This is a genomic window from Sutcliffiella horikoshii, from assembly GCF_008180725.1.
In the GTDB taxonomy this organism is placed as follows: domain Bacteria; phylum Bacillota; class Bacilli; order Bacillales; family Bacillaceae_I; genus Sutcliffiella_A; species Sutcliffiella_A horikoshii_B.
Map to the genome: position 1 here is coordinate 1 of NZ_VTEV01000007.1, position 230,686 is coordinate 230,686.

A 230,686-nucleotide genomic window follows, 5' to 3' on the forward strand; every position below is an offset into this window, starting at 1 on the left:
TTTTCCCTTTCCAGCCTCTGCATCTCACGTTTTATCTTCTGTTCAGGAGAAAGTTCCACTTCTTCCTTTTTCCTCCCACGTTTATCCTGGAGGGCTTCTTCGCCACCATTCTCATACTTTTTCACCCATTGATATACTTGTTGGTAAGAGACCTTGAAGGTCTCCGCTGCCTTATGAAAATCCATGCCGTTCTCTAGATAATAGTGCACTATCTCTATTCGTTCATTTAAGGTAGTTTTTCGTTTGTTAGTCATAGTGAATTTCCTTCCTTTTGAAGTATCCTTTAACTCTCTATGACTATTATAATTCTTAATCCATTTTTGGAGGACAGATTTACTTGATATTTCATACTTCCTAACAAGTTCTTTTTGAGAGTACCCCCCGTTAAGGTATTCACGGACTACCCTCAGCTTATATTCCTTCGTATACTCCTTCGAGGTAGGGTATAAACCTTTCTCCCCCAGACTCTCATACCTATCTATCCAATTATATATAGTGGAGGGACTAACATTATTTATATGGGCTAAATCTGTAATAGTGTGCGTTCGTTTTTCCCAAGCCTTTATGACATTGATCTTGACAGAGAAAGAGCTGGCATTTTTTGACATAATAAATACTCCCCTTAGCGGAAACAGATTTTTGTTTTTTTATCTGTCTACTTAAAAGGGAGCATATCATAATGAAGACCTCAGTGACGAGAAAAAACGAGGAGAGAGGTCCTCATTGCCGTAATGAAGACCTCAGTGAAGAAGAAAAAGGAGGAGAGAGGCCCTCATTAATAAGAAGACCTTGGTAAAAATGAAATTTATTGAAATGGTACAAGATGAAGGGCAAAGGAAATCCGACTAAGGCCAATATTTAAAAGCTATGTGAAAAGCGAGATAAGTACCAAGAGATTAAAATCTTTTGTTCTTGTCATGACTCCCTCTTTTCCAACGGTATTATCTTGATATGCATCCACTTCATCCGTTACACTAGTGGGAGTGAAAAATCTTGCTGAAAACAAAGCAGGTGTGAAAGGTGATTAACTTGAAGATTGCTATAAAAGGATTACATGATGATAGATACCAGCGTCCGTTATCATTGATTGCGGATTTATTTTTTGAAGAAACAGAAGTGGTGCTTGGGGAAGATGCTTCCTCTGAGCTAGAGGTAACATTCCAGGTTGAAGAAAAAAACACCACGTTTATTGTAAGCGGACAACTTGGCAATTTTTCTTGTTCCCATGAGAAAGAATTAGGCGAATTAGACGAAAAAGAGAGCTTTCGCCGTAAAAAACAAGCAGTGTCCTATGTTTATTTGACTCTTTTGCAAGAGCATACGGGAATTATTCAGAAGTGGGGGATCTTAACCGGGATTCGTCCTACAAAACTTCTTCACTCAAAGCTTAAAAAAGGGGAGCCGCGAGAAAAAGTTCATCAACAGCTGCGAGAAGATTACTTGATTACAGATGAAAAGATAGAGTTGATGCAGCAGATTGTAGATCGCCAGCTTGAAGTGGTACCAGATTTACATGATTTAGGCAATGAAGTCAGCATTTACATCGGTATCCCATTCTGCCCGACTAAATGTGCGTACTGTACATTCCCTGCTTATGCGATTAATGGAAAGCAAGGAAAAGTGGATTCTTTCCTTGGCGGTCTGCATCATGAAATCGATGCTATCGGCGCCTGGTTGAAGGAAAAAGATATCAAGATCACCACTGTTTATTATGGTGGAGGCACACCGACAAGTATTACGGCAGAAGAGATGGACATGCTTTACGAGCAGATGTATGCTTCGTTCCCTGACATGGAAAAGGTCCGCGAAGTAACAGTGGAAGCCGGACGTCCTGATACGATTACGCCGGAGAAGCTGGAAGTATTGAAAAAGTGGAATATTGACCGCATTAGTATTAACCCGCAGTCTTATACGCAAGAAACGTTGAAAGCGATTGGTCGCCATCATACCGTGGAGGAAACCATTGATAAATTTCACCTTGCCCGTGAGTTGGGTATGAATAATATTAATATGGATCTAATCATCGGCTTGCCTGGTGAAGGGGTGGGAGAGTTCGCCCATACACTAGAAGAGACGGAAAAACTTATGCCGGAATCATTGACGGTCCATACATTGTCTTTCAAACGAGCTTCTGAAATGACACAAAATAAGAACCGCTACAAAGTGGCAGATCGTTATGAAATCGGGAAGATGATGGATATGGCAACGGAGTGGACGACAGCCCATAATTATGTCCCATATTATCTGTACCGCCAGAAAAATATACTTGGTAATTTGGAGAATGTAGGATATGCATTGCCAGGCCAGGACAGTATCTATAACATCATGATCATGGAAGAGAAACAAACGATCATCGGACTTGGGTGTGGGGCATCAAGTAAATTTGTTCACCCTGAAACAGGGAAGATAACCCGCTTTGCCAACCCGAAAGATCCTAAATCTTATAATGATGGCTTTGAACATTATACGGATGAAAAAATTCGGATTTTGGAAGAGCTCTTTTCATCAAGAAACTAATTACAAAGCGGGGATTAAAATCCTCGCTTTTTATTTTTTAGGTTGATGAGTGAATAATCATTCATTTTTAAGCGCTTTCATATTATACTAGTTATATAACTTAGGGGAGGGAATAGATGATGAAGGTTGAAACTGGTGAAGTTCTGACTTATTCCAGAACATTCACTGTCGAGGAAATACTTCAATTTGGAGAAGTTTCAGGAGACCAAGGAAGACATCATGTGGAAAAGGATGAGCATGGTCGCTTAATGGTGCATGGCCTATTGACTGCAAGTATCGGTACCAAAATAGGGGGAGATCTAAATTATATCGCAAGAGAAATGAACATGGAATTCCTCCGTCCCGTCTTTACAGGCGACACCATCACCTGTGAAGCCACCCTCACCAATGTCCAACAACAAGAAGGCTACAAACAAGTCAACGTAACATCCATCTACACCAACCAAAATGGCAAACAAGTCCTCATCGGCAACAGTAAAGGTATTATTCGAGATTGAGAGAGAAATTCCTGCGGGGGTCTGACCCCCGCACAGAACTTTAATATTTCAGAAAATTAAAACTTAATATTTATTCAATGAAAGGGTGTGCTTGCATGAGTACGGTTAATGTATTGGATCAAGGTTCGGTTGTGGTTTTAGAGCTTAATAGACCAGAAGCATTGAATGCAATGAACGTGGAGATGTTAGGGGAATTAGAACGAGTTCTGGACGAGGTATCGAAAAATGAGAAGGCCAAAGTCCTGATTGTCAGAGGAAATGGGAATGCTTTCAGTGCCGGTGGAGATATAAAAATGATGCTCCAGGACAATGTTGGAGGTGACTTTGATCAGGTGATGGATACTATTGGCTCCATTGTCACTAAACTTTACACGATGCCGAAAGTGACCATAAGTGCCATTCATGGTGCTGCTGCAGGGCTTGGTCTTAGCTTTGCCCTTGCCAGCGACTTTGTGGTTGCTCACACGTCTACAAAACTTGCTATGAATTTCATTAAGATTGGCTTAATCCCGGATGGCGGTGGTCATTTCTTCATGGAAAAACGTCTTGGAGAAGCGAAAGCTAAACAGATGATTTGGGAAGGTAGAACGCTTTCCGCTGAAGAAGCTCATGAATTAGGTCTGGTAGATAGCTTGGCAGATGATCGGATGGAAGAGGAAATTTCCAAAAGGGTTGCAGCCCTTCTTCAGGCACCATTACAAGCGATGTTAGAAACGAAGATGATATATGCGAAGCAATCCTTACCACGCCTAGAACAAGTACTAGAGTTGGAAAAGAATGCACAGCGTAGAATGAGACAATCAGAAGACCATAAGGAGGGAATCAAAGCTTTTGTGGAAAAAAGAAAACCACAATTCTCTGGAAAGTGAACCGGAATAGCTGCTCCAATGGGGCAGCTTTTTCTTCGTATTGCTTCTTTAGCCCTTCCTCTATACTAAGCCTACAGTCGTATAGTCAAATAATACTCCGGTACATTACCAACAAACAGCACTCCACTTATACTAAGTTCATAAAAGAAAAACGGAGTGGTTTGCGTGCAGATAATGGAAACGGGAAAAATACCAAGGACAGGGCTAGGGCTAGGAATCATAATTATTATTTTGCTAGTCTATTTTATAACTGAGTTCATGGTAATTGTAGAAAATAAGGGATTGGAGAGCTTACTATTAGAGTATGGTTCCATGGCTCAATTTCTTTTTTTCTTCCTGTGCTTGGCTCAACCGATTATTTTGCCGCTCCCCGAAGCATTAACCATACCTGCAGGTAGCATGGCATTTGGAGCATCTGCTTCTTTCTATCTTGGTTTATCCGGAACATTGACAGGAATAATTATTATGTTCTTTATTGCTAGATTTGGCGGAATGAAAGTCGCTTCAAAACTGGTGAAAGAAAAACATCTCAAAAGATATCAGGAATATGTAAGGAGAAATGAGACGGTCATTTTGGCACTTCTATTCATTATTCCTGTTCTTCCTGATGAAATCATTTGCGTAGGAGCGGGAATAGGAGCTGTCTCATTTAGAAAGTTTCTCGCAATAGCGTCCTTGTCAAAATTTTTGACTACTTTTGTTTTGGCATATTCAGTTTCCTTGGCGAAATATTTGGACTTAACTTCTTCACAGCTTATATTATCGTGCTCAGTTATTATGGGAATTGTCTTTTTTACTGCGGTTGCTTTTAATCGATATTGGAACAAAAAACGCATGGAGATGTAATCCTTTATCTCCATGCGTTAATTCGTTATCTGTGAAATAGTACTAGTTTTCCGCTTGCGTTTGTGCAACGGTGTGTCGTGTCGAGAAAGTTCAATTCTTCTAATCTCTTTTCTCCTAATGTTTTTGCTTCTTTTTCAGTTGCGGCTTCAAAACTTTCATCCAGTAATGTTTCCCCGCTTTTACTAAAAACTGTTAATGTATATTTCCCCATATTTGTCCCCTCCGTGTCAATAAAATGAATATCCATTCATTGCTTTCATTTTACTAAAAGTTTCTTGAAATGTAAAAGTACTATGAAACTATTTCCTTTATCAACCGTATAGGTTACTGTAAAACATAGGAGGGATAACGTCATGGCATTACAGATAGATGGTGTAACCAAAAGGTTTGGTAAGCATGTGGCAGTCAATAATTTGACCCTAGAAATACCGGAAAGTGAAATGTTTGGGTTCTTAGGTGCCAATGGAGCAGGGAAAACGACCACTTTCCGAATGGTCCTAGGATTATTAGAGCCTACAGAAGGTAAGGTTTCTTGGGCAGGGAAACCTATAACATATAAAGAGAGTCATCTGGTAGGATATTTACCGGAAGAACGAGGACTCTATCCGAAATTGACCGTTAAGGACCAGATGATTTATTTGGGCAGATTACGCGGAATGGAGAAGGCGGAAATTTTAAAGCAGCTGGATTATTGGCTAGAGCGCTTCAAGGTACCTCAATATCTAAACAAAAAAGTAGAAGAGCTCTCCAAAGGAAATCAACAAAAAATCCAGTTTATTGCGTCCACTATCCATAATCCCAAATTGCTCATCCTGGATGAACCTTTCAGTGGCTTAGATCCCCTAAATGTGGAACTACTAAAAGAAGCGGTAGTCGACCTGAAAAAGCAAGGTACATCTATTGTCTTTTCTAGTCACCGGATGGAGCATGTCGAAGAGCTTTGTGAGCATTTATGTATTATGCATCACGGGCAACCAGTTGTTCATGGGTCACTCAGGGACATTAAGCGTTCATTTGGGAAAAAGAATGTTGTCATTCATGCTGATTTTGATTTAGGATATTTATCCAATGTAGCGGGAGTTACCAAAACTAAGCCGACAGCGGAAGGCATGATTCTTCAAGTGGAGGATGAAGATGTCTCCCAGACTTTGCTGCAACAAATTACAGGTAAAGGCTATATCCGTAAGTTTATCTTGGAAGAGCCGTCCTTGAATGATATTTTCATAGAAAAGGTAGGTGCTTCTTATCATGAATAAATTTTCAATTATCTTGATGCACACCTATATGAGTAAATTAAAATCTAAATCCTTTATAATCTCCACTTTGGTGACAACTCTGCTTATTGTCGGTGTTACAAACATCCAGTCTATTATTGATATTTTTGATAAACAGGAAGACAAAGTCGTGGCCGTAATAGATGAAGAAGGCACTATCGCACCATTGTTAGAACAGCAACTCGCCATGAATCCCAATAGCAATTTAGCACTTGAAATGGTATCAGATGAGGCTGATGCTGAAAGTAAAGTGACAGAAGGGGATTATGACGGGCTTCTTGTCCTATCAACGGAACAGAACGGTTTACCTTCAGGGGTGTATAAAGCAGCTTCTATCACTGATTCTGAGACGATGGCCCAAGTGGAGGCGATGCTTCAGCAAGTGAAAAATGAGCTGGCAACAAGTCAACTGGGATTATCACAAGAACAAATTGCTCAACTTTACACGCCCATTAATTTTGATGTTGTAGCTTTAGAAGAATCCGCCAAGTCTGCAGAAGAGTTGAACCAGGCTCGTGGATTAGTATACGTCTTACTGTTTGTGATCTATTTTTCAGTCATTCTATATGCAAGTATGATTGCAACGGAAGTCGCAGTAGAGAAGTCCTCCCGCGTCATGGAAATACTAATTTCTTCTGCCTCCCCAATTATGCATATGTTCGGTAAAATCCTTGGAATAGCGCTGTTGAGTTTAACGCAACTAGCATTCTGGATCATAGTCGGGTATTCATCTTTAAGTAGAAATCTTGAAGGAATGACAGAAGCAGGGGGAGTATTTGAATTTTTCGGTGTAGGCGATATGCCTGTAGGCACGTTTGTGTACGCCATCGTCTTCTTCTTGCTCGGCTACTTCCTTTATGCAACGTTTGCGGCATTCTTGGGGTCCCTTGTAAGTAGAATTGAAGAAATTCAGCAAATGATTATGCCAATGACATTATTGATAGTGGCTGGGTTTATGATTTCTATGTTCGGGCTGGGTAATCCGGATAATTCATTCATTCAAGTAACGTCATTTATCCCATTCTTTGCACCTATGATTATGTTTTTACGAGTAGGGATGTTAAATGTTCCTATTTGGGAAATCAGTCTTTCCATTGGCCTTTTGGTAGCAACGATTGTGCTACTGGCTGTGTTTGGAGCAAAAGTGTACCGTGGAGGAGTCTTAATGTACGGGAAATCCTCTTCTTTGAAGGATATAAAGAAAGCATTGCAACTTACAAAAGACAAATAATTTCTTAACATGTGGGACCTTACATCAAAGTCCCGCATGTTTTTTTATTTTATATCCTTATACCGAACGTGCATTCGTATTTCTTTCGTGATAAAATAAGGAAAAGACGTTTAGAGAAGAGGTTAAATCTAGAATGAAAAAAATTCGATTCCTACATGCTGCAGATTTACATTTGGACAGTCCATTCAAGGGACTTAGCCATCTTCCCCAACAGATATTTGATCAGATTAGAAAAAGCACCTTCCAATCATTAACCACGCTCATAAATGCTGCTATCCATCATCATGTGGATTTTGTTTTATTAGCCGGAGATCTCTTTGATCTAGAACAAAGAAGCCTAATCGCTCAATCCACACTTAGAAAAGAATTCTTGCGGTTAAACGAAGCAGGAATCCATGTGTATATTATTCATGGTAATCATGATTACCTTACAGAAGAACACAAACTTTTTAAATACCCGGATAATGTACATATTTTTACGGAAGAAGTAGAACGAAAAACATATTTAAAAGACGAAGAAGAGTTAGCGTGTATATACGGATTCAGCTATAACCAAAGACATTTGACGGAGAATATGACAAATTACTACGAGAAAGAAGACAAAACGGTACCTTTTCACATCGGAATGCTACATGGGAATCTTTCTGGAAGGGAAGAGCATGATCCATATGCCCCGTTTACCTTGCCGGATCTTCTTGATAAAGAGTTTCATTACTGGGCGCTTGGCCATATACATAAACGTGAAATACTGCATCATCATCCACCAATCGTCTATCCGGGAAATATCCAAGGTCGCCATAAAAAGGAACAGGGTGACAAAGGGTGCTATCTGGTTGACCTTTTGGAAGATGGTATCCCTGAGCTAACATATTTAGAAACGTCCTCTATACAATGGGAAGAACTTGAAATTCACATTAACGAATTACATACAGTGGACCAACTGATGGATAAAACAAAACAAGCTGTAGATTCCATAAGGTTGGAAGGGAAGGGGAAATTACTTCGACTTACTTATACAGGAAATGGTGACCTGCATGGTTTTCTCCAAGAAGAGAATCATCAGGAAGAACTTCAACTTCTTTTAAATGAGAGTGAAGAAAATAATTCATCATTTGTATACATCTATACGTTGCGTGTGCATACAGCACTATCCTATTCAAAAGAGGACTTGCAGGATAAACCGTTTTACAAGGATTTTTACACGATGGTAGAACAAGTCGACATGAAAGAAGCATTGGCTCCTTTGTTACGTCACTCTGAAGCAAGTCGCTATTTAGAAACCTGGGATGAAGAAGAAGTACAAGCGATAGTGGAAGAAGCGGAACAATGGCTAATCAGTAAATTCTTAGAAAATGAAAAGAGGTGATCAGGTTGAAAATTACGAGCTTACATATCTATGGATTTGGAAAACTAGAGAACGTGGTAATGGAAAATCTATCACCAAATATTCAAGTAATATACGGGGAAAATGAAGCTGGAAAATCTACTGTGATGGCCTTTATTCAAGCCATTCTTTTTGGTTTCCCCGCAAAAAATCAACAAGACTTGCGCTATGTTCCTAAAAAAGGCTTTAAATATGGTGGTAAGTTGGTCATTGAAACGAATGACGAGAGAGTAATAACTATTGAAAGAGTTGCAGGGAGATCCTCTGGTGATGTCACGGTTCAAGATGAGCATGGCAACCCCTGTAATCTGAACGATGTGCTCGGCGGCCTTGATAAATCGATGTATAAGGGCATCTTCTCCTTTAATATGATGGACATCCAAAATCTACAGCTGATAGATTCTGAGCAACTTGGCAGTTATTTGTTCTCTTCAGGTCTAATGGGAAGTGAACAGCTACATAAATTATCTCGAGAGTTAGCAAAAGAACAGGAAGAGCGTTTCAAACCAAGCGGCAGAAAACCAGTAATTAATAAGTTGTTAACTTCCTTAAAAGAAGAAGAACGAGTTGTCCATCAATGGAAAGAAAAAATGGGCCAGTATGACCGGTTGCAAAAGGAAATGAATCAATATGATAAAGCCTTGAAGGAATCACAAATAAATAAAGAGGTTATAGAGCAAAAGATAAAAGAGACAGAAGCAATGCTCACTATTCAGCCATTAGTTAATAGATTAGAGATTCTTCAATTGCAAACAGCGGAAGTAGGAAACGTTGAGTCATTTCCTCATGATGGTTTGGCAAGATTGGACAAATGGCAGACGGAAGTAGTTTTCTATCAATCAAAAATAGAAAAAATGAAAAAGGTATTAGAGGAGAAAGAGCAAGAAATAGAACAGATATGGGTAAATGAAGAAGTTTTTGAGAAAGAGGAAGCGATAAAAAGTCTAGTAACTTTACTGCCGAGTTATCAAAAGGCGAAAGATCAATTGTCTCTGCTAGCAACAGAAATAGCGCAGTTAGAAAAGCGCATGGAAGGGTGGAAACAGGATCTTGAATGGACTGACAAAACAGATTATGAATTAGATTCAATTCACACCAGTCTAGCATCCAAGGGGGCTTTGCGGGAACTTTTAAAGAGTCATCATGAGATTCACATCCAGAAACAACGGTTGGACGAACAGTTCCAATTAGCAAAAGAGGAACTTGAGACGCAGGAAGAACGGGTGAAAGACCTTGAACAAGACCAGCTTCCAAACCACGAGGTCATAAGAATGAAGGAAATGGTTGAACTAGAAGACAAGGACACTTTGCATAAAGAAATCCACCTCACAGAGCAACTCCTAAACCAGTTAAAAAAGCAGCTTGATGTTCAAAAAATGAATGACCATAATGAGGATAGAAAAAGTAAACAAATCGCAGTTATTAGTTTCATCCTCGGGATTGCCGGTGCCCTTTACTTCTTTATGCAAGACCAACTTATCCCTTCACTGCTTTGTTTAATCCTCTTCTCCTTGCTTTCTATTACATTTGGCAGAAAAACTAAAAATCAAGATAATCAAAATGAGCTGATAAGAGAGAAGGATGAGCTGCATAGTAAGCTGGAATTATTAAGAGATAAGCTTTATTCCAATGATACACACGGGAAAGTGGAAGAGTATCAGAGAGCTTTAGCAAAGAACGAGCAAGTAATGCAGCTTCTACAAAAGGAGAGGCTTCTCCTTTCTCAGTGCGATCGGACATATAATAGAATCATTCAGCAATTTGAAGAGTGGGAAGAAAAGAATTTTTCATTTCAGGATCATTGGCATAAATGGACCTCTTCCCTATCGCTTGCACAAATCTCTCCTACCTTTATGGAGGAGGCCTACGACAAAGTTCTCCAATTGAAAGGTGCGCTTTCTGATAAAAGAGAGCTAGAGGAAAGACAAAGCCACTATCAACTAGTAATGGATAAATTTCAAAAGGAGCTAAATGCTCTGTTGAATGAAAACAATGAAACATATTCAAGATTAAACCCAGAAGAAGTGTTCACACAATTGCGTGTTGATTTGGAAGAAAACGTTGAAAAACAGAAAAAGAAACAACAGATTCAGGAACAGATTGACGTCTTAACAGAAGAATTAGAAGAATTGTATCAACATAGATATGAGGCAAGTAAGCAGATTCAACGTCTTTACGAACAAGCAAAAGTTAAGGATGAGGAAGCATTTCGTCAAAAAAACCAACAAAATATTGTAAAAAAAGAGTATGAGAAGGAATTAGCCCTCCTTAAAAGTCAGTTGGTACAAATGGAAAATTCCTATCAACTAACCCTTAAGGAAAATAAACCAATGGATATTTGGAAAGCAGAGAAGGCTGAACTAGAAGAAACCCTTAAGACTATTAAAGAAAGACAGAGTCAGCTTGTTGAGAATAGAACGGCAACAAAGGAAACCATTCGTCTTTTGGAAGAAGCAGGTATTTACTCGGAATCTGTGCAACAATTTGAATTATCTAAAAGCAAATTACAGGAGCATGCGAGAAAGTGGGCAATCCATGCTACTGCATCCCATCTTTTAGGGAAAACGATGGATTTTTACCGTACAGTCAAGCTTCCAAAAGTACTTCAATATGCTTCTGATAACTTCCGCTTCCTCACAAAAGGGAACTATCTTAGCATACTTGATGCGCAAAATGAACGAATGCTTAAGGTACAACATGCAGATGGGACGAATTTTGAACCAAAAGAATTAAGTCAGGCGACGGTGGAGCAGCTTTATTTATCCTTACGTGTCGCTGTTGCCCAGGTATGGAGTGATGAACAAAAACTTCCATTTCTGATGGATGACAGTTTTGTTAATTTCGATGAACAAAGAACAAATCTAGCAATTAAATTGATAAACAGACTTGCACTCCAAGGTTATCAATTCCTTTTCTTCACTTGTCATCACCATATTAAAGAAAAATTAGCAGATAATCCAAATAATTGGGTATTTACTTTTGATCCTATTAAGGTAAGAGAAGCAATCCTCAAACGATGAATGTGGTTCATCCATTGCCGAAAGGAATAGACAAGTGCTATGCTTAGAGAGGTAAAGAGAAGCAAGTTGAAAGGATAACAAAAATGAGTGAAAGTGTATTGAAAAATAATAGAGCACCATTGATACTATTGAGCTTTAATCTATTTATCGTCATGGTAGGGATTGGTTTGGTCATCCCAATTCTTCCGTTTTATATCGATAAGTTTGGAGCGGACGCAAGAACATTAGGTTTGCTTGTTGCCGTGTTTGCGTTTATGCAATTTCTTTTTGCACCTGTATGGGGAAGGCTGTCTGATAAAATTGGAAGAAAGCCATTGATAACAATCGGTCTTTTCGGATTTGCAATCGCTGAGTTTATTTTTGCATATGCAAGCGGCTTATGGATGCTCTTTCTTTCAAGAATTCTAGCGGGAACCTTTGGCTCAGCACTTATGCCAACAGCAATGGCCTATGTTTCGGATGTCACATCTTCTGAAAAAAGAGGCCAAGGCATGGGGATAATGGGTGCTGCGATGGGGCTTGGTATTGTTGTTGGGCCTGGGCTTGGTGGCTGGCTTGCTGAATACGACCTATCACTACCATTTTTAGTGGCAGGTGTAGCAGCAACCATAGCGGGAATACTTTCCGTCATTATTTTACCTGAATCCTATCCAAAGAATAAAAGAGAAATGGATGCTCAAGCTTCTGAAGGTGAAAAAAGAGACAATCAATTTGTAACGATGTATAAAGCTCTTAAAAGCCCTGTAGGATTCCTACTAATTCTTGTTTTCATCATGAGTTTTGGATTGGCTAATTTTCAATCCATTTTTGGCTACTATACGATGGAACGATATAAATATAACCCAAGTGAAGTGGGGTTAATCATCTTGATAGTCGGTTTGGTGGGAACAATAGTCCAAGGTGTTCTAGTAGGGAGAATGACAAAGAAATACGGGGAAGAAAGAGTAGTTACAATGGCTCTATTGATCAGTTCTTTAGGGTTTGTGCTAATGACCCTAGCAACGAGCTTTACAACTGTACTATTAACTACCTGCATATTCTTCTTGGGGAATTCTCTGTTAAGACCATCATTGAATTCATTCATTTCTAAACTTGCTGGAAACAGACAGGGGCTCGTCATGGGGCTCAATAATTCCTTCTTAAGTTTGGGAAATGTGGCAGGTCCAATATTGGCAGGTATTTTCTTTGAGATAAATATCCACATTCCATATTTATTCGGAGCATGTATCATGCTATTCGGATTAATCGTCACCAAACTATGGCTATCTAAAAGAGCCCATAAAATACAAGTATCTTCATAGAAAAAATACATTCAGTTATTGTTTTTCATAGCAGTTGATTGGAGCAAACGGCGAAGACTCCTGAGGGAGATAGCGCTAGGTGGAGACCCCGCAGGCGTAGCCGAGGAGGCTCTCGTCAGCCCCTAGGAAAGCGAAGCCATTTGCGTAAATCAACTGCGTCGTCTAGGATAAAAAAGACAGGGGGAAGAAATAGATGAAAAAAGGTATCCTCCACTTTGAAGTGGGAGAACAAGTAGACGTTCACTTATTAATTAAAACAGCAACAAAAGGAATTGCAAGCAATGGAAAACCCTTCTTAACACTAATATTTCAAGACAAAAGCGGCGAAATAGAAGCTAAACTTTGGGATGCTTCAGCAGACGATGAAGAGCTCTACACGCCACAAAGCATAGTAAGAGTACTAGGGGACATCCACCATTATCGTGGCCGTAATCAATTGAAAATACGAAAAATCAAGCCAAAGGAAGAGCATGAGAATGTTAATGTCTCTGACCTGATAGAAACAGCACCACTAAGCCAAGAACAGATGATGGATAAAATAACACAGGCGATTTTTGAAATGAAGAATCCGAATATCCAAAGGATTACAAGACACCTGTTGAAAAAGCATCAAAATGAATTCTTGCAATACCCAGCAGCTACAAAAAATCACCACGAATTTGTATCTGGTTTGGCCTATCATGTTGTTTCCATGCTAGACCTTGCAAAAGCCATAGCTAGCTTATATCCTTCATTAGACAAAGATCTTCTGTATGCAGGGGTTATTCTTCATGACTTAGGAAAGGTAACGGAACTATCCGGCCCTGTGTCCACTAGTTATACAATTGAAGGGAACTTAATTGGCCATATTTCGATTATGGTTAATGAAATAGGTAAAGCAGCAGAAGAGCTAGGTATTGATGGGGAAGAGATTATGGTTCTGCAACACTTGGTGTTAAGTCATCATGGAAAATTGGAGTGGGGCAGTCCAAAACTGCCACTTATCAAAGAAGCAGAAATTCTCCATTATATTGATAATATCGATGCCAAAATGAATATGCTAGATCGTGCACTAGAACGTGTTAAACCAGGAGAGTACACGGAAAGAATTTTTGCCATGGACAACAGAAACTTCTATAAACCTACTTTTCATAATTAAGTAATAGCCTCCCATACTCTATCATATGTATAAATTAGTAGCACATATGAAAGAGAAGGGGGGCTTTTCTATGCCATGGTGGATGCTGTTAATTGTTATCGGTATTGTTTTTAGTGCATATATGACGTTAAGGTCCGCAAAGGAAGAAAAGGAAGTAGAGGAAGCGATTATTGAAAAAGAAGGACAAGTATATATGGATAGGATTCAAGAGGAAAGAGAGAAGAAGCAGGTAGTAAACGTATAGTAAAAAGGAAGCGGGTAGCCGCTTCCTTTTTAGCTTTGTTCTTCGGTTTCTTTTTCTTTTTCGAATGTATTTTTAAGATTGGAGTCTTTCACTTTTATATTAGCATTGTCAAGTTCTTTTTGAACAGCTGTGTCAACGGCTTCTTGTTGCACCTTTGATAAAAGAACTTCTTCTTTTAACTCCGCTTTGATGTCTTCTAACGGTTCTTTTTCCTTCTTATCTGTTACTTTAATAATGTGGAACCCGTACATGCTTTCTACAGGCTCACTGATCTGATTTACTTCAAGGCTATAAGCTGCCTCTTCAAATTCAGGGAGCATGGCTCCAGCACCAAACCAGTCAAGGTCTCCGCCATTTTGGGCAGAACCAGGGTCTGTTGAATATTCTGTTGCTAGTTCGGCAAAGTCAGCGCCCTCATCAAGCTTTTTCTTGACTTCTTTCGCAGTTTCTTCATCTGCTACAAGAATGTGGCTTGCACGTATCTCCGGTTTCATCTGATCATAATATTCTTGAATTTCTTCATCGGTAACTTCTGCATTTTCCATCGCTGCTTTTTCCTGAAGCATGGAGATGCGTAAAGTTTGGCTTAATTGCTCTTCACTTTTGAAGCCGCTCTGTGCCATTGCTGAATCAAATTGTGGTCCAAGTTGCTGTTTCAACTCATCTAAGCGTTCTTGCAGTTCCTCATCGGTAACCTCATACTTCTCACTTAATACTTTTTCATATACTAATTCCCGAAGAACCTCTTCACCAAAACGATCCTTCATGGCTTCATAAAGCTCGGCCTGTGTAATGTTTCCAGCAGAGGTTTCAGCAATTACTTCCGTATTATCGGCTTTATCGTTGTTACAGGCAGACAGTGCAACAATTGTAGCAGTTGCACCTAAGGCAATTATCCATTTTTTCATTTAAGTCACTCCCATATGTAGTAAAACGTTCCAAACAATACTATAGCATATCTTACATATTTAATGAAATTATTTGACAATACTTTAAAGCAAGAATTTTTGCGTTGTAAGCAATTTAAAGAGGTAAGAAACTATAAGGAACGGTTGATTTCCGTTCCAGGCGCTTCGCTTGCCTGCGGGCGTCTGCGCGCCTTCCACTCCAATCAACAAGGTGACTTCATTCATTAGAAGGGTTTATGAAAAAAGCTATATAACTGAGTTAGCTGAATAAGCATTAACTTATCATTAATGTATTTATAGCTGTGGATTGGAGCAAATGGCGGAGACTCCAGCGGGGGAGAAACGGTAGATTGAGACCCCTGAAGCGTTGTGAGGAGGCTCAAGCATCGTCCCGCGGAATCGAAGCCATTTGCGGAAATCAACAGCGGAGCATAACGAAACAACTAAAAAAGACCCGAACGGTTTTCCCTGCGTTTTCTTAAAAGCTAGTAGCATTTTCGAAAAAATGGGTAATCGTCCATTCCAATTTCTCCACTTTTACATATGATAAATGGAATCATGAAAACATCAACACACTTTGTTGTCCCAGGATTTCATGTAAAAAACCTTAGAGGCAGGATAAACGCCTATGCCTCCTAAGAAATTGTTGCATAAGATATCGTAACAACTCATGAAGGAGGTGTTACTAAGATGGGTAATGCGTATGCAGGTGGCTTCGCGTTAATCGTAGTATTGTTTATCTTGTTGGTAATCGTAGGTGCAGCTTGGTTGTACTAAATACATTTTTAATAAAAAAGGAGGAACTAAAATGTCAGGTGGACATTCCGGCGGATTTGCGTTAATCGTAGTATTATTTATCCTGTTAGTAATCGTAGGTGCAGCTTGGTTATACTAAGCTAGACCTTGGAGAACGGGCAATGCCTTAAACTCCACAAAAACACCTTCCATGTTTACATGGAAGGTGTTTTTTGTGCGATTTATTATTTGGAGCTTAGCAGGATATCTACATAAGAGGAAATTAATAGAATGGTAATAAGTACATTTATGGTTCGGAAAACTTTCGGCTGACGATCCTCCGGTATTTCCTTTTGAACGCATAAAGCATTCGTTAATTTGTTTATGTAGAAGAGTATAAATACAGCCACCCAAACAAATAGAAATGCGATAGCCATAAGATCCCTCCTTTGTGGCTTGCTTTAAACTAAATACGGAATATATACTTATGATTTCTACCTTACCAAAGTTTATGAGAAAAAGATACTGTGATAGTCCGAAACTTTTACAAAAAATGAAAAAGCATCCTAGATTTTTTAGGACGCTATTTCATTCTCATTAACTATTAAGATATCATAACCGTTTTCCAATTCTTCAATTTGGCATTTGTTAGGAGCACGTTGGATAAGTTTAATATAAAGGAAATCTGGAATACTTAGACCAAGATTTACTGCCGCAAGCATGGAAAAATAGTGATAATAGCTTGGGAAAATATGTGCAAGTAAAATGCATGCTGAAGTAATAATGGCAAAAGGAGCCAGTAACACAGCATAGGATTGAATTTTTGTAAAAGGCTTTTTTGTTTTTATTTTCATATATGGCATATAGCACTTGAATTTCCATTTAAGTTTTACTTGGTTTTTTGTCGCGATTAGCGGAAGAACATGACATAGCTTGTGCATCGTGAACATACCCAATAGGCCAAGGACGAACCATCCGAAGTTGGCAGATGAGACAGTTGTGTCATGGTAAATAAGGCTAAAAGACAGAAAGAATACAATAAACGAAAGTAAAGTGATGATAAACGAAATAAGTGTTATGCGATGGAGTCCATATTGTCTAGAAATATCAATGGATTTCCAGCAGTTCATAGTTGAGTCACCTACCGTAATTGCTAGTCGTAATCAAAATTACTAAATTAATGTAAGCTTTTTTATGGGAAAAATCAATAGGTGAATGTAATTTATTTTTCGTTCTATCCATCTAAATATTGGTAAGTGAACGGAATTGATGTAAAATAAGTAGAAAAGTACAGCAATCCTTTGAGAATTGTTATTTGGATATGCAACAGTAAGGACTGATTAAAGTGGAAGAAAGACTTGAAAACCTGGAGTTTTACGTGGAACTTTTAATAAAGCAAATGGATCGGACAAGATATCCTTGGGATAATCTAATCATGCTTAAAAAATTGAGCAAGAAGGACGTGCAGAATCTGTATAATCTATGTGAAGAATTGAGCAAAGAAATGGAGAAACAAAAAGCGGAAGGGTTTGTAACATTTTCTCCGCTTCTTAACCAATTCAGGCAAGCCTTGCCTAAAGACCTGCCATTGGAGAACACAATTTCTGCTTTACGAACACAAGGCTATTATGTCCCGCTGATGGACGCGTTTCAAAGAGATATCAAGAAGAAGTAACGCTTTCATTTTTCTCTTCAAGCACTTCCTCTTTTTTGGAAAGTCTTCCATCAACCTCAACAAAATCCTCTTCAATATTATTAAAGGATCGTTCAAAGATTTGCATAAAGTCTTCCCCATAAACATTGCGAATCACGCACATGATGTCGAGCAGCTCTGGGAATTTTCCATATAAATCATGCATCGGCAAAGCACCGCTAAATACCGAATTTTTACTAGGATCATAGGTTTCCATTAATTCTAAAAGGATTTTTTCTCCTTTGTCGGTTAGTTCAATATATGTGTTTCGCTTATCATTTTCTTTTTTAGAAAAGCGAAGCAATTCTCTTTCTTCTAATTTCTTGGAGAAGTTAAAAGCAGTAGAGACATGCATCACTCCAAATTTAGCAATCTCTGAAATACTTGCTCCCTTTAAGTGATAGGCAATCCAAAGAATATGGTGTTCGTTGATATTCAAATCATATGGTTTAATCCACTGTTGCCAATCTTTCTCGATGGTCTTCCAAAGTGCTTTACTCAGCTGGGCAACACGTTGGCTGAAGAGCATAGCTTCTTTTAATGAATACTGTCCGTTCTGTGTATTCACAAACTCACCTACTTTTTTCTAATATATTACTATCTATTATGACAATAAAATAAAAATTAATAAAGGTCTAAATTTACAAAAAATTAAAATTTTTTATTCAGCGGTGTTTTTCGCCAGTTTTTTTTCTAGATTTTCTAACTCTTCCTGTAGGTTTGCAATGTTTTGTTGAATGGATTCTTGATGAGGTTTAATCGAATTTTGCCAAAGGTCTACTGAAACTTTGATCTCTTCTGCAATATTTCCGACAGTTGCTTTTCCCTCTTCCATCGCTTGTGTTACTTGATCCTTAATATGAATAGCCTCTTGTTTCAACTCTTCCATCGTCAATTGAACAGAATGTGCAGTAGATTTTATTTTCGCTCTTCTAGAAGCTCCAGATTCAGAGGTTGTAAGCAATGCAGAAATTCCAGCTATTGTTCCACCTATTAAAACTCCGTAAATGAATGATTTCCCATTCATAGTAATCACTCCTCTATAAAGTTATGTAAATATAGTTCAATACCCTAAGATTATTATATAATTCAACATTTATAAAAAAAATCCTCTTTTTGTTGATACTTTTCTGATTGAATCAATGCACAAACGTATTTGCACCTTTATCATCTTCATTGTTTCCAAAATAATGGGTATTTATTTAATTATCCACTAGGCAACATTACTTGTTTCATAAGAAAAGAGAGAGCGGCATAATTATGATAAAAAGGGGGCGGGCTTTGTGGCAGTTATAACATCTTTGTTATTTATCATAAGTATTGTGATGCTGTTTGGTGGTGGAAACTATTTTTTGGCTTCCCAAAGGGCAGGGGTATATCCGCCAAGGAGAGTGTTGCAGCAAAGGGCTGTAGCTATTGGAGGTGCTGGTGGGGTCATGTTTTTGCTTGCGATATTGGTGACATGGGCTGTTTAAACCCATTTTTAAAATAAGAAGAGGGCAAATCCTTTTGTAGGAATTTGCCCTCTGAATTATGTTGTAGCTATTAAATTTGAACGTTTGGCAATGCTCGTAACAATCGGATAGATAATAAGCATGACTATTACATTCAGTGCAACAGCAGGTAGTACGGCTGTAACGAAGAAGAATGCAAAGGATTCTCCACCAGGTAAACCTACCAATGTTAGAGCGGTAAAAAGAAAAATCACACCTGAAATTATGGTTCCAATAGCAGTTAATACACCTGCTTTAATAAGTGGCTTGTCCAATTTCTTCAATGCAAGAAGCATAAAGAAAAACAAGAATGCTGTAATTGGCTTATCAATAATGTTCGGGATTTGTCCTGCTGGAAAAGTGGTCGTCATGGCGGAAATTAATCCTGTCACAACTCCTAATAATAATACATTTTTCTTTTCAGGAAACAGCATGATACCTAAAAACATCATCGTTAAAGCCAAGTCTGGCTTCATACCGAGAATGACCCCCGGTACAACCGTGTGCAGAACTGCACCGATTCCTACTAATAAAGCTAGTGACACTAAAGTCTTTGTATTCATTTCTCATCTCTCCTCAACTGATCTTGTCTTTTTTAACCCCATTAGTACACTCATTGTCTAATGCGAATTAATAGATACTAGTATATAAAAGATTCTCCTTTTTGAAAAGGGGAAAGCTCCTTATTACCTATATTTGGCTTGGAAGCTTTTCATATATTCCGCTAATGCCTCACAGGATTCCAAAGGTACGGCATTGTAAATAGACGCTCTGCAGCCTCCGACCATTCTGTGACCTCCAAGTCCGACAAAGCCTTCCTCTTTTGCTTGAGTTAGAAAAACAGATGTGAGCTCCTCGGAAGGAAGATTGAATGTAACATTCATGAGAGATCTGGATCCTTTTTCGGCATGACCATTGTAAAATCCTTCACTTCGATCAATCGTATCATAAAGGAGCTCTGCCTTCTTTTGGTTGATTTTTTCTATTGCTTCGACGCCACCTTGCTCTGCCACCCACTCCAATACAAGCGAAAGCATATAAATGGAGAAGGTTGGAGGGGTATTATATAAGGAGCTGTTTTTGGCGTGTGTCTGATAATTTAGCATGGTCGGTATATCGTTTGGGCATTGCTCTAGCAGTCCCCTCTTTATAATCACAACTGTTACACCAGATGGCCCAAGATTTTTCTGGGCACCAGCATAGATAAGAGAAAAATCTTCCACATTAATTGATCTGCTTAAAATATCACTCGACATATCTGCAATCATTGGAATGTGGGAGGGAATGGTGGGGAATTCCGTCCATTGTGTTCCGAAAATGGTATTGTTGCTCGTTATATGCAAATAAGCTGCATCTGTAGAAAGTTTTAATTGATAAGGGATGCTAGTGTAACCAGATTCCTTGGAGGTTGAAGCAATATGAGTTGAGCCGATTTTTTGTGCCTCTTTTAATGCTTTTTCGGACCAAGAACCGGACAAGCTATAGTTAGCTGTCTTACCTATAGGGAGAAAGTTCATCGGGACGGCTGAGAACTGCAGACTAGCACCACCTTGCATGAAGAGAATGTCATAGTTGTCTGGAATTTGCAAAAGTTCTTTTAACAGGGTTGCTGCTTTCTGGTGAACCTTATCGTATTCTTTGCTTCGATGACTTAATTCCATAACAGACATACCTGTCTCTTGAAAATCTAACAATTCCTCTTGGGCACGTTGTAGCACTTGTTTTGGGAGTGCTGCCGGCCCAGCATTAAAATTATAAACACGCTTCATCCTATTAACCCCCTAAAGTAATCTGAAAATATTAATATATATCCTATCATGAATTGTGTTAGAATACATAAAAGATTTCGAAAAAAGTTAGGAGTAACGATCATGTATCATGAACAAAAACCTTTTGATATTAGTCCATATGATCATCCCGATATATATCCCGGTCCAAGGCCAGCGTCTTCTTTTTTATTTTGGCAAGGTAAGGCTCATAGAATGGAGGCGGACAAAGGAGTCCCGGTTGAGCAGCATTCTATCCATTTTTCCAATGTGAACCATGTGCTGGGCAGCTTGGCATTTCAAAGTACGCATGTAAAAAAAGTGGATGAGTTTTTGGGAGAGGAAGGGTTCCATTCCAAGGTTCCCGTCGTTGCTTATGGGTCGAATGTGTGTTTAGCTCAATTGCAATACAAATTTCGTTTACGTCCAGAAGAAAAAGATTTTATGCTTTGCTTAAAAGGTACAGTGACGGATTCCGATATTGTTTACGCGCCATTTTTGGCACCTTATGGGTCTCTGCCTGCTGTCATTGCTCCAGTGGAAGATGCGGTATGTGAGGTATGGTTGACGTTTATAGACAAAAAGCAGTTGGAATTAATTAATGCAACTGAAAAAGGATATGAACTAAGAGTACATACTGGGAAAAAAGTTCGTTTGGATACTGGAGAAGTCTTTGAGAATGTCTATGCTTACTATGAGCCCCGTGCCCTGTTATGGAAAGGTAAGATGTGTAGATTCAAGGACATTTCCGGTCAAAGTCCGCTTAAGTCCGTTTGGCAAAGTGAGATGCTAAACGAGTTAAAGCTGGCTGTTGACCATAAAGGAACGCGTGAAGAATTTATTCACTTGTTAAGATGGGACAGAAGTTACCGTGATTATGTAGAAGGATTTTTAAAGGACAAATGCACCTATATTTTTGATCATCCTGACTGGAAAGCTGCAGAGACTATCCTTTCTATCGGAGAGATGAAAAGATCATTTTGAAAATTAAAATGACGTGGAGCCATAAAGGGACCACGTCAAAAATTTTACTTAATATTAATTTTAGTTGCGATCTCTTGCAATTCTTGAGCTGTGTAATCGCTTTGGTTCGATTTCCACACTGCTCCAAATCCGTCACCTTTGCCGTAGCGAGGGATAATGTGAAGATGATAATGAAATACCGATTGACCGGCAGCTTCTCCATTATTATTCAAGAGGTTAAGACCAATAGGTTCAAACTGCTCTTTAATAGAATTAGCAATCTTAGGCACCACTTTAAAAAGATTCTCTGCAATTTCAGGAGTAAGTTCGTAAATGTTTTCTTTATGTACTTTCGGAATAACCAATGTATGTCCTTTTGTTACCTGGCTAATATCAAGAAACGCCAAAACGTGCTCGTCTTCGTAAACTTTTGCAGCAGGGATGTCCCCGTCGATAATCTTACAGAAAATGCAATCACTCACCCGTATCACCTCTGAACGTTATTTTTATCTATTTTACCATGTTTAGGACAAGTATCCTAATTTGATCAATCGGGCAAATTAAACAAGCAAGAGCAAAAGCTCCTGCTTGTGAAGAAAGGGAAGAGAGGCAACAAGCTTCTCTATCTGAGTAAGGAGAAGCCTACAAACAACATTTTAGCTTTCAAATAACTGTGCTTGATAAACACCTCATTTGATAATAAAAATGTGTCTAATGGTCAGCTTTCCTGTTCAAAACAACCATCCCCTTGTTACTGAGTTTTACAACTTTAGTAACCCGGCTATCGACGTAAAGTCTCTTTAACGAACACCTCATTTTCAGAATGAATCAATCACAGGTTACGACTTTAGAGTAAAGTGTCGCCCGTAAGCACCTCATTTCTTCATCAATCGGAGTTACGTTACAGATGATCGTGTAGTTGCAGTCGGTTAAGTCCCGCAACGACGAGAGAAATAGTTTAACCTTATCTAGAACAAAGCAACACTGTCTTTGACAGTCACCTCATCTACAAAGAAGTAAACCAAAGGCTTGTTTATGTGCCCCTCTGTCCCCTTCCCTACATATGATGCGCACTTTCGTAAAAATTATGTTATGGTAAAATTTAATAATAAAGTTTTATTTCAGGCAGAAAGGGTAGGTTGATGTGAGTTTATTGGAGATTAATGGGTTAACTGGCGGTTATACAAATCAGGCTGTGCTAAAGGATGTTTCGTTTGGTGTGAAGGCTGGTGAGTTGGTGGGGCTGATCGGTCTTAATGGTGCCGGTAAGAGTACGACGATTAAGCATGTGATCGGGACAATGGAGCCGAAGAAAGGGTCCATTAAGATTAATGATATTTCCATTCAAGAGGATACGACGAAGTATCGCTCAACGTTTACATTTATTCCAGAGACTCCGATTTTATATGATGAATTAACGTTGTATGAACATCTTGAACTAACTGCGATGGCATATGGATTATCAAAAGAAACATTTGAAGAACGTTTGCATCCGTTATTAAAAGAATTCCGAATGGAAAAACGTCTTAAATGGTTTCCTGCCCATTTTTCAAAAGGTATGAAGCAGAAAGTTATGATCTTAGCTGCTTTTCTGATTGAACCGAAGCTCTACATTGTGGATGAGCCTTTTGTCGGTTTGGATCCCCTTGCCATTCATTCATTGCTTGAAATGATGGATAAGGTGAAAAAGAGCGGTGCAGGCATTCTGATGTCCACACACATCCTGGCCACTGCCGAAAGATATTGTGATTCATTTGTCATTTTGCACGAAGGAGAAGTGCGTGCAAAAGGAACGTTAGAAGAGCTGAGGGTGCAATTTAATATGCCATTGGCTTCACTTGATGACCTCTATATCCAATTGACAAAGGAAGAGAGCAATGTTTAATGTCGATCAGCTCTGGCAAGCCAGATTCAGTCAATATATAAAAGATACGAGAAGATATTTACGCTATATGTTCAATGACCATCTCGTAATCGTCATGATCTTTTTACTTAGCGGTCTCGCCCTTGCATATCAAAATTGGTTAGAGGTGGTACCTCCTGATTTTCCTTATGCGTTGCTTATGGGGGCAATTTTGGCGCTTCTAATGACAAGAGGAAGCATCCATACATTTCTTAAGGACCCTGACCTTGTCTTTTTGCTTCCACTTGAAGAGAAGTTGAAACCATATATCAAAAAATCATTCATTTATTCCATTGTATTAGAGAGTTATTTTCTTTTACTTGTGTTTGGTGTTTCTGTTCCGCTTTTCTTCACACTGACAGATGCAACGTTTCAAACGTTGATCTTCGTGCTTCTCTTATTGCTGGGAATGAAATCCTGGAACCTATGGATGACATGGCTCATCAATTTCTATACAGATAAAAAAGTAAGGCTTGTGGATTGGGGGATTAGGCTTACCTTGAATTTGGGTATGCTATATCTTGTATTTTCCGAAGCAAATCTGCTGTATATCGGTGTAGTTATGGTCATTATGCTGCTTTTGCTTGCCTATTTTCAAAACGCGACCAAGAAAATGAATTGGAAATGGGACTTGTTGATAGAAAATGAAACTAAACGGATGCAGCTATTTTATCGCGTAGCCAATCTTTTTGTTGATGTACCAGGGCTTAAAGAAAAAGTATCAAGAAGAAAATGGTTGGATATTGTCCTTTCCTGGACTTCTTATGGGAAAGACAAAGCATTTGATTATCTATACCTTCGCACATTTTTGCGTTCAGGAGATTATTTTGGACTTTATCTGAGGTTATTGATTATTGGGGCTGTATTGCTATTGACACTTCCTGTTGGGTACGCGACATATCTAGTGCCGGTCTTGGTGCTATATTTGACGGGCTTTCAGCTTATCCCGATGTGGCGCCATCACTACAATAAACTTTGGTTATCGATTTATCCTGTTCAAGAAAAGCACCGTATCCTTGCTTTTACTAAGATGATTACGGTTATCCTAATTTCACAAACCATAATCCTTGCCGTTTTATTAATTTTTGTTGCAACTTGGATGGAAGTAGTGGTTGTGTTGGTTGGCGGGATCATATTTGCGTTCTTATATGTACAAGGTGTGGTGAAACGCAAGATTGCATCGTTATAATTTCTAGAAAACACTCAAGATTGCTTGGGTGTTTTTATTTAAATATTAGTTGCATTTTGGTACTGTTGATTTCCGTTCCAGGAGCATCGCTTGCCTGCGGGGTCCCGCCTGTCCCTTCCTCCCGAGGGCGTCTACACGCCTTCCACTTCAATCAACAAGGTGACTTCAATCAACAAGGTGACTTCATTCAGCTTGGGTTAATGAAGAATGAAGAACCATCAAAATTTACCTTATAAACCATTTACGTATCTTTAACGTGATTTCTAGCTGTGGATTGGAGCAAAAGGCGAAGACTCCTGAGGGAGATAGCGGTAGCTTGAGACCCCCGCAGCAAAGCGAGGAGGCTCAAGCACCGCCCCTAGGAAAGCGAAGTCATTTGCGGAAAGGAACAGCGTTGAGAAAACATAAACTAAAATTTTTTCTTCATAAACTGGACGGTTTTTTTGAAACATATTCCCTCTAGAGTTCGTATAGGAAGTAAAGATAGATAATGATGAGGAGTGTTTTCATTGTACGAAGAGAAGGTAATGGAAGAAACTAGAAGGTGGAAAATGCAAGTGGCAAAGAAATCTACCATGTTTCAACGATTTTCCAAAGGTGCGCAAAATAAGGTGAATGCCATCATACCTGAGAAAGTCCATACCATCATGACTGAGAGCATAAAAAAAATGGTGCAAGGGACACTCGTTGGGAGCAATATGACAACAAAGATGAAGGAAGGCCATGTAGTCATGACCTTAGAGGAAAAAGAAAAGTGGACCCATGAAAAATTGAATGTATATAAAAGGACAGCCGCAGTGGAGGGGGCAGGTACAGGAGCTGGAGGAATTCTCCTTGGCCTTGCGGATTTTCCCTTGCTTCTGTCGATAAAAATGAAATTTCTATTCGAAGTCGCTGCCATCTATGGATATAATACAAAAAATTATGAAGAAAGAGTATTTATTTTATATATATTTCAATTGGCCTTCTCAAGTGATTCCAGGAGAAAAGAAGTGTTAAGGTATGTGGAAAATTGGGAAGAGCACAAAGAGGAAGCAAAAGAACTTGATTGGAAGGCATTTCAACAGGAATACAGAGATCACATTGATTTAATAAAAATGCTGCAAATGATTCCGGGGGTTGGAGCGGTTGTGGGGGCATATGCAAACTATCATTTCCTTGACCAGTTGGGGACGACCGCGAAAAATTGCTATCGTTTAAGAATGTTCAAGGAAAAGGGAATTACGATATAAAAATGCCAGGCTTCATTAATAGGAGCCTGGCATTTATTTATCAAGTTATTGATGAGAAGGGATGAGCTTTTCTTTTTCGTGTTGGTGATAAAGTACAGTTGCTGCACCAAGCGTTTTAGCGGCAATTAATAGTGATTTTTCATTTATGTCAAACTTGGGATGGTGGTGAGGATAGGCTACTTCCACGCCTTCCGGTTTTGCTCCTGTAAAAAAGAAAGTCCCCTTTACATGTCTCAAATAGTAGGAAAAGTCTTCTCCGCCCATATGTGGTGGTGTTTCTTCCAAAGCTTCGACCTCTTTAATGCCAGAAGCTACACTTACTAGATAATCTGTCTCGTCTTTATGGTTGACGACAGCTGGGTACCCACGGTGGAAATTATATTCATATGTGGAACCGTTAAGTGCACATGTAGAAGATGCAACAATGTCTATTTCTGCTTCAATCAAATCGCGTACCTCATCATTAAATGTTCGCACAGTTCCTTCTAGATAAGCGGAGTCTGCAATGATGTTAAAGGCATTTTCTGCAACAAACGTTCCAACTGATATTACTGCAGGGTCGACAGGGTTCACGCGTCTGCTTACTATCTGTTGAAGGTTAAGGACCAATTGAGAAGCAGTGACAACGGCATCTTTTGTTTTATGAGGTTGTGCACCGTGTCCACCTGAACCTTGGACTTTGATGGAGAAGCGATCAGCAGCAGCCATTACAGGACCTACTCGGTACAGTATTTTACCCGCTTCATTACCAGACCATAAGTGGGTACCAAATATGACATCCACCCCTTCTAAACAACCGTCGTTAATCATCGCGACTGCTCCACCTGGTGCATATTCCTCTGCGTGTTGATGAATCAATACTACATTTCCTTCAAGATCCTCTTTTAGTTCATTTAAACACTTTGCCAGTACTAGTAATGTAGCGGTGTGGCCATCATGTCCACAAGCATGCATAACCCCTGGAACTTTTGATTTATATGCCACTTCTTTTTCATCCTGTATTGGGAGTGCGTCAAAATCTGCACGTAAGGCAACTGTTTTTCCAGGTCGCGCACCGGCAATCTTGGCAACTACTCCATTGCCGCCAACATTTGTTTGGTGTGCTATTCCTAGATTTTCATAGTACTCGGCTATGTAAGCAGCCGTATGGAATTCTTTAAAAGATAATTCAGGGAATTGGTGCAAATAGCGTCTGATTTCAACCATCTCATCGTAACGACTTTCTAAAAGTTCATTCAGCTTATCTAACAAGTGGCTCTCCCCATTTCAAAAATTATTATCAATGCTTTTATTTAATATAGTATTCTATATGACTATTCGAAAAATTAATAGTCATAACTTTCATAAATTTAGTAAAATAGTAAATGGATGTAGGTATAAGAGGAGATGTCGTTAATGGAAACAGAATTAGGAAAAAAAAAGGTCAAAGAAAAACAAACTAGTAAATGGAAAAGGTTAATCTTATTTTTATTATGTGGTGCCTTTTTCATTTGGTCCTTTCAACAAATTATGAATGAACAAACTATTGGTTTTGATGAAACAATTCGCAATTTCGTAAATGGATTGGAAGCTGAAGTGCTGGTTAGTTTTTTTCACTTGTTTACAATGCTTGGAGATAAAACGGGAGTCATTATTATTATGTTACTATCCATTCTGCTGATTTGGTGGAAAAGAAGGGATTACAAAGCGATGGCCGTAATCGTTGGAGGGGTCATTCTCGTCAATGAACTTAACAAATGGCTCAAAGACTTCACGGGTCGTGAAAGACCGATGACAGGACCAGGTGCGGAAAGTCTCAGCTTTCCGAGTGGACACGCCATGGTTGGCTTATTCTTTTATGGATTATTATTATATTTTGCATTAACTTATACAAAACAAAGTGGAATGCGTTTGCTTATCGCACTATTTGGAACAGTGTTCATCGTGCTTCTTGGCACTAGCAGAGTGTTTTTAAATTACCATTACCCATCAGATGTTTTTGCTGGTTATGCAGCAGGGTACATATGTCTGGTCCTTGGAGTATTGTTGTATGAATGGTTACAAACAATTCGTAAAAATAAGAAAGCAATGTAGCTATGGCTCATTGCTTTTTTGCTTCATTTCAGTCTCTAGACGGACAAAGAAACTGGCTGCGGATAGGGGCTTTTTACAAAGAGAATACGTAAAATAGAATTATACTAAAGGTTTTAAACGTAACCGTGTCAAATATAGAAGAAGGGGGGCTTATAGAGATCGAATGAAAACATTTAATCAAAAAATCATGGCTATTATTTTTGTTTTTATTGGAATCATGTTGTTACTTGTCAATATTGGTGTCATTTCCTTGGAAATAAAAGAGTATTTTGTCACCTACTATCCAGTGTTAATCGTGCTTTTTGGGTTGAAATTATTCATTGAAACATTATTTTTTCATAAACGAGCACTTTTCATTAGTTTGTTTCTTTTAGCTTTTGGAAGTTTATTGTTAGTGGATCGTGTCGGCTATATTGAATTTCAGTTTCATATGTTCTGGAAGTTGTGGCCGCTCTTAATTGTTTATTTTGGGTTGAAATTGTTTGTGAACAAGCGCCCAGTTAAGATTCGATTTACTAAAGAAAATGATGAATACAGCGATTTGTTTGACACATATAATGAATCCGATGAAGAGGATAATTGGAAGGGAAATAGTACAAAACGAGTGATAACGATTGGCGATATGAAAATGAATAAGCAAAATTGGGCAGTGGAGCCATTGTCTGTCTGGAATGTCGTTGGTGATTATTATTTTGACTTTAGTAAGGCTTATATACCAGACAAAGAAACAAATATTCAAATAAAGGGCGTCGTGGCGGATTTAAAGATGCTTGTTCCGGAAGATCTTCCAATTAAAGTGTCGGCTAAAGTGAAAATCGGGCATTTGAATATATTGGGCAATTCCTCAGAAGGGAAAGGGAACAATCTTTACTATGAGTCCGAGAATTATAATGAGGCGACTAGAAAGCTTAACATTGTGCTGGATATGAAAATAGGGGATGTTCGCATTGATCGGGTCTAATAAGGGGAAAAAAATTGAGAGTTTACGATTTTGGTATATCCGTTCCTTCATGGTTGTATCGGTTGTATCAGCGTTCCTTTTTTTCCTGTTTCTCCAGGTTGTTCTGCTTTTTTATCCAGATGGTTTAGTCGTCAATGTTCAATGGAGTATGTTGTTGACGGTGGTGGCTTTCGTAATTTTGGCCATTACAAGTTTATATTTTGGCTATAAGCAAAGCGGAAACATGAAAAAGAGAGTCGAAGATATTTCCACATTTATTGCAACGTTGGGAAGAGGGAAGTTCTCTGAAAGAATTGCAGTTGGACAAACTGATGAACTTGGTAGATTAGCAGAAGATATCAATCAGCTTGCCATTAAAATTCAAAATCAAGTGAAATCATTACAAAAGCTAGCTGAAGAAAAGAATGATTTAGCACTCAAAGCACATAATGCTGCAACAATTGAAGAAAGACAGCGGCTGGCAAGGGAGCTCCACGATTCTGTCAGTCAGCAGCTGTTTGCTTTAAGCATTATGTCATCCGCTTCTATCCGAATGTTTGACTCCCATCCACAAGAGGCAAAAAAGCAGCTAACTGATATTGCTGCCATAGCAGCTCAAGCTCAAGGAGAAATGAGAGCCTTGCTCCTTCATTTGAGACCTGTGTCGTTAACCAATGATTCGTTGTGCGTTGGGATCAACAAATTATTGACAGAGCTAGAGGAACGAACTCCGATCACTTTTCAAAAAGATATTCAAGAAATTTCGGTGTTATCCAGTGCCACAGAAGATCACCTGTTTAGAATTATCCAAGAGGCGATATCCAATATCTTGAGACATGCTGATGCCACAATCGTTAAGTTGGACATGCATCAAAAAGGAAATCAGTATGTATACATATTTATTAGTGACAATGGTAAAGGGTTCGAAATAAATCAACAAAAACAAGCTTCCTTTGGTCTTCATACGATGCGAGAACGCTGTGAAGAAATAGGTGGGCAGTTTCACATCCGTTCCAAAAAAGGGGAAGGAACACATATTGAAATTAACATTCCAATACGAGAGGGGGAAAACTAGATGAATAGGATTAAAGTGGCGGTAGTCGATGATCATGATATGGTTCGAAAAGGATTATTAGCTTACTTAATTACGGAACCTGGAATAGAGATTGTGGGAGAAGGTTCAAGCGGACAGGCAGCAATTGAACTTGCTAAACAAGAAAAACCTGATGTTATCTTGATGGATTTACTGATGGAGAATGGTACAGGAATTGAAGCTACCAGGGAAATTATTAAATTTCATCCCACTTGTAAAATCATTATCATCACTAGCTATTTCGATGATGAGCAGGTCTTTCCAGCCATCGAAGCTGGAGCGTATAGTTACCTGTTGAAAACGGCAAGGGCGGAAGATATCATAAAAGCAATTGAAAAAGCAGTGCAAAATGAGCCTGTTATAGAACCAAAGGTGGCCAGTAAGATGATGAATCGATTTCGTTCACCATCCAAATTGCCTCATGATGATCTAACAGAACGGGAACTGGAAGTCCTTATGTGCCTTGGGGATGGATTGACGAATCAGGAAATCAGTGAGGAATTATATATTGGGATTAAGACAGTAAAAACACATGTGAGCAATATTTTAGGTAAGCTGCAGGTTGCGGATAGAACGCAAGCGGCGATTTATGCTAATAGGCATGGAGTGCTCCGTGAGAAAAAATGAAGCAAATGAAAACCCCCGTTTATTAATGGAGGCCACTGAAATAGTATTTTATTTAAGGCTTAGGTAAACGCCGCTGTTGATCTCCGCAAATGGCTGCGCTTTCCTAGGGGCTGACGTGAGCCTCCTTCGGCTTCACCTGTGAAGTCTCCACCTAGCGCTATCTCCCTCAGGAGTCTCTGTCTTTTGCTCCAATCAACAGCTGGAATTCCCAAGTACTATCTAGTATCAGTTTTTCAGTGGCCGTCATTGAAGGACGGGGGATTCCCTTTTTCTAATCCTGCTCAGGAATTTCTGCGTAGTAGGTGGTTACGTAAGAAGGACGAGGGAAAATCTGTTGCTTTTGATCGACGCCATCTGAAGTGCCGCGTTTTTCATGTGCTTTATCATAAGCTTTGGATTCCTGCCATTGCTTAAAGTATTTTACATCTTCCCATAGTGTTAATATGACATAAGTATCAGAATCTACTGGACGGAGTACGCGAATTGCTGCAAATCCAGGTTCCTTTTCAATTAATCCAGCTCTTTGGCTAAAACGATATTCAAAGACAGGTCTACCTTCATCTGTTACTGGTATGTTATTCAATACAGCAAATTTTCCCTTCGATAGATCTCCATTAGAATCAAGCACTTCAAAATTCTTTCCTGATTTGAAGCTGGACTGCTCTACCGTTTCGTGCATCAGAACGGCATTATCCTCTCCAAACATCAATAAGTTTTCTCCACTTTCTAACGTGTTTTTTAAATCGCTTAAAAACTCGGTGGTACCGAAAGTCATGTAAAAATTCATCTTCTATTCTCTCCTTTATGTTTAATATCGACATTATAATTACAAAATAAGGGAAACCCGAGAAAAAATATGTAGAATAAGGTAGAATAAAGGGTGGACAACCTTTCAATTTTACCTTACTAGATGATTATTCCCGGTACATAGGAGGAGGTAAACCACTTTGGAAAGATTTAAGAGAAATAAATTATCCCAAATGAAATTACCAAACATCAAAGCAATCTTGTCAAAAAAGTACTTCCTTTTTCCATTTATTTTAGCATGTATTGCTGTAATAGGACTAATAGGTTATATCTTTATCATTTTTTTAGGAGACTATGTCATTGATGAAAAGAAATTGATCATGGATTCCACTACAACCATGGTAGATGAAAGCGGAAATGAAATAGCCTCGCTTTTTTTTGAGAATAGGGAAATTGTAGAGATAAATAAAATCCCTACCCATGTCAGAGAGGCATTTGTGGCGGTGGAAGACAACCGCTTTTATGAACATAGAGGGATTGATGTTCGAGCGATTGGAAGAGCGGTCTATCGTGATATTTTAGCAAGAAGCAAGGTGGAGGGGGGAAGCACCCTTACTCAACAGCTCGCTAAAAACATTTTCTTGACCAATGAAAAATCATGGCTTAGAAAAACTAAAGAAGCTGTAATAGCGATAAACCTTGAAAGAAGATACACAAAAAATGAAATTTTGGAAATGTATTTAAATCAGATATATTTTGGACATGGTGCATATGGCGTCCAAGCAGCATCAGAGCTTTATTTTAATAAAAACGTAGAAGACTTGACGGTAGAGCAAGGTGCCTTGTTGGCTGCTCTACCTAAAGCGCCTAATGGTTATTCTCCCATTAATCATCCAGAGGAAGCGAAAAAAAGACGAGATCTTGTCTTGCATCTTATGGAAAACCAAGGCTATCTTGAGGCCGAAGAAGCGGTCGGGTTAATGGGAAAAACGCTAGGCGTGGATGTGATTGAATCTCCAGAAAAACAGGCTTACTTAACGTATATCGATATGGTGATGGAAGAAGCAGAAGAGAAATATGGCTTTACTCCAGAAGAATTGCATAGAGGCGGGTACAAAATTTTGGTGCCGATGAATGTTGCGGCCCAAGATGCTGCATATCAACGCTTTCAGGATAATCAATATTTTCCCGGTACCAATGATAACGTGGAAGGTGCGTTTGTCATAATGAATCAGCATAATGGAGGCGTAATGGCCGTTATCGGTGGCCGAAACTATGTTACAAAGGGAATCAACCGGGTCAAAATCAAAAGGCAACCTGGTTCCACCTTTAAACCTTTGGCTGTCTATGCCCCTGCACTTGAGGAAGGCAAATATGAGCCATACAGCCTTTTAAAAGATGAGTTACTCTCATATAAAGATGGTCAGGAAGTTTATAAACCAAGAAACTATCATCATCAATATAAAAACGAAGTGACCATGTATGAGGCTATAAAGGATTCCTTAAATGCACCTGCAGTTTGGGCATTAAATGAATTGGGAATCAAAAAAAGCAAAAGCTACCTTGAAAAGTTGGACCTGGCTATTCCCGATAGCGGGCTGGCTATTGCACTGGGAGGATTGAAGGAAGGGGTGACCCCTTTAGAATTGACAAAAGCTTATCGATCCTTTGGCAATAATGGCAAGATTGTAGAACCTTATTTTATTCAGGAGATCAGAACGAGGAAAGGCGAAGTTGTAGCAAAGGTGAAAAAGACCGAAAAGAAAGTATTTAGCCCTCAAACAGCGTGGAATATGACAAGGATGCTTGAAGGAGTAGTTCAGGACGGGTCGGCACAAGCAGGAGATCTTCAAGGGGAACTTGCCGGTAAGACTGGTACTACCAACTATCCAGGAGTAGACAATGCCATTAAGGATACTTGGTTTGTCGGGTATACCCAAGATGTGATCGGGACAGTTTGGATGGGCTATGATACTACGACTCCCGAACAGCATTTGACTGCAGGAGGAGCTTATCCTACAAGACTGTTGAAAGATATATTGCGAGAAGCTGGACTTGATAATGGAGCTTTTTCCGTTCCTGTCGGTGTAACGGACCTAGAAAAACCAATCACCATGCCTGAAAGTATTCAATTGAATGGATCGATGACCTTTCATCCTCTGAGCTTGTTCACAGTCAACTTAGAGTGGAATGAAGCGGAAGATGAGCGAATTGTCTATAGAGTCTATTCTGTTTCTGGGGATAAGGAGAATTTGATTGGAGAAGTATCAGGAGACCATCAATACTCAGTGAAAAACATCAACATCTTTAATGTGCCTGAATATTACGTTATTCCTTACAATACCCAAACCGAAAAAGAAGGAAATCCATCAAAAACACTTAAGCCCTCATTTAGATAAGGCAGAAATCAGCAGCAATGTTTAAAAAAAGTTAGAAAATATGAATGAAATGTACTGTTTGAGGAGAAGCGGGAGATGAATCTACAAGTAGGAGCATTATTTGCACGATTTGGATCGACTATTAAAGAAGCATGGTTAAATGAAAAAAGGTTGAACCAAGAGCAAATGCACATCATTCATCAGAAAAATAAGCTGATGTTGGTCGTATTTGTTACATTGCTAATTTTAGACATTTTAACAAACATTTTTATTTTCCCAGAGATACTTCCTGCGATCTTGCTCACAGCAGGATCGGTATGTGCTTTGGTTGCTTTCTTTGTATTACGCCCTAAGCTTGCCAAGGTGGGGATGTATGTAATCGTATGTACATCCTTTATCCCATTTTGGGTGGTAGCCTATCAAGATAAAGATGTAATCAATTTTTATTTTCTATCCATGCCTTTAATTATGTCTTCTTTATATAATCGTATCTTGCCCATTTTAATAGCTAGTTTTTTGACTTGCATCACTCTATCATTTTTCTACATCGACTATAGCAACATCGTGTTTTCCAATCATATTAAAGTGGATGTAATATATTTTATTCTTTTTTCCGTATTCGTCACCATCTTTCTCCTCTTTTCTAGCAGGCTGACAGGGAGCCTCTTAGAAAGGGCAGAAAAGAAAGAGAAGCAAACTTCCTTAGAGTTACTTTCTACGAAAGAATATTTAGAAGCATATTTCAATAATACAACAGACTCTATTGGAGTCTATGACCTGAACGGTGCCATTTTAAAAGTAAATGCTTCCTTTGAAAAAATGTTTAAAGTGGTAGAAAAGGATATCATTGGTTCGGAAACAAGCTTTCTTTCTTTTACATCTGCAAATTCTTTACGTGTTTTTTTAAGTAAACTGAAAAAACAGAAGCAACTCTCATTTGAACTACTTACAGCAACAAAGGAAGGAATGCATATTGACCTCAATATCACGGTTACACCAGTTAAGGACGGACAGGGAGGAATCATAGCGCTTGTTTTTCTCATGAAGGATATTACCGATAAAAAGAGAACGGAAGAAGCACTCATGCAGTCGGAAAAGCTTTCTGTCATCGGAGAACTCGCTGCAGGAGTGGCACATGAAATTAGAAATCCTGTCACCGTTTTAAAAGGGTTCGTTCATCTCCTTTCCCAGGAAAGCAGAGAAAAAGAATTCTTTACCATCATGGATAAGGAATTGGAACGAATCAACCAGATTACAAATGAATTTATGGCGCTAGCAAAACCACAGGCTATAAGAATAAAAAGACAGAATCTAAAAGAACTTATACAAGAGGTCTGTATTTTCCTGGAAAGTGAGGCATTTATTAATCAAGTTGTTATCGAAGTGGTTCATTTTGAAGAGTACATATGGCTCGAATGTGAACCAAATCAAATCAAACAAGTATTAATAAATATTATGAAAAATGGAATGGAAGCAATGCCTGAAGGCGGGAAGTTAACTATTCATACTCAAGTGGTGGACGGTTTTGTCAACCTCTTGATTAAGGACGAAGGATATGGAATACCTGCAGAGGTGATCAGCAAAGTGGGACAACCTTTCTTTACCACTAAAGAACAGGGTACAGGGCTGGGTCTGATGGTTTCCATGAAAATTATTGAAAACCATGGTGGCCAATTTACCATTTCTAGTGAAGAGAAAGTCGGATCAACAGTAGAAATCTCACTGCCTCATATAAGGGAAGCCGCTGAAAAACTGATGACGTAAAGTTTTTTATGATTCCTAGCTGGTGATTGGAGCAAAAAGGCGAAGACTCCTCGAAAATGCTACGCATTTTCTTCGTGCGATGAATCGCTGCCGAAGCCTTCCTTGTCCTGAGGGAGATAGCGCTAGGTGGAGACCCCGCATGCGGAGCTGAGGAGGCTCCAGCAGTGCCCCTAGGAAAGCGAAGCCATTGGCGGAAATCAACAGCGGTGTTTAGTGAAATTTCAAAATCAAGGTCTTTTTCATTGGCTTCATATAAAGGCGGGGGAATAATCGTCTATTTTATGAACAATAAGCACTCATTCTATACATTCCTTACATTTATAGGTATAGTGTAACATGACAGAAGTGAAACGAAATAAAAGCAGAAATAAGTCATTTGGAAGGGGTCATCATTTTGAGTCAAACAACTTTTAACGATACATTTTTACGAGCATGTAGAGGAGAGAAAACAGAGCATGTCCCATTATGGTATATGAGACAAGCTGGACGTTCTCAACCGGAATACAGAAAAATTAAAGAAAAGTATTCTTTATTTGAAATTACTCATCAACCTGAGCTTTGTGCCTATGTGACAAAGCTTCCTGTTGATCAATATAACGTGGATGCAGCAATACTTTATAAAGACATCATGAGTCCCCTTCCTGCAATTGGTGTGGATGTGGAGATTAAATCCGGAATTGGCCCAGTTATTGATAACCCGATCCGATCCATTCAAGATGTTGAAAAGCTTGGAGAAATACATCCTGAAGAGGATGTTCCATATGTACTGGATACCATTAAACTATTAACAAAAGAGCAATTGAATGTTCCGTTAATCGGTTTCGCGGGGGCACCATTTACGCTTGCTTCCTATATGATCGAAGGCGGTCCATCTAAAAACTATAATAAAACCAAAGCATTCATGTATGCAGAACCTAAAGCTTGGTTTGCATTAATGGATAAACTGGCAGATATGACGATTACCTATGTTCGCTCCCAAATCCATGCCGGTGCAAAAGCAATACAAATTTTTGATAGTTGGGTTGGAGCATTGAACGTAGAAGACTACCGTTATTTCATTAAACCGATAATGAATCGCATCTTTTCCACTTTAAAAGAAGAAAATGTACCTTTAATTATGTTTGGAGTAGGTGCAAGCCATTTAGCAAATGAATGGCACGACCTTCCACTTGACGTGGTCGGCCTAGACTGGCGCTTACCGATTACAGAAGCTAGAGAACGTGGAATTACGAAACCTGTTCAAGGGAACTTGGACCCTGCTATTCTTTTAGCACCATGGGAAGTTATTGAAGAAAAAGCAAAAGCAATCCTTGACCAAGGTATGCAACAACCTGGCTACATCTTCAATCTTGGCCACGGAGTATTCCCACAAGTCAAACCAGACACATTAAAACGTTTAGCAACATTCGTACATGACTATTCTTCTAATAAGTAAGTTCTGATTCACCTGTAGATTGCAGTGCAGGGTGGTCGACTCCGGCGGGAGGTAGCGGTAGACTTGAGAACCCACAGCGCAGCGAGGAGGCTCAAGCACCGCCCCGCGGAAAGCGACCAACCGTAACGGAAATCTACAGGAGTACATGAAATATTCTAATAGACCAGAAAAGAAAAGAGGTAAACTATATGTCCAAAAAAACAATGGGCTTGTTGGTAATGGCATACGGTACACCATATAGAGAAGAAGACCTAGAAAGATACTACACACACATCCGCCGCGGCAGAAAACCATCCGACGAAATGCTGCAGGACCTGCGTGAAAGATATGATGCCATCGGAGGAATCTCTCCACTTGCGCGTATCACAGAAGAACAAGCAAATGCACTAGGTGCACACTTAAACAACATCCAAGACGATATTGAATTTAAAGTCTATTTAGGCTTAAAGCATATCGAACCATTTGTAGAAGATGCAGTTCAACACATGAAAGAAGATGGAATCGAAGAAGCGGTAAGCATCGTACTTGCCCCTCACTTCTCTACTTTCAGCGTGAAATCCTACAACGGACGTGCACAAGAAGAAGCAGAAAAAATCGGCGGCCCATCCATCGTTTCTGTTGAAAGCTGGTATGATGAGCCAAAGTTTATCCAGTACTGGGTAGATAGAGTGAAAGAAACGTTTGGATCCATGGATGAAGCTGAACGTGAAAAGGCAGTATTAATTGTTTCAGCACATAGCCTTCCGGAAAAAATCATTCAAATGGGCGACCCATATCCAAACCAACTTCAAGAAACTGCAGACCTTATCGCAAAGGGTGCAGGAATTAAAAACTATGAAATTGCATGGCAAAGTGAAGGGAACACACCAGATCCATGGTTAGGCCCAGATGTTCAAGACATCACCCGTGACCTTCATAAAGACAAAGGCTATACATCATTTGTCTACACTCCGGTAGGATTTGTTTCGGATCACTTGGAAGTGCTATATGACAATGACTACGAGTGTAAGATTGTAACAGATGAAATCGGTGCAAAGTACTATCGCCCGGAAATGCCCAATACACAACCAGAATTTATTGATGCGATGGCTACCGTCGTATTGGAAGAATTAAAGAAAGTATCTCAGTAAATCTAGAAAAGAAGGCGATGAAACCATGAACGAGGAGAAAAAAAGGGTTGTCATCATCGGTGGAGGCATTACTGGCCTAGCCGCTGCCTACTATCTTCAAAAGGAAAAAAAAGAGAAAAACCTTGATATAGATATTACCCTAATAGAAGCAAGCAACCGACTGGGAGGGAAAATCCAAACTGTAAAGCGTGATGGATTTACTATTGAACGTGGACCAGATAGCTTCCTTGCTAGAAAATTAAGTGCTGGAAGATTGGTAAAAGAAGTGGGTCTTGAAGATCAATTAGTGCACAATTCAACAGGACAAGCCTACATTCTGCTAAAGGGACAACTCCATCCAATGCCAGAAGGGTCTGTAATGGGAATTCCTACAAAACTGTCACCTTTTGTTACAACGGGATTATTCTCTCCAATTGGAAAAATGCGTGCAGCAGCGGATCTTTTCCTTCCTGCTTCAAACAATGGCGGTGAAGACCAATCACTTGGATCTTTCTTCCGCAGACGACTCGGGGATGAAGTCGTAGAGAACCTGATTGAACCGTTACTATCTGGAATTTATGCGGGTGACATTGATAAATTAAGCCTTCAAGCTACTTTCCCGCAATTTCAACAGGTGGAAGAGAAGTACCGCAGCTTAATAATCGGGATGAAACAAACAACCCCTAAACAAAAGCCTGCACCTGCCAAAAAGAAAAAAGGAATGTTTCAAACTTTGCGCGGGGGCCTTCAAACGCTTGTGGATGCCCTTGAAGAAAAGCTAGATCAGGTGACCATCTTAAAAGCAGTTAAAGTGGACACCATTAAGAAAATAGAGGAGCAATATTCCCTATCTTTAAGTAATGGCAAAGAGGTCCAATGTGATAATGTCATTATCTCGACTCCTCATCATGCTACAGCAAGCCTGATTCCTGGGGCAGATTTTCTTGCTCCATTACAACAGATGTCCTCTACATCTGTTGCGACCATTGCAATGGCATTTGATGAGTCAGCTCTTAAACAAGACATCGACGGGACAGGTTTTGTTGTGTCCAGAAACAATGATTATACGATAACAGCTTGCACGTGGACCCACAAAAAATGGCCGCATACAACACCAAAAGGGAAAGTAATCTTACGCTGTTATGTTGGCAGAGTGGGAGAGGAAGCAATCGTCGATCAGAGTGATGAAGAAATAAAAAAAGTGGTACTCGATGACCTTAACAAAATTATGGAGGTCGGTTCCGAACCTGAATTTACAATTGTCACTCGATGGAGAGAAGCAATGCCTCAATACGCTGTCGGTCATAAAAAGATGCTGCAGAAGATGAACGCTCGTCTATCAGAAGACATGCCAGGAGTCTATCTCGCCGGAAGTTCTTTTGAAGGGGTTGGGCTGCCTGACTGCATCGATTCAGGTGAAGCAGCAGTCAAAGCGGTGTTATCTACCATTAAAAACAAACCTGTTGCTCAGGTATAAATAAACGATTCAGTCGTATCATAAAGCGGCTGAATCGTTTTTTTTGAAAGTAAATAATACAGTTGATTTCCGTTCCAGGCGCTTCGCTTGCCTGCGGGCAGTCCGGGAGCCTCCTCGGCTTGGGCCTGCGGGGTCTCCCCTGTCCCTTCCTCCCGCGGGCGTCTACGCGCCTTCCACTCCAATCAACAAGGTGACTTCATTTACTTAAGGGCTTGGGGAATTCATCTAACTGAGTTTTCTGTAAAAGCACTAACATATCGTTTCACTTAATTTCTAGCTGTGTATTGGAGCAAATGGAGGAGACTCCAGCGGGGGAGTAACGGTAGCTTGAGACCCCTCAAGCGTTGCGAGGAGGCTCAAGCATCGTCCCGCGGAAAGCGAAGCCATTTGAGGAAAGGAACAGCGGCGACAATGCAAAAATTAAACCTAGATGTTGCTTTTTTATAAAAGAGCCTCTATAATAAAACCAATTGACCGATATAGACATTTAGTCATTTTTATAGGAGAGGAGCTATCAAATGGATCGTAAACAAAGTATCCTTGAGGCAGCTTTAAAATCGTTCTCTTTATTTGGATATAAAGCGACTACGATGGATCAGGTCGCCAAGCTCGCAAACGTTGGAAAAGGGACTATTTACACCTTCTACTCTAATAAAGAAGAGCTCTTTAGTGAAATTGTAGCAGGAATATTAAGAGAAATGCAGGAAGTAGCTGACCGATCCATTAATTCAGAGCAATCCTTTTTCGAAAATGCACACAGGGCCCTTATCAGCTTGCTTGATTTTCGAAATGAACATCAACTGACCGTCAAATTGATTCAAGAAGAAAAGGAACTAGGAACAAAAATAGTTAACCAAGAACTTAACCGCCTAGAGCAAATGATCATTACTTTTATTAAAGAAAGAATTGAAAAGGCGATAGAAAAAGGGGAACTAAGAAAATGTGACCCGGAAGTTACAGCATTTCTAATGCTTAAACTTTATGTGGCGCTTGTAGTGGACTGGGAAGAGCATCATACCCCATTATCCAAAGAGGAGATTGCCAATCTATTTGAATTATATTTTATCAAAGGATTATCAACTTGATGATCCTTAAAATTTTGAGTAAAAATGACTGAATGACAAAAATGGTCATAATGTAATATGGAGGTAATAAAAGATGAGAAGCGTAGTATTTGAGTGGAAGGAATTGCTTACAAATAAAAAGTTTCTGATTCCAGTAATAGCGGTATTATTAATTCCGTTATTGTATAGTGGAATGTTTCTGTGGGCCTTTTGGGATCCATACGAGAAACTGGATGAACTACCGGTTGCTGTGGTCAATATGGATGAAGGTGCCGAGTAGGAGGGCGAGGCCTTAACGATAGGAAAAGACCTCCAAGAAAATTTGAAAAAGAATAATGGTTTTAAATGGGAGTTTGTTTCTAAGGAAGAAGCATACGAAGGAATGGATAAACAGCAGTACTATATGATTATTGAAATTCCTAATGATTTTTCAGATAGAGCAACGACGCTCTTGGATGAAAATCCATCTTCATTGGAAATGAAATTCGTTCCAAATGAGAGCTATAATTTTTTATCTGCTCAAATTGGATCGACAGCTGTAGAGAAAATTAAAGAAGAAGTATCTAAAGAACTTACCAGAACTTATGCAGAAGCGATGTTTGCTAATCTGGAAAAGATGGCCAACGGGTACAAAGATGCAGCTGATGGTACTAGTAAACTAAACAATGGCGTTCATGAGTTACAAGATGGTTCTGTTGCTTTGAAAAAAGGATTAGAACAGGCTGCAGAAAAATCGATCGTATTCCAAGATGGAGTGGGAAAGGCCTTTGTTGCCGTAAAAGATATCCATAAGGGAAATGAGGATCTGTCAAAAGGTTTGGGCCAATTGCTTGAAGGTCAAGGCCAATTGGCCACAGCATCCGAGCAACTCCAAACTGGAGTAGCAACGCTTAATGACGGTTTAGCTAAAAGCAATGAAGGTATGTCACAGTTGCAAGATGCTCAAAGAGAACTTACAAATGGAGTGGGAAGCTTGGCAGAAGGTGCCGCGGAATTAAATGCTGGGACCGAAAAGCTTGAAGAAGGGGCTACACAAGCACAAGAAAAGGCAGAAAAATTGAATCAAGGAATGATTCAATTGAAAAAAGCACTTGAGCCAATGATAGAGCAGGCAAGCGATGAACAGCAGGCAGAAATCAATGCCTCTTTTGAACAGTTGATTAATGGCAGTGGTGAGTTTTCTAAAGGGCTGATGGCTCTTCAACAGGGAGCTTTCAAATTAAATACAGGCGCTTCTTCCTTAGCGGAAAATAGCAGAAAGCTTGCAGATGGCCATTTAAACTTTCAGACGGGTTTGACAGAACTGGCAAATGGATCTAACCAACTCTCAGAAGGTTCATCGGAACTTCTTAAAGGTCAAACTGAATTCAACCAAGGACTAACACAGTTTGGTGAAAAATTAGGGGACGCAAATGAGGGCAGTAATAAGCTTGCAGAAGGGTCAGGTCAGCTTTTAGGAGGTATGGAACAGTTAGACGGAGGTTCTAAACAATTTCAACAAGGTACACAAGAGCTTGCAGAAGGTTCAAATAAAATCTCCTCCGGTCTATCTGAAGTCGGTGAAGGAACAGATGAACTTGAGGAGAAATTGAAAGATGCTTCTGAGAAATCCGGGGACGTTAAGGGGACGGACAAAACCTTTAATATGATTTCTGAGCCGGTAAAGGTAAAATCAGAAGTAGAGAACGGAGTTCCTAACTATGGAACAGGTTTTGCGCCTTACTTCTTATCTCTAGGTCTTTTTGTAGGTGCACTTTTGCTTTCCATTGTGTTTCCAATGCGTGAGCCAGCAGGCATTCCTCAGACAGGGACAGCATGGTTTACGGGGAAAGTGGCGGTTCTTGCTGTAGTCGGCATTCTACAGGCATTGCTTGCAGATGCCGTATTAATTTTAGGATTAGGTGTGGAAGTGAAGAGCATGTGGTTATTTATTTTGTTTAGCATAGTTACCTCTTTTACTTTTATTGCACTTGTACAATTTTTAGTCACGACACTAGGAGATCCAGGTCGATTTGTTGCCATTCTTATTTTAATTTTACAGTTAACAACAAGTGCGGGAACATTCCCGTTAGAACTAATTCCTAATGCCCTTCAACCGTTCAATTTACTGTTGCCGATGACCTACTCAGTGTCCGGCTTCAAAGCAGTCATTTCAAGTGGTGATCTTGGGTACATGTGGCAAAATGTATGGATATTAGTTGGATTCATGTTCAGTATGCTTGCTGGTACATGGGCATATTTTGTTTACAAGTTTAAAAAGCAATATAATACCCCAGTCGAATAATCATCATTAAGTTAATAGTTTATTAAGCTTAGGGGCCGCATTAATTTGCGGTCTTTCTTGTTCTTTAGGAAATTATAGCATAATTGAATTTTGGATAGCTTCAGAGTAATTCTTGTCACCGGGATGAAGACCTCGGTGGTGACAAGAAAGAGGTCCTCATCGGTGTTATGACCTCAGTGACGTAAAATCAGGAGGAGAGAAGTCCTCATCGCCCGTATGAAGACCTCAGTGACGAAAAATCAGGAGGAGAGAAGTCCTCATCGCCTGTATGAAGACCTCAGTGACGAGAAATCAGGAGGAGAGAGGTCCTCATCGCCCGTATGAAGACCTCAGTGACGAAAAATCAGGAGGAGAGAAGTCCTCATCGCCTGTATGAAGACCTCAGTGACGAGAAATCATGAGAAGAGAGGTCTTCATCGGCGTTATTAAAACCTCAGTGACGAGAAATCAGGAGGAGAGAGGTCCTCATCGCCATTATAAACCCTTTGGTGACAAGGGATTTTATTGAAATAGTTAAAGATGAGCGCAAAGGGAAGATCCGGCCAAGGTCAATATTTCAAAGCTATACGAAAACCGAGAAAACGTTCCAAGAGATTATGATCTTGGGACGTGGTTTTAGCTCGCTTTAGCGATTTTGCTCTTTAATATAACTAATTGTAAAATTTTTATTGAAAACACTTACATTTCCTTTTATACTAGTAGTTATGAAAACGATTTCAACCATTCTACTAACCTATTATTTCAGCTAAGGTGGCGAGACTCGTGGCAACAATAGAAGATGTAGCAAGATTGGCAGGGTTATCAAGGACCACTGTTTCTCGTGTCATAAATAACCACCCGTATGTATCGGAAAAGAAGCGTGTACTTGTATCTAATGCAATGAGTGAACTTGGTTATGTTCCAAATTCATCTGCAAGAAGTCTGAGAAGCCAGAAGACGGAGATGGTTGCATTACTGATACCTCGTGTGATGAATCCATTTTTCAGTGAACTGATCGAACGGATGGAAATGGCTGCAGCCGAAAACGGTTACCAGCTCATCATCTGTCAGACAAAATATTCAAAGAAAAAGGAACTTGATTATTTGAACTTGTTAAAAACGAAACAAGTGGACGGAATTATCCTTTCCTCCATACAAAATGACTGGAATGTAATAGAACCGTTTTTAGAATATGGACCAATCGTTTTGTGCAATGAGTTTGAAGAAGATGCGGATGTACCGTCTGTAAGGCTTGACCAGACATATGGCGGTTACATTTCGACCAAGCACTTGTTGGAACTTGGTCATCGCAAGGTTGCCTATTGTACTGGTGGCTATAAAAGCAATGTCGCCATAAGCAGGGAGGCAGGTTTTAAAAAAGCACTTGCAGAGTTCAATGTGGAATTTCGTGAAGATTTTTCTTTCCGCGATGCCTTTACTATTGAAGACGGAAGAAGGGTGTTTCAGGAAATTTTGGCTTTGAAGGAAAAACCAAGTGCCATTTTTACTGGCGGAGATGAAGTGGCAGCCGGCATTATTTCAGAGGCAAAGCGCTCGGGCTGGAAGATCCCAGAAGATCTTGCAGTTGTGGGCTTTGACAATCAGGCTATTACGGAGCTAGTGGAACCGACCATCACAACCGTTTATCAGCCTATTGATGAAATGGCCCGCAAAGCCTTCCAGGTCATGATGGAAAAGGTGCGTTCCAAACGCTATCGTCACAAGGAAATCTATGAATATGATCTCGAGCTTATCGTTCGGGAATCAACGGTCAAACAAGGGGTTTACGTATAGAATAGAAAAAAGAGCACTTATGGGGATGAGTGCTCTTTTTGTTATTTCTAATAGAGTATGAGGTTTTCTAGCTGGTGATTGGAGCAAATGGCGAAGACTCCAGCGGGGGAGTAGCGACAATGTTGAGACCCCTGAAGCGTTGTGAGGGGGCTCAAGTTCGCCCCGCGGAAAGCGAAGCCTTTTGCGGAATTCAAAAGCGGTATAAATCAAAAAACCAGGGAACCCGCTATTAATCTAGCAGATTCCCTGGTTTGGTTTATATTCTATATTATTTTAACTGACTGGACATACACTCATCACAATGGTTGCCGTAGCACTCGTGCTGCTCATCCATTGTTTTTTTGCATTCAACGCATTTTTTAGGTGGTAAGGTTTTGAAAAATTCTGTACTTTTAATCAACATGTTATCACCCTCCGTTTTGTTATTTGTTGTTATTGTATTATAACAGAACTTGTCCTGTCAACAACTGTTTTAAAACAACTCCTCTAAATAGGAAAATGGGCAGGGATATGGTAGACTTGATTTTGGAAACCAACAGAAGGGTGATGTATAGGCATGAAGCTTACCGTGGTAGGGTTTTGGGGAGGCTATCCAGCTGTTAACAGTGCAACATCTGGGTATTTAGTCGAGCATAAAAATTTTAAATTATTGATTGATTGTGGAAGCGGTGTATTAGCACAGCTTCAGAATTACATAGATGTAACAGAGCTTGATGCAGTAGTTTTGTCACATTACCATCATGATCATGTCGCGGATATTGGTCCTTTGCAATATGCGAGACTTATCTCATTTTATATGGGCAAATCTGTACCGCAGCTTCCTATTTATGGACACCAGGAGGACTTGCAAGGATTTTCCTCACTGCATCATAAAGAATATACAAAAGGTATTGCCTATAATCCATCTACACCATTACAGGTAGGGCCATTCACCATTGAGTTCTTGAAAACCACTCATCCAGTTCCGTGTTATGCCATGAAGGTATCCACAGATGAAGGTTCGTTTGTATACACGGCAGATACAAGCTATCAGGAATCATTTATTCCTTTTACAAAAGGTACTGACTTATTGATTTGTGAATGTAATCTGTACGCTCACCAAGATGGTAAAGGGGCAGGACATATGAACAGCCATGATGCTGCAAAGGTTGCGAAAGGTGCAGAAGTGCCACAATTGCTGCTCACGCATCTACCTCATTTTGGTAAAGTGGAGCAGTTGGTGGAAGAGGCTGCAACGATCTACAATGGAAAAATTGATTTAGCACATAAAGGATATAGTTGGGAGAGTGGCAAGAGATGATGCTTTTTATTGATAATAAAGGAATTACGGATCCAAGAATCAACTTGGCAATAGAAGAATATGCGCTTAAAAATTTGGATATTGAAGATACCTACTTGCTCTTTTACATCAATGAGCCTTCCATTATCATCGGGAAAAACCAGAACAGTGTAGAAGAAATAAATACAAAGTATGTTGAGGATAATGGCATTCATGTGGTACGTAGGTTATCCGGCGGTGGAGCGGTCTATCATGATCATGGAAATTTGAATTTTAGTTTTATCACAAAAGATGATGGTGAGAGCTTCCACAACTTCAAAAAGTTCACGGCACCAGTTGTGGAAGCATTGAAAAGCCTTGGAGTGGAAGCAGAAATGAGCGGGCGCAATGATATTCTTGCCGAAGGACGAAAGATCTCCGGAAACGCGCAGTTCTCTACAAAGGGCCGTATGTTCAGTCATGGTACGCTTCTGTTCGATTCTGAGATTGAGCATGTAGTTTCCGCACTTAACGTCAAGAAGGATAAAATTGAATCTAAAGGCATCAAATCAATCCGCAGCCGGGTAGCAAATATTAAAGAATTCCTACATGAAGATCTTACGATTGAACAGTTCCGTCAGCTTTTATTAGAGGCAATCTTTAAATCAAAAGACATCCCTAAGTACGACCTAACAGAGGAAGATTGGAAGAATATCCATGAGCTCTCCAAAGAACGTTATCAAAACTGGGATTGGAATTACGGAAAGTCGCCGAAGTTTAACCTTCAGCATTCACATCGCTTTCCGGTAGGGCAAATTGATGTACGTCTAGATGTAACAAAAGGAAAAATAGAAAACTGCAAAATTTATGGTGATTTCTTTGGTGTTGGAGATGTTTCAGAAGTGGAAAACCTTTTATCAGGTGTGAAGTATGAGAAAGCAGAAATTTCACAAGCTCTAGAAGGAATCGATGTGAAACATTATTTTGGAAATATTTCCAGAGATGAATTGATTGATCTAATATATTAATTTCAAGAGCATGGGGCAGGGATTCCCTGCTCTTTTTTTATAGTAAAATATTTTATCTGAAAATTTTAATTTTATCGACATAATTTAATGACAGATATCTAGCAATCTACTATAATGGATAATGGGAGATTTATGAATGGTCATTCATTCAATTTACTCGAAGGGGAGATGAAACACTTGAATATTTCATCGCAGTTGGCATTAACCGCAAAGACAAATCCAATGAAAGAAGCGTATATTTTTGAAGGGGATTCCAAAACTTACGCAGAGTTGAATGCTGCAATAAACGCTTTTGCAACAGGCCTAGAAAAGATGGGAATCACACAGGGAGATCATATCGGCCTTGTTGTCGGAAACTCGCCATATTTCGTCATTGGGCTTTATGGTGCCGCACGCATTGGGGCAACCGTTATTCCTATTAATCCAATCTACACTCCTGAAGAACTTTCTTACATCCTTAGAGATGGCGATGTTAAAGCCATCATCACCTTAGACCTTCTTGTTCCACTTTTTGAAAAGCTTCATGGTCACCTGCCTTTAACAGAGCATTACATTATTTGCGAAACACCTGACGGAAAAGAAAAAGCGAAAGATTTTCCACTAGAGCAACTGACGGTTTATCCGAAATTGAAATCGTTTACATCGATTATGGCATCTGGAAGCTTTACATATGATGGTCCGGAACTGAAGGATGACGATGTAGCTGTAATCCTTTACACTTCTGGGACTACAGGTAAGCCGAAAGGGGCAATGCTGACGCATAAGAACTTGTATCGCAATGCAAAGGATTCTGCCGATTTCCTTAAGATGAACGAAACGGACAAGGTTGTGGCAACTCTGCCAATGTTTCACGTATTCTGTTTGACAGTAGCTTTAAATGCTCCATTGATGAATGGCGCGACGGTCATCATTGTTCCAAGGTTCAGCCCACAGGTGATTTTTGATGTGGTAAAAGAATACGAGGCAACTGTATTTGCAGGTGTTCCAACCATGTACAATTTCCTTTTGCAATCACAAGGCGATGTAGAAGATTTGAAATCATTGAGACTTTGCATTTCTGGTGGAGCTTCCATGCCTGTAGCTCTATTGAAGAATTTTGAAAAGAAATACAATGTTATTATTTCGGAAGGTTATGGATTATCAGAGGCATCCCCTGTTACCTGTTTTAATCCACTAGATAAGCCTCGAAAAGCTGGTTCGATTGGGACGACGATTGTAAATGTGGAAAACAAAGTCGTGAATGAACTAGGAGAAGAAGTGGCACCTGGGGAAGTTGGGGAACTTGTTGTCAGAGGGCCGAATGTCATGGCAGGCTATTATAAGATGCCAGAAGAAACGTCCGTTGCAATTCGTGATGGCTGGCTATATACAGGCGATCTTGCAAAAATGGACGATGAAGGATACTTCTATATCGTCGACCGCAAAAAAGACATGATCATCGTAGGAGGCTACAATGTATACCCTCGTGAAGTAGAAGAAGTTCTGTACAGTCATGAAAATGTGGTAGAAGTAGCAGTTGTCGGGGTGCCTGACCCTCAGTTCGGTGAAGCGATAAAATGTTTTGTCGTAACGAATGCTCCAGCAAATGAGAAGGATTTACTTGGCTATTGCGCGGAACGCTTGGCGAAATATAAGATGCCTACTTCCATTGAGTTCTTAGAAGAGCTTCCAAAGAACACAACTGGAAAAATCTTAAGAAGAGCATTAAAAGAAAAGCTGGGTGTTTAAAGGATTTACGCTCTCAATAGAGAATGTATAAATTAGCGAAATTTGTAACCGCTAACAATCTTGGAGGGAGACGGAGAGATTTGAGTTATATTGTAGTAGAGATAAAAGATTATGTTGCAACTGTAACGCTTAATCGCCCTGATGCGATGAACGCGTTTAATTATGATATGTTAGTAGAATTGGGAAATGTAGCGGAGGAGCTTCGCACGAATGCTGACGTCCGTGTGGTAGTGATTACGGCGGCAGGGGAGAAGGCATTTAGTGTTGGAGCGGACCTCAAGGAAAGAAGAGGCCTTACCGAGCAGCAAGTAAGACGCAATGTTTACAAGATAGGGGATGTGTTCAACCGTATCGCTGATTTGCCGCAGCCTACTATCGCAGCTATAAATGGGTATGCATTCGGAGGCGGGATGGAGCTCCTTCTTGCTTGTGATTTCCGGGTGACGTGCAAAGATGTGAAAATGGGCCTGACGGAAACAAGCTTGGCAATTATTCCGGGAGCAGGGGGCACCCAGCGCCTGCCTCGTATTATTGGTGAAGCAAAAGCGATGGAATTGATTCTAACAGCTCGCCGATTTACCGGAGAAGAGGCAAGTGGGTTCGGCTTGATTACAAGATTGGTAGATGAAGCCTCTCAAGTACTTGACGGTGCGATGGAGCTTGCCCGTGAAATGCTCAAAAACGGTCCGGTAGCGGTCCAACAGGCCAAGTTTGCCATTCGTCAGGGTATGGGAGTGGATATGCAGACAGGCTTGCAGATTGAGCGTAAGGCATATGAAGTGATTATCCCGACGGAAGACCGCGTAGAGGCGCTTGTTGCGTTTGGCGAAAAGCGGGCACCGGAGTTTAAGGGGAAATAAAAATTATATGGAACTCTCTCTTCTTTAGGAAGGGGGAGTTTTTTTGTTAAAGTAAAGTATCTCGCTTTTCGAAATACTCTTTACATATCCAGTAAACTACTAGTATATTAATAAAATAATTCAATTTTCTAGTATAGGAGAAATGAACAGTGGCAACTACCATCGCAGCAAGAAAACCTTCCTCTTTTAGAAACGGCTTGCAAGCTGGAGTCAGCATCGCAATCGGCTACATACCAATCGCTATTACATTTGGACTTTTGGCAAAATCAGCGGGCTTAACGGTCTCTGAAACGGTGCTGATGAGCTTGCTCGTCTTTGCCGGAGCAGCACAATATATGTCTCTTAATATGATTGTCCTTGGATCTGGTGTATTTGAAATTGTCATGACGACTTTTATTCTGAACATACGTCACTTCTTGATGAGCGCTTCCCTGAATGAAAAAGTAGAAGAGAATAGTCTCTGGAAGAAATCACTCTTCTCATTTGGCATAACGGATGAAACGTTTTCCGTCACTGCTACCAAAGAAGGAACCATTCAAACGGGATATATGTTCGGAGTAATCTTAATCGCTTATTCCAGTTGGGTGGTAAGCTCAGGGATCGGGCATGTCATCGGCAGCAGTTTACCCTCATCTCTTCAAGAAAGCATGGCAGTTGCCCTTTATGCCATGTTTGTCGGCTTGTTGATGCCTTCCTTAAAGAAACACCGAAAAGTGGTTGTGCTCGCTGGGACTGCAGCTATCCTTAATTCTGTGTTTTCGTTGGTAATCGGTATTGCCGCTGGATGGTCCATTGTCCTTGCGACTATCACTAGTGCTGTCGGGATAGAAATCTTATTCGCCAAATGGTCTAAGGAGGGGGGGAATGTGGATGAATAGTATGATTATCATAATGATTGTCGGCATGGCCGTAGTCACCTACCTTCCACGCCTGATACCGTTTGTGATGTTCCAAGGCAAGGAGCTACCGCCATTCGTACAGGCAGTATTGAAAAATGTTCCCTACGCTACACTTGGGGCACTAATTGTTCCTGGGATTTTCTTAATAAATGAAGATATCATGTATGGAATCATCGGCGCAGCAGTGGCATTACTTGTCGCTTACCTAGGTGCAAACGTCATTCTGGTTGTAATTAGCGCTATTGCAGCTTTGAGTGTGTATTCCTGGCTTGTCAGTTAATAATGAAACGAGTAGGCTTTTCTTTCTAATAGCCTGCTTATTTTTTATTTTGTGGCATAGAATATAACAGGGATATTTAGGACAAGGGGGTGTGCAAATGTGAAAAAAACAGTCTCGCTGACATTAACTAGCTACTTACTCTATTCTTTAGCGGTGACCTTCTACATATGGATCGGCGCGGATACTTCCCTTCCAACTGAATTAGTGGGAACAAAAGCTGACCCAGCAACCTTTCTAAGTAGCAAGGAACTGTTACTCACCGAAGAGTATTCTAAAATACGAAATACCATCTACTTTCTGACGCTTCCTGTGGAATGGATATTCTATTTCCTTCTTCTTGTTTTAGGTGGGGCAAGTGCCATTCAAGGATGGGCGGAAAAAGTCACTAAATATAAAACGCTACAGACAGGAATTTATCTTTTTTGGCTAACTTTATTCAGCACGGTTATTCATTATCCACTAAGCTATCTTCGTTACTCTCTTTCTAAACATTATGGCATTACAGTTCAGCCTTATTCCGGCTGGATGCGTGATCAGGTTGTCGGATTTTGGGAAGGAATTCTCATTATGTGGGTAGTGGTTTTTCTTCTCTACGTGCTTATCCGTAAATTTCCGAAGTGGTGGTGGGCGATTGCTTGGGGATGCTTCATTCCACTCGTATTTTTTATGATGTATATTCAACCGGTTGTCATAGACCCTTTATATAATGATTTTACCGAGCTTCAAGATAAAGAATTAGAAGATAAAATCCTGGAACTGGCTGCTGAAGCGGATATTCCTGCCGACAGAGTCTATGAAGTGAATATGGCTGAAAAAACGAATAGCATGAATGCATATGTTACCGGTGTTGGCGGTAACTCCCGTATTGTGCTGTGGGATACGCTCTTGAATCGACTTCAGGAAGAAGAAATTCTTTTTATCATGGCGCATGAAATGGGACACTTTGATATGAATCATATTGTAATCGGCATTTCTGGATACATCGTATTTTCTTTCTTTGCTTTTTACTTGATCTATTGGACAGCAAGTAAGCTTATAAACAGCTTCGGTAAGAGATGGAAAATCAATAGCTTAAACCAACTTGCCTCTCTACCGCTATTGCTAGTGCTAGTGTCTTTGCTGCTTTTCCTTGCAAGCCCAGTAACAAATGCAGTATCAAGATATCAGGAGCACAGGGCTGACGTGTATGCCATTGAACTGACCGGAAATACAGAACCGGCTATAGAGGCTTTTCAAGAAATTACTAAATCTAGTTTAAGTGAAGTGAATCCTCCGGCCTTAGTGAAATTTTTTCGATATACCCACCCTCCAATGGTGGACAGAATCGCTTATTTACAGCGGTATGTAAAGGAAGAGTGAGCAACGTGAAAGAGTGCGTTGCTTGCTTTTTTTATGATGAAGAAATTGTATAATACAGTTGATTTCCGTTCCAGGCGCTTCGCTTGCCTGCGGGCGGTCCGTGAGCCTTCTCACTCCTTTGGAAGCCATTTAATAAGTCCTTGATTTTAGGTATTGTTTAGACACCGCTGGTGATTTGCGCAAATGGCTTCGCTTTCCTAGGGGCACTGCTGGAGCCTCCTCGGCTACGCCTGCGGGGTCTCCACCTAGCGCTATCTCCCTCAGGAGTCTTCGCCTTTTGCTCCAATCACCAGCTAGGAATCATTAAAAACTTTGCGTTATCAGTTTTTTAGGGGCATATCTTGCCTGCGCGCCTTCCACTTCATCCAACAAGGTGACTCCCTTAAACTAAGGTTAAAAAAGCCTCAAAAAAACATTATTCTTTTGTTCTTTTTATTTCTAGCTGTGTATTGGAGCAAATGGCGGAGACTCCTACGGGGAAGTAGCGGCAATGTTGAGACCCAGAAGCGAAGCGAGGAGGCTCAAGGCCGCCCCGTGGAAAGCGCAGCTGTTTTCGGAAAGGAACAGCTGCGTTTAACCAATCAATCAAATCCTATAGGATTATTTTTTTCATTTTTATCTGTGTCGAAAAATATTTACCAATAAATTTTCAAAAAAGTCTTTTTATTACGAACACTCTGTTATATAATACAATACAAATATACTAACTGTTTCATAACAAGAGAGGAGCAAGTATATCGTGAATACCGGTACAACAGGCATCAGCGTTACAGGTCCAATGAAAAAAGGCTTTGAAACTGTACTAACACAGGAAGCATTATCTTTCATCGAGAAGCTCCATCACACTTTCAATGAGCGCAGAAGAGAACTGTTAGCAGTAAGAAAAGAAAGGCAAGCAAGGATTGATCAGGGAGAACCATTAAACTTTCTTAATAGCACGAAAGCTATCCGAACAAGTGACTGGAAAGTGAAAGACATCCCAAAAGACCTTCAAGACAGACGGGTGGAAATAACAGGTCCGGTTGATCGTAAGATGATTATTCATGCCTTAAATTCAGGCGCAAAAGTGTTCATGGCAGACTTTGAGGATGCTTCATCTCCAACTTGGAGCAACATGATAGAGGGACAGATCAATCTACGAGACGCAAACTTGCGCAAAATTGACTTCACAGCTTCAAACGGAAAAGAGTACAAATTGAATAAAGAAATTGCCACCCTTCTTGTAAGACCAAGAGGATGGCACTTAGAAGAAAAACATATTCAAATCAATAACGAATCTGTTTCTGGAAGCCTTTTGGACTTTGGATTGTATTTCTTCCATAACGTCAAGGTGCTGCAGGAAAATGGAAGCGCTCCATATTTTTATCTTCCAAAGCTTGAAAGTCATCAAGAGGCGAGACTGTGGAATGATGTGTTTGTCTTTGCTCAGAATGAATTGGGCATTGATCAAGGGACGATCAAAGCAACCGTATTAATAGAAACCATTACGGCAGCCTTTGAAATGGATGAAATATTATATGAGCTGAAAGAGCATGCTGCAGGACTGAATTGTGGGAGATGGGATTACATTTTCAGTTTCATAAAGAAATTTAGAAATGATCCATCCTTCCTGTTGCCTGACAGGAGCCAAGTTACAATGGCAGTTCCTTTCATGAGAGCTTACACACAATTGGTGATTCAGACTTGCCATAAACGAGGTGCCTTCGCAATCGGTGGGATGGCAGCACAAATTCCAGTGAAAAATGATGAAGAAGCGAACGCACAAGCATTCGCAAAAGTAAGAGAAGATAAACTTCGTGAAGTAAAAGATGGCCATGATGGAACGTGGGTGGCACATCCTTCATTGGTTCCTGTGGCATTGGAAGTGTTTAATGAGCACATGGAAGGTCAGAATCAGTTGCACATAAAAAGGGAAGATGTCAAAGCAGACCCGGGTGCACTTGTTCAAATTCCAGAGGGTACGATAACGGCAGATGGTTTGCGGAAAAATATTCATGTTGGAATGGAGTATATTGCTGCATGGTTGGATGGAAACGGTGCGGTACCAATCTTTCACCTGATGGAAGATGCAGCTACAGCAGAAATCTCCAGATCTCAAGTATGGCAATGGGTTAGACATCCAAAAGCAGAACTAGAAGATGGAACTCAGATTACCTTAGAATTGGTCAAACAACTAGTTGAGGAAGAAAAGCAAGCCATCATTGAAAAAGTAGGCCCTAATCGCTTTTCAAAAGGTAAACTTGATAAGGCCGCCAGTCTTTTTGAAAACCTAATTAAAGAAGATGAATTTGCTGAGTTTTTAACACTTCCAGCTTACAAGTTATTGGAAGATTAATAGATACCTAAATTAAAGGAGGAAATAGTAATGAGAAGAGAAGAAAGAATTGCACAGTTAGAAGAAAGCTGGGAACTAGAACAACGATGGAATGGCATTGAAAGACCATATTCTGCAGAAGAAGTTTTGCGTCTTAGAGGTTCCATAGATATCGAACATACATTGGCTAAAAGAGGGGCACAAAAACTTTGGGATCTTCTTCACACACAGGACTATGTGCATGCACTTGGAGCTTTAACAGGAAATCAGGCTATTCAGCAAGTAAAAGCGGGTTTGAAAGCAATTTATTTAAGCGGCTGGCAAGTTGCGGCAGATGCCAACCTATCCGGTCATATGTACCCTGACCAAAGTCTCTATCCAGCAAACAGTGTGCCACACGTAGTTAAACGAATCAATCAAGCACTGCAGCGTGCAGATCAAATTCAATACCTAGAAGGAAGCGAAGAGGTGGACTACTTTGCACCAATCGTAGCAGATGCGGAGGCTGGATTTGGTGGTCAGTTGAATGTGTTTGAGTTAATGAAAGGCATGATCGAGTCAGGTGCGTCTGGCGTTCACTTTGAGGATCAATTATCTTCTGAGAAAAAGTGCGGGCATCTTGGCGGGAAAGTATTATTGCCAACTCAAACGGCTGTGAAAAATCTTATATCAGCACGTCTCGCAGCTGATGTAATGGGTGTGCCGACAGTATTGATTGCAAGAACTGATGCGGACGCTGCAGATCTTATTACAAGTGATATCGATGAGAACGATCAAGCATTTTTAACTGGTGAGCGAACGGCTGAAGGATTTTATCGCACAAAAGCCGGAATTGATCAGGCGATAGCTCGCGGTCTTGCATATGCACCATACGCTGATTTGATTTGGTGTGAGACTTCTGAGCCTAACTTGGAGCAGGCAAGAGCATTTGCGGAAGCCATACACGAAAAGTTTCCTGGAAAACTGTTGGCATATAACTGTTCCCCATCTTTCAATTGGAAAGCGAAGTTGGATGATGCTACCATTGAGACATTCCAGCAGCAGATTGCCCAGTTCGGCTACAAGTTCCAGTTTGTGACCTTGGCTGGATTCCATGCCTTGAATCACGGTATGTTCGAGCTTGCGAGAGGATATCGTGACCGTGGAATGGGAGCATATTCCGAGTTGCAGCAAGCGGAGTTTGAAAGTGAGCAGTATGGTTATACAGCAACTCGCCATCAACGCGAAGTAGGTACTGGATATTTTGATGAAGTGGCGAAGCTCGTTTCCGGCGGAACATCCTCTACCACGGCACTGAGCGGATCAACAGAAGAAGCGCAGTTTTATCAAGGAAAAAATAAGTAAAAGAAATAGAGAAGAGCGCTAGGAGCTCTTCTCTTATTTTTGGGAATTATCCTTTTAAGCGGAAACGCCCCAATCATTCAGGAATTTTTTATATCTAGTGGAAAGTAGGTGGAACAGGGAAGGGTCATTGGCATCCAGGGCACTGTCAATTTTCTCTTGCAGAAGGTTTTTGTGGTAGTGGAATAAAGACTCATCAATAATCATCTGAACATACACATTCATCATATAGGCTTCAACGGACACTTTCTTGTTCATCTTTTTCGCTTTCATTAATTCCGTATAAGACTTCTCATTCTTCATGAGTTCCTCACCTCGAGCCTTTTTAATAGTATATTGAGGAACGCTATAAAAATCAACAAATTTTTAAAATATTTAAAATATTTTAAAAACCTTTACACTGATTGGGTTTTCTGGGAAAATATACATAAATAGTCAAATAACTAGTCCTTTTGTCATGAGATGACAAAGGACACGGATGGAAAGGATGAACATAATGAAGAATAATGTCGATATGTCGTGTGATTATGAAATTAATGGCTTTACTATGGCAATCATTCCCTTTGAAATGGAGGGTAACCTTTATTCAAAAGTACTAGAAGAAGAAGGAGAAATCTATGTTTCATTGCCTCCAATAAAAATTATTGAAGACAGCTGCAATTTTTATGGATCCAGCTTTGAAGGACGAAAACAAGGTACCAAAGGCATCTCTGGTTATACTCACAAACCCCCGATTGTCATCGATCCGATGAATGACATTTTCTTTTTCCCCACTGCATCACCTACAAATGATAACTGCATCTGGATTTCACTACATTACGCATATGAATATAAACAAAGTTCAACTGGGAATACAAAAGTCATGTTCCCAAACAACATCATGGTGGAATTTCCTATATCCAAAACTTCTTATGAAGCACAAGTCCATCGCACATCTCTTTTCCGGGCAAAGCTTCAGCAACGTGTCAACAGGAAGAGGAGTAACTCAAACCGCAGCCTTGTCGCTAACCCCGGGATTATGTACAGATTGAGAAACAGTAAGGACTTACAAAGTTAATACAGGGGTAACAGAAAGAATTTCATAAGCATCATTTACAGCCTTTCGAAAAAGAAAGGCTTCTTTTTTTGGAGTAAAAATGCATAACCTTCTCTTTTTGAATAAGGCTAAGAAAAAGGATGGAGGGACGATTCACTTTATGGAACTAATACTAGATTTATCAAAGGTGATTTTTCGGATTGTTACCATTTTGCCATTGATGCTCATTGTAACCTTATTCATGGGAAAGCGTTCTGTTGGTGAACTTCCGGTTTTTGATTTTCTTGTCATCTTAACACTGGGTTCGGTGGTCGGTGCAGATATTGCGGAGCCTAATATCCATCATCTTCCTACTGTGGGAGCTATTATTGCGATTGCACTTTTACAAAAGTTGATTGCTTGGTTAAAAATGAAGAACCATAAAGTCGGAAGGCTTCTTTCTTTTGAGCCGACTCTTGTCATATATGAAGGACAATTTCATATTAAGAATATGCGCAAGATCAGTTACTCTATTGATAATATCCTGCAAATGTTACGGGAAAAGAATGTTTTCCAAATGAAGGATGTCCATTTTGCTTTAATTGAAGCGAACGGAGAGCTATCAGTGAAATTAAAACCGGAAAAAGAACCTGTGAAAATGAAAGATGTGCAGGTTGCTCTGGCAAAACCCTCCGTTGAATACACCGTTATCATGGATGGTAGAGTACAGCATAAAGCATTGGAATATCTGGAATTAGATGAAGAATGGTTACAGAAGGAGCTTCTGGAAAAAAATATTGTTAAAATCCAAGATGTATTTTATGCGGCACTAAATGAAGATAGAAGCCTGCATGTTACCTTAAAAACCCCCGGTTACACACAAAGTGTACCAATTTTTCATTAAGGACAACTAGGAGGGCAAATAAAGTGGAACTATTCATAGACTTCTTAAAGGTGCTGGGAAGAATTATCACGATTCTGCCACTCATGTTGATTGTAACTTTATATATGGGAAAGCGGTCCATTGGAGAGCTTCCTGTCTTTGATTTCATTGTTATTATCACACTCGGAGCAGTAGTTGGAGCAGATATTGCTGATCCCAGCATCCATCATTTTCCTACTGCAGGTGCCATTATCGCGATCGGTCTTTTACAAAAGGTAATAGCGTGGTTAAAGATAAAAAATCATAAGCTTGGCAGACTTTTAACCTTTGAACCGACATTAGTCATATATGAAGGACAATTTCATATTAAGAATATGCGTAAGATCAGTTACTCCATTGATAATGTCTTGCAAATGTTGAGGGAAAAGGATGTATTTAAGGTGGAAGATGTTCACTTTGCCTTAATTGAAGCGAATGGAAACATATCTGTTAAAATGAAGCCCCAAAAAGAGGCGGCAAAGGTGGAAGATGTTCGCTCGGGTGGATACGAAAACTCCTTGGATTTTCCAGTCATAATGGACGGTCGAATTTATAAGGAAACCTTGACATACAAAGGATTAAACGAGGCCTGGCTTCGAGAAGAACTGTTAAAACAGAAAGTAACTAGTGTTGAAGATGTTTTTTATGCTTCTGTAAATGAACATAATGATTTGAATGTTACTTTACGCAATCCTTTACAAGAACCATTCATTCCTATTTTTCATTAGTTGGGTTATCTTCCGTTTTTAAAATAAATTGCATCAAAAGTTCATTTACCTTATTCCTAATTCGCGGGTTGAAATAATTATGGTGCTCTTCATATCCATTAAACAGAAAAGCATACATGGTGAAGGATTCATCCTGCTTTAATTTGTGGAGCTTCATGTGTTGCTGCTTCATGTCTGCTTTTATTTGCTTGAGTTGAAGCTGAATTTTACGCATGACTTGATCAATAAGAGTAAGATAGGGTTCTTTTAGTTTAATCCCGCTGTCCTTAATAACGCTTGTATCTCTTTCTAGAACAATCAATAACAAAGGAAGATATATCGCCTGTTCAAACAGGTTTATTTGCTCTTTTGATAATCTTGTCATTTCATCTTCCTCCTAAAAATTTAGAACGTTTGTTCGTATTTATTTTATACCAAAAACTAAAAAATATGCAAGTACCTTTTTAAAACTGTAAAATAAAGTTTTTTCATATTTCTTAAAGGGGAATTATTTCATTTGTCGAAATAAGTAGAAAGGAGAATTTTACATAAGGGAGAGATTTCAATGACAAAGAGAAAAATAGAGTCTAAAGATCTGTTTCGTCTAACATCGATCACAGATCCGCAATGGGATAAACATTCCCGCAAGTATGCGTTTGTGCAGACTACAGTCCACGAGGAAGATAATGAATATCGCTCTTCCATCTTTGTTGGGGATTTAGAGGGGAACGCGGTACCATTTACATCTGGAAAAGGAAGAGCAACAAGCCCTAGGTGGTCTCCGGATGGAAGCAAGCTTGCTTTTGTCTCCAACCGAAACGAGAAAAGCCAACTATATGTAATGCCGGTTAACGGGGGAGAAGCAGAGCAGGTTACCTTCTGCAAAAATGGTGCCAGAGGTCCAGTCTGGTCACCATGTGGCACGAAGCTTTTGTACAGTACTTCTGTAGAGAGTGCGGATGATTTGCATGCTGTTTCCTGTGAGAAAGAAGAAAAGAAAAAGCCTGAGCCCCTCGTAGTGGAAAAAATGCGTTACAAGTCTGATGCCAAGGGGTTTTTGGACAAAAAAAACGACCATCTGGCACTACTGGATTTGAAAACAAAGGAAGTGAGCCTCCTCACAGAAGGAGATCGGGATTATGGCAGCCCTGCCTGGTCGCCTGATGGAACAAAAATTGCTTTTGTAGCAAATCTTGAAGAAGATCCAGATGTTTCATTGGTCTCGGATGTTTATGTAATGGATGTTCAGACCAAAGAAAAGAAAAAAATTACTCGTAGCAACGGTTTCTTCTCTACGATCTCCTTCTCACCAGATGGTCAGTACCTGGGTTTTTTAGGGCATGAAAAAGAGTTTCAAAGTGCAACGTTGACTCGTGTATGGGTGACGCAGCTTGCAACAGGTGAAACTCATTGTCTCTCAGAGAACCTGGATGTGGAGGTAGGGGACGTTGCAATTGGTGATTTCCATTACGGTAATGTGAATCCTGGGCTAATGTGGACAGAAGAAAGTGAAGGCTTTTATTTCTTAATGAGTGACCAAGGTGCTACAGGAATCTACTTTGGTTCGTTGGATGGTTCTATGTATCCGATCCATCTACCGGATGAGCACGTATATGCAGTAAGCATGCTTACCGATACCCATGAGGCGATTGTAGGGGTAAGTAACTCTACAGATCCAGGCGAGCTTTACTACCTTGACTTCCGTTCTCAGACACGTACCCAATTGACTAATGTCAATGAAGTTTGGAAAAATGAAGTAGAGTTAAGTGTCGCCGAGCCTATCCGCTATAAAGCACCGGATGGCTGGGATTTGCATGGATGGATTATGAAACCTGCAGGGTTTGAAGTAGGGAAAAAATATCCGACCATCTTGGAGGTCCATGGCGGCCCACATGCTATGTATGCCAACACATACTTCCATGAGTTCCAAACATTGACGGCACAAGGATTTGTCGTGTTATTCACAAATCCTCGTGGAAGTCATGGTTATGGGCAGGATTTTGTCGATGCTGTGCGTGGTGATTATGGAGGCAAGGATTATCTCGATGTCATGGCTGCAATGGATTATGCGCTTGAAACATTCGATTTTATTGATGAAAATAATTTGGGAATTACCGGTGGGAGTTATGGGGGCTTCATGACAAACTGGGTGGTCAGTCATACCGACCGCTTCAAAGCAGCAGTCACACAACGCTCTATTTCAAACTGGCTGAGCTTTTATGGTGTCAGCGACATTGGTTACTATTTCTCTGAATGGGAAGTAAAAGGAGATATGGGTGAAAAAGTGGAGAAGCTTTGGGAGCATTCCCCAATCAAATATGTTAGCAATGTAAATACGCCACTTTTAATTCTGCACGGAGAAAGAGATTACCGTTGTCCTGTTGAGCAAGCAGAGCAACTTTTCATTGCATTGAAACAGCAGGGTAAAACAACTAAGTTTGTTCGTTTCCCAGGTGCCAATCATGAGCTCTCCAGAAGCGGAGATCCAGCACTGCGTATTCACAGACTGGAGCATATTAAGAACTGGTTTGTAGAGTATTTGGAAGGTGCTAAGTAAAAAAGTAGAAACAAGCGAGGCTCTTCCTTTTGGGGGAGCTTCGTTTTACTGAAAGGAAAAATAAGGAGGAAATAACACATGATAAAAGGTCTCGATCACGTTGTTTTATTTTGCAAAGATACGGAAAACTCCAAGGAATGGTACACAAATGCAGGGTTCCAATACTCACACGGCTATGAAGGGATGCATTGGTTCCACCTGGGAAGCGGTCTGGTCATGCTTCATCCAGCAAACGAAACAAATCCGGGCATTACGGAGGTACATGCAGCAGTCCAAAATGTTAAGGACCTATTCCGCTTTGTTCAACAAAACGGACTCACACCAATAGACCATCAGAACGACAATAAACCTCTAACGGAGCCAGTAACTCGTCCATGGGGAGACATCCAGTTTGAGTTGGCCGATCCAGATGGGCATCGATGGGCATTTACACAGCGTGGGGAATAGGAACATGGTGAATCTCCCACCAAAATTTGTTCAGACAATCAGGGACATCCATCAAGAAAAGGGGGAAGAGTGGTTACAGAACTTTGACTCCTTAATCCATTACTGCGAGAAAAATTGGAGTCTGAAGGTTCTCCCTCCCTTTGAACTTTCGTATAATTTTGTGGCTCCTGCCAAGAAAAGGGATGGGGGCCAGGTTGTCTTAAAACTCTCTGTTCCAAGCAAGGAATTCTATTCGGAAGTGGATGCGTTAAGGTATTTTGCTGGAGACGGAATGGTGAGCATCATAGATATAGAAGTAGATCGTGGAATATTGATTTTAGAACGACTTACTCCAGGTGATACGCTTGCGACTCTGGAAGATGACATAAAAGCAACCCAGATTGCTGCTGATATCATGGAATCTTTATGGGTAAGGGAAACTCCAGGTTCCTGTCTGCCTGAAATCGAAGAGAGAGAGAAAAGTCTACTAGATTTCCAGCAACAATTTCCTTTTGGGAAGGGTCCTATTACTCGGGAACTCCTTCAAAAAGCTGTTCAGACCTTCCGTAGATTGCTGGATGAAAAAAATGAAAGATACATCCTGCATGGAGACCTACACCATTACAATATTTTAAAGGCGGAATTATCATGGGTAGCTATTGACCCTAAAGGCTTGGTGGGTGAACGTGAATACGATACGATACAATTTCTATTAAATAAATTACCGGATGCAAATATAGAACCAATCCTATTAAAAAGGATTGCCGTTTTAGTCGGAAAATTGAAGCTGGATGAAAGAAGGATACTTGCCTGGGGGTTTGCACATGGTGTCCTTTCCACGTGCTGGTCGCTTGAGGAAGGGGAAGATTATAGTAGTGCTTTCTTTAAAAGTATTTTTGTCTTTGAGAATCTGCATAATCAAAAGTATGGACTATTAGGAGTAGGTTGATCAAAGGTGAACTCTGGCATAATTAGAAATAATTAGCTAAATTTTCTTTATTTTCTGATACCTTTAACCTATTTTGTAGTATAATTTAACAGTATTTCTACATAATAGGGGGTTGAGGGATGAAAAGGAGACTGGTTCCTTGTGCATTGCTTATTATTGGGAGCGTGTTGGTTGCCTGTAGCGGCAATGAAGAAGTCACAAAAGGAAAATTGGGTAATCCTGCCGCGGCGAGTTCAGAGGTAGAGGAAAAGAAACCACCTGAAATAGATAAAGCTACTGCAACGGCAGCAGTAGAAGAGATTCTCCCATTGTATTTTAAGTTATTGGAAAAAGGAGATTCAGCTGGATATTGGGAGCTATTTGAAAAGCCGGCGGATGAAGAATCAACTGAAACCGTCCAGAAAATGATGGATTCAAAGATAACTACCATCATAAATGAGAGCGAAGTCATCTACCAAAAGGATAATGAAGTGCTGGCTACATTTGACTTGAAACAAGTGGCCGAAGAATATCACCCTATCCATAATTTCAACCGCCTTGGGACCGGCTTTATCGTCCTAGAGAAAGTGGAAGAGGTATGGAAAATTAATCAGTTGGACTATATTACGCTTTATCACTACAATCATGACGACGAACCGGAAACTATTATGGATGTTGATCATCTATTCTTTTGGTCCAAGGAACTCGCAAAATTGAAAAGGGAAAAGCTGCTTCCGTCTGAATGGTCCGCATCTCTGCTTGCAGAAATCAAGCTAATGGAGGATTCCATCCCTGACCAACCGTTACAATATACGGAGGCAATACTGGAACATTTTTCATCGGAGGAATTGGTACCACTACAAAAAGTACTAAATCAACTTGGTGATGCCCCAAAGGATATAGTTACCATTAACAATTTTCTGCTTTATGAAGAACATTTGGAAAGCGGATACATCGTTTTCAATGCTTTCATTCGAAATGGTTTTGAATATCCAATTAGCAACATACAAGGGACGGTGTCTATCTTTTCCCCGGCGGTGAATGAAAATGATGAAACGGTTGACTTACAGATTGCAAGTCAAGTAATGGATTTGACAGAAGTGGGAGTTATTGAGCCTGGATCTACAGGACTCGCAACTCTCTATTTTGGTCCTGATTCCCTTTTAGTCGAACATATTGAGGACTTTATAGAATACGGGGAGTTGGAAATTCGGGCGGAGATGACCCATACCCATGAGTAGTAAATGGAAAAACATCTTAGCTCCGTTTGCATTTATGATGCTAGGAGTCATGCTTGCAGCTTGCGCAGGCGAGAATGAATCAAAAAGTGGGAAGGAGGAACGAACAGCGGAAGCCGAAGTGAACGGGAAAATAGAGATAGAGACGAATGAGAATGGAGTGGACATGCGCATTGTTCAGCAAGTGGAAGATGCCATCCACACCAAGTTTCAGCTGTTGAATGAAGGGAAGTTTGAGGAGTATCTTCAAACTTTTGATGGAGACAAAAACGATGATTTCCTCTCCCAAATTCGGGATATGATTGATGCAGATATGATAAGCAATGTGGATAACATTGAAGTGCTCTATCAAAAGGATAACGAGGTGTTGGCTACTTATGACGCGACTCTGATGACAGAAGTCTATAATCCAGATAAGAATTTCAATAGAGACGCATCAGCCTATGTCATTTTGCATTTGGTGGATGGAAAATGGAAGTTCATTATCGATCATTCCATTTCGTTGACGATTCTTGACGCCAATGGACAACCTGATCCTATCTTTGACTATATGAACTACGACGATAAGATAGGGTGGTGGGCTGAGAGTAAAAGGTTAATCAAAGAGGGCCTGATTCCCTCCGAATGGTTCCACAAAGTATTAGATGCCAAAGTTAAAGAGGCGGTTTCCCTCCCCGACCAGCCACTACAAATGACACAAGAAGAGCGAGATTCGATAAATCCCAAGCTCTTGGCCCAAATACAGGGCGTTTTGAATGGGTTCGGACCTCCACCGAAGGACAGCATCACGCTCGAGGAGCTGAATTTCTATCAGGAGGAGCTGCAAAACGGAGTGTTCATGTTCGGCAGTTTCATCCGCAACGGCTTCGAGCATCCGGTAAATGGATTATTAGGGGACATAACCATCCTTGTCAAGTATTGGGATGAAACCGGCCAGTTGGTGGAGCTGGAGATAGGGGAGGCGGTTTACGATTTATCCGATTTTGGAACACTTGAACCTGGTAAAACCTTTCTCACCACTCTTTATCTAGACGAAGAAACACTCCTTGTAGAAAATTTGATGGATTTTGAAATTGATAGTTTTGAGGTATTGGCAGAATTCACGTATTCTGAATGACCCAGAACAAATAGGATAAAGAAATAAACCTTGCGTATACAGCCTTTTTTAAAAGCCTAGTTGGTCGTAGTAGAAGGCGTACAAACTCCTCGAAAATGCTATCGCATTTACTCCGGACCGGGCTTAGGATAAGCGGAGCGCCTGGAACGAAAATCAACAGCTGCATGTAAGCATTAAATACTTTAAGGTTTGTCAACAGCCTGGCAGGAAGGAAAACGATTTGTTTTTCCTTCCTGCTTTCATTTCCCGGTAGCCTAACAAAGGCGAATAATATACTTTTTTCGCATGTTTTCAAATAAAATAAAGTTCATAGCAAAAAAATCTTTGGAGATAAAGGTTATTTAATGGGACATTAAAGGAATAATTAGTACAATAGAGAAAGATGACTAGCAGAGAAGTGGAGATAGTGTAATGGAAATTATTGAATATATAAAAGAATTACTGACAATGGAGAATTTACTGGAAATATTGGAGGAGTATCAATCGTTTGGTCCGCTGCCGGGTTTCCTGTTTGTGGTGCTCGAAGCTTTCCTTCCTTTTCTCCCATTGATTGTAATTGTCATGGCAAACGCTGCTGCTTTTGGTCTTTGGTTCGGCTTTTTAATATCATGGACAGGGTCTGTAGTCGGAGCTGTGCTTGTTTACTATTTTGTACATAAATTGAAAAGAAGCCGAAGAATACAAGCTTTGCTTAGAAAAGAAAAGATTCGGAAAATGATGTCTTGGATTGAGAGACATGGTTTTGGCCCTATATTCCTTTTGCTATGTTTTCCTTTTACCCCATCTTTCTTAATCAACGTGGTTGCCGGACTCTCAAAAATAAAATTTTATCAATTTTTTCTGGCGCTGGTAGCTGGTAAAATGGTGATGATTTTTACCATAAGTTATATTGGCTATGACATCATTTCCTTTATTCGCGCGCCGATAAAAACGGCCATTGCCATTACTATCATGTTAGTTTTATGGTTTATCGGTAAAAAAGTAGAACTTCGTCTACAGCTATCAGGAGAAAAATAAACAATTGTTTGTAAAAATTCAGTATATTATGATAATATTAAAGTACAAAAGACCTAGATAGACTTTCGGGGGTTATGAATTGAAAGAAAAGATCACAAAACGTAAATCAGCAATGAAATGGTTGGTTGTCACATTCCTTTTGGTGCTTATGATTCGTGCGCTTTTCTTTTCTAATTATATTGTAGAAGGGCATTCTATGAATCCTACATTGGAGCAAGGGAATTTCCTAATGGTCAACAAAATGGTTTACTCCTTTACGAAGCCAGAACGATTTGATGTCGTTGTTTTTCAACAAGAGGATGAAGATATCCATTATGTAAAAAGAGTAATTGGGTTGCCTGGCGACCAAATTGAATACAAACAAGACATGCTTTATGTAAATGGAGAGCTCGTGACAGAGCCATTCATCTCTCCTGAAAACTTGAAAATATTTGGCGGTAACTTTACAGGAGATTTTTCGCTAGAAGAGTTAACGGGCGAAGAAGAAGTACCGAAAGGGCATGTATTTGTAATAGGAGATAACAGATTAAACAGCTTGGACAGCAGGCATTTTGGTTTTGTAAAAATAGAAGACATTGTAGGAAAAGTCCATGTCCGCTACTGGCCATTTAATGAATTTAATACGACTTTCAAGTAAAGAACAGCTTTTGTTATGATTAGCTGTTCTTTTTAATGTTTTTATTCGCTCAAATCATTATAATAGAAAGTAATAGATTTAAAATTCAGAAAAAAGGAGGACAGCTAGATGCTTTCTCAAGAAACCGTATTGCAGACTAAGATCACGACACCTACAGTCAAAGAACATGTTCTTAGAAGGGTAAAAATTGCAAGAAAAATGAAAGCGGTTACTAACTTCGGTGTCACCGTTGTTCACTCCGGTCCGGGTTATGGAAAGAGCACAATTGTTGCCTCCTTTGCACCTACTTTTGATGCCATCTCCTGTTGGTACACCGCAACGGATTTTGATGATGAATTAATCCCCTTTCTACGATATGTTGTCCACTCAATCAGAACCAGGAAAAATCAATTTGGAGAAGGTATATTAAGTTATTTGAACAAGATGGATCGTTATATTCGTGAGGAGGAAATTCAAGACCTATGCTCACTTTTTATCAATGAAATAGCGCATATAGATGGGCCTCTCGTTCTAATTATAGATGATTTTCATTTTGTACAGAAAAACCCTGACATCGTTACATGGTTCCACTGGTTGCTACAGCATTTCCCAAGTAATCTTCATGTAATTCTCATCACAAGGGAAAGGCCAGATTGGGAAGTTATTACGGCAATGAAGGTAAAGAATGAACTCTTGGAAATAACGGAGGAAGATCTCAAGTTTTCCAGGGAAGAGGTGGAAGTACTTCTCGAAGATATTTATATGTTGGAAGTTAAAGATGACGATATTGAACATATCTACTCCTTATCAGAAGGCTGGGTCATGGCGTTAGGTCTATTGAGTCAAAGGCTTGCAGAAGAAACATCCCCAGCTGGTTTGCTCACAACGCAAGGTAAATTGGAAGACCTATTCAAGTACTTGGCAACTGAAGTGTTCATAAAGCAAACACCGATGATTCAGCAGTTCTTGGAACAAACATCGATAATGAATGTGCTGAACGGGGAAATGTGTGATGAGGTCTTGGGGATAAATGGGTCCAACTATATCCTGCAGTCCTTGACAGAGCGTCATCTGTTCATTACGGTAACAGGGAAAAACCAATATCGCTATCATGCCCTTTTTAAAGAATTTCTCGAAAGAAGATTCATAGGACAAGAAGAACAATTCTTGCTTTTGCATAAACGGTGTGCAAAATGGTATATGAAACAGCGGGACATTCTCCCTGCAATCTCACATTTTGAAAAGATAGGCGATTACTCCTCTATCGGCGTTCTCATTCATGAACATGGAATTCAATTGATGGAACAAGGACAACTTTCCTACGTCTTGGAAATACTGCTCAAAATTTCTGATGAAATAAAAGTTCGATATTATATGCTTTGGTATATACAAGGGGAGATTCTTCGTTACCGATGTCTTTATGAGGAAGCAGAAACCGCATATAGAAATGGGCTAGATGCTGCCAGAAAGTCCGGGGATATACTCGTAATCATAAGGTCCTTAAAAGGAATTGCAAAAATATATTTGGATACCATCCAACCCATTAAAGCCGAAAGAGTCCTGTCTGAAGCAATTATGCTAATAGAAGCATGCCCCATTGAAAAGAAGGAGGAAAATCAATTGTATGCCATCATGGCAGAGAATTTCTTGAATGCAGGGCATGCACCAAAAGCGCTGGAATGGTTCGACAAGCTTGATATTGTTTATAAACAGGATGAGGCAGGAAACCTAGAAGCACGAATTCTCTTGCGTTCAGGCAACCTGCATAGAGCAAAAAAACTCCTTCTCCATAAGAAAAAAGACCACACAGAAGGGACACTGCAGCAATCACACCGTGAAACAGATCTCCTATTATCGTTGGTGGAAGCATTCATGGGAAATGCAGACCAGGCAAAAAAACTGGCTGATGCAGGAATTAAACAAGGCATTAAACTTCAAGCTCCTTTTGTAGAGGCTTGTGGCTGGATTCGCTTAGGTCATGCTGTTCAGTTGATGGAGGTTTATGATAGTGCGCTTGCTAAGGAATGTTATCAAACTGCATTGGAAATTATGGAAGAGCTGAATGTGTCAAGAGGAAAAGCAGAAGCGAATATGGGCTTATGTATATTGCACACCAATCAAGGTGCCTATGAGAAAGCCATACTATGTGGAGAAGAGGCGTTGAAAGAAACGGAAGAAGTGAAAGATAATTGGCTTTCTGGTCTTATTTATCTCGCAATGAAAATAGCTTGTATTCACCATAGGAAGTGGGATATGGCAGAATATTACGGGCTCCGCGCGAGCAGGCTTTTACGTAATTGCGGCGATCAGTATGCAGAGATGTTACTGTCTTTCTGGAAATCCATCTACTACTACGAACGACAGGAGTGGAAAGGTTTTACACAATCGATGAATGTATTTTTGAACTTCTTACAAACAGGCAACTATGAATTTATACTATCCAACAGAACGACCTTTGGGCCAAACGATCTTCAACAATTCACTCCGCTTCTAATGGAAGCGCAAAATAGGGAAATTCAGCGTGTATATGTTACGTCTCTACTGAACGAGCTTGGGTTTTCTCATATCCAGACTCATCCAGGGTATACGTTGAAAATCCAAACACTAGGAAACTTCAAAGTCTGGCTCGGTCAGAAGGAAGTAGGGGCAAAAGATTGGCAGCGTGCAAAAGCTAAAGAGCTGCTGGAGTTCTTTGTCACAAAAAGGAACAAGCAATTAGTCAAAGATGAAATTTTTGCAGCCCTTTGGCCGTCTGTCCCTGAGAAAACGATAACGAGAGACTTTAAAGTAGCACTAAACGCACTGAACAATGCATTGGAACCCGTAAGAAAAGCTAGAACCGAGCCTTTCTTTATTCAAAGAGAGGGGAATTCATATGGGTTGAACCCAAGCTGCGGCTATGTTCTGGATTGTGGTGAATTTGAAAGCTATGCATCAGCTGGACTGGAAGAACAGGAACCTGCAAGGGCCATAACTTATTTAGAAAAAGCATTGGCTTTATATAAAGGAGATTTCCTTCCAGACCAGAAATATGCAGATTGGTGTTTGAATGAAAGAGAGAGACTAATGGTCTACTACCTGCGATGTAGTGAAAAGCTCGCACAACTTTTGGTGGCACGTAAGGAATTTGATTCCGCTATACAGTTATGTGAGAAAGTTATTGAAAAGGACCCGACTTGGGAAGAAGCCTATCGCTTGCTGATGTTTTGTTATTATCACAAAAACAATCGTTCACAAGCCATAAAATGGTTTGCAAAGTGCAAACACTATTTAGAAAGTGAGCTTGGCGTTGAGCCAATGTTCTCGACGAAGAAAATGTACGATATGGTGCTTGGAAAAGCCAACTAACCCCGCCTTGATGGTGGGGTTTTTTTAATAATAAGAAAGAGTTTAAAAACGGTTGATTTCCGTTCCAGCCGCTTCGCTTGCCTGCGGGCGGTCCGTGAGCCTCCTTGGCAAGCCTGCGGAGTCTCACCTGTCCCTTCCTCCCTCGGGCGTCTACGCGCCTTCCACTCCAATCAACAAAATAACTTCATTTACCTTAGAGGTTATAAAAAGGTATCTACCCAGGGTACCTGAAAGTACATAAACTCTTCGTACTAGTAATTTATAGCTGTTGATTGGAGCAAAAGGCGAAGACTCCTGAGGGAGATAGCGGTAGCTTGAGACCCCGCAGCGGAGCGAGGAGGCTCAAGCACCGCCCCTAGGAAAGCGAAGCCATTTGCGGAAATCAACAGCGGTGACTAAACAACATCTTAAGTCAAAGACTTTTCAGCAGCTTCCAGCGGAGCAAGGAGGCTCAAGCAACCACCCCTAGGAAAGCGAAGCCATTTGCGGAGATCAACAGCGGAGAATAACCAACAACTAAAAAAGAACCGGGCGGTTGTTTTTCGTGTAGCAGGCTTTGCTTTGTAACCCATTTGTAACCACCTCGTCTTAAGCTGAAACTACAACTTAAACACATTAATGGGTTAAGGGGGAAGGTAAATGAGAAAGTGGAAGACAGGATTTCTGCTTGTGTGTGCACTGATGTTGGTGTTGGCTGGCTGTAGCGATAGCAATGCCGGAACGGAAACAGATTCAAGTGGTGATGGAGATCCAAAGGTAATTAAGGTAGGAGTGCTCGCTTCTTTAACTGGTGCGCTTGAAACGTATGGAAAGCAAACGGTTCAGGGATTTGAACTTGGTCTTGAATATGCAACAGAAGGAACAATGGAAGTAAACGGGCACAAGATAGAGTTTGTAGTGGAAGACACCGAAACAAAACCGGAAGTGGCGATTCAAAAAGCTACTAAACTATTGGAAGAAGATGAGGTGGATTTCCTTGTCGGATCTTCAAGCTCTGGAGACACTTTAGCGGTACTGCCTCTTGCAGAAGAGTATGAAAAGGTGATGTTGGTGGAACCAGCAGTGGCAGATAGTATTACGGGAGCAGATTGGAACAAATATATTTTCCGTACAGCACGAAATTCCTCTCAAGATGCAGTGGCTGGAGCAGCTGCAATTGCAGGGGATGGAGTGAAGATTGCGACATTGGCACCAGATTATTCTTTTGGTCATGATGGAGTGGCGGCATTCAAAGAAGCAGCAGTGGAACTTGGTGCTGAAATTGTTCTAGAAGAATATGCAGATCCTGCTGCAACTGATTTTACATCCAATATCCAAAAGATTTTAGATGCAGATCCTGACTATCTCTTTGTTGTATGGGCAGGTGCGAATTCTCCTTGGAATCAGATTTCCGATATGAAAGTACAAGAAAGAGGAATCAAGATTTCTACAGGTGCTCCTGATATTGCGGCATTACACACGATGGAACAGTTGATTGGAATGGAAGGGTTCTCTGTTTACTACCATACCCTGCCTGATAATCCAGTCAATGATTGGTTGGTGGAAAAACATAAAGAAAAGTTCAACGGAGAAGTTCCGGACCTGTTTACTCCAGGCGGAATGACGGCTGCCATCGCTATCGTGGAAGCACTAAAGAAAACAGAAGGAGATACAGATTCAGATTTAATTATAGAAACATTGGAAGGAATGAGCTTTGATACACCAAAAGGCCAAATGACGTTCCGACCTGAGGATCATCAAGCGATGCAAACTTTATATGCTGTGCGTCTGGAGAAGGTGGATGGATTCGACTATCCAGTACCTGTGTTAATGAGGGAGCTATCTCCGGAGGAAACAGCTCCTCCAATCCGTAACAATCAATAAGTAGAGGTGGAACTTTGGAGCAATGCTCTAAAGTTCCTTCGTGTTATTAGATATTTAATAAAAGGAGGTACACACATTGAATCCCATTTTGCAGACTAAGGATTTAACCATTGCTTTTGGTGGGCATGTGGCAGTGGATCAAGTGAATTTTACTGTAGAGCCTTTCCACTTCAAATCCATCATTGGGCCAAATGGAGCAGGGAAGACTACATTTTTCAACCTCTTAAGCGGACAGTTGAAGCCTACAAAAGGAGAGGTGATATGGAAAGGGGAGGACATAACAAAACTTTCCTCCATGAGACGGACTAGGAAAGGTATCGGGAGGTCGTTTCAGATTACTAATGTGTTTCCAAATCTAACAGTCTTGGAAAATGTTCGGCTGGCAGTGCAGTCTCAACGCGGAGTTAGGTATAACATGCTTTCCCATTTCCAACATTTCAAGGAGTTTGAAGAAAGGTCATTGGATTTATTGAAGACGGTCCTCCTGGATGATAAAGCTTCATCACTTGCAAAAAACCTGGCACATGGAGAAAAGAGAAAACTTGAGATTGCCATGCTTTTAGCCCTTGAAACAGAACTGCTTCTTTTGGATGAACCAACGGCAGGTATGTCGATTGAAGAAGTACCGGCAATACTTGAGGTTATTAAACTAATAAAAGCCAAGGGAGACCGGACCATCATACTAATTGAACATAAAATGGACATGATATTAGACTTGTCTGATTCTGTTACGGTACTTTTCAATGGGAAATTGTTAGCGGACGGTACACCGCAAGAAATCATGAATAATGAAACAGTCCAGTCTGCGTATTTGGGAGGATTGTATGATGACAACGCTTCTTAAAGTGGAAAAGATTCAAACATATATTGAACAGTTTCATATTTTACAAGGTGTTGATTTTGAAGCGAAACAAGGAGAAGTTACCGTATTGCTAGGGAGAAACGGGGCAGGGAAAACAACAACTCTCAGAAGTGTGATGGGACTTAATCCTCCTCAACAGGGTTCTATTGTGTTTGATGGACAGGATATAACTGGAATGGCAACGTATGATATTGCGAATATAGGAATTGGCTATGTTCCAGAAGATCAAGGGGTGTTCGGAGAATTAACAGTGGAAGAGAATATGAAGGTTGCCATGAAAAAAACAGATGAAGAAACGCTTGCGAAATTAGATTGGGTTTTAGACTTGTTTCCCGATTTAAAGACCTATTGGAAAAAACGTGGAGGGAATTTAAGTGGCGGTCAAAAGCAGATGCTGGCGATTTCCCGAGCTTATATTAATAACAGCAGGCTTCTATTAATTGATGAGCCAAGTAAGGGATTAGCTCCAATTATGGTGGAAAAGGTGATGGACTCCATCCAGCAGATGAAAAAAGAAACGAGCATTATTCTAGTAGAGCAGAATTTCTATATGGCAAGTACAATTGGGGATTGCTTCTATATATTGGACGACGGAAAGACCGTTCACCATGGTCACATGCAGGAGCTGAAGGAAGATGAGGAGCTCAGAAGGCAATATCTTGGGATTGCATAAAGGAGGGGCATATAGTGGATGTATTTGTGAATCTGACAGTAAACGGATTAGCAACAGGAATGTTAATTTTCTTACTTGCTGCTGGTCTGACCTTGATATTTGGTTTAATGGATGTCCTTAACTTTGCCCATGGGGGGCTATTTGCATGGGGCGCCTTCTCAGGGATCTGGGTGTATTCGGCAACAGGCAGCTTCATGATAGGAATTGTTGCTGCAATCGGTACTGGGCTTATATTGGGGCTGGCGCTTGAACGATATATCATCCAGCCTGTTTATGGAAATCATGTTCAACAGATTCTGATTACGTTAGGAGTCATGCTAGTTTTAAGCGAAATGATTAAAGTGGTATTCGGTCCGAACCAGCTTAGCGCAAGAACTCCATCATATTTGAGTGGGAGCTGGGAGTTTGGGGATATCATCATCATCAAATACCGTTTGTTTATCATTATTATAGGTACGCTTGTTTTCGCTGCAATCTTCTATATTTTAAGAAACACAAAGATAGGCCTAATCGTACGAGCGGGTGTTATCAACAAAGAGATGGTGCAGGCATTGGGCATCAACATAAAACGGGTGTTTATGCTAGTGTTTATGGCTGGGGCTGCAATGGCGGCACTTGGTGGCATGCTGCTTGGGCCTTATTCCGGTGTTATTTATGCAGAGATGGGGCTGGAGTTTGGGATCTTGGCATTCATTGTCGTGGTAATTGGGGGGATGGGAAGTATTACAGGTTCTGTGCTTGCAGCTATTTTGGTCGGTTTGAGTGGTTCCTTTATGGCCTATTTCGTCCCGGATTTAGCATTGGCAGTGAACATGATGCTGATGACCATTGTATTGATATTCCGTCCACAAGGATTATTCGGGGTAAAGGGGTGAGAGGATGAACAGATATATTACCATACCAAATTCCGTCTATATCATCATATTTTTGATGCTTCTTGCACTTCCGTTTGTTACAGATTCTCGTACTCTATTAATCATGTTTACTCAAATCTTCCTTTTTGCCATCTTTGCAATGAGTTATGATATCTTGCTTGGTTATACGGGAATTGTTTCGTTTGGTCATGCCATGTTTTTTGGAATAGGAGCCTATTCAACGGGTATCATGTTGAAAGAATATGACAGTACCATACCTATGCTTATATTAGCGATTCTCGTCGGTGCCGTTATAGCAGGCATTGTAAGTTATATTGTCGGGATGCTTTCCCTCCGATTGAAAAGTCACTTCTATGCTATGTTAACCCTCGCCTTCTCCGGACTGTTCTTGGTATTGGCGGAAAAGTGGCGAACACTTACACAGGGGAATGATGGCTTTACCTTCAGTATCCCCGATCCTTTGCGTGATAGATTAAATTTATATCTGTTGTCTTTAATCATGATGGTCCTAATCTTTCTTTTACTAAAGAGATTTACACATTCTCCTCTAGGTCGAGTTCTGCAGGCAATAAGAGAGAATGAGGATCGAACCGAATCACTTGGTTACCATGTGCTGCATTATAAAGTCATAGCAAGTGTGGTAGCTGGTGTGTTTGCTAGCTTTGCCGGAAGTCTCTATGTATTGACACTCAGGTTCGTCAATACGTCTGTTTTTGCAGTAGATGTCACGTTGGATGCCCTACTGATGACCATCATTGGAGGTGTCGGTACTTTAATAGGCGCGATTATTGGAGCAGGGTTGATAGAGTTTGCCCACCATTGGTTAACAGATCTTGCAAAAGTTCATTGGATTTTTGAACGATGGATTATTTTCTTCGGAATCCTTTATATCGTAGTGGTGATGTTTTTCCCTCAAGGTATCGTAGGGACCGTCAGATTATGGTGGTCTAGAAGAAAAGGAGTACAACTTAAAGTAAGAAAAGAGAAAAACATTTCAGGTTAATGGGAGGGGAATGGATGAGCAGTCAGCCACAAGTTGCATCTTTTGTAGTAAGGTGTGCCGGTTTTTCGGATGCAGGGCAGCAGTCACCAATATGGAGAATTACAGTCAGCCACGTGCAAGGGGAAGAGGAAATAACGGTTACTTGCTTTGAAGAAGTCTGTAAATTTATGAAAGAAAAACTTAGTGGGTGAGGTTATGACACAGATTGGAATTGTGAGTGTCGGTACATTTATTCCAGAAAATTTCATGACGAGCAAGGAAATTGCAAAGAAATCTGGAATACCTATAGAGGTGGTGGAAGAAAAACTGGGTATTCGGTCGAAACCAGTCGCTGGTCATGAGGATCATACGTGTGAAATGGGGATTAAAGCTGCACGAATTGCCATGGAAAAGGGGAATATTGCTCCAGAGGATATAGACCTGATTCTCTATATTGGGGAAGAGCATAAAGAATATCCACTATGGACGGCAGCCTTATACATGCAGAAACAGCTTGGAGCGGTAAATGCGATAGGCTTTGATATGGGATTGCGATGCGGAACCACCATCATGGGATTGAAAATTGCAAAAGATATGATGATAGCAGATGAATCTATTCAGACAGTTCTGCTTGCAGGTGGATACCGTAACGAAGATTTCATTGATTACACCAATCCAAGGACCAGATTCATGTATAACCTTGCAGCGGGTGGAGGAGCCATGGTGCTAAGAAAGAATCATGGTGAAAATTCTTTGTTGGCTTCTCATCTTATAACGGATGGTTCTTTTTCCGAGGACGTGGTGGTAGTTGCGGGCGGAACGAAACATCCCATTTCTCCGGAAGCATTGGAAAAAGGTCTGAATAAGCTGGATGTGCTTGATCCGGTAGGAATGAAAGCAAGATTAGAACAGAAATCCATGAAGAATTTCTTGGAAGTGATTCGAAAGTCTTTATTCAAAAGCGGTCTAACGGAAGAAGAGTTGGATTATCTCGGTATTCTTCATATGAAAAAATCTGCCCACCATTATGTTTTAAAGGAACTAGGTTTGTCCGAACAACAATCTATTTATCTAGAAAACTACGGGCACGTCGGTCAAATCGATCAAATTCTTTCCTTGGAGCTTGCTTTACAGCAAGGCCGAATCAATGAGGGAGACAATGTAGTGCTGGTGAGTGCGGGGATTGGCTATGCTTGGGGTGCAACGACTATTCATTGGGGAAAGTCAAATAGGGAGGTTAAAAAATGATCGTTCAAAAACAAGTTAAACTGCCAAACGGGGAGACATATGGATATAGAGAACGAGCTGGTAACGGTGAAACCATCCTGCTCATACATGGTAATATGACTTCATCTAAGCATTGGGATTTGCTAATGGAGAACATAGATGATTCTTTTCATCTTGTAGCGGTTGATATGAGGGGGTTCGGTGATTCATCATATCACGAAAAAATCTATTCTATTAAAGACCTAGCAGATGACATAAAACTATTTGTGAACGAATTGAATCTAACCGACTTTACAATACTTGGTTGGTCCACAGGCGGAGCAGTGGCCATGCAATTTGTAGCTGATAACTCTAACTTTGCAAAAAAACTCATTTTACTTGCTTCAGCATCTACAAGAGGATATCCAATGTATGAAACAGATGAAAACGGTCAACCGGATCAATCAAAAAGACTAACAACTTATGAACAGGTAATGCAGGACAAGACCAGGACTATTACCATTTCCCATGCATATAAAAACCGTAATAAAGAAGTATTAAGAATGATATGGGATTATGCAATCTACCATGACAATCAACCGGAAGCAAATCAGTATGAGGAGTATCTGGAAGATATGCTTACACAGCGCAATTATCCAGAAATTCTGCATGCCCTTAACATGTTTAACATCAGCAATCACCATAATGGACTGAAACAAGGGACCGGGGAAGTGGAGAAAATCAACATACCGGTTCTTGTGTTGGCTGGTGAAAATGATCTTGTCATTTCAGAACAGATGTCCAGAGAAGTGGTGGATGATCTAGGAGGAGTGGCGACGTTTTTATCCCTCAAGGGATGTGGACATTCCGCACAAGTGGATGATTTATCACAATTATTGCAAGCGATTACAACTTTCGTGGCGAAACAGGAGGAACAGTATAAATGAGATTAGAAGGTAAAGTTGCCATCATAACCGGTGCAGCCAATGGTTTAGGTTTGGAGGCTGCACGTGTATTTTTAAAAGAGGGGGCAAAGGTTGCTCTTGTTGATTATGATGCAGCATTAGGGGAACAAAGAACTGCAGAGCTTCAAGCAGAAGGGGATGCCGCATTCTACCAAGTGGATGTTTCAAATCAGGCCAAGGTAGTAGAGATGGTATCCATGGTTAAAGAGAGGTTCGGAAAGATTAATATTCTCATTAACAATGCAGGTATCACAAAAGATAACATGTTGCTAAAAATGAGTGGAGAAGACTTCCAAAAAGTTATGGATGTTAATGTAAATGGCGTATTTAACTGTACGCAAGCAGTGGTGCCTCATATGCTCGAAAATGGCAAAGGGAAAATCATCAATACGTCATCTGTGAGCGGGGTTTATGGAAATGTTGGACAGACCAATTATGCGGCATCTAAAGCAGCCGTTGTGGGAATGACAAAATCATGGGCAAAGGAATTTGGCCGGAAAAATATTAATGTGAATGCTGTGGCACCTGGATTTGTGGACACTAATATGGTAGCAACCGTCCCAGAGAAAGTAATTCAGAGTTTGTTACAAGTCATTCCCCTGCAGCGACTTGGCAAGCCGAGTGATATCGCAAGTGCTTACTTGTACCTTGCTTCAGATGAGTCGGATTATGTGAATGGTACGGTTCTCCATGTAGATGGCGGAATTATGATGTAATAGTAAAAATTTCACTTTTAAACTAGGTGCTAAATAGGCATCTAGTTTTTTTCGTATACAATTCAGAAGTTTTGACGAAAAAAGTAACAAATCACGCCAAAGCATATTCATTCTTGCCAAGACTAACAACCACACCTTATGATGAACACAGGATAAATAGTCAAATTTGAATAATTGAGTATAGGAGGACATCCAGGTGTTTAATGCGCTTATTAAGAAGCCTAAAGTAACGTTAATATTTTTACTATTATTGGTGGTCATCGGTTCCTTGACCTATTTTCAAATACCAAAACGAGAGATCCCTGAAATCTCATTAAATGTAGGAACCATCACCACAGTGTATCCAGGAGCTGCCCCAAACGTTGTAGAACGTGATATTACCACCCCGCTTGAAAAAGAACTATTGGATATAGACGGGATGGATAGTGTCACATCTGTTTCTGGATTAGGCGTTTCTAATATTGTGATGGAACTGACTGATGATGCGGATAGGGATAAAGTATTCTCCCAAGTGCAGCAAAAAGTTTCTGATGTAAGCCGCGAGTTTCCAGAAGACGCTTTTGAACCGACAATCAACACGGATATCCAAATGGGAGCCATTGCTTCTTACAACATTTTACATGAAGACCGTGCACTGTTATTAGAGCAAAAGGACATTATTGAAGGATGGGTTCCTCAATTGGAGGATATTGATGGTGTTCGAAAAGTTACAATAAAAGGGTTGGAAGAATCGGGCTACACGCTTAACTTGGATTCAGAAACCATGCAAGAAGAGAGAGTGCTACTTCCTGATGTCATAACAGCCATCCAAAATGAATTGGAAATCACCCCTCTTGGCAGTCAGCAGGAAGGTAACCAGATTTCCCAGCTGACATTTGAACATATTGAAAATATTGAAGAAGTAGAAAATGTATTTTTGAAAAAGGATGAAGAAGGAAATTCGCTTTATGTCGGGGATGTTGCAAGTTTAACGCAGATACCGACAGAGCAAGAGGATTTAATTACTTACAATGGGTCGCCAGCAATTTCTTTGACCATTATGCAAGAAAAAGGAGTAGACATTCCGACACTGCATACCACTGTAGATGAAGAAATGGAACGTCTCGCTAAAGACCTGCCAGAAGAAGTGGAGATGGACCTTTACTATACTCAAAATGATATTGTGTCCAAAATCTTTAAGGACTTGGGAATTTCCTTCCTGATCTCTATTTTAGCAGTGGTATTGATTACGTTTTTCGGATTAAATACCGTCTCTGCTATCCTGGTGGCAATCTCTATTCCAATATCGATTGCGCTTGGATTAATTCCCTTGCCATATGCAAATGTGGATTTAAACCAGATCTCCATTATCGGAATCATCATTGCCTTAGGGATACTGGTAGATGATGCCATCGTAGTAAATGATAACATCCAGAGACGTTACCAACTTGGTGATGGCCCGTTGAAAGGTGCCATAACCGGAACGAAAGAAGTCAGGGTATCCATCATTACTTCAACGTTGGCTATCGTCTTTACTTTTCTGCCATTGACTTTCTTAGGTGGCCCAAACGGTGCTTTCATTTCTGCACTACCGACCGTTCTTATTGCTACCATCATCGGTTCCACGATTGTTGCTTTGACCATTGTGCCGATTTTCATGGCATGGCGCCAAAAGAAGAAAGCGCGTAAGCAAGGAAAAAATGGTCTTCTAGGGTCTCAATTTGATAAAGCAGGGAACTGGTATAGTTCAAAAATTTTAACAAAAGTAGTGAAAAAACCGCTACTCACAGGGCTTGCTGTTCTTACATTCTGTACAGCAAGTTATGCACTCGTTCCATTTATTCCGGTCGTATTTTTCCCGAGTGCAGATCGTGAAGAGGTGACTGTGTCCGTCACATATCCGGCAGGGACACCACTGGAGGAAACAGAATCAAGGCTCCAACAAATGGAAGAAAGCCTAAAAACAGATAAAGCTGTTTACGAAACGACCATCTTTGCAGGGAGCGGAGAACCTGGAATATTCGGCAGCACATTATCCAACTCAGGTGAGAACACAGGGCAGATTGTCTTGAGAGTGGACCGGGAGCAGCAGTCTGCTGCAGATACGATTACCAAATGGCAGCCTGAACTGCGGGATGAAAATCCAGACGCGGTAGTGATGCTTTCTACAATCGAAGCAGGTCCCCCTGTAGGAGCTCCCATCGCCCTGACGGTTGTTGGGGAAGACATTGAAGAACTAATGAAATCTGTCAATGGAATGAAAGAAGAGATTAAAAGCTTGGAAGGAAGCGGAGCAGTTATTGATGACGTAGGGTCCGCTCAACCTACTATTAGTTATGTCCCAAACAGAGAAGCAATGGAAGAGCATGGAATTACTGCTCAAGAGATAAGCAATCAAATCAGGCTTGTGACAGAAGGAATCCCAGTTGGTTCTTATGAAGCGGGACTGGAGAGGGAAACACTTACCATCGTTCAAGATCTTGTAGAGGATGGAGAAAAGATAAACCTTGAAGCATTGGAGCTTCCAAGTAAAACAGAAACGACTGAATTTGGGGCACCAGTTCTCATCCCGCTATCAGAGCTAGTGACTGTTGAAGAAACAGAAGTGTTGCCGTTGATTCCTCATAAAGATGGGGATAGAACCATAACGGTGCGTGTGTATCCAGGGGAAGATGACAAACAAAAATTAGAAGCGGAAGTAAAAGACATCGCGGCATCCTATGAAACTGATAGTATTTCCGTTTCAGTTGGAGGAGAATCTTCTGCAAGAAGCGATTTCTTTATTGAAGTAGGAAAACTGTTCTTGATCGTCATTTTCCTGATTTATATTTTAATGGTTGTTCAGTTTAATTCATTAAGATTGCCGTTGTTGATCATGAGTTCCGTTTACTTGGCTATTTCTGGTGCGATGATAGGCTTGTTCATCACACAAACCGGCCTTGGTTTCATGGCGATGATGGGAATAGTATCACTTGCGGGAATTGTGGTAAGGAATGCGACGGTCTTCATTGAATTTATGGAATCACGTTTACAAGAGGGTGCAACCCTTAGTGAAGCAGTCATTGATTCAGGTAAAGCCAGATTGCGACCGGTCGTACTGACTGCCTTTACATCTATTGCCGCTTTACTTCCGATAGCGTTTAGCGGGGATGTATTATTTACCCCGCTAGCAATATCAATTATTTCAGGAATATTCTTTTCCACCTTCTTTACATTGTTGTTTGTACCTGCATTTTATATTGTGATTAAACGTAAGAAAGTGAAAGAAGCTTAAGTAGTGGACGGGTATCCATCATTATATGGATGCCCGTTTCCATTGTAACCCTTCTGTAACTCCCATCTCCTATAGTATGGGTATCTTGTAAAGTGTAGGGGAGAGATGGAAGTGGAAATGAATGGTTCTTGGTTACAGAAGCGTTCACAACATTCTCCATATAAAATCGCAGTGATCGACGGCGAAACGGGAGAAAGATGGAGTTATAAGCAATTATACGATCGTTCAAGAGATATGGCAGGCAGACTGTTATCTGCAGGAATTGAACCAGGAGATCGGGTGGCTCTGTTGTCACCGAATCATATAGTATACTTTGATCTGCTTTTTGCATGTGGAAATATAGGGGCAATTTTTGTGCCGCTCAATTGGAGACTGGCGGAAAATGAATGGAACTATATAATAAGAGATTGCCAGGCTAAATGTGTGATAGTGCATGATGACTATTTAGAGGAATCAAATCAGTTGGAATGCCAAGTGTTCTCTCTCGATGAATTAGCGACAAAAGAAATGCAAAAGAATGGTTCACACCCCACACGATTCCATGACGCGGCGGCCATCATCTATACGGGGGGCACAACAGGGCACCCCAAAGGAGTAATTCTTACTAAAGAAAACATTACATGTAATGCTATCAATACTATTGTAAGCTGGGGACTTCATGGAGAGGATACCACCCTCACTTGCCTGCCTATGTTTCATACAGGGGGCCTTAATGCTTTGTCGACTCCATTGCTCATGGCAGGTGGGACCGTTGTCCTGATGAGAAGTTTTGAAGCGGAAAAAGCCATCAAACTATTAGATTTGTATAAGTGTACAATCGCCCTAATGGTCCCCACCATGTACAGCATACTGATAGAGCATCCTCATTTTCATGGTACAGACTTTCCAACTATGAAAACATTTCTTTCAGGTGGTGCCCCCTGTCCATTGGAAATTTACGAAGCATTCTACCAGAAGGGGAAATTGTTTAAGGAAGGATACGGACTAACAGAAGCAGGTCCAAATAATTTCTACATTGATCCTCATGAGGCATATGGGAAAAAGGGGTCAGTCGGCAAAGCAATGCTATTCAATGAAGTAAAGTTGATGGTAAATGATAGCTTAGAAGCGATGGAAGATGAGGTAGGGGAAATATATATTAGAGGCTCGCATGTCTTCTCTGAATATTGGGGGAAAGAAGAAGAAACCAAGAAAGCAAAACGTGATGGATGGCTGAAAACAGGTGATTTGGGTCGAAGAGATGAAGACGGTTATTTCTATATAGTCGGTAGAACAAAAGACATGATCATTTCAGGTGGAGAAAATATTTATCCATTGGAAGTGGAGCAAATACTCTGTCAGCATGAAGCGGTCAAGGAGGCATGTGTAATTGGTGTACCACATCCTATATGGGGAGAGGCGGTTATAGCCATTGTTTCTAATAAAAGGCAAACTTCTGAAAAGGAGTTGCTGACCTTCTGCAAAACCAGAATCGGAGTCTATAAAATACCTAAGAAAATAGTTTTTGTTCCGGAAATACCCAAAACGGCTGTAGGGAAATTGGATAAAAAAAATCTACAGGATTCTTTTAAGAAGCTATATACCACTAATCAAAATAAAGAAGAACATGTATAGTTGAAAATTTACAAAAAGATACACCTAGCAATTATTGCACACTAGGTGTATCTTTTTATTGTAGGGATATACTTTAAATGAAACGTTATAGTTATCCAATCGTACAAGTAGTATCTACTATATTCAGTTAAAAAGGTGAATGCAAATAATATGGAATTTTATCTTGATATTCTACTATACGCACCATATGTAACAGCCGCGGTTCTTTGCCTTTTGACATTCTGCTTTTTTGTGGACTCCAAGTATGTGGTCTACCAACACAGTGGTTATACAACATCCTTGGACCTTGAAACGAATAAATTGCAGTCTATTATTGGTAAGCGGAGAAGGCTTATTACATTCATATATAGAAAACGGCCTACAAAAGAAGCAACCTTAGATGAAGAAGATTCCTTTTTCTACTTTGCAAACATGAGTTGATAATTTTGTGAAAAGTAGGAGGAATTTACATGAGAAAGTTTTGGACAGTAAGTTTAGTTATATTTTTATTGGCCCTATTAACAGGTTGTAACATGAGTGAGCCCATTACGGCAGATAGTTTAGGAGTTTGGAACCATTATTTTGTCTATCCGTTATCTCTCGCGCTGACAAGCGTGGCAGAATGGACGGGTGGAAGCTATGGTATATCCATCATTATCGTTACAATTGCTATTCGTACTCTTATTTTGCCACTGGCATTGAAGCAGCAGAAAAACATGCTTGCCATGCAAAAACTTAAGCCGGAAATGGAAGCACTGCAAAAGAAATATAAAGACAAAAAGAACCCAGACGATCAAAAAGAGATGCAAAAGGAATTAATGGGACTATACCAGACTCATAAAGTGAACCCTGCTGCTGGTTGTTTTCCCATGTTGATTCAGATGCCTGTGATCATGGCATTCTATTATGCAATTGGAAGAACGACGGAAATAGCCGAGCACTCTTTCTTTTGGGTAAGTCTTGGTCAGCCGGATCCATTATATATTCTACCGGTAGTGGCAGCTATCACGACATTCATTCAAACAAGAGTTACGCTTACAGATGACGTACAGCCACAGATGAAGATGGTCATGAACATCATCCCCGTGTTTATATTAATCGCCGGATTAACGTTACCTTCTGCATTGGCACTTTACTGGGTGATAGGAAATATTTTCGGTATTGGGCAAGGGCTTTATTTGAAAAAGCGAATGAAAACGTTGAAGCAGATGGAAGAAGCAACAGTTGTTCCGAGCACATAATCGGATGAAACCTCTAACCTCCTTTAAACATGGAAGTTGGAGGTTTTTTTATATTCCATCCACGTATTATGGAGCGTATGAAGACCTCAGTGGAGCAGGAAAGTAGAAAGGGAAGTCTTCATAGAGAGTATGAAGACCTCCGTGGAGCGGGAAAGGAGTAAGGGAAGTCTTCATAGAGCGTATGAAGACCTCCGTGGAGCGGGAAAGTAGAAAGGGAAGTCTTCATGGAGCGTATGAAGACCTCCGTGGAGCGGGAAAGGAGCGGGAGAAGTCTTCATAGAGCGTATGAAGACCTCCGTGGAGCGGGAAAGGAGTAAGAGAAGTCTTCATAGAGCGTATGAAGACCTCAGAGGAGCGGGAAAGGAGAAAGGGAAGTCTTCATGGAGCGTATGAGGACCTCAGTGGAGCGGGAAAGGAGTAAGAGAAGTCTTCATAGAGCGTATGAAGACCTCAGAGGAGCGAGAAAGAAGAAAGGGAAGTCTTCATTGAGTCTATAAAGACCTAAGTGAAGCAGGAAAAAACAAGAGGAGGTCTTCATAAAGGAGCAGCCGCGATTTGCACAGAGGAGGCTCAAAGACCCGTCGGTTTTCCCGGCTTATTTTACGCATCTCTTCTAATTCTCAATATAAAAATAGCATTCAATAAGAACCATATTCCTAAAAAGCCCAAGACAGATAGAAAGGAAAAATTATGGCTTATGATAGGACTTACCGCAGTACCAATCAACAATGTGAAAGAATACAAGGAGATGGCACTTCCCCGGTGATTACTGCCTAGTATCCCGATATATGTAATGATTGCCGGCAGAAAAAAGGAAATGGCAGCCACATAAATCACAGACAATGCCCCTATCACAAGAAGGCTCTCATAAAAAATCATCATAAAGAAGAACGAAAAGGAAATGCTCAACGAACAAATAAGTAGTAACCGTTTGGAGCCAACTGTCCGCATCAATATATCAGAAAAGAGACAAGAAACAGTACCCACCAACCCGACAGAACGGACCAACATAAAAGATTGATCAGGAGACTTCAAAGATAGGAACTGAAACAGGCTATCGTAAAAAGTCACAAAGGAGAGCAGCAAGGAAAAAACAATCAAATATAAAGTCCTTAAATCACGGTCAGCCAAGAGGGTGGAAAAATGTTTCCAAGGTTTGTCCGTTGTACGGATCAATGAATTAGATGGGCTTAAAATGAGACGGGCAAACAAAAACAACAGAAAGTAAAAAAGTGAAAAGAAAGTAAATACGCCTTCCCATTGAAAAGAAGTGGCTATAGTTTCGCTAATCATTGGTCCAAAAATACCGGATAACAGAAAACCTGCATTAATAAGAGAAATAGTAAAGTTTCGAAGAGATGGAGAGAAGTGATCAAAGCAATAGGCAAAAGCAACTGGTGCAAAGCAACCGAGGGTGAATCCTTGAATGGATCGGGCAACGTACAAGTGAGATATATCCGTAGATTGCGCAATGAGTATGGTAGCGATAGCCGAAAAAAGAAAGCCATAGCTAATAATATTTTTTCTGCCGAATCGATCGGATAATGGACCGAACATCAGTAGTCCTATCGCATAGAAAATGCTAAAAAAGCTGCTGGCCAATATTACTTTTTGTTTGGAGATACTCCACTCTAAGCTAATTGGATCATACAGAGGGATTAATGCGTAAAGGCTGCAGACCACTAAAAAACCCATGACAATTAATAATGTTGCTGAAAAATAATGGTTTTTTCTTTGTTCCATTTCCGTTCACCTGCCCATGTTACCTTATGCGATGGGTGTTTGACCGGTTCCATTCTTGAAAGTAACACGTTGGCAATAATAGTAGTTTTTCAGTACAATAGAATAAGAAGAACATAAGTACGTATTATTTTTTGGAATGGAGAAAATGGGGGATAGCTTGTGTCTATACGATTTTTAATAGGAAGAACAGGCAGCGGGAAAACAACCTGGTGCAATGAACAAATTCTTCAAATGCTTAAAGAAGATCCACAAGGTCCGCCTGTTGTCTACCTTGTGCCGGAACAGATGACTTTTCAATCAGAATATCGAATCGTGCAATCACCTGATGTGAAGGGAATGATTCGGGCACAAGTATTCAGCTTTACTCGTCTTGCATGGAGAATTTTACAGGAAGTTGGCGGTATCAGCCGTTTTCATATTGATCAGACAGGTATCCATATGTTGCTTCGGAAGGTGATTGAAGAACATAAAAGTAAGTTCCATGTATTTGGGAAGTCTGCAGAGCAGTTCGGATTCATTGAACAAATGGAAAGCATGATTACAGAGTTTAAACGTTATTGCGTCACTCCAGAACTTTTACATGAAAAAATCGTCCGGATTGGAGAAGATGTCTCGATTTCTGAGCATGAAAAAATGCTGGCTAAAAAGCTGACAGACATACTTGTAGTCTATCGTCAGCTAGAAGAAACGCTGGAAGGAAAATATCTGGATGGCGAAGATTACTTACAGCTATTGGCGGAAAAAATACCGGCTTCAAACTATATCCAAAAAGCAGATATTTTCATTGATGGCTTTCATAGTTTTACCCCTCAGGAATTAGAAGTCTTGAAGGCTTTAATGAAACATGCAAACTCGGTCACGATTGCTTTGACAGCAGATAAGCAATATGACGAAGAAGCACCATATGATCTTCATCTTTTCAGGGAGACCGGAACGACCTATCAAAAGCTTAAAGATATCGCATTAGAAGAGGGTTGCAAACTAGAAGAGCCAGTGCTTTTAAAAGGCACACCACGCTTCAAACACGCTGATTCCTTGCGTCATATGGAACAGTATTTTGATGTTCGTCCAACAGTCGTCTATCAAGAAAATGCCGACGTATCTATTTTACAAGCAGTCAATCGCAGAGCAGAAATGGAAGGCATCGCAAGGGAGATAGTCTCGCTTGTCAGAGATAAGGGTAACCGTTATAAAGATATAGCGGTGATAGTTAGAAATGCCGAATCTTACATTGATTTGATCAATACCGTTTTTAAAGATTATGACATCCCGTTTTTCGTCGATCAAAAGCGAACAATGCTCCATCACCCGTTGGTGGAATTGCTCCGGTCTAGTCTTGAGGTAATTTCAAGAAACTGGCGCTATGAATCTGTTTTTCGTTGTGTAAAGACGGATTTCTTTTACTCATTAGATCATGATATTAATGTGATGCGCGAAAAGACGGATAAGTTGGAAAACTATTGCCTGTCCTATGGGATACAAGGGAATAGATGGACTGCGACTGAGCCGTGGAAATATCGTCGCTTCTTTAGTGTGGATACAGAAGGTCCATACGTACAAACAGATGAAGAGATTGCCTATGAAAAGGAAATCAATGAATTAAGAGCGATGATCGTTGAGCCGATTCATATGCTTGAAAAACGCTGGAAAAAAGCAAAGTCCATTGATGGCTATTGCAAGGCGCTCTATGAATATATGGAAGATTTGAAGATTCCGCAAAAACTGGAAGCAAGAATGAAAAAGGCCGAGGAAGAAGGCAATCTTTCTGCTGCAAAAGAAAACGAGCAAGTGTGGAAGTCGATTATTCAAATGCTTGATCAGATGGTCGAACTGATAGGAGGCCATCCAATTTCGTTATCCATGTTTATGAAAATGGTCGAAAGTGGATTGGAAAGCCTGCGATTTAGCCTGGTGCCACCAGCCATTGATCAGGTTATCGTTGCGAACTTTAATCTCTCGCGCCTGACCGATATTAAGCACAGTTTTGTGATTGGTGTAAATGATGGGGTGATCCCTGCCAAGATCAAGGATGAAGGGTTTATATCTGAAGAGGAAAGAGAACTTCTGTCAAACTACGGAATGGAGCTTGCACCGACAAGTTTAGAGCGGCTGCTTGATGAACATTTCCTTGTTTATACGTCATTCTTAAGCCCTTCTCAACGCTTGTATATAAGCTATGCACTGGCAGACGAAGAAGGGAAAACGTTGTTGCCCTCTTCTTATATCAAGCGAATCAAGGAAATGTTTCCTTTGCTTGAGGAGAAGTTGTTGCTTAATGAACCTGCAGAGCTGTCAAACGAGGAACAGCTACAGTATATCCACACCCCATCGACCACGCTATCCAACTTGGCAGTACAGCTTCAAGCGTGGATGAAGAAATACCCCGTCGAACCAATCTGGTGGGATGTGTACAATACACTGTTAGAAAATGAAGAATGGCAGGATAAAACGGAACATGTCTTACGAAGTTTATTTTATAAAAATGAAGCCAAGAAATTAAAGCAAAAGGTTAGTCGTGAGTTATACGGAAATTTCATGGAAGCCAGTGTGTCGAGGATGGAGAAATTCAGTGCGTGTGCTTTTTCCCATTTCGCTTCACATGGTTTAAAGCTGAAGGAAAGAAAAATTTACCGATTGGAAGCACCGGATATCGGTCAGCTCTTTCATGCAGCACTTAAGCATATTTCGGATAAGTTAAGGCAAAGCGGAAACGATTGGAAAAACCTCACGAAACAGGAGTGTGAGGTGCTGGCAAAAAAAGCTGTTCATATTCTTGCACCAAAGCTGCAAGGAGAAATCCTACTAAGCTCTAATCGTTTTCACTACATTAAACGCAAGCTTGAAACCATCATCACCAGAGCATCGCAAATTCTAAGCGATCATTCTAGAGCGAGCAAATTTACCCCTGTTGGCTTGGAACTTGGTTTTGGCAAACAGGAAGAGTTGCCGCCGATTCAAATCAACTTGCCAAATGGTGTGACAATGGAGCTTATAGGCCGAATAGATCGCGTTGATAAAGCAGAGGGAAGCAACGGCTTATTGCTTCGTATCATTGATTATAAATCCAGCAACAAAGCGCTTGACCTGACAGAGGTTTATTATGGCTTGGCATTACAGATGCTGACCTATTTGGATATTGTCATTTCTCATTCCAAAGGCTGGCTAGGAAATGAAGCTACTCCTGCAGGCGTTCTGTATTTCCATGTTCATAATCCCATGATTAAAACAAATGGAATGAAACAGGAGGACATCATAGAAGAGGAAATTTTTAAGAGCTTCAAAATGAAAGGCCTTCTTTTAGGTGATGAGGAATCTGTTAAGCTGATGGATCAGACGCTAGAGACCGGGCACTCCAAAATAGTGTCTGCTGCATTAAAAAAGAATGGTGGATTTCAAGCTAACTCTTCGATTGCAAGTGAGGAGGAATTCACTCAGCTGAGAACGTATGTTAGAAAAACGTTTGAAGAGATTGGCATGAAAATATCTGAAGGCGAGACAAGCATAGCTCCTTACAAATTAAAGAATCAAACACCATGTACGTTTTGTTCCTATAAATCGTTTTGTCAATTTGATACATCGCTTGATGAAAATGAATATAGAGTGCTGTCAACGATACCTAAAAATGAGGTCATTTCCTCGATGAAAACGAAGATAGAAGGGGGAGAGGAATCATGAGCATGGAGCTTCTTCCAAAACCAACAGATGCCCAGTGGACAGATGATCAGTGGAAAGCCATTGTCGCCTCTGGGAGAGATATACTCGTAGCAGCAGCTGCTGGGTCAGGTAAAACCGCTGTTCTTGTTGAACGGATGATTCATAAGATTGTTGAGGAACATGTAGACGTGGACAGGCTGCTTGTCGTAACGTTTACCAATGCGTCAGCTGCAGAAATGCGCCACAGAATTGGCGAAGCATTGGAAAAACAGTTAGAGAATAAGCCGGCATCGCTTCATTTGCGCCGACAGCTAAGTTTATTGAACCGAGCATCCATATCTACGATTCACTCTTTTTGTCTTGAGGTAGTAAGAAAATACTATTACTTGATCGACATTGACCCAAGTTTCCGTATTGCCGATACAACGGAAATTCAATTGATGCAGGAGGAGGTTCTTGAGGGCGTCTTTGAAGAAGAGTACGGAAAGGAAGACAACGACTTATTTTTTGAATTGGTCGACCGCTACACAAATGATCGTTCTGATGGAGCTTTGCAAAACCTTGTACTGGATCTTCATGAGTTTTCGAGGGCCAATCCCAGCCCTGATAAATGGCTGGATGAGATTGTTTCTTTCTATCAGTCTACCAGCAAGTATTCTATTGATGACTTGCCTTTCATCCATACATTGAAACGTGAAATGAAGCTGCAGTTTCTAGGCGCGGAAAGCTTGTTGGAAAAAGCGATGGAAATTACGCTAAAGCCTGGTGGGCCTGCTCCGCGTGCTGAGAATATCGAACAAGATTTGACTCAACTTCACAGACTTCAAGCTGCCCTCGACATATCATGGGAAGACTTGTATGCAGTTATGCAGGAACTTGATTTCTCCAGGGCTAAAACCTGCCGTGGAGATGAATATGATAAAGAGTTGATAGAAAGATGGACCAAGGTACGTAATGATGCAAAAGCAATGGTACAAGGAATTAAAGATGAATTGTTTTCCCGACGTCCCGATTCTTTTCTGAAAGATCTCGAAGAGCTAGCACCTGTGATGGGTACACTTGTTGATTTAGTTAAGAAATATGGGAAAGAATTTAGCCTCTTAAAACAAGATAAAGGATTGGTAGACTTTTCCGACTTAGAGCACCTTTGTTTAGATGTGCTCACCACTTTTAACGAAGGAAAATTAACTCGTTCTGAAGCGGCCCTCCGTTATCAATCCACTTTTAAAGAGGTAATGGTGGATGAATATCAGGATACAAATATGGTTCAAGAAGCGATTCTGAAGCTTGTTACGAAGGAAAGTGAAGATGCTGGAAATATGTTTATGGTAGGGGACGTGAAGCAATCCATTTACAGATTCCGATTAGCGGAACCTTTCCTGTTCTTAAGCAAATACAAACGGTTTGATACGGAAGGAAGAGTTTCTGGCCTTCGGATTGATTTGAATAAAAACTTTCGCTCGCGTCCGGAAGTCCTTGATGCCACTAACTTTATCTTTAAACAAATCATGGGAGAGACAGTTGGAGAAATTGACTATGACGACGATGCGGAATTAAAGTTTGGGGCAGCCTATTATCCAGAAGCTTCGGACCGAGAATCGGAACTATTGATAATAAATCGAAGCGCTTCTGTGTCAGGAGATGAGGAAGAACTTTCCGAGTCTGAAACTGAAAATAATTCCGCTGGATTTGATAAAGTGGAACTTGAAACGGCTCAAGTGGAAGCGAAAATGATTGCTCAGAAAATAAAGCATCTAATTCAGTCTGGGTATGAAATTTATGATAAAGACAGAAAAATGATGCGCCCTGTCACTTACCGAGATTTTGTGATTCTTATGCGGTCCATGCCCTGGGCTCCTCAATTTATGGAGGAGTTTAAGCAGGAAGGTTTGCCGTTATATGCAAACTTGAGCACGGGATATTTCGAAGCAACAGAAGTGGCCATCCTTTTATCGTTATTGAAGATTATTGATAACCCATATCAAGATGTTCCGTTGGCTTCTGTATTGAGGTCACCGATTGTCGGTCTTGATTCCAACGATTTGGCAACCATTCGTATTCAACAAAAAAAAGGCTCCTATTACGAAGCGTTAATGGCATTTATGGACAAGTCCCCTGATACTATGGAGGAACAAGAATTAGCTAAAAGGATCCGCTTATTCTATCAAATGCTTCAATCATGGCGTACAGCTGCCCGTGAAGGAGCATTGTCCGAGTTAATTTGGCAGATTTATCAGGACACTCACTTCTTTGATTTTGTTGGAGGAATGCCAGGTGGTAAACAGCGTCAAGCAAACTTGCGAGCACTGTATGACCGTGCCAGACAATATGAATCCACCTCTTTCCGCGGTTTGTTCCGTTTCTTACGTTTTATTGAAAGAATGCAAGAACGGGGAGAAGACCTTGGTGCTGCAAGAGCGCTTGGGGAGCAAGAGGATGTTGTCAGGCTGATGACTATTCACTCCAGTAAGGGACTTGAGTTTCCGATTGTGTTTGTTGCAGGCCTGTCCAGACAGTTCAATATGATGGATCTTAACAACAGTTATTTGCTAGATAAAGAGCTTGGGTTTGGTTCAAAATATGTAAATGCAAAACTTCGAATCACCTATCCAACGATACTACAGTTGGCCTTGAAGCGAAAAGCCAAGGCCCAGCTGATAGCAGAGGAAATGCGTGTATTATACGTAGCTCTCACGAGGGCAAAGGAAAAATTATACCTAGTCGGAACGGTAAAGGACTTTGAAAAATCTCAATTGCAGTGGGGGGAACATGTCTCACATGAAAATTGGCTGTTACCTGACTATGTAAGAGCAGGTGCGAAATCGTATATGGACTGGGTTGGCCCTGCCCTTGTGCGACACAAGGATGCACAAGGATTGAGAGAAGAAGGTGCGTCCGTTGTTATCCAAGAGGAGATCGCCAATCATCCGACTTCATGGAAGATATCCGTCACCAACGTAGAACAGTTGATACAGGAGATAGAAGCTGAAAAAGAAGAAGAAAACCTACTTCTAAATTACGTGAAGCAAGGGAAACAGGTTGATATCGAAAGTCCTTATAAGGCGAAAGTAGTGGAACAACTGAATTGGACCTATCCATATAAAGAGGCAAGCATTCATCGCTCGAAGCAATCTGTCTCAGAGATAAAAAGAATGAGAGAACAGCAGGATCCATACGCAGACAATACGCTTGTTCAAACACAAAAAAGGTATTTCCTTGATCGCCCAGCCTTCTTACAAAAGAAAAAACTGACTCCTTCAGAAATTGGAACAGCGATGCACGCTGTGATGCAAAATATAAACCTTGTGGCTGAAGTTATCGATCGGGATTATGTACAGGCACAGGTCATGGGTATGGTTCAAAATGAGCTTATCACAGCAGAACAGGCAAACGTCATTGATTTTGACGCAATCGTATCTTTCTTTTCTACTCCTGTCGGGAAGCGCATGCTAGAGGCGCAATATGTTCACAGGGAGGTCCCATTCAGTTTTGCGTTGCAAGAAAATGAGTTTTTCGAGCAAAAAGAACTAAAAGGAGAGACCATTCTGGTGCAGGGTGTCATTGATTGCCTTTTAGAAGATGAGGCGGGGCTTGTTCTAATCGACTACAAAACGGATACCATCACTGGTAGATTTGGTAACGGCTTTGAGGAAGCGGAACCAGTTCTTCGAAAACGTTATAAAGACCAAGTAGCCTTGTACGGGAAAGCCGTTGAAGAAATTTGGAAGAAAGAATTAAAAGAGAAATATTTATATTTCTTTGATGGAAATCGATTAGTGAAAATGGATTAAAATAAAGAGTGGCTCAGGTGGCAAATGTTGTTGCTTGAGCCACTTTCTTGGAAGGGAAGAATAAAGATGCGCATACTTCATACTGCCGACTGGCACTTGGGAAAAACGTTAGAAGGAAGAAGTCGTTTGCCAGAGCAGGCACAGTTTTTAGAAGAACTTCTGCAAATTGTAGAAGCAGAAAAAGTAGACGTGGTACTGATGGCAGGAGATGTCTATGACACGGTCAATCCCCCGGCCCAGGCGGAAGTACTTTTCTATGAATCGCTTCAACAGTTATCCAACAGTGGTAAGAGGCCAGTTGCTGTCATTGCAGGGAACCATGATAATCCAGACCGTCTTTCTGCATCAAGACCTCTTGCAAGCTCGCAAAATATCTCCTTGCTAGGCTACCCCACAATGGACGTTCAGACAATCTATGTCCCCACGACGGAAGAAACGTTGAAACTCGCTTCTTTGCCATACCCATCAGAGTCCAGGTTAAACGAAGTGCTTTCCGAAGAATTTGAGGAAAAGGCTATCAGGGACCATTATGATGCTAGAATTCGTCAGTTTTTTGATAAGATGTGTGAACAGTTTACCGAGTCCTCTGTCAATATTGCCATGAGCCATCTTTTTGTTGCCGGCGGAAATTCTTCTGATTCGGAACGTCCAATTGAAGTAGGGGGAGCATTTACGGTTGCAGCAGAAAGCTTGCCACACCAAGCTCAATATGTTGCACTAGGCCACTTGCATCGCCCTCAAACCATTAAGCGTGCCAAAACGGCAGCCAGATACTCTGGCTCACCGCTTGCTTATAGTTTTTCAGAGGCTGGATACACGAAAAGTGTAACCATTATAGATGCAAAGCCTGGTGAAGCAGTGGAAACGAAAGAAATCTATCTTTCTAGCGGAAAGCCGCTTGTGAAATGGAAGGCAACAGAGGGAGTTCAACAAGTGTATGAGTGGCTCGAAAATAAGAAGGATAGCAATGCATGGGTAGATCTTGAAATACATGTCACCAATGCATTATCCATGGAAGAAATTCACCGAATCAGAAAACATCACGATGGCATCCTCCATATACGTCCCATTTTTCCAGAAATGGTCGAAGAGAGGAAAGCAATGAAGATGGACAGCGTTCCCATTGAAGAGCTGTTTGTTAGGTTTTATGAAAAACAATCAGGAGGAGCCAAACCCGAGGAAGATTTAGTCCGGTTATTTCTCTCCTTATTGCAAGATGAAACGTTGAAGGAGGAACAAGTATGAAACCAATCACATTGACGATCGCAGGGCTTCACAGCTTCCGTGAAAAACAAATAATTGACTTTGAATCGCTTTGTGAGGGTGGCGTATTTGGAATTTTTGGACCAACCGGAAGCGGAAAATCTTCCATACTGGACGGGATGACGCTTGCTCTGTATGGAAAAGTAGAACGTGCCTCCAATAATACACAGGGAATTATGAATCATGCTGAAAATCAGTTAGAGGTTTCCTTTTTATTTGAACTAGAAAATGCAAAGGGGAAGCAGCGTTTTAAAGTGGAAAGGACGTTTAAAAGGACGGATGACATCCGTGTTAAATCAGGGATATCAAGATTGACGGAAGTAATGGAAGACGAGCATATCGTATTAGCGGATAAAGCAAGTGAAGTGAATCAGGCCATTCAAGAGATACTTGGACTGACCATTGACGACTTCACCAGAGCGGTTGTGTTGCCACAAGGTAAATTTGCCGAATTTCTGTCGCTTAAAGGTGCAGACAGAAGACAAATGCTCCAACGCCTTTTCCAGTTAGAAAAATACGGCGATCAGCTTTCCAGAAAAATAAAGGAAGAGCTGCAAGAAAAAACAAGGCTGTTAGGAGAAATACATGCTGAGCAGTTAGGGTTGGGCGAAGCAACTGATGAGGCGGTAAAAGAAGCAGAAAAAGCGTTCAAGGAAGTAGAGACACTCGTTAAAAGTTCAGAAAAAGCCCTTCAAGAGATGGAGCATGCTTTTGAGCAGAAAAAGAAACAGTGGGAGAGGCAGCTTGAAAAGGCACAGGTAGAAAAAAAGCTTCATTCATTTTTATTGCAAGAGGCTTCGATAAAGGAGCTGGAAACTTCCTTTACATTGGCGGAACAGGCGGAGAGCTTAAAGCCTCTGTTGGAAGATCTGAAAGAGGTAGAAAAAGCCTTGTTTCAGTGGAAACACAGAAATAATCTCAACCAAACGGCCAATGAATCTGCAAAAGAAGCGTTGGATAAAGCCTTGAGAACGTATGAAGCAACTAGAGTGAAGAAAGAAACAGAATTACCTGTGCTGCTCGCAAAGAAAGAAAAATTAGAGCGTGCGAGAAACCTTGAAGAGGGATTGACTTCCCATAAGCCCAAAATGGAAGAACTCAAACGTTCTTTGGTTTCTAATAAAGAAGTATTTTCTAAACTACACAGCCAGGAAGAAAAGGCAAAGGAATTGTATACCAAGGCAGTAAACAAGCAAAAGACAATAAAAGATGAGCTTGCCTCTCTTGCGTTTGCACCTGCCCGTTTAGAATTACTTCAGAAAGCATTTGACAAGAAACAAGAGATACTGCTCATTGAGAAAAAAATGAAGGAAAATGGAGCAGAAGTAGACTCGTTACAAAACAAAATCTCTTCCTTCCAGGCTGACAACCAAAAAGCAGAAGCGAATCTAAATAAGGGAAAAGAAAATCTTTTAGAAATTTTCCAAAGTACAGAGAAACACTATGATCAAGCATCCAAAATGGCACAACAGCTTGATTGGCTTGAACGACAGCTTGAACAGTTTTTAAAGGCGGAACAAAAGCTTGCAGATAATGCAAAGATTCATCAATTGGCATTGGAGTTGGCCAAATCTCTTGAAGACGGAGACGCATGCCCTGTTTGTGGTTCTACAGATCATCCCGGTCTAGCTTCTCATCAAGCTCATAGGGAAGTTGCAAGCAGCAAAGAGGAAAACGGGTTAGGAAAACTTCCTTCTGCGATTTCTTTTCAAAAACAGGAAAACCTGAAAATTAAGCTTAAATTAGAGCAAATAGCTTCTGAGCTTCATCGAGAACTTGAAGGGGAAAAAGATTTGCCGTCTCCAAATGAATCGGTTGAAAAATGGGACCTGTGGGACAAGGAATGGAACGAGTCAAAGGACACAGCAGGTCTGCTTGCTGAAAAATACCATAGAATTTCAACAGAACAAAAGGCGTTAATTCAAGACCTCATACAGTTGCAAGAGAAGAAAGAGAAGGTGGACAATTACCTCCAAACGTGGAAAGGGACTTTCAAGGAAACAGTAAAGCTTGCTTCTAGCTATATGGAACAGCTTGAAGAATGGAGGAAGCGGCTTGAAAGTACGAAACAGGAGTTGTTAGAAAAGAACAACAAGTGGGAGAGAGATTTCGAAGAAGAAGCTTTTGAAGAAATCGAAATCACCTACCAAGCTGCCAAAGAAAATGAAAAACACCGAGTGGACCTGCAGGAAAGAATAAATACAAGTGTGGATTTTATTGAATCAAAAGAGAAAGAATTAAAAGTAACACAAGAAAAGAAGCGAGAGATTGAAAAAAACATTTACCAAGAGGAACTGCAGTTAGAACAGGTTCTTAATTTAATAAAAGATACGCAAGAAGAAATAAAGTCCATTGCTGGAGAGAATTATATTCAGGATGAACGGAAGCGTGTTGAGTATGAAGTGGAGTGCTTAAATAAGAAGGAAAGGGAAAACTACCAACAATGGGTAGAATCCCAGCAGCATGCTCAAGAAAGAGAAAAAGCTGCTTCACATAGTGAACAGATGGTAAGGGAATCGGAGTCCCGCCTTTCTCTCATTACAGAAAAATGGAAACTTGAACTTGACAAGTCCGTGTTTACAGCTACTGATGATGTAGAAAGAGCGATTGTTCATATAAAATCTAAAGCGGTTTGGAAAGAGCAAATAGAACAGTACTGGGAGGAAAGAAAGGGCGTTGAGAAGGACCTTTTCCGTTTAAATGCATTGATTGGTACAGAAATTTTAGAAGAAGAGGTATGGGAGAAATTCCGAGATCAACTTCAGTTTGCTCGCAAGGAATTGCGTGATGAAATTGAAAGAAAGAGTGCGCTTCAACAAAATCTCCTTTCTCTAAAAGAACGGAATGAAAGGTTTAGGGTTCTCGAGGAAAAGAAGACAAAGCTAACGGAAGAGACTCAAGCATATCAAAAGCTTCAGAGTGTCTTTAAAGGAAACAGTTTTGTTGAATACTTGGCAGAAGAGCAGTTGCTTCAAATAAGCAGGGATGCTTCTGAAAGGTTAGGACAACTTACACGTCAGCGGTATGCCCTGGAAATGGATTCAAATGGAGGCTTTATTATTCGTGACGATGCTAATGGTGGTGTAAGGAGACCTGTCTCCACTCTGTCTGGTGGTGAAACATTCCTTACATCCCTGGCACTTGCATTGTCCCTTTCCGCTCAAATTCAGTTAAGAGGAGAATATCCACTGCAGTTCTTCTTCCTTGATGAGGGCTTTGGGACGCTTGATTCAGAGCTTTTGGATGCGGTAGTCACAGCATTGGAAAAACTTCAGTCCGACCATCTTGCAGTTGGGGTTATCTCCCACGTACAAGAGCTACGAGCACGTTTGCCTAGACGACTGGTGGTCACCCCTGCAAAGGTTTCTGGTAGCGGTTCTGTTGTGACGTTAGAAAATTTATGATGGTTGAATGGGTATTGGGGTAAGGTGAAAGTGTGCACGGGTATTGACTTTGATTGGAGGAGGTGCAAGCTGTAATGGGTAAAAAGAAAAAATGGGACATTGGTACTTGTGAGCTTTGTGAAAGAGAAGGGGTGGAAATAACGGTCCATCATCTCACCCCTAAAGAAATGGGAGGGACCTTCCTGCCAACGGCTAATCTTTGTATTCCATGTCATAAACAAATACATGCCCTTTATACGAACGAAGAGCTTGCTATCCGAATGAATACCGTTCTTCTTTTAAAAGATGACCCAAAGATAGCATCCTTCATCAAATGGATCCAAAAACAGCCATCATCCAAAATACCACTAACCAAAAAATCAAACGAACGAAAACAAAAACGTTAAAAACCAAAATCCGTGCCACTTGCGTTGGCACGGATTTTGTGGTATTTCGGGGTCGAAGGGTAAAGTCCTAGAGGGGTCTGACCCCTTTTCTTTCTTTTTTTCCTTTAGTTATTCGCCACAATATCCTGGTCATTGAAGTCAGGGTCGATGTTGTTGGTGGCAGATAGACCGTTGTTGGTGATGATGAAGTTACCGGTGTTAAATCCACCGGATCCCCCTGCAGTCTTGGAGGCTGATTTAGGGGAGATGTAGAAGGAATCTCCAAAGTTGATGACGCCTCCACCTACGCTGTTAATGGCAACCGGACCTACGATAGCTGGCATGTAGAACATCCTTTTTGTTTTTTGGGTGCGCACACTCATCTAATTATACAGCTTAAACAATGAACCCACCCATGTTTTTATGATACTTATACTATATGATGTATGACCTAAAAGGTGAAGATACGCTTATTCATCCTCACTTTTGATAGAAGTGTCTGGTAATCCCTTGGATTTGTGTACATCTGGTCCTAAAAGCTGCCTAATATGCTTAACCCTTGACTCCGCACAAATCGTCTGGGATGAACCAATCTGTAAGACAGAGGAGGATGAAACCCCTTTTATCTTTATGGTATTGACACAAATATTTGGGTTCACATTATTTACCGACATGTTTACCCGCTCCGTTAAAACAGGAGTCGGGGATTGCATGGAGAATATCGGATACTCAGAGAAATTCCCCTCATTACCATAAAACCGAGGAAACTCTCTTTTCACAGCAAGAGCTCTTGATTTGGCATTGATATAATACGAATCCCCAATATGAAAATAGGAGCTGAAAGACAAGGAGTGCAAATTAATATCGTTCACTCTAGAAATTCGCATGGCTTATTCCGTTGAAAGCGGTACAAATGGTCCTATTATCAATGCTTCAGGGGGCGTATCGAAATAAGAGGTCAAGCAAATATTCTGAGTATCCCCCACTAGGAAGATAGAAGAGGAAGATACTCCAAGAATATCGATTTTGTCTACTTGCAAATTATGATTTGAAACTTGGAAATTCATCTATGAACACCACGCATTTATTTTTTTTGAGGAAGAGTTTGGATAAAGGCAGCAAAAGCTTTATCCATATCAGCTTGAAGCTGTTGAATGGCTATTTCCTTAATCTTTTCATCATTGTAACCCTTTTGAACAGCTTCTGCCGTAATCGCATTTAATGTGTGATTCACACGTGAAGCTAGTTGATTGTTTACATCTTGGATCATGAAATCATGATAGTGTTTTTCAAGCGTTCTGCCTTGCTGTTTGGCTATCTGATCAATTTTTGCTTTTCCGTTCTTATTCAGATATTCCCGCAGATCTGCTTCTATCCCTTTGGCTATATTTTGATTTCGTTGTGGAACAGGAACCTCCAAGTTGTTTTGGGTTACGACAAAGTCTTCAATTTCTCCAGGTGACCCAGGTGTCAAGCCGATATTCAGTGTGCCTTCTAATGTTTCCACCTTTAGCTGATCAAATTTATACTCAATCCGTTCAATATTCATACTTGGCTTTTCTTTTAATTGGGCGATTTCCTGTTGCATAAGTTTCACCAGTTCCTCGAGGGTGGAGATCTGCTTCGTTTGATTTTCCACTACTTGTTGTAGTTGCTGGATCTGTTGCTGAGATTGATAAAAATACTGATAATTATTATACATTCGACCACCCCTTTCATTGGTTGCTGTTGAAGTGCTATTAGAATCATCTCTAATACTTTATGCAAACATGGAAAATGGGTGAATGCCCAGAATGTCAATTTAGTTTGAACCAGTTAAAGGTACAAATATTTCAGATGCACTTGGAGGTGTTTCGCTTTGTATGCCTTGCGCTATCTCGGCACTGCTGACTGGTGCTGGTCCGGTAAAATCACCAGTATTATACAAGTTGGATAAAGATTTAATTACTCCTGCGCTGCCGATTTGGAAAACGGAGGAGTTTGATATACCTCCTATTTTTAAATGGTGGATGACAATACTTTGATTAATAAAAAAATTGGAAGCCATGTGCGTCCCTCCACTTTTCAATTTACATATTCAATGCCACCGGCTGATCATTGACGTCTTGATCATAGGTGTTGGTCTGGCTATTGGTGTTGCTTACAGATATATTGTCTCCGGTGTTAAAACTTCCGGCTCCTGCGAATGTTTTGGCGGAACTGACTGGAGACATTTGAAAAACATCCCCTATATGAAAGACCCCGGAGTTACCGATGCTGTTAACATTTACAGCTCCGACGATTGCTGGCATAACGTTAACTCCTTTACTGTGCGCTTATGGTATATCCTATGATATTAGCCCTGTATGGTGAGTGGAAACTGAAAAAGGAAAAGAGGATTTGGTGATAGGAATATAAAGGAAAAAGAGCTATAATATTCTTTATGAAAGAACGAAAAGGGAGGAATCTGGATGCAAGCGGCACCCATACAAGAAAAAGAGAGAATAGTAGCATTAGATATAATAAGGGGGATTGCAATATTAGGTATTTTTCTAGTGAACATGCCTTCATTTTTTGCCCCAATGCTTTATGTAAATATAAAAACGTATTGGACTGATACAAGGGACATATTAGTGATGAATGGAGTGGATATCATTGCCCAAGCAAGCTTTTATACCCTCTTTTCATTTTTGTTTGGGTATGGCTTTATTATTTTCACAACGAGAGTAGCAGAGAAAAACCTCTCCGTACCGAAATATTTCTCAAGAAGACTAGTCGTATTGTTGGTGATAGGCGTCATACATGCCTTTTTGATTTGGCATGGGGACATTCTCATTACCTACGCATTATGTGGTTTTCTCTTATTGTTTATGAGGAAGATGTCATCTAAAGCGATGGTTTGGACGGGGCTGTTTCTTATTGTCATTCCGACAGCACTGTTGTCATTATTAATGCTTGTCGTGACTTTAACGATGGGGGAAACAGACCTTTATTCCCCATTTGAGGCAAATGCTGCTCAATCTTTACAAGTATATGCGAATGGAACATTTATGGAGATTACGAAACAGCGAATTTCGGATTGGTCTTTCGTCAATATCGCGAACTTTTTCTTTATTGTCTTGTCGGTTCTGCCAATGTTCCTGTTTGGAGCTGCAGCAGCAAAATCCAAGTGGCTGGAAAATGTGGAGGAAAACATCTCCTGGATGAAAAAGCTTTGGATCTCAACTTTTGTATTGGCAATTATATTTAAATTACTACCATATTACACGGTTCAAAATTACACAACAGAATACTTACAGGACGGGATAGGTGGGCCTGCAAGTGCAGTTTTCTACTTTTTATCTATCGTTTTGGCAACTAGAACTGGGTTGGGTTTAAGATTATTGTCCCCGTTTCAGTACGTTGGAAAAATGAGTTTAACAAACTATTTATTTCAATCGGTTGTTTGCTCGCTTATCTTCTACAGTTATGGGCTGGGGTTGTATGGATCCTTTACTCCGTTTTATGGTCTATGGCTTGTTCTTGGTATTTATATCTTCCAAATCATTATTAGCAGAGTCTGGGTGGCTAACTTCCATTATGGTCCGATGGAGTGGTTATGGAGAGCAGGTACCTATGGTAATAATCCGAAATTTAAAAAGATGTGAGCATATGCTTCACATCTTTTTCATTGTGCAAAGGAATATTTATTTTGGTTTTTCAATAACCGTAATTGTTGTTGCGACTGTTTATTTAATAGAACATCGAGTTCTTGGCTGCATTTCACCGTTTGGGATGCAGTAAATCCGAATTCTTTTGCGCAATGAATCATTTGCTGTCGTTTTAATTCAATTTTTAAGGCTAACATTTGCTTCTACTCCATTATAATAAGATTAACTAACGCAAGCGGTTGTCCTTATTATGGCACGGCTTTTACGAGAAAAAAAGCACTTCGATAAAACAAGTCATAATATAACAAATTACTACATAATTACTGTATTTGTAGAGGGAAGGGTGAGTAGACGAGTGCATTTATTATCTATGGAAGTTAACGGAGAAGTTAGAATTGGACTAACCGACGAAGCACAACTATATATTATAGATCTTCAAAAGGCGCATTCAGATAAAAGAGAGGAAAGTATTTGGCCTTCAACTCTATTGGAAGGAATAGAGGCTGGAGAAGAATTTGTCCGTACTGTTGCTAGTCTGCGAGACTGGGTATTCACACAACGTAATTCCAAGGATTACTTTATCCCTATCAAAGAGGTCAGGCTGATTGCGCCAATTCAAAGGCCTAAAAAGAACATTTTTTGTGTAGGAAAAAATTACCGTGAACATGTATTGGAGATGGGTAGTGAAGAGGATATTCCTGAACATATAATGATATTTACGAAAGTTCCCACTACCGTAATTGGCCACGAAGACATCATTCCTTTACACGAAGATGTAACCGGCCAATTGGACTATGAGGGGGAATTGGCAATAGTAATGGGAAAAGGTGGAAGAGGTATACCTAAAGATGATGCAATGGATTATATCTTTGGCTACACAATTGTGAATGATGTAACGGCTAGAGACTTGCAAAAGCGTCATAAACAATTCTTTCTAGGTAAAAGTCTGGATGGAACTTGCCCAATGGGACCAGTCATTGTGCATAAATCGGCGATAGATGAACCACAATGCTTGAAGATGAAAACCATGGTGAACGGGGAAGTCCGTCAATTTGCTTCCACAGAACAAATGATTTTTTCCATACCTGAAATAATAGCAACTATTTCTAAAGGGATGACGTTAGAGCCGGGAGATATTATAGCGACCGGAACTCCTGCTGGGGTTGGGAAAGGGTTTGATCCACCCCGTTTTTTAACAGGGGAAGATGTGATAGAAGTCTGCATTGAGAAAATTGGTATTTTAAGAAATACAGTCAAGTAACATATCTATGATATAAGGAAAAAAGCTTCCTGCTAGATTTAGTGCATCCTAGCAGAAAGCTTTTTCATTATGATAGTACTTGCTTCACTTTTTCTATAGCCCAATCTAAATCTTCTTTTGAGATAACTAGTGGCGGTGCAAAACGGATTACCGTCTCATGCGTTTCCTTGCAAAGCAATCCTTCTTCTTTCAGCTTTTCGCAGTAAGGACGAGCTGCTTCCGTCAATTCTACTCCTATAAAGAGGCCACGGCCGCGAACTTCTTTGATAATAGGGTTTTTAATGGTACGTAACTCTTCCATCATATAGTTACCTAAGTCATAAGAACGTTCTACCAATTTTTCTTCTTCTAATACTTCTAATGCTGCCATGGAAACTGCACAAGCTAACGGATTTCCTCCAAAAGTGGAGCCGTGCGATCCTGGATTGAACACACCAAGGATATCTTTGTTTGCTGCCACGCAGGAAATAGGGAATACTCCTCCGCCAAGCGCTTTACCTAATATGTACATATCAGGCTCTACATTCTCCCAGTCACAAGCGAATAGTTTCCCAGAGCGACCAAGACCAGCTTGGATTTCATCTGCCACATATAAAACATTATTAGCCTTACAAACCTCATAAGCTTCTGAGAGGAACCCTTCAGCTGGTATATTGATTCCGGCTTCACCTTGGATTGGTTCAAAGATGAAAGCAGCAGTGTTCGGTGTGATCGCACCTTTAAGTGCTTCGATACTGCCATAAGGAATCACCTTAATACCAGGGAGCATCGGACCGAAACCTTGTTGATACTCTTCACTAGAAGACATGGATACAGCTGTCATGGTACGACCATGGAAATTATCTTCACAAACGATGATTTCTGCTTGGTTAGCTGGCACACCTTTCACATCATAAGCCCAGCGACGAACAGCCTTTACTGCAGTTTCTACAGCTTCGGCTCCTGTATTCATTGGTAACACCATGTTTTTCTTTGTTACCTCTGCCATTTTCTCATACCAAGGACCAAGTTGGTCGTTATGGAAAGCGCGGGATGTTAAGGTAATTTTATCTGCTTGATCTTTTAACGCTTGAATAATTTTGGGGTGACGGTGCCCTTGGTTGACTGCGGAATAGGCACTTAACATGTCCATGTATTTATTGCCTTCCGGGTCTTCCACCCATACTCCTTGTGCCTTGGAAATCACAATTGGAAGTGGGTGATAATTATTGGCGCCAAATTTTTCTGTCATGCTGATGATATCGTGTGTTTTAGTTGTCATAAATGAAGTACCTCCATTATTGAATGTAATGGTTTACAAAGGTATTATATCATTGATAATATTCAAAATCTTATATTAAGGTAATTTACTTAGTTTTTTTCTGTCTCTATGGTATGATACTAGTAGTTTTGAGTGAAATAAAGGAGGTTAGTAGAGATGACACACGCGCATATTTCAACTTGGGCAATCGCACTTATTCTATTTGTCGTAGTACTTTTTTTAACAAAAGCAGGGAAAGAAAAAGGTGCTAAGATAACAGCGATGGTACTCAGAGTGTTCTACATCTTGATCGTTGTGACAGGCTTGCAACTTGGTTGGGGTTGGATTACAAATGGCCAATATGTCTTGAAAATGGTACTTGGTATTATCGTAATCGGTTTGATGGAAATGATTTCAGTTCGTACTAGAAAAGGGAAATCCACCGTTGTGGTTTGGGTTCTTTTTGTGGTTGTATTGGCATACATTCTCCACTTAGGCTTCAGCCTGCCAATGAGTGTATAATTTGCAAATTAAAAGCTTGAATCCTTTTTAAATAAGGGATTCAAGCTTTTTTATTTTATTCAGCTTTTCTGCGTTCCATATTAGTGAACATGTATCTTTTGCCGGTTTGCAGGGTGTATTCAAATCGGTCGGTAACTGATTTTCCTCTTGAAAAGTGATGTTGAACGGAACATATAAATGTTTCATTATCATAAACAAGAAAATTTACTCCTGATGGCTCCTTAATATTATCCATGAACTGCATGGTGTTGTAGCAATAGATACAATCATAGATGGAGATATTGGAGTTGTTCAACAAAGTGGTGAACTTTGTAAAGGCATCCTCGGACAGTTCTTCTAGCCATTCCATATAGGGCTGAGGAAGTCTTTTACGCACACGCACGGCATCTCCATTGTTTAATTCATATAAATGTTTGGTATGTAATACAACCTGACCGTTTTCTAATAACACGCCAGGTACCCATTCGTTTGAAAAAAGTATCTCTATGCCTTCTTCTGATATCTCTTCTAAAAGAAATGCTTCATCGTCTTCGGCTTCAAAAAATATCCATTGTTCGTTTATATTTTCAATTGTACCGCATGTATAGGAGCGTTTCTGTTCGTAAATGATGTTTTTCCGTTTTTGAAGATTCACAGTCGTATCCTCCATTAGTCAACAAGTTTTGTAGGTGTAAACCTTTGTGTCTGCCATTCTTCCCTAGTTGGGGTGCCTTTAAACTAGATGCTTTTTTATTACTTTACCCACTTTTCAAAGGAATATTGAAAGGAGGACTGACAAGGAAAAAAAGTGAAAGTGTTTCTGGAATTCATGGTATAAGCACTCCCGGCATAGTATAGAACACCCGTAGTTTGCTTAAAGCAAAAGGAGTGGATGGACAATATGTGTGGTATCGCTGGATGGATAGATTGGAAGAAAGATATCAAAGATCAGAAAGATATAGTAAAAAAGATGGCGGAAACATTATCTTTACGTGGGCCAGATGATACAAATATTTGGATGGACCGTCATGTGGGATTTGGCCATAAACGTTTAGCTGTTGTTGACCTTGAAGGCGGTAAGCAGCCAATGACAAGGAATAAAGCGGAGAATAACTATACCATCTGCTATAACGGTGAGCTTTATAACACTGAAGATATTAGAAAAGAATTGATGAAGAGAGGCTATGGTTTTAGAGGACATTCTGACACAGAAGTTTTACTGACAGCCTATATGGAATGGAAAGAAGAGTGTGTCCATCATTTAAATGGAATTTTTGCATTTGCTATTTGGGATGAAAAAGAAGAAAAATTGTTCATTGCACGAGACAGACTTGGTGTGAAACCATTATTTTTTCATCAAGGGGAGGGGACGTTGCTTTTTGGTTCTGAACTGAAAGCACTTCTGGCCCATCCGGAAGTCTCAAGTGAAGTTGGGTACGATGGATTGGCAGAAATCTTCGGACTTGGTCCTTCTCGTTCTCCCGGCCATGGACTTTTTCATCAAATCAAGGAGCTCCGCCCTGCGCATTTAATGATTATGAGTAAAAAGGAAGGTCTAAAAATCAAGCGGTACTGGAATGTGAAAAGCAGGCCGCATACGGATAGTTTCGAGGAAACCGTGGATAAAGTGCGCTATTTGTTCACAGATGCTGTTACAAGACAACTAGTATCAGATGTGCCGGTCTGTACATTTTTATCTGGAGGCTTGGATTCTAGTGCCATAACAGCAATTGCAGCAAATGCTTTTAAGAGTGAAGGCAAGCCGCCATTAAATACTTATTCCATCGATTATGAGGAAAATGAAAAGTACTTTAAAGCAAACGAATTTCAACCAAATTCCGATGAGAAATGGATCAGGAAAATGACGGAAACCTTTGGTACCGTTCATCACCGTTCCATTATCTCACAAACCAACCTTGCAGCGTATTTAAAAGAAGCGGTGCTAGTAAGAGATCAACCTGGAATGGCGGATATAGACTCTTCCTTACTATGGTTCTGCAGGGAAATCAAACAAAATTATGTAGTGAGTCTCTCTGGGGAATGTGCAGATGAAATCTTTGGGGGATACCCATGGTTCCACAGACCAGAAGATCTTGCATCAAGTAACTTCCCTTGGATGCGATCCACTCAAGCCAGAATGGAGCTGCTTCGACCGGAATGGAGAAGGAAACTGAAACTAGATGAATATATTACTTCTAAATTTGAAGAAACGGTAACGGAAACGCCTAGACTTGAAGGTGAGAGTCTGATAGAAGCGCGTAGACGCGAGTTGTTCTATTTAAATATGATTTGGTTCATGACAACACTTCTTGACCGCAAGGATAGAATGAGCATGGGTGCAAGCTTAGAAGTTCGTGTTCCCTTTGCTGATCACCGTTTGGTGGAGTATGTCTGGAATATCCCGTGGGAAATGAAGATGCACGGCAACAGGGAAAAGGGAATCTTAAGGAAGGCTTTGGAAGGCATACTACCTGATGAAGTGCTTTACAGGAAGAAAAGTCCCTACCCTAAAACCCATCACCCGGTTTATACGAAAATGGTTAGAGGTTGGCTAGAAGAAATACTGGAAGATTCTAACAGTCCATTACTTGAATTTATGGATAAAAAGAAACTGAAAGAAATCGTATCATCAGAAGGTAAAGCATTTGAGGTACCTTGGTTTGGACAGCTGATGACTGGTCCTCAACTGTTAGCTCACCTTGCACAAATTCATGTATGGTTTACTCATTACGGTGTAACAATAAAGGAATAAATTGCTAAGTATGATTAAATGTGTTTTGATTAAAGTGTAGAAACTCTTTATCGTATTAAAGAGATAAAAGCTCCTGGACAGGAGTTTTTATTTCCAAGTAAGTGTGTACAAGCCTCTTATTTCTTGTGCAGTATTTGAAAAAACCATCATCCAAATGCCGTTTCAGCCCGTTTTTACATAGAGAGAGTGTTATTGATTGTAAGGGTATTTAAAAATATGTATAATGTTTGTATAATATTTGTTTAATTATGGAACGGTTTGTTTGGAATGAGGAGGCGTACTTGAAATGAGTAAAAAAATAGTAGTGGTTGGTGCAGGGCCTGGTGGTTTGGCAGCTGCCATGATGCTCTCTGCAAATGGCTATGAAGTAACCGTTATGGAAAAACAACCTTATGTTGGAGGAAGAAATTCTTCGATAAAGTTAGGGGATTTCACTTTCGATATGGGGCCAACATTTTTAAGTATGCCTCATATAGCAGAGGAGATTTTTGAAGAATCAAGACGAAACATGCATGATTACATGGAAATGAAAGAATTGAAAGAAATGTATGAACTTGTTTTTCCAGATAAATCATTTATGGTGACTCGTGATAAGGAGAAAATGAAAGAAACCATTGAACGATATTTTCCTGGGGATGGAGAGGGATATGAACGATTTATGTCTGAAACGGAAAAGCGTATGGACGCCCTTACTCCGATTCTTCAGGGGAAAATGGATCGTTTCTATCATTATTTTCAATGGAAAGTCATCAAAGCGTTGCCCCAGCTCAGCCTTGGCAGCAGTTTGTACGATCAATTAAGTAAATATTTTCAACAAGAACAACTTAAACTTGCATTCACTTTTCAATCAAAATATTTAGGGATGTCCCCGTGGGAATGTCCTGGTGCTTTCTCCATTCTCTCTTGGATGGAACATGCATATGGAATCTATCACCCAATCGGAGGGGTCAATCAACTCTCTGAAAGCATGGCTAAAGTGGTGAAAGAATATGGTGGGAAAATCAACCTTGGTACAGGGGTTAAAAAGCTTTGGTTAGAAGGTCGAAAAGTGAAAGGTGTCATTTTGGAAAATGGTTCAAAAGTGGAAGCGGATGAAGTGGTGGTTAACGGTGATTTCGCCCATGTGATGACCAATTTAGTGGATGACAACGTATTGCAAAAATACAGCAAACGGAAGCTTGAAAAGAAAAAGTATTCTTGCTCCACTTTCATGATTTATCTTGGACTGGACACCATTTATGATCTTCCACACCATAGCATTATTTTTGCGGAAGACTACAAAAAAAATGTAGAAGAGATAACCAAAACAAAAAAACTTTCAAGTGACCCATCCATCTATGTACAGAATGCTTCTGTTACAGATCCTACTTTGGCTCCAAAAGGAAAATCTGCTCTTTATATTCTTGCACCTGTTCCTAACAACTTTAGTGAGATAGATTGGCAGGAGAATAAAGATAAGTTCAGAGAATTAGTCTTTGAGACACTTGAGAAGAAGAGCGGATTTAAAGGGTTGAGGGATCACATACAAGTGGAAAAAATCATTACTCCCTCTGATTGGGAAAAAGAAGTACTCGTCTATAAAGGTGCCACTTTCAACCTTGGTCACCAACTGACTCAAATGATGGTATTGCGCCCGCATAATAAATTTGAAGAACTTGAAAACTGTTGGCTTGTTGGGGGAGGTACGCATCCAGGAAGTGGATTGCCGACCATTCTCGAATCAGCGAGAATTACGACCAGACTATTGCGTGAAAAGCATGAAACACATGCTCAAAAAAGCTTTCAAGCGCAAAGATTGGAGAAGGCTCAATGAGCACGCATATAGCAATTGCAGGCGCAGGTATTGGTGGTATGATTACAGCGCTTCTACTAAAGAAGCAAGGATTTCAAGTTAGCTTATATGAAAAAGAAAAACAAGCAGGAGGTAGGCTTGCTTTTGTCGAAAGGGAAGGGTACCGGATCGATCAAGGTCCAACTATCGTCCTGCTGCCCGATATGCTCAAAGAAATTTTAGCAGAAGCAGGGGTGTCTGAGGATTCTTGGGAACTACTTGGCCTTGACACGCTTTATAGCATTCATTTCAAAGATGGAAAGAAATACACAAAGTATAAAGATAAAAATACACAACTGCAGGAGTTATCAAAGCAATTTCCCGGAGAAGAAGAAGGCTTCAAGCGATATATGACAGATATGAAGAAGAGCTTTGAAGTCGGGAAGGCTTCCTTTCTAGAGAAATCGTTTACGCGAAAACGAGATTTCTGGACGGGGAAAAATCTTAAAACCTTACTTAGGTTAAAAGCTTATCATTCAACCAAAAAATTCGCAGGATCCTATTTCAACGATGAACGTCTCCGAGAAGCGTATTCCCTCCAAGCATTATATATTGGTGGAAATCCTCAAACGGCACCTGCGATGTATAGTTTAATTCCTTACAGTGAGCATGAACATGGCATCCATTATGTAAAGGGAGGCTATGCTTCTCTTGTTGATGTCCTAGTGGAAACCTTGAAAACCAACGGAATACCGTTGCATTTATCCAGTAAGGTGGAAAAAATTCAAAAGAAAAATGGCCGCGTTACATCCATTAAAGTTAATGGTGAGACTATCATAGTGGATGGACTCGTTTGGAATGGTGACTTTCCTGCCTCGGCTGAACACTTCGACGTCCAGAAAAACTATGAACCTTCCTCAGGTTGTGTATTACTATATTTCGGATTGGATGGAAAGTATCAGGATTCGGATGTTCACCAATTTTTCATGGGTGGAAACTTCGAGCAGCATATGAAAGAAGTGTTTCAAGGCAAGAAGGTTCCATCAGATCCTTCATTTTACACATTTAATCCAAGCGTAATCGATTCCACATTGGCACCAGATGGAAAAAGCGTTCTTTACGTCCTGATTCCAGTTCCTTCTGGCAGTCACATAGATTGGAGTAAAGAAAAGTCTTTTATAGACAGAATGATCAAGAGTATTGAACAAAGGGCTTTTCCTGAATTGACAAAAAGAATGGAATGGATGGAAGTAAGAACACCTAATGATGCCGAGCGCGACGGACTGTTTCAAGGTGGCAGCTTCGGTATCGCTCCCAATTTATTTCAATCTGGTGTATTCCGCCCTCAGGCTAAACCGTCTTCTACTCTAGACAATGTTTATGCAACGGGTGCATCTATACACCCAGGTGGTGGTATTCCAATTGTTATGCAAAGCGCTAAACTTGCAGCAAACCAAATTATCCATGATTTTGCCCATCATTCATCTGCAAAGGATGTGAATCTCAATGAACGACTTAATGAAAGCATATCATCATTGTGAATCTATAATTAAAGAACATTCCAAAACATTCTATAAAGCATTTATGCTCCTGCCGAAAGAGAAGAAACAGGCAGTCTGGGCTGTTTATGCGTTTTGTCGACAGGTGGACGATATAGTGGATGAAGGAGTGAATCCAAAAGAAGAGCTTTTTACATTCAAAAGAATGTTTGCTGACTTTCTAGCGGGCGAATTACCTTCAGAAGATCCAATGTGGTTAGCTCTTCAGGATGTGTTCAATAGATACGAGATGGATGTCCAATCCTTCCATGATATGATAGTTGGCCAAGAAATGGACTTATACAAAAAGTTGTACTTTACAGAGGAAGAGGTTTTGCACTATTCCTACCATGTAGCAAGTACAGTTGGTTTGATGCTATTGCCAATCCTTGCTCCTAAGAAAAAAAATGCATTGCGAGAGGATGCTATTGCGCTTGGACAGGCGATGCAGATTACTAATATTCTTCGGGATATCGGAGAAGACCTTGAGCGTGACAGAATTTATATCCCGATTGAAAAGTTGGAAAAAGCCGGCTATTCATTGGATGACTTGAATAAGCACATCGTGAATAACAAATTCATATCGGTGTGGGAAGAGATGGCGAGCAAAGCGGAAAGTCTTTACGAACAAGCGTTGAATACGATTCATCTCTATCCAATGCATTCGCGAACCCCTGTTAAAGGAGCTGCCTATTTATATCGGGCAATACTAGGTTCCATACGCAAAAAAGGATATTCCGTATTCAAGACGAAGCATTATGTTACAAGTGAAGAAAAACAGCAAATCATATCGCAAATGTAAAAACCACAGTCCGATGGGGCTGTGGTTTTAATTAAGGGATTAAAAAGTATAAAGTTCGGTGATTTCCGTTCCAGGTGCTTCGCTTGCCTGCGGGCGGCCCGGAAGCCTTCTTGACTTTCGCCGAAGCCACTGAAAAAGTCATTGATTATAGAGATTATTTTGCCACCGCTGTTGATTTCCGAAAAAGGCTTCGCTTTCCTAGGGGCGCTGCTGGAGCCTCCTCGGCAAGCCTGCGGGGTCTCCACCTAGCGCTATCTCCCTCAGGAGTCTCCGCCTTTTTCTCCAATCACCAGCTAGAAATCATTTAAGTACATGAGATTTCAGTTTTTCAGTAGCTTCTCTGCGCCTCCGGGGTCTCACCTGTCCCTTCCTCCCGCGGGCGTCTGCGCGCCTTCCACTCCAATCAACAAGGTGGCTTCATTCATTTAAGGGTTAATAAAAATCCCTCTAACCGGGTTAAACGCAATTTTCAGCTGTGCATTGGAGCAAATGGCGGAGACTCCAGCGGGGGAGTAACGGTAGCTTGAGACCCCTGAAGCGTTGTGAGGAGGCTCAAGCACCGTCCCGCGGAAAGCGAAGCCATTTGCGGAAAGGAACAGCGGTGATAAACCAAAAACGAATGTCTTATACTAAAAGAACACTTTTTATCAGGTTTATTTTTTCGCTATACTTATCGCATTTGCAACGTTTAGCCCTGATAGGGTGACCATGGGTGAGCCTCCGCCCGGGTGGGTAGAACCGCCAACAAAGTACAGATTAGCAATATCAGCAGATTTGTTCCTTGGTCGGAAAAACGCATCTGTTTTACGGTTGGATGCCATTCCATATAAAGCTCCTCTAAAAGCACCAAAGGAAGTTTCGATATCTTTAGGCGTAATCACCTTTTCAGAGAGCATATTCTCCTTCAGTGATAACCCTCTTTTAGCTAATGTTTCATAAATAAGTTCCTTATAGTCGTAAGCATTCTCATTATGAGGAGATGTTGCCGGTGCATTCACCAATATGAAAAGGTTGTCCCCAATTGGGCTTTTCTCCTTTTCAGTAAAAGAAGAATTACTCAAATAGATGGTGGGATCATTTGCATATGCTTTGTCCTGAAATAAACTGTTAAACTCTTGCTTGTAATCACTAGAAAAATAGACAGTATGATGTAATAGTTCAGAATGCCTCTTCTTCATTTCTGCAAGGACAACAAAGGCAGAGATGGAAGGTTCGAATTTTGCCGCCTTCTTATCTGAAAAATGCGGCCTATCTACTTCTTTTACAAGTTCTGGATAGGCGACAAGTAGATCTGCATTCATCACAACCGTATCTGCAGAATACTGTTCACCACCTTCTGTTGATAGAGAAACAACTTGTTTGTTCTTTACTTCCATACTGGTAACCTTGCAATTAGTATGGATCGAAACTCCAAGTTTTCTTGCTAGTTTTTCGAACCCTTCTGCAATTTTTGTGTTACCGCCTTTTGTATAGTAGACCCCTTCCACAAGCTCCAAATAAGCGATGAGGCCAAATGTTGCAGGAGAGACATACGGCGAGGAGCCGATATAGGTGGCATAGCGGTCAAGGGCTTGGATCACAAAAGGGTTGGTGAAATACTTGCTGTGAAAATGATGCAAGGACTGTAACGGTCGCACCTTGCTAAAGGAATATCCTAAACTTGGAGAGAGATAATCTACAGTTGATGTAAAGGTCCTCCGGAAAAACTGGCTCTTTCCCATCTGATACAAACGTGTGACTTCCTCCAAATATGATGGGTAATTTTTGGCTCCAACCGGGTCGAGCGTTGCAAGCTGGTCTATCATTTTCTCTTGATCAGAACTGAAGTCAAAAACAGTTCCATCTGGTGAAAAATTACGAGTATGTGATTTTAGTTTAATAAATTCAAAATATGAATCGGGATTTTCCCCTGTTTGAGAAATAACTTCCCTGAATACATCTGGCATCGTAATCGTATTTGGTCCAAAATCAAAAGATGCCTCTCCTAACTGAACAGGCATCAGCTTTCCACCTAAGTGGTTGTTTTTTTCCAATAATGTAACAGTGAATCCCTTGTTAGCGAGGCTGATTGCAGAAGATAAACCACCAAGGCCTCCACCTATGACAACGACATTCTTCATTTATAGGCACGCCCCTTCCAAATATAATGTTGTTTCCTCCAAGATTTCCACATGGAAGCGTGCAGAATGACCAAGAAGGCCAATGCGCTTAAAGGCATGAAAAGAAATAAGTATGCTAGCTGTCCTGTCCGAAGGTCGATATATAGCTTTTGCATCCATACAAGTAGCAGAGGCACCAAAAACCAAACTCCATATAGAGGAGAAAGAAGTGCCAAGAATAAAGGAGCAATATAAAACAAGCTGTAAAACAAGGTTAATCCCATTGCCATTAGAGGAGACTTTCCAATGCCGATATAAATATTTTTCAAAAAGCCATTCCAGACCTCTTGATTTGTTTCATACATATGACAGGTTACATATGGAGTGGCATTTATTAATTTCACTTGAAATCCGTGTTCTTTCATCACCCTGGCGAGATGAACATCTTCGACAATGCTAGATTTCACAGAGAAATGTCCTTCTACAAAATCATAGGCGCTTCTTTCAAACAACATGAATGCTCCGTGAGCGGCACTAGCAGGCTTATAGGAGCTATAATTAGCCAAGCCAAGGGGAAGATGAAGCCAGATAACAAAATGTTGCATTGGAACCACTAGCTTGCTTAGCCAGCTTGTAACTGGAAACCGCGGAAATCCCGTTACCAATCCGACTTTCTCATTTTGGAAAAAAGGAAGCATTTTCTCGATGGTATTCTCTTTCAACCGTGCGTCCGCATCTAAAAATAACAAATAATCGCCGTTAGCAGCATGGGAAAGCTGATAGCAGGCATGCACTTTTCCTGCCCAGCCTTTTTTCAAAGGAGCCCCTTGCAGGATAGAGAAGCGGCTATCTTTTATAGTGGAATTAACCGCCAAGGAATAGGTGGAGTCTGAAGAATGATCATCCAATAAGATAAATTCTATATTTGAGTATGTGAGTTTCTTAAAGTTTTCGATTAATTCGAAGACGTTCCGTTCTTCATCACGCATTGGTACCAATATCGATACAAGGGGTGGTATCGTGGATTTCATTGGTTTTGGATAAGCAGGATAAAACAATCCATTGATGATAATCCAGAGGAAAGACAATAATAATCCGGCAGAAAGCAAGATAGCGAATGTTTCCATAACAGTTTTCCTCCTTCAAATTCCATCATTAAAGTATAGATTGATAATGTCCTGTTGTTTGTTGTATTACATCTTGCTTTACTCTATCTAGCAAAAGGGTATAGTGGTCTTCTAAAGATTGATTTTTCTCTTTTGACGAATTGCCTTTTAGTTCTGAGTAATAGATCGGTTCTTCTAGTTTAATATATACTTCAGGTTTCCGTTCACCGGTGAAAGTATAGTAAAGGCATACAGAAACTATCGGAATATCTGTGTTCTTGGTGATGTGCACCGCTCCTGGCAGGAAACCAAGTGGACGAATCTCGAGGTGTCGCTCATCTCCTTGTGGAAAGAGCCACAAAGTTTTTCCGTCTTTTAATCTTTCTTTTGCATAATTCATAGACCGGACAATGTCCTTTGGATTTTCTCTGTTCACCGAAAATGCACCTATTCTACGAAAGAAGGGGAACTCACGAATTCCTTTTTCATGCATCATCACATAGCTCTCCTGCTTGGTGACCACCTGATTCAAATGGAAGACAACCAAAGCGTCCCACCATGTACTGTGATTGACGATATACAAGGAAGGGGACGGGGGGAGGCTTGACTGCTCTCCCATGGCATAATAGATTTCTCTAAAATGAAATCGGAGAAATCGTTTGTTGAACTGGTGAAAGAAATAATCAAACTGTTTGCTTTTTTTTGCTGGAATCATGTAGGAACTCCTTTGATTTCAGTGTAGCCAAATATAATAAAACGGTGGGAATAATCGTTACAGTTAACGCGAGGTAAAGTTCTGCAGTTAGTGCAATCATACAGAACATCCCAATCATTAAACCGTACAATACATACATATTCCTCTCCCAGTAGCGATTTTCCTTTGAAGAAATATTTTTCGAAAGTAATAAAATGACTAGGTGAAACAGGAAAGAAAGACCGAACCAACTGTAAAAGTTAAACATGGGAATGTCGTAGTAAAAGCTTGTTCCTTCCCAAATCCAATACTCCTTAGCTATAAACGCAACAGGATCAATGATAAGATCCAGTACCACAGTAGCAAATGAAGCGAGGATTGCCTTAGTAAGGATAGATGCATGTGGGCTTACCCTGTTTGCCAGCACATGTGACGTGGAAATGACCAATACCCATGCAAAACCGATCGTGATAGGTACATCAAATAACTTCGGTCCGAAATAGGAATTATAATAATAATCGCCAAAAAGAAAACCATATTTCACCCCAAAATGCTCCGCAGCCATTGCTGCAAAAAAGACCATTAAAGTAAAGAAAACTCCTGTAGCACGGTAATTTTTAATAAAATATATGGCACCGAGTGTTCCTGCGGTAACGAGAAAAACGACATTCGCCCATTCCAACCAAGGGGGCAAGAGATCAAAAGTCAACAACACGACACCACATATGTACCATACGATAAAAAAACGAACAATCAGCTTTTCCCACATGTTAATCTTCAACAATATCACCTCTAGGAGGAATTATAGCATTATAGTTTAATGACTGTATAGGTTTTGTATACATGAAAAAGCGATCCAATGGGCTTAGCCATGAATCGCTTTTTTCTAGCTATTAATCATGATAGGCGAAGAGCGAGAAGTTTAAACTTCCTTCGCTTTACGTTTTTGTGTAGTTCCGCCTAAATTGTTCAGGCGATGAACTAAACCAGTACCGAATTCTGGTGCTGAACTATTATCGGAAAAGACCGACTCTCTAAGCTCATAAGCAGAAGAACCGTGTTCGGCAAAATCAAGCCCGGAAATCTCTTCTTCCTTCGTAACACGAATGCTAGTAAAGCGGGTAACAATGAATAGGAATAAGCCAACAGAACCAATGGTCCATGCAGAAACAGCTAATATGCCGATCGCTTGGATGCCTAATTGGGAAACTCCGCCACCGTAAAATAACCCTGTTGAAGTGGAGAATAAACCTACAGCAAGTGTTCCCCAAATACCGCAAACGCCATGAACCGCAATGGCACCAACCGGGTCATCGATTTTTGCTTTACGATCGATGAATGTAACTGCTTCTACTAGAAGAACCCCTGCAACTAAACCAATAATGATGGCTCCAATTGGAGATACATCTCCTGTTCCTGCTGTGATACCAACTAACCCAGCTAATGCGGCGTTCAATGTTAAGGAAGCATCAATGCGCTGATAACGGAATTGCGTATAGAATGCAGAAGCCAGCACGCCGGCAGATGCAGATAGTAAAGTGGTAGTTATAACATGTGGTATCAGGGATGGATCAGCAGCTAACGTGCTACCGCCATTAAATCCAAACCAGCCAAACCATAGGATGAAAACACCAAGTGCCCCAAGTGGGATGTTGTGCCCGGAGATGACATTAACTTTACCGTTTGTATATTTTCCAAGACGTGCTCCTAAAAACTTAACCGCAACAATAGCGCCAAGTGCTCCAGTAAGATGGACGACTGTAGAGCCAGCGAAATCAGTAAATCCTAGCTCTGATAACCAACCGCCACCCCATACCCAATGGCCGACAATTGGATAGATAAGTGCTGTCATAGCGACAGTCAATAGAATATAACTAGATAGCTTCATGCGTTCTGCAACAGCACCAGAGATGATAGTTGCACAAGTTGCCGCGAACATTGCTTGGAAGACGAAGAATCCTATTTGATCTTCGTGACCAGTAAGGAAAAATCCGTCGAGTCCTGTAAAACCACCAACGGAACTACCGAACATAAGGGCATAGCCAATGGCCAGATAGAGTACAGATGCAATCGAGATAGTGAGGAAGTTTTTCATTAAGATATTTAGTGCATTTTTGGAACGGGTAAATCCTGATTCTACCATTGCAAACCCTGCGTGCATAAAAAACACTAATAGTGCTGCTACCATAATCCAAACCATATCAAGGGAGACGCTTAAACCTTCAACCGTAGGTGCTTGCGCATGTGCTGTAGAACTGATTAGTAATCCGCCCGTAACGAGTAATCCTATTTTCTTTTTCATAATTATCATCCTTTCTTATTGAAATTAAATGATGGCAAGCTTTCCGTTTTCTCCTGTGCGGATCCGAATGGCATCTTCCACTGGATAGATAAAAATCTTTCCGTCGCCGACTGTGTTGGTCGAGCATACTTCTTGAATGATTTGGACAATTTCATCTACGTACTCTGATTCCACAACCATTTCCACCTTGACCTTAGGCAAAAGCTTAATTTCAAAAGTATTTCCTCTGAAAAGACCCTGTTGGCCTTTTTGCTGTCCGCAACCTGCAACTTCTGAGACGGTTAAACCGTTGATACCGACTTCTTCCAGCTTTTCGCGAAGAGCACGAAAGGTTTCGGGTCTAACAATGGCTTCCACTTTTTTCATGGTTATCTCTCCTTTAAGTTAATGTTATGTTTCCTAACATCTGTAGTTATGTTTTATATCATATTCTATAATTATGCAGGGTGCAATAGGAATTATCAAAAAATTCAGTCGAAAGCGCTTACTAGTTTGTAAGGAATCCTTACATAGATGAAGAAGAAAACAAAAAAGCCCTTCAAGAGAAGGACTTTTAATAAATTTAGACAGTAGATAACTCTGTTGATTTCCGTTCCAGGCGCTTCGCTTGCCTGCAGGCGGTCCGTGAGCCTCCTCGGTTTGCATCGACGCCACTGAAAAAGTCTATAAATTTAGATGTAGTATAGACCCCGCTGTTGATTTCCGAAAAAGGCTTCGCTTTCCTAGGGGCGCTGCTGGAGCCTCCTCGGCTACGCCTGCGGGGTCTCCACCTCGCGCTATCTCCCTCAGGAGTCTACGCCTTTTTCTCCAATCACCAGCTAGAAATCATTTAGGTACATAAGATTTCAAATTTTCAGTGGCTTCGCTTGCAGCCTGTGGGGTCTCACCTGTCCCTTCCTCCCGCGGGCGTCTGCGGGCCTTCCACTCCAATCAACAAGGTGACCTCATTCATTGAAGGGTTTATCAAAAGGCATCTAAACTAACTGAATGATATTTACGTATAGTTTACGTAATTTTCAGCTGTGGATTGGAGCAAATGGCGGAGACTCCAGCGGGGGAGTAAAGGTAGATTGAGACCCCACAGGCGAAGCCGAGGAGGCTCAAGCACCGTCCCGCGGGAAGCGAAGCCATTTGCGGAAAGGAACAGCGGTGATAACCGGTAACAAAGATTTTTGTAAATAAATCTCTATGAAGCTTTTTCGTGGACGAAGGATTTGGTTACCCAAATGCGGGACTTCCAGCGATATAGCATGATGATGCCACGCAACCACTCATCTAAAATCATCGCAATCCACACACCGACCAAACCAAATCCAAAATGAATGCCCAGCACATAGGAAACAGTAACACTAACACCCCACATTGATAGAATCCCAATATAAACAGGGAATCTTACATCACCTGCTGCACGCAAAGCATTGATTACAACCAAGTTGAATGAACGCCCCGGTTCCAATATCAAGGTAAATAAAATCAGCGTACCTCCAAGTGCAATGATGTCTGGGTTATCTGTAAAGAATCCTAAAAGAGTATCAGAGAAAAATGCGATTGGTATGGCGGTCAAAATAGAGATTAAAATGGCGAGGCGCAAACTTTTTATACAGCGCTTGTATGCCTCTTCTATTTTTCCGGCCCCGATCTGATGACCAATCATTATTTGCGTTCCCTGACTGATGGCTACACTGAATAAAAAAATAAACATCATTAAACTTTGTGCGTACACCTTTGTAGTCAATGCTTCTGTACCAATCATGACGATGAAATAGGTAATCACAATTTGAGATGTATTGTAAGACAAATGCTCTCCGGCTGATGGAATGCCTATTTTCAATAAATTTTTCAGATGGCTTACAGGCAGGCGGAACATTTTCTTAAATGGCAAAGGTTCTTCAATTCTTTTGAAAAGAAGAAAAGTAATGACGATTAATCCTAAAGCCCGGCTTGTTACGGTAGAAATAGCTACCCCTTCCACACCTAGAACGGGGATTCCGAACGGACCAAATATAAATAAATAGTTACCTATAACATTAATGATATTCATTCCAATGGTTACATACATGGCATCCCTAGTGAAACCATAGCTTCTAATGGTAGCACCCATCGTGATGACGAGAGCCTGAACAAAGGAGAAGATCCCGACCATTTTCAGATAAGAATCTGCCTCGGTTAAGAGTTCAGGAGGGAGATCCATCAATAATAAAAGCTTAGAACTGAAAAGGAATACCAAAATACTGATGGCTACACTGAAAATTAGATTTGCTCCGATGGAGACAACCGTAACTTCTGCAGCAATTTCTCTGTTTTTTGATCCAAGATACTGTGCGACCAGGATGGTGGTACCTGTTGCGATGAAACCAAACATAACAATCAACATAAACAAGATTTGATTGGCAACCCCAACGGCTGCAACGGAGTCATCTGAGTACTGACTCAACATTAATATATCTGCATTTCCCATTAGCATGTGAAGTAGGACTTCAATAAAGATCGGCCATGTTAAGGCAAAAAGGGTGAGTTTCTTTGTGTTTGTTTCTTTCATTCATTTACTCCTTTTGATGAATCCGACATAAAACCATTCCTAGTTTAACCGCATTTTATTATAATAGAAAGAGATGATTTCGATACTTATTGGATTTTTACGACTTGAGGTGTAAGGAATGTCAATGATAGCTATGTCCATCCCGCCTTTTCCAACTTTTATAAGGGGTGGGGAATATACATTTAATAAAGGAGAACGACACTTTTCCAGAGTGTTTACCGTTTTTGATCTTTTATATGTGAAAAAAGGTACCTTGTTTATGCAAGAAGGTGACGAACGATTCGTTGTGAAAGAAGGACAATATGTCATATTGGTTCCTGGTGAAAGACACGAAGGATATGCGGATTGCACAGAACAAACCGATTATTTCTGGTTGCATTTTGTTATCCCGGGAAATGAGTATCAGATGGTTGAGGATAAGGAGCTGGATTGGTCCTTTGTTTATAGGAAAGAACCAACATTTACAGAAGTAGGTTATTATCAGTTTCATATTCCGCAGTGGGGTGAAGTGAAAAGAAGAGAGATTGTGGAACAGCAGTTGGAAACGCTTCTTACTACAAGAGACGGGGATGCTCATGTTCCAGATGATTATTTGAAGCAGCAAATTCAATTCTCTGAGTTCATTGTGCAGTTGCAAAAGGAGGCATTCTCGATTCCGAGTGCGACCGAAAAGGTATGTGAGAGTGCAATGAAGTACATTCAAAAAAATTATAAAGAGCCTGTTAATATGAGTGTTTTAAAAGAAGAGTTGAATTTTCACCCCGATTATTTGACTCGTTGCATGCAAAAAACAATCGGAATCAGCCCCATGCAGTATTTAACGCATTACCGGATGCATCATGCCAAAAAGCTTTTGGCGGAAACGGAATATAAAGTCTCTGCCATATCTCGTGATGTGGGCATTGATGATGTCACGTATTTTTCTAAGTTGTTTAAGAAGATGGAGGGCACTACGCCGATGGAATACCGGAGATTGGTGCATCGGAAGTGAAATTGGAAGTGGACTGAATTATCTTTATCTTAGTTTTTGGAAAAGAAGCGTGCTATAAGCCGGAACGCTGGAAGAACCCCCGTCAAAAGTCTAATAGAAGCGTTCTATAAGCCCGATCACCGAAAGAAACACTGTCTATTGTCTAATAGAAGGGTTCTATATGCCGGAACGCTGGAAGAAGCACGGTCAAAAGTCTAATAGAAGCGTTCTATAAGCCCGATCACCGGAAGAAACGCTGTCTATTGTCTAATAGAAGGGTTCTATATGCCGGAACGCTGGAAGAACCCCCGTCAAAAGTCTAATAGAAGCGTTCTATAAGCCCGATCGCCGAAAGAAACACTGTCAATTGTCTAATAGAAGGGTTCTATATGCCGGAACGCTGGAAGAACCCCCGTCAAAAGTCTAATAGAAGCGTTCTATAAGCACGATCACCGGAAGAAACGCTGTCTATTGTCTAATAGAAGGGTTCTATATGCCGGAACGCTGGAAGAAGCACTGTCTATTGTCTAATAGAAGGGTTCTATATGCCGGAACGCTGGAAGAACCCCCGTCAAAAGTCTAATAGAAGCGTTCTATAAGCCCGATCACCGGAAGAAACGCTGTCTATTGTCTAATAGAAGGGTTCTATATGCCGGAACGCTGGAAGAACCCCCGTCAAAAGTCTAATAGAAGCGTTCTATAAGCCCAAACGCCGAAAGAAACACTGTCAATTGTCTAATAGAAGGGTTCTATATGCCGGAACGCTGGAAGAACCCCCGTCAAAAGTCTAATAGAAGCGTTCTATAAGCCCGATCACCGGAAGAAACGCTGTCTATTGTCTAATAGAAGGGTTCTATAAGCCTAAACGCCCTAAACAACAAAACAAAATGTCTAATAGAATTTACTAAGCCAGTAATGCCGCTAATATAGAAAAAGATGTCCGCTAATTTCCTTAGCGGACACCTCAACTTTTACTCTGTAAAATCAATAAGCCAAAATCTGAAACCCATAAGCCGGAAGTTTCAGTTGCAACGCATTAGCGTCAGCTGCAAATGCAAACTCTTCTCCGTTCCAAAGGTCACGTAATACCTTTCCTTCTACACCATCTGGTAATGTGACAATTAAATCCTTGTCGCTATTATTGATCACAAATAGTATTCTTTCCCCGGAGGTATCAGAGACCTTCTCATACATGACATGATTGGTCTCATTATTTGCTTCAATAAAACGGATGTCCCCATGGTTTCCGAATACAGGTAATTCTTTGCGAAGCGCAATTAATTTTTTCACAAATTCAAACATATCACGATCCTGTTTTTCTTCTTCCCACACCATGCACTTGCGGCAACCAGGATCTTGGTCACCTGTCATGCTGAATTCATCTCCATAATAGATGCAGGGAGCGCCGATAAAGGATAATTGGAATAAGAATAATAGCTTCAATTTATCTTTATTTTCTTCACAAATTGTTAAAATACGAGGAGTGTCATGACTGCCTAACAAGTTGAATGCAACTTCATTTACATTAATAGGATAAGAGTGCATCACCTTAGATATGGAATTTGCAAACTCAACTGCCTTGGTTTTGTTTTTCGCAAGATAATCAAGGGTAGCGGTGGTGAATGGATAATTCATGACAGCATCAAACTGGTCACCTTGTAACCAAGGCATAGAATCATGCCAAATCTCACCGAGAATATAGACATCCTCTTTCTCAGCCTTCACAGCCTGACGGAAGTCTCTCCAGAATTGATGGTCCACTTCGTTTGCAACGTCCAATCTCCATCCGTCAATGTCAAACTCCCTTACCCAATAGCGGCCCACTTCTAATAAATATTTCTTTACTTCTGGATGTTCCGTATTAAGCTTAGGCATGTCCGAAACAAAAGCGAATGCATCATAATTTGGTTTAGGTTTCGTCACAACAGGGAAGTCCCAAATGTGGAACCAATCTTTATACTTCGACTTTTCTCCATTCTTCAAGACATCCTGAAACGGTTCCCAAAAGTAGCCACTATGGTTGAACACAGCATCAAGCATAATTTTGATTCCGTTCGCATGACAAACTTGCACAAGTTTCTTGAAAGTTTCTTTGGTGCCGAATTGCGGATCGATTTCCATATAGTCGATTGTGTCATATTTATGGTTGGATCTTGCTTTAAAAATTGGAGTGAAATAAATGCCTGTGATGCCTAATTCCACTAGATGATCGATATGTTCTATAACTCCCTCAAAATCCCCTCCGAAGAAGTTGGTAGTAGAAGGATCTGTGCTTCCCCATGGAAGAGCACCTTTTGGATCGTTTTCTTTATTGCCGTTTCCAAAGCGTTCAGGGAATATTTGATACCAAACTGTATCTTTTACCCATGTTGGAGCTTGAAACACATCAATTTTATTAAGAAATGGAAAACAGAAGTAAAGTCCGCAGTCTTTCGGTTCTTCCTCATAAAAACCTTTTTCATTATAAACGAACGTTTCTTCACCAGATTTCAGGGCAAAGCCGTAGCGCAACCGTCTAAACTCTGGGGAAACTTCTGCGAGCCAATAATCATAAAGCTCATCTGATCCCGTTTTCTTCATTGGTTTCTTTACAGATATCCATTCGCCGTCTTCCCATATATATGGATCACCATGAATCAATTCAACCGTTTCCACATCATCTTTCTTTGTTTGCAGACGGATGTGTAAAGTTGTTTCATTATAGGCGTAGGCAAAATTGTTCTTTGGACGATGAAATATTGCTTCCTTTAGCATATAGCATTCAACCTCTCCTTCATGCAATCGCTTGCATTTATTGCGAAAAAAAATGGTTGAAATGGTTTCATTGCCATTTTATTCAACATAAGGGTATGTCAAAAATGAAACAATGTCAATGAAAAGAGAAAGCTCAATGGAGTTGGGAAGGGAAGGATAAAAAACTTACACTGCAAAAGTCCCGGAATCAATTCCATAAATTCATATATACCAAGGGTTTAAGTCTTTGAAATAATTTAAGTAGTTTCCTAATCTAGCAACATATTAAAGTTTTTTTAAAAAAACAGGTTGTCAATTGGGCGATTACATGTATAATAAAAAGTGAAAGTTGTGCAATCGTTTTCATGAAAAATGTAAGCGTTATATGTTTTCGCTTACATGTTATGCAATCGTTTGTGCATCTTAGTAGAAAGAACATTCAAAATGACGGAGGGGTCAAAATGAAAAAGTTTTTAGCAATGCTTATGGTTGCTGTCCTTACACTAGGCGTACTTGCAGCTTGTGGTCCACAACGTGAAACAGGTAACAACGGTGGTTCAGCAGAAGGCGAAGGTACTACAACTGAGGGTGCAGACAAGCCTGAAAAGTTAACAGTATGGGTTAACGATGATGAGAAACAAAGAGCGGCATTAGATGAAATCTTTGCAGCTTATACAGAAGAAACTGGTATCGAAGTAGAAGCTACTGGTATCTCTATGTTGGATCAAGTAGAAGCACTTGCTCTTGACGGTCCAGCTGGTAACGGTCCAGACGTTTTCTTTGGTCCACATGATCGTCTTGGTGACATCGTTCTTCGTGGTCTAGCAGACCCAATCGACTTAGGAGAAGATGCTTCTCTTTACAGTGAAACTGCTATTAATGCTGTAACAGTTGATGGGGAAACTTATGGAGTACCTCAAGTAATTGAAACTTACGGTATGTTCTACAATAAAGATCTTGTTTCTGCAGAAGAAATTGAAACAATGGAAGGCCTTATGACAGTTGCGAAAGAGCAAACTGACGCTGGTCAAGACAAATATGGATTCTTAATGGAAGCAACTAACTTCTATTTCATCTATCCTTTCTTCGCTGGTAATGGCGGTTATGTATTTAATAACGATGGATCTGGTTTCGACGCTAAAGACATCGGTCTTGCTAACGAAGGCGCTGTAGAAGGTGGAGAACTTGTACAATCTTGGTTCGAAAATGGATACATTCCAAAAGAAATCAATGGCGACATCATGAGTGGTCTTTTCACAGAAGGTAAAGTTGCAACTGTTCTTACAGGTCCTTGGAACATCGCTACTTACAGAGATGCTTTAGGTGACAAATTAGGTACAGCTACACTACCTAAGCTTGAAAATGGTGACGTTCCAAAATCATTCGTTGGTGTAAAAGCTTGGATGTTAAGTTCTTACTCTGAAAATCCAGAGTGGGCAATCGACTTAATGAAGTTCATCACTAACTATGACAATGCAATGAAATACTATCAAGCTGCTGGTGAAATGCCTGCACTACAAGAAGCATTAGATAGCGAAGAAATTGCAAACGATGAAATCATCGGTGCATTCGCAGAGCAAACTCAATATGGTGAGCCAATGCCAAACATTCCACAAATGCAACAAGTTTGGGATCCTATGGGTAGCGCTCTTCAATTCATCGCTAACGGTGACGATGTTGGTGAAGTATTAGAAGAAGCAGTTAAAACAATCGAAGATAATATCGCAGCTAGTGGAGCTGAATAATTACTAACGATTAAACCTGGTGGGTAGACTAATTTGCAACGCTAGTCTACCCACTATATTTCTTTAAGAGGAGGATCTGCTATGTCCGGCACAGCAACTGAAAAAATGCGCTCACACAATCCAACCTTAGCGATGGTCCTTTCCATTATTTTTGCAGGGTTAGGTCAACTTTATAACCGCAGATATGCGAAAGGGATTACATTCATCATCATTGAAGCTGCATTTTTGATTACGTTTTTCGAGTTTCTTAACATTGGTTATTGGGGACTATTCACACTTGGAGAAATTCCTCGAGTAGACCACTCCATCTTTTTATTAATACAAGGACTAATTTCTGTTATTATCACTGTGTTTGCAGTGGCCTTATACTACGTGAATGTAGTGGATGCGAGAAATAATGCAATCGACTTAAAGTTGGGAAAAGAAAAGCCAACTGTAAAAGAAGCGCTTAAGAGCTTCTATGACAATGGATTTCCTTATTTTATGGTCATTCCAGGATTAATCCTGCTTTTATTCATCGTTGTTCTTCCTTTGATGTTCATGGTTTCGTTGGCATTTACGGATTACAACTTATATAATACGCCTCCAAGAGCTTTATTGAGTTGGGTAGGTTTTGAGAACTTTACAAGTCTGGTATCGATTCCACTTTGGAAATCCACATTTGTAAGTGTATTTGCCTGGACGATTGTTTGGACTGTCTGTGCAACAACCGGCCAAATTGCATTAGGACTATTTTTAGCATTGCTAGTTAATGACCCCCGTATTAAATATAAACGCTTTATCCGTACAATTTTGATTTTACCGTGGGCTGTGCCTGCGTTTGTTACAATCTTGATTTTCGCTGCGATGTTTAATGACCGTTTTGGTGCCATTAACCGTGACATCCTAAGTACAATTGGTGTTGCGCTTCCATGGTTGACCGATCCGTTCTATACAAAGATCGCAATCATCATGATTCAAACTTGGTTAGGGTTCCCATTCGTATTCGCATTGTTCACTGGTGTACTTCAAAGTATATCTAAAGACTGGTACGAAGCGGCAGATGTTGATGGAGGAACACGTTTCCAGAAATTCCGTTTCATCACCATGCCACATCTTTTATTCGCAACTGCACCACTTTTAATTATGCAATATGCAGGAAACTTTAATAACTTTAACATCATCTATCTGTTTAATCAGGGTGGTCCTGCTGTGCGTGGTCAAAATGCCGGAGGATCGGATATCTTGATTTCATGGGTTTATAAACTGACATTCGATACGAGTAACTACAACATGGCAGCAGCAATATCGATCATACTCGGACTAATTGTAGCCGGTTTTGCCTTCTTCCAATTCCGTCGTACTCGTTCGTTTAAAGAGGAGGGTAATATTTAATGAACCTAAAAACGAAATCCAAGATCGAAGTATCATTGATCTACTTATTCCTAGGCTTCATGTTCATCATTATTGCCTACCCGCTTTTATGGACTATCGGACTATCCTTGAATCCTGGAACAAGTCTTTATTCCGCATCCATGATTCCGGAAAACTGGTCACTTGAGCACTATGTTTGGTTATTTACAGATCCTCAGAGTGACTACTTGATCTGGTATAAAAATAGTATTCTGGTTGCAGTAGCCAATTCATTTTTCTCTGTATTAGTAACTGCATTTGTCGCTTATGCCTTTTCTAGGTACCGCTTTAGAGGAAGAACGTATGGATTATACGCATTCTTACTATTGCAAATGTTCCCGGCATTAATGGCGATGGTAGCAATCTATATTTTATTGAATATGGTCGGTATGTTAGATACTCTTGTAGGTTTGACGATCGTATATATTGGTGGACAAATTCCATTTAATGCATGGCTTGTAAAAGGGTATTTTGATACGATTCCAAAAGAGTTGGATGAAGCGGCTAGAATGGACGGAGCAGGACATTTTGGAGTTTTCTTTAAAATCATGCTTCCGCTTGCGAAACCGATCTTAGCGGTAGTAGCACTATTTAACTTCATGGCGCCATTTACAGATTTTATTTTGCCACGAATTGTATTAAGAAGTCCTGAAAACTTTACGTTAGCACTAGGATTATTTAACTTTATCAATGATCAATTTGCTAACAACTTCACCCGTTTTGCGGCAGGTTCTATCTTAATTGCCATTCCAATAGCATTGTTATTCTTGTTCCTACAACGCTATTTAATCGCAGGACTAACTGCAGGTGGAACAAAAGGATAAGAATAGTATATAATCGTTTATGGAAAGCAAGGGTTTATTTAACCGTAAGCTGTACTACTAAAACGATTTAAGGGAGGGAAGCGGAATTGATGAAAAGAGTGAAGGGGCTCATTCTCGTTCCGTTTCTTCTTTTTTCTGCATGGTTCGTTCCATCCGTTCAACCTGTTAACGCTGAAAAAGAAGAACACGCATGGCAAGATGAGATTATCTATTTTATTATGATTGACCGATTTAATAATGGTGATACCTCAAACGACTTTGAGGTGAACCGAGATGATCCAAAAGCATACCACGGCGGAGATTTCCGCGGGATTACAGAAAAGCTGGATTACTTAAAGGATATGGGATTTACAGCCCTGTGGCTGACCCCTATCGTTCAAAATGAAGAAAAAGGGTATCACGGTTATTGGACGGAAGATTTCTATAATACAGAAGAACATTTCGGTACCATAGAAGAATTTAAGGATCTAGTGAATGAAGCTCATAAAAGAGACATGAAAATCATTGTGGATCTCGTCGTCAACCACACTGGTTATCAGCATGCATGGCTAAACGAAGAAGAGAAAAAGGATTGGTTCCACCCAAACGAACCTATCCGAAACTGGGATGACCAAGAACAAGTGGAAAATGGTTGGATATACGGTCTTCCTGATTTAAATCAAGAAAATCCCGAAACCAGAGAGTACCTGATTGATATGGCCAAATGGTGGATTGAAGAGACCGACATTGACGGCTACAGATTAGATACCGTCAAACATGTCCCGAAAGATTTCTGGAAAGAATTCACTGAGGAAGTAAAATCGGTGAAAGAAGATTTTTTCCTAATCGGGGAAGTATGGCATGATGACCCTAAATATGTGGCAGGTTATCAAGAAACAGGGATAGATTCGTTTGTGGATTTTCCAACATACAACGAACTTACCCGTGTATTTTCTGGGCCTGATGAATCGTTGACTCGTTTAGATTCACTGTTCAAAAACAAGCAAAACCTATACGACAACCCTTATGTCCTTGGAACCTTCTTGGACAATCATGATGTAGAGCGTTTCACAAGAGCTGCTCTCAAAAAGAAGCAACATCCTCCTACACGCTTGAAGCTGGCATTGACCTATATGTACACAACACCAGGTATACCTATTATGTATTATGGGACCGAAATAGCGCTTGATGGGGGAGAAGACCCAGATAACCGCAGAGATATGAACTTTAGAGTAGACGAGGAACTGATCAATTATATTACAAAGCTGGCAGAACTGCGTAAAACTATGCCAAGCCTAACACATGGTACGTATGAAATGGTTTATGACGATGATGCGATGGCTGTAATAAAACGCGAGTATGAAGGGGAAACCACTTTTATCGCAATCAATAATTCCAGTAAAACGCAAGTAGCTCCAATCGATGCTGAAGTTGTTGGTGAAGATCGTGAACTACGTGGTTCATTGGGAGACGAATTGGTTCGAAATTCTGACGGCAAATACACGATCGGGCTAGATAGAGAAACGGCAGAAATTTATACCGTTAAAGAAGATTCTGGTATTAATGTTGGGTTTGTCAGTGCAATGGCATTGATTTACGGTGGTTTTATTGCTTTTATTGCAGCTGCTGTAATGAGAAGAAAGAAAAAGAACAATAAATAAATGTGCCCATCTCCTCCATTAAGGGGGAAGGTACTATTAATATTGTATGCGTTTCCAATTAATCAAGGGGGAGGGATAGGTGCATGGCAGTTACCATAAAAGATGTCGCAAAAATTGCCAATGTGGCACCTTCCACAGTTTCTCGCGTTATCGCGAACAATCCACGCATAAGTGAAAAAACAAAAAAACGCGTGAGAGAAGCAATGGAAGAGCTTGGATACCATCCAAACTTTATAGCCAGAAGCCTGGCTAATCAGTCCACTCAAGTAATCGGACTTGTGATGCCTGCATCGGCAGATAAAACATTTCAAAACCCATTTTTCCCGGAGGTGCTAAGGGGAATTAGCACTGCCGCTCATGAAAAACAATATGCCCTGCATATGTCAACAGGTGTAACAGGCAACGAGATTCTAGAAGGTGTTATGCAGATGGTTCAAGGACGTCGTGTTGATGGGATCATCCTTCTATATTCGGCAGTAGAAGATAAAATTATCAAGTATCTGCAAAAAGAGTGCTTCCCATTTGTCGTTATCGGTAAACCATTTGAACAGGTAGAAGAAATTACCCATGTGGATAATGACAATTACCGTGCCGCGAAAGAAGCGACACAGCACCTTATTAGTCTCGGACATGATAGAGTAGCATTCGTTGGAGGTAGTATTCAACTCGTGGTAACCATTGACCGCTTGTTAGGATATGAAAAAGCCATAAGGGACGCCGAAATTCCATACAAGGACGAATACATCATTCATGAAGAGTTCCTTAAAGAAGGGGGACAAGAAGCGATTTCCGAGCTCCTTTCCCTTGATGAGCCACCAACAGCGTTAGTTGTTTCCGACGATCTAATGTCCCTAGGTATCCTTAATACCTTGCATGACATGGGTATTTCCGTACCAGATCAAATGTCCATTGTAAGCTTTAATAATGTGTTGCTGGCGGAAGTGGCTAGGCCTCCATTGACTTCTGTTGACATCAACATTTTTCAACTGGGATTTCAGGCTGCGAAAACATTGATTCAAAAAGTGAAAGATCCTTCTGAGCCAACAAAGCGGATTATCATTCCGCATACTATGGTGAAGCGACAGACGTGTAAGGAAATGGTGAAGTGAAGTAAATTATTTAAATAGACTTATATTGAATTTGTGACGGAAGCCGGCCTCTGATGATGGGGTTGGCTTTTTTCATTAAAACTTGCTGTATCTTTGGTGATTTCTTGCATTTTTATTGGTGCTAAAAAGGGTTCGGCCAAATATATTAGTTGTTTGGACAATGAAAGACTAATAAATGGGTACCTTCGGCCAATTGTTTTCGGGGTTCGGTCAATTTTTACATATGGTTTGGACATTCTATTTTGGTTCGGTCAATTATCCAATAACTTCGGTCAACTTTTCAAAATCTTCGGTCAAAAACGGGGAATCTTCGGCCAACTTTCGAAAAACTTCGGACATTTACACAGTATGCACCCCTTCCCGCAGAAAAAACACCTCAAAAAGCGCTCTTTTATGATTCAAAGAGCGCCATGCATCATCCAAATTTACCCATTACCCGTTCACAATCTTACCGCCATTCACATGCAGCATCTGTCCGGTCATATACGAAGCATCATCACTTGCCAAAAACACATAGCTTGGTGCGACCTCTTCTGGCTGCCCGGGACGTTTCATTGGAGTATTTGCTCCAAAACTCGCAACCTTTCCGCTTGAAAACGTTGATGGAATCAGTGGTGTCCAAATCGGTCCTGGAGCTACTCCGTTTACTCGTATCCCTTTTCCAACCAATTGCAGAGCCAAAGAGCGAGTAAATGCCACTATGGCACCTTTAGTAGCCGAATAATCGACCAGCAGTTCATTCCCCGCGTAAGCTGTGACAGATGCAGTATTGATAATGCAACTTCCGCTTGCCAGAAAAGGGAGCGCAGCCTTAGTCAAATAGAAAAAGGAAAAAATATTCGTTCTAAATGTTTTCTCCAATTGAGCAGCTGTTATATCTTCAATGCTTTCCTGTGGATGCTGTTCTGCTGCATTGTTGACAAGTATGTCAATTTTATTAAAGTTAGCAATAGTCTCATCCACGATTTGCTTGCAAAATGTCTCTTCACCAATATCTCCTGCAATGAGGTGACATTTCCGACCTTCTGCTTCCACTTGCCTTTTTGTTTCCTTAGCATCCTCATGTTCATTTAAATAGACGACTACAACGTCGGCCCCTTCTTTTGCATAATAAATAGCGACAGCTCTGCCAATCCCACTGTCTCCACCAGTGATGATGGCCACCTTATCCTTTAACTTACCGCTGCCCTTATAAGTGGAGTCCTCTGACTTAGGTTTTGGTGTCATCTCGGACTCAATTCCTGGCTGCTTGTTTTGATGCTGTGGGGGAAGCGTTTGTTTCTGCTGATTTGTCATAATAAGCACCTCCAATAATCTTTCCTATTATGAGAAAAGCGCCTATAATTTATCCAATGAGATAAAAAGGGGAGAGACAAGATGATTATTAGAGAAGCAAGAATGGAAGATGCAGAGGGACTTTTAAAGCACGCTAAAAAAGTATATGGAGAAGGGCGTAACCTTTTAACAGCACCAGAGGAATTTAACGTCACCCTAGAGCAGGAAGTACAGTGGTTACAAGATAATAGGCAAAAAGAACACTTTACCCTGGTGGCAGAACAAGATTCGACTATCGTAGGGATGCTAAATGCCACAAAAGGATCAAGAAAAAGAGTAAAACATATCTGTATGTTTGGCATCAGCATTCAAGAAGAATACTGCAACAATGGATTAGGAAGTATGATGATACATAGACTGCTTGATTGGGCAAAAGAAGATAAAGATATAGAAAAAGTGTGTCTAGAAGTATTCGCCCACAACGAGCGTGCGATACATGTTTATGAAAAGCTTGGATTTAAAGTAGAAGGAAGAAAAGAGAGGCATGTGAAATTTGAGGACGGAACGTATTCGGATGAACTGATTATGGGACAATTTGTTTAAGGAAATAAAATTCCCCCCGTCATTTTGGAACGGGGGGATATATGTATGGTATGGTCACAACTTAACGATAGTTTACAAACTGCAGGTCAATATCCAAGTCAGCCTCACGAAGAGCAGCAATCACCTGTTGGAGATCATCACGATTTTTACCTGTAACGCGCACTTGGTCATCCTGGATTTGAGTTTTCACTTTCAAACCTGAGTTCTTGATGATTGTGTTAATTTTTTTCGTATTGTCCTTATCAATGCCTTGCACAAGCTTACCTCGTTGACGAACTGCTCCTTTAGAAGCATCTTCAATCTTGCCATATTGAATATTTTTCGTTGGAACATTTCGCTTGATCATTTTGCTGACCATTACATCTTTTAGTTGATCCAGTTTAAATTCACTGTCCGATAAAAGAACAATTTCTTCTTTTTCTAGTTTGATGTCACTGACAGAGCCTTTAAAGTCAAATCGATTCTGAATTTCTTTTAACGCAATATTAATAGCGTTTGTCACTTCTGCTAAATCTACTTTTGAAACAATATCAAAAGAGCTCTCTTTTGCCATGGAAATCCCTCCATCATAGGTTTTAAAAATTTTACCAAAAGGTAATGGTAAGAAAAATATCGCTTTCTGTTCCTAATTATAGTAGAATAAAGCGATTTGGACAACTTAATCAAAGTCATGTACACTTTTACATATCTAATCCAACTTTCGTATGCTAGGCGAATGTTGATAATAATAATGGGCAAAAAGGAAGGTATTAAGAAATGATGCAAACAGGAACGGTATTAGAATTGACGGTTGACAGGGAGACACCTATTGGATACATGCTTACAGATGGAGAAGAGACAATCCTTCTTCATAAAAATGAAGCAACAAGAGAATTAGGAGAAGACGAGACGGTAGAGGTTTTCCTATACTCAGACCAGAAAAGCCGAATAACAGCTACCATGACCATCCCAAAAGGCCTTAATGGGCATGAATGGATGGAAGTAGTGGAGGTTCTTCCAGGACTTGGCGCTTTCATTAACATCGGAATTGCAAAAGATGCCCTTATTCCGGCAGATGACCTACCGGTATATGAAGAAATATGGCCGCAAGTTGGAGCACATTTGCTTTGCCGTGTAAAAACGGACCGCCGTGGAAAACTGATCGGGAAACTTGCCACACAAGACGTGATGTTAGATAGATCAATTAAAGCTCCATCTGATATCCTTAATCAAAATATTCAAGGGACCATCTATCGACTATTAAAAGTGGGAAGCTATATCATTTCCAACGAAGGCTATATTGGGTTCATTCATAATTCAGAACGCAAGGAAGAACCAAAATTAGGACAAGTGGTTGAAGGAAGAGTCATTGATGTAAAAGATGACGGAACTATCAATGTGTCTCTGTTGCCTCGTAAACAAGAAGCAATGGATGAGGATGCCCAGGTTATCTTGGACTATTTGGAACTAAGGGGCGGAGCGATGCCGTATAGTGATAAAAGTGCTCCTGATGATATTAAAGAACAGTTCAATATCAGCAAAGCCGCATTTAAGCGTGCAATGGGCAAGCTCATGAAACAAGGGTTGATTCGTCAGTCTGAGGGCTGGACGTATAAAAAGGAAGAAGAATAAAAGTGTGTTCGGCTACGCCGGAAGTGCAGCTCATTAGATGACTAGTGGGCTGTTTTTGTTTGGCGTGAAGTGGCATTTAGAGTTGGTTGAAAAGTGTTGGCGTCTCTAGCGTCTCTAAACCCGACCAGTCGAAAATCACAAGCGATATGTCTAATAGAAGGGCTCTAAACGCCCGACCAGTGCAAAATCCCAAGCGAAATGTCTAATAGAGGTGCTCTAAACGCCCGAACAGTCGAAAATCCCAAGGGAATTGTCTAATAGAGGGGCTCTAAACGCCCGACCAGTGCAAAATCCCAAGCGAAATGTCTAATAGAGGGGCTCTAAACGCCCGACCAGTAGAAAATCCCAAGCGAAATGTCTAATAGAAGGGCTCTATACGCCCGAACAGTGCAAAATCCCAAGCGAAATGTCTAATAGAGGGGCTCTAAACGCTTGACCAGTGCACAATCTCAAGCAAAAGAGGGGCTCTATACGCCCGAACAGTCCACATCTCAAGCAAAAGAGGGGCTCTATACGCCCGAACAGTCCACATCTCAAGCAAAATGTCTAATAGAGGGGCTCTAAACGCCCGACCAGTAGAAAATCCCAAGCGAAATGTCTAATAGAAGGGCTCTATACGCCCGAACAGTGCAAAATCCCAAGCGAAATGTCTAATAGAAGGGCTCTATACGCCCGAACAGTAGAAAATCCCAAGCGAAATGTCTAATAGAAGGGCTCTATTCGCCCGAACAGTAGAAAATCCCAAGGGAATTGTCTAATAGAAGGGCTCTATACGCCCGAACAGTGCACAATCTCAAGCGAAATGTCTAATAGAGGGGCTCTAAACGCCCGACCAGTGCAAAATCCCAAGCAAAATGTCTAATAGAGGGGCTCTATACGCCCGACCAGTCGAAAATCCCAAGCAAAATGTCTAATAGATCCCCTCTATACGCCCGACCAACCCTCCATACCACCCTATAGTTCTCTAATAGAACCTCCCCAACACACAAAAAGAGCCGCCCCCATAAAAGAAGCGACTCTCCAATACATCCTACAAATGATCCGTCTTTTTAGAATACTGACGCTCACCTTTTTGTGCATTCTTCGCACGTTGCATATTCTTTTCGTGGAGCTTGGCGTTATTGTCTTTCGCTTTTTTATCGTTATCGCTTGTATGTGGCATAGAAAAACCTACCCCTTTCTCAAAAAGATAGGAATAGGTTGTCCTGCCTGCATGAAGTTATGTGTTACGCTTTTTTCCCATTGAGGAAGAATAAGGCGATGGTTCCTGGACCCGCATGGGCGCCTACTGCTGATCCGATTGAAGTAATCGTAAAGTCATCACAACCACAAGATTCTTTAATCATCTCTTTTAACGCTTCTGCAGTAGCAAGATCATCTCCGTGGCTGATTCCGATTCGTTGACCAGATGTGTTGAAACCGTTCCTATCCCGCATTACTTCCACCATACGGCGCAAGACTTTTTTACGGCCACGAATCTTTTCCAATGGTATCAACTTTCCGTCTTCCATGTGGAGTAAAGGCTTGATATTCAGGAGGCCTCCAACAAATGCGGATGCTTTACTGACGCGGCCGCCTCGTGCCAAATAATCCAAATTGTCCACGGTGAAAACATGTTCCATATGGTGAATATCATCATTCACAACTGACAAAAGTTCTTCTTTGGAAGCACCGCCACTAGCCATTTCAGCAGCTCTTTTTACAACAAGTCCATATCCCAATGAAGCACATTTCGAATCAATAATAGTCAAGTCGAGCTCAGGATACTCTTCCAATACTTCGTTTTGCATAAGTACTGCCGTTTGATATGTACCTGATAATTCTGAAGAAAATGCTACATAAATAGCTGTTTCACCATTCTTTGCTACCTTAGTAAATAAATCTTTCATAAAGACTGGGGATGCTTGGGAGGTTTTCACCACTTCGCCACTGCGCATTGCATCATACACTTGGGAAGAATTAATAGTGACCATGTCCTCATATTCAGTGTCTCCAAACAGTACTTTTAACGGAATAAGGTCTATCATTTCACTTTCAAAAAAATCTTTTGGTAAGTCGCTGGCACTATCTGCAATAATTCTTATTGTCATAAGGTCACCTTCTTTACTATACTTACAAGCATGGGTTAAGCTGTATTAGAAAAATTTTTATTACTTCCATACGAGGAATAATACTCCTTTTTTCAAGTTTACCCATTAATGAATGACTCTTCAAGAAAAGAAAATGGAGATTTTCGTTTCGGAAGGGTAAAAAGAGGCAAAATACATAAAATAAGGCAGCAGGCTGTTAGGAGGTTTTGGGCCATATGAATGTCCAGCAACATGTAAAAAAGGTGCTAATTGTACTAATCGGAGCTTTTCTAAATGCAATCGCAATGAACTTCTTCCTGATACCCGCGGATGTTTACGCAAGCGGATTTACTGGTGTATCACAGTTGATATTCCGTATCTCAGAAGATTTTCTTCCTTTCACTATTTCTACAGGTATTACGTTATTGCTCCTGAATATACCGGTTACAATTTTAGCGTGGAAGAAGGTAGGACGCTCTTTTACTATTTATAGTTTTCTAAGTGTTTTCCTCATGTCATTTTTTCTAGAGGTTGTACCGATTTACAGTTTTAATGACGATATTTTGCTTAATGCTGTTTTTGGTGGTGTCATCGCTGCGGTAGGTGTCGGTTTGACACTTAAGTGGGGGGCTTCCACAGGTGGTCTTGATATCATCGCCATGATTTTATCCCGAATGAAGGACAAACCTGTCGGAACTTACTTTTTTGCACTGAATGCAGTGATTATTGTTACGGCTGGTCTTGTATTTGGGTGGGAAAAAGCGTTATACACGCTTGTTACACTTTATGCTTCTACTCGTGTTATTGACGCAATACATACAAGACATGAGAAGTTGACAGCCATGATTGTGACGAAGAAGGGGCAGGCAGTAAAAGAAGCCATTCATGCGAAAATGGTGCGAGGAATTACGTCTGTTCCTGCACGAGGGGCATTTACTGGAGAGGATAAGGAAATGCTGATGATTGTTATTACTCGTTATGAGATGTATGATTTGGAGCGGATTTTGAAGGAAGCAGATCCTAATGCTTTCACTAATATCGTACAGACCGCTGGTATCTTCGGGTTCTTCCGGAAAGATTAAGTACCGTTAAACACCGCTGGTAATTTCCGCAAATGGCTTCGCTTTCCTAGGAGCCCTGCTGGAGCCGCCTCGGCTTAGCCTGTAGGGTCTCCACCTAGCGCTACTTCCCTCAGGAGTCTTCGCCGTTTGCTCCAATCACCAGCTCGAAAAAAAAACAGCGCACAAGCTCTCATCAGTCTTGTGCGCTGTTTTGTGTTACTTATCTTGTTGGCTGTTGAAAAGTTCTTCCTGCAATTCGCGAAGCTGTGCTTTTTCAGCTTCGTTTGAATTTGCATAAGCGGAGGATAATGCGTTTTTGGCAACACTCATCGAATTCGATTCGACTTCAGATGAATAATCATGTTTATGGTTATGCTCAGATGCAGAATCCTGCTTTCCCTTTACAACATTCATCACTGCTTCACGAGCGGATTGGAATAATTGGTTTCCCATTATTATATCCCTCCAAGAGAATTGCGCTCGGCCTGATGTGCTTTACGCTCTTCTGCTTGTTCCATCGTAAGGTGATAAGGGATTTGCTGGTCATGAAGCTGTACAGAATTTTTACCCTGCTGAACAAAACGTTTTGATTTGCTGCTTCTACCCATTATGAAAGCCCCCCTTTTCATATCGGACAATCACTTGTCCACTATCTAGTCTAAGTAAAAACGGTGCTTTCTATGAGGGCAAATATTGGTCTTAAAGCTGCAGTTTTTTCTCTAGGAAGACAGCAATCCCATCATCTTCATTACTTAAAGTGATTTCGTTAGCTTTTGCTTTCAGTCCATCAATAGCATTACCCATTGCTACCCCAGTGCCTGCATATTCAATCATTTCATAATCATTATCTTCATCGCCAAATGCAATAATGTTTTCTTTAGGTATATTGTAATGAGCAGCAACTCTTTGTAATCCGACTGCTTTGTTCATCCCAGTACGTACAAGCTCGATGACGTGCCATGGTGCAGCCCATCGTCTGTGATCAATGACCTCTGCATGAACTTCCGATAAATATTTTCTAATTTTAGGCACTTCATCTTCACTTGCATGAATGAGAATACATGTAGGGTCCTTTTTCAGCACTTTTCTCAGGTCACCCGTTTCTATTTTCGGATTGCCAAACCCGAAAATATCTAAAAGCTTTTCATCATGAAAGTGAAAATAAACGTCATCCATTACTTCTGCCAATATATTATGTATGTTATATTTCTCGCTTACTTCGACTATTTCTTTTACTGTATCAATGGAAAGTGGCTCATGATAAACTCCCCATTCATCGTTCCCAGGATAATGCACAAACGCACCGTTGAAGTTCACGATAGGTGAAGTTAGATTCATTTCCTCATAATACATGATGCTTGCTCTGTATGGACGTCCTGTTGCGATTACTACTTCGTGTCCTTGCTCCATCGCTTTTTGAAGGGCGGTTTTATTTCGTTTGGAAATTTTTTTGTCATCTGTCAATAATGTTCCGTCTAGGTCAACTGCAATTAGATGTTTTTCCACCGTATCAAACTCCTTTTTTGTACATAAAAAAATATTTCTGATTCAAGTGTAACCTTTTTCAAATTTGATTGTCTACATGTTAAACTAGACAAGAGTATATAAAATAGGAAAAATGCGGTAAATTTGGACAGGGGGAAGTAAGATGATCAATGTCGTCAAGCAGAAGACAGGTGCTGTTTCGTTTCTTCATGTGTGTGAGGCAGATTCCTTTTCAAATTCTAAGCCTACTGTTATCTTTGTACATGGGTTTCAAAGTGTGAAGGAAAATAATTTGCATTATGCCTACCTTTTAGCAGAAAAAGGATTTCGGGTGATACTTCCTGATTGCATCCATCATGGAGACAGAGACAGCGGTTTAAAGAGTCAAGAAATGATGCAGGCATTCTGGGAAATTGTCATCCAGACTGTTCATGAAATAGATATTCTTAAAAAACACCTTACAGAATCAAGATTATCAGATGAAGCTGAAATTGGGGTTGCCGGCACATCAATGGGTGGAATTGTAACATTCGGTGCCTTAAAAAAATACCCTTGGATCAAAGCAGCAGTCAGTTTAATGGGCTGCCCTAGTTATCAAGATTTTGCACGCTACAAAGTGGACAAATTCCTTGAAGCAGGTTTTGCTTTACCATTTACAGAAGAGCAATTAGAATCTTACTACGCGAAATTAACACCATATGACCTAGCAAGCGACCCATCATCCCTTAACGCGCGGCCTTTGTTATGTTGGCATGGAAAACGAGACCCAGAGGTTCCGATTGATCCGCTATTAACGTTTGTAAAAAACAATAAAGGTTATTATAAAAATAAGCCAAACAATATGAAGGTCATTGTGGATGAATATGCAGATCACAAAGTGAGCAGAGAAGGTGTGTTGGCAACAGTGGATTGGTTTGCTGAACATCTAACTCAAAATGTAAAGGAGCGATATCATGCAGGAAGCATTGAAAGATAAAGTAATGGAAATATTGGAGGAAGTAGAAGACCCGGAACTAGGTGTTGACATTGTTAATCTTGGACTGGTTTATGATGTGGACATAGATGCATCTAATAATGTGGATATAACGATGACATTGACATCGATCGGCTGCCCGCTTGCAGGGGAGATTGTGGAGGATGTGAAAAAGAAGCTGGCACCAGTGGAAGAAATTAATGAGGTGGACGTAAACATTACATTTAATCCGCCTTGGAGCAAAGGTCGTATGTCCCGTCTGGCCAAGATAGCATTGAACGTTACAGACTAGAAGATAAATTAGAATGCAAGGGGAGAAATGAGAATGAAAAACAAAGTGATACTTGTCAGTTCTAATCAGTTGGGAAAAGGCGATGAAGCTCTAGGAGAAGGTGTTTTAGAAACATTCTTTACGATTCTAAAGCAGCGTGAGGATAAGCCAGAGGCAATCTTTTTGATGAATACAGGGGTCTATACATTAACGGAAGATTCTCTGGTTTCTGTTCACTTAAAAGAAATACATGAAGCTGGAGTTCCGGTTTATGCTTGTAAAACTTGTGTTGACCATTATGAGGTGGAACAAAAGCTCATTAGCGGGGAGATCAGTGGCATGTCCCATTTTATCGACCTTGCTTCCAAGCATGAAGTTTTAACGATAGCTTAAAAATGGATGACATCCCCTTCTATGGTTTGAGTCATGAAACAGAACAACTTGGGTACGATAAAAAGGAGATAGTTTCATCTCATTTTTAGGGACAGTCTTAGAATTTTCATGATCTGACTATAGGAGGTAATCGTATGGGACAGAATCAACAATTCAGACCGGGTCAAAAAGCGCCGAATAACGGGATTTACCTTGAAATTGGGGAGACCGGAAGCGGAGTTAAAAATCCTCAAAAGGTCAACTTAAAAGCCGGGGACACTTTTCCCGAAACTTCCAATCATAATCGCCTATGGGCGAAAAAGCGCCGTCCGTAACTATTAAGTCATCCTCTTTATTGAGAGGGTGGCTTTTTTGGATATATTCTCTTCACTTACGTGGAAACTTTTACGAGGAACGTACGTAATTAAAGCAGGATTGTAACTTTTGAAGAGGTTATTGTAACTATTTTTGCTGGGATTGTAACTTTTAAAGAGAGTATAGTAACTATTTTCGTCTTTATTGTAACTTTTACAAAAAAAATTTTGATAAAAAGGATTGATGTTAATATGAGCCTTAATCAAATGACCACCAAGCTCCAGGAGGCCATTGTAATGGCCAAGAGTCTTGCAGAAAAGATGAATCATCAGCAAATTGAACATGAGCATCTTCTTCTTGCATTGCTTCAACAATATGAGGGGCTTACAGAAAGAGCCCTGCTAAAGCTGAAAGTAGACACTCAATCGCTCCAAACAAACCTTAATGACCTGCTTAAATCAAAACCTGAAGTAAGTGGTTCAACAAGCGACGCCTATATAAGCAATCAACTGAACCAAACATTCAAAAAAGCCGATGAATGGAAAACAGAATGGGAAGATGATTATCTTTCCATCGAACATATTCTTCTTGCTCTATTTCATCGGAACAGCACAACCCATCCATTGAAAATGTTAAGCAATACCTACAATCTCGATGAAGCACGCTTAGAACAAGCCATTCAAGAAATAAGGGGGAACCAACGAGTAACATCAAAAGAGCCAGAATCTACATATGAAGCGCTGAGAAAATACGGAAGAGATTTAATCGAAGAGGTAAAAAGCGGAAAGCTAGACCCTGTTATTGGCAGGGACCAGGAAATTCGGAGAGTTATCAGAATCCTCTCAAGAAAAACAAAAAATAACCCAGTCCTTATTGGAGAGCCTGGGGTAGGAAAAACCGCAATAGTCGAAGGTTTGGCTCAGCGTATCGTAAGAAAGGACGTTCCAGATGGCTTGAAGGATAAAACTATATTCTCCTTGGACCTTAGCTCGCTCGTAGCGGGTGCTAAATACAGAGGCGAATTTGAAGAGAGGTTGAAAGCTGTTCTTCAGGAGATTAAAAAGAGCGACGGACAGATTCTGCTTTTCATCGATGAACTGCATACGATAGTCGGAGCCGGTAAAACGGAAGGTTCTATGGATGCGGGAAATATGCTCAAACCGATGCTCGCAAGGGGTGAATTGCACTGTATAGGTGCAACCACATTAAATGAACATAGACAATATATTGAAAAAGACCCGGCATTAGAACGTCGCTTTCAACAGGTGCTTGTCCAAGAACCAACAGTCGAGGACACTATTTCCATCTTACGTGGACTCAAGGAACGTTTTGAAATCCATCATGGTGTTAACATACACGACCGGGCTATTGTTTCTGCGGCAGTTTTATCCAATCGATATATTTCTGAACGCTTTTTACCAGACAAGGCAATAGACCTTGTGGATGAAGCATGTGCCATGATCCGGACAGAAATAGATTCGATGCCATCTGAACTTGATGAAGTGACGAGAAGGGTCATGCAACTTGAAATCGAAGAGGCAGCACTAAAGAAAGAAAAGGATCAGGCAAGCATGGAGAGGCTCACCCAACTTCAACAGGAACTAGCCAACTTAAAAGAGAAGGCTTCTGCTATGAAAGCCCAATGGCAGCTGGAAAAGGATGATATTCAATTAGTAAGAGTCAAACGGGAAGAATTGGAAAAGTTAAAACGTGATTTGGAAACGGCAGAAAATAATTATGATTTGAACAAGGCTGCAGAACTTAGACACGGAAAGATACCTAGCTTAGAAAAAGAACTTATGCAACTTGAAGAGAAAGCCAGACAGAAGAAAGAATCGAACCAACTTTTAAGAGAAGAAGTAACAGAAGAAGAGATAGCTGGCATTGTGGCAAAATGGACAGGCATTCCTGTAACGAAGCTTGTGGAAGGAGAAAGAGAGAAGCTATTAAAATTGGAGGAAATCCTACATGAACGGGTTGTAGGTCAGGAAGAAGCGGTTCAACTTGTGTCTGAGGCTGTGATTCGTGCAAGAGCTGGAATCAAGGATCCAAATCGTCCAATCGGCTCATTTATTTTTCTTGGCCCTACAGGGGTTGGGAAGACGGAACTTGCCAAAGCTCTTGCGCAATCGCTATTTGATAGTGAGGAACAGATTATTCGCATTGATATGTCTGAGTATATGGAAAAACATGCGGTGTCAAGGTTGATCGGCGCACCTCCAGGATATGTTGGCTATGAAGAAGGAGGGCAATTGACCGAAGCAGTCAGAAGGAAACCTTATTCTGTCATACTCTTGGATGAAGTAGAGAAAGCTCACCCTGAAGTTTTCAATATCTTATTGCAAATGCTCGATGACGGAAGGATTACAGACTCACAAGGTAAAACCGTCGATTTTAAGAATACGGTTATTATCATGACCTCCAATATCGGCTCTCCTATTTTATTGGAACATGCAGGGGATGAGCTAACAGAGGATACGAAGGAAAAAGTTATTCAGCAATTAAGAAGCCATTTCAGACCGGAATTGTTAAATCGGATAGATGATACCGTCATCTTTTCTCCATTGTCCAAAAATGAAATTGGATTAATTGTAGAAAAGTTAATAAAGGATTTACAAAAGCGTCTGGAGGATAAACATTTGACATTAACCCTTTCAGATGAGGCGAAACGCTTTATTGCCGACAGTGCCTATGATCCCGTTTTTGGTGCACGACCGTTAAAAAGGTTTATCCAAAAACACATCGAAACCCTTATTGCAAAAGAGATAATTAAAGGAAGTATCCAAGATTTTCAAGAAATTATTATTGATGTAGAAGAAGGAAAACTCATCATCCGTGACAAATAATATTAATTAGATAAGTTTAGTGATCTGAGGTTTTCGAGCAGTTTATTAGAGCAAATAGCGAAGACTTAAGCGAGGGAGTAGCGACAATGTTGAGACCTTGTAGGGAACCGACGAGGCTCAAGGTCGCCCCGCGGAAAGCGAAGCCGTTTGCGGAAATTAACTGCGATACTTTTAGCCAACAAAAAAAGAACTTGTCTCTGGGAGCAAGTTCTTTTTTTACAAAATTAGTGCTTTTCTGCTGGTTCGTTTGGTAACGCTTCACCGATTAGCATAACTAATACAGAGAAAACGATTGCAATGATTGAAGCTAATACGTAGTTATATGTATCACCCTGCATGTTAGCTACAACATAAGAAACCATGTTTATAAGAAGAAGTGACCAGAAAATAGTCCAAAATGCGCGCATTGTGACTCCCCCTCCATTCATTATTTCAAAAGCTCATTCAGAGGATATTTTACCACAAACACGACATATAATAAATGTAAATATGTTTAACTTAGTCGAAAAAGGGGTTGTTAAATGGTGAATAGTCATGAAAAATTAATTGAATTGAAATTGTTATTAGATCAAGAGGGAAGTAATTTGACAGAGCTTGGTCAACGAACTTTGGAGAGTTTGAAAGAAGAGCTTCAATATGATGAAGTGGGAAGGGAGTAGGTTTTAACGCCTTCCTTTTTCTTATTTTATAAGTATTTTTGTGATGAATTATATGGAAAAGTGGCCTTTTGACTCTGTCATTACAGAACTTTTCTACATAGCATACGATATATGAGTTTGTGAAATGGGGGGAGATGAGTCAGATGAGCTTAAATCAACGCTTTTTTCAAATGGGCGGTCAATGGAATGCTGTACATGTGCCTGAAAAACCGAATGGTTTCGGCTGTCTAATCATTGGAGATACCAACCATTTCGTCGACGAACATAATAGCCTGTGGTTACAGCATATCGGGCGAAATAAAATTGTTGAAGAAATATTGAAATGTGGATATACATTGTTTTATTCCAACCTTTATGGGGCTCACTGGGGCAGCGCCCAATCTGTTCTAATGGCAAAACAACTTTATCATATCATCATGAAACAGGAAATCTTGAATGATAAAATTCATATCATAGCAGAAGGGATGGGTGCATTGACAGCCATGCAATTAATGGAAGAGTTAAAAGAAAAGATTCGTTCTGTTGCATTCATTAATCCTTGCATGGACATAAAAGCACAACTTGCACAAGAAAAGGACCGAAAGTTCTTTTATAAAAAAGTGAAAAATGAAATTGCTAAAGCATATAAAGTACCGGTTAAGGAACTAGAAGAATATCAGGACCTTCCAGACCTCTGTCAGTTTCAACAGTGTTTAATTCCAGTGAAGATATGGCAGACCACTACCAATTTTACGTTTGATCCAAATCTTCATTGTAAGAGATATGAGGAATTGCGGTCAAAGAATCAATCACCGGTCACAGTCACCTATCACCTGGTGGAAAAACGCTATTCATACGGTCCATCCATATGCCAGTTCTTTAAAAAATATGAACAAGAATTATAAAAAGTCCCTTTCCTCACTCTTGGAATTGGGACTATAATTTTGTTTTTATGCATATGGATACAGTATCAATAAAGATGGGTGGTATATAAAAAATGATGAAAAATGCAGTGGTCATTGGAGCCACCACACAAGTTGGTTTCGCACTTTGTCAAAACCTGATTAATAAAGAAGTAGAAGTGACGGGGCTGTTATGGTCAGAGAAACTGGATGAGAAATCAGAAGAAATGCTAATGGAAATTGGACGAAACGCTTTCTTTCGTTTTCAATCCAAACGTTCTTTTCCAGAAAGCATAGATGCTGTATTTTATTGTTTAGACGAAGTAGATAAAGTGGAAGATAAAGAACAAGTTTTCTATGGTAAATTAGCAGAAAATGCGAATAAGCTTGTATTTATCTCTTCCTATCGCAGGATGTCATGGAATGGTGAATATAGAGAACAAATAATGAAAAAGTTATCAGCCAGCTCCAATTCATTGTGTTACGTGATATATTTGCCAATGGTGTATGGCCCATGGCAGCAAGAAGAGGAACCGGTTCATAAAAGGTTATTAGAGAAAATAGAACAAAAAGAATCGGAACCGATAGCAATCAAAGAAAATGATGTTTTGTTTGTGGATGATGTCGCAGAAGCAATCTATACTTTCCTACACCGCCATGAAGAAGTGACCGAGGTTCTTTTCCAGAATGATAATCCAAAAGCAATGGAAGAATTAATAAAAGAGTTAAACTTAACCTTCCTAACTTCCCTTGAACCGGAAGAAACAAAAAAGCTGAAAAAATACAAAGTGACACAGAGCCGTACAATAAAAGAAGGTCTTCAAGCACAAAAAGATCAGATGTATAATAAGTTGAAGATAGACTAGTAAAGAGCTGCCCCTCTATTCCAAGCATTTTAACAGAATATTAACTTTTCCTTTATCGACAAAGCATGTACAATATAAAAGGAAGACCAAGAAACAGAAACAGAGGGGCAATCCTTTAAGGCACTAGGGGGTGGTACTTACATGAAAAAATCATTAATGGTAGTCATACTATTCATTCTTTTATTAACTGCATGTGGACAAACTACTCCTGAAAGTGGAGATCAGAAAGTTGGCTTGTTGGTCCCTGATACGATAAGTGATCAAGTATGGGGAACAAAAGGCTATAAAGGGCTTTTGCGGATTCAATCGGAATATGACCTAGATGTTTATTATAAAGAAGGCATACATACTGATATAGCTATTAAAGAAGCGGTAAAAGAGTTTCATAAAGATGGTGTTACCTTGGTATTTGGGCATGGCAGTGAATATGCACAAACATTTGATGCTATTTCTTCTGATTATCCAGAAATACATTTTGTATGTTTCAATTCCCAAGTCCAAAGTGACAATGTCACTAGCTTAAATTTTGAAGCAAATGCAATGGGCTTTTTTGGTGGTATGGTTGCCGGTCATATGACGGAAACTAATACGATTGGGATTATTGCGGCATTTGAATGGCAACCTGAAGTAGATGGTTTCTTTGAAGGCGTTTTACATGAAAACCCTGATGCTAGGGTTTTGATAAAGTACACGCAAGACTGGAATGATCCCGATAAAGCATTGGAGATGCTTGATAACATGATCGAGCAAAAGGTGGATGTTGTGTATCCTGCGGGTGATGGATTTAACGTGCCTGTCATCAATAGTCTTAAGGAACAGGGGCTATATGCGGTAGGTTTCGTATCAGATCAATCAGACTTAGGGGAGAATACCGTTCTGACCAGTACCATTCAGCATGTCCCTGCCTTGTATGAATTGGTGGCAAGCCGTTTCTTTGCAGGTGAATTAGAGTCTGGCAACCTATCCTTTGACTTTAAAGATGATGTTATTTCCCTTGGGACATTCAGTCCACTAGTTAGCAAGGAATACCAGGCTAATATTAATCAACAAATAGAGGATTATAAAACTTCCGGCTTATTGCCAAACGAAAAATAGAAAGTAGGTACAAAAATGGAACAAGATAGAACGATGCAATATATGGCCATTGCCATGAAATATTTACCAGAAGCGAAACAAATGCTTGACGAAACAGGATTGGAGTTAGAGCCTCAACATATCCAACCACTTGTGTCTTTACTGACAAAAGTGATGGATGAAGCATACGAGCTTGGAAAACAAAATGCGTTAGATGTAGAATAAGAAAAAGGACTATCCAGAGATATTGCTGGATAGTCCTTTTTTGGCTAACTATTTCTTGAAGTATTTTAAAATTGGAGAAAACTCCTTTATCATCGGCTTCAGTTTATTGACGGATTCCATAATAGAGTCAACCTGCTCGATAAGTGCATAATAATCTTCCCCAACCTTTTTATCAGAAGTAGTAACGGTATTATCTTCCGTGTTTTGACTTCTAGGAGGACCACCAAACATCATTCTCGTAAAAGGATCTACATCCATTTCGGTTTCCACCTTCTTCTGTTCATCACTCATGATTTTCACCTCACCTAATCAGCATTTATCCCCCTCTGAAACTATAGTATGCCGTCTACTTTAATTGGGATAGGCATTTGTCCAAAAGCTTTAAACAGGATGAAAATGGGCATTTATATGTTGTCAATCACGATATAATGAGTTAAAATTAGTACCAAGTCATAATAATTGATATTAAAAAAGTCTCTAGCTGTTGTTGGAGCAAAAGGCGAAGACTTCCGGGGGAGATAGCGCTAGGTGAACACAAGGCATAGCTGAAGCAGGCTCAAGTTCGCCCCGCGCAGAGCAACAGCGATATTGAAAGAACCGTATTTTTAAAAGTCCAATAAGAGAGTTAGGTGTTATATCGGTGAATGCAGGGATACTAGGAATCGGAAGATATGTACCTGAAAAAATATTAACCAATGCAGAATTGGAGCAAATGGTTGACACAACAGATGAATGGATAAAAACAAGAACAGGCATAGAAGAACGAAGAATTGCATCAGACGACGTAGATACATCACATATGGCATATTTCGCAGCAGAAAAAGCTTTAAAGGATGCAGGAATTACCGCAGAAGAGCTGGATATGATCATCGTTGCTACCGTAACGCCTGATAATCCATTTCCGAGTGTTGCTTGCATGATTCAAGAGCGTCTTGGTGCCAAAAAGGCATGCGCATTCGATATGAGTGCAGCATGTGCTGGATTTATGTATGGAATCATCACAGCAAAACAATTTGTTGAAGCAGGAACATATAAGCATGTTCTAGTAGTAGGTGTAGAGAAACTGTCCAAGATTGTGGACTGGGAAGACCGCAACACAGCAGTCCTTTTTGGTGACGGAGCTGGTGCTACTATAATTGGTCCGGTTTCAGAAGGTAGAGGTATTCTATCCTTCGAACTTGGAGCAGACGGCACAGGAGCGAAACATCTATATCAGGATGAAACGATTATAATGAATGGCCGCGAAGTATTTAAATTTGCGGTTCGCCAAATGGGTGAATCAGCTGTGAATGTATTAGAAAAAGCTGGCTTATCAAAAGAGGATGTAGATTTCCTTATTCCTCATCAGGCCAACATTCGAATTATGGAAGCGGCAAGGGAAAGGCTGGGCCTTCCTCTAGAAAAGATGTCGATGACCGTTCAGAAATACGGAAACACATCGGCTGCATCTATTCCAATTTCTATAGTCGAGGAAATAGAAAACGGAAATATACATGACGATGATTTAGTAGTTATGGTAGGATTTGGTGGAGGATTAACGTGGGGAGCAATCGCCATTAGATGGGGAAGATAATAAATATTAATCGGATACAACGGTGGAAGGAGCAAGAAAATCATGCAAATGCCTAAAAAAAGAGTAGTAGTAACTGGTCTTGGAGCGGTGACTCCGATAGGTTTAAATGTAAATGAGGCGTGGGAAAATGCTATTAACGGAGTTTCTGGTGTAGGCCCGCTAACTAGAGTGGACAGTGAAAAATTCCCGGCAAAAGTCGCTGCAGAAATCACAAATTTCAATGCAGAAGATTTTATGGATAAAAAAGAAGCGAGAAGAATGGATCGATTCACTCAATACGCAATCGCAGCTTCTTTTATGGCTGTTAAAGATGCTAATCTAGACATTACAGATGAAATAGCTCCTAGAGTTGGTGTTTGGGTAGGTTCCGGAATTGGCGGAATGGAAACCTTTGAACAACAATACAAAACCTTCCTGGAAAAAGGTGCGCGTCGTGTAAGCCCGTTTTTTGTACCAATGATGATTCCTGATATGGCCACAGGTCAAATCAGTATCGCACTTGGAGCAAAAGGTGTGAACTCTTGTACAGTAACTGCTTGTGCAACAGGTACAAACTCCATTGGAGATGCATTTAAAGTTATCCAGCGAGGTGATGCCGATGTCATGATTTCCGGGGGAACGGAAGCTCCATTAACAGAGATGTCCTTTGCAGGCTTCAGTTCAGCAAAAGCTTTATCCATGAATCCTGATCCTAAGACGGCAAGTCGACCATTTGATGCAAATCGCGACGGTTTTGTGATGGGTGAAGGCGCTGGTATTGTCGTGTTGGAAGAGCTTGAACATGCCTTGGCACGCGGTGCTCGCATTTATGCTGAAATCGTTGGATATGGCGCGACTGGCGATGCCCATCATATTACAGCACCGGCTCCAGGCGGAGAAGGCGGAGTACGTGCGATGAAAATGGCAATTGAAGATGCCGGCTTGCAACCCGGGGATATTGATTATATTAATGCGCATGGAACAAGCACAGAATATAATGACAAGTTTGAAACACTGGCTATTAAAGAAGTACTTGGTGGACATGCAAAAGATGTAGCAATTAGCTCTACAAAGTCTATGACAGGCCACTTGCTAGGAGCAGCCGGTGGTGTAGAAGCGATTTTTACTATAAAGGCCATCGAAAACGCCATTATTCCACCAACCATTAATTTAGAAACACCTGATCCTGAATGTGACCTTGATTATGTACCAAACGAAGCGAGGCATAAAGAAGTCAAAGCTGCAATGAGCAACTCTCTTGGTTTCGGCGGTCACAACGCAACGATTGTGTTTAAAAAATACGAATAAGCGAATTTAGTTAAAGGCAGTAGAAAGTTATTTAAACTTTCTGCTGCTTTTTTAGTGTGTTTTTAAGATGTTTGGGTCATGAAGACATTCTTGAGCTCGAAAAGTGGTTGGGAATGTCTTCATAAGGTGTATGAAGACCATTTGAAGCTAAAAACAGAGAAGTAAATGTCTTCATCCAAACTATGAAGACATTTTGGAGCAATAAAACTGCATGAATGTGTCTTCATGCCTACTCATTACTAGCACATCACCAATCTCCCGTCCCCATCATACAATGACATCAAAAAGCAAAGAAAAGGGCTGTAGAACATGAGTATTATTCATACGGATAGATGGTTGGAAGAGGATTATCACCAGCCATTGAACATTTCCAAGAAATTGCTGAAGTACTTTGAGGACGTAACTGCAGCAGAACTTTACGATTATCTAATCATGCATGGGATGTACCGACCTGTTAGGGATGGGAAAGGTACTGTAGAAAAATTAAAGACATTGGATTGCTGGAATATTGTCTTGGCAGAATGGAAACGCCTAAAGAAACTTTGGAACGGCCCAGACATACCGATCTTTATCTTTCCTTCAGACAAATACAACAATCAAATTAAGAGGGATTTCAAAGGAAAAGCCGGTGTGGCTTTCAAAGACAAACTTTTTTTATTTCTACCCGAGGATATTGAAATTAATGAAATGAAGGCTTTGTTGACTCACGAGTATAATCATATATGTGTACTTTCAAAAAATTATAGAAAAGATGACCAATATACCCTTCTAGATTCTGTACTAATTGAAGGACTAGCGGAAAGTGCCGTAAAAAGCCTAGTTGGAAAAGAATATACCTCTAGCTGGACATCTTATTACACAGATAAGGAACTAGAAAACTTCTTAAATAAAATCATCATACCAAATAAAGATGTAAAAAAGAGTGATAAGGATCATATGAAACTGCTTTATGGCAAAGGGTTTTATCCAAAAATGCTTGGTTATTGTGTTGGTTATTATCTCATTCAGAAAATATTGAAGGAGGAAAATATTAACTACCGTTCTTTGATGACAAAGAGCCTTTCTGAGATAACAAAGCTATCAATTGGATAATTCTTTGAGGAATAGGAGAAAAATAACAAAAAACAAAAAATCTAGCAAAAAAGGCTAGTTTTTTTGTTTTTTTTTGTATATAATCAGTTTTTGTAGAAGATTGCCACAAGTTTCAATTAAAAAAATTTTTAGTTTATTTTCAAAATAAGCTTGAACTTGTAACGAAATTGTAATAATATACAAACAGACGATAATTATTTTCCGATAATTTAGTTTTTACAGTAAATTCGGAGTGAAAAGACTGAAGATTTCGTAATAAACAGCATGGAAAATCTATAAAAGCAATCTTTGAATAGATTAATAGCTAGTAGTTTCGTAAATTTGTAATATAAAGATTAAGAATTAGTTAAATTTTTCTAAAGTCTTTACATTACATATTTAGACATCATACAGACCATGCATCGAAAGAAAAAAGGATGGTGAAGGCTAAATGTCAGCTTTATTGGAAGTGAGAAACCTAAAAACTCACTTTTTTAGAAAAAAGCAAGCTATTCCAGCTGTAGATGGTGTAGATATCTCCATTAAAAAAGGAGAGACTGTAGCACTTGTTGGAGAATCAGGATCTGGTAAATCTATTACTTCCCTTTCTATTATGGGTCTTGTTCCTAGCCCGGGTGGGAAAATCGTAGATGGAGAAATTCTATTCGACGGACAGGATCTTGTGAAACTAACAGAAAACCAGTTATGTAAAGTACGTGGAAATGATATTTCCATGATCTTTCAAGAACCGATGACATCTTTGAATCCGGTTTTAACAATTGGTGAGCAAATTACCGAAGTTCTAATACTACATCAAAAAATGACCAAAACAGCGGCAATGAAAAAAGCAATTGAAATGTTAGAAGTTGTAGGATTTTCAAGAGCTGCTGAAATTGTCAATGATTATCCTCACCGTCTATCTGGCGGTATGAGACAAAGGGTAATGATCGCGATGGCGATGAGCTGTAATCCAAAGCTATTAATTGCGGATGAGCCAACAACAGCGCTAGACGTTACCATTCAAGCTCAAATACTAGATTTAATGAAAGACCTTAGCCATAAATTTGACACTTCCATCTTGTTAATTACACATGACTTAGGGGTTGTATCAGAAGTTGCTGATAGAGTAGTAGTTATGTATTGTGGTCAAGTCGTAGAAGAGGCTTCCGTGGACGATTTGTTCGAAGAGCCTCTGCATCCTTACACAAATGGTTTGATGGGGTCCATACCTGATATTGAGGGAGATATTTCTCGCCTTCAATCTATTGAGGGTAATGTGCCGCCTCCAACCAATTTACCACAGGGCTGTCGTTTTGCCCCGCGCTGTCCAAAAGCATTTGATCGTTGTCATAGCGAAGTTCCGGAATTGCTTAAGAAAAGCGGAAATCGCTCCGTTCGATGCTTCTTATACGAAGGCGAGGAGGCTAAATAATGACTGCAACCGAGATTAAATCAGAAAAGACTTTAACGGATACAAGTTCTGATAATATCCTTGAAGTTAGAGGATTGAAAAAATACTTTCCAATTAAAGCGGGACTATTACAAAAGCATGTAGGCGATGTAAAAGCGGTAGATGACTTAAACTTTTATATTAAAAAAGGTGAGACGTTAGGACTTGTTGGAGAATCTGGGTGTGGGAAATCCACAACTGGACGAACGATCATCCGCCTATATGAGCCTACAGAAGGAAATATCATTTTCAAGGGAAGAGATATTGCAACAATGAGTGAAAGCGAACTTAGAAAGACGGTTCGTAAAGACATTCAAATGGTTTTCCAAGATCCATTCGCTACGCTTAACCCAAGAAAAACATTAAGATCAATCCTAAAGGAACCATATAACACACACAACTTGTTCACTAAAAAAGAACGTGAAGAAAAAGTACAGGAATTACTTGCTAAAGTAGGATTAGACCCAAGCTTTATCAATCGTTATCCACATGAGTTTTCCGGTGGACAACGTCAACGTATTGGAATTGCTAGAGCACTTGCGCTAAACCCAGAATTGATCATTGCCGATGAAGCAGTATCTGCACTGGATGTATCTATACAAGCTCAAATCATTAACCTTATGCAAGACCTTCAGAAAGAAATGGGCCTGTCCTATATCTTTATCTCCCATGATTTAAGTGTAGTTCGTCATATTAGTGACAGGGTCGGCGTAATGTATTTAGGGCGGATGATGGAACTAGCTACCAAACAAGATTTATATAGTGAACCACTTCATCCTTATACGCAAGCATTACTATCAGCTGTACCTTCTACTCGCCGTAAAGGCCAAGTGAAGAGAGAACGTATCGTTCTGAAAGGTGAATTGCCAAGCCCGGCTAATCCGCCAACAGGATGTGTGTTCCATACAAGATGTCCAGCTGCAATGGATGTTTGTAAGCAAATTGTTCCTCAATTCAAAGAGGTTAAACCAGATCATTTTGTTGCTTGTCACCTATACGAATAGGTGGCAAGTAAATAAAATATATACCCTTTGAAAGGGGGAGATAATCAAACAGTTAACTTTCTTTACCTTTCATTTTCAGAACATTAAAAAATTTTTAGGGGGAGTAAACGTGAAACAAAAATCATTACTACTTATCGTTTTAACGTTAGTTCTGTCCTTGTTCCTTGCTGCTTGTAGCGGATCGAACAATGCGGGTACAAATACTAACAACACAAACACTACGAACAACGAAACAACTGGCAACAACGAAGAAACGGAAGAAGAAGAAGAAGCTACAAATGAACCTGTACAAGGTGGAGACCTAATTATCGGTTCTACTGGTAGCCCGACAATGTTCAACCCACTTTATTCTGCAGATACTGCAAGTTCTGCAATTGAAGGTTTCATTTTTGACGGATTATTAACAAGCGATACTGCTTTCGAAACACAATTAAACATGGCTGAAAGCTGGGAGATCTCTGAAGATGACCTAGTTCACACGCTAAAAATTAAAGACGGCATCAAGTTCCACGATGGTGAAACTTTAAATGCTGATGACGTTGTTTTCACACTTAGCATCCCTTTAAGCGAAGACTATGATGGTCCTCGTGCTGGTTACTTCGAGAAAATCGAAAAAGTTGAAAAAATCGACGATTTAACTGTACAAGTAACTCTTAACGCTGTAGATCCAACGATCCACATCGCTTTAGGTTACCCAATCCTTCCTGAGCACATCTTAGGTGAGGTTCCAATCGCTGAGCTTGGTGAGTACACAGAGTTCAACACGAAAAACCCAATTGGAGCAGGTCCATTCAAATTCGAAACTTGGGAAGATGGACAATTTGTTAAAGTTGTAGCAAATGATGATTATTGGGATGGTCGTCCATACTTAGATTCTTTAACTTACCGTATTATTCCTGATGCAGATGCATTAATGACTGCATTAGCAGCTGGTGATATCCATTACTACACTGTTCCTGCAACTGACATTGCAACTGTTAAAGAGTGGGAAGCTAATGGTCAATTAAAAGTAGAATCTGGATTAGCATTATCTTACACTTACTTAGGATACAACCTACGTAACCCATTATTCCAAGATGTAAAAGTTCGTCAAGCTTTAACTCACGCTCTTGACCGTGAACTAATCGTTGAGTCTGTAATGAATGGTGACGGTGAAGTTGCTGATGTTCCTGAGTCTCCACTTAGCTGGGCTTATGACGAAGATGTACCTCGCTTTGAATACGATGTAGAAAAAGCAAAAGCAATGCTTGAAGAAGCTGGATGGACTCCAGGTGCTGACGGAACTCTTGAAAAAGACGGTCAGAAATTTGAATTCACTTTGAAAACGAACCAAGGTAACAAAGTTCGTGAAGATATCGCTGTAGTAGTTCAAGAGCAGTTCGCTGAGCTTGGAATCAAAGTTACTCCAGATATCATGGAATGGTCTGCATTCTTAGCTGACATCGATCCTCCAAAATGGAACTTCGATGCAATCATCCTAGGATGGGCTCTATCTACAGATCCAGATCCAAGTGGAATCTTCCACTCTAAAGAAATCGAAGAAGGTTTGAACTTCGTTGGTTGGTCTAACGCAGAAGCTGATAAGCTAATGGACGAAGCTAACCTAACAATGGATCGTGACGAGCGTGCTGCTAAGATCCAAGCAATCAACAAAATCATTGCTGAAGAGCAACCATATACTTTCTTGTACTATCCAAATGCACACCGTGCAATGCCTACTAACCTAGAAGGCTTTGAGTTCCATGCAAGATCGGAATTCTACAACATCAACAAATGGTGGTTAGCAGAGACCAACTAATTAACCCCCGTTTAAAGTCAGAAAGAGGGGAGGGGAAATTCCCTTCCCTTCTTTTTTACTGAAATGGGTTCCTAAAGACACTTGGAGCTATATGATTAGAAAGATCGCATTTGTCATAGACAAGTCGTCTTTCATTGGACTTGAACACTTTACTGTGCAACGTCGCAAAATGTACAGTATTAAAATAAAAAAAATCACGTTTACTTCTACCTTCCTAAAGTAAAGACAGAAAAGGAGAATCAGCTATGATCTCATATATCATCCGCCGTTCTTTAATGGCGATTCCCCTATTATTCGGTATTACAGTATTATCCTTTGCCATTATCCAAATGGCACCAGGTGGTCCTACTTCCCTTATGATGGATCCGAATATTAGTAGTGAAGATATGAAAAAGTTTGAAGAGCGATATGGGTTAAATGATCCTATACACGAGCAATATTTCACATGGGTATCAAATATGGCTAAAGGAGATTTTGGCGAGTCATTAATCCGTCGTGGAGTTCCAGTTAGTGAAATGATTATGAACCGTCTGCCAAATACATTATTACTTATGATTGTTTCAACTGTTTTGGCAGTAATAGTAGCAATTCCATTTGGAGTCATTTCTGCTAGAAAGCAGTACAGTTTAACAGATTATACGGTTACAGTTACTTCATTTCTTGGATTAGCAACACCTAACTTTTGGATAGGTTTAGTCCTAATCATGGTATTTGCTGTTCAGCTGCAATGGCTGCCCACTGGTGGTGTAGCAACATTGAATGCTGAATTTAGTATCCTTGATAGAATTCATCACTTAATCTTGCCGGCATTTGTACTTGCGACAGCTGATATGGCTGGTTTAACTAGATATACACGTTCTAGTATGCTTGAAGTGTTAAAGCAAGATTATATGCGTACAGCAAGAGCCAAAGGCTTAAGAGAAAACAAAGTAACCTATAAACATGGTTTACGTAATGGATTAATTCCAGTAATTACAATTTTTGGTTTGATGCTACCCGGTTTCATTGGGGGATCGGTTATTGTCGAAAAGATTTTTGCTTGGCCTGGTATTGGATTGTTATTCTTTGACTCCGCATTCCAGCGGGACTATCCGGTAATCATGGCACTAACAGTTATCTCAGCGGTCTTTGTAGTTATCGGAAACTTGGTTGCCGATATACTATATGCAATCTTTGACCCGAGAATTGAGTACTAGAAGGGGGAACATCGATGCAAACTCAACCATCAACTCAACCAACTAACCAATCGTTAAACCCCAATATTAAGAAAAAGCCAGACACATTAACGAAAATTACGATCAATAAATTTATGAAAAATAAACTGGCTGTCATTGGAGCGGTTTTACTTTTCATCATCATTTCTTTAGCGATACTTGCACCACTTATTGCTCAATTTGAACCACAAAAGCAAAGTTTGTTGAATAAGCTACAATCTCCAGGCGGAGAACATTGGTTAGGTACTGACCGATATGGACGCGATGTATTTGCACGTATACTGTTTGGAGCGAGGGTGTCCCTGCTAGTTGGATTTGCTTCTGTAGCAGGTTCCATAACAATTGGAACAGTTATTGGTGCGGTAGCAGGATATTTTGGAGGGAAAATTGATGCGATTCTAATGCGAATAGTAGACGTTATCATTTCCATTCCAACTATCTTCTTGCTAATCACATTGGTTACTATCTTCCAACCAGGTGTGGACAAGCTAATCTTGATTTTCGCTTTAACAGGTTGGACATTTACAGCACGTCTTGTGCGTGGAGAGTTTTTATCACTTCGTACACGTGAATTCGTACTTGCTTCTAAAACTATTGGAACAAGAAGCCACACTATCATTTTCTCTCACATCCTTCCAAATGCGATGGGTCCAATCATCGTATCTGCAACATTAGGTGTAGGGGGAGTTATCTTGGCAGAATCAGCATTAAGTTACCTAGGTTTAGGTATTCAACCACCTACACCAAGTTGGGGGAACATGCTGCAGGATGCGCAAAACTTTACTATCATGTTAAAACACTGGTGGTATCCGCTATTTCCTGGAATTATGATTTTAATAACAGTGTTAAGTTTCAACTTTGTTGGAGATGGATTACGTGATGCACTTGATCCGAAAACACTTGACTAGAAAAGCTGAGAGCCGATCTCGGCTTTTCTTTTTGCCTATTTTTCATAGAACTTGTCATTATTTTGTTGGCATGTCATAAAATGATAATAATAGATAGATTGGACAAGGAGACATTATTATGATTATAAATAGGAAATATTCTGTGAGAGATGGCTAATGTTCAGGGGAATTCTTTTTTTGACAGGGTTTGGCATCTCTGTTGCTGGCGGGATTAGTACAATTGCCTATTTGAATCTTTTTGCAACCGGATTAAGTTTATGGGAGTTTTTATTGTTTCTCTTTACTAGACCAGAATTTTACCTTTTACCAATTGGTATCATCCTGATTGCAATAAGCATTTATTTATCTGGCAACTCTAAACCGTCTTTTCGAGACAAAGAATAGACATATGAAAATTAATTGGGTATTTTGGAATAATTATGCACTTCACTGTTCATACTGTTGGATAAATAAAAGATAGATGTGAAGTGAGGGGTATGATATGTTGTATCTTCATGACGTATGGGTAAATTGGTTTGAAGGAGAAGAAAACGGTTATAATGTTTGTCATTTTCATGAGTGGAGGAAGGACGATAGTGTAGAATTATTGGATCAAGTTCCTCTATTAAAAGTAGACTCTGTATTGTTCCATTATATTGAAAACGACCTCCAAGAGCTGCCTTCATCTTTGCTAGAAGATATTTTCCAAAAAAGTTATATTCGCAAAAACCATGAAAGAATTCAGTTGGACTACTGCTTTGTCGTTACAGATGGACAAGGGATATTAGCTGTAGACACGATTGGTTACAATATACCAATTCGTAAAAGTAGGTTGATTCCAAGACAAGAACAATTAGTATACGATATGGTGGATAACCATGATTATGAAAAATATACTTTTTCGCCAACTAGTAAGTCACCAAAGGATTATCATATTTTATCCCCATCACCAGAAATCATGAACGGTTTGACTAGAAAAGAAAGACAGTTAAAACAACTTCTTTTCATGGCTTTGGATCAATTAAGGTCAACTTGCAATGTTGCTGAAATTAGGTATTGGTATACAGAATGGAACCCCATTCATTACAGAGAAATTCAATCGATGAGTTTTGAGGAAGTGTGGTCACAGTTACTTGAGGAAACAAGAGAAGGTTGGTCTGAAAAACATCAGACTTTTTGCGAGCATTTGGTAAAAGGCCAGCCGTTTTTTGAAAAGTTGTGGGAGTTGGAACAGCATCCTAAAGTTAATTAAGTGTCGAATATTTCCGAGGAAAGAAAAAAGCTGTCAGAGACATTTTGCTCTGACAGCTTTTTTTAATTAACGGCGTTTGCGTCCTAAGCCCATGGCATTTTCGATTTTTTTAAGTGTTTTCATTGCAACACGATTTGCTCGCTCTGCGCCTTCATCAAGAATGGCATCGAGTTTGTCTGATTCAATAAGATCGTTGTACTTTGTCTGAATAGGTTCAAGTGCTTCGACCACAACTTGCGCAAGATCTCCTTTGAAGTCGCCATACCCTTTTCCTTCATATTGTACTTCCAATTCTTCAATCGTTTTGTTGGCCAAGATGGAATAAATAGAAAGGAGGTTGGAAACTCCAGGTTTATTTTCTTTATCGTAACGGACAATTCCTTCAGAGTCTGTTACTGCACTTTTAATTTTCTTCTCTAGTTGCTTTGGTGTATCCAATAAGGAAATAAAGGACTTTAGATTTGGATCAGATTTACTCATTTTCTTCGTTGGCTCTGTCAGTGACATGATTCTTGCGCCGACTTTGGCAATCTTCACTTCTGGAACGGTTAAAATCTCACGGTATTTTTTATTAAAACGCTCTGCAAGATCTCTTGTCAATTCAAGATGTTGCTTCTGATCTTCCCCAACAGGAACCACATCTGTATTGTAAAGAAGGATATCCGCTGCCATTAATGGTGGGTAAGTAAGTAATCCTGCCGTTACGGCTTCCTTTCCTGTTGACTTATCTTTGAACTGAGTCATTCTTTCCAATTCTCCGATATATGCTACGCACTGCATCATCCATCCGAGTTGAGCGTGTGCTGGTACTTCTGATTGGATGAAGAGTGTTGCCTTTTCTGGATCTAGACCAATTGCTAAGTATAGAGCTGCAAGCTTTCGAATATTTTTGCGAAGCTCCTGTGGATCTTGTTGAACGGTGATTGCGTGTTGATCGACGATACAGAAGTAACTGTTGTAGTCGTTTTGCAATTCTACAAATTGCTTCATTGCTCCGATGTAATTTCCAAGGGTTACATTTCCACTTGGTTGAATTCCTGAGAAAATTGTTTTCATTTTAGTTCTCCTTCTTTATTAATTGTACTTGGATAACCTACTGGTAGTTTTCCGTTCCTGGTGTTCGCTTTACTAGGGGGGGTGCTTGAGCCTCTTCATTTCGTTGCGGGGTCTCAAGCTACCGCTATCTCCCTCAGGAGTCTCACACCTTGCACTCCAAACTACCAGGTGGTACCAAAGCTAGAATAAAATTAGCTTTGAAAAAAATACAAAAAGGCCCATTCATCCCTAAAAAAAGGGACGAATGGACCGTGGTACCACCCTTATTATTTCACACAAAAAATTGTAGAAATCACTTGCCTTGTAACGTAAGGATACGTCATAGCCTACTAAATGGTTCAGCCATGAAGCTCAGAAGTCCATTCCTAAACGTTAGCTGTTTGTTTACACCAACCACAAACTCTCTAAAAACTAAGCTGTTTAGTACTACTCTTCCTCATTGCTTATTTTAAATAAATATTCTTTTATTATAACTATTTAAATGGTAAATATCAACTATTGTAATACATAAAAAGTGAAATAAACATGCAAATTAACAACAATAAAGAAGCTAATAATAGTTGTTGTGTCGATACAGGTTGTAAAAGTTCCGATGGTGGTCTCATTTCATTTCTAATATCTTGTTCCAATTCTTTGTCAGGTTGTGAAGATGCAAAGATTCGTCTGAAACTATAGGTAATTCCATCAAAGAAACCTTTCTGGACCACTAATGTGAATAATGAAATAAAAATAATCACACTAGATATAATAAAAGATGTATTGATAAACGAGAGCAAGGTAATCTCTCCATAATAAATCCAACTTGTAGCGAATGTAGCTAAAAGCAAGATGAAGAAAAAAACTAGTGAAGATCTAATTAAAATTTTCATGCTTCCTCCTAAAAGAAGTTTAAAGTTAGTTATCTAAATTGTATTGTAATGAAATGTATAGAATAAGACAAATTTAAAGAAACTATAAAAGGAATTACTTGTAAAGGTAATGAGAAAGATAAGTGTAACATTTGTAAATGAATTGTAATAATTGGAATGTTCCTGTCGGAATGTTTATAGGTCTTTAGTACTATTTTTGTAATGAATATGCTTGAAATATCAGTATTTTGTAAAGTTGACGTTAAATTTATGAATGCACAATGTTTAGAAAACTTGTATAATAGGAATCGTTACCTCGAAACGCAACAAATTTCGACATAATTTTCTTAGGGGGTTAAGTAAATGAAAAAGTCAAAATATTTACTTCTTTTAGCGCTTACACTTGTACTTAGTGCTTTCTTAGCTGCATGTGGCGGCGGAAACTCAGCGCAAAACAATGGAGGACAAGGAGACACTCCACCATCTGGTGAAGGAGAACCAACAGGTCCACAAGTACTTAACGTCGTTGATTCTGCAGAAATTCCAACTATGGATACAGTACAAGGTACTGACGCTGTAGCATTTAACGTAATGAACAACGTGTTTGAAGGTCTTTACAGACTTGGAGAAAATGATGAAGTAGTAGAAGGTGTTGCGAAAAGTCATGAAGTATCCGAAGACGGTCTAACTTATACTTTCACATTACGTGAAGATTCCGTATGGTCCAATGGCGAGCCTGTAACAGCAAACGACTTCGTTTTTGCTTGGCAGCGTGCTGTAGATCCTAATACAGGTTCTGAGTATGGTCCATATATGATGAATGGGAAAATTAAAAACGCTACACAAGTTTCTGCTGGTGAATTACCACTTGAAGAGCTTGGTGTAAAAGCAGTTGATGAGTACACTCTTGAGGTAACACTAGAGCAACCAGTTGCTTATTTCGAATCTTTAATGACATTCCCTACGTTCTTCCCACAAAACCAAAAGTTCTTGGAAGAACAAGGTGACAAATATGCATTAGAAGCTGATACTCTAATTTACAACGGTCCATTTACTTTAGACAGCTGGGAGCATGAAGTTGGCTGGACAATGAAGAAAAATGCTGACTATTGGGATGCTGAAACAGTAAAACTTGATGAAGTAAACGTTAAAGTTGTTAAAGAGGTTTCAACTGGTGTAAACTTATACACTGCACAACAAATCGATATCTCTCCTGGTTTAACTTCTGACTTCGTAACTCAATACAAAGAAGATCCAGACTTGATTTCTTACTTGGAGCCAACAATTTTCTGGTTTAAATTTAACCAAACGAAAAACGAAGCTTTAGCAAACGTTAACATCCGTAAAGCGATCGCTATGGGCTTTAATAAGCAAGACATGGCTGATTATGTATTAAACAACGGTTCTATTCCTGCAAACTACTCTGTACCGGTTGAATTCGTTCAACATCCTGAAACGGGAGAAGACTTCCGTGAAAAGAATGGCGACATGAATGCATTTGATGCAGAAAAAGCAAAAGAGCATTGGGAAAAAGGTCTAGAAGAATTAGGAACAGAGGCTGTAACAATTGAAATTCTTGGTGGAGACACTGAGACAGCTAAAACTATGCAAGAATACCTTCAAAACCAATTGCAAGAAAATCTTCCTGGTTTAACAATCAAGTTGAAAGAAGTACCATTTGCTCAACGTCTTGATTTAGACGCTGCAATGGATTACGACATGCAGCTTGCTGGATGGGGTCCTGATTATCTTGATGCAATTTCTTTCGCTAACCTTTGGATTACAGATGGTGGAAACAACAAGATGGGTTACTCTAACGCAGAGTACGATAAGTTGTTAAACGACGTCATGACTACGTATGCAAATGATCCTGCAAAACGTTTTGAAGCGATGCAAGAAGCAGAAAGAATTCTTCTTGAAGAAGATGCTGCGATTGCTCCAATCTACCAACGTGGTACAACAAGACTTTGGAAACCTTACGTACAAAATGTTTACCGTCACAACTTTGGTCCTGACTTTAGTTATAAATGGGCTTACATTAGCGGTAAATAATGTTATACTGATATAGAAAATTCTTTTAAAATAGAGAGAAAGAGAGTATATTTGAAACATATACTCTCTTTTTCCCTGTAAGGAAATTGTCGAATTTTAGGGAAAATTACAAACAATTCGACGCATTATTTTTTTAGGAGGTGCAAAGATGACAAAGTATTTGTTGCAACGTATCATATACATGTTTATCACCTTATTCTTAATTGCCTCATTTACATTCTTCCTGATGAAGATGATGCCAGGTTCCCCATTTACGATGCAAGACAAACTGTCAGAAGCACAGAAGTTAATTTTAAATGAAAAGTATGGACTTAACGATCCAGTTCCAGTGCAATACGGGAAATATATATTAAGCCTTGCACAAGGTGATCTTGGTATATCTTTCCAGTATGATAACCGAAGTGTTACCAGTTTAATTATGCAGCGTATTGGTCCATCTGCTCAATTAGGTTTCCAAGCTATGTTCTTCGGGACAATTATTGGGATCTTCTTAGGTGTCATTGCCGCTTTAAGACAAAATACATGGGTGGACTATGGTTCCACGATTCTTGCAGTACTTGGTAAGTCCATTCCTTCCTTTGTATTCGCAGGATTATTACAATATTGGATTGGTGTAAAACTTGGATGGTTCCCAGTTGCCTTCTGGTCAGGATGGGAATTTACAGTATTGCCAACGATTGCACTTGCCATGTTCCCAATCGCTATTGCTGCACGTTTCATGCGTACTGAAATGATTGAGGTATTAGGCTCAGACTATATTACCTTGGCACGTGCAAAAGGTGCTTCAAACTATGATATTGCAGTAAAACACGCATTAAGAAATGCCCTAATTCCAGTAGTCACGGTTCTTGGACCGTTGGCTGTAAGTTTGATGACAGGAACACTTGTAATCGAGAAAATCTTCTCGATCCCAGGCCTTGGAGAACAGTTTGTGCGTTCCATTACAACAAACGACTATCCAGTAATCATGGGAACGACATTGTTCTTTGCGGCTTTATTCATTGTCATCGTTCTTGTAGTTGATATTCTTTATGGAATTATCGACCCGCGTATTCGCTTGGCAGGAGGTAAGAAATAATGAATAACAACAATTATGATAAATTGCCAAAGGAATCATTCCAACCGGCAGTTCTAGACCCTAATAAAAGTGAAAAAATTGCTAAGCCGAGTTTGACTTATTGGCAAACAGCTTGGTTGCGTATTAAGAAAAATAAAGCTGCTATAGCAGGTTCCGTTGTGTTGATTGTTATTGCATTCCTTGCAATTTTTGGACCATTCATGAATGACCATGGATTTAACACTCAAAATGTCACTCAAGGAAATCTGCCTCCAAAGGTACCTGGAATTGAGAATCTTGGAATTCTTGACGGAACAAGAAATGGAGTCGATGTATACGAACAACGTGGTATCACTGATTATTATTGGTTTGGTACAGACAGTCTTGGACGTGACTTATGGACACGTGTTTGGACAGGTACACGTATTTCCTTGTACATTGCTTTATTGGCAGCATTCATTGATATGGTAATTGGTGTTGCTTATGGTGGAGTTTCAGGCTTTTACGGTGGACGTACAGATAACATCATGCAACGTATCATCGAAGTTTTAGTTGGTATTCCAAACCTTGTCATCGTTATTTTAATGATTCTTGTACTTGAACCGGGGATTATTGCGATTACGATTGCCCTCACCATAACCGGTTGGGTCGGGATGGCCAGGGTCGTCCGTGGGCAGGTTCTGAAGCTTAAGAGCCAAGAATATGTCCTTGCATCCAAGACGCTTGGTTCAACCAATAACCGAATCATTACGAAACACTTACTGCCAAACGTGGTAGGAGTAGTCATCATTAATACGATGTTCACAATCCCAAGTGCTATATTCTTCGAGGCGTTCCTAAGCTTTATCGGATTAGGTTTGAAGCCTCCTATGGCATCACTTGGTACGCTAATAGACGATGGATTTAAATCGTTGCAAATCTTCCCGCATATCATGGTGTTCCCTGCAATTATCATCAGTTTGTTGATGATCGCATTTAACCTTGTTGCGGATGGATTCCGTGATGCATTAGATCCTAAAATGAAAGATTAGTTATAAAGGCAGGTGAATGACAATGGAAAAAATACTTGAAGTGAAAAACTTACATGTTTCTTTTGATACATTCGGAGGAGAAGTTAAGGCCATCCGCGGTGTGGACTTTGATCTGAAAAAAGGTGAAACACTGGCGATTGTAGGAGAATCTGGATCCGGGAAATCCGTAACTACAAAAACCGTAATGCGTTTATTGCCTAAGAATAATTCCAACATCAAAAATGGCGAAATCTTATTTGACGGAAAAGACTTGGCGAAACTCTCTGAAAAAGAAATGCAGGACATCCGTGGAAAAGACATCGCAATGATTTTCCAGGATCCGATGACTTCCCTTAATCCAACAATGACAGTTGGAAAACAAATTATGGAGGGAATCATCAAACACCAGAAATTGAGCAAAAGCGCAGCTGCAGAAAAAGCAATCGACTTGCTTCGTCTTGTAGGCATTCCAATGCCAGAAGAACGCTTTAAGCAGTACCCTCACCAATTTTCTGGAGGGATGAGACAAAGGGTTGTTATTGCGATTTCTCTTGCATGTAACCCTAAAGTCTTAATTGCAGATGAACCTACTACTGCATTAGACGTTACCATTCAAGCGCAAATTCTAGATTTGATGAAAGACCTTCAGAAAAAAATTGATACTTCCATCATTTTTATTACACACGATCTCGGAGTAGTGGCAAATGTCGCTGATCGAGTAGCAGTTATGTATGGTGGACAGATCATCGAAACAGGCACAGTGGATGAGATTTTCTATGATCCACGCCACCCATATACTTGGGGATTATTAAGCTCCATGCCTGACCTTGATCTTGGTGATGAGGATGAGCTTTACGCAATTCCTGGTTCTCCACCGGATTTATCAGATCCTCCAAAGGGAGATGCATTTGCTCCACGTAATGAATATGCGATGCAAATTGATTTGGAAATGGAGCCACCAATGTTCCAAATTTCCAAAACGCACTTTGCGAAAACGTGGCTATTACATGAAGATGCTCCAGCAGTGGAACCACCATTGGCTGTTCAGAAGCGTCGTCGTCACATGCCACAAAACTTCGAAAAGCCTGTTTTGGTAAAGGACGGTGGAAACAATGGCAACTAATGAAAAGTTAGTGGAAATTCGTAACCTGAAGCAATATTTTAACGAAGGAAAGCCGAATATGGTTAAAGCAGTAGACGGCTTGAATTTTGACATTTACCGCGGAGAAACGCTTGGACTAGTTGGAGAATCTGGTTGTGGAAAATCTACCACCGGGCGTACTATCATCCGCCTATATGATGCAACAGACGGCGAAGTACTCTTCGAAGGCGAAAACGTACACGGTAAGAAGTCTAAGAAAGACTTGCTGAAGTTTAACCGTAAGATGCAAATGATTTTCCAAGATCCTTCTGCATCTTTGAACCCTCGTATGACGGTAGCTGATTGTATCGCTGAAGGCATTGATATTCATGGATTGGCTAAGTCAAAAAAAGAGCGACTAGCTCGGGTTCATGAACTTCTTGAGACAGTTGGTTTAAATAAAGAGCACGCCAACCGCTATCCGCACGAATTCAGTGGCGGACAGCGTCAACGTATTGGTATAGCCCGTGCACTAGCGGTGGAACCAGATTTCATCATTGCCGATGAGCCAATTTCGGCGTTGGACGTTTCCATTCAAGCACAGGTTGTTAACCTGATGAAAAAGCTACAAAAGGAAAAAGGGTTAACATATTTGTTCATTGCCCATGACCTTTCGATGGTAAAATATATCTCCGACCGTATCGGAGTAATGTATTTTGGGAAAATTGTGGAGCTTGCAGATAGTGAAGAGCTGTATAACAATCCAATTCATCCATATACCAAATCCTTGCTATCCGCGATCCCTCAACCGGACCCGGATTCCGAGCGCAGCCGTAAACGTTTCGCTTACGACCCAGCATCTCATGGCTATGCCAAGGATGAGGAGCTTGAGTTACGCGAAGTAAGACCAGGGCACTTTGTCTTGTGTTCAGAAGCTGAGTTTAAGAAATATCAAGCTGAATTTGCTGGTAAATAAGATCTCGTAAGTTTGTTAGGACCGATCCTCTATTGTGGGGGTCGGTTTTTTGTGTTGGTTGGTGAGGACGGGGAAGACGGGGGATTCTAAATGACCGTAGGACTTTAGAGGGGGTGGGAATGTATGTTAGAAGGGTTCTATATGACCGAAGCTTGGGCAAACATGGTTGGAATGTCTAATAGAACGGTTCTAAATGACCGAAGCCCCGGAAAAAGAGGAGGAAAAGTCTAATAGAGCGCTTCTAAATGACCGAAGCTCCGGAAAAAGAGGAGGAAAAGTCTAATAGAGCGCTTCTAAATGACCGAAGCTTGGGCAAACATGGTTGGAATGTCTAATAGAACGGTTCTAAGTGACCGAAGCCCCGGAAAAAGAGGAGGAAAAGTCTAATAGAGCGCTTCTAAATGACCTAAGCTTGGGCAAACATGGTCGGAATGTCTAATAGAAGGGATCTATATGACCGAAGCCCCGGAAAAAGAGGAGGAAAAGTCTAATAGAGCGCTTCTAAATGACCGAAGCTTGGGCAAACATGGTTGGAATGTCTAATAGAAGGGTTCTATATGACCGAAGCTCCGGAAAAAGAGGAGGAAAAGTCCAATAGAGGGCTTCTAAGTGACCGAAGCTCCGGAAAAAGAGGAGGAAAAGTCTAATAGAGGGGTTCTCATCATCCGAAATCACTCCACAAAAGCTAAACGGTAGGAGAGCCTCTATCTCTCCCCCCCGAAACTCCACCCCAAAACCCAAAGCGGTTACAGACTTCCATAGTTGTGATCTCACAGTAACCCTATCTCCCCACCACACTAGTTCTCTCGAATTATTTTGAAGGAAATTGTTGAAAAAGGTAAAAAAACAACGATTTTCCAGTATAATAGAGATAGCATATAAGAGAAGGGATTTTGAAATGAAATGATGAAAAAAATGATTGGTGGTCTGGTGGCTGCAGTCGGAATTTTCGTGTTTGGTGGAACACTTGTTCAAGCAGAAGGAGAAGAGGCACTACAAGCTGCGCAACATGCAACAAAAAAGGTCGAAATGCAGACTCGCGAGCTACCTATTTCAATTGCTAGATTTGCTTTTGACTCTGGTTATACATTCACTTATCCAGATGCAGTTAGAGGGATTTATGTAACAGGTCACTCTGCGGGTGGAGAAAGATTTCCGCGTTTACTTGATCTTTTAAACAAGACAGATCTAAACGCAATGGTCATTGATATTAAAGATGATCATGGGTACCTCACTTACATACCGGAGGAAGAAGATTCTCCATTCATGGATATTGCGCAACCTTATATTAAGGATCCGAAAAAAATGATGGAAACTTTGGAGGAAAATGAAGTTTATCCAATTGGTAGAATCGTAGTTTTCAAGGATACTGTGTTAGCGAAGAAACGTCCAGACTTATCTTTTCAGGAAAACGGCAAAGTATGGGTGAACGGCCGTGAAGAGGCGTTCGTTAGTCCTTTCCTAAAAGAGGTATGGGATTACAATATTGATATAGCCATTGAAGCGGCAAAAATGGGATTTCAGGAAATACAGTTTGACTATGTTAGGTTCCCGGAAGGTTTTGAAAGAAGAGATACAACTCTTGAATATACCTATGGTGAGTACAAGGACTTAGATTTGGACAATGTACAAAAGCGAGTTGAAGCGGTGACAGATTTCGTTGCGTATGCACGTGAAAGATTAGAACCTTACAATGTTCAAGTATCAGTAGATATCTTTGGTTATACGGCAACGTTGCCGGAAGCACCTGGAATCGGTCAGAATTTCAGTCGAATTTCAGAACACGTGGATGTCATTTCATCCATGATCTATCCAAGCCACTGGACATCTTATTTTGGAATAGCAAAGCCTGATACGGAACCATATAAGCTAATTGACGAATATTCTAAGCTTGAAAATGCAAAGCTGGATGAGCTGGAAAATAGACCGGTATCAAGACCGTGGATACAGGACTTCACAGCAACTTGGCTTGGGGCGGGAAATTATATTCCATATGGACCGAAAGAAGTAGAGGACCAGATCCGTGCTTTAAACGAAAATGGAATAGATGAATATTTAATTTGGAATGCTGGTAACAGCTATACAGAGGGACTAGATTTTACACCATTAAATGATTAATAAAAAAAGCTGCCAACTCGGCAGCTTTTTTAATTTACTTCTTTTTCCCTCCAATACTCTTCCATCCAGCCTGCATACTCGCAGACTTATCAAAGCTTTCAGAGCCCTTCTTTCCACCAAAAAGCTTTTCCCCGATACCATTTGTGAGAACGCCCATAACAGCGGTAATACCTATCACCAATATAGCCACGATGGTAAAATCCATAAAATATTCGATCAAAACCACACATCCCCTTTGTCTTATGTAATCGTATACAAAAAACAATCATACTCCTATTGTATGGTATGTTTAAGTGAAAAGGAAGAGGGTATATTAACACTGAAGTCTGTTCAAGTTTGTTATACTTAAAGTGTACATAGAGAAAATACGAAAGGGGAGTCATTTTACAGAATGAATTGGTATGAGAAATTAAATCAGTATTTTCCAGTAGAAGAAATGAAGTCGAGGGAACATATGGAGCTTCTTTTAAAAGAGAGAGGGGACATATATCATAAAGATGAAGGAGAGCACCATGTACTGATGTATGTGGAGCTTGATAACTTCCTCTTCATTGACTACTTGTTTGTTTCAAAAGATGCCAGAGGAATGGGTCTTGGACATAAGCTTTTAGATAAAATGAAGGAAAAAGGGAAGCCAATTATTTTAGAAGTGGAGCCTGTTGATTACGAAGATACAGATACAGAGAAAAGGCTTCGGTTCTATAAAAGAGAAGGCTTTGAACATGCTTCATCTATCGGCTATAGACGTCGTTCTCTTGCAACAAATGAAGTGAATGCGATGGAAATCCTTTATTGGTCACCAACGGATGCAAGCGAAGAAGCCATCTATGAAGGTATGAAAGCTACATACGAGCAAATTCATACGTATAAAGATAAAGAACTGTACGGTCAATCTTATGATAAAGTTGACAACGTACTTACCTATGATGAAGATGATGATAATGAGGATATTTTGTCGAAATTATAATGAATAAGAAATCCCCCGGAAATAATAAGCTGCATGCTTTATTTCCGGGGGATTTTTAAATTCATTCTATACTTTTTTCATAAGCAATCTTTATCAAGTTGACAATCTCTGAATATCCCTTGTCATTAGGATGTATATCATCCTCTGCGATGTGCGTCCATTCCAATGCTTTGCCTTTAAACGCTTCGTACGGGTCAATTACCAGTGTTTTAGGCTCATCTCCATACTCCTCAATAAAACCATTAAACAATGGGGCATACTTCGCTCCAAGGTCCGTCCATTCATGACTTTCTGGATAGGGATTATAAAGTCCTAAAAGAATGATAGTAGCATCTGGATTCAGTTGACGCAACAACTTATAGGTCTCCTGATATGTCCTCTTCAGAATCTCCAAACGAACATTAAGGGCTGCCTCATCCTCGTCCTCTGGTACAGAACGAATAGTTTGCAAAAAGTCATTGCCCCCAATGGAAACTGAAATAATTCCAGCTGTCTTTAGGCGATTTTGCAAAGCCTCATCAGCAGTCAGCAATGCCAACAAGCCAGTGGAGGAAAGGCCTGGGATACCATAATTCTCTACCGAAACATTGTTTTCCCCACGTAAATACTTCGTAAATTGAGGAACAAAACCGTGAATGCGTAAATAGTTTTCTTCCGATGATCCAAGGCCTGCAGTTAATGAATCTCCAATGGCGATATAGGTAATGTCACCTGGAGATTCAGCAGTTGCGGGAGGATAGATAACAAAACTTGAAACAACTAGTATTACAACGAAAACCCATTTTTTCAGCAAGTTAATCATCCTCCCGCAAAAATTTTTAAACATCCAGCTTCTCTAACTTTTTCAGCTTTCTTTTTTCCTTAAATTCATCAAACAAAAAGTAAACAACCGGTATTAAAATTAGCGTAATGATGGTTGCAAAACTTAACCCGAATACAATGACGATTGCCATCGGCTGCTGGATTTCCATCCCTTCTCCAAAGCCCAAGGTTAATGGAATCAAGCCGAGAATGGTCGTAAGAGCTGTCATGAAAATAGGACGCAAACGAGTTGGCCCTGCTATAAGAATAGCTTCCCAAGTTGTTTTGCCTTCGCGTTTCATCATGTTGACATAGTCCACAAAAACAATGGCGTTATTGACTACTATCCCGGTCAGAATTAACATTCCTACAAGAGAGCCAACCCCGAGCGGTTGCCCGGTGACCAATAGGCCGAAAATAATTCCTATAATCGTCAGTGGCACACTGAACATAATGATAAATGGATAAAAGTAAGACTCAAACTGTCCGGCCATTACCATATAGACGAGAACAACAGCAAGTGCCAAGGCTCCACCGAGCTTGAAAAAGGCATCATTCATCTGCTCGTCCTGTCCACCAATCGTTATTTTATATTGGTTGTTTGGAATGTAGATGTTTTCTTTTAATGTTTGTTCCACATCATCAATGACGCTTCCAAGATCGCGGTTCACAATATCTGCATTAACGGTAATTTCACGGTTTCTGTTAGTACGGGTAATCTGGCTTGGACCTTGACCTCTCTCAACAGTCGCGACTGCTTGAAGAGGTATATTTTCACCTGTAGGTGTATTGATCAGCAATTTCTCCAAGTCTTGAATGGAAGCGGTGTACGTATCCTCAATAGTTAAACGGATATCAAGCTCTGCACCGTCACGCGCCATTCTTGATGCGACAAGTCCTTTAGTGGCATTTGAAACAGCAGAAGCAATTTGAGCGCTGCCAATTCCAAACTGACTTGCTTTCACTCTATCAATATCAACCACAATCTCCGGATTTCCTTCTGTATAGTTGGAGGAGGGTTCTCTAATTCCGTCTATTTCAGAAAGAAGGTCTACTGTCTCATCCGCCATTGATTTCAGCGTGGTCAAGTCAGGCCCTGTGATACTTAAGGATACAGGATTTTGGGAAAACCCTGAATCTCCTGAAGAAAGGGAAATCTCAGCACCAGGAATATTCTCAAGTTTTTGCCTTATTTCGTCCCCAACGAGCTTGTCCGAACGGCTCCGTTCCGTAACTGGTGTCAAAAGGATGCTGTAGTTTGCACGGTTGGTCTGGGTACCAGCTGAAACTGAAAAGTTGTCTGTTCCTCCGACTGTAACAAACGCCAGATCAATTTCTTCAACATCCGCCAATCGTGCATCGATGTCTTCCATCACGTCATATGTAGCGTCCAGTGAGCTCCCGTCAGGTAAGCGAACCGTCATGGAAATGAAACTTTGATCTTGCTGAGGTAAAAACTCCTTCCCAATAAAAGGGATTCCGATTAAAGAAATTAAAAACAGGATAACGATGGAGGTAACGGTCTTTTTTGGGTTTCTCAGCACTTTTTCCAAGATAGAACGGTACCAATTAGTGAATCCAATAAATCTCTCTTCAAAGCGAGATGTGTTTGTATTGACTTTTAATAGAAGAGACGAGAATAACGGAACAATTATCAACGCCGTAAACAAAGATGCGAGTAAAGAGAAAGATACGACAAGTGCGAGTGGCTTGAATAATTGCGCAGCCAGCCCGTCCACAAATACGATGGGTAAGAAAACAATTACTGTGGTCAAAGTGGAAGCGATGATGGCAGGCCCAACCTCGCTTGTTCCTTCTATGGCCGCATCTTTCATGGAATAACCTTTTTGGCGTAATCGATAGATATTTTCTAATATGACAATGGCGTTATCCACCATCATCCCGATTCCCAGCGCAAGCCCCCCTAATGTTAGTAGATTTAACGTTTGACCGCTAAAGTACATAAAAATAAAGGTCGCAACAATAGAAACAGGTATAGAAAATAAGATAATTAACGTACTCCGTATGTTTCGTAAAAAGAAGAACAGAACCAATGCAGCGAGCAAACTACCAGCAATCATATTGGTGGTAACAGCTCGAATAGATTGTTCAATAAATTGACTTTGGTCGAATATCGGTTTTATTTCGACACCTTCTGGTAAGTTGCTTCTAATTTCCTCTAACTTTTTTTCGATATCATTTGCCACAGTCACGGTGTTGCTCCCGGATTGTTTTAAAATGGACATCCCGACAGCGGGCTCTCCATTCAAATAGCTGAGCTGAGTAGTCGGCTGAAGGGTTTCCTTCACTTCACCGAGCTGATCTAGCTGTATCACACCTTTTGAGGTAGGAATGGGAAGCGTTTGTATATCATAAATGGATGCATATTCTCCGGTAATTCTAATTGGAAGATTTTGATTTTGATCTGTCAGAGAGCCGCCGGGAAGGTTTAAATTTTCGGCGGCGATTATTTGCTGTAATTGATCAATAGATACATCAAAGGAAGAAAGCGCGTTAGGATCCAACGTTATTCTTACTTCATTTTCTGCTCCGCCCTCCACTGAAATGGACGCAATTCCATCCACACTGCTTAATTGAGGTTCAATATCTTGTTCCGCCAACTGCTTTGCCTTGGTCATTTCTCCTGAAGGATCTGTAATGGCAAGCTGTACAATTGGAAGATCACTTGGGTTAAAGCGGAGAACCCGCGGTAAGTTAGCACCAGAAGGAAGAAAGTCTCGTACCGAATCAATACGTTCCCTCATATCCAAGGAGGCAAAATCCATATTTGTCCCCCAGGTGAAAGACACGAGAACCAGTGAGCCTCCTGTTCGGGAAATGGAGGTCACAGATTCCACATTCGGCAAGGTGCTCATTGCATCCTCAAGGGGAGATGATATCAAGTTCTCTATCTCTTCAGGACCTGCCCCCTCATAGGTGGTGGTTACCGCTACGATTGGAAAAGTTAATTCAGGAAACAAATCCACCGGCATTCCGCGCATACTGACGGCACCTAGTATTAACATAAGTATGATCACCATTGACATGGCAATGGGACGTAATACAGAAAGCTTCGCAATTTTCATCTAATAGGTTCACTCACTTTGTTCTGTTATTTCTGCACCGTCTTTTAATCTTTCTTTTCCGTTTACGGCTACTTTCTGGCCTTTAGTAACTCCTTTAAGAATCTGAATAAATTCATTGTCACGGAACCCGGTTTCAACATCCTGTCTTACCGCTTTATTCTCTTCAATGACATAAACATAAGGATTTTCTTCTTCATATAATATTGCGTCCATAGGTAAAACAGTTTGAGCTTCCAGGTTATCAACAGCGACATATGCAGTTGCTCTCATACCGCCTTTAATGACTAACTCTGAATTGCTTACTGGAATGGTGACAGAAAACATATTGGTCTGCTGATTGACTGTAGGGGAGACGGTTTCAATTTTTGATTCAAATGAATCTGTCAATCCTTCAAATGAAATTGTAGCTTCTTGCCCAGCTTTTAATTTACTTACTTGATAACTATTCACTTGGAAAGTTGCTGCGATGTTATCTAACTGAATGATCGTTCCGATTGGAACATTAGGAGACGCAATTCCATCATTTACAACATTCAATTCAGAAACAATTCCGTCAATCGGGCTTGTAATCGAAGTGGCATCAGCCATTTGCTGTGCTTGCTTCAGCCCTTGTCTAGCCTGATTTAATTGAGCTTCCATTTCCATGGTGTTAAAGGTCGGCATCTGTTGGACTTGGCTGGCAGCTGTAGCAAGCTGGGCCTGTTTAACCATGACATCCACTGTGCTTTGTACCAAATCAAGCGAAGTAACAGCCCCTGTGTCTACACCATCCAAAAGAGCTTGAGATTTTTCTAAACTTTGGTTTAATTCTGCCTGCAACTTGGGTATATCAGAAAGAGAGGCCTGACTTTCAGCTGCCTCTTGCATTTCTTTCATTTTTGAGAGGGCATTTTCTAGCTCTGTCACTGCACTCTGAGCTTGAACTACCTGCTCGGTTGCAGCTTCAGAATCCAAAGAAACAATTAAATCGCCCTTTTTCACTATATCACCAATTTTTACATGAACAGATTCAACGGTTAGGGGGGAGGTAGTTAGGAGTGGTACTTGTGTTTCAGGTACAGCCAGTCCGACCAATTCAATCGTATTGCTGATATTTTTCTCTGTAACTTCAGCAATCGTAACTGGGATCTTATTGGACTCTGTATTCTGACTTGTAATCTCTTTTTGACTGCAAGCGGTTGAAAATAAGAGTACGAACATGGCAGGAAGCAGCCAATATTTTTTCAACATATATCACCTCATACTTATCTTGTCTAATTATAAAACTATCATGTATTACAAACCCTTACAAATCCTAACTATCGTAGGGCTAATGAAACAATATAATTGTTACTACTTTGTGAACACATAAAAAAATAATGAGAACTAATTTCGTATAAATGAAACCTTCTAGGACATCCAAACGTCTGAATAGATGTAAGCCAAGAGATTAGTGGAAAAAATGATTGGTTTTGTAATTACCCCCAGAAGATTGGAGTGAGGGTGTGAGACTCCAGCGGGGGAGTAACTGTTGGTTGAGACCCCGCAACGAAGTGAGGAGGCTCAAACACCGTCCCGCGGAAAGCGAACACACAGAACGTAAATCTTCTGGGAGTTAGTGCAGTTAAAGCAAAAAAATTTGAACATGTTGTGACAACTTGTCCGACTTTTAAAATACTATACCTTTTTAGTCGGAAATCGTGTATAATAATTAATAGATATTACTTCTTTAGAGTAATTTCAAATTGAGAGCGATTCACAATTAGAAACGTTCAGCATGTTCTTTCGAATAATACTAGATAAAAAGGAGAGGAAAGTTCATGGTAACCCTATATACATCTCCAAGTTGTACTTCTTGTCGTAAAGCAAAACATTGGTTAGAAGAACATAACATTCCATATACAGAAAGAAATATTTTCTCAGAGTCTTTATCTATTGATGAGATCAAAGAGATTTTACGAATGACGGAAGACGGAACAGATGAAATCATCTCAACCAGATCAAAAATCTTCCAAAAACTGAATATAAATGTAGAAGCAATGCCGCTTCAAGAATTATATTCCGTGATTAAAGAACATCCTGGTCTGTTAAGAAGACCTATCATTATAGACGAAAAACGACTACAAGTAGGGTACAACGAAGATGAGATTCGCCGCTTCTTACCAAGGAAAGTAAGAACCTTCCAATTAAGAGAAGCACAAAGATTAGTTAACGGCTAATAAAAACAAAAACTTCTACATGCATCATCGCATGTAGAAGTTTTTTTATCCCTATAGGTTCCTTATTGATTGGAGTGCAAGGTGTGAGACTCCTGTGGGGGGGGACGGTTGGTTGAGAACCTGAAGCGTTGTAAGAAGGCTCACGCACCGTCCTCTGGATAAGCGAACACCTCAAACGGAAATCAAAAAGCGTTAATGGAGCAACTCGACTCAGCGTATTTTAAAAAATTGTTTTTTATACAGCCCAGTAAAAACTAACATACTTAAAATCAGCACATACGGAAAAAATGCCTGCCAATCGCCAGGAGGGAGCATACCAGCAACCTTAGGTTCAAAAATAATCATCTTTCCGGCCGTATAACACAATATGCTTGCTCCAAAATAGATAATTATAGGATATTTCTCCATTGCCACTAATATAATCTTACTCCCCCATATAATTATTGGTATAGAAAAAATCAGACCAATGACCACCAAATAAAAATTACCATGTGCAGCACCTGCAACAGCCATTACATTATCTATTCCCATAACGATATCGGCAATCACTATAGTTTTAATAGCAGCGCCGAGGGAATGCTTGCCCTCAACAATTGATTCGTTTCCTTGATCAAGGATTAATTGTGCTGCTATGTAAACCAGTAACACTCCACCTACAAATTGAAGGAATGGAATAGCTAAGAGGTAGACGGCACATATGGTAAGAAATATTCTACAAACAATGGCCAGAAGTGTACCAATGATGATTGCTTTGTTGCGGTGACGCTCTGGAAGATTGCGGCATGCCAGCGCTATTACAATAGCATTGTCTCCGCCGAGCACAATATCAATACCAATGATGATTAGTATGGAAGTTATCAATTCCAGCTCCACTTTATCGCCCCTTCTTGTCCCAGTCCTATATAAATATAGTGGTCAAGGAGAGAGATTATGCCATAAAAGTTGGGTGCGATCTTGGCCAGGGGGTTTTCCAAATTGTAAGGTAGGCATTTTAACGATTTTTAAAAATGTGAGCATTTTTGTTTCCATTCTTCCTTTTTTTATCATAAAATAAAAGTACAAGTATCACTCTTGATAGTACAATGTTCTTTTTATATGCTGCGGTCATGGTCTAGCTTTAAGGCTAGGTACTTGAGGTCACTACTCATCTCTTAACGGGGATGTACCACAAACTATGTTTTGCTTAAATGGACCGGAACCAACCGCATTTGCTAATCTTTGCATAGATTTTAGGTTTACTCGCTATGCTAAATGGATAAATTGAAACAATAAGGTATAAGAAATTTGTGGAGGGTCCCTTCCAAGGAAAGACGGAGGAAAATGAGAAGCGGACAATAAGAGACTGGCATTTCTCACATGAGAATTGTTTGCAAGAGAGCACGCTTATCATTTACCGAATCAGAAGGGAGTTGTTAAGAATGGAAATTGAACGTATTAATGATCATACGGTAAAGTTTTACATTTCATATGGTGATATAGAGGAACGTGGATTTGACCGCGAAGAAATCTGGTATAACCGCGAGCGTAGTGAAGAATTATTCTGGGAAATGATGGATGAAGCGCATGATGAAGAAGATTTCATGGTGGAAGGACCGCTATGGATACAAGTTCAGGCCCTTGATAAGGGATTGGAAGTTATCGTGACCCGAGCTCAGTTATCCAAAGATGGAAAGAACTTCGAGGTTCCTGTGTCAGAGGACAAGCGAATCGACATCCCAGTTGATGAACGCATAGAAGCGTTGCTTGATCAGCACTTTAATTCTTCAACGAAAACAGATGAAGCAAAAGACGACAAGCTGGAAGAGGAAAAAGACCTTCTGCAATTTATGGTCCGGTTCAGAGATCTAGAGTATATTATTTCTGCCAGTCATCGATTGCAGCACTTGGAAAACTTAAGCAACAATCTTTACTTTTACGAGAAAAGCTACTATTTATATGTTGATTTTTCGAGTGAGCATTATACAGACGAAGAAATTGATAATGTACTAAGTGTGTTACTAGAATACGGGGAAGAATCAGCCATCTCCATTCACCGTCTTCAAGAATATGGTTCGGAAGTTGCCAAGGACGATGCAATGAAGGAAATGACGAAACATTTTCCTCTAAAATAATGGAAGGCCGATTTCACAAGTTGAAATCGGTTTTTTCAGATTTAAATTCGATTAATTACAGAAAGATTTGGCGTGTGCGCTCTAGGATAGAGGAGAAGTGAGTCAGTTGAAAAATACCATTCGAGTTATCGTATTTATTTTAGTAATCGGTGCCGTTTTATTTGCAACCCAAGGCCTTTGGGAAGGATGGTTACTAGGATCCATTTCTATATTTTTTACTATTTCTGTCGTCTTTATCGCTTTTTTAATTTCCCTAGAAAATAGACATCCGACCAGAACCCTCACTTGGCTTGTTGTCTTAGGGAGTTTTCCAGTACTCGGGTTTTTCTTTTATTTGATATTTGGGCGAAATGTCAGGAAGAGGAGGCTTTTTCAAAGGAAAGCACTTCTAGACAAGGAGGTACTGGAGGAGGTCGAAGGAACGAGAGAATACACCGAACAGGATATGCGACTACTGGATGAAAGTAAAAAAGGCATTTTTCAACTATCACAAAATATTGGAAGGAGTCCCATCTCCTTCGATACAGAAACTGTCGTTTTGACTAACGGTAATCAGACCTTCACCAGGATTCTGGAAGAAATCAGCAAAGCGAAACATCATATCCATTTTGAATATTACATTGTTAGAGATGATGAAATTGGTAAGCAAATTAAAAATCTATTAATTGAAAAGGCTAAGAGCGGGGTACAGGTACGATTTCTGTTCGATGCAGTGGGAAGCTTTCAATTGGGCGGTAAATACATAAAGGAGCTCCGTGCCGCAGGAGTTGAAATTGTATCGTTCTCACCTGTAAGGGTGCCGGTATTTAATAATAAAATTAACTTCCGTAACCATCGGAAAATCATTGTCGTGGATGGGGATGTAGGTTTTGTTGGTGGCCTGAATATCGGGGATGAGTATCTCGGTCGTGATGAATATTTTGGTTTCTGGAGGGATACACACCTATATGTAAGAGGAGAAGCTGTTAGGACGCTACAGTTAATATTTCTCCAGGACTGGTATTATGCAACAGACGAATCTCTTCTTACTCCAAGCTATTTGACTCCCGCCTTGGCAAACGGAGGAGGGAAGAAATATGGTGGAGTTCAAATGATTGCAGGAGGCCCCGATCAAGAATGGGAAGTAATCAAAAGTTTATACTTCTCCATGATCACTTCCGCTCGCAGCTCCATATGGATTGCCTCTCCATACTTTGTTCCTGATGATGATATCTTCACTGCGCTGAAGGTTGCAGCACTAAGCGGTTTGGATGTCCGGTTATTGGTGCCAAAACGGCCAGATAAGCGAATCGTTTACTACGCTTCAAGATCTTATTTTCCAGAAATGATGGAAGCAGGGGTGAAGATTTACCAATATGAAAAAGGCTTTCTCCATAGCAAAGTGGTGGTTGTCGATGAACAGGTTGCATCGATTGGAACCGCGAATATGGACATGCGAAGTTTCCATCTAAATTTTGAAGTGAATGCTTTTTTATACAATACGGATAGTGTGAAGACACTTGTTGAAGATTACGAGCAAGATTTACATGATGCGAAACCAATAGCAAAAGAGGTATTTGCCAACCGTCCTTTTTATCAAAAGGTGTTTGAATCGTTGGCAAGACTGGCCTCTCCACTACTGTAAAAGCCGGAGATATCCTTTCCGGCTTTTTCGTCTGTATGATTTATTATACGGTTGATTTCCGTTCCAGCGCTTCGCTTGCCTGCGGGCGGTCCGTGATCCTGCTCGGCTTGCGCCTACGGGGTCTCACCTGTCCCTTCCTCCCGCGGGCGTCTGCGCGCCTTCCACTCCAATCAACAAGGTGACTTCATTTACCCAAAAATTAATGTAAAGGATTTAACCGAGTTAACTGAAAAAATGATATTTTTAATACGATTAATTTTCAGCTGTGGATTGGAGCAAATGGCGGAGACTCCTGCGGGGGAGTAGCGGCAATGTTGAGACCCCTGAAGCGTTGTGAGGAGGCTCAAGGTCGCCCCGCGGAAAGCGCAGCCATTTGCGGAAAGGAACAGCGGCGATTAAACAATAAAATTAAGTTTTTTGTAATTTTTTGAAGGGAATTGTCTTTAAGAGTCGAATGGTATAGTGGTGTAAAAATATCTACCGAAAGGTGTGTTGGAATGTTTGTCGCAAAAAGAAAGGACGGATCTTTCTTTTCTTTATTAGATTGGAAGAACCGAGAAGATGTTGAGCGCCTTACAAAAGGGGAGTTGTTTTTCTGTCCAGCTTGTCATCGAGCTCTCCAATTAAAACATGGACAGGTAAGAAAAGTACATTTTGCCCACATGAACGATTCCTGTAATGCCTCCTCAGAATCAGAAACTCTTTACCATCTTGAAGGTAAGGAAAAGTTATACGAAAGCCTTCTCCACTCCCATCATACAACAACACTTGAACATTATATCCCGAGCACCAATCAAAGAGCAGATGTTTATTTGGAAACAGAAAATCGAAAGTATGCATTTGAATTTCAATGCTCTACCATTTCTAAATCAGAGTTCAATCTGAGGACAAAGCTTTATGAAAGCTCGCACATCAAGCCAATATGGATACTTGGAAAAGAAAAACTAGGAAACATAGAACCACAAATGAAGCTTTCACCTTTTCAATGGCAATTTCTACAGAGACATAACGCGCACAGTCCTCCGTATATCCTAGCATTTTGCCCCAAATCGACACTCTATTATTATCTCTACCCTTCATTTTCCTTTAATACTTCTTCCACCTATATTTCGTCTATGACAAGCAAGAGTTGGACCGAGCATCCAATCATGCAGAATATTCAAAATGCATCTTGGAAAGAACATTTTCTCCACTATAAAAAGAAATGGAGGTATGTCTATTCCCTTTATAAACCCCATAATCTTTTGAGAAAATATTGCTATGCTAAAATGAACATTCCTCTTTCGTTGTTTCCGGCTGAAATCGGTCTCCCTGTTCCTTCTTTTTACAGATTGCATACTCCTGTTATTGAATGGCAGGCATGGCTCTACTTTGATTCTATCTACCATACCCCTTTACATTCCATTATTCATGTCCCTACTGTATTGCGAAATTTTAAGCGCCGTATAAAAGGTTCTCAAATTGCTGTAAGAGAGTTGCCACTTGTAAAGGTCGGGTCCTATGAGGATGCGGTGGTGGAATACTTGGACACTCTTGTCTCGATTGGGGCCTTAAAGCGGGAAACCCCTGTAATTTATCGGAAAATCAAAAAGGAGCTGCCTTTTCCGTCCATGGAAGACGTGTATAAACAAGATCGCATTGTATTGGAATACTTGTTGCATCTAAAACAATCTTAAGATTAATAAAACAAAAAAGGGAATAATAAGGACGTGTCGAATAGTTAAAAGGATGCATTTTTTATTTTTAAAGGGGGTTTAATGATGGCGGAACAAACTGCTGTTAAGAAATTACAAGAGCGTAAAGACATCTCTGTGGAGGATACATGGAGATTAGAGGATATTTTCTCAAGTGATGAAGCATGGGAAAAGGAGTTTCAAGATGTAAAAGGTATGATCGGAAAGATAAAGGATTATGAGGGGAAACTGTCCGAGTCTGCTGATGCGTTGTTTGAAGCGTTGCAATACCAGGATTCCATCTCCAGTCGATTAGGAAAACTTTATACATATGCACATATGCGCTACGATCAAGATACAACCAATTCCTTCTACCAAGGACTGAACGATCGTGCAACCAATCTTTATACACAAGTGGCAAGCGCGCTTTCTTTTGTGGTGCCTGAAATTTTAACGATGAAAGAAGAAGACATCGCCAAATTTCTGCAAGAAAATAAAGAACTTGCTTTATACGAGCACTCTTTAGACGAAATTAATCGCCAACGACCGCATGTGTTATCCGCGAAAGAAGAAGCATTATTAGCAGAAGCTTCTGAAGTGTTATCCGCATCTTCCAACACATTTGGAATGCTGAACAATGCCGACATTACTTTCCCATCTGTAAAAGATGAAAACGGGGAAGAAATTGAAATCACGCATGGCCGTTACATCCGCTTCCTAGAAAGTGAAGATCAAGAAGTGAGAAAAAATGCATTTAAAGCGGTTTATGAAACGTACGGAAAATATCGCAACACATTTTCCAGTACATTAGGCGGAGCGGTGAAAAAGGACAACTTCCAAGCGAAGGTCCGTAACTATGATTCAGCCCGTCAATCTGCCTTAAGCAACAACAATATCCCGGAAACGGTATACGACAACCTTGTGAACACCATCAATAAAAACTTGCACCTATTGCACCGTTATGTGGATCTTCGTAAAAAAGTTCTTGGTGTAGAAGAGCTGCATATGTATGACCTGTATACGCCACTGATCAAAGAAGCGAACATGAAGGTTTCTTACGAGGAAGCAAAGGATTACTTACTTAAAGGTCTTGCACCATTAGGTCAGGAGTATCTTGACATTGTAAAAGAAGGATTCGATAACAGATGGGTAGACGTTCAAGAGAACAAAGGGAAGCGATCTGGTGCTTATTCTTCTGGAACATATGGAACCAACCCTTATATTCTAATGAACTGGCAGGATAATGTGAATAACCTGTTCACGCTTGCACATGAGTTCGGCCATTCCGTACACAGCTACTACACAAGAAAAACACAGCCGTATCCGTATGGAAACTACTCCATCTTCGTGGCAGAAGTAGCATCTACATGCAACGAAGCACTATTAAATGATTACTTGTTAAAAACAGTGGATGACGATAAAAAACGTCTTTACTTGTTAAACCACTATTTAGAAGGCTTCCGCGGTACAGTATTCCGCCAAACAATGTTTGCTGAATTTGAGCACAAAATCCATGAACTTGCGCAAAATGGTGAAGCGTTGACTGCTGACCTTCTAACAGAAACATACTATGAGTTAAACAAGAAATACTTTGGTGAGAACATCACGATTAATGAGGAAATTGGATTAGAGTGGGCAAGAATCCCTCACTTCTACTATAACTACTATGTATATCAATATGCGACAGGCTACAGTGCAGCAACAGCACTAAGCAAGCAGATCTTGGAGGAAGGTCAGCCTGCTGTCGACCGTTACCTTGAATTCTTAAAAGCGGGAAGCTCCGATTATCCAATCGAAGTCTTGAAAAAGGCTGGAGTGGACATGACTCAATCCAACCCGATTGAAGAGGCTTGTAAGGTATTTGAAGAGAAGTTAAAAGAAATGGAAGAGTTGCTTTCCTAATAATGCAAACGGGGACCACCTTGTAAAGAGGTGGTTTTCTTTATGGGGAAAGGGGGCTATTTGAACCCTTTAAATCTCCGCTGATTGTTCAAAAGAGCGATAAGCAGGAAGATAGAAAAGAATAGTACGGGAGACGTTAAATAGATCGGGTACAGCTTCATAAGTCCAAGGACGTTAATGAAGAGGCTGAACAGAATAAACGCGATGCAGAATATGAATGGGATTTTTGACATGATGCGGCTCCTTTCCATAAGACTTGTACCTCTACTAATTATATGTACGTAAAAGGGGCAGATTCCATTACAAAAAAATACCTTTGTGACAAAGTTGTGAAATAGAGGTCTAACCTCTTGTCAAAAGTCGACATCATCTGATATATTAATAACTGTGAAACGATTCACAAACAAACATATACCCCTTTGTTTGACCGTGAAAAATTTCTCCCATCCCCTTTGTTGTCTTTAATGACAATAGATTAGCCCTGGTCCCGTTGACCAGGGCTTTTCCTGTTTGTATTGAAATAATTTAGTCGAGCCGCGCAGCCAGCATTAAGTAGCCCCCAAATTGCAAAACGGGCGATTTTTAATAGCTTTCAGGCGAAAATAAAAAAATACGGGCGATTTTTAATAGCTTTCAGGCGAAAATAAAAAAATACGGGCGATTCGCTAAAATCTAAAAATAAAAAACAACTTCGTCGGTCTTAAAAAAACCAAAAGAAGTTGTTTCAAAATCTAAAAACCGGAGAGGCAAACATCCTGAGTTTGTCGCTCCGGTTTATTTATTCTTACTAAGTTAATTCGCAATATATCTCCAGAACGTCCCATGCTTTACGGGAACCTTTTCTACGCGCTGGGCGAGCTGTAGCTTTTTCAATTCATGCTCCACTTCTACAATCGGCAGGTTATAGACTACGGATATTTCCTTTGTTGCTACAAAAGAAAACTGAGACAAGAAGTCCTCTAAAGGCGGCAGCATCTTAGGAAATGGTTGTTCCCCCAGCATGTCTTGCAAAATATGCACATACACTTCATAGGAGTGATAGCCTGAAACTTTAATGCCTTCTTCTTCAATATTTTCGTTAAAGAATACGAGCGTGGGGATCTCAGATACGTCCATTTCATTGGTGATTTTGAAATCACAATTTAATGCCTTGGAAGCACAATCTCCGCTCATATCTTTCTTGAACTCTTCCATATCGAGTCCGACTGACTCCGCACATTCCATTAATACTGGGAGTTCGGAGATATTCTGTTTCTCGAGGAATAGTACCTCTTGTAACTTCCGCAAGTACTTGATTCCTGCCTTACGTCCTTGAAGTTCTGCAGCCTTAATTGCAATGGATGCAACATATGGCGATTCAATCGGATTCTCAAGCCACAAGGACCCATCACAGGACATGCCAGAACGGGTTGCCGTGCGTTCCCAAACTTGGGCCATCGAAGCAGCATAATGTTTTTTGGCCAGATTAAGGGATGTTAATTGGCCTGTGACAATATGCTTGATGGTAAAATACTGACCGTACTGCACGTATAACTTCTTAAGCATCGGCTCCAATGCCCAGCACTCCGGGCAGAGAGGGTCGATGAAGAAGTAAATCTCTATTGGTTTATTGGTAGTATGCTGAATGTTTTTTAAATAAAATAATTTCTTATCATTACAGGTCACATGAATCTTCCTTTTCTTCAGGTTTGTCTGGGGTATTGATCATATGTTGAGCCGTTAGTACTAAACGCTGAAAAAATTCTTTTCGATATGAACCCTCAAGTCCCACTTCATCCATTGCCTCTTCCATGCATGCAAGCCATGCTTTCGCACGCTTCGGTGTAATTTCAAAAGGCAGATGGCGCGCACGCAGCATTGGATGCCCATGCTCACTTGTATAAAGAGGTGGTCCTCCTAAGTATTGGGTAAGAAATTGCTTTTGCTTCCTTGCTGTTTCCGTCAGGTCATTCGGGAAAATAGGAGCTAAACTGGGATGGCGACCTACACGATCGTAAAATGCGTCTACAAGTTCATTGATGACTTGCTCTCCGCCAACAGTTTCAAAAGGTGATTGTATGTTATCCATCATTTTTAACTCCTTATATCTAAAGTAACGATTGTATGTATATTTTAGCAATGTGGTTATTATATCTCAAACAATTCGATTCCACCCTTGCAAAAAATAGGGAAAAAAGGGAGAGAGGAGGAAGGAGGATAGGGGTAACTGTTGATTTCCGTTCCAGGCGCTTCGCTTGCCTGCGGGCGGTCCGTGAGCCTCCTCGCTACGCTGCGGGGTCTCACCTGTCCCTTCCTCCCGCGGGCGTCTACGCGCCTTCCACTCCAATCAACGGGTTATCTCATCCTCATCAGGACAAATAAAAAACACCGGCATGAGATTTTCAAAAACATGCGCGGTGTTTTTTGTGAAAGTTTAAGCCTGGTAGTTCCCGGTTACCTTGCGGACGTAGTTCATGGTTTCTTTGAAGGGAGGGACTCCGTTGTATTTGTCTACGTTTCCAGGTCCTGCATTGTAGGCGGCAAGGGCGAGGGTTAGGTTGCCATCGTACTTATCGAGCATCTGACGAATGTATTTAGTGCCGCCCATAATATTTTGACGAGGGTCCATCGCATTCGTGACGCCGAGTCCTTTTGCTGTTAGAGGCATGAGTTGCATTAAACCGGTTGCCCCCGCATGGCTCACTGCAGTTGGATTAAAGCTTGATTCTTGTTGGATGATTGCTTTGATTAGTTTTGGGTCGACTCCATATTTTATAGAAGCTTCCTCAATAATATCTTCAAAATCTGACCGTCTTGCAACGCTCACCTTTTCCTTAACTGCGCCAGTAGCAGTTTGAGGAGCAATGCTCTTACTAATCTCCGCTTCCAACAGGCCCGCATTCATGGAAAGCATTGCGGAATTCAATGGATGAGAAAAGGAATGCTGACCAGGGAGCGAAGAATTAACAGTGTCAGTAGTCATCATTCCCGCCAATACATTAGAGAATGAACTTGAGTTATTGGTTTGCTTGTTTCCTTGTAATCCTTGCAACGCTTGAAGTTGCATCATGGATCGTAACTGTTCTACGTTCATTTTTGACCCTCTTCTCCTGTAAGTGAACAGGCTTTTGCCTCGTAAAATCTTACAATTTTATTTTTCGTTTCACGGAGCGGGATTCCATATGCTTCGAGTAGTTCATGGAATAACTTCTCGCCTTCTGCATAATTGTTTACCTCATACTCCAGCTCAAAGTCGCTAGTGTCTATATAATTACTTTCATCCAATACTAATAATCCATTTTTGTATGAAAGCTCGGCGCGGTTTGTTTTTAATGAACCAAAGTAGATCACTTCAGATGGGGAGATACTAAGCTCGTCCATTAAAATACTGGAGATATTTCCGCTGATCAATCCGTTCTTTTCGCTTTTCATAGCTACAAATTCATCCTCAGACACAATCTGATGTGTTTCAAGAAGTCCTTCTGCAGCAGGTTGTTTTAAGGTAAGAGTGAATGTGTCGCCTTTTTTTCGAACGCGGAGAGCACAGCCTTTTTCCTTTAATGCAAACCCAGGCGTGTCAAAATAATGATTTTCCTGAGTGAAAAAATCATCTGAATTCACTTTAAATGCCGAACAGAGAGATGTAAATTCATCAAAAGTCAATAAATTCTTAAATTCGATTTCGATTTCTTGGTTAGTCATAGTTTTACCTCTCCTAATTGATATACTTCTATTATTACTTGCTTTTCGAGGGAAGGCAATGTTTAACTGCCATTCTTTTAGGAATCATTAAACACAATTATTTGGTAAAAAAGTTAGGTTTCCATTTCGTTGCAGGTAGGGAATTATGATAATATATGAGTAGGATTTAGGTTGGAAGGAGATTATTATGCAAAAAAGAATTAAAATCAAGAAAACATCATGGAATGAACAACAACTTTTGCTGGAGGCGGATTCTGTATCTTTTCCGCTTGATCAAGTGTCTGCGAGCAATCAAATGCTGGTGGATTCAGACAATCTCGCATTTATCTATAAATTGGAGACAGCGACTGAATTTATCTATGTAAGCATTAAGGATGATTTTTGGAATGATGTAAAACAGGCATTAGAGGATAAAAAGGCAATTGTACTAGTGGTGGATAATACGGCATTATTGCTGACAAACATAGAAGAAGAACTAGGGTATTTAATAGAAAATATTAGAGACAACGCCAATTATGGGGAAGAGATGGAGAGAAGAGTAAACGAGATTTTTTAAGGGGTTTGGCCAATTATGATACAACACTGGGATTTGTTTTTAGCGCCTTATAAACAGGCAATAGATGAAATGAAAGTGAAATTAAAGGGGATGCGCGGGCAATTCAAGATGCAATCGGAGCATTCTCCAATTGAGTTTGTCACGGGAAGGGTCAAGCCGATAGCAAGTATTTTGGATAAAGCGACCCGCAAAGGAATTTCTCTTGAAAAGCTGGAAGATGAAATGCAGGACATTGCCGGTGTCCGCATGATGTGCCAGTTTGTGGATGATATACATAGAGTGGTGGAAATTCTCCGTATTCGAAATGATTTTGAAATTGTCGAAGAACGAGATTATATTTCCTCCCGAAAAAACAGCGGCTATCGTTCCTATCATGTGGTTGTCCGTTACCCCGTACAAACAATTGAAGGAGAAAAGAAAATCCTCGTAGAGATTCAGATCAGGACACTTGCGATGAACTTCTGGGCAACTATCGAACACTCACTGAATTATAAATATAGCGGCCAATTTCCTCAGGATATAAAAGAGAGACTGGTTCGTGCAGCGGAAGCGGCATATCTACTTGATGCGGAAATGTCGCAAATCCGAGGAGAAATCCAAGAAGCACAAGCCATCTTTTCACGAAAAAAAGAGCTGGATTCGAACTAACAAAAGGGGTGGGAGTATGAAATTTGCCATAACCTCCAAAGGGGACTCGGTTTCAAACACTTTGATGCACAAAATGAGGACCTACTTGCAGGACTTTGATTTGACTTATGATGAAGATCAACCTGATTTGGTTGTTTCTGTCGGGGGAGATGGGACACTTCTATACGCGTTCCATCGCTACCGCAGCCGCCTGGACAAGACTGCTTTCATCGGTGTCCACACCGGCCATCTTGGATTTTATGCCGATTGGGTGCCAGAGGAAATTGAAAAATTGGTCATTGCGATTGCCAAGACTCCCTATCAAATTGTGGAATATCCTTTATTGGAAGTGATTATCCGCTACAATGATGGGGGAAGGGAAGCCCGTTACTTGGCACTAAATGAATGTACGGTTAAAAGTGTGGAAGGTACGTTGGTGATGGATGTAGAAATCAAAGGGCAGTTATTTGAAACATTTCGCGGTGACGGCCTGTGCATCTCCACTCCTTCTGGAAGTACCGCCTATAATAAAGCGTTAGGCGGGGCAATCTTGCACCCATCTTTACCGGCTATTCAACTGGCAGAGATGGCATCCATTAATAACAGGGTATTCCGTACCATTGGGTCACCACTTGTGTTGCCGCAGCACCATACCTGTCTATTAAAGCCTGTCAATGATGTTGACTATCAAATCACCATTGACCATTTGACCTTGCTGCATAAAGATGTGAAATCTATTCAAAGCCGTGTGGCAAAAGAGAAAATCCGCTTTGCACGCTTCCGTCCTTTCCCATTCTGGAAACGGGTTAGCGATTCATTTATTACGGATAAATAAGAGGACTGGTTGTTATGGAAAGATTTTTTCTAGTCTTTAAAGCTGGGGAGCATGACGAAGGGAAACTGCTTCGTGAATTCCTAAAAGAAAGGCAGATATCAAAAGCTGCCTTGATCGATATAAAATTCAACGGTGGGGCGCTGCATGTGAATGGCAGCGCCGTTACTGTGCGATACGTTCTCCAAAAAGGCGATACGGTTGAAGTGTTTTTTCCAAAAGAAGAGCCTAGTGAAGATCTGGTAGCTGAAGAAGTCCCCCTTGATATCGTATACGAGGATGAATATGTCCTTGTGGTGAACAAGCCTGCAGGGATGGCATCTATACCATCTAGGGAGCATCGTCATGGAACACTTGCTAATGCATTGCTTGGTTACTATCAGTCCAAGGGGATTTGTTCAACCATTCACATTGTAACTCGTTTGGACCTAGATACTTCGGGATTGATGCTTATTGCCAAGCACCGCCACGCCCATCATCTTTTTTCGTTGCAGCAGAAGGAGTTTGGCGTTAAGCGGCGCTATGAAGCGTTGGTTCATGGGGAGATGAATGTTGATGAGGCTGAGGCTAGTGGGACTGTGGATGCACCGATTGGGCGGAAGGATTCGAGTATTATCGAGCGCGAAGTCCGGGAAGATGGACAACGTGCAATCACCCATTACGAAGTGATTCGTGTTGGAGAAGGTTGGAGTCATCTGTCACTGCGCTTGGAGACAGGGCGGACCCACCAGATTCGCGTGCATATGGCATATCTAGGGCATCCGCTTCTTGGAGACAGTTTATACGGAGGTTCTATGGAGGATGGTATGTTGCGCCAAGCGTTGCATAGCTGTGAGTTGAGCTTCTTTCATCCAGTGGAAGAGCGGGAGATGACGTTTCGATGTGAGTTGCCGGAGGATATGAAAAGAGTATTGGGGGAGAGCTGACGATCCATGGGGATGTCAGCTTTCTATTTTTGGGGACTAGCTCGCTCGCTTACGGCGGGAGTGGGTTCGTTATAGAAGTAAATGGGAATAGCCCGTAATTTCTGATTTTCGCCCGTAAACTAGAAAAAATCGCCCGTAAATTTCAATTATCGCCCGTATTTCCAAAAAGTCGCCCGTAAATTCTAATTATCGCCCGATTCAGTAAACACTGCTTTTGAGAGTGAACCCCGGTGGCGGATTCCCGTTATTGCTGTCACATTTCCGCCGCCAAGCCGTCGCTGTCCCAGCCAAGCCCACTCCAACAAGCTCAACCGCCACCCGACGTCCCCTCAATCCCACAACTCCCGAAACTTCTCCTTCACAAACGGCATCCCAGAGTCAACAGAAACCGTCTCCATTTCAGGATAGCGCAAAGCGGAAAGTTTACCCCCAAAAACCGCACCTGTATCAATATTAGCGGTGTTATTGACGATCCTTACTTCCCGGACTGGCGTATGACCATAGACAACCCAAGCATCGCCGTCATATTCTTGCGCCCAATCACGGCGAACAGGCATGCCGTTTTCATGGAACTCTCCGGTGATATCGCCGTAAAGGACAAAAGTTTTCACCTTTTTGCCCTCTTTTCCTATGTATTCCTTCTTAATTCCGGCATGCGCTACAACTAGCTTGCCATCATCCACTACCTGATAAAGGGGCGACTCTTCATAAAGCTTGATGAACATTTTCCGGAACTCTTCCTGTGCAGCACCCGACAATGCTTCAAACTCCGCGACAGTCGTTTCAAGTCCATGTGTATGCTGTACTTTGTTGCCTAAAAGAAAGCGATACAACTTGTTGCAGTGATTTCCCGGTACGTAATAACCAAGTCCAGCATCGACCAAAGCATAAACAATCTTCACCACACCGATTGAGTCAGGCCCTCGGTCAGTAAGATCGCCAACAAAAGCAAGTTTTCTCCCCTCAGGATGTTTATACAGACCCTTGACCTCTGAGTAACCCAAGTCTATTAGAAGAGATTTAAATTCCTCTATGCACCCATGAATATCACCGATGACATCTATTTTCATAAAGCTAGAACACTCCTTTTTATACATATCTATCCCAGTTTCCCCATACAAATGAGTGAGAAAAAAGGAAAAAGTTCATACTATTGTTAATATCTTCATTTTACCATTATTGTAAATTTTACATGAAGAATTTATCGGATTGCTGTATTAGCGTAGTAAAAACGTGATATAATTCTTGCTTATTACATACAAAAAAAGAACTGATCGGGGAAGATAGCATGTTTGAATTACCAATAAAAGAACCGGTATTAGTTTTTACAATTGCCATGATCATCTTTTTCATTTTTCCCTATTTCATGAAATTGTTGCGTATACCGGGGTTGATAGGACCGATTTTAGCAGGGGTAATCATTGGCCCCAATGGTTTGGCGGTGCTTGAAAGAAGTTCCACCATTGAGCTGCTTGGCACAGTCGGACTGCTGTTTATTATGTTTATAGCCGGACTGGAAATGGATCTGGACGGATTTAAGAAATATCGGAACCGCAGTATTGTCTTTGGTTTGATGTCATTCTGGATACCGCTGCTGGTCGGGACAGCCATCAGCTTGCTGCTTGGCTACAGTGTGGCAGCAGCCATCCTAATCGGATCAATACTTGGATCGCATACACTCTTAGGTTATCCGATTGCAAGTCGACTTGGAATCGGGAAAAGCAAAGCCATTACCACAGCTGTTGGCGGCAGTATTTTAACGGATACATTTGCTTTATTGGTGCTTGCTGTCATTACAGGCGCGGCAGCAGGAGAACTGGATATATATTTTGGAGTGAAATTGACCTTTTCCTTGATTGTCTTTGTTGCGATTATATTCTTGGGGACGCCTTTTCTCTCTAGATGGTTTTTCCGGAACGTGGCGACAGAAGGAACAGGGGAGTTCATTTATGTCATGGTCATGCTGTTCACAGCTGGGTCATTGGCACTTATTGCAGGTCTGCAGCCGATTATCGGGGCGTTTTTAGTAGGGCTTGCCTTGAACCGTTTTATCTTTGATCAAGGACCGCTGATGAACAGAATTCGCTTTACGGCCAACAGCATTTTCATTCCATTTTTCTTGTTATCTGTCGGGATGCTGATGGATTTAAGTGTACTTGTCGGCAATGCGAAAGCTTGGATTCTAACAATTGCGATCGTGCTCGGGCTATTGGTGAGTAAGTATATTGCCGCGGTAATGACAAGTAAATTTTATAAGTACACCAAAGACGAAAAAATGGTGATATTCGGCCTTACGACGCCGCAAGCCGCTGCGACCCTTGCTGCCACACTTGTCGGATTTAATGTCGGGCTGTTGGACCAGGCGACGGTCAATGGCGTTATCATCATGATTTTGATTACGTGTATTGTGGGTCCTTATTTAGTTGAAAAATATGGACGAAAACTTGCACTCGAGGAAGAAATGATGCCAGTTCAAAAAGGGGACGCACCAGAGAGAATCTTGATTCCAATCGCCAACCCGAATACGATGGAGTCGTTGATGGACCTTGCTTTTGTCATCAGACAATCTAATTCTGTCGAGCATCCGTTATATGCGCTGAGTGTGGTACAGCGGGACATGTGGGGAGCAGATGGAGATGTTGCAAAAGCAGAGAAAATGCTTGGGCAGGCAGTTTCCTATTCCAGTGGCGCAGATGTTCCAATCCGCGTGACGACAAGGGTAGACCGGAACATCGCGATTGGAATTAACCGTGCGATTGCCGAGGAACGTATCACCACCCTTGTGGCAGGCTGGAACGGAGAACGTACCGCTCCTCAGAAAATTTTCGGCGGTGTCATCGACCAGGTGCTAGATCAGACAAATGTGTCTGTGTTGATTTCTAAGCTTGGCCATCCACTGAATACAACAAAACGGATTGTGCTAATCCTTCCAAAAGGGATTGACCATAAACCAGGATACTGGGACGCACTTGCAACGATTAAACTAATCGCCAGCAACCTTGGTGCAACGATCCAATGCTATGTCATCAAGGGATTCCCAGACGTATACAAAGCGCATATGCGCGAAATCAAACCAAATCCACCGACAGTTGTGGAGTGGGTGGAAGGTTGGACGGCGCTTTATGAAAACAAGCTACCGACACTTCAAGCGGATGACCTAGTAGTTGTGATTAGTGCCAGAAGAGGAACGACAGCCTGGCACCCACAACTTGAGAAAATACCAGGTAAACTTGCAAAAATTAATCCCGAAAGCTTTATCATCTTCTATCCACGCGAGGAAAAAGAGGATCTCCGTGGGACGCGCGGAACGGAGATACCGAAAGAAGTTCTGCTTGGCAGGGATTATGATTGATTTGACTTGATACGATAGAGAGCAGTGCAGGGGGGAGGATACCTGTACTGCTTTTTTGTGAATTTCAGGACCTGAAATTCATTAGAATAGATTAAACGGTAAGAGAATGGTGGTCTCTCCGCCCGAAAAACTGTTGAAAAAGCAAAAAAGGTATGAGAGAGGAGGTCTCTCCGCCCGAAAACGCGATAGAAAATTGAAAACGGGATGAGAGAGGCGCCCTCTCCGCCCGAAACTCGGTTGGAAAAACGAAAACGGTAAGAGAGAAGCCGTCTCTGCACCCGAAACTTGATTGGAAAAGAAAAAACGGCAAGAGATCACCCATATTTATCCAAGTGTGACCTCTAATCACCAATTTCCCAAAAGAATAAGTTCGCATTTCGACAACTATATGCTATAATTATGACTAGGTACTAATAACTTATATAAATAGGAGGATATATATCCAATGAACTTATCCTTAGATGGTCGTACATATGTAGTAATGGGAGTAGCAAATAAAAGAAGTATCGCATGGGGTATCGCACGTTCCCTGCATGACGCGGGTGCACGTCTAGTGTTCACCTACGCTGGTGAACGCTTAGAAAAAAGCGTAAGAGAGCTTGCAGGTTCACTTGAAAGAAACGACTCGATCGTTCTTCCATGTGACGTAACAAAAGACGACGAAGTGCACACTTGCTTCCAGCAGATTAAAGAAGAAGTTGGCACGATCCACGGTGTTGCGCATTGTATCGCATTCGCGAACAAAGAAGAGCTTCAGGGCGATTACATGAACACAACTAGAGACGGATTCCTGCTTGCTCACAATATCAGTTCCTACTCTTTAACTGCTGTGGCTAAAGAAGCAAAAGAAATCATGACAGATGGCGGAAGCATCGTAACACTTACTTACCTTGGCGGTGAAAAAGTGGTTCCAAACTACAATGTCATGGGTGTGGCTAAAGCAAGTCTTGATGCAAGCGTGAAATACCTTGCCAATGATCTAGGCAAAGTGGGTATCCGCGTCAACTCCATTTCCGCTGGTCCAATCCGTACGCTTTCTGCAAAAGGTGTAAGTGACTTCAACTCCATTTTGAAAGAAATTGAAGAAACTGCTCCACTGCGCAGAGTGACAACACAAGAAGAGGTTGGAGACACGGCGTTGTTCTTGTTCAGTAACCTGTCCCGCGGGATCACTGGGGAAAATATTCACGTGGATTCCGGGTATCACGTCTTATAAAACAAAAGCCGCAATGAATTTTGCGGCTTTTTCCATTTATTCTGGTGTTGCTAGACTAATGCTAACTATTGCCTTACAGCAAATATGCAAAATCTGAGCTGGATCTTCTCCTTCTGCAGGAACAGATAATACAAGGATGCCAGCTTTCTTCTTAAAATCTATCAGCGTTCCAGTTCTCTGACCACTTCCACCTGGTGCCCCAGCCAAAGTAACAGTGATAAATTGATTAAGGAATTTCTCGGTGTAATGCCCACAAAAACAGCTTTGATCACCTTTATCGTTCTTCTTCCATGAACAGCAACCGCTGTCAAAACCTTTGTCATAATATAATCCCATAACATTCACCCCCTAAATATATAGATACTTTATAGTACTCAACTAAAAATACTCCGGAAAGGCACTTGTCCCCCTAATTAAAAACCTACTTCAAAAATACTATTTCTATCAATTTTCATTAAAATATGATTAACCAATTACATTCACCCATACCTCCCTCCGAACTCTAGCATATTCTATAGTAAAAGGAGGGAATCACCAGATGAAATTGGTAGTTTTAGACCCTGGTCATGGTGGACAGGATCCGGGGGCCGTGTTTCAGAGGCTCCAAGAAAAAGTAGTGAATATAGATATTGCCAAACGAGTGAGAGTATATTTGGAAAAAGAATATGAGGTTAAAGTGATGATGACAAGAGAGGGGGATTCGACGGTCAGCTTGGAAGCGAGAACCAATCTTGCTAACTCTGTTAAGGCAGATTGTTTTTGTTCTATTCACCACAACGCCGGTGGAGGGACAGGCTTTGAAAGCTATCGATTTAATGGTAGCAATGCAGTCTCTAGTAAATCAAAGACTTTTCAGGAAATTGTTCATAGGGAAGTCATTAATGTGGTGACAAGTAAATACAATAGGAGAGATAGAGGAGTCAAAGCGGCGAACTTCCATGTGTTAAGAGAGACGTCGATGCCATCTGTTCTGTTGGAAATTCTGTTTCTAGATAGTACCGAGGATAGAGCGCTCATCCAGCATGAAACTTTTAAGGAGGATGTGTCGGCAGCTATCGGGGAAGGTCTTGCCAAAGCTTTGGCCCTGCCAAGGAAGGTGACAACCAATTTGTATAAAGTAATTGCGGGTTCTTTTAAGGATAGGAAAAACGCGGAAGCCAGGCTGGAATTTCTTCAGACAAAGGGTATTACAGCATTCATTGCCACCACAACATTAAACGGCGCACCATATTTTCGTGTGCAAGCGGGTGCATTTAAAGACAGGGAAAACGCGGAAAATCTTGTCGCTCAAATAAAAAAATTAGGAGTCGAAGCATTCATACTAGTCGAAACCACTATGTCACCAGCACCGATCCCTCCAGCAGATCCAACACCACCAACTCCGCCAGCTCCACCAAATGTTCCACAACCAACTGGACTATCCATTGAAGGTAAATCCGTATTAAAAGCAGAAGAACTTGATACTTTCGTTAAAGGAATCAATCCCAATGCCCCTTTGCTTGGAGAGTATTATATCGAGCTAGGAGAGGCTTATAACATCAGAGGCGATGTGGCCTTTGCACAGGCAATTCATGAAACGAATTACTTCCGTTTCACGGGAATTGTTAAACCGGACCAGAACAACTACGCCGGAATCGGAGCGACAGGTGGAGAAGTGAGAGGGGCTGCGTTCGCTACGCCTGAAGAAGGTGTCCTTGCTCATATCCAACATCTTTACGCATATGCAAATCGTAAGCCGCTACCAACAAACTTCCCTAATGTAGATCCACGTTTTGACCTTGTGACAAGAGGCATTGCCCCTGGATGGATTGATTTAAACGGGCGTTGGGCCGTACCAGGAACTCAGTACGGACAGTTAATCTTGAAAATATATGAAAATATGCTCGAAGAAACGATTACAGTAAAACAGGAAGAGCTGGAGAAGATGAGGGATGTTTTAGTAGAACTCAGAAACTACACTTAAAATTCGCTCATGAGCATTGGCCGCTAAGCATATGATGAATATACGATGCTAATTCTTTAAGGGAGTGAATAAGATATGTCCATTGAAGTGCAGCATGCCAATTTGAAAGTTGCCTTTAAAAGAGGATTCACGCTATCACCGGAGCTTAGTGCGGAAGAGGCATTGAAGGCTGTGTTGCAAGCAGTCAAAAATGGTGAAGCCAAAGAAGTAAACATAGCAGTGGAATATAGCGATGAAGATGACTTTTCAGATTCAGAGGAAGAGGAAGAATAGAAAGCTATTAACATTTTAAAATAGAAAAGTGGTCCTTAACAGTAGCAAGTCTGTTAAGGACCCTTCTTTGCTTTTTGAATGAAGCTGTCACTTAGTCTTTTGTGAGAGGATGTTTAAAATCTTGTCGCTAACCCCAGGGGGCCCATAAGGATGGTACCAAACTGTTTGTTGTGTTAATACATTTTTTACTGCATCAATTATTTTTACCGTATTAAATCCTGCAAGTGTATTTGCTCCACAATTCACTGTTTCCGGTCGTTCGGTATTTTCTCTAAGCGTAATACAAGGTGTTCCTAGAATGCAGGCTTCTTCTTGTAATCCGCCGCTATCTGTTAATACGATTTTGGCATGTTGTTGTAGATGGATGGATTCATGAAAGTTTGGTGGGGGATCTAAAACCCGAATATGTGGATGATTAATCAAAAGCTTCAATAGGTTATTTTCAATTAGTATCTTTTTAGTTCTAGGGTGAAGGGCTAAAACCACTTTATAGGGTGATAGAGTGGTTAAGTAATGAATGGCATCCACAATCCCATTTAAACGAAAAAGATTATCTGTGTTTTCTTGGCGGTGAAACGTAACAAATAAATAGGATTTTGGATTTAAAGAAAGTTTATCTAAGATGCTTGGTGGGACACTATTTGAAATATAGTCGACCGCATCCACAATAGACTGACCAACAAGATGGACGCCTTTGGTTATTCCTTCTGTTTTTAAATTGTTTACTGCTCCTTCGGTAGGACAGAAAAGGTAGTTGGAAAGATGGTCAACCAGAATCCTATTATGCTCCTCAGGCATCGTTCGATCAAAACTTCTTAAGCCAGCTTCAACATGAGCAATTTTCGCATTTGTTTTACAGGCGGCGAGGCTTGCAGCGAGTGTTGTGTTGGTATCCCCGTGAACAACTAAAAGATTAATCTTTTCGTTTAAAATCAATTTCTCCATCTTTGTCATGATTTTAGCTGTAGTTTCGCTATGTGAACCAGATCCGATTCCTGAATGATGGTCTGGTATAGGAAGATTAAATAATTCCATCACCATGCCATCCATAAAATAATCGTAGTGCTGGCCAGAATGAATGAAGAGGTGGTTCGGGTCTCTTTTTTTTAGCTCTTTGATTAAGAGGGCCATTTTAATCAACTCTGGCCTTGTACCAACAATGACAGCTATTTTCAAATTCTATGTCATCCTCTCCTTTATTTGTTTAATATACCATTACAATATTGTTGGTTGACATAGCATATGCATGCTTAAGTAGTTAATAGTATATCAAAGTGTCCACGCCCTTTTTTCTATAAAGAAGAACAAGTACAAACATTTAAACACTAAGTTGAATAATTTGTAAATAGACAAGAAGAAAGGAGTGAGCAGGATGATCAAAGCTGTACGTGTGATGGGTCAAAAGAAACTGGTATCAGAAGAATTAATCAAAAAAAGAAACAAAAAACAAGATAAGAAAAAGAAAACGTGGAAATGTTATTTTTAACAATGGAGATTCTTATTCTTGGTACCTCTATCTTTAGGTGGGGTACTATTTTTGTGTCCTTTTTTCATCAAGACAACTTTCTACATATAAAAAATGGAATACGATAAAAAAACGGCTGGAATTGAGGGGTTTACTATGGTGAAAAAAGCGATTATACCAGCAGCAGGCTATGGAACTAGGGGATTACCTATCACTAAAGTAATACCAAAAGAGATGTTCCCGATTGGATTAAAGCCCGCTATTCACTATGTAGTGGAGGAAGCCATCGAATCCGGGATTGAACAAATATTAATGATTGTATCAAAAAGAAAGAACATAATTGTGGACTACTTTGATGAGTCTTTAGAGCTGGAAGCATTTCTAAAAAGAGAAAATAAGCAACACCTCATAGAAATTGTTCCAGTTCCTACTTTCCCAATTCATTATATCCGACAATCTTATGCAAAAGGACTCGGAGATGCTATAAGGCTCGGTAAAGCTTTTATTGGAGATGAACCCTTTGCTGTTTTATTGCCCGATGATATTATGCTTTCAGAGAAGGAGCCAGCACTAAAACAGTTAATAGACCAATTTAACACATATAAAAAAACAATCATCGGAGTAAAAGAAGTGGAAAAATCAAAATTAAAATATTATGGAGTTATTAGTGGTGAGGAGGTTAGTAAAGGGATTTTTAAAATAGATAATATTGTAGAAAAGCCGAGTGAACATGCACCATCTAATTTAGCTGTAACAGGCAGATATATTTTCACCCCAGAGATACTTTCATTACTGGATTTGAAAAAAGCACCAGCAGAAGGGGAATTGCAACTTACTGATGCCATAAAAGAATTGTTATTTCGAGAAGAATGTTATGGGAAAGTTGTAAATAGTAGAAGGTTTGATATTGGTTTACATGGAGACTACGTAAAATTAATAAATGAGTTTAGTCGCATAAATGCAAAGAGGAAATATTAGCGTCTCGTAGACTCACATAAAAATATTTTGTTACTTTTCCCTAAATTAAAAGTAAAGATGTTATCAAAAATAAAATAGTCCTTATAACGATCTAAAATAGCTTTTTCGTTTTTGAATACACGTACATGACCCTGTGAATTAAAGTTAGGGACAGAAAAATACACCTTTGCGTTCCTTTTAATCTTATGGATGATTTCTATATCTTTGTCTAAATGTTCTAATACTTCTAGCATGAACACCACATTGTAGTTGCCGGTTCTTAAGTAATTAGTATCATATAAGTTTTCACATCTAAAATAATTCCTGTACTTATCGTTTACTTTTTGAGCTAATAAGATGCCTTCTTTACTAAAATCAATTCCACGATAAAGGTAAAACCCTTCATCAAAAAGATAGTTGGCAAACTGACCCACTCCACAACCTAGATCTAAAATATTCGGTGTGGAAACTCTGGATCTCAACTGCTCTACAGCTTTTTTCCAGATTGGAAAGTAGATACTTTCAGAATAGTGTTTATGATAATTGCCTCCACTTCCCCCTTTTAAATAAACTTCGTCATAGAATTCTTGTTTCTTTTCCATTTCTCTCCCCCTACTAATGAGCTTAACTCTTTTGAAACACAACATTAAATGGAACAAGCTCTTCCTATATCTTATTAAAATATGCTAGATTTTGTTCCTTTAATTAATAATCTTATTTTCTTCTCTTCATGCATTTGGTAATAAGGTTAAATAACCATTTTAATGCTTGTCGATAACAATTAAGTTTATACTCCATACACTATATAAACAGCAGATTTGGAAGGAAGTAGAGGATGAGAAAAAATCAAACAGATAAACTTCGGCTAGCTATTATTGGGCTTGGTTATGTAGGATTACCTCTGGCAATTTTGTTCCAGAGTAAAGGGTTTGATGTACTAGGTATAGATAACAGTATGGAAAAGTTAGAATGTATTAAATCAGGAAAGAGTTACTTATCGGATTTTACAGACGATGAATTTAAGCGTTTGTCAGAGTCCATTAATTTTAATACAAGCACAACATATGAAGGAATTCGTAGTGTAAATGTTTGTATTCTTTGCGTCCCAACACCATTGAATAAACAATTTGAACCTGACATGCAATATATAGAGTCAGCTATCGATTCAATTTCTCCTTTTCTAGGAAATGGACAGCTGATTATACTAGAAAGTTCTACTTATCCAGGAACCACGGAACAATTCGTACTACCAAAGTTAATTGAAAAGGGCTTAAAGATCAAAACTGATTTTCTCCTTGGATATTCTCCCGAGAGAATAGATCCGGGCAATTCTTCTTATGAACTTAAAAGTATACCTAAACTAATCAGTGGTGTTACGGAGGAATGTAAACAAAAAATTGAAATGTTATACAGTCAAGTCTTTGACCGTACCGTTTTAGTGTCCAGCCCTGTAGTAGCTGAAATGACAAAATTACTTGAAAATACCCAGAGATTTATTAACATTTCGTTTATTAATGAAATGGCTATTCTTTGCAACGGTTTGAAGATAAATATATGGGAGGTACTAGAAGCAGCTGATACTAAACCATTTGGTTTTACTAAATATTCACCGGGGCCTGGAATTGGTGGTCATTGTATCCCTGTGGATCCATTGTATTTGTCCTGGAGAGCGGCCCAACAAGGTATGGGCTCAAAGTTTATTGATGTTTCAAAGAAAATTAATGATGAAATGCCCCACTATATAATCAAACGTATAAGAGAATTGCTGGAAGTGAACAAACAACTTCAATTTAATAATGGAAAATTACTTGTAATAGGCCTTACGTATAAAAAAGATGTGAATGATGTTAGGGAATCCACGGCATTAACAATATTCAAAAAATTATTAAAAGAGGTTGCAAGCGTTGATTACTACGATCCCTTTATTCCAGAAATATATATAGATGGTAGAAGTTATTCCTCTATTTCTACAATAAATGAAAACCTTCAAGATTATGACTGTGTTGTTATATTGACTAACCACAGTAATATTGATTATCAGTATTTAGTGAAAAACTCAAACATAATATTTGATACCAGAAATCAAATTAAAGGTAAAAACCCTAATGTAATTGCCCTTTAAAGAGAGGAATGAATTAAAATAGACAAAATAAAAATTGGGATTATCGGCTGTGGGATGATAGCAATGAAACATATGAAAGCTATTGGGGAATTAGCGGAGGATATTCAACTAGTAGCATTATGTGATATCAATATAGAGAATATGAGAAATATCTTGATGCATTGGCATTCACCTAGTGATATTAAATTATTTACAGAGGTGAATTTGTTTTTGAAGTCGGATGTTGATCTTGTGGTAATTGCAACAAGTACTGATTCACACTTTAGTATCACAAAGCTGGCACTTGAAAAAAACAAGCATGTAGTAGTTGAAAAGCCACTCTCTCTTTCTATTGATGAAGCAAGAGAGCTTCATCAGATGGCAGAGGAAACAAATAATATTGTAGCAGTTTCCTTGCAGACCCGGTATTTATCTCAAATTCAAGCTATTGTTAAAGCAAAACAAGAAGGAAGATTTGGAAAGCTTTATTACGGGACAGTTACAGTAAGATGGAACAGAAGTAATGAATATTATGCCAAGAGTCTATGGAGAGGAACTTGGGAAAAAGATGGGGGGGTATTATTAAATCAATGTATACATTACATTGATTTGTTACAGCTCTTCTTTGGCGATGTAGTATCTGTATATGGAGTGGGAGGAACGTTTCGACATCCAATCGAAGCAGAAGATTTAGGTACGGCACTATTAAAGTTTGCTAATGGCTCAGTAGGAATTATTGAGGGTACTACTACAGTTTATGATAAAAACTTGCAAACCTCATTAAGTCTATTTGGAGAAAATGGGTATGTATCTTTAGAAGGTGAAAGATTAAATGACTTCAAATATTGGAGATTTAAAGACGAAAATGAAAACGACTTAGAAATTCGAACTAAGATAGAGGAAATTTCCCATACTAAGATGTATAAAGATATTGTTTCAGCAATAAGAAGTGGATCTAAACCATATGTTAGTATCGAAAGCACGCTTAAGACACATGAAATAATTTTTGCTATTTATAAGTCCATTCAAACAGGTTCCACGGTGAACTTGCCATTAGATAGATTTTCCACGAAAGATAATGTGGACAGCTAAATAAAGTACTCCTTTACACTAGAAGTATTGTGAAAGGAGTACTTTATTTTCATTTTATGTTGAAACGGGGGGCATGAAAAATGAACATAACTAATAATCAAAATCATATCATGTAAAGGGGTAGGTGTTTACAGCTAGAATATAGGCAGAAATGGGGTGCACATGTGAATTCACCTGAAAATAGTATGCATGGTGGAAAATATGTCATTATAGAAGATGGTGTTTCAATAGGAAAAAATGTAAGTATAGGTCATCATACAGTCATCCATTCAGGGACAATAATTGGAGATAATGTACAAATTGGATCAAATGCTGTGCTTGGTTGTCAGCCTTTTCAAAATTCACGTGTAAAGCATAAAGTGAGAGCACAAAAACCATTAATCATAAGTAATAACTGCAAAATAGGCAATAATACAGTTCTTTATGCGGGCAGCATTTTAGAAGAAGAGGTAATGGTAGGGGACTTGGCAAGTATTCGGGAGAATACTAATGTTGGGAATTTAAGTGTTATAGGAAGAAATGTAATAGTAGAATGTAGAACCAAAATTGGAAAAAGATGTATGATACAGACAGGGTGCTATGTTACAGCAGATATGGTGATGGAAGATGACGTATTTATGGGGCCAGAGGTTTCTACTTCAAATGATAAACAAATGGGAACAGGGACACGCAAGTTAAAAGGTCCGTATATTAAGAAAGGAGTAAGAATAGGTAACAACGCAACCTTATTGCCAGGTATAACCATTGGGGAAAATGCCGTAGTTGGAGCTGGAGCGGTAGTAACTAAAAACGTCCAAAACAGCACTACTGTAATAGGCAACCCAGCAAGGGTCTTAAAGAGGGAGTGAGTACATGCAAATACCATTAATTGATCTAACTGCCCAATATAGTATGTTAGAAGAGAAGATACTTGCAGCGGTAAAAAAAGTTTTAAGAAGTGGTCAATATATAAATGGACCAGAAGTGAGAAAATTGGAAGAAAAAATAAAAGAAATTACTGGTTCAAAATACGCAGTACCAGTAGCGAATGGTACAGATGGTCTTGTTTTGGCTCTGGATGCGTTTGGAATAGGTCAGGGAGATGAAGTTATTACATCTCCATACACTTTCTTTGCGACAGGAGAGGCAATAGCGCGTGTAGGAGCAGTTCCGATATTTGTTGATGTTAAGGAAGATACCTTCAATATTTCACCTGAATTGATTGAAGAGAAAATCACAAAAAAGACAAAGGCTATCATTCCGGTTCATTTGTTTGGTCAACCAGCAGAAATGGATGCAATCATCGAACTGGGTAGGAAACATCAATTGATCATTATTGAGGATGCATGTCAGGCACTTGGTGCATCTTATAAAGGCAATCCAGTGGGTAGCCTTGGGGATATTGGGTGTTTTTCTTTTTTTCCAACAAAGAATTTAGGTTGCTATGGGGATGGGGGAATAGTTGTAACAGATAATCAGCAAGTTGCTGAAAGAATCAGAATGCTAGCAGCGCATGGAAGTAAAGTAAAATATTTCAATGAAATGGTTGGGTACAATAGTCGCTTAGATGAAATTCAAGCTGCTATATTAAATGTCAAGATAAGTCATCTATTCGAATGGAATGAAAAAAGAAGATTATTAGCAAGTAAGTACGATCGAGAGCTCAAGAACACAAATGTAACATGTCCTAAAGCAATTGAAGGTGTAAAACACGTGTATCATTTATATGTCATAACAAGTAAGTATGTAAATGAAATAAAGCATCATTTAGAACAAAAGGGGATAAGTACAGGTGTATATTACCCAAGTCCTTTGCATCTACAAAGAGCCTTCCTTAACTTGGCGTATAAAACAGGTGATCTACCGGTGTCAGAAAAGTTAGCAAGCCATACTTTAGCTCTGCCTTTGTTTCCGGAACTTGATAATAGGCAACAAAGTTATATAATTGATTGCTTAAAACAAGTCTGGATTAAATAATACTCCAAGGTTAAGGAGGGAATACATGAAAAAAAAAGTCTGTATAATGGTGGACAGTCATTCATTTCTAGACGCAAGAATTTTTAAGAAACAAGCAAAGAGCCTATACAGGGTGGGTTACGATGTTACATTAATAGTCCCGAGACGAGATGGTTTTTTATATGATGTGGATGGGACACCTTTTACAAAAAAGTTCCTTAAAAAAAGCTTTACCCATGAAGGAATCAAAATTGTTACGTATAATAGGAAAAAAACAAGCGATACGCTAAAAGAAATTACACAAAATATAACTAAAAAACAATATGTAAATACCACAGATCCACTTGCTATACTTGGAATAGAACAAAATGCTGATATATATCACTGTCATGAACTTTTTTCTTTATACTCTGGTGTGTGTGTTAAAGAGAAACTGTTGAAAAAAGGTAATAAAAACGTAAAATTAATTTATGACAGTCATGAAGTATACCCAGATCCTTTTATTAAATTACCAGCCGATAGGCACTTGGTATATAAAAAGATGTTAGTAACACTTATCAAACATGTAGATTTTACTATCACAGTATCTGAAGCAATAAAATCTTGGTTCCTCGCAATGAATCCCACTCTAAGAGTAGAAGTCATATACAATACTCCGCCTTTCTCAAATAAAACCAAAAAACAATCAATGCCAAATAAGAGCGGCTTTATCCTTTGTCATGAAGGAAGTATTTCAAAAGAACGAGGAAATATTGATAAAATTATCGACATGACAAAAGCAAGTATAAATAAAGTGGATTTCAAATTTAAGATAATCGGTGGAACAAGAGCAGGCAGTCCATTACCTATACCGCAAGAAATAGAAGAAAACATAATACAAACAGGTTGGGTTAAATACGAAGAGATACCCTCATTTATGGAAGATGTTGATTTAGGATGGGTTGATAACGATCTTCAAGAATTATCTCTTAACCGTACATTTGCTTTACCGAATAAATTTTTTAGTTATCTAAACAATGGAGTGCCTGTACTCGTTAATAAATGTTACGAAATGGAAAAATTTATAAAGACATATAAGTGTGGTATCGTCATTGATAAATTTAATGTTACTGGTAGGGAATATGCGGAAGCTATTGCATATTTTATTAATAAACCTGAGAAATTAAATGAAATGAGTGATAATGCCCTCAAAGTGATGGAGAAAGTATATTGTTGGGAAAAGATGGAGGATATATTATATTATATTTATGAATTCCTGCTCTCCAGTAAGATAAAGTACATTTACTAAAAAACAAAGTTCAGAGGAGCCATGCTTGCCCTCTGAACTTTGTTTTAGTTTTTAAAACCTGTTAATATATTTACTATTTTTCCAGCCGAATCACCGTCACCGAAAATATATTCATATTTATTTGGTGTTTTATATTCGCTGATTTTTCGCAAAATGAAATCCGTGTCTGCTCCACAAATTTCATTCCATCCATTCTCAGTTGTTTCCACCCATTCTGTTTCATTACGGAGTGTAAGACAAGGGACTTTCAGCATGTATGCTTCTTTTTGTACCCCACCTGAATCTGTTAAAATCAATGAGGCATGCATTTCTAAATTTAGCATATCTAAGTAACTGACAGGGTCTATGAGTATAATATTTTTATTCTCTAGTAAGTGTTTTAAGTTGAAGTGCATAATCATTTTCATTGTACGAGGATGGATGGGAAAGATTATCTTTTTGTCTAGTCTATTTAAAACCTTTAGGATTCTTGATAATCTATCAGGGTTATCGGTGTTTTCAGCCCGGTGAATGGTCAGTAAATAATAGTTATTTAAATCATTGGTAAGTTGAAGTTTGTCAAAAACATCTAAATTTTTTAGTGCCAAGTCTTTGTAAAGTAAGGTTGCATCATACATAATATCGCCGACAAGAAATATATTTTCTGTAAGGTTCTCATTCTTTAAATTATTCACAGATTCTCTTGTAGGACAAAACAGATAGCTTGAGGTATGGTCTGTAATAATTCGGTTTATTTCCTCTGGCATCGCCTTATTAAAACTTCTTAGACCAGATTCTACATGTGCGACAGGTATTTGTAGCTTAGCTGCTGCTAAGCTGCCTGCTAAAGTGGAATTAGTATCACCATATACCAATACGATGTCGGGCTTTTCTTTTAATAATATATCCTCAATTCCCATTAGCATGTGAGCGGTTTGGTGTCCATGAGACTTTGATCCAACTTTTAGATTGTAGTCAGGGTTAGGCAATTGAAGTTCATTTATAAAAATGTCAGACATGTTGTAATCGTAATGCTGATTAGTGTTTACAATTATTTCAGTGCCGATCCCTTTTAATTTCATAGATAGAGGTGCAGCTTTAATAAATTGTGGTCTAGCACCAACAATGGTTACAATTTTCAATTCATTCACCCCGGCGCTTGAATTTTTTTGTTGTTTTTTCCTGCTGCAGTATTCGACACTATAAGAATTTTTCCATTCATCTATTTCACTTTGGTTCATCACCTTCACATTTTTTCGTATTTGTTGGAGAACGAAGGGGGTGTATTTGTTTGAGATATGCTTTTCAGCTTCTGGAAACCATTTTTCCATCCAATCTGTATTAAGTTGATGTCCTCTAGTTTTTACTTTTAGTGCTACCATATTTTTATGATTTCCCATATATTTAGAGGTAATATAGCAATAAACATTACCAAAGTGAGGATAAAATGGGCTGAGTATTTTTTGTACGCTATTCATATTAAAAAACTGATCTAGTAAATTATCGGTTAGTTTTTCTTTTAGAATGATTTTCTTCAGCAGAAGTTTCCTAAAACATTTAATGCAATTCATACATGGTTTATTAGTGCTTCCACGACTACAAGATTGAACATCATTCTTAAAATCTGATGAAAGTAACAACTTCAGGGCTGCAACTTCGCTCAAACCTAAAGTGGGTAAAGTATAAGGCATGTCGACGACTTCCAATAGACTGCTCCACATACCAAAAGGAGAATGAGAGAAATCTTGATAACCTGAATAGCCAATCTGATAGCCTTCCTCTATTGTGTGACCATTGGCAATGCTGTCTAGATTACAGTAGTCAGCTAATAATAATGCAGGTGCTGCCTCTGTAAGGAATGTAGAATAACCCGCTGGATATTTAATAAACTCTAAGTTTGATTCACAAATGTAAACATCTTTCCCTTTTTCTTCAGTATGGAACAAGCGTGAAGAGCAGCTGTTTGATTTAATAGTGATTTATTTAAAAATTCTTTGGGAGTCATTCTTTTTATTAAAAAAGTTTACTTTCAGGAGGTAACAATAACAGCGGCTGTTGAATCTGGCCCTCCACTATAACACAATGCAGGAACAGCGGTGTTGTTGGCTTTCCTTGGCTTTAGCGAAGCATCAATAGGGTAGAAGTGTTTATTCGTATTTTTGAAGAATTCTGGATGAAATGCATCACTAACTCCGATAGGCATTTCTATTTTAGAACCACAAAATGGTAGAATTATTGATGCTACAGCAAGTGCGAGTAGATCAGGATGTAGTGAATATAAATTCCAATCTTGAGGCAGTTTTATAGTGCAAACCGGCATGTTAAAAGTATTTTCCTTTGTCTCTTTAAAACTACTGTTAAACTTAGGAACTTTGTTTTTACCATCCTCTTGTGTTATGAATTTCATTGTCAATAACCCTTCTTTAACAAATAATTCAACTTTCAGAATAGTTCCTCCTTTTTTCTATCGTTTGGTTATTTATTTGGTTTTTAGCAATTCCTGTATATAACTTGTTATTTCTAAGGCTCTTACAGAAATGGTGTGATTTTCATGAATAAATTTATATCCATTATCCCTTATTAACTCTCTCTCCTCCTCATTCTCTAGATAGTACATCCCTTTTTCATAAAAATTATTAATGTTACAAGCGACAAAGTTTACTCCATCTTTAAATCCTAATTCGAGAATATCAGGCACAGGTTCAGCAAGCATAAGAGTTCGGCAGGCTGGTATCTCAAAAAACTTTAAGACAGGGTATTTATATCTTGATCCACAAGTGTAAAAAATGTGGGCTTTACTAATTTCCTTTGCGTAATTAGCATTAACAAGTGCATTCATTTTGGCATGATGCCCTGGGTGTGGTCTGTGGACAAAGCCAGGAACCTTCCTCATTTTTAGCAATACTTCATCTCTAAAGGGATATTTTCCACTTGGTGTAATGGTTTTTGTTCTGGCATTTTTTTGTTGATCGTAAACTTGACCCATCAATAAGAAATCATAACTCTTTTTTACTTTATAATCTTTAAAGATAGCGGGGTTAATGGCAAACGGCCACCATTTAAACTTCTTCTTGAATGTAGGAAAAGCTTTTAAAAAAGAAGATTTAGTAAGTGAAAAAATAACATCTATTTTATTGTTTTTAAAATAATCTTTTCTAACTTTCCGATTGAAATGGATGTCTATAACCACACATCCTTTTGGGATTGTAATATCCCCTAATCCATTTATCATTGGTGCAAGGGCGTAGTTCCAGGCAATATCGTAATGTAAGATGAAATCAGGTTTAAAGTTTAAAGCTTTTAGAATAGCTCTAATATGTCCGTTTTTATGCCAATATTTTACTTCTGCATACTTTTCCATTGCCGTTATCATGTCATACTTAGCTTTATGTTTAGGCATAGTTTTATTAAATGGCTTTATTAATACTAGGATTTTAGGTTTTTTTTTCAAAATAAAATCACTTCCTCGTAAGTAGATAAAAACTGATCGATGCATATAGTGGATAGAAACGAATAATATTTTTGCTAAGATAGGGGGTGCATGATGAATATAAACCCGGATTATATAACTAACTATTTAAATAAAATTAATACTCAACTAGATTCTTCCATTCAACCTAACAATAATAAGAAATCAACTATTGTATTTGCTATTTCATTAAAAAGTAAAAAGGTTTCAAGAAATTGGGATGTAGTACAACTACAACTTGCTAAAACCTTAAAATCTATTCTCAATAATACGGAGCAGAACTTTCGTATAATGGTAGCTGGTCATGAAAAACCAACTATTAATGAATTGAGTAATAGTAAAGTGACTTGGATTAGTGTTAACTTCCCTATTTCAAGGTCTAATGTAGGCATGTCAAATGACAAAATGAAAAAGAGAAAAGTAATAGCCCAATATTTATCAAAGGAAGGTTACAGTGGTTATTTTATGCCGTTAGACGCAGATGACTGGGTGCACTTTAGGTTTGTGGAATATTTAAATAAAAGCCCTTTATCTAAAGCTTATATATTTAATAAGGGAATAATGTCTAATTTAAAAAGGAATGAGATTTGGCTTATCAGCAATTTTTATAAACATTGTGGGAGTTGCTCGGTTTTTTATTTTGAAAATAATGAGCTACCGAACGCCATAGAAACTACCGGCGGCATTTTCCATGTATTAACTCTTACTAGTCATCCAAAAATCATTCAGAATCTAAAAATGTATAAAGTAAAATATAAGCTGATTGATCTACCCTTTATTTTCAGAGTATATGGCTATGGTGACAACAACTTAACAATAAAGGGGAAATTAACCATGGACTTATCAGCCGCTAACTATAATACTTTTGGTACACCAATAAATAACGAAATATATCATCAATTTAAGGTAAATTAAATATCAGAAAAAGAACTCATGACAACAACCATGAGTTCTTTTGAGCTGTATTGGAATATATTAAGCTACTACTGGCTGGATTCTTGTGATTGCTTCACAGCAGATGTAATCTAAGACAACATCAGTAGTGTCAAGTAATCCTGCAACTGTTACAATACCAGTTTCTTTATCGAAACATGCAATGCGTCCTGTTACTGGAGTAGTACTGTCACCTTTTAAGAAGATGTTTACCTCTTGGCCGATAAAATTTTTAATAAACTTGCTGCAGAAACACTCTCTTGCAGTCTCCTCAACAGCTACCTTTTTCTTACTGCCACAACAACCCTTATACTCATAATAAAAACTCATTATTTTGCCTCCCTCTAAATTTTAAGTTATTAGGAATTTTTACTTCCTACATTAATGTATTCTAGTTGGTCTATTATGGGAGGGCATTTACCTTAGTACAAGTGCCTTTTTTTCTATGAATCTAGTAGATTAGCCTACGGGATATGAAAATTTATTTTATTGATGGAGGCATGTGGAGGAGAATTACTATCCAGATAAATAAATGATTCAACTATAACTTTGCCATTACTATTAGTTTCACTAAATAATATTTCAAACGCCTTTAATGTAATCCTATTAGCTATGGGTGAACGAATGGATTTCACCCAATATTCTCCGTTTTGTTGAATCCTATCCCTCCAGTCTTCCACAGCCCATACCCATTCAATATCTTCACGTCCTCTACCTGGGCCATTCAACAGCCTAGGATCTGAAATCTTTCCGGAAAATGTAACTAAACCCACAGGCTTCACTTTAATACAAACCACCACGTCCTCCAAGGGCAGATCCCTTGTACTTACTATGGTGAAGTCTCCATAAATACTTATTATATCTTCGCCTTCAGGAGGTAAGATAATTGAGTAATTAAAGTAACTATAGATGTCTACTTTGTCTAACTTCATTGGCATTTGAGGTTCTTGTACACTAACGGTCTGACTATTTCTTTCTTCCTCCAACTCCACCTCCAACTCCATCACTCTCTTACGCAACCTCTGTATCTCTTCTTGTAACCCCGCAATTTTCTCCCCATTCAACTCCCGTATCTTCCCCTGTAAATACTTATTCCTCACAACTTCCTTCTCCACAAGTCTCTCCAGCTCACCTATCTTATTTTTATACTGCGCAATTTCCGCTCTATAATAGATTACCTGTTGTTTTGCTCGAAACAACTCACTGTTTGGATCCACCATTCAACACTCCTCACAAGTATGTTTACACCATCCTATGAACCGGACAATCTTCCTTATGAACACAATAGAAACAGCCAAAGAGCATCGGATGGTGTTCCGATCCTTTTGGCTGTTCTAGAAAGTGTTTTATTTGTATGTGGAAGTTATCTTGGGCGTCTATGTGCTGGGAAGATTTCTGGGCACTGTTCTGGAAATTGTTTTGGAGGGCAGATTAGGCCTTCGATAATTTCCTCACGTGGGCGGCAGATTCTTGCTTCCACTTCTAATTTAACGTCTGCTTCCATTTGGATGTCTAAGCAAAGTGCAAGTGTTACGTCTAGTTGTGAGAATTCGTCTGTTGCGATTAGGTTGGAATCGCACTCAAAGTATGTTACATGGCAGTCTAGCTCTGTGCCTTCTGGAGCACATAGCAGGAATGTTTGAACTGTCGCGAAAGGTAGTGCTTTGGAGCAGCATCTTACGCGGCCTTGAGCGTCTACTAGTTGAACTGTAACAAAACCTTTGATTAGAACTTTAACGCGTTGTAATTCGATTTCTGTGCCGTCTGGTAGTTCTACGTCAACTGTTTGACGTCCACCTGGTTGCTCGATTTCTTTGCAGATAAAGCCTTTGTGATGGCGGTGGTGGTGTGCTGCCATTACATCAATTTTACGACCGTGGTCGTCGGATAGGTAACATTCTACTGCTAAGGGACCAATTTTTGGATCTATTTCACATAAAAGGTCTGCAATGTTTGCATCCTCATCGTGTTCCCAATCGCATGCAAAGATTCCTTCTAAATCAGAGTTACATATACTTTTAGGGGAAACCTGCACTTGACGAGTTACCCAGTCGTAAACTTTACGAGCCTTAATGCAGACTCTTTCAGTTTCTTTATGACTCACTAAAAACTCCTCCTATTCATTTAATACCCATTTGGGTTACGGGACTACTGTATAGTATGAATTTGGTGGGTAAGTGTGCCGAGACAATAACCCAAATTTTATTTTTGCATCAGATAGTCATATTTCCCAGGCTAATGGAATTACTTTTAAAAGGGAGAGTTTTTGGGAGGGATAAGCATGGAAAGCTTTAAGAACGACGATAAAATTATCTTACAGCAGAAAATCATTCATTTAGGTGCAGAAGTAAAGCGCCTTACTGCATATGTAGAAAGGCTTAATAGTAAGTCTCTCTTGAAAAATATAGAAAAGCAAAAAAGCGAATATGAAGAAAATATCCTACAGTTAAAGGAAAAACTCGCCAAATTGGAGGAAGAAGAAATAGAAAAAGTTACGAAGCTACAGAAGGAAATAGTACAATATAAAGGTGAGCTTGTTAAACAAAAGGAGGATCACCAAGGAAAATTGATGACCATCAGCAATGAGGTCTCTCAATTAAAGCAACAGTGTGAAGTAGAACGTACAGCACACTTAAAAGCAATTGAGGAAAAGGAGTCGCTTACTGAAGAGCTTGATGACTTAAAGAGGAAGCTGGAGAAACAAACCACGATTAATATGGATCTTGAAAAAGAATACGAAATGGTAAAGGAAACCGTCAAAAGTCTGCTCGTCAAGATTGAGAGCTCCAATCAGGCACACGAGGGCTATGAAAAGATTGCTGATATCAATGATCAGTTAGAAGCGGAAAATCAATCCTACCGCAAAATGGTGGAAGAGTTAGAGGAGGAAGTCAAAACGCTCCATGATGAGAACTCTCTTTTAACAGATGACTTGAAAAAACTTAATGAGTGTGTAAAAGAGTTGGAGAAGAAAGGGGATCAGGTAATTCACGAATCCACGAAGGTTTCCAGTCTAGAAAAGAAGAAACCAGCGCAACAAACTCCTGGGAATGATCCGCGAATTCAATCTTGGTTCTATAATAATGTGAAAAAAAACACATAAGCCTATACGAGTGATGATAGATGCGGAAAACCTTTTTGTCGAAAACGCATAAGATAAAGTATCTTATACTACGAACAAAATGGAGGTTGCATATGAACTACTATCATTATTCAGGCCAACCAAAACCTACATCTGGTCAGATGAAAGTGATTTCTTCAAGTAATAATTCCTCGTCATCAAACAAGAAAAAGAAATCCTCCGGTTGTGGCTGCGGTAAAAAAGCAAAAGTTATCCAAGAAGATTAACTTCATACTACTAATTCCCTTTTTCATACATATCATCAATATGAAAGGGGGAATTTTTTTGCTTGAAAGCTGGTTTTGGTTTCTTTTACTTGGACTTGCCAGTTTCAGAATGACAAGGCTCCTTGTACTGGATAAGATTGCAGGTTTTATCCGAAAACCTTTTATGGAAGAAATCGAGGAGAAGAATGATAAAGGAGAATTAGAGGAATATATCATCCTTAAAGGAAAAGGGCTAAGACGCTGGATGGGAGAGCTGCTAAGCTGTTACTGGTGTACCGGTGTTTGGGTTACAACGGGTTTATTTCTTTTGGTCACGTTTTATCCTTTCCTAGGGGAGCCTGTCCTGATTATTTTTGGTGCAGCTGGTGTGGCAGGGATTCTAGAAAGTATGGTGGCAAGAATTATTGATTAAATGTGGCTCTCCTTATGGGAGGGCCTTTTAAAGTGAAGTTTTCTATACATAATTTCGAAGACAGATATAAATATTAAGAGATAGAGTATGGATGCAGAATGAGGTGTAGAAATGAAAACGATGGCGATTGTGATTTTAGTGAGTATGTCAGTTGGACTGTTGGGTGCCTGCGGGCAAGGTGAGGTCAAAGAAAGAATCGAGGACACTGTCATGAGGACTTCTAACGAACAAAAGGAGAAATCAGACAAGGAACAACGGGCAGAAGAGATTGCCAAGGATTTTAAAGAAGTTAAAGGTGCTGTAGCTTACGACACGGAAGATGAGTTGGTGGTTGCTTTCCATGTGACACAGTACCAGAAATTTTTCACGGAAAAGATTGAGAAGAAAGTGAAAAAGGCATTGGAAAAAGAATTTCCTGATGAAAATGTGGTCGTATCCCATGATTTAAAGATCCGCCTTGAAATTGAAAGGCTTAGAAGAGATGTCGAGCAGAAGCAGATCTCAGAAAAGGAACTGGAGAAGCGCATCGAAAAAATGAAGACTTTACGTGAAGAAAAAGCATAGGAGGTGTCGTTAAATGAGTAATAAAGATAAGCAACTCACACCGGAACAAAAGACCTATCAAAAATTCGAACAAACCCTGGAGTTAAAGCGTCCGGTATGGAAGAACTGTATCATCGCTTTTTTAGTGGGTGGCCTCTTTTGTATTGTTGGACAGGCCATTCAATTGATGTACATATACTTTTTTAATTTTACAGAAGTAACCGCAGGGAACCCGACCGTTGCGACGATGATATTTATTGCGATGTTGCTCACAGGGTTTGGTGTATATGACCGTATTGCGCAATTTGCAGGGGCGGGAAGCGCGGTTCCTGTAACAGGATTCGGGAATGCCGTAATTTCGGCATGCATTGAACATAAGACGGAGGGATACGTGCTTGGAGTGGGATCTAATATGTTTAAACTTGCAGGATCCGTTATTTTATTCGGCGTATTCTCGGCCTTTGTAGTGGCGTTAGTGAAGACAATTGTGGTCTCGTTAGGAGGATTTTAATGCTACAGGGAAAACAATCATGGATTTTTGCGAATAAGCCTGTCATCACCTCCAGTGCTGCCATTGGCGGCCCCTTTGAAGCGAATGGTTTGCTTGCTAATGATTTTGATTTGCTGCATAAAGACTTATGGCTAGAACAGGATAGCTATGAAAAAGCACACCGGGTTTTGCTCGAGGAAGCATGTGAGACTGCCCTTAAGAAGGCAGGTTTGGAACTGTCCGATGTTCAATTTTTGCTTGCAGGGGATTTAATTAATCAGATGACCCCTTCCAATTTTGCGGCTGAGGCTTTGGAAGTACCGTATCTTGGAGTGTTCGGAGCGTGCTCTACATCGATGGAAGGGTTGGCGTTAGCTGGCTTCTTGGTGAACTATGGTGGAGCCAAGTACTGTTTAACTGGTGCTTCCAGCCATAATGCGGCTGTGGAGAAGCAATTTCGTTATCCAACAGAATATGGTGGTCAAAAACCGCCGACAGCACAGTGGACCGTAACAGGTGCAGGGGTAGGACTTGTCAGCAATGTTGGCGTAGGGCCCCAGGTTACTTCCGCTACGATTGGCAAAGTAATTAATATGGGACTTACCGATCCGTTTAATATGGGAGGGGCAATGGCTCCTGCTGCGGTGGATACTATTGAAGCGCATTTTAAAGATACTGGGAGAGATCCATCCTATTATGATCTGATTGCAACAGGTGACCTTGGAGAGATTGGCCGGGAGGTTTCTCTTGAACTGTTAAGGGAAAGAGGGTTGCAGATAAGTGACGAGCAATATCAAGATTGTGGTTTGATGATTTATGATAAAAGCCAGCCGATACTTGCAGGTGGCAGTGGTGCAGGCTGTTCGGCTGTGGTTTTATATGGACATTTATTGAATGAAATGAAAAAGGGAACATACAAGCGAATTTTGCTTGTGGCTACAGGTGCATTGTTATCTCCTGTTTCTTTTCAGCAAAAGGAATCGATCCCATGTATTGCTCATGCAGTGTCCATTGAGATGGGGATGGGGGGTGTCAGCTGATGTTGTTATCGTTCTTTTGGGCGTTTGTTGTGGGAGGGCTTATCTGTGTGATTGGTCAAATTATGTTTGATGTGTTTAAACTAACTCCTGCGCATACGTTGAGTGCATTGGTGGTTGCAGGTGCTGTATTGGATGGAGTGGGGTTATATGAACCTTTGATAGCCTTTGCCGGAGCTGGTGCGACCGTACCGATCACAAGTTTTGGAAATGCTTTGGTGCATGGTGCTTTAGAAGAGGCAAAAAATCACGGTCTAGTCGGTGTGTTGACAGGGATGTTTCAAGTGACGAGCTCCGGTATTTCTGCAGCCATTGTGTTCGGTTTCATTGGTGCACTGTTATTTAAACCGAAAGGGTAAGGAGGGATTGTTTGCGGTGGATGAAAAAATGATGCTTTCCTATAACCGGGCAAGCTTGAAGATGATACGAAACAATCTTCACGTCTATGCGATGGAAGCAAGTGATCCAGTCGCTCAAAACACCTATCACGAATCGATGATGAAAATCGACAACCTTCTTGCTAACATTGACTTGAAACTTAAGGAAATATAATCTATTCAGAGTTAAGAGTGAGGAGGTGTGTGTGGTGCCGCAGTGGATAGAGATTGTTGTAAGATCTTTTGCTATTATTATTGGTCTGTTTTTGATTACGAAGCTTTTGGGGAAGAAGCAGCTGTCAAAGCTGTCTTTTTTTGAGTATATTGTTGGGATTACGGTGGGAGATATTGCGGGGACATTGTCGATGGATAGGGATCTGAATTTAACGAACGGTGTGACAAGCATATTGGTTTGGTCCCTTTTCCCACTAGTCACCTCACAAATCTCTCTTCGGAATAAAAAGTTTCGAGATTTTGTGGAAGGAAATGCAACGGTGTTTGTTCGGGATGGCAAGATCCTAGAGCATAATTTGAAGAAAGAAAAGTACACGATTGATGAGTTTCTCGAGCAGTTGCGTAAGAAAGATATTTTTTGTGTGGATGACATCGAATTTGCGACACTTGAGTCAAATGGTGATTTAAGTGTGCTTTTGAAAAAAGAAAAGCAACCTGCTACTTACGGAGATCTCCATGCTGACGCTCCAGAGCAGATAGAGCCTCAAACGGTGATTATGGACGGGGAAATCTTAGATGAACCTCTTGCTCAAATTGGATTAAACCGGGCTTGGTTGGATGCAGAGCTGGAGAAACGGAATGTCCTTTTAGATAATGTGTTTCTCGCTCAAGTGAATGCTTGGGGAGAAATGTGCGTAGATTTATATAATGATCATATAAAAGCAGCGCCGTTAAAAGAAAGGGTGCTGACAATTGTGACGCTTGAAAAATGTATTTCTGACCTTTCGTTTCTAAGTGTCACTGCTAATTCAGTTGAAAACCGCGCATTTTATCAAAGTGCCATGACGAGTCTGGAAGAGCTTAGCCGCAAGCTGCGCCCATTATTAAAGGGTTAAGCTACCGGCTCTTTTTTTGTTCATATAATAGTTTGAGGTGAAGTGTCATGAGTGAATTTGATTTTGGAGATGAACATTTAAAGTTTCTTTTTGAACGGTGGAAGGTTGATGAAGGAATTACTGAGGCTGGCAAACAGGCGAAAATAAATATTAGTACTGCAGATGAAGGATTCATGTATGTTCAGCAGCTAGAAGCCAAGATGAACAAATACATTGGAAATTTGGAGCGGTGGATGGAAGGAAAAGCAAGTACTGTTGATGTGGATTTTGAGGATGAAGAAGAGTGAATCTTAATTTTGCGAAGGGGGAGAGAGTCAAAGGCCCCCTTCGTTTTTGGTTTTTTTGGGGAAAGTTGTAGAAGGTTTTCTTTTAACGGTAGAAGGTGGAGTGTTAATAGTAGAAGCAGCAGGTTAAAGTGGTAGAAGGTATGCCGGGAAATGTAGAAGGTCACTTGGGAAATGTCCAACCAAACAAAATCCACCTATCCACCTTTGAGAGTTACCCAGCATTATAAACTTACACGATAGTTCAAGAGCATACTCTCTAAAAAAAATCCGCAAAACTGCACATTGCCCGTCAAAGCGCCCATACCGTTTTTCGAAAAGTACATATAGTAATAGGGAATCTTCATTAAGGAGGTGCGAGATTATGGGTTACTATGGAGGCTATCCTTATGGTGTAGGTGGCGCTGGTTACGGTTACGGTTGTGGCAACCAAGGCGGCACATTCGTGCTAATCGTTGTTCTATTCATTCTTTTGATCATCGTTGGTGCATCTAAATTCTATTAATAATTAATTAGTGGGAATATGGAAAGTACGGGACATGTCCCCGTGCTTTTCTGTTTTGTCAACCTCTACAGTAGTGAGTGATGAATTATTAGTGGCACACCGATAGGCTCTCTCACATACAATGTGATATATCCGAGAGGAGGATGTTTGGTGGATAATAATATTTTTAAAGGCATTGAGAAGAAAACGGGCGTAAGCATGAAGGACGTATTTGAGCTTGCTAATTCGATGCAGAATGCAAATTTCAAAGACGAGCAGACGGTACGTAATTTGGTTTCTCGTGTAGCGACGTTGGCGAATAAGAAGGTACCTAAGGAATTGGAAGATAAGATTGTAAATACATTGATTAATGGTAATAAGCCTGTTGATATGGGGACTATTTCAAAGATGTTGAATGAGAAGAAGAAGTAAAAAAACATCTGCCTTCCACGTTTGTGGATGGGGCAGATGTTTTTTGTTGCGTTGAACACCGCTGATGATCTCCGCGCCAGGCTTCGCTTTCCACGGGGCGGTGCTTGAGCCTCCTCGCTGCGCTGCGGGGTCTCAAGTCTACCGCTACCTCCCGTTGGAGTCTCAGCCTTTCGCTCCAATCATCAGCTATGGTTTTTTAATAACTCAACTGAATTTGAAAATCCTATTCTATCGTCTCCAAATCCTGCAACACTATATTACGGTCGGCGTCTTTTGCGATTAGTGTGGATGCTTCTTTTGTCAGGTTAAGGTACTTTTCTTTTGCCGCACTATCTCCGCTTAAGCTGTAAGCTCGGGCTAGGGCTTCGTATGCGAATGCGAGGTCAAAGTCCTTAATCTCATGTTCCAAAACAATATCAAGGTTTCTTTTTGCATGCGCAAGGCATGGTTCTGGGCGTCGTAAAACGGCATATACCCTTGATATTTGCCACTCGCCCCGGGAGAAGTTAACAGGTTCACCAATTTCGCCCCAGTGAAAGCGGGAGGCATGTGCTTTATGTATCATTTGAAAATCTTCTTCTGGAGTACGTTCCGCTTTCTCCATCAAATCCCATACTTCATTGAATAGGTTAATCGCTGTTTTTCTGTGAAAGGTATATTGTAAATCTTGCTCTTCCTGTGTGACGTTGGCCATTGGATATCCCCTTTTCAAAAAAATTATCTATATACTCTAAATAGTATCATTTTTCAGCAAGAAAATGGAGCATAATTAATATACGCAACCTTCTTTTCGTTTCAGTAGCTCTGCCTCAAGTAGCTGAATAAAATAGTGATCAAGATTCTCTGCTTTGGCATTTTCATATGCAAACTGGAGAGATTCATCGGACAGTTTTGTGATGGAACAGTTATGGTGAGAATCCAATGCTTTCAAAAGATTATACCCCTTTCCACTTATCTATAGGGTACATACCCAGATAGGAGCAGTTGAAACGCACTTTTTCACTATTCTAAAAATAAAGTTTTTTTGATGAATTTTTGTTGACAAAACGAAAAAGCGCCATCCTAAAAATGAGGAAGGATTTGCGCTTTACGTTAGAGAATATCTTTTATAAATCTAGTCATATATGCCTTTTTTCCGCGACGATTCATAGTTATGGAGAGCTGCAAGGTTTCCTTGGCTCTAGTCATTGCCACATACAAAAGCCTGCGTTCTTCTTCTAGTGCCTGGATCTCACCATTTCGGTAAGATTCTAGTGCAAAATCATGTGGTAGACTGCCATCGACAGCGCTAAGGACATAAACATTTGTATACTCAAGTCCCTTAGAGCGATGGATAGTGGAGAGGTGAATGGCATTTGAATATTGCTTGCTGAGCCTCTTCATCTCATCCGTTTTGGCAATCATATCTTCAACATGATCTAAAAATTCAGCGATGGTCTTGAACTTGCGGGCAACCACCTTCAAATCACGAATGTCATCGGATCCTTTTTCGAGTGCGTTCCCCTCATTGCCGCGTTTCTTAATGTATTCATCAAAGCCCATGTCTTTTTCAATCATCTCCAGTGCAACGGAAGGAGAGACGTTGGCAAGTGTTTTAAATAATGGGATGATCCGTTTGATTTTTTTTACTTGAAACGGCTGGACATTGGTCAATTTACTCAATGATATTACTAAACTGCAATCTTCCAAAATACTAATGGCTTTTGCATCTTGGAGGTTTGATTGCTTGAGGAAGAGAGTCGGGAGAATATCTGATAGAGCCTGAACATCATTGGAATCACGACTTAATCGCAGAAAACCGAGGATGCCTTTCACAATCCTTCGTTTATAAAAGCTTTCGTAATCTTGATCAAGCTTGAATGGAAGGCCGGATTGTGAGAGCCTCTCAAAGATTGCGCGTGCGGCACTATGTGTCCGGTATAGGACAGCAAAATCATTCGGAGTGGCCCCTTGTTCAATTTGTTCCTTCATATCTTGCACGATAATGGTGGCTTCTTCTTCCTCGTCGTAAGGATAAAAAAGTACAGGAAAGTGCTTATTGTCACGTTGAGCGATCATTTTTTTCACGCGGCGGTTCTTGTTTTTATCAATTACCTGATTGGCTGCCGCAACGACGGTGTGCGTTGATCGGTAGTTCTCGGAAAGCGTGACGACTTGTGTAGAAGGAAAATCTCGATGAAAGTTCAATATATAATCGGGACTGCTGCCACGAAACGCATAAATAGACTGATCATCATCCCCTACTGCACAGATATTCCCGCTTTTGGCCAGTAGTTTCATTGTTTCATATTGCACCTTATTAATATCCTGGAACTCATCAATTAAAAAATATTGAAATCTTTCCTGATACTTCGCGAGAAGAGCTGGGTTTTCCATCAACAGCTCATAGCATCCAAGCAACATATCATCAAAATCAAATACATACTTCTCGCGCTTCCAGTCCTCAAAGTCCTGATACAAACTCTGAAACTGCTCTTCTAGCTTACTGGTTGGTTTTATCCCCTTAGGTGTCTGCATATTATTTTTCCAGTAGCCGATTTGCTGTATGGCCTGATCAAATGGGAAGTCCTTTTCATCCAAACCAAGCTTGCGCCCGGCCTGTTTTAAAAATTGCTCTTTTTGCCAATCCCATTTCAATAAGTTGTCGCCGTTCCATCTCTCAGGGTGATGGTGTTGAAGCATTCGATAGAAAATACTGTGAAACGTACCAGTTAGAAGGTTAGCGAACATTCTTGAACCCGGTGACTCGTATAATCGCAGTCGTTCCTTCATTTCATTTGCTGCCTTGGCTGTAAAGGTAATCAGCATGATGGATTTTGGGTCGATCTTTTCCTCCTGGACCATATAGGCGACACGAGTAATTAATACCCGTGTTTTTCCGCTACCGGCACCTGCTAGTACTAGCAGCGGCCCATCTACTGTTGAAACAGCTTCTTGCTGGGCGGGATCTAAAAATATATTTTTTTCTTGTAATCCATGGAAAAACCCACTTATATTTGAATGGCTTTTCGTATGTTCTTTAATAAAGATGGGAAGATGTGTAAGCGGCTTTGGAGCTTTCCAAGATTCTGCTGGCTTTTCTTTTTCCGCCATAACAGTTCTGGATTTAGGATAGCGAAATCCATCGCGCTCCACATATTCTTGTTTTGGTGTAACCGCTGTTTCTGTCTTCGATATGTTTTCTTCATGAGCAATAGAAGCATCTATGTGATAAAAATGAGGTTCTTTTCTAAGGCCTAAATAGAGCTTGACACTCTCACCACAGAATTTGCATATGAGATCGCCCTTTACACCGGCGTCGTACACCTCTTGATACATTTCTCTAGCCATTGTTTTTATATGTATGTTTCGTTCTTTCCAAACAGCAGATTTCATACGTGTATACTCCTTTATAACCGTCAATCTTATCCATAGTACCACATATTATATAGAGAGAACACGAGTCAAAGGAAGTTTGTGTTATGCAAAAACAGGGAAAATTATACGTAGAATAGGGAAGGGGAGAAAAGTGATGGGATATGTTTTACCAGTGCAAATGGATGCCTACACACAATATGCGAACCGAACTGTTTCCGAAAAACAACGGATTAAACTTGATCCAGTATTCAGACCAGCTTTCTATAAGGTAGATCCGCAGCAATCATGGGAAGAAATCCATAGAAATTTGCAACACAATCAGGTTAATCGAAAAAAAGAAAAGCAGGCTTCTGACATTTCCGATAAATTATTGGCGGACATAACAGGAAAAGGACGCTTCTTTCACGAAACCATATAAAAGTCCAAAATTTTTAGGGAGTGTATGTTACGTGGAGTTTCATTCGATAACAGATAACGTTTATTATTTTCAAGGGTCCGTTAATATTGGGTATGTCCGTTTTTCTTCTGGAGAAGGAATGCTTATTGATGCGGGACTTGAAGAACAGGCGATGAAAAAAGTGTTGAAAACGTTAAAAATAAAAGAACTTCCATTGACCCATCTATTCATCACGCATGCTCATGCGGATCATTATGGGGGAGCGGCCTATTTGCAAAGGCACCAAAAGGTTTACACCATGGCACCTAAATTGGAAGCCGCCATCCTTCAAGAACCGATACTAGAACCATTGTACTTGTTTCATGGTGTCAATCCTATCCAAGAATGGCGGAACAAGTTTTTGGAGGGGAAGCCGATAAAGGTGGATTTAATTCTTGAAGATACAGGAGAGGTGAAAGTGGGGGAGAGCCATTTTCAAACAGTGGACTTGCCTGGACACAGTTACCATCAATTCGGCGTGATCGTCGAGGATGTCCTTTTTGCCGCTGACGCCTATTTTGGTGTGGAAATTATACATAAACATGGAATTCCTTATATTGTTGACGCAAAACAAACTATCGAAAGTCTTGAAAAAATAAAAAATCTCCCGTGTGCAGGTGCAATACCCGGACACGGGAGCTATGAAGTAAACTTCCTTGCAACCATAGAGGAAAACTTACAGGTTCACCAAGAGATTGAAAACTTACTATACACGCTTGTTAATCAAGAGGTAGACGGCATAACCATCGAACAGTTAGTGACAAAAAGTTGCATGGAAAAAGGGATCACCATCCGCAATGTGCCGTCATTTATGTTGTTCCGAACAGCCGTCACTGCATACCTAACCAAATTGATTCAAGAAGGACGTGTGGAGTTAATTGTTTGCAACAATCAATTGGTCGTTGCATCTTCTTCTGAATAAGGCATGACATAAATTGGCTTTCCTTCTTCCCACTCGGCAAACACGATGTCTTTTGGGTTGTGGTAGCCGATTTTTTTAATTTCGTTTAAAAGCCATTGCTCAGACAGGTTGAATTCATCTAAATTGTCCTTTAAAATCTCTCCATCAGAAATTACCGGAATAGGAAGTGTGACTGCTTTAAAAGGTATGTTCAAATCTTCGTTCAGAGGCTGAGCATAAGGGTGCTTCTTTAAAACGCTAACTGTACCATCTGTTTCAAGGATGGCATACTCTACTTCTTGAATGGAGAAAGCACCTTTTGAACGTAGAAGGTGTCGCAGTTGGTCAATATCTAATTTGGACTTCTTCAATTCTTTTTTATTTATGATGCCTTTATGTATGACTATAGACGGCCTGCCTTCTAACAATCCTCTTGTTTTTCGTACCTTCTGTGTGATTGTTTCAAGTAAAAAGATCAATATTCCCCACAATCCCAACGTAAAAAGGATTTTTACAACACCAATATCATTATCATATAATGCGTTTCCTACAAGTTCTCCTAATACAAGTGCTGAAATGAAGTCAAAGGGTGTTATTTGCGTGATTTGTGTTTTTCCGAGCAACTGGGTAATTGAAAATAGTGCAAAGAAACCAATTACCAATTCTACTGCAATACGACCGTAGTCCATCATCATGATTATGTCATCCTTTATGTTGGGTCCTTGACAGTAGTATTAGTAAGGAGCGGGGAAAGTATGAAAACAAAAAAGATATCTCTCGAAAGGTTTCCCTTAGAGAGATATCTTTTTAGATGTTTTTCGTCATGGTCACATGGGGGATTCCTGCATCCATAAAAATGTCGGAAACCGTCTCGTATCCAATTTTCGCATAAAAGGGTTCTGCATGTGTTTGCGCATTAAGCTTTAGGACATGCATCTCTTTTGTTTTTGCATATTCTTCAATGGTATTCATGATAAGCCGTCCTGCACCTTTGGAAGTTCGATGAGAAGGAAGGACGCAAATTCGCTCCACTTTACCGATGCCTTCAACAATTCGAAAGCGACCAGCACCTACTGCTTGGTCCTCATCATACAGTACAAAATGCGCGGAATCTTCTTCGTATTGATCTATTTCTTCTTCCAGAGGCACATTTTGTTCCTCCACAAAAACTGTTTTTCTGACAGAATAGGCATCCTGCAGTTCTATATCTGAGTCTACAACTTGTACATACAAGGTTCAGCAATCCTTTCCAAAGCGGAATGTTTCATAAACCGTCCACATGCCATCTTCTAATTGATAGAGAAGGTGGAAGCGGTCGACCACCTCTTCATGCTCAATATTGGTCATTTTTAATTGACCCAGAACATCAGAGTGCTCATCATCAGATAAATTTTGGCCGATTGTTATATGAGGCACATAGGAAAATTCACGGTTATCTTGAAAATATCCTTTTCCGGAATGAAGCTTTTCGTGTAAGGATAACAGTTCGTCTGTTGGATCTACTTTAAGGTAAATGACATTGTTTACTGGAGCAAAAGAGCTCACTTTATAAATGTTCAAAGGGATTGGTGTAGTGTCTTTTGCGATTGCTGCAAGCTCATCGGTTACTGATTTCATATCATTTTCATCAATTTCGAATGCAGTTTTTAATGTCACGTGTGGCGGAATCAATGCGTAGTGAGCATCATAACGCTTTCTAAATGAATTTGCGAGATCTTGTAATTTTTTGGTCGGAAAAATAGCTATTCCATATTTCATCCAATATCCCTCCTATTAGCGTTTGCAATATAGTAACTTATCTTCTTATTTTATCTTAATTTTTTTCAAAAGAATAGAAAAGTTTCCCTTTCATTCTTAAATAACTATTGTTATTGGATAACTCCTGTAGTTTTCCGTTCCGGATATTCGCTTATCCAGAGGGCGGTGCTTGAGCCTCCTCGCTGCGCTGTGGGGTCTCAAGTCTACCGCTACCTCCGCTGGAGTCTCATATCCTGCACTCCCAAACTACAGGGAAATCTTATTTAAATTATGAAAGCATTTTTGGTAGGGCTTGTTTTAGGTCGGGTTGCCAGTAGGTCCAGGTGTGTGTGCCTTCGAATTCTTCGTAATAGACGGAGAATCCTTTTTCTTTCATTAGTGTATGGAGAGCACGGTTTGGTTCAATGAAATTTTTCTTCTCTCCGTTAGTAGTCGGTACTTCCGTTTCCTTTGTGCCGATTACATGGTAAAGGGATAGGAAGGAAGGTTGGCTGAATTCTTCCACTCTCTTCATGACCTTTTCATCCACATAAGGAGATTGCATAATGACTTTGCCGAATGTATGCGGGTATGACAGAGCTGTCATCAAAGACACAGTTGCTGCCAGGGAATCGCCAATTAAAGCTCGTCCCATTCCCATTTGATAGGATGGATATTTTTCATCAATATATGGTGTCAATTCATGTGCAAGAAAGCGAATGTAGGCACTGTTTTTGCTTCCGTCTGGATGGTACTTTTCCCAACGATCTTTAACGTCTTTGTATGGGATACCGACGATAATGGTATTTTGCATTTCGTTTGCTGCAAGCAGTTTGTCGGTGGTACTGCCGATGCGGCCCAGTGTGAAATAATCTTTTCCATCCTGTGCGATAAGGATGTTGTATTTATATAGTGGTGAATAGTTAGCTGGTGTATAGACCATTAGTGTCATTTCTTCATTAAGTTCTTTGCTGTATAGGGTGAATTCATCAATACGCCCAACGTTTTTACCCATTGTCCATTACCTCCTGTGATGCCTTTATCTATTGTGGTAAGCGCTTTACCGTATACTATAGCACATTTGTATCCATTTTGTTGAATGGTAAGCTTTGTTGCGACAAATTACACTCCTGTCAAACGAATAAAAATTATTTTAATTATTTTCTGTCAATATATTGACCTTTTTCACATACGTTATATAATATATTTTATCCAATTAATCCGATTAAACTAATATGGATTATGCGAAAAGTGTAAAGTAGGTGCATATGTTGTTTTTACAGATCTCTGATATTACAAAAGTTTATACACAACAAAACGTTGAAAATAAAGTACTTTCATCCATAAATGTTGACATACAAGAAGGAGAGTTCGTTTCCATTCTTGGGCCATCTGGCTGTGGGAAGTCTACCTTGCTTTCGATGGTGGCAGGATTACTTAAACCGACAGAAGGAGAAATCCGACTGAAGGGATCGGTTATTACAAAGCCGGGAAAAGATAGAGGGATGGTGTTTCAGCAAGCTGCCTTGTTTCCGTGGATGACCGTGGAAGAAAATGTCCTTTTTGCCATCCGTGATATGAAAGACAAGAAAGAAAGAGAAAAGAGGGCCCTTCATTACTTAAAAATGGTGCAGCTTGGCAGTAACCTCAAGCAATATCCGCATGAATTATCAGGTGGAATGCAGCAAAGAGTATCTATTGCACGAGCACTTGCCATGGATCCGACGGTTCTATTAATGGATGAACCATTCGGCGCATTAGATGAACAAACACGTTTGCGTCTTCAGCAGGAACTGGAAACAATCTGGTTGCAGACAAAGAAGACTGTTTTGTTTGTCACACATAGCATTCATGAGTCAATTAAACTCTCTGACCGGATCCTTGTGATGGGAACAAGGCCTGGAACTATTATTGCAGACATTAAAGTAGATGCTGCCCGTCCGCGTTTACGGACGAATGAAGAGGTTGCACATTTGGAATCGCAAATCAGCGGCATGCTGGAAAAAGAGATTGATAAGGTTGTAGAGGAGGAGTTGAGACGATGAAACCTGGAGTAAAACGCCTCATATTCTTTGCCTCCTTATTTATCATTTGGGAAGTGGTGGTGCTCTTAATCGGTTGGTCACCGGCTGTGATGCCGAAACCATCGAATGTAGCTGTGGCGTTATACCAAGGATTTATGGATAAAACATTGCTTTATGATTTAGGGGCGAGTTTTAAGCGCCTTGGAGTGGGGCTTTTTTTGGCACTTATCATCGGAACCCTGCTCGGGATTTGGCTTGCGAAGTCGAAAACGGCAGATGAAACAGTGGGGACGCTTGTCCTTGCTCTGCAAAGTGTACCTAGTATTGTGTGGTTGCCTTTAGCGATTATCTGGTTCGGTTTTAACGAGACGGCTATCATCTTTATTGTAACGCTTGGTGGTACGCTCGTGATGACAATTAATATGAGGATGGGTATAAAAAGTGTCCCCCCTTTATATATCAAAGCTGCTTCCACAATGGGAGCAAGTGGTGTGGAGATGTTTTGGAAGATTATTTTACCAGCATCTGTTCCGTACGCGGTGACAGGTGCAAGGCTTGCATGGGCGTTTGCATGGAGAGCGCTGATGGCAGCTGAATTATTGAGTATGGGACCTGGTTTAGGCTATACGTTGAAATATGCGGCTGATTTCGGCCAGATGAGTTTAGTTTTTGGCGTCATCATAATAATTTGCGTGATTGGTTCAGTGGTAGATCTAGTTATCTTCCAGCGCTTTGAGAAAAATGTCATCAAACGTTGGGGCTTGGATTCATAAATAGAGAGTATGGGAGGAAAAGAGATGAAAAAAGGTTGGTTGATTATCAGTGCACTATTTTTATTGGCAATGGGAGTCCTTACTGGTTGTGGTTCAAGCACAAGTGGTTCAAACGGAAAAGAGAAAATAGTTATCGGGTATTTTCCTAACATCGATCACGTGCCAGCAATGGTTGCTCGTGAGAAAGCTTTGTACGAGGCTGCCTTGGGTGACAAGTATGAAGTGGAATACAAGACATTTCCTGATGGTGGCGCATTCATGACGGCATTGAAAACAGGGGACATTCATGGTGGATTAGTTGGACCTGGTCCGGCAATGAACAACTATGTAAGCGGAGCAGATGTGAAAGTGGTGGCTGGAGCATCTTCTGGCGGAACGGTCATTATCGCTAGTAAGGAAAGTGGCATTACTTCTGTAGAGGGGCTTGATGGTGCCACGTTTATCACTCCTGGAGTTGGTTGTACGCATGATGTTCAAATGGAAACATTCTTACAAGACTATGGTCTTTCCTCCGCTCGTATTGGTGGAAGCATGAAGCATGTTACAGGTAACCCTGCACAATACGCGGGGATGTTTGAAGCAGAAAGTGTAGATGCTGCGGCAGTTCCGGAGCCATGGGCTTCCTTGTTATCCATCGAGCACGGTGCGAACATTCTTGTTGACAGTAAAGAGATTTCGTTTGGTACTACTCTACCTAACACCATCTTTGTTACAAGCGGTAAGCTGATTGACGAAAATAAAGACTTGGTACAAAAATTAGTGGATGCACACCAAGAGTCAATAGACTTTATATCGGAAAATCCGAATGAGGCAAAAGAAATTGCGATTACTTCTATTAAGGAATTAACAAACCAAGAACTTTCAAAAGAAGTAATTGATTCTGCTTGGGAAAGAATTCGCTTCACTCATGAAGTGGATGCGGAAGTGGTGCAGGAATTTGCAAACTCTTCCTTTGAACTTAAATTCTTGAAAGAAAAGCCTGATTTCAAAGATTTCATTGATTCACAATTTGTTAACTAGCATTTCATAAGAGTGTCGGGCTATAATGGTCTCGACACTTTTTTATGAGTTTGGAGGAATAAACTTGAAAAGAATCTGGCCATTATTGTCACTTGTAATTTTGCTTGCTTTGGCTGGTTGCGGAAGCAATGAAGTTAATTTAGATGAAGAATTTTCCATGAAGCTTGATGTAGAAGAATTAGAAGGTGTAAATCAGGACAAACAGGCCTTTTCGAGTTCGGAGCATGAAGGAGAATTCTGGCTGGCGAATTTTATCTTCACCAATTGTGATACAGTTTGTCCCCCGATGACAGCCAATATGGCAAGGGTACAGAGAGAAATGAAGGAAACAGGTGTTGAAGTTCCAATTGTATCTTTTAGCATCGACCCTGAGAATGATACTCCGGAAGCGTTAAAGGAATATGGTGATTTATATCAAGCAGATTATCAAGCTTGGGATTTTGTAACCGGATATGACCAGGAAACGATAGAGCGATTTGCAAATGTATCGTTTATGGTACCGGCTTCCAAAGAAGAAGGTTCGGATCAGTATATGCATAGCACTAGTATATTTTTGGTGGATAAAGAAGGGTTTGTAAGGGAGTCGTACAGTGGATTGGATGTTCCTTTAGAAGAAATCATGGAAGATTTAGAGAAAGTAACTGATTAACATAAGAATTACGTTTTGCCTTGAACACTCATAAGATGTCATATGGGTGTTTTGTGTTTAGGAAAGCATGAAAAATATGGGGGAAAACGATGGAGATTAACAAAACAAACTGCCTGTCTAAAGAGGAATATCAAGAAGTGGTTGCGCTGTTAAAAACATGCGAAAGGCATGATTCGTTCGAAATAGGTGCTTGTCTAAATTTATCTATGATACAAAAAGGGGACGACAAGCATCTTGATTTTATTTTGGCGCGCGAGAAAGAAGATTTAGTTGGCTTTTTGGGATTGTATTCATTTGTTGATCCAAAGAAGGTGGAGCTTGCAGGAATGATTCATCCTGCCTATCGAAATCAAGGGAAGTTTAGTAGGTTGCTAGAACATGCTAAGCAAATAACGAGGGCACGGGATGCAAATGAAGTAATTTTCGTTTGTCCTTTAAAGTCTGACGCTGCGATTCATCTCTCATCAAAGATGGATGCAACGTACATGTATACCGAATTTACCATGGAATATAATATGATTTCTCGAAAAAAAGACGATTGGCCGGTAAACATGTCCATTAACAAAGCAGATTTGTCAGATTCAGGAATGATTATGAAGCTTTTTTCGGAAGGGTTTGAGGTTGCTTCTTCTGATGAAAATATAAAAAGACTTATTGAGAGTAATTTGACTAAGCTGGGATATGAGCTGTTTCTTGTGCGTTTAGATAAGAATCCTATTGCAACAATAACCATAAGTGATGAAGAACAATCAGTGTATTTAAGCGCATTTACAGTTACTCCAGCCCAAAGAGGAAAAGGTTATGGTCGTATCATATTGGAGAGGATTATAAACGACATTATTGTTAGATACCCGAAAAAATCTATAAGGTTGGATGTGGATGTGAAAAATGAAGGGGCAATAAGGCTATATGAGAATATTGGGTTCAGAATAGTAGATGGGTTTGATTATTATCTAGCCAAGTA

General features: G+C 40.1%; 220 protein-coding genes, 1 pseudogene and 1 other annotated feature (1 of these 222 cut by a window edge). Of the genes and pseudogenes, 151 read left to right on the forward strand and 70 right to left on the reverse strand.

Features of this window, described 5'->3' with window-relative positions; translation table 11 throughout:
* Window positions 1-608, reverse strand: a 608-nt coding sequence (locus FZC76_RS16870; protein WP_148989354.1) for a helix-turn-helix domain-containing protein, incomplete at its 3' end; no start/stop codon positions are given.
* 421 nt (window positions 609-1,029) lie between these two features.
* Here FZC76_RS16870 and FZC76_RS16875 point away from each other — a divergent pair.
* From FZC76_RS16875 to FZC76_RS16890, 4 genes are all read left to right on the forward strand, one after another.
* Entirely contained in the window at window positions 1,030-2,517 is a 1,488-nt protein-coding gene (locus FZC76_RS16875; RefSeq protein ID WP_148989553.1) for a coproporphyrinogen III oxidase, read from the forward strand.
* 119 nt (window positions 2,518-2,636) lie between these two features.
* Window positions 2,637-3,014 (forward strand): MaoC/PaaZ C-terminal domain-containing protein, encoded by a 378-nt coding sequence (locus FZC76_RS16880; protein ID WP_148989554.1) that lies wholly within the window; start codon window positions 2,637-2,639, stop codon window positions 3,012-3,014.
* Window positions 3,015-3,109: 95 nt separating this feature from the next.
* Entirely contained in the window at window positions 3,110-3,883 is a 774-nt protein-coding gene (locus tag FZC76_RS16885) for an enoyl-CoA hydratase (protein WP_148989355.1), read from the forward strand.
* 174 nt (window positions 3,884-4,057) lie between these two features.
* A complete protein-coding gene (locus FZC76_RS16890; protein WP_262372710.1) occupies window positions 4,058-4,729 on the forward strand; it encodes a TVP38/TMEM64 family protein in 672 nt (223 codons plus the stop codon).
* Window positions 4,730-4,754: 25 nt separating this feature from the next.
* On the opposite strand, the gene FZC76_RS16895 is transcribed toward FZC76_RS16890, so the two are convergent.
* Window positions 4,755-4,940 (reverse strand): YhzD family protein, encoded by a 186-nt coding sequence (locus FZC76_RS16895; RefSeq protein WP_148989357.1) that lies wholly within the window; start codon window positions 4,938-4,940, stop codon window positions 4,755-4,757.
* Window positions 4,941-5,082: 142 nt separating this feature from the next.
* On the opposite strand from FZC76_RS16895, the gene FZC76_RS16900 reads away from it, so the two are divergent.
* The 7 genes from FZC76_RS16900 to FZC76_RS16930 all read left to right on the forward strand — a co-directional run bounded on the left by FZC76_RS16900 (window position 5,083) and on the right by FZC76_RS16930 (window position 14,321).
* Window positions 5,083-5,985 carry an ABC transporter ATP-binding protein gene (locus FZC76_RS16900; protein WP_148989358.1) on the forward strand — a complete coding sequence of 301 codons (903 nt, stop codon included), beginning with the start codon at window positions 5,083-5,085 and terminating at the stop codon, window positions 5,983-5,985.
* Window positions 5,978-7,234: an ABC transporter permease gene (locus tag FZC76_RS16905; RefSeq protein WP_148989359.1), complete on the forward strand. Its 1,257-nt coding sequence runs from the start codon at window positions 5,978-5,980 to the stop codon at window positions 7,232-7,234. The genes FZC76_RS16900 and FZC76_RS16905 overlap by 8 nt, the downstream gene beginning before the upstream one ends.
* A gap of 133 nt (window positions 7,235-7,367) precedes the next feature.
* On the forward strand, window positions 7,368-8,600 hold the full coding sequence (locus FZC76_RS16910) for a metallophosphoesterase family protein (RefSeq protein ID WP_148989360.1): 1,233 nt from the start codon (window positions 7,368-7,370) through the stop codon (window positions 8,598-8,600).
* A 5-nt stretch (window positions 8,601-8,605) separates the two neighbouring features.
* Entirely contained in the window at window positions 8,606-11,638 is a 3,033-nt protein-coding gene (locus FZC76_RS16915; protein WP_187442122.1) for an ATP-binding protein, read from the forward strand.
* An 83-nt stretch (window positions 11,639-11,721) separates the two neighbouring features.
* Window positions 11,722-12,939, forward strand: a complete 1,218-nt coding sequence (locus tag FZC76_RS16920) for an MFS transporter (RefSeq protein WP_148989362.1) — start codon at window positions 11,722-11,724, stop codon at window positions 12,937-12,939.
* A gap of 193 nt (window positions 12,940-13,132) precedes the next feature.
* The gene (gene yhaM / locus FZC76_RS16925; protein WP_148989363.1) at window positions 13,133-14,077 is read left to right on the forward strand and encodes a 3'-5' exoribonuclease YhaM; all 945 of its coding nucleotides are present in this window, start codon (window positions 13,133-13,135) and stop codon (window positions 14,075-14,077) included.
* Window positions 14,078-14,147: 70 nt separating this feature from the next.
* Window positions 14,148-14,321 (forward strand): sporulation YhaL family protein, encoded by a 174-nt coding sequence (locus FZC76_RS16930; protein WP_010198295.1) that lies wholly within the window; start codon window positions 14,148-14,150, stop codon window positions 14,319-14,321.
* Window positions 14,322-14,350: 29 nt separating this feature from the next.
* Here FZC76_RS16930 and FZC76_RS16935 read toward each other — a convergent pair whose 3' ends face one another.
* Window positions 14,351-15,229 (reverse strand): peptidylprolyl isomerase, encoded by an 879-nt coding sequence (locus FZC76_RS16935; RefSeq protein ID WP_148989364.1) that lies wholly within the window; start codon window positions 15,227-15,229, stop codon window positions 14,351-14,353.
* 690 nt (window positions 15,230-15,919) lie between these two features.
* Between FZC76_RS16935 and FZC76_RS16940 the strand changes: the two genes are divergently transcribed.
* Together FZC76_RS16940 and FZC76_RS16945 are read left to right on the forward strand one after the other, a co-directional pair.
* Complete coding sequence (locus FZC76_RS16940) at window positions 15,920-16,006, forward strand: YjcZ family sporulation protein (protein ID WP_063561705.1); 87 nt, start codon at window positions 15,920-15,922, stop codon at window positions 16,004-16,006.
* 31 nt (window positions 16,007-16,037) lie between these two features.
* On the forward strand, window positions 16,038-16,124 hold the full coding sequence (locus FZC76_RS16945; RefSeq protein ID WP_082153634.1) for a YjcZ family sporulation protein: 87 nt from the start codon (window positions 16,038-16,040) through the stop codon (window positions 16,122-16,124).
* Between the two features lie 85 nt (window positions 16,125-16,209).
* On the opposite strand, the gene FZC76_RS16950 is transcribed toward FZC76_RS16945, so the two are convergent.
* A complete protein-coding gene (locus FZC76_RS16950) occupies window positions 16,210-16,401 on the reverse strand; it encodes a hypothetical protein (RefSeq protein ID WP_010192281.1) in 192 nt (63 codons plus the stop codon).
* A 138-nt stretch (window positions 16,402-16,539) separates the two neighbouring features.
* Complete coding sequence (locus FZC76_RS16955) at window positions 16,540-17,094, reverse strand: DUF3267 domain-containing protein (protein WP_148989365.1); 555 nt, start codon at window positions 17,092-17,094, stop codon at window positions 16,540-16,542.
* 215 nt (window positions 17,095-17,309) lie between these two features.
* On the opposite strand from FZC76_RS16955, the gene FZC76_RS16960 reads away from it, so the two are divergent.
* Window positions 17,310-17,639, forward strand: a complete 330-nt coding sequence (locus FZC76_RS16960) for a DUF1878 family protein (protein ID WP_187442123.1) — start codon at window positions 17,310-17,312, stop codon at window positions 17,637-17,639.
* Here the strand turns inward: FZC76_RS16960 and FZC76_RS16965 are convergent.
* Together FZC76_RS16965 and FZC76_RS16970 are read right to left on the reverse strand one after the other, a co-directional pair.
* The gene (locus FZC76_RS16965) at window positions 17,626-18,225 is read right to left on the reverse strand and encodes an HTH-type transcriptional regulator Hpr (RefSeq protein WP_148989367.1); all 600 of its coding nucleotides are present in this window, start codon (window positions 18,223-18,225) and stop codon (window positions 17,626-17,628) included. The two genes, FZC76_RS16960 and FZC76_RS16965, sit on opposite strands and share 14 nt — an antisense overlap.
* 93 nt (window positions 18,226-18,318) lie before the next feature.
* Window positions 18,319-18,684: a YtxH domain-containing protein gene (locus tag FZC76_RS16970; protein WP_148989368.1), complete on the reverse strand. Its 366-nt coding sequence runs from the start codon at window positions 18,682-18,684 to the stop codon at window positions 18,319-18,321.
* A 256-nt stretch (window positions 18,685-18,940) separates the two neighbouring features.
* On the opposite strand from FZC76_RS16970, the gene FZC76_RS16975 reads away from it, so the two are divergent.
* The gene (locus FZC76_RS16975) at window positions 18,941-19,132 is read left to right on the forward strand and encodes a hypothetical protein (RefSeq protein ID WP_148989369.1); all 192 of its coding nucleotides are present in this window, start codon (window positions 18,941-18,943) and stop codon (window positions 19,130-19,132) included.
* 56 nt (window positions 19,133-19,188) lie between these two features.
* On the opposite strand, the gene FZC76_RS16980 is transcribed toward FZC76_RS16975, so the two are convergent.
* Window positions 19,189-19,713 carry a tryptophan transporter gene (locus FZC76_RS16980; protein WP_148989370.1) on the reverse strand — a complete coding sequence of 175 codons (525 nt, stop codon included), beginning with the start codon at window positions 19,711-19,713 and terminating at the stop codon, window positions 19,189-19,191.
* Window positions 19,714-19,836: 123 nt separating this feature from the next.
* Window positions 19,837-20,919: a 3-phosphoserine/phosphohydroxythreonine transaminase gene (gene serC, locus FZC76_RS16985; RefSeq protein ID WP_148989371.1), complete on the reverse strand. Its 1,083-nt coding sequence runs from the start codon at window positions 20,917-20,919 to the stop codon at window positions 19,837-19,839.
* Between the two features lie 102 nt (window positions 20,920-21,021).
* Here serC and FZC76_RS16990 point away from each other — a divergent pair, with 102 nt between their 5' ends.
* Window positions 21,022-21,900, forward strand: a complete 879-nt coding sequence (locus FZC76_RS16990) for a hypothetical protein (protein WP_148989372.1) — start codon at window positions 21,022-21,024, stop codon at window positions 21,898-21,900.
* A gap of 44 nt (window positions 21,901-21,944) precedes the next feature.
* On the opposite strand, the gene FZC76_RS16995 is transcribed toward FZC76_RS16990, so the two are convergent.
* Window positions 21,945-22,361: an HIT family protein gene (locus FZC76_RS16995; RefSeq protein WP_148989373.1), complete on the reverse strand. Its 417-nt coding sequence runs from the start codon at window positions 22,359-22,361 to the stop codon at window positions 21,945-21,947.
* Between the two features lie 662 nt (window positions 22,362-23,023).
* Here FZC76_RS16995 and FZC76_RS17000 point away from each other — a divergent pair.
* The 3 genes from FZC76_RS17000 to FZC76_RS17015 all read left to right on the forward strand — a co-directional run bounded on the left by FZC76_RS17000 (window position 23,024) and on the right by FZC76_RS17015 (window position 26,203).
* Window positions 23,024-23,764: an ABC transporter ATP-binding protein gene (locus tag FZC76_RS17000; protein WP_148989374.1), complete on the forward strand. Its 741-nt coding sequence runs from the start codon at window positions 23,024-23,026 to the stop codon at window positions 23,762-23,764.
* A complete protein-coding gene (locus FZC76_RS17005) occupies window positions 23,757-24,971 on the forward strand; it encodes an ABC transporter permease (protein ID WP_148989375.1) in 1,215 nt (404 codons plus the stop codon). Before FZC76_RS17000 ends, FZC76_RS17005 begins: the two co-directional genes overlap by 8 nt.
* 509 nt (window positions 24,972-25,480) lie before the next feature.
* Entirely contained in the window at window positions 25,481-26,203 is a 723-nt protein-coding gene (locus FZC76_RS17015) for an EcsC family protein (RefSeq protein ID WP_316246620.1), read from the forward strand.
* Window positions 26,204-26,248: 45 nt separating this feature from the next.
* Here FZC76_RS17015 and FZC76_RS17020 read toward each other — a convergent pair whose 3' ends face one another.
* Window positions 26,249-27,454: a M20 family metallopeptidase gene (locus FZC76_RS17020; RefSeq protein ID WP_148989377.1), complete on the reverse strand. Its 1,206-nt coding sequence runs from the start codon at window positions 27,452-27,454 to the stop codon at window positions 26,249-26,251.
* A gap of 144 nt (window positions 27,455-27,598) precedes the next feature.
* Here FZC76_RS17020 and FZC76_RS17025 point away from each other — a divergent pair, with 144 nt between their 5' ends.
* The 4 genes from FZC76_RS17025 to FZC76_RS17040 all read left to right on the forward strand — a co-directional run bounded on the left by FZC76_RS17025 (window position 27,599) and on the right by FZC76_RS17040 (window position 30,936).
* Complete coding sequence (locus FZC76_RS17025; protein WP_187442124.1) at window positions 27,599-28,276, forward strand: phosphatase PAP2 family protein; 678 nt, start codon at window positions 27,599-27,601, stop codon at window positions 28,274-28,276.
* A gap of 163 nt (window positions 28,277-28,439) precedes the next feature.
* Window positions 28,440-29,237 carry a cell wall-active antibiotics response protein LiaF gene (gene liaF, locus FZC76_RS17030; protein ID WP_148989379.1) on the forward strand — a complete coding sequence of 266 codons (798 nt, stop codon included), beginning with the start codon at window positions 28,440-28,442 and terminating at the stop codon, window positions 29,235-29,237.
* On the forward strand, window positions 29,215-30,291 hold the full coding sequence (locus tag FZC76_RS17035; RefSeq protein WP_262372686.1) for a sensor histidine kinase: 1,077 nt from the start codon (window positions 29,215-29,217) through the stop codon (window positions 30,289-30,291). Before liaF ends, FZC76_RS17035 begins: the two co-directional genes overlap by 23 nt.
* Entirely contained in the window at window positions 30,292-30,936 is a 645-nt protein-coding gene (locus FZC76_RS17040; protein ID WP_148989381.1) for a response regulator transcription factor, read from the forward strand.
* A 271-nt stretch (window positions 30,937-31,207) separates the two neighbouring features.
* Here FZC76_RS17040 and FZC76_RS17045 read toward each other — a convergent pair whose 3' ends face one another.
* Window positions 31,208-31,723: an antibiotic biosynthesis monooxygenase family protein gene (locus FZC76_RS17045; protein WP_148989382.1), complete on the reverse strand. Its 516-nt coding sequence runs from the start codon at window positions 31,721-31,723 to the stop codon at window positions 31,208-31,210.
* A 208-nt stretch (window positions 31,724-31,931) separates the two neighbouring features.
* On the opposite strand from FZC76_RS17045, the gene FZC76_RS17050 reads away from it, so the two are divergent.
* The 8 genes and pseudogenes from FZC76_RS17050 to FZC76_RS17090 all read left to right on the forward strand — a co-directional run bounded on the left by FZC76_RS17050 (window position 31,932) and on the right by FZC76_RS17090 (window position 44,967).
* Window positions 31,932-34,082, forward strand: coding sequence for a transglycosylase domain-containing protein (locus FZC76_RS17050; protein WP_392396852.1), 2,151 nt, complete (start codon window positions 31,932-31,934; stop codon window positions 34,080-34,082).
* A gap of 75 nt (window positions 34,083-34,157) precedes the next feature.
* Window positions 34,158-35,825, forward strand: a complete 1,668-nt coding sequence (locus FZC76_RS17055) for an ATP-binding protein (RefSeq protein ID WP_148989384.1) — start codon at window positions 34,158-34,160, stop codon at window positions 35,823-35,825.
* Between the two features lie 394 nt (window positions 35,826-36,219).
* Complete coding sequence (hemE, locus tag FZC76_RS17060) at window positions 36,220-37,260, forward strand: uroporphyrinogen decarboxylase (RefSeq protein ID WP_148989385.1); 1,041 nt, start codon at window positions 36,220-36,222, stop codon at window positions 37,258-37,260.
* Between the two features lie 188 nt (window positions 37,261-37,448).
* On the forward strand, window positions 37,449-38,390 hold the full coding sequence (gene hemH / locus FZC76_RS17065) for a ferrochelatase (RefSeq protein WP_148989386.1): 942 nt from the start codon (window positions 37,449-37,451) through the stop codon (window positions 38,388-38,390).
* Between the two features lie 25 nt (window positions 38,391-38,415).
* Window positions 38,416-39,846 (forward strand): protoporphyrinogen oxidase, encoded by a 1,431-nt coding sequence (hemY, locus tag FZC76_RS17070; protein WP_148989387.1) that lies wholly within the window; start codon window positions 38,416-38,418, stop codon window positions 39,844-39,846.
* A gap of 518 nt (window positions 39,847-40,364) precedes the next feature.
* Window positions 40,365-40,931, forward strand: coding sequence for a TetR/AcrR family transcriptional regulator (locus FZC76_RS17080; protein ID WP_148989389.1), 567 nt, complete (start codon window positions 40,365-40,367; stop codon window positions 40,929-40,931).
* Between the two features lie 73 nt (window positions 40,932-41,004).
* Window positions 41,005-43,194, forward strand: a pseudogene (locus FZC76_RS23770) (YhgE/Pip family protein).
* 762 nt (window positions 43,195-43,956) lie between these two features.
* A complete protein-coding gene (locus FZC76_RS17090; RefSeq protein WP_148989390.1) occupies window positions 43,957-44,967 on the forward strand; it encodes a LacI family DNA-binding transcriptional regulator in 1,011 nt (336 codons plus the stop codon).
* Between the two features lie 268 nt (window positions 44,968-45,235).
* Here FZC76_RS17090 and yhfH read toward each other — a convergent pair whose 3' ends face one another.
* The gene (gene yhfH, locus FZC76_RS17095) at window positions 45,236-45,370 is read right to left on the reverse strand and encodes a protein YhfH (protein WP_082380846.1); all 135 of its coding nucleotides are present in this window, start codon (window positions 45,368-45,370) and stop codon (window positions 45,236-45,238) included.
* A gap of 153 nt (window positions 45,371-45,523) precedes the next feature.
* Here yhfH and FZC76_RS17100 point away from each other — a divergent pair, with 153 nt between their 5' ends.
* The 9 genes from FZC76_RS17100 to aceA all read left to right on the forward strand — a co-directional run bounded on the left by FZC76_RS17100 (window position 45,524) and on the right by aceA (window position 56,037).
* On the forward strand, window positions 45,524-46,267 hold the full coding sequence (locus tag FZC76_RS17100) for an MBL fold metallo-hydrolase (RefSeq protein ID WP_148989391.1): 744 nt from the start codon (window positions 45,524-45,526) through the stop codon (window positions 46,265-46,267).
* On the forward strand, window positions 46,267-47,253 hold the full coding sequence (locus FZC76_RS17105) for a lipoate--protein ligase (RefSeq protein WP_148989556.1): 987 nt from the start codon (window positions 46,267-46,269) through the stop codon (window positions 47,251-47,253). Before FZC76_RS17100 ends, FZC76_RS17105 begins: the two co-directional genes overlap by 1 nt.
* A 177-nt stretch (window positions 47,254-47,430) precedes the next feature.
* Window positions 47,431-48,981: a fatty acid--CoA ligase family protein gene (locus tag FZC76_RS17110; RefSeq protein WP_187442125.1), complete on the forward strand. Its 1,551-nt coding sequence runs from the start codon at window positions 47,431-47,433 to the stop codon at window positions 48,979-48,981.
* Window positions 48,982-49,061: 80 nt separating this feature from the next.
* Window positions 49,062-49,841 carry an enoyl-CoA hydratase-related protein gene (locus FZC76_RS17115; protein WP_148989393.1) on the forward strand — a complete coding sequence of 260 codons (780 nt, stop codon included), beginning with the start codon at window positions 49,062-49,064 and terminating at the stop codon, window positions 49,839-49,841.
* Window positions 49,842-49,990: 149 nt separating this feature from the next.
* Window positions 49,991-50,719 (forward strand): AzlC family ABC transporter permease, encoded by a 729-nt coding sequence (locus FZC76_RS17120; protein ID WP_148989394.1) that lies wholly within the window; start codon window positions 49,991-49,993, stop codon window positions 50,717-50,719.
* On the forward strand, window positions 50,712-51,020 hold the full coding sequence (locus tag FZC76_RS17125; protein ID WP_148989395.1) for an AzlD domain-containing protein: 309 nt from the start codon (window positions 50,712-50,714) through the stop codon (window positions 51,018-51,020). Before FZC76_RS17120 ends, FZC76_RS17125 begins: the two co-directional genes overlap by 8 nt.
* Before the next feature lie 99 nt (window positions 51,021-51,119).
* Window positions 51,120-52,379, forward strand: coding sequence for a M48 family metallopeptidase (locus tag FZC76_RS17130; RefSeq protein ID WP_148989396.1), 1,260 nt, complete (start codon window positions 51,120-51,122; stop codon window positions 52,377-52,379).
* 739 nt (window positions 52,380-53,118) lie between these two features.
* Window positions 53,119-54,714 carry a malate synthase A gene (aceB, locus tag FZC76_RS17135; RefSeq protein WP_148989397.1) on the forward strand — a complete coding sequence of 532 codons (1,596 nt, stop codon included), beginning with the start codon at window positions 53,119-53,121 and terminating at the stop codon, window positions 54,712-54,714.
* A 30-nt stretch (window positions 54,715-54,744) separates the two neighbouring features.
* Window positions 54,745-56,037, forward strand: a complete 1,293-nt coding sequence (aceA, locus tag FZC76_RS17140) for an isocitrate lyase (RefSeq protein WP_148989398.1) — start codon at window positions 54,745-54,747, stop codon at window positions 56,035-56,037.
* Between the two features lie 54 nt (window positions 56,038-56,091).
* On the opposite strand, the gene FZC76_RS17145 is transcribed toward aceA, so the two are convergent.
* Window positions 56,092-56,337, reverse strand: coding sequence for an IDEAL domain-containing protein (locus FZC76_RS17145; protein WP_148989399.1), 246 nt, complete (start codon window positions 56,335-56,337; stop codon window positions 56,092-56,094).
* 193 nt (window positions 56,338-56,530) lie between these two features.
* On the opposite strand from FZC76_RS17145, the gene FZC76_RS17150 reads away from it, so the two are divergent.
* The 3 genes from FZC76_RS17150 (at window position 56,531) to FZC76_RS17160 (ending at window position 58,699) form a co-directional block, all read left to right on the forward strand.
* A complete protein-coding gene (locus tag FZC76_RS17150) occupies window positions 56,531-57,091 on the forward strand; it encodes a competence protein ComK (RefSeq protein WP_187442126.1) in 561 nt (186 codons plus the stop codon).
* A 139-nt stretch (window positions 57,092-57,230) separates the two neighbouring features.
* Window positions 57,231-57,953, forward strand: coding sequence for a DUF421 domain-containing protein (locus FZC76_RS17155; RefSeq protein ID WP_148989401.1), 723 nt, complete (start codon window positions 57,231-57,233; stop codon window positions 57,951-57,953).
* Between the two features lie 23 nt (window positions 57,954-57,976).
* Entirely contained in the window at window positions 57,977-58,699 is a 723-nt protein-coding gene (locus FZC76_RS17160) for a DUF421 domain-containing protein (protein WP_392396849.1), read from the forward strand.
* Here FZC76_RS17160 and FZC76_RS17165 read toward each other — a convergent pair.
* Window positions 58,686-59,063 carry a hypothetical protein gene (locus tag FZC76_RS17165; protein ID WP_148989402.1) on the reverse strand — a complete coding sequence of 126 codons (378 nt, stop codon included), beginning with the start codon at window positions 59,061-59,063 and terminating at the stop codon, window positions 58,686-58,688. The two genes, FZC76_RS17160 and FZC76_RS17165, sit on opposite strands and share 14 nt — an antisense overlap.
* A gap of 180 nt (window positions 59,064-59,243) precedes the next feature.
* On the opposite strand from FZC76_RS17165, the gene FZC76_RS17170 reads away from it, so the two are divergent.
* From FZC76_RS17170 to yidC, 21 genes are all read left to right on the forward strand, one after another.
* A complete protein-coding gene (locus FZC76_RS17170; RefSeq protein ID WP_148989403.1) occupies window positions 59,244-61,235 on the forward strand; it encodes a S9 family peptidase in 1,992 nt (663 codons plus the stop codon).
* Window positions 61,236-61,313: 78 nt separating this feature from the next.
* Entirely contained in the window at window positions 61,314-61,682 is a 369-nt protein-coding gene (locus FZC76_RS17175) for a VOC family protein (RefSeq protein ID WP_148989404.1), read from the forward strand.
* 4 nt (window positions 61,683-61,686) lie between these two features.
* Window positions 61,687-62,610, forward strand: a complete 924-nt coding sequence (locus tag FZC76_RS17180; RefSeq protein WP_187442127.1) for an aminoglycoside phosphotransferase family protein — start codon at window positions 61,687-61,689, stop codon at window positions 62,608-62,610.
* Between the two features lie 119 nt (window positions 62,611-62,729).
* Complete coding sequence (locus FZC76_RS17185; protein WP_148989406.1) at window positions 62,730-63,830, forward strand: SLAP domain-containing protein; 1,101 nt, start codon at window positions 62,730-62,732, stop codon at window positions 63,828-63,830.
* Complete coding sequence (locus FZC76_RS17190) at window positions 63,823-64,944, forward strand: hypothetical protein (RefSeq protein WP_148989407.1); 1,122 nt, start codon at window positions 63,823-63,825, stop codon at window positions 64,942-64,944. The genes FZC76_RS17185 and FZC76_RS17190 overlap by 8 nt, the downstream gene beginning before the upstream one ends.
* 411 nt (window positions 64,945-65,355) lie before the next feature.
* Window positions 65,356-65,961 (forward strand): TVP38/TMEM64 family protein, encoded by a 606-nt coding sequence (locus FZC76_RS17195; RefSeq protein ID WP_148989408.1) that lies wholly within the window; start codon window positions 65,356-65,358, stop codon window positions 65,959-65,961.
* Window positions 65,962-66,073: 112 nt separating this feature from the next.
* A complete protein-coding gene (gene lepB / locus FZC76_RS17200) occupies window positions 66,074-66,598 on the forward strand; it encodes a signal peptidase I (RefSeq protein ID WP_148989558.1) in 525 nt (174 codons plus the stop codon).
* A 108-nt stretch (window positions 66,599-66,706) separates the two neighbouring features.
* Window positions 66,707-69,925: a BTAD domain-containing putative transcriptional regulator gene (locus FZC76_RS17205; RefSeq protein ID WP_148989409.1), complete on the forward strand. Its 3,219-nt coding sequence runs from the start codon at window positions 66,707-66,709 to the stop codon at window positions 69,923-69,925.
* A gap of 639 nt (window positions 69,926-70,564) precedes the next feature.
* The gene (locus FZC76_RS17210; RefSeq protein WP_148989410.1) at window positions 70,565-71,788 is read left to right on the forward strand and encodes a substrate-binding domain-containing protein; all 1,224 of its coding nucleotides are present in this window, start codon (window positions 70,565-70,567) and stop codon (window positions 71,786-71,788) included.
* Between the two features lie 76 nt (window positions 71,789-71,864).
* On the forward strand, window positions 71,865-72,632 hold the full coding sequence (locus tag FZC76_RS17215) for an ABC transporter ATP-binding protein (RefSeq protein ID WP_148989411.1): 768 nt from the start codon (window positions 71,865-71,867) through the stop codon (window positions 72,630-72,632).
* The gene (locus FZC76_RS17220; RefSeq protein ID WP_148989559.1) at window positions 72,616-73,323 is read left to right on the forward strand and encodes an ABC transporter ATP-binding protein; all 708 of its coding nucleotides are present in this window, start codon (window positions 72,616-72,618) and stop codon (window positions 73,321-73,323) included. Before FZC76_RS17215 ends, FZC76_RS17220 begins: the two co-directional genes overlap by 17 nt.
* A gap of 14 nt (window positions 73,324-73,337) precedes the next feature.
* Window positions 73,338-74,198 carry a branched-chain amino acid ABC transporter permease gene (locus FZC76_RS17225; RefSeq protein WP_148989412.1) on the forward strand — a complete coding sequence of 287 codons (861 nt, stop codon included), beginning with the start codon at window positions 73,338-73,340 and terminating at the stop codon, window positions 74,196-74,198.
* Window positions 74,199-74,202: 4 nt separating this feature from the next.
* Window positions 74,203-75,201: a branched-chain amino acid ABC transporter permease gene (locus FZC76_RS17230; protein ID WP_148989413.1), complete on the forward strand. Its 999-nt coding sequence runs from the start codon at window positions 74,203-74,205 to the stop codon at window positions 75,199-75,201.
* 14 nt (window positions 75,202-75,215) lie between these two features.
* Window positions 75,216-75,392, forward strand: coding sequence for a hypothetical protein (locus FZC76_RS23200; protein ID WP_187442128.1), 177 nt, complete (start codon window positions 75,216-75,218; stop codon window positions 75,390-75,392).
* A gap of 4 nt (window positions 75,393-75,396) precedes the next feature.
* Window positions 75,397-76,428, forward strand: a complete 1,032-nt coding sequence (locus FZC76_RS17235) for a 3-oxoacyl-ACP synthase (protein ID WP_148989414.1) — start codon at window positions 75,397-75,399, stop codon at window positions 76,426-76,428.
* Window positions 76,425-77,333, forward strand: coding sequence for an intracellular short-chain-length polyhydroxyalkanoate depolymerase (phaZ, locus tag FZC76_RS17240; protein ID WP_148989415.1), 909 nt, complete (start codon window positions 76,425-76,427; stop codon window positions 77,331-77,333). Before FZC76_RS17235 ends, phaZ begins: the two co-directional genes overlap by 4 nt.
* Window positions 77,330-78,067: a 3-oxoacyl-ACP reductase FabG gene (gene fabG, locus FZC76_RS17245; protein ID WP_148989416.1), complete on the forward strand. Its 738-nt coding sequence runs from the start codon at window positions 77,330-77,332 to the stop codon at window positions 78,065-78,067. The genes phaZ and fabG overlap by 4 nt, the downstream gene beginning before the upstream one ends.
* Window positions 78,068-78,263: 196 nt before the next feature.
* Window positions 78,264-81,320, forward strand: a complete 3,057-nt coding sequence (locus FZC76_RS17250) for an efflux RND transporter permease subunit (protein WP_148989417.1) — start codon at window positions 78,264-78,266, stop codon at window positions 81,318-81,320.
* 117 nt (window positions 81,321-81,437) lie between these two features.
* A complete protein-coding gene (locus tag FZC76_RS17255; RefSeq protein ID WP_316246624.1) occupies window positions 81,438-82,934 on the forward strand; it encodes a class I adenylate-forming enzyme family protein in 1,497 nt (498 codons plus the stop codon).
* Between the two features lie 150 nt (window positions 82,935-83,084).
* Window positions 83,085-83,354 carry a hypothetical protein gene (locus FZC76_RS17260; RefSeq protein ID WP_148989419.1) on the forward strand — a complete coding sequence of 90 codons (270 nt, stop codon included), beginning with the start codon at window positions 83,085-83,087 and terminating at the stop codon, window positions 83,352-83,354.
* Between the two features lie 29 nt (window positions 83,355-83,383).
* Complete coding sequence (yidC, locus tag FZC76_RS17265; protein ID WP_148989420.1) at window positions 83,384-84,154, forward strand: membrane protein insertase YidC; 771 nt, start codon at window positions 83,384-83,386, stop codon at window positions 84,152-84,154.
* Window positions 84,155-84,754: 600 nt separating this feature from the next.
* Here the strand turns inward: yidC and FZC76_RS17270 are convergent.
* A complete protein-coding gene (locus tag FZC76_RS17270) occupies window positions 84,755-85,897 on the reverse strand; it encodes an MFS transporter (RefSeq protein WP_148989421.1) in 1,143 nt (380 codons plus the stop codon).
* A gap of 159 nt (window positions 85,898-86,056) precedes the next feature.
* Between FZC76_RS17270 and addB the strand changes: the two genes are divergently transcribed.
* The 5 genes from addB (at window position 86,057) to FZC76_RS17295 (ending at window position 98,395) form a co-directional block, all read left to right on the forward strand.
* A complete protein-coding gene (addB, locus tag FZC76_RS17275; RefSeq protein ID WP_148989422.1) occupies window positions 86,057-89,572 on the forward strand; it encodes a helicase-exonuclease AddAB subunit AddB in 3,516 nt (1,171 codons plus the stop codon).
* Complete coding sequence (gene addA, locus FZC76_RS17280; RefSeq protein ID WP_148989423.1) at window positions 89,569-93,342, forward strand: helicase-exonuclease AddAB subunit AddA; 3,774 nt, start codon at window positions 89,569-89,571, stop codon at window positions 93,340-93,342. The genes addB and addA overlap by 4 nt, the downstream gene beginning before the upstream one ends.
* A 66-nt stretch (window positions 93,343-93,408) precedes the next feature.
* The gene (gene sbcD / locus FZC76_RS17285) at window positions 93,409-94,587 is read left to right on the forward strand and encodes an exonuclease subunit SbcD (RefSeq protein ID WP_148989424.1); all 1,179 of its coding nucleotides are present in this window, start codon (window positions 93,409-93,411) and stop codon (window positions 94,585-94,587) included.
* The gene (locus FZC76_RS17290) at window positions 94,584-98,009 is read left to right on the forward strand and encodes an SbcC/MukB-like Walker B domain-containing protein (RefSeq protein WP_148989425.1); all 3,426 of its coding nucleotides are present in this window, start codon (window positions 94,584-94,586) and stop codon (window positions 98,007-98,009) included. Before sbcD ends, FZC76_RS17290 begins: the two co-directional genes overlap by 4 nt.
* 74 nt (window positions 98,010-98,083) lie before the next feature.
* A complete protein-coding gene (locus FZC76_RS17295) occupies window positions 98,084-98,395 on the forward strand; it encodes an HNH endonuclease (RefSeq protein WP_148989426.1) in 312 nt (103 codons plus the stop codon).
* Window positions 98,396-98,499: 104 nt separating this feature from the next.
* Here the strand turns inward: FZC76_RS17295 and FZC76_RS17300 are convergent, their stop codons facing one another.
* From FZC76_RS17300 to FZC76_RS17325, 6 genes are all read right to left on the reverse strand, one after another.
* Entirely contained in the window at window positions 98,500-98,718 is a 219-nt protein-coding gene (locus FZC76_RS17300) for a spore germination protein (RefSeq protein ID WP_148989427.1), read from the reverse strand.
* Between the two features lie 126 nt (window positions 98,719-98,844).
* Window positions 98,845-99,261 (reverse strand): spore germination protein GerPE, encoded by a 417-nt coding sequence (locus tag FZC76_RS17305; protein ID WP_148989428.1) that lies wholly within the window; start codon window positions 99,259-99,261, stop codon window positions 98,845-98,847.
* Window positions 99,262-99,264: 3 nt separating this feature from the next.
* On the reverse strand, window positions 99,265-99,441 hold the full coding sequence (locus FZC76_RS17310; protein ID WP_148989429.1) for a spore gernimation protein GerPD: 177 nt from the start codon (window positions 99,439-99,441) through the stop codon (window positions 99,265-99,267).
* A 17-nt stretch (window positions 99,442-99,458) separates the two neighbouring features.
* Entirely contained in the window at window positions 99,459-100,076 is a 618-nt protein-coding gene (gerPC, locus tag FZC76_RS17315; RefSeq protein WP_148989430.1) for a spore germination protein GerPC, read from the reverse strand.
* Between the two features lie 99 nt (window positions 100,077-100,175).
* Window positions 100,176-100,421: a spore germination protein GerPB gene (locus FZC76_RS17320; protein ID WP_148989431.1), complete on the reverse strand. Its 246-nt coding sequence runs from the start codon at window positions 100,419-100,421 to the stop codon at window positions 100,176-100,178.
* Between the two features lie 22 nt (window positions 100,422-100,443).
* Window positions 100,444-100,665: a spore germination protein gene (locus FZC76_RS17325; protein WP_148989432.1), complete on the reverse strand. Its 222-nt coding sequence runs from the start codon at window positions 100,663-100,665 to the stop codon at window positions 100,444-100,446.
* Window positions 100,666-100,824: 159 nt separating this feature from the next.
* Here FZC76_RS17325 and FZC76_RS17330 point away from each other — a divergent pair, with 159 nt between their 5' ends.
* A complete protein-coding gene (locus FZC76_RS17330; protein WP_148989433.1) occupies window positions 100,825-102,000 on the forward strand; it encodes a DUF418 domain-containing protein in 1,176 nt (391 codons plus the stop codon).
* Window positions 102,001-102,020: 20 nt separating this feature from the next.
* On the opposite strand, the gene FZC76_RS17335 is transcribed toward FZC76_RS17330, so the two are convergent.
* A complete protein-coding gene (locus tag FZC76_RS17335) occupies window positions 102,021-102,200 on the reverse strand; it encodes an aspartyl-phosphate phosphatase Spo0E family protein (protein ID WP_148989434.1) in 180 nt (59 codons plus the stop codon).
* Between the two features lie 158 nt (window positions 102,201-102,358).
* On the opposite strand from FZC76_RS17335, the gene FZC76_RS17340 reads away from it, so the two are divergent.
* Window positions 102,359-103,264: a fumarylacetoacetate hydrolase family protein gene (locus FZC76_RS17340; RefSeq protein ID WP_262372693.1), complete on the forward strand. Its 906-nt coding sequence runs from the start codon at window positions 102,359-102,361 to the stop codon at window positions 103,262-103,264.
* A gap of 67 nt (window positions 103,265-103,331) precedes the next feature.
* Here FZC76_RS17340 and FZC76_RS17345 read toward each other — a convergent pair whose 3' ends face one another.
* Window positions 103,332-104,525 carry an ornithine--oxo-acid transaminase gene (locus FZC76_RS17345; RefSeq protein ID WP_148989435.1) on the reverse strand — a complete coding sequence of 398 codons (1,194 nt, stop codon included), beginning with the start codon at window positions 104,523-104,525 and terminating at the stop codon, window positions 103,332-103,334.
* A 156-nt stretch (window positions 104,526-104,681) separates the two neighbouring features.
* Here FZC76_RS17345 and FZC76_RS17350 point away from each other — a divergent pair, with 156 nt between their 5' ends.
* On the forward strand, window positions 104,682-105,026 hold the full coding sequence (locus FZC76_RS17350; protein WP_148989436.1) for a DUF1516 family protein: 345 nt from the start codon (window positions 104,682-104,684) through the stop codon (window positions 105,024-105,026).
* 55 nt (window positions 105,027-105,081) lie between these two features.
* On the opposite strand, the gene FZC76_RS17355 is transcribed toward FZC76_RS17350, so the two are convergent.
* The gene (locus FZC76_RS17355; protein ID WP_187442129.1) at window positions 105,082-105,660 is read right to left on the reverse strand and encodes a DUF2777 family protein; all 579 of its coding nucleotides are present in this window, start codon (window positions 105,658-105,660) and stop codon (window positions 105,082-105,084) included.
* A 246-nt stretch (window positions 105,661-105,906) separates the two neighbouring features.
* On the opposite strand from FZC76_RS17355, the gene asnB reads away from it, so the two are divergent.
* The 4 genes from asnB to FZC76_RS17375 all read left to right on the forward strand — a co-directional run bounded on the left by asnB (window position 105,907) and on the right by FZC76_RS17375 (window position 111,868).
* On the forward strand, window positions 105,907-107,757 hold the full coding sequence (asnB, locus tag FZC76_RS17360; RefSeq protein ID WP_148989561.1) for an asparagine synthase (glutamine-hydrolyzing): 1,851 nt from the start codon (window positions 105,907-105,909) through the stop codon (window positions 107,755-107,757).
* Window positions 107,758-108,043: 286 nt separating this feature from the next.
* The gene (locus FZC76_RS17365; protein WP_148989438.1) at window positions 108,044-109,570 is read left to right on the forward strand and encodes a phytoene desaturase family protein; all 1,527 of its coding nucleotides are present in this window, start codon (window positions 108,044-108,046) and stop codon (window positions 109,568-109,570) included.
* The gene (locus FZC76_RS17370; protein ID WP_148989439.1) at window positions 109,567-111,069 is read left to right on the forward strand and encodes a phytoene desaturase family protein; all 1,503 of its coding nucleotides are present in this window, start codon (window positions 109,567-109,569) and stop codon (window positions 111,067-111,069) included. Before FZC76_RS17365 ends, FZC76_RS17370 begins: the two co-directional genes overlap by 4 nt.
* Window positions 111,035-111,868, forward strand: a complete 834-nt coding sequence (locus FZC76_RS17375; RefSeq protein WP_148989440.1) for a phytoene/squalene synthase family protein — start codon at window positions 111,035-111,037, stop codon at window positions 111,866-111,868. Before FZC76_RS17370 ends, FZC76_RS17375 begins: the two co-directional genes overlap by 35 nt.
* A 653-nt stretch (window positions 111,869-112,521) precedes the next feature.
* Here FZC76_RS17375 and FZC76_RS17385 read toward each other — a convergent pair.
* From FZC76_RS17385 to FZC76_RS17420, 7 genes are all read right to left on the reverse strand, one after another.
* Window positions 112,522-113,988 carry a phytoene desaturase family protein gene (locus FZC76_RS17385; RefSeq protein ID WP_148989442.1) on the reverse strand — a complete coding sequence of 489 codons (1,467 nt, stop codon included), beginning with the start codon at window positions 113,986-113,988 and terminating at the stop codon, window positions 112,522-112,524.
* Entirely contained in the window at window positions 113,985-115,094 is a 1,110-nt protein-coding gene (locus FZC76_RS17390; protein ID WP_148989443.1) for a glycosyltransferase, read from the reverse strand. Before FZC76_RS17390 ends, FZC76_RS17385 begins: the two co-directional genes overlap by 4 nt.
* 28 nt (window positions 115,095-115,122) lie before the next feature.
* On the reverse strand, window positions 115,123-115,788 hold the full coding sequence (locus tag FZC76_RS17395) for a lysophospholipid acyltransferase family protein (RefSeq protein WP_148989444.1): 666 nt from the start codon (window positions 115,786-115,788) through the stop codon (window positions 115,123-115,125).
* Window positions 115,757-116,548 (reverse strand): carotenoid biosynthesis protein, encoded by a 792-nt coding sequence (locus FZC76_RS17400; RefSeq protein ID WP_262372694.1) that lies wholly within the window; start codon window positions 116,546-116,548, stop codon window positions 115,757-115,759. Before FZC76_RS17400 ends, FZC76_RS17395 begins: the two co-directional genes overlap by 32 nt.
* A gap of 141 nt (window positions 116,549-116,689) precedes the next feature.
* A complete protein-coding gene (locus tag FZC76_RS17405; protein ID WP_148989445.1) occupies window positions 116,690-118,069 on the reverse strand; it encodes an ammonium transporter in 1,380 nt (459 codons plus the stop codon).
* Between the two features lie 24 nt (window positions 118,070-118,093).
* Window positions 118,094-118,435 (reverse strand): P-II family nitrogen regulator, encoded by a 342-nt coding sequence (locus FZC76_RS17410; RefSeq protein WP_010192088.1) that lies wholly within the window; start codon window positions 118,433-118,435, stop codon window positions 118,094-118,096.
* A gap of 820 nt (window positions 118,436-119,255) precedes the next feature.
* Complete coding sequence (locus FZC76_RS17420) at window positions 119,256-120,608, reverse strand: MATE family efflux transporter (protein ID WP_148989447.1); 1,353 nt, start codon at window positions 120,606-120,608, stop codon at window positions 119,256-119,258.
* Between the two features lie 118 nt (window positions 120,609-120,726).
* On the opposite strand from FZC76_RS17420, the gene FZC76_RS17425 reads away from it, so the two are divergent.
* The gene (locus tag FZC76_RS17425) at window positions 120,727-121,599 is read left to right on the forward strand and encodes an AraC family transcriptional regulator (RefSeq protein WP_148989448.1); all 873 of its coding nucleotides are present in this window, start codon (window positions 120,727-120,729) and stop codon (window positions 121,597-121,599) included.
* A 963-nt stretch (window positions 121,600-122,562) separates the two neighbouring features.
* Here the strand turns inward: FZC76_RS17425 and FZC76_RS17430 are convergent.
* Window positions 122,563-124,332 (reverse strand): alpha-glycosidase, encoded by a 1,770-nt coding sequence (locus FZC76_RS17430; protein WP_148989449.1) that lies wholly within the window; start codon window positions 124,330-124,332, stop codon window positions 122,563-122,565.
* Between the two features lie 440 nt (window positions 124,333-124,772).
* Here FZC76_RS17430 and FZC76_RS17435 point away from each other — a divergent pair, with 440 nt between their 5' ends.
* From FZC76_RS17435 to FZC76_RS17455, 5 genes are all read left to right on the forward strand, one after another.
* The gene (locus FZC76_RS17435; RefSeq protein WP_148989450.1) at window positions 124,773-126,056 is read left to right on the forward strand and encodes a sugar ABC transporter substrate-binding protein; all 1,284 of its coding nucleotides are present in this window, start codon (window positions 124,773-124,775) and stop codon (window positions 126,054-126,056) included.
* Window positions 126,057-126,137: 81 nt separating this feature from the next.
* Window positions 126,138-127,430, forward strand: coding sequence for a sugar ABC transporter permease (locus FZC76_RS17440; RefSeq protein ID WP_187442130.1), 1,293 nt, complete (start codon window positions 126,138-126,140; stop codon window positions 127,428-127,430).
* The gene (locus FZC76_RS17445; RefSeq protein ID WP_148989451.1) at window positions 127,430-128,272 is read left to right on the forward strand and encodes a sugar ABC transporter permease; all 843 of its coding nucleotides are present in this window, start codon (window positions 127,430-127,432) and stop codon (window positions 128,270-128,272) included. Before FZC76_RS17440 ends, FZC76_RS17445 begins: the two co-directional genes overlap by 1 nt.
* 89 nt (window positions 128,273-128,361) lie before the next feature.
* Window positions 128,362-129,912 carry an alpha-amylase family glycosyl hydrolase gene (locus FZC76_RS17450; RefSeq protein ID WP_148989564.1) on the forward strand — a complete coding sequence of 517 codons (1,551 nt, stop codon included), beginning with the start codon at window positions 128,362-128,364 and terminating at the stop codon, window positions 129,910-129,912.
* 83 nt (window positions 129,913-129,995) lie between these two features.
* Entirely contained in the window at window positions 129,996-131,021 is a 1,026-nt protein-coding gene (locus FZC76_RS17455) for a LacI family DNA-binding transcriptional regulator (protein ID WP_148989452.1), read from the forward strand.
* A gap of 432 nt (window positions 131,022-131,453) precedes the next feature.
* Here FZC76_RS17455 and FZC76_RS17460 read toward each other — a convergent pair whose 3' ends face one another.
* Window positions 131,454-132,317: an SDR family oxidoreductase gene (locus tag FZC76_RS17460; protein ID WP_148989453.1), complete on the reverse strand. Its 864-nt coding sequence runs from the start codon at window positions 132,315-132,317 to the stop codon at window positions 131,454-131,456.
* A gap of 81 nt (window positions 132,318-132,398) precedes the next feature.
* Here FZC76_RS17460 and FZC76_RS17465 point away from each other — a divergent pair, with 81 nt between their 5' ends.
* Complete coding sequence (locus FZC76_RS17465; RefSeq protein WP_148989454.1) at window positions 132,399-132,899, forward strand: GNAT family N-acetyltransferase; 501 nt, start codon at window positions 132,399-132,401, stop codon at window positions 132,897-132,899.
* A gap of 61 nt (window positions 132,900-132,960) precedes the next feature.
* Here the strand turns inward: FZC76_RS17465 and FZC76_RS17470 are convergent, their stop codons facing one another.
* On the reverse strand, window positions 132,961-133,452 hold the full coding sequence (locus tag FZC76_RS17470; protein WP_148989455.1) for a YajQ family cyclic di-GMP-binding protein: 492 nt from the start codon (window positions 133,450-133,452) through the stop codon (window positions 132,961-132,963).
* Window positions 133,453-133,658: 206 nt separating this feature from the next.
* Between FZC76_RS17470 and FZC76_RS17475 the strand changes: the two genes are divergently transcribed.
* Window positions 133,659-134,510, forward strand: a complete 852-nt coding sequence (locus tag FZC76_RS17475; RefSeq protein ID WP_262372714.1) for a CvfB family protein — start codon at window positions 133,659-133,661, stop codon at window positions 134,508-134,510.
* A 1,030-nt stretch (window positions 134,511-135,540) separates the two neighbouring features.
* Here FZC76_RS17475 and FZC76_RS17480 read toward each other — a convergent pair.
* Window positions 135,541-135,672 carry a DUF3941 domain-containing protein gene (locus tag FZC76_RS17480; protein ID WP_148989457.1) on the reverse strand — a complete coding sequence of 44 codons (132 nt, stop codon included), beginning with the start codon at window positions 135,670-135,672 and terminating at the stop codon, window positions 135,541-135,543.
* A 64-nt stretch (window positions 135,673-135,736) separates the two neighbouring features.
* On the reverse strand, window positions 135,737-136,600 hold the full coding sequence (locus FZC76_RS17485; RefSeq protein ID WP_148989458.1) for a DegV family protein: 864 nt from the start codon (window positions 136,598-136,600) through the stop codon (window positions 135,737-135,739).
* Window positions 136,601-136,815: 215 nt separating this feature from the next.
* Here FZC76_RS17485 and FZC76_RS17490 point away from each other — a divergent pair, with 215 nt between their 5' ends.
* Window positions 136,816-137,661 (forward strand): YitT family protein, encoded by an 846-nt coding sequence (locus tag FZC76_RS17490; protein WP_148989459.1) that lies wholly within the window; start codon window positions 136,816-136,818, stop codon window positions 137,659-137,661.
* 195 nt (window positions 137,662-137,856) lie between these two features.
* Here FZC76_RS17490 and FZC76_RS17495 read toward each other — a convergent pair whose 3' ends face one another.
* From FZC76_RS17495 to FZC76_RS17500, 3 genes are all read right to left on the reverse strand, one after another.
* A complete protein-coding gene (locus FZC76_RS17495; RefSeq protein ID WP_148989460.1) occupies window positions 137,857-138,093 on the reverse strand; it encodes a DUF3813 domain-containing protein in 237 nt (78 codons plus the stop codon).
* A gap of 2 nt (window positions 138,094-138,095) precedes the next feature.
* Window positions 138,096-138,248 carry a hypothetical protein gene (locus FZC76_RS23205; RefSeq protein ID WP_010192046.1) on the reverse strand — a complete coding sequence of 51 codons (153 nt, stop codon included), beginning with the start codon at window positions 138,246-138,248 and terminating at the stop codon, window positions 138,096-138,098.
* Window positions 138,249-138,339: 91 nt separating this feature from the next.
* Window positions 138,340-139,146, reverse strand: coding sequence for a Cof-type HAD-IIB family hydrolase (locus FZC76_RS17500; protein ID WP_148989461.1), 807 nt, complete (start codon window positions 139,144-139,146; stop codon window positions 138,340-138,342).
* A 142-nt stretch (window positions 139,147-139,288) separates the two neighbouring features.
* On the opposite strand from FZC76_RS17500, the gene FZC76_RS17505 reads away from it, so the two are divergent.
* The 5 genes from FZC76_RS17505 to clpB all read left to right on the forward strand — a co-directional run bounded on the left by FZC76_RS17505 (window position 139,289) and on the right by clpB (window position 143,902).
* On the forward strand, window positions 139,289-140,101 hold the full coding sequence (locus FZC76_RS17505; protein WP_148989462.1) for an alpha/beta fold hydrolase: 813 nt from the start codon (window positions 139,289-139,291) through the stop codon (window positions 140,099-140,101).
* Complete coding sequence (locus tag FZC76_RS17510) at window positions 140,076-140,390, forward strand: metal-sulfur cluster assembly factor (RefSeq protein WP_187442140.1); 315 nt, start codon at window positions 140,076-140,078, stop codon at window positions 140,388-140,390. Before FZC76_RS17505 ends, FZC76_RS17510 begins: the two co-directional genes overlap by 26 nt.
* A gap of 33 nt (window positions 140,391-140,423) precedes the next feature.
* On the forward strand, window positions 140,424-140,762 hold the full coding sequence (locus FZC76_RS17515) for a DsrE family protein (protein ID WP_148989464.1): 339 nt from the start codon (window positions 140,424-140,426) through the stop codon (window positions 140,760-140,762).
* 134 nt (window positions 140,763-140,896) lie between these two features.
* Window positions 140,897-141,076 carry a YjzC family protein gene (locus FZC76_RS17520; protein WP_010192036.1) on the forward strand — a complete coding sequence of 60 codons (180 nt, stop codon included), beginning with the start codon at window positions 140,897-140,899 and terminating at the stop codon, window positions 141,074-141,076.
* 231 nt (window positions 141,077-141,307) lie between these two features.
* Window positions 141,308-143,902 carry an ATP-dependent chaperone ClpB gene (gene clpB / locus FZC76_RS17525; RefSeq protein WP_148989465.1) on the forward strand — a complete coding sequence of 865 codons (2,595 nt, stop codon included), beginning with the start codon at window positions 141,308-141,310 and terminating at the stop codon, window positions 143,900-143,902.
* Window positions 143,903-144,126: 224 nt separating this feature from the next.
* Here the strand turns inward: clpB and FZC76_RS17530 are convergent, their stop codons facing one another.
* Entirely contained in the window at window positions 144,127-144,309 is a 183-nt protein-coding gene (locus tag FZC76_RS17530) for a YjzD family protein (protein WP_060665204.1), read from the reverse strand.
* Between the two features lie 114 nt (window positions 144,310-144,423).
* Between FZC76_RS17530 and FZC76_RS23210 the strand changes: the two genes are divergently transcribed.
* The 5 genes from FZC76_RS23210 to FZC76_RS17550 all read left to right on the forward strand — a co-directional run bounded on the left by FZC76_RS23210 (window position 144,424) and on the right by FZC76_RS17550 (window position 147,607).
* Window positions 144,424-144,561 (forward strand): hypothetical protein, encoded by a 138-nt coding sequence (locus tag FZC76_RS23210; protein WP_187442131.1) that lies wholly within the window; start codon window positions 144,424-144,426, stop codon window positions 144,559-144,561.
* Window positions 144,562-144,704: 143 nt separating this feature from the next.
* Window positions 144,705-145,445 (forward strand): alpha/beta hydrolase family protein, encoded by a 741-nt coding sequence (locus tag FZC76_RS17535; protein ID WP_148989466.1) that lies wholly within the window; start codon window positions 144,705-144,707, stop codon window positions 145,443-145,445.
* A 92-nt stretch (window positions 145,446-145,537) separates the two neighbouring features.
* Entirely contained in the window at window positions 145,538-146,308 is a 771-nt protein-coding gene (locus tag FZC76_RS17540; RefSeq protein WP_148989467.1) for an NAD-dependent epimerase/dehydratase family protein, read from the forward strand.
* Between the two features lie 141 nt (window positions 146,309-146,449).
* Window positions 146,450-147,403, forward strand: coding sequence for a BMP family ABC transporter substrate-binding protein (locus FZC76_RS17545; protein ID WP_148989468.1), 954 nt, complete (start codon window positions 146,450-146,452; stop codon window positions 147,401-147,403).
* 15 nt (window positions 147,404-147,418) lie between these two features.
* Complete coding sequence (locus FZC76_RS17550) at window positions 147,419-147,607, forward strand: ComZ family protein (RefSeq protein ID WP_148989469.1); 189 nt, start codon at window positions 147,419-147,421, stop codon at window positions 147,605-147,607.
* Window positions 147,608-147,655: 48 nt separating this feature from the next.
* On the opposite strand, the gene FZC76_RS17555 is transcribed toward FZC76_RS17550, so the two are convergent.
* Window positions 147,656-147,898, reverse strand: a complete 243-nt coding sequence (locus tag FZC76_RS17555; protein ID WP_148989470.1) for a hypothetical protein — start codon at window positions 147,896-147,898, stop codon at window positions 147,656-147,658.
* Window positions 147,899-148,247: 349 nt separating this feature from the next.
* Here FZC76_RS17555 and FZC76_RS17560 point away from each other — a divergent pair, with 349 nt between their 5' ends.
* From FZC76_RS17560 to FZC76_RS17605, 10 genes are all read left to right on the forward strand, one after another.
* Window positions 148,248-149,180: a beta-ketoacyl-ACP synthase III gene (locus FZC76_RS17560; protein ID WP_148989471.1), complete on the forward strand. Its 933-nt coding sequence runs from the start codon at window positions 148,248-148,250 to the stop codon at window positions 149,178-149,180.
* Between the two features lie 48 nt (window positions 149,181-149,228).
* Window positions 149,229-150,467 (forward strand): beta-ketoacyl-ACP synthase II, encoded by a 1,239-nt coding sequence (gene fabF, locus FZC76_RS17565; protein WP_148989565.1) that lies wholly within the window; start codon window positions 149,229-149,231, stop codon window positions 150,465-150,467.
* A gap of 309 nt (window positions 150,468-150,776) precedes the next feature.
* Window positions 150,777-151,559, forward strand: coding sequence for a DUF2268 domain-containing protein (locus FZC76_RS17570; RefSeq protein WP_148989472.1), 783 nt, complete (start codon window positions 150,777-150,779; stop codon window positions 151,557-151,559).
* A 430-nt stretch (window positions 151,560-151,989) separates the two neighbouring features.
* Entirely contained in the window at window positions 151,990-152,970 is a 981-nt protein-coding gene (locus tag FZC76_RS17575; RefSeq protein WP_148989473.1) for an ABC transporter ATP-binding protein, read from the forward strand.
* A complete protein-coding gene (locus FZC76_RS17580) occupies window positions 152,970-153,992 on the forward strand; it encodes an ABC transporter ATP-binding protein (protein ID WP_148989474.1) in 1,023 nt (340 codons plus the stop codon). Before FZC76_RS17575 ends, FZC76_RS17580 begins: the two co-directional genes overlap by 1 nt.
* Before the next feature lie 109 nt (window positions 153,993-154,101).
* Window positions 154,102-155,790 carry a peptide-binding protein gene (locus FZC76_RS17585; protein WP_148989475.1) on the forward strand — a complete coding sequence of 563 codons (1,689 nt, stop codon included), beginning with the start codon at window positions 154,102-154,104 and terminating at the stop codon, window positions 155,788-155,790.
* A 245-nt stretch (window positions 155,791-156,035) separates the two neighbouring features.
* The gene (locus tag FZC76_RS17590; RefSeq protein WP_148989476.1) at window positions 156,036-156,986 is read left to right on the forward strand and encodes an ABC transporter permease; all 951 of its coding nucleotides are present in this window, start codon (window positions 156,036-156,038) and stop codon (window positions 156,984-156,986) included.
* Between the two features lie 14 nt (window positions 156,987-157,000).
* Window positions 157,001-157,912, forward strand: coding sequence for an oligopeptide ABC transporter permease (gene opp4C, locus FZC76_RS17595; RefSeq protein WP_148989477.1), 912 nt, complete (start codon window positions 157,001-157,003; stop codon window positions 157,910-157,912).
* Between the two features lie 177 nt (window positions 157,913-158,089).
* Entirely contained in the window at window positions 158,090-158,296 is a 207-nt protein-coding gene (locus FZC76_RS17600) for a hypothetical protein (protein ID WP_316246621.1), read from the forward strand.
* Window positions 158,297-158,393: 97 nt separating this feature from the next.
* Entirely contained in the window at window positions 158,394-159,143 is a 750-nt protein-coding gene (locus FZC76_RS17605; RefSeq protein ID WP_148989479.1) for a YjbA family protein, read from the forward strand.
* Between the two features lie 66 nt (window positions 159,144-159,209).
* On the opposite strand, the gene trpS is transcribed toward FZC76_RS17605, so the two are convergent.
* Together trpS and FZC76_RS23725 are read right to left on the reverse strand one after the other, a co-directional pair.
* Window positions 159,210-160,199, reverse strand: coding sequence for a tryptophan--tRNA ligase (trpS, locus tag FZC76_RS17610; RefSeq protein ID WP_148989480.1), 990 nt, complete (start codon window positions 160,197-160,199; stop codon window positions 159,210-159,212).
* A 233-nt stretch (window positions 160,200-160,432) separates the two neighbouring features.
* Window positions 160,433-160,648 (reverse strand) — a binding site (T-box leader).
* Between the two features lie 42 nt (window positions 160,649-160,690).
* Complete coding sequence (locus tag FZC76_RS23725) at window positions 160,691-161,068, reverse strand: DUF3899 domain-containing protein (RefSeq protein WP_148989481.1); 378 nt, start codon at window positions 161,066-161,068, stop codon at window positions 160,691-160,693.
* Between the two features lie 342 nt (window positions 161,069-161,410).
* Between FZC76_RS23725 and FZC76_RS17620 the strand changes: the two genes are divergently transcribed.
* The 6 genes from FZC76_RS17620 (at window position 161,411) to FZC76_RS17645 (ending at window position 169,341) form a co-directional block, all read left to right on the forward strand.
* The gene (locus FZC76_RS17620; RefSeq protein ID WP_148989482.1) at window positions 161,411-163,099 is read left to right on the forward strand and encodes a peptide ABC transporter substrate-binding protein; all 1,689 of its coding nucleotides are present in this window, start codon (window positions 161,411-161,413) and stop codon (window positions 163,097-163,099) included.
* A 148-nt stretch (window positions 163,100-163,247) separates the two neighbouring features.
* Window positions 163,248-164,177, forward strand: a complete 930-nt coding sequence (gene opp3b / locus FZC76_RS17625) for an oligopeptide ABC transporter permease (RefSeq protein WP_148989483.1) — start codon at window positions 163,248-163,250, stop codon at window positions 164,175-164,177.
* Window positions 164,177-165,187 (forward strand): oligopeptide ABC transporter permease, encoded by a 1,011-nt coding sequence (gene opp3C, locus FZC76_RS17630; protein ID WP_148989484.1) that lies wholly within the window; start codon window positions 164,177-164,179, stop codon window positions 165,185-165,187. Before opp3b ends, opp3C begins: the two co-directional genes overlap by 1 nt.
* Window positions 165,188-165,209: 22 nt before the next feature.
* Window positions 165,210-166,289 carry an ABC transporter ATP-binding protein gene (locus FZC76_RS17635; RefSeq protein ID WP_148989485.1) on the forward strand — a complete coding sequence of 360 codons (1,080 nt, stop codon included), beginning with the start codon at window positions 165,210-165,212 and terminating at the stop codon, window positions 166,287-166,289.
* The gene (locus tag FZC76_RS17640; protein WP_148989486.1) at window positions 166,279-167,223 is read left to right on the forward strand and encodes an ABC transporter ATP-binding protein; all 945 of its coding nucleotides are present in this window, start codon (window positions 166,279-166,281) and stop codon (window positions 167,221-167,223) included. Before FZC76_RS17635 ends, FZC76_RS17640 begins: the two co-directional genes overlap by 11 nt.
* A gap of 903 nt (window positions 167,224-168,126) precedes the next feature.
* Window positions 168,127-169,341 carry a putative glycoside hydrolase gene (locus FZC76_RS17645; protein WP_148989487.1) on the forward strand — a complete coding sequence of 405 codons (1,215 nt, stop codon included), beginning with the start codon at window positions 168,127-168,129 and terminating at the stop codon, window positions 169,339-169,341.
* Between the two features lie 34 nt (window positions 169,342-169,375).
* Here the strand turns inward: FZC76_RS17645 and FZC76_RS17650 are convergent, their stop codons facing one another.
* Entirely contained in the window at window positions 169,376-169,561 is a 186-nt protein-coding gene (locus FZC76_RS17650) for a hypothetical protein (protein ID WP_148989488.1), read from the reverse strand.
* Window positions 169,562-169,732: 171 nt separating this feature from the next.
* Between FZC76_RS17650 and FZC76_RS17655 the strand changes: the two genes are divergently transcribed.
* The gene (locus FZC76_RS17655) at window positions 169,733-170,308 is read left to right on the forward strand and encodes a GNAT family N-acetyltransferase (protein ID WP_148989489.1); all 576 of its coding nucleotides are present in this window, start codon (window positions 169,733-169,735) and stop codon (window positions 170,306-170,308) included.
* Window positions 170,309-170,369: 61 nt separating this feature from the next.
* On the opposite strand, the gene FZC76_RS17660 is transcribed toward FZC76_RS17655, so the two are convergent.
* The 3 genes from FZC76_RS17660 to FZC76_RS17670 are packed head-to-tail and all read right to left on the reverse strand — an operon-like array spanning window position 170,370 to window position 175,425.
* Window positions 170,370-171,101 (reverse strand): SGNH/GDSL hydrolase family protein, encoded by a 732-nt coding sequence (locus FZC76_RS17660; RefSeq protein WP_187442132.1) that lies wholly within the window; start codon window positions 171,099-171,101, stop codon window positions 170,370-170,372.
* Between the two features lie 25 nt (window positions 171,102-171,126).
* Entirely contained in the window at window positions 171,127-174,195 is a 3,069-nt protein-coding gene (locus tag FZC76_RS17665; protein WP_148989491.1) for an efflux RND transporter permease subunit, read from the reverse strand.
* Window positions 174,196-174,204: 9 nt separating this feature from the next.
* Window positions 174,205-175,425, reverse strand: a complete 1,221-nt coding sequence (locus FZC76_RS17670; protein WP_148989492.1) for an efflux RND transporter periplasmic adaptor subunit — start codon at window positions 175,423-175,425, stop codon at window positions 174,205-174,207.
* A 569-nt stretch (window positions 175,426-175,994) separates the two neighbouring features.
* Here FZC76_RS17670 and spxA point away from each other — a divergent pair.
* Window positions 175,995-176,393: a transcriptional regulator SpxA gene (gene spxA, locus FZC76_RS17675; RefSeq protein ID WP_060666637.1), complete on the forward strand. Its 399-nt coding sequence runs from the start codon at window positions 175,995-175,997 to the stop codon at window positions 176,391-176,393.
* Window positions 176,394-176,603: 210 nt separating this feature from the next.
* On the opposite strand, the gene FZC76_RS17680 is transcribed toward spxA, so the two are convergent.
* Complete coding sequence (locus FZC76_RS17680; protein WP_148989493.1) at window positions 176,604-177,266, reverse strand: TerC family protein; 663 nt, start codon at window positions 177,264-177,266, stop codon at window positions 176,604-176,606.
* Window positions 177,267-177,811: 545 nt separating this feature from the next.
* Here FZC76_RS17680 and mecA point away from each other — a divergent pair.
* The 4 genes from mecA to pepF all read left to right on the forward strand — a co-directional run bounded on the left by mecA (window position 177,812) and on the right by pepF (window position 183,703).
* Window positions 177,812-178,504: an adaptor protein MecA gene (gene mecA / locus FZC76_RS17685; RefSeq protein WP_148989494.1), complete on the forward strand. Its 693-nt coding sequence runs from the start codon at window positions 177,812-177,814 to the stop codon at window positions 178,502-178,504.
* Window positions 178,505-178,610: 106 nt separating this feature from the next.
* Complete coding sequence (gene cls, locus FZC76_RS17690) at window positions 178,611-180,128, forward strand: cardiolipin synthase (protein ID WP_148989495.1); 1,518 nt, start codon at window positions 178,611-178,613, stop codon at window positions 180,126-180,128.
* 497 nt (window positions 180,129-180,625) lie between these two features.
* Window positions 180,626-181,804, forward strand: coding sequence for a competence protein CoiA (locus FZC76_RS17695; RefSeq protein ID WP_148989496.1), 1,179 nt, complete (start codon window positions 180,626-180,628; stop codon window positions 181,802-181,804).
* A gap of 84 nt (window positions 181,805-181,888) precedes the next feature.
* Window positions 181,889-183,703 carry an oligoendopeptidase F gene (gene pepF / locus FZC76_RS17700; protein WP_148989566.1) on the forward strand — a complete coding sequence of 605 codons (1,815 nt, stop codon included), beginning with the start codon at window positions 181,889-181,891 and terminating at the stop codon, window positions 183,701-183,703.
* A gap of 792 nt (window positions 183,704-184,495) precedes the next feature.
* On the opposite strand, the gene FZC76_RS17710 is transcribed toward pepF, so the two are convergent.
* The 4 genes from FZC76_RS17710 to FZC76_RS17730 all read right to left on the reverse strand — a co-directional run bounded on the left by FZC76_RS17710 (window position 184,496) and on the right by FZC76_RS17730 (window position 187,384).
* Complete coding sequence (locus FZC76_RS17710) at window positions 184,496-185,368, reverse strand: ClpXP adapter SpxH family protein (RefSeq protein WP_148989497.1); 873 nt, start codon at window positions 185,366-185,368, stop codon at window positions 184,496-184,498.
* On the reverse strand, window positions 185,358-185,774 hold the full coding sequence (locus FZC76_RS17715) for a globin domain-containing protein (RefSeq protein WP_148989498.1): 417 nt from the start codon (window positions 185,772-185,774) through the stop codon (window positions 185,358-185,360). Before FZC76_RS17715 ends, FZC76_RS17710 begins: the two co-directional genes overlap by 11 nt.
* Before the next feature lie 342 nt (window positions 185,775-186,116).
* Window positions 186,117-186,776 (reverse strand): lytic transglycosylase domain-containing protein, encoded by a 660-nt coding sequence (locus tag FZC76_RS17725; protein WP_148989500.1) that lies wholly within the window; start codon window positions 186,774-186,776, stop codon window positions 186,117-186,119.
* Window positions 186,773-187,384, reverse strand: coding sequence for a CYTH domain-containing protein (locus FZC76_RS17730; RefSeq protein ID WP_148989501.1), 612 nt, complete (start codon window positions 187,382-187,384; stop codon window positions 186,773-186,775). The genes FZC76_RS17725 and FZC76_RS17730 overlap by 4 nt, the downstream gene beginning before the upstream one ends.
* 187 nt (window positions 187,385-187,571) lie before the next feature.
* On the opposite strand from FZC76_RS17730, the gene FZC76_RS17735 reads away from it, so the two are divergent.
* The 4 genes from FZC76_RS17735 to FZC76_RS17750 are packed head-to-tail and all read left to right on the forward strand — an operon-like array spanning window position 187,572 to window position 190,325.
* Window positions 187,572-187,940, forward strand: a complete 369-nt coding sequence (locus tag FZC76_RS17735) for a UPF0738 family protein (RefSeq protein ID WP_148989502.1) — start codon at window positions 187,572-187,574, stop codon at window positions 187,938-187,940.
* Window positions 187,941-187,955: 15 nt separating this feature from the next.
* Window positions 187,956-188,588 (forward strand): GTP pyrophosphokinase, encoded by a 633-nt coding sequence (locus tag FZC76_RS17740; protein ID WP_010192858.1) that lies wholly within the window; start codon window positions 187,956-187,958, stop codon window positions 188,586-188,588.
* Window positions 188,589-188,604: 16 nt separating this feature from the next.
* Window positions 188,605-189,402: an NAD kinase gene (locus FZC76_RS17745; protein WP_010192859.1), complete on the forward strand. Its 798-nt coding sequence runs from the start codon at window positions 188,605-188,607 to the stop codon at window positions 189,400-189,402.
* Between the two features lie 14 nt (window positions 189,403-189,416).
* Window positions 189,417-190,325, forward strand: a complete 909-nt coding sequence (locus tag FZC76_RS17750) for an RluA family pseudouridine synthase (protein WP_148989503.1) — start codon at window positions 189,417-189,419, stop codon at window positions 190,323-190,325.
* A gap of 329 nt (window positions 190,326-190,654) precedes the next feature.
* Here the strand turns inward: FZC76_RS17750 and prpE are convergent, their stop codons facing one another.
* Window positions 190,655-191,395, reverse strand: coding sequence for a bis(5'-nucleosyl)-tetraphosphatase PrpE (gene prpE, locus FZC76_RS17755; protein ID WP_148989567.1), 741 nt, complete (start codon window positions 191,393-191,395; stop codon window positions 190,655-190,657).
* A 218-nt stretch (window positions 191,396-191,613) separates the two neighbouring features.
* Here prpE and FZC76_RS17760 point away from each other — a divergent pair, with 218 nt between their 5' ends.
* Together FZC76_RS17760 and fabI are read left to right on the forward strand one after the other, a co-directional pair.
* The gene (locus tag FZC76_RS17760; RefSeq protein ID WP_148989504.1) at window positions 191,614-193,677 is read left to right on the forward strand and encodes a cation:proton antiporter domain-containing protein; all 2,064 of its coding nucleotides are present in this window, start codon (window positions 191,614-191,616) and stop codon (window positions 193,675-193,677) included.
* Between the two features lie 445 nt (window positions 193,678-194,122).
* The gene (fabI, locus tag FZC76_RS17765; RefSeq protein WP_148989505.1) at window positions 194,123-194,893 is read left to right on the forward strand and encodes an enoyl-ACP reductase FabI; all 771 of its coding nucleotides are present in this window, start codon (window positions 194,123-194,125) and stop codon (window positions 194,891-194,893) included.
* A gap of 36 nt (window positions 194,894-194,929) precedes the next feature.
* On the opposite strand, the gene FZC76_RS17770 is transcribed toward fabI, so the two are convergent.
* Window positions 194,930-195,229, reverse strand: a complete 300-nt coding sequence (locus tag FZC76_RS17770; RefSeq protein WP_148989506.1) for a hypothetical protein — start codon at window positions 195,227-195,229, stop codon at window positions 194,930-194,932.
* 202 nt (window positions 195,230-195,431) lie between these two features.
* Here FZC76_RS17770 and FZC76_RS17775 point away from each other — a divergent pair, with 202 nt between their 5' ends.
* Window positions 195,432-196,856, forward strand: a complete 1,425-nt coding sequence (locus FZC76_RS17775) for an N-acetylmuramoyl-L-alanine amidase (RefSeq protein ID WP_148989507.1) — start codon at window positions 195,432-195,434, stop codon at window positions 196,854-196,856.
* A 75-nt stretch (window positions 196,857-196,931) separates the two neighbouring features.
* Window positions 196,932-197,129 (forward strand): hypothetical protein, encoded by a 198-nt coding sequence (locus FZC76_RS17780; protein ID WP_148989508.1) that lies wholly within the window; start codon window positions 196,932-196,934, stop codon window positions 197,127-197,129.
* An 87-nt stretch (window positions 197,130-197,216) separates the two neighbouring features.
* Here FZC76_RS17780 and wecB (FZC76_RS17785) read toward each other — a convergent pair whose 3' ends face one another.
* The gene (gene wecB / locus FZC76_RS17785) at window positions 197,217-198,305 is read right to left on the reverse strand and encodes a non-hydrolyzing UDP-N-acetylglucosamine 2-epimerase (protein ID WP_148989509.1); all 1,089 of its coding nucleotides are present in this window, start codon (window positions 198,303-198,305) and stop codon (window positions 197,217-197,219) included.
* A 445-nt stretch (window positions 198,306-198,750) separates the two neighbouring features.
* Between wecB (FZC76_RS17785) and FZC76_RS17790 the strand changes: the two genes are divergently transcribed.
* A complete protein-coding gene (locus FZC76_RS17790) occupies window positions 198,751-199,572 on the forward strand; it encodes a UTP--glucose-1-phosphate uridylyltransferase (protein ID WP_148989510.1) in 822 nt (273 codons plus the stop codon).
* On the opposite strand, the gene FZC76_RS17795 is transcribed toward FZC76_RS17790, so the two are convergent.
* On the reverse strand, window positions 199,569-200,153 hold the full coding sequence (locus tag FZC76_RS17795) for a class I SAM-dependent methyltransferase (protein ID WP_187442133.1): 585 nt from the start codon (window positions 200,151-200,153) through the stop codon (window positions 199,569-199,571). The two genes, FZC76_RS17790 and FZC76_RS17795, sit on opposite strands and share 4 nt — an antisense overlap.
* 233 nt (window positions 200,154-200,386) lie before the next feature.
* Here FZC76_RS17795 and FZC76_RS17800 point away from each other — a divergent pair, with 233 nt between their 5' ends.
* The 5 genes from FZC76_RS17800 to FZC76_RS17820 all read left to right on the forward strand — a co-directional run bounded on the left by FZC76_RS17800 (window position 200,387) and on the right by FZC76_RS17820 (window position 205,967).
* Entirely contained in the window at window positions 200,387-201,673 is a 1,287-nt protein-coding gene (locus FZC76_RS17800) for a nucleotide sugar dehydrogenase (protein WP_148989512.1), read from the forward strand.
* A gap of 39 nt (window positions 201,674-201,712) precedes the next feature.
* A complete protein-coding gene (locus FZC76_RS17805; protein WP_262372716.1) occupies window positions 201,713-202,744 on the forward strand; it encodes a Gfo/Idh/MocA family protein in 1,032 nt (343 codons plus the stop codon).
* 164 nt (window positions 202,745-202,908) lie between these two features.
* Window positions 202,909-203,592, forward strand: coding sequence for an acyltransferase (locus FZC76_RS17810; protein ID WP_316246622.1), 684 nt, complete (start codon window positions 202,909-202,911; stop codon window positions 203,590-203,592).
* A 4-nt stretch (window positions 203,593-203,596) separates the two neighbouring features.
* Window positions 203,597-204,700: a DegT/DnrJ/EryC1/StrS family aminotransferase gene (locus FZC76_RS17815; protein WP_148989514.1), complete on the forward strand. Its 1,104-nt coding sequence runs from the start codon at window positions 203,597-203,599 to the stop codon at window positions 204,698-204,700.
* A 25-nt stretch (window positions 204,701-204,725) separates the two neighbouring features.
* The gene (locus FZC76_RS17820; RefSeq protein WP_148989515.1) at window positions 204,726-205,967 is read left to right on the forward strand and encodes a glycosyltransferase; all 1,242 of its coding nucleotides are present in this window, start codon (window positions 204,726-204,728) and stop codon (window positions 205,965-205,967) included.
* A 44-nt stretch (window positions 205,968-206,011) separates the two neighbouring features.
* Here the strand turns inward: FZC76_RS17820 and wecB (FZC76_RS23645) are convergent, their stop codons facing one another.
* From wecB (FZC76_RS23645) to FZC76_RS17835, 3 genes are all read right to left on the reverse strand, one after another.
* Window positions 206,012-207,892 (reverse strand): non-hydrolyzing UDP-N-acetylglucosamine 2-epimerase, encoded by a 1,881-nt coding sequence (gene wecB / locus FZC76_RS23645; protein WP_222928518.1) that lies wholly within the window; start codon window positions 207,890-207,892, stop codon window positions 206,012-206,014.
* Window positions 207,893-207,975: 83 nt separating this feature from the next.
* Window positions 207,976-208,353 carry a hypothetical protein gene (locus FZC76_RS17830; RefSeq protein WP_148989516.1) on the reverse strand — a complete coding sequence of 126 codons (378 nt, stop codon included), beginning with the start codon at window positions 208,351-208,353 and terminating at the stop codon, window positions 207,976-207,978.
* A 72-nt stretch (window positions 208,354-208,425) separates the two neighbouring features.
* Window positions 208,426-209,397 carry a glycosyltransferase family protein gene (locus tag FZC76_RS17835; RefSeq protein ID WP_148989517.1) on the reverse strand — a complete coding sequence of 324 codons (972 nt, stop codon included), beginning with the start codon at window positions 209,395-209,397 and terminating at the stop codon, window positions 208,426-208,428.
* A 90-nt stretch (window positions 209,398-209,487) separates the two neighbouring features.
* On the opposite strand from FZC76_RS17835, the gene FZC76_RS17840 reads away from it, so the two are divergent.
* Window positions 209,488-210,330, forward strand: coding sequence for a glycosyltransferase family A protein (locus FZC76_RS17840; RefSeq protein ID WP_148989518.1), 843 nt, complete (start codon window positions 209,488-209,490; stop codon window positions 210,328-210,330).
* Window positions 210,331-210,390: 60 nt separating this feature from the next.
* Here FZC76_RS17840 and FZC76_RS17845 read toward each other — a convergent pair whose 3' ends face one another.
* The 3 genes from FZC76_RS17845 to FZC76_RS17855 all read right to left on the reverse strand — a co-directional run bounded on the left by FZC76_RS17845 (window position 210,391) and on the right by FZC76_RS17855 (window position 212,452).
* Window positions 210,391-210,678, reverse strand: coding sequence for a hypothetical protein (locus FZC76_RS17845; RefSeq protein WP_148989519.1), 288 nt, complete (start codon window positions 210,676-210,678; stop codon window positions 210,391-210,393).
* 134 nt (window positions 210,679-210,812) lie between these two features.
* Window positions 210,813-211,568, reverse strand: coding sequence for a hypothetical protein (locus tag FZC76_RS17850; RefSeq protein ID WP_148989520.1), 756 nt, complete (start codon window positions 211,566-211,568; stop codon window positions 210,813-210,815).
* A 143-nt stretch (window positions 211,569-211,711) separates the two neighbouring features.
* On the reverse strand, window positions 211,712-212,452 hold the full coding sequence (locus tag FZC76_RS17855) for a BMQ_0737 family morphogenetic spore coat protein (protein WP_148989521.1): 741 nt from the start codon (window positions 212,450-212,452) through the stop codon (window positions 211,712-211,714).
* 177 nt (window positions 212,453-212,629) lie between these two features.
* On the opposite strand from FZC76_RS17855, the gene FZC76_RS17860 reads away from it, so the two are divergent.
* The 12 genes from FZC76_RS17860 to FZC76_RS17905 all read left to right on the forward strand — a co-directional run bounded on the left by FZC76_RS17860 (window position 212,630) and on the right by FZC76_RS17905 (window position 218,825).
* Window positions 212,630-213,451 (forward strand): coiled-coil domain-containing protein, encoded by an 822-nt coding sequence (locus FZC76_RS17860; protein WP_148989522.1) that lies wholly within the window; start codon window positions 212,630-212,632, stop codon window positions 213,449-213,451.
* Window positions 213,452-213,543: 92 nt separating this feature from the next.
* Window positions 213,544-213,696, forward strand: a complete 153-nt coding sequence (locus tag FZC76_RS23215; protein WP_187442135.1) for a hypothetical protein — start codon at window positions 213,544-213,546, stop codon at window positions 213,694-213,696.
* A 58-nt stretch (window positions 213,697-213,754) separates the two neighbouring features.
* The gene (locus FZC76_RS17865; protein ID WP_262372704.1) at window positions 213,755-214,108 is read left to right on the forward strand and encodes a DUF1360 domain-containing protein; all 354 of its coding nucleotides are present in this window, start codon (window positions 213,755-213,757) and stop codon (window positions 214,106-214,108) included.
* Window positions 214,109-214,219: 111 nt separating this feature from the next.
* Entirely contained in the window at window positions 214,220-214,672 is a 453-nt protein-coding gene (locus FZC76_RS17870; RefSeq protein WP_148989523.1) for a YhcN/YlaJ family sporulation lipoprotein, read from the forward strand.
* 13 nt (window positions 214,673-214,685) lie between these two features.
* Window positions 214,686-215,162 carry a stage V sporulation protein AC gene (gene spoVAC / locus FZC76_RS17875; RefSeq protein ID WP_148989524.1) on the forward strand — a complete coding sequence of 159 codons (477 nt, stop codon included), beginning with the start codon at window positions 214,686-214,688 and terminating at the stop codon, window positions 215,160-215,162.
* Window positions 215,162-216,181, forward strand: a complete 1,020-nt coding sequence (spoVAD, locus tag FZC76_RS17880; RefSeq protein ID WP_148989525.1) for a stage V sporulation protein AD — start codon at window positions 215,162-215,164, stop codon at window positions 216,179-216,181. The genes spoVAC and spoVAD overlap by 1 nt, the downstream gene beginning before the upstream one ends.
* Window positions 216,181-216,537: a stage V sporulation protein AE gene (gene spoVAE / locus FZC76_RS17885; RefSeq protein ID WP_148989526.1), complete on the forward strand. Its 357-nt coding sequence runs from the start codon at window positions 216,181-216,183 to the stop codon at window positions 216,535-216,537. Before spoVAD ends, spoVAE begins: the two co-directional genes overlap by 1 nt.
* A gap of 16 nt (window positions 216,538-216,553) precedes the next feature.
* Window positions 216,554-216,730 carry a hypothetical protein gene (locus FZC76_RS23220; RefSeq protein WP_187442136.1) on the forward strand — a complete coding sequence of 59 codons (177 nt, stop codon included), beginning with the start codon at window positions 216,554-216,556 and terminating at the stop codon, window positions 216,728-216,730.
* Window positions 216,731-216,764: 34 nt separating this feature from the next.
* Window positions 216,765-217,625, forward strand: coding sequence for a DUF421 domain-containing protein (locus FZC76_RS17890; protein ID WP_148989527.1), 861 nt, complete (start codon window positions 216,765-216,767; stop codon window positions 217,623-217,625).
* A 47-nt stretch (window positions 217,626-217,672) separates the two neighbouring features.
* Window positions 217,673-217,912, forward strand: coding sequence for a hypothetical protein (locus FZC76_RS17895; RefSeq protein WP_148989528.1), 240 nt, complete (start codon window positions 217,673-217,675; stop codon window positions 217,910-217,912).
* A 361-nt stretch (window positions 217,913-218,273) separates the two neighbouring features.
* Window positions 218,274-218,414 carry a YjcZ family sporulation protein gene (locus tag FZC76_RS17900; protein WP_010192910.1) on the forward strand — a complete coding sequence of 47 codons (141 nt, stop codon included), beginning with the start codon at window positions 218,274-218,276 and terminating at the stop codon, window positions 218,412-218,414.
* A 150-nt stretch (window positions 218,415-218,564) separates the two neighbouring features.
* On the forward strand, window positions 218,565-218,825 hold the full coding sequence (locus FZC76_RS17905) for a stage VI sporulation protein F (protein WP_010192912.1): 261 nt from the start codon (window positions 218,565-218,567) through the stop codon (window positions 218,823-218,825).
* A 223-nt stretch (window positions 218,826-219,048) separates the two neighbouring features.
* Here FZC76_RS17905 and FZC76_RS17910 read toward each other — a convergent pair whose 3' ends face one another.
* From FZC76_RS17910 to FZC76_RS17920, 3 genes are all read right to left on the reverse strand, one after another.
* Window positions 219,049-219,519, reverse strand: a complete 471-nt coding sequence (locus FZC76_RS17910; protein WP_148989529.1) for a hypothetical protein — start codon at window positions 219,517-219,519, stop codon at window positions 219,049-219,051.
* A gap of 75 nt (window positions 219,520-219,594) precedes the next feature.
* Entirely contained in the window at window positions 219,595-219,756 is a 162-nt protein-coding gene (gene sda / locus FZC76_RS17915) for a sporulation histidine kinase inhibitor Sda (RefSeq protein WP_187442137.1), read from the reverse strand.
* 161 nt (window positions 219,757-219,917) lie between these two features.
* Complete coding sequence (locus FZC76_RS17920; protein ID WP_148989531.1) at window positions 219,918-222,200, reverse strand: UvrD-helicase domain-containing protein; 2,283 nt, start codon at window positions 222,198-222,200, stop codon at window positions 219,918-219,920.
* Window positions 222,201-222,336: 136 nt separating this feature from the next.
* Between FZC76_RS17920 and FZC76_RS17925 the strand changes: the two genes are divergently transcribed.
* Together FZC76_RS17925 and FZC76_RS17930 are read left to right on the forward strand one after the other, a co-directional pair.
* A complete protein-coding gene (locus FZC76_RS17925) occupies window positions 222,337-222,600 on the forward strand; it encodes a hypothetical protein (RefSeq protein WP_148978593.1) in 264 nt (87 codons plus the stop codon).
* A gap of 31 nt (window positions 222,601-222,631) precedes the next feature.
* The gene (locus tag FZC76_RS17930; protein ID WP_148989532.1) at window positions 222,632-223,540 is read left to right on the forward strand and encodes an MBL fold metallo-hydrolase; all 909 of its coding nucleotides are present in this window, start codon (window positions 222,632-222,634) and stop codon (window positions 223,538-223,540) included.
* On the opposite strand, the gene FZC76_RS17935 is transcribed toward FZC76_RS17930, so the two are convergent.
* The 4 genes from FZC76_RS17935 to FZC76_RS17950 form a co-directional block, all read right to left on the reverse strand.
* Entirely contained in the window at window positions 223,510-224,211 is a 702-nt protein-coding gene (locus FZC76_RS17935) for a DUF421 domain-containing protein (protein ID WP_088020208.1), read from the reverse strand. The genes FZC76_RS17930 and FZC76_RS17935 overlap by 31 nt on opposite strands.
* 115 nt (window positions 224,212-224,326) lie before the next feature.
* On the reverse strand, window positions 224,327-224,752 hold the full coding sequence (locus tag FZC76_RS17940) for a GNAT family N-acetyltransferase (RefSeq protein ID WP_148989533.1): 426 nt from the start codon (window positions 224,750-224,752) through the stop codon (window positions 224,327-224,329).
* Between the two features lie 3 nt (window positions 224,753-224,755).
* The gene (locus FZC76_RS17945) at window positions 224,756-225,277 is read right to left on the reverse strand and encodes a YjcG family protein (RefSeq protein WP_088017712.1); all 522 of its coding nucleotides are present in this window, start codon (window positions 225,275-225,277) and stop codon (window positions 224,756-224,758) included.
* Between the two features lie 268 nt (window positions 225,278-225,545).
* Window positions 225,546-226,271 carry an alpha/beta hydrolase gene (locus tag FZC76_RS17950; protein ID WP_148989534.1) on the reverse strand — a complete coding sequence of 242 codons (726 nt, stop codon included), beginning with the start codon at window positions 226,269-226,271 and terminating at the stop codon, window positions 225,546-225,548.
* A 256-nt stretch (window positions 226,272-226,527) separates the two neighbouring features.
* On the opposite strand from FZC76_RS17950, the gene FZC76_RS17955 reads away from it, so the two are divergent.
* From FZC76_RS17955 to FZC76_RS17975, 5 genes are all read left to right on the forward strand, one after another.
* The gene (locus tag FZC76_RS17955) at window positions 226,528-227,301 is read left to right on the forward strand and encodes an ABC transporter ATP-binding protein (RefSeq protein WP_148989571.1); all 774 of its coding nucleotides are present in this window, start codon (window positions 226,528-226,530) and stop codon (window positions 227,299-227,301) included.
* Window positions 227,298-228,053, forward strand: coding sequence for an ABC transporter permease (locus FZC76_RS17960; protein WP_148989535.1), 756 nt, complete (start codon window positions 227,298-227,300; stop codon window positions 228,051-228,053). The genes FZC76_RS17955 and FZC76_RS17960 overlap by 4 nt, the downstream gene beginning before the upstream one ends.
* A 24-nt stretch (window positions 228,054-228,077) precedes the next feature.
* Window positions 228,078-229,073 (forward strand): aliphatic sulfonate ABC transporter substrate-binding protein, encoded by a 996-nt coding sequence (locus FZC76_RS17965; RefSeq protein WP_148989536.1) that lies wholly within the window; start codon window positions 228,078-228,080, stop codon window positions 229,071-229,073.
* 64 nt (window positions 229,074-229,137) lie between these two features.
* A complete protein-coding gene (locus tag FZC76_RS17970; RefSeq protein ID WP_262372706.1) occupies window positions 229,138-229,722 on the forward strand; it encodes an SCO family protein in 585 nt (194 codons plus the stop codon).
* Between the two features lie 89 nt (window positions 229,723-229,811).
* Window positions 229,812-230,686, forward strand: the 5' portion of a protein-coding gene (locus tag FZC76_RS17975; protein WP_148989538.1) for a GNAT family N-acetyltransferase. 1 nt of this gene lie beyond the right edge of the window; 875 of the gene's 876 nt are visible here — the first part of the coding sequence; its start codon is at window positions 229,812-229,814; its stop codon straddles the right edge of the window (only 2 of its three bases are visible, at window positions 230,685-230,686).

What these genes read in the sequence shown, in the direction of transcription:
- FZC76_RS17475 (WP_262372714.1), top strand. Translation starts at nt 133,659, where the DNA reads ATGCAAACAGGAACGGTATTAGAATTGACGGTTGACAGGGAGACACCT.
- FZC76_RS17295 (WP_148989426.1), top strand. Translation starts at nt 98,084, where the DNA reads ATGGGTAAAAAGAAAAAATGGGACATTGGTACTTGTGAGCTTTGTGAA.
- FZC76_RS17350 (WP_148989436.1), top strand. Translation starts at nt 104,682, where the DNA reads ATGACACACGCGCATATTTCAACTTGGGCAATCGCACTTATTCTATTT.
- FZC76_RS17740 (WP_010192858.1), top strand. Translation starts at nt 187,956, where the DNA reads ATGATACAACACTGGGATTTGTTTTTAGCGCCTTATAAACAGGCAATA.
- opp3C (WP_148989484.1), top strand. Translation starts at nt 164,177, where the DNA reads ATGAATAACAACAATTATGATAAATTGCCAAAGGAATCATTCCAACCG.
- FZC76_RS17750 (WP_148989503.1), top strand. Translation starts at nt 189,417, where the DNA reads ATGGAAAGATTTTTTCTAGTCTTTAAAGCTGGGGAGCATGACGAAGGG.
- FZC76_RS17910 (WP_148989529.1), bottom strand. Translation starts at nt 219,519, where the DNA reads ATGGCCAACGTCACACAGGAAGAGCAAGATTTACAATATACCTTTCAC.
- gerPC (WP_148989430.1), bottom strand. Translation starts at nt 100,076, where the DNA reads ATGTATAATAATTATCAGTATTTTTATCAATCTCAGCAACAGATCCAG.
- FZC76_RS17125 (WP_148989395.1), top strand. Translation starts at nt 50,712, where the DNA reads ATGAATAGTATGATTATCATAATGATTGTCGGCATGGCCGTAGTCACC.
- opp3b (WP_148989483.1), top strand. Translation starts at nt 163,248, where the DNA reads ATGACAAAGTATTTGTTGCAACGTATCATATACATGTTTATCACCTTA.
- FZC76_RS17540 (WP_148989467.1), top strand. Translation starts at nt 145,538, where the DNA reads ATGATGAAAAATGCAGTGGTCATTGGAGCCACCACACAAGTTGGTTTC.
- FZC76_RS17520 (WP_010192036.1), top strand. Translation starts at nt 140,897, where the DNA reads ATGGGACAGAATCAACAATTCAGACCGGGTCAAAAAGCGCCGAATAAC.
- FZC76_RS17205 (WP_148989409.1), top strand. Translation starts at nt 66,707, where the DNA reads ATGCTTTCTCAAGAAACCGTATTGCAGACTAAGATCACGACACCTACA.
- FZC76_RS17390 (WP_148989443.1), bottom strand. Translation starts at nt 115,094, where the DNA reads ATGGAAACATTCGCTATCTTGCTTTCTGCCGGATTATTATTGTCTTTC.
- FZC76_RS17180 (WP_187442127.1), top strand. Translation starts at nt 61,687, where the DNA reads ATGGTGAATCTCCCACCAAAATTTGTTCAGACAATCAGGGACATCCAT.
- FZC76_RS17860 (WP_148989522.1), top strand. Translation starts at nt 212,630, where the DNA reads ATGGAAAGCTTTAAGAACGACGATAAAATTATCTTACAGCAGAAAATC.
- FZC76_RS16930 (WP_010198295.1), top strand. Translation starts at nt 14,148, where the DNA reads ATGCCATGGTGGATGCTGTTAATTGTTATCGGTATTGTTTTTAGTGCA.
- FZC76_RS16955 (WP_148989365.1), bottom strand. Translation starts at nt 17,094, where the DNA reads ATGAACTGCTGGAAATCCATTGATATTTCTAGACAATATGGACTCCAT.
- FZC76_RS17960 (WP_148989535.1), top strand. Translation starts at nt 227,298, where the DNA reads ATGAAACCTGGAGTAAAACGCCTCATATTCTTTGCCTCCTTATTTATC.
- FZC76_RS17945 (WP_088017712.1), bottom strand. Translation starts at nt 225,277, where the DNA reads ATGAAATATGGAATAGCTATTTTTCCGACCAAAAAATTACAAGATCTC.
- FZC76_RS17260 (WP_148989419.1), top strand. Translation starts at nt 83,085, where the DNA reads ATGGAATTTTATCTTGATATTCTACTATACGCACCATATGTAACAGCC.
- phaZ (WP_148989415.1), top strand. Translation starts at nt 76,425, where the DNA reads ATGATCGTTCAAAAACAAGTTAAACTGCCAAACGGGGAGACATATGGA.
- spoVAC (WP_148989524.1), top strand. Translation starts at nt 214,686, where the DNA reads ATGAGTAATAAAGATAAGCAACTCACACCGGAACAAAAGACCTATCAA.
- FZC76_RS17895 (WP_148989528.1), top strand. Translation starts at nt 217,673, where the DNA reads ATGAGTGAATTTGATTTTGGAGATGAACATTTAAAGTTTCTTTTTGAA.
- FZC76_RS16950 (WP_010192281.1), bottom strand. Translation starts at nt 16,401, where the DNA reads ATGGCTATCGCATTTCTATTTGTTTGGGTGGCTGTATTTATACTCTTC.
- serC (WP_148989371.1), bottom strand. Translation starts at nt 20,919, where the DNA reads ATGAAGCGTGTTTATAATTTTAATGCTGGGCCGGCAGCACTCCCAAAA.
- FZC76_RS16940 (WP_063561705.1), top strand. Translation starts at nt 15,920, where the DNA reads ATGGGTAATGCGTATGCAGGTGGCTTCGCGTTAATCGTAGTATTGTTT.
- FZC76_RS17745 (WP_010192859.1), top strand. Translation starts at nt 188,605, where the DNA reads ATGAAATTTGCCATAACCTCCAAAGGGGACTCGGTTTCAAACACTTTG.
- FZC76_RS17025 (WP_187442124.1), top strand. Translation starts at nt 27,599, where the DNA reads ATGGAAACAGAATTAGGAAAAAAAAAGGTCAAAGAAAAACAAACTAGT.
- FZC76_RS16885 (WP_148989355.1), top strand. Translation starts at nt 3,110, where the DNA reads ATGAGTACGGTTAATGTATTGGATCAAGGTTCGGTTGTGGTTTTAGAG.
- FZC76_RS17290 (WP_148989425.1), top strand. Translation starts at nt 94,584, where the DNA reads ATGAAACCAATCACATTGACGATCGCAGGGCTTCACAGCTTCCGTGAA.
- FZC76_RS16935 (WP_148989364.1), bottom strand. Translation starts at nt 15,229, where the DNA reads ATGAAAAAATGGATAATTGCCTTAGGTGCAACTGCTACAATTGTTGCA.
- asnB (WP_148989561.1), top strand. Translation starts at nt 105,907, where the DNA reads ATGTGTGGTATCGCTGGATGGATAGATTGGAAGAAAGATATCAAAGAT.
- FZC76_RS17605 (WP_148989479.1), top strand. Translation starts at nt 158,394, where the DNA reads ATGTTGTATCTTCATGACGTATGGGTAAATTGGTTTGAAGGAGAAGAA.
- FZC76_RS17570 (WP_148989472.1), top strand. Translation starts at nt 150,777, where the DNA reads ATGAGTATTATTCATACGGATAGATGGTTGGAAGAGGATTATCACCAG.
- FZC76_RS17555 (WP_148989470.1), bottom strand. Translation starts at nt 147,898, where the DNA reads ATGAGTGATGAACAGAAGAAGGTGGAAACCGAAATGGATGTAGATCCT.
- FZC76_RS17155 (WP_148989401.1), top strand. Translation starts at nt 57,231, where the DNA reads ATGGAACTAATACTAGATTTATCAAAGGTGATTTTTCGGATTGTTACC.
- FZC76_RS17210 (WP_148989410.1), top strand. Translation starts at nt 70,565, where the DNA reads ATGAGAAAGTGGAAGACAGGATTTCTGCTTGTGTGTGCACTGATGTTG.
- hemH (WP_148989386.1), top strand. Translation starts at nt 37,449, where the DNA reads ATGTCCAAAAAAACAATGGGCTTGTTGGTAATGGCATACGGTACACCA.
- FZC76_RS17535 (WP_148989466.1), top strand. Translation starts at nt 144,705, where the DNA reads ATGAGCTTAAATCAACGCTTTTTTCAAATGGGCGGTCAATGGAATGCT.
- FZC76_RS17255 (WP_316246624.1), top strand. Translation starts at nt 81,438, where the DNA reads ATGAATGGTTCTTGGTTACAGAAGCGTTCACAACATTCTCCATATAAA.
- FZC76_RS17145 (WP_148989399.1), bottom strand. Translation starts at nt 56,337, where the DNA reads ATGAAGAATGAGAAGTCTTATACGGAATTAATGAAAGCGAAAAAGATG.
- FZC76_RS16920 (WP_148989362.1), top strand. Translation starts at nt 11,722, where the DNA reads ATGAGTGAAAGTGTATTGAAAAATAATAGAGCACCATTGATACTATTG.
- yidC (WP_148989420.1), top strand. Translation starts at nt 83,384, where the DNA reads ATGAGAAAGTTTTGGACAGTAAGTTTAGTTATATTTTTATTGGCCCTA.
- FZC76_RS17420 (WP_148989447.1), bottom strand. Translation starts at nt 120,608, where the DNA reads ATGAAAGAAACAAACACAAAGAAACTCACCCTTTTTGCCTTAACATGG.
- FZC76_RS17815 (WP_148989514.1), top strand. Translation starts at nt 203,597, where the DNA reads ATGCAAATACCATTAATTGATCTAACTGCCCAATATAGTATGTTAGAA.
- FZC76_RS17670 (WP_148989492.1), bottom strand. Translation starts at nt 175,425, where the DNA reads ATGTTGAAAAAATATTGGCTGCTTCCTGCCATGTTCGTACTCTTATTT.
- FZC76_RS17530 (WP_060665204.1), bottom strand. Translation starts at nt 144,309, where the DNA reads ATGCGCGCATTTTGGACTATTTTCTGGTCACTTCTTCTTATAAACATG.
- FZC76_RS23200 (WP_187442128.1), top strand. Translation starts at nt 75,216, where the DNA reads ATGAGCAGTCAGCCACAAGTTGCATCTTTTGTAGTAAGGTGTGCCGGT.
- FZC76_RS17665 (WP_148989491.1), bottom strand. Translation starts at nt 174,195, where the DNA reads ATGAAAATTGCGAAGCTTTCTGTATTACGTCCCATTGCCATGTCAATG.
- FZC76_RS17845 (WP_148989519.1), bottom strand. Translation starts at nt 210,678, where the DNA reads ATGAGTTTTTATTATGAGTATAAGGGTTGTTGTGGCAGTAAGAAAAAG.
- FZC76_RS16970 (WP_148989368.1), bottom strand. Translation starts at nt 18,684, where the DNA reads ATGAATGGGAAATCATTCATTTACGGAGTTTTAATAGGTGGAACAATA.
- FZC76_RS17190 (WP_148989407.1), top strand. Translation starts at nt 63,823, where the DNA reads ATGAGTAGTAAATGGAAAAACATCTTAGCTCCGTTTGCATTTATGATG.
- FZC76_RS17870 (WP_148989523.1), top strand. Translation starts at nt 214,220, where the DNA reads ATGAAAACGATGGCGATTGTGATTTTAGTGAGTATGTCAGTTGGACTG.
- FZC76_RS17695 (WP_148989496.1), top strand. Translation starts at nt 180,626, where the DNA reads ATGTTTGTCGCAAAAAGAAAGGACGGATCTTTCTTTTCTTTATTAGAT.
- FZC76_RS16910 (WP_148989360.1), top strand. Translation starts at nt 7,368, where the DNA reads ATGAAAAAAATTCGATTCCTACATGCTGCAGATTTACATTTGGACAGT.
- liaF (WP_148989379.1), top strand. Translation starts at nt 28,440, where the DNA reads ATGAAAACATTTAATCAAAAAATCATGGCTATTATTTTTGTTTTTATT.
- FZC76_RS23210 (WP_187442131.1), top strand. Translation starts at nt 144,424, where the DNA reads ATGGTGAATAGTCATGAAAAATTAATTGAATTGAAATTGTTATTAGAT.
- FZC76_RS17900 (WP_010192910.1), top strand. Translation starts at nt 218,274, where the DNA reads ATGGGTTACTATGGAGGCTATCCTTATGGTGTAGGTGGCGCTGGTTAC.
- FZC76_RS17620 (WP_148989482.1), top strand. Translation starts at nt 161,411, where the DNA reads ATGAAAAAGTCAAAATATTTACTTCTTTTAGCGCTTACACTTGTACTT.
- FZC76_RS17495 (WP_148989460.1), bottom strand. Translation starts at nt 138,093, where the DNA reads ATGGGAAACCAATTATTCCAATCCGCTCGTGAAGCAGTGATGAATGTT.
- FZC76_RS17270 (WP_148989421.1), bottom strand. Translation starts at nt 85,897, where the DNA reads ATGGAACAAAGAAAAAACCATTATTTTTCAGCAACATTATTAATTGTC.
- FZC76_RS17590 (WP_148989476.1), top strand. Translation starts at nt 156,036, where the DNA reads ATGATCTCATATATCATCCGCCGTTCTTTAATGGCGATTCCCCTATTA.
- FZC76_RS17830 (WP_148989516.1), bottom strand. Translation starts at nt 208,353, where the DNA reads ATGAAATTCATAACACAAGAGGATGGTAAAAACAAAGTTCCTAAGTTT.
- FZC76_RS17040 (WP_148989381.1), top strand. Translation starts at nt 30,292, where the DNA reads ATGAATAGGATTAAAGTGGCGGTAGTCGATGATCATGATATGGTTCGA.
- FZC76_RS17515 (WP_148989464.1), top strand. Translation starts at nt 140,424, where the DNA reads ATGAAAAACAAAGTGATACTTGTCAGTTCTAATCAGTTGGGAAAAGGC.
- FZC76_RS17550 (WP_148989469.1), top strand. Translation starts at nt 147,419, where the DNA reads ATGGAACAAGATAGAACGATGCAATATATGGCCATTGCCATGAAATAT.
- FZC76_RS17655 (WP_148989489.1), top strand. Translation starts at nt 169,733, where the DNA reads ATGAATTGGTATGAGAAATTAAATCAGTATTTTCCAGTAGAAGAAATG.
- FZC76_RS23205 (WP_010192046.1), bottom strand. Translation starts at nt 138,248, where the DNA reads ATGGGTAGAAGCAGCAAATCAAAACGTTTTGTTCAGCAGGGTAAAAAT.
- spoVAD (WP_148989525.1), top strand. Translation starts at nt 215,162, where the DNA reads ATGCTACAGGGAAAACAATCATGGATTTTTGCGAATAAGCCTGTCATC.
- FZC76_RS17430 (WP_148989449.1), bottom strand. Translation starts at nt 124,332, where the DNA reads ATGCTAAAGGAAGCAATATTTCATCGTCCAAAGAACAATTTTGCCTAC.
- FZC76_RS17435 (WP_148989450.1), top strand. Translation starts at nt 124,773, where the DNA reads ATGAAAAAGTTTTTAGCAATGCTTATGGTTGCTGTCCTTACACTAGGC.
- prpE (WP_148989567.1), bottom strand. Translation starts at nt 191,395, where the DNA reads ATGAAAATAGATGTCATCGGTGATATTCATGGGTGCATAGAGGAATTT.
- FZC76_RS17485 (WP_148989458.1), bottom strand. Translation starts at nt 136,600, where the DNA reads ATGACAATAAGAATTATTGCAGATAGTGCCAGCGACTTACCAAAAGAT.
- FZC76_RS17305 (WP_148989428.1), bottom strand. Translation starts at nt 99,261, where the DNA reads ATGCGAATTTCTAGAGTGAACGATATTAATTTGCACTCCTTGTCTTTC.
- FZC76_RS17150 (WP_187442126.1), top strand. Translation starts at nt 56,531, where the DNA reads ATGAAGAATAATGTCGATATGTCGTGTGATTATGAAATTAATGGCTTT.
- FZC76_RS16890 (WP_262372710.1), top strand. Translation starts at nt 4,058, where the DNA reads ATGGAAACGGGAAAAATACCAAGGACAGGGCTAGGGCTAGGAATCATA.
- FZC76_RS17790 (WP_148989510.1), top strand. Translation starts at nt 198,751, where the DNA reads ATGGTGAAAAAAGCGATTATACCAGCAGCAGGCTATGGAACTAGGGGA.
- FZC76_RS17760 (WP_148989504.1), top strand. Translation starts at nt 191,614, where the DNA reads ATGTTTGAATTACCAATAAAAGAACCGGTATTAGTTTTTACAATTGCC.
- FZC76_RS17820 (WP_148989515.1), top strand. Translation starts at nt 204,726, where the DNA reads ATGAAAAAAAAAGTCTGTATAATGGTGGACAGTCATTCATTTCTAGAC.
- FZC76_RS17080 (WP_148989389.1), top strand. Translation starts at nt 40,365, where the DNA reads ATGGATCGTAAACAAAGTATCCTTGAGGCAGCTTTAAAATCGTTCTCT.
- FZC76_RS17310 (WP_148989429.1), bottom strand. Translation starts at nt 99,441, where the DNA reads ATGAATTTCCAAGTTTCAAATCATAATTTGCAAGTAGACAAAATCGAT.
- FZC76_RS17580 (WP_148989474.1), top strand. Translation starts at nt 152,970, where the DNA reads ATGACTGCAACCGAGATTAAATCAGAAAAGACTTTAACGGATACAAGT.
- FZC76_RS17920 (WP_148989531.1), bottom strand. Translation starts at nt 222,200, where the DNA reads ATGAAATCTGCTGTTTGGAAAGAACGAAACATACATATAAAAACAATG.
- FZC76_RS17445 (WP_148989451.1), top strand. Translation starts at nt 127,430, where the DNA reads ATGAACCTAAAAACGAAATCCAAGATCGAAGTATCATTGATCTACTTA.
- FZC76_RS16990 (WP_148989372.1), top strand. Translation starts at nt 21,022, where the DNA reads ATGTATCATGAACAAAAACCTTTTGATATTAGTCCATATGATCATCCC.
- FZC76_RS17410 (WP_010192088.1), bottom strand. Translation starts at nt 118,435, where the DNA reads ATGAAAAAAGTGGAAGCCATTGTTAGACCCGAAACCTTTCGTGCTCTT.
- FZC76_RS16980 (WP_148989370.1), bottom strand. Translation starts at nt 19,713, where the DNA reads ATGAATACAAAGACTTTAGTGTCACTAGCTTTATTAGTAGGAATCGGT.
- FZC76_RS17220 (WP_148989559.1), top strand. Translation starts at nt 72,616, where the DNA reads ATGACAACGCTTCTTAAAGTGGAAAAGATTCAAACATATATTGAACAG.
- FZC76_RS17385 (WP_148989442.1), bottom strand. Translation starts at nt 113,988, where the DNA reads ATGAAGAATGTCGTTGTCATAGGTGGAGGCCTTGGTGGTTTATCTTCT.
- FZC76_RS17470 (WP_148989455.1), bottom strand. Translation starts at nt 133,452, where the DNA reads ATGGCAAAAGAGAGCTCTTTTGATATTGTTTCAAAAGTAGATTTAGCA.
- FZC76_RS16905 (WP_148989359.1), top strand. Translation starts at nt 5,978, where the DNA reads ATGAATAAATTTTCAATTATCTTGATGCACACCTATATGAGTAAATTA.
- FZC76_RS17490 (WP_148989459.1), top strand. Translation starts at nt 136,816, where the DNA reads ATGAATGTCCAGCAACATGTAAAAAAGGTGCTAATTGTACTAATCGGA.
- FZC76_RS17055 (WP_148989384.1), top strand. Translation starts at nt 34,158, where the DNA reads ATGAATCTACAAGTAGGAGCATTATTTGCACGATTTGGATCGACTATT.
- FZC76_RS17335 (WP_148989434.1), bottom strand. Translation starts at nt 102,200, where the DNA reads ATGTTAGCCTTAAAAATTGAATTAAAACGACAGCAAATGATTCATTGC.
- FZC76_RS17365 (WP_148989438.1), top strand. Translation starts at nt 108,044, where the DNA reads ATGAGTAAAAAAATAGTAGTGGTTGGTGCAGGGCCTGGTGGTTTGGCA.
- FZC76_RS23725 (WP_148989481.1), bottom strand. Translation starts at nt 161,068, where the DNA reads ATGAAAATTTTAATTAGATCTTCACTAGTTTTTTTCTTCATCTTGCTT.
- sbcD (WP_148989424.1), top strand. Translation starts at nt 93,409, where the DNA reads ATGCGCATACTTCATACTGCCGACTGGCACTTGGGAAAAACGTTAGAA.
- yhfH (WP_082380846.1), bottom strand. Translation starts at nt 45,370, where the DNA reads ATGTTGATTAAAAGTACAGAATTTTTCAAAACCTTACCACCTAAAAAA.
- FZC76_RS17440 (WP_187442130.1), top strand. Translation starts at nt 126,138, where the DNA reads ATGTCCGGCACAGCAACTGAAAAAATGCGCTCACACAATCCAACCTTA.
- FZC76_RS17370 (WP_148989439.1), top strand. Translation starts at nt 109,567, where the DNA reads ATGAGCACGCATATAGCAATTGCAGGCGCAGGTATTGGTGGTATGATT.
- FZC76_RS17840 (WP_148989518.1), top strand. Translation starts at nt 209,488, where the DNA reads ATGATGAATATAAACCCGGATTATATAACTAACTATTTAAATAAAATT.
- FZC76_RS17925 (WP_148978593.1), top strand. Translation starts at nt 222,337, where the DNA reads ATGGGATATGTTTTACCAGTGCAAATGGATGCCTACACACAATATGCG.
- FZC76_RS17950 (WP_148989534.1), bottom strand. Translation starts at nt 226,271, where the DNA reads ATGGGTAAAAACGTTGGGCGTATTGATGAATTCACCCTATACAGCAAA.
- FZC76_RS17330 (WP_148989433.1), top strand. Translation starts at nt 100,825, where the DNA reads ATGCAAGCGGCACCCATACAAGAAAAAGAGAGAATAGTAGCATTAGAT.
- FZC76_RS17185 (WP_148989406.1), top strand. Translation starts at nt 62,730, where the DNA reads ATGAAAAGGAGACTGGTTCCTTGTGCATTGCTTATTATTGGGAGCGTG.
- FZC76_RS17770 (WP_148989506.1), bottom strand. Translation starts at nt 195,229, where the DNA reads ATGGGATTATATTATGACAAAGGTTTTGACAGCGGTTGCTGTTCATGG.
- FZC76_RS17850 (WP_148989520.1), bottom strand. Translation starts at nt 211,568, where the DNA reads ATGGTGGATCCAAACAGTGAGTTGTTTCGAGCAAAACAACAGGTAATC.
- fabF (WP_148989565.1), top strand. Translation starts at nt 149,229, where the DNA reads ATGCCTAAAAAAAGAGTAGTAGTAACTGGTCTTGGAGCGGTGACTCCG.
- FZC76_RS17935 (WP_088020208.1), bottom strand. Translation starts at nt 224,211, where the DNA reads ATGATGGACTACGGTCGTATTGCAGTAGAATTGGTAATTGGTTTCTTT.
- FZC76_RS17235 (WP_148989414.1), top strand. Translation starts at nt 75,397, where the DNA reads ATGACACAGATTGGAATTGTGAGTGTCGGTACATTTATTCCAGAAAAT.
- hemY (WP_148989387.1), top strand. Translation starts at nt 38,416, where the DNA reads ATGAACGAGGAGAAAAAAAGGGTTGTCATCATCGGTGGAGGCATTACT.
- FZC76_RS17645 (WP_148989487.1), top strand. Translation starts at nt 168,127, where the DNA reads ATGATGAAAAAAATGATTGGTGGTCTGGTGGCTGCAGTCGGAATTTTC.
- FZC76_RS17320 (WP_148989431.1), bottom strand. Translation starts at nt 100,421, where the DNA reads ATGGCTTCCAATTTTTTTATTAATCAAAGTATTGTCATCCACCATTTA.
- FZC76_RS17175 (WP_148989404.1), top strand. Translation starts at nt 61,314, where the DNA reads ATGATAAAAGGTCTCGATCACGTTGTTTTATTTTGCAAAGATACGGAA.
- FZC76_RS17575 (WP_148989473.1), top strand. Translation starts at nt 151,990, where the DNA reads ATGTCAGCTTTATTGGAAGTGAGAAACCTAAAAACTCACTTTTTTAGA.
- FZC76_RS17635 (WP_148989485.1), top strand. Translation starts at nt 165,210, where the DNA reads ATGGAAAAAATACTTGAAGTGAAAAACTTACATGTTTCTTTTGATACA.
- FZC76_RS17300 (WP_148989427.1), bottom strand. Translation starts at nt 98,718, where the DNA reads ATGCCAGCTATCGTAGGTCCGGTTGCCATTAACAGCGTAGGTGGAGGC.
- clpB (WP_148989465.1), top strand. Translation starts at nt 141,308, where the DNA reads ATGAGCCTTAATCAAATGACCACCAAGCTCCAGGAGGCCATTGTAATG.
- FZC76_RS17480 (WP_148989457.1), bottom strand. Translation starts at nt 135,672, where the DNA reads ATGCCACATACAAGCGATAACGATAAAAAAGCGAAAGACAATAACGCC.
- opp4C (WP_148989477.1), top strand. Translation starts at nt 157,001, where the DNA reads ATGCAAACTCAACCATCAACTCAACCAACTAACCAATCGTTAAACCCC.
- FZC76_RS17965 (WP_148989536.1), top strand. Translation starts at nt 228,078, where the DNA reads ATGAAAAAAGGTTGGTTGATTATCAGTGCACTATTTTTATTGGCAATG.
- FZC76_RS17395 (WP_148989444.1), bottom strand. Translation starts at nt 115,788, where the DNA reads ATGATTCCAGCAAAAAAAAGCAAACAGTTTGATTATTTCTTTCACCAG.
- trpS (WP_148989480.1), bottom strand. Translation starts at nt 160,199, where the DNA reads ATGAAAACAATTTTCTCAGGAATTCAACCAAGTGGAAATGTAACCCTT.
- fabI (WP_148989505.1), top strand. Translation starts at nt 194,123, where the DNA reads ATGAACTTATCCTTAGATGGTCGTACATATGTAGTAATGGGAGTAGCA.
- FZC76_RS17735 (WP_148989502.1), top strand. Translation starts at nt 187,572, where the DNA reads ATGCAAAAAAGAATTAAAATCAAGAAAACATCATGGAATGAACAACAA.
- FZC76_RS16880 (WP_148989554.1), top strand. Translation starts at nt 2,637, where the DNA reads ATGAAGGTTGAAACTGGTGAAGTTCTGACTTATTCCAGAACATTCACT.
- spoVAE (WP_148989526.1), top strand. Translation starts at nt 216,181, where the DNA reads ATGTTGTTATCGTTCTTTTGGGCGTTTGTTGTGGGAGGGCTTATCTGT.
- addA (WP_148989423.1), top strand. Translation starts at nt 89,569, where the DNA reads ATGAGCATGGAGCTTCTTCCAAAACCAACAGATGCCCAGTGGACAGAT.
- FZC76_RS17375 (WP_148989440.1), top strand. Translation starts at nt 111,035, where the DNA reads ATGAACGACTTAATGAAAGCATATCATCATTGTGAATCTATAATTAAA.
- FZC76_RS17780 (WP_148989508.1), top strand. Translation starts at nt 196,932, where the DNA reads ATGTCCATTGAAGTGCAGCATGCCAATTTGAAAGTTGCCTTTAAAAGA.
- FZC76_RS17505 (WP_148989462.1), top strand. Translation starts at nt 139,289, where the DNA reads ATGATCAATGTCGTCAAGCAGAAGACAGGTGCTGTTTCGTTTCTTCAT.
- FZC76_RS17045 (WP_148989382.1), bottom strand. Translation starts at nt 31,723, where the DNA reads ATGAATTTTTACATGACTTTCGGTACCACCGAGTTTTTAAGCGATTTA.
- FZC76_RS17800 (WP_148989512.1), top strand. Translation starts at nt 200,387, where the DNA reads ATGAGAAAAAATCAAACAGATAAACTTCGGCTAGCTATTATTGGGCTT.
- FZC76_RS17345 (WP_148989435.1), bottom strand. Translation starts at nt 104,525, where the DNA reads ATGACAACTAAAACACACGATATCATCAGCATGACAGAAAAATTTGGC.
- FZC76_RS17775 (WP_148989507.1), top strand. Translation starts at nt 195,432, where the DNA reads ATGAAATTGGTAGTTTTAGACCCTGGTCATGGTGGACAGGATCCGGGG.
- FZC76_RS16895 (WP_148989357.1), bottom strand. Translation starts at nt 4,940, where the DNA reads ATGGGGAAATATACATTAACAGTTTTTAGTAAAAGCGGGGAAACATTA.
- yhaM (WP_148989363.1), top strand. Translation starts at nt 13,133, where the DNA reads ATGAAAAAAGGTATCCTCCACTTTGAAGTGGGAGAACAAGTAGACGTT.
- FZC76_RS17325 (WP_148989432.1), bottom strand. Translation starts at nt 100,665, where the DNA reads ATGCCAGCAATCGTCGGAGCTGTAAATGTTAACAGCATCGGTAACTCC.
- FZC76_RS17035 (WP_262372686.1), top strand. Translation starts at nt 29,215, where the DNA reads ATGTTCGCATTGATCGGGTCTAATAAGGGGAAAAAAATTGAGAGTTTA.
- FZC76_RS17795 (WP_187442133.1), bottom strand. Translation starts at nt 200,153, where the DNA reads ATGGAAAAGAAACAAGAATTCTATGACGAAGTTTATTTAAAAGGGGGA.
- FZC76_RS23215 (WP_187442135.1), top strand. Translation starts at nt 213,544, where the DNA reads ATGAACTACTATCATTATTCAGGCCAACCAAAACCTACATCTGGTCAG.
- FZC76_RS17465 (WP_148989454.1), top strand. Translation starts at nt 132,399, where the DNA reads ATGATTATTAGAGAAGCAAGAATGGAAGATGCAGAGGGACTTTTAAAG.
- mecA (WP_148989494.1), top strand. Translation starts at nt 177,812, where the DNA reads ATGGAAATTGAACGTATTAATGATCATACGGTAAAGTTTTACATTTCA.
- FZC76_RS17230 (WP_148989413.1), top strand. Translation starts at nt 74,203, where the DNA reads ATGAACAGATATATTACCATACCAAATTCCGTCTATATCATCATATTT.
- FZC76_RS17425 (WP_148989448.1), top strand. Translation starts at nt 120,727, where the DNA reads ATGTCAATGATAGCTATGTCCATCCCGCCTTTTCCAACTTTTATAAGG.
- FZC76_RS17195 (WP_148989408.1), top strand. Translation starts at nt 65,356, where the DNA reads ATGGAAATTATTGAATATATAAAAGAATTACTGACAATGGAGAATTTA.
- FZC76_RS17640 (WP_148989486.1), top strand. Translation starts at nt 166,279, where the DNA reads ATGGCAACTAATGAAAAGTTAGTGGAAATTCGTAACCTGAAGCAATAT.
- FZC76_RS17005 (WP_148989375.1), top strand. Translation starts at nt 23,757, where the DNA reads ATGTTTAATGTCGATCAGCTCTGGCAAGCCAGATTCAGTCAATATATA.
- FZC76_RS17450 (WP_148989564.1), top strand. Translation starts at nt 128,362, where the DNA reads ATGAAAAGAGTGAAGGGGCTCATTCTCGTTCCGTTTCTTCTTTTTTCT.
- fabG (WP_148989416.1), top strand. Translation starts at nt 77,330, where the DNA reads ATGAGATTAGAAGGTAAAGTTGCCATCATAACCGGTGCAGCCAATGGT.
- FZC76_RS17170 (WP_148989403.1), top strand. Translation starts at nt 59,244, where the DNA reads ATGACAAAGAGAAAAATAGAGTCTAAAGATCTGTTTCGTCTAACATCG.
- FZC76_RS17715 (WP_148989498.1), bottom strand. Translation starts at nt 185,774, where the DNA reads ATGATGGATAACATACAATCACCTTTTGAAACTGTTGGCGGAGAGCAA.
- FZC76_RS17100 (WP_148989391.1), top strand. Translation starts at nt 45,524, where the DNA reads ATGAAGCTTACCGTGGTAGGGTTTTGGGGAGGCTATCCAGCTGTTAAC.
- FZC76_RS17460 (WP_148989453.1), bottom strand. Translation starts at nt 132,317, where the DNA reads ATGACAAATCAGCAGAAACAAACGCTTCCCCCACAGCATCAAAACAAG.
- FZC76_RS17455 (WP_148989452.1), top strand. Translation starts at nt 129,996, where the DNA reads ATGGCAGTTACCATAAAAGATGTCGCAAAAATTGCCAATGTGGCACCT.
- FZC76_RS17405 (WP_148989445.1), bottom strand. Translation starts at nt 118,069, where the DNA reads ATGAAAAAGAAAATAGGATTACTCGTTACGGGCGGATTACTAATCAGT.
- FZC76_RS16900 (WP_148989358.1), top strand. Translation starts at nt 5,083, where the DNA reads ATGGCATTACAGATAGATGGTGTAACCAAAAGGTTTGGTAAGCATGTG.
- FZC76_RS17165 (WP_148989402.1), bottom strand. Translation starts at nt 59,063, where the DNA reads ATGACAAGATTATCAAAAGAGCAAATAAACCTGTTTGAACAGGCGATA.
- FZC76_RS17725 (WP_148989500.1), bottom strand. Translation starts at nt 186,776, where the DNA reads ATGAACGTAGAACAGTTACGATCCATGATGCAACTTCAAGCGTTGCAA.
- FZC76_RS17105 (WP_148989556.1), top strand. Translation starts at nt 46,267, where the DNA reads ATGCTTTTTATTGATAATAAAGGAATTACGGATCCAAGAATCAACTTG.
- pepF (WP_148989566.1), top strand. Translation starts at nt 181,889, where the DNA reads ATGGCGGAACAAACTGCTGTTAAGAAATTACAAGAGCGTAAAGACATC.
- lepB (WP_148989558.1), top strand. Translation starts at nt 66,074, where the DNA reads ATGAAATGGTTGGTTGTCACATTCCTTTTGGTGCTTATGATTCGTGCG.
- FZC76_RS17545 (WP_148989468.1), top strand. Translation starts at nt 146,450, where the DNA reads ATGAAAAAATCATTAATGGTAGTCATACTATTCATTCTTTTATTAACT.
- spxA (WP_060666637.1), top strand. Translation starts at nt 175,995, where the DNA reads ATGGTAACCCTATATACATCTCCAAGTTGTACTTCTTGTCGTAAAGCA.
- aceA (WP_148989398.1), top strand. Translation starts at nt 54,745, where the DNA reads ATGAGAAGAGAAGAAAGAATTGCACAGTTAGAAGAAAGCTGGGAACTA.
- FZC76_RS16945 (WP_082153634.1), top strand. Translation starts at nt 16,038, where the DNA reads ATGTCAGGTGGACATTCCGGCGGATTTGCGTTAATCGTAGTATTATTT.
- FZC76_RS17730 (WP_148989501.1), bottom strand. Translation starts at nt 187,384, where the DNA reads ATGACTAACCAAGAAATCGAAATCGAATTTAAGAATTTATTGACTTTT.